This window comes from Candidatus Delongbacteria bacterium, from assembly GCA_020634015.1.
Lineage (GTDB): Bacteria > CAIWAD01 > CAIWAD01 > CAIWAD01 > CAIWAD01 > JACKCN01.
Map to the genome: position 1 here is coordinate 173015 of JACKCN010000002.1, position 230686 is coordinate 403700.

General features: G+C 64.2%; 166 protein-coding genes, 4 tRNA genes and 2 pseudogenes (2 of these 172 cut by a window edge). 124 read left to right on the forward strand and 48 right to left on the reverse strand.

The annotated features are described in order from the left end of the window. The 6 genes from H6678_04900 to H6678_04925 form a co-directional block, all read left to right on the forward strand. Nucleotides 1-188, forward strand: partial view of a hypothetical protein gene (locus tag H6678_04900; protein MCB9473131.1) — the final stretch only. It extends 364 nt beyond the left edge of the window; only the last 188 of its 552 coding nucleotides appear in the window; its start codon lies beyond the left edge, outside the window; the stop codon is at nucleotides 186-188. Between the two features lie 11 nt (nucleotides 189-199). Further along, on the forward strand, nucleotides 200-1825 hold the full coding sequence (locus H6678_04905) for an efflux RND transporter periplasmic adaptor subunit (protein ID MCB9473132.1): 1626 nt from the start codon (nucleotides 200-202) through the stop codon (nucleotides 1823-1825). 82 nt (nucleotides 1826-1907) lie between these two features. Beyond that, nucleotides 1908-5180, forward strand: coding sequence for an efflux RND transporter permease subunit (locus H6678_04910; protein MCB9473133.1), 3273 nt, complete (start codon nucleotides 1908-1910; stop codon nucleotides 5178-5180). Between the two features lie 101 nt (nucleotides 5181-5281). Beyond that, nucleotides 5282-6646 (forward strand): sigma-54-dependent Fis family transcriptional regulator, encoded by a 1365-nt coding sequence (locus H6678_04915; protein MCB9473134.1) that lies wholly within the window; start codon nucleotides 5282-5284, stop codon nucleotides 6644-6646. Continuing rightward, nucleotides 6643-7749: a sensor histidine kinase gene (locus tag H6678_04920; GenBank protein MCB9473135.1), complete on the forward strand. Its 1107-nt coding sequence runs from the start codon at nucleotides 6643-6645 to the stop codon at nucleotides 7747-7749. Before H6678_04915 ends, H6678_04920 begins: the two co-directional genes overlap by 4 nt. A gap of 225 nt (nucleotides 7750-7974) precedes the next feature. After that, complete coding sequence (locus tag H6678_04925; protein MCB9473136.1) at nucleotides 7975-8949, forward strand: hypothetical protein; 975 nt, start codon at nucleotides 7975-7977, stop codon at nucleotides 8947-8949. Nucleotides 8950-9053: 104 nt separating this feature from the next. Here the strand turns inward: H6678_04925 and H6678_04930 are convergent, their stop codons facing one another. The 8 genes from H6678_04930 to H6678_04965 form a co-directional block, all read right to left on the reverse strand. After that, the gene (locus H6678_04930; protein MCB9473137.1) at nucleotides 9054-9578 is read right to left on the reverse strand and encodes a hypothetical protein; all 525 of its coding nucleotides are present in this window, start codon (nucleotides 9576-9578) and stop codon (nucleotides 9054-9056) included. Nucleotides 9579-9728: 150 nt separating this feature from the next. Next, entirely contained in the window at nucleotides 9729-10469 is a 741-nt protein-coding gene (locus H6678_04935; protein MCB9473138.1) for an acyl-CoA desaturase, read from the reverse strand. A 1-nt stretch (nucleotide 10470) separates the two neighbouring features. Next, a complete protein-coding gene (locus H6678_04940) occupies nucleotides 10471-11499 on the reverse strand; it encodes a class I SAM-dependent methyltransferase (protein MCB9473139.1) in 1029 nt (342 codons plus the stop codon). Beyond that, on the reverse strand, nucleotides 11496-12761 hold the full coding sequence (locus H6678_04945; GenBank protein MCB9473140.1) for a class I SAM-dependent methyltransferase: 1266 nt from the start codon (nucleotides 12759-12761) through the stop codon (nucleotides 11496-11498). Before H6678_04945 ends, H6678_04940 begins: the two co-directional genes overlap by 4 nt. Before the next feature lie 5 nt (nucleotides 12762-12766). Next, a complete protein-coding gene (locus tag H6678_04950) occupies nucleotides 12767-13624 on the reverse strand; it encodes a DUF1365 domain-containing protein (protein MCB9473141.1) in 858 nt (285 codons plus the stop codon). Then, the gene (locus H6678_04955) at nucleotides 13546-14796 is read right to left on the reverse strand and encodes an FAD-dependent oxidoreductase (GenBank protein MCB9473142.1); all 1251 of its coding nucleotides are present in this window, start codon (nucleotides 14794-14796) and stop codon (nucleotides 13546-13548) included. The genes H6678_04950 and H6678_04955 overlap by 79 nt, the downstream gene beginning before the upstream one ends. Then, a complete protein-coding gene (locus H6678_04960; protein ID MCB9473143.1) occupies nucleotides 14793-15551 on the reverse strand; it encodes a DUF1295 domain-containing protein in 759 nt (252 codons plus the stop codon). Before H6678_04960 ends, H6678_04955 begins: the two co-directional genes overlap by 4 nt. Next, a complete protein-coding gene (locus H6678_04965) occupies nucleotides 15548-16090 on the reverse strand; it encodes a DUF2878 domain-containing protein (GenBank protein MCB9473144.1) in 543 nt (180 codons plus the stop codon). Before H6678_04965 ends, H6678_04960 begins: the two co-directional genes overlap by 4 nt. A gap of 376 nt (nucleotides 16091-16466) precedes the next feature. Between H6678_04965 and H6678_04970 the strand changes: the two genes are divergently transcribed. The 4 genes from H6678_04970 (at nucleotide 16467) to H6678_04985 (ending at nucleotide 21544) form a co-directional block, all read left to right on the forward strand. Next, on the forward strand, nucleotides 16467-17255 hold the full coding sequence (locus H6678_04970) for a hypothetical protein (GenBank protein MCB9473145.1): 789 nt from the start codon (nucleotides 16467-16469) through the stop codon (nucleotides 17253-17255). Nucleotides 17256-17433: 178 nt separating this feature from the next. Beyond that, entirely contained in the window at nucleotides 17434-19158 is a 1725-nt protein-coding gene (locus H6678_04975; protein MCB9473146.1) for a glutamine--tRNA ligase/YqeY domain fusion protein, read from the forward strand. A gap of 176 nt (nucleotides 19159-19334) precedes the next feature. Continuing rightward, the gene (locus H6678_04980) at nucleotides 19335-21182 is read left to right on the forward strand and encodes a PAS domain-containing methyl-accepting chemotaxis protein (GenBank protein MCB9473147.1); all 1848 of its coding nucleotides are present in this window, start codon (nucleotides 19335-19337) and stop codon (nucleotides 21180-21182) included. A 62-nt stretch (nucleotides 21183-21244) separates the two neighbouring features. Next, nucleotides 21245-21544: an MTH1187 family thiamine-binding protein gene (locus H6678_04985; GenBank protein MCB9473148.1), complete on the forward strand. Its 300-nt coding sequence runs from the start codon at nucleotides 21245-21247 to the stop codon at nucleotides 21542-21544. Nucleotides 21545-21609: 65 nt separating this feature from the next. Here the strand turns inward: H6678_04985 and H6678_04990 are convergent, their stop codons facing one another. Then, nucleotides 21610-23982 (reverse strand): hypothetical protein, encoded by a 2373-nt coding sequence (locus H6678_04990; GenBank protein ID MCB9473149.1) that lies wholly within the window; start codon nucleotides 23980-23982, stop codon nucleotides 21610-21612. Here H6678_04990 and H6678_04995 point away from each other — a divergent pair. Further along, on the forward strand, nucleotides 23981-25453 hold the full coding sequence (locus tag H6678_04995) for a POT family MFS transporter (protein ID MCB9473150.1): 1473 nt from the start codon (nucleotides 23981-23983) through the stop codon (nucleotides 25451-25453). The two genes, H6678_04990 and H6678_04995, sit on opposite strands and share 2 nt — an antisense overlap. A gap of 213 nt (nucleotides 25454-25666) precedes the next feature. Here the strand turns inward: H6678_04995 and H6678_05000 are convergent, their stop codons facing one another. The 11 genes and pseudogenes from H6678_05000 to H6678_05050 all read right to left on the reverse strand — a co-directional run bounded on the left by H6678_05000 (nucleotide 25667) and on the right by H6678_05050 (nucleotide 36471). Further along, nucleotides 25667-26161 carry a GNAT family N-acetyltransferase gene (locus tag H6678_05000; GenBank protein ID MCB9473151.1) on the reverse strand — a complete coding sequence of 165 codons (495 nt, stop codon included), beginning with the start codon at nucleotides 26159-26161 and terminating at the stop codon, nucleotides 25667-25669. A 37-nt stretch (nucleotides 26162-26198) separates the two neighbouring features. After that, nucleotides 26199-27062: a GNAT family N-acetyltransferase gene (locus H6678_05005; protein MCB9473152.1), complete on the reverse strand. Its 864-nt coding sequence runs from the start codon at nucleotides 27060-27062 to the stop codon at nucleotides 26199-26201. Between the two features lie 92 nt (nucleotides 27063-27154). Further along, complete coding sequence (locus tag H6678_05010) at nucleotides 27155-28066, reverse strand: paraslipin (GenBank protein ID MCB9473153.1); 912 nt, start codon at nucleotides 28064-28066, stop codon at nucleotides 27155-27157. Between the two features lie 23 nt (nucleotides 28067-28089). Further along, nucleotides 28090-28518, reverse strand: coding sequence for an NfeD family protein (locus H6678_05015; GenBank protein MCB9473154.1), 429 nt, complete (start codon nucleotides 28516-28518; stop codon nucleotides 28090-28092). 2752 nt (nucleotides 28519-31270) lie between these two features. Further along, on the reverse strand, nucleotides 31271-32125 hold the full coding sequence (locus tag H6678_05020) for a hypothetical protein (GenBank protein MCB9473155.1): 855 nt from the start codon (nucleotides 32123-32125) through the stop codon (nucleotides 31271-31273). Next, nucleotides 32085-32879, reverse strand: coding sequence for a hypothetical protein (locus tag H6678_05025; protein ID MCB9473156.1), 795 nt, complete (start codon nucleotides 32877-32879; stop codon nucleotides 32085-32087). The genes H6678_05020 and H6678_05025 overlap by 41 nt, the downstream gene beginning before the upstream one ends. 359 nt (nucleotides 32880-33238) lie before the next feature. Beyond that, nucleotides 33239-33733, reverse strand: coding sequence for a hypothetical protein (locus H6678_05030; protein MCB9473157.1), 495 nt, complete (start codon nucleotides 33731-33733; stop codon nucleotides 33239-33241). Nucleotides 33734-33900: 167 nt separating this feature from the next. After that, nucleotides 33901-35043: a chromate efflux transporter gene (gene chrA, locus H6678_05035; GenBank protein ID MCB9473158.1), complete on the reverse strand. Its 1143-nt coding sequence runs from the start codon at nucleotides 35041-35043 to the stop codon at nucleotides 33901-33903. Nucleotides 35044-35179: 136 nt separating this feature from the next. Next, nucleotides 35180-35450: pseudogene (locus H6678_05040) on the reverse strand (DUF3147 family protein). After that, a complete protein-coding gene (locus H6678_05045; protein ID MCB9473159.1) occupies nucleotides 35447-35971 on the reverse strand; it encodes a DinB family protein in 525 nt (174 codons plus the stop codon). Before H6678_05045 ends, H6678_05040 begins: the two are co-directional and overlap by 4 nt. Then, nucleotides 35968-36471: a hypothetical protein gene (locus H6678_05050; GenBank protein ID MCB9473160.1), complete on the reverse strand. Its 504-nt coding sequence runs from the start codon at nucleotides 36469-36471 to the stop codon at nucleotides 35968-35970. The genes H6678_05045 and H6678_05050 overlap by 4 nt, the downstream gene beginning before the upstream one ends. Before the next feature lie 317 nt (nucleotides 36472-36788). Between H6678_05050 and H6678_05055 the strand changes: the two genes are divergently transcribed. The 4 genes from H6678_05055 to H6678_05070 all read left to right on the forward strand — a co-directional run bounded on the left by H6678_05055 (nucleotide 36789) and on the right by H6678_05070 (nucleotide 40391). After that, complete coding sequence (locus H6678_05055; GenBank protein MCB9473161.1) at nucleotides 36789-37052, forward strand: glutaredoxin family protein; 264 nt, start codon at nucleotides 36789-36791, stop codon at nucleotides 37050-37052. Beyond that, entirely contained in the window at nucleotides 37052-37663 is a 612-nt protein-coding gene (locus H6678_05060; protein ID MCB9473162.1) for an NUDIX hydrolase, read from the forward strand. Before H6678_05055 ends, H6678_05060 begins: the two co-directional genes overlap by 1 nt. Nucleotides 37664-37750: 87 nt before the next feature. Then, nucleotides 37751-39433 (forward strand): single-stranded-DNA-specific exonuclease RecJ, encoded by a 1683-nt coding sequence (gene recJ / locus H6678_05065; GenBank protein ID MCB9473163.1) that lies wholly within the window; start codon nucleotides 37751-37753, stop codon nucleotides 39431-39433. Nucleotides 39434-39443: 10 nt separating this feature from the next. Next, complete coding sequence (locus tag H6678_05070; protein MCB9473164.1) at nucleotides 39444-40391, forward strand: tyrosine recombinase XerD; 948 nt, start codon at nucleotides 39444-39446, stop codon at nucleotides 40389-40391. A 188-nt stretch (nucleotides 40392-40579) separates the two neighbouring features. On the opposite strand, the gene H6678_05075 is transcribed toward H6678_05070, so the two are convergent. Both H6678_05075 and H6678_05080 read right to left on the reverse strand, forming a co-directional pair. Then, nucleotides 40580-42640: a VWA domain-containing protein gene (locus H6678_05075; GenBank protein ID MCB9473165.1), complete on the reverse strand. Its 2061-nt coding sequence runs from the start codon at nucleotides 42638-42640 to the stop codon at nucleotides 40580-40582. A gap of 359 nt (nucleotides 42641-42999) precedes the next feature. Continuing rightward, complete coding sequence (locus H6678_05080; protein ID MCB9473166.1) at nucleotides 43000-43731, reverse strand: methyltransferase domain-containing protein; 732 nt, start codon at nucleotides 43729-43731, stop codon at nucleotides 43000-43002. A 201-nt stretch (nucleotides 43732-43932) separates the two neighbouring features. Between H6678_05080 and H6678_05085 the strand changes: the two genes are divergently transcribed. The 13 genes from H6678_05085 (at nucleotide 43933) to H6678_05145 (ending at nucleotide 67032) form a co-directional block, all read left to right on the forward strand. Continuing rightward, entirely contained in the window at nucleotides 43933-45096 is a 1164-nt protein-coding gene (locus H6678_05085; protein ID MCB9473167.1) for a hypothetical protein, read from the forward strand. A 181-nt stretch (nucleotides 45097-45277) separates the two neighbouring features. After that, nucleotides 45278-49333, forward strand: coding sequence for a DNA polymerase III subunit alpha (gene dnaE, locus H6678_05090; GenBank protein ID MCB9473168.1), 4056 nt, complete (start codon nucleotides 45278-45280; stop codon nucleotides 49331-49333). Nucleotides 49334-49354: 21 nt separating this feature from the next. After that, nucleotides 49355-49549, forward strand: a complete 195-nt coding sequence (locus H6678_05095; protein MCB9473169.1) for a hypothetical protein — start codon at nucleotides 49355-49357, stop codon at nucleotides 49547-49549. 1085 nt (nucleotides 49550-50634) lie between these two features. Beyond that, the gene (locus H6678_05100) at nucleotides 50635-51732 is read left to right on the forward strand and encodes an efflux RND transporter periplasmic adaptor subunit (protein MCB9473170.1); all 1098 of its coding nucleotides are present in this window, start codon (nucleotides 50635-50637) and stop codon (nucleotides 51730-51732) included. Beyond that, nucleotides 51732-55325, forward strand: a complete 3594-nt coding sequence (locus H6678_05105; GenBank protein ID MCB9473171.1) for an efflux RND transporter permease subunit — start codon at nucleotides 51732-51734, stop codon at nucleotides 55323-55325. Before H6678_05100 ends, H6678_05105 begins: the two co-directional genes overlap by 1 nt. Next, nucleotides 55315-58470, forward strand: coding sequence for an efflux RND transporter permease subunit (locus H6678_05110; protein MCB9473172.1), 3156 nt, complete (start codon nucleotides 55315-55317; stop codon nucleotides 58468-58470). The genes H6678_05105 and H6678_05110 overlap by 11 nt, the downstream gene beginning before the upstream one ends. A gap of 213 nt (nucleotides 58471-58683) precedes the next feature. Next, on the forward strand, nucleotides 58684-59562 hold the full coding sequence (locus H6678_05115; protein MCB9473173.1) for a hypothetical protein: 879 nt from the start codon (nucleotides 58684-58686) through the stop codon (nucleotides 59560-59562). A gap of 22 nt (nucleotides 59563-59584) precedes the next feature. Beyond that, complete coding sequence (locus tag H6678_05120) at nucleotides 59585-60205, forward strand: hypothetical protein (GenBank protein ID MCB9473174.1); 621 nt, start codon at nucleotides 59585-59587, stop codon at nucleotides 60203-60205. Then, nucleotides 60205-61053, forward strand: coding sequence for a hypothetical protein (locus H6678_05125; GenBank protein ID MCB9473175.1), 849 nt, complete (start codon nucleotides 60205-60207; stop codon nucleotides 61051-61053). The genes H6678_05120 and H6678_05125 overlap by 1 nt, the downstream gene beginning before the upstream one ends. Beyond that, nucleotides 61053-63002, forward strand: coding sequence for a hypothetical protein (locus tag H6678_05130; protein ID MCB9473176.1), 1950 nt, complete (start codon nucleotides 61053-61055; stop codon nucleotides 63000-63002). The genes H6678_05125 and H6678_05130 overlap by 1 nt, the downstream gene beginning before the upstream one ends. Further along, nucleotides 62999-63997 (forward strand): dTDP-glucose 4,6-dehydratase, encoded by a 999-nt coding sequence (rfbB, locus tag H6678_05135; GenBank protein ID MCB9473177.1) that lies wholly within the window; start codon nucleotides 62999-63001, stop codon nucleotides 63995-63997. The genes H6678_05130 and rfbB overlap by 4 nt, the downstream gene beginning before the upstream one ends. After that, the gene (locus tag H6678_05140; GenBank protein ID MCB9473178.1) at nucleotides 63955-65574 is read left to right on the forward strand and encodes a hypothetical protein; all 1620 of its coding nucleotides are present in this window, start codon (nucleotides 63955-63957) and stop codon (nucleotides 65572-65574) included. The genes rfbB and H6678_05140 overlap by 43 nt, the downstream gene beginning before the upstream one ends. 66 nt (nucleotides 65575-65640) lie before the next feature. Then, on the forward strand, nucleotides 65641-67032 hold the full coding sequence (locus H6678_05145) for a sugar transferase (protein ID MCB9473179.1): 1392 nt from the start codon (nucleotides 65641-65643) through the stop codon (nucleotides 67030-67032). A gap of 362 nt (nucleotides 67033-67394) precedes the next feature. Here H6678_05145 and H6678_05150 read toward each other — a convergent pair whose 3' ends face one another. Genes H6678_05150 through H6678_05175 form a run of 6 tightly spaced genes read right to left on the reverse strand, consistent with a single transcriptional unit; the run spans nucleotide 67395 to nucleotide 76464 of the window. Continuing rightward, the gene (locus H6678_05150) at nucleotides 67395-68933 is read right to left on the reverse strand and encodes an SAM-dependent DNA methyltransferase (protein ID MCB9473180.1); all 1539 of its coding nucleotides are present in this window, start codon (nucleotides 68931-68933) and stop codon (nucleotides 67395-67397) included. After that, complete coding sequence (locus H6678_05155; GenBank protein MCB9473181.1) at nucleotides 68930-69535, reverse strand: DUF4276 family protein; 606 nt, start codon at nucleotides 69533-69535, stop codon at nucleotides 68930-68932. Before H6678_05155 ends, H6678_05150 begins: the two co-directional genes overlap by 4 nt. Nucleotides 69536-69555: 20 nt before the next feature. After that, nucleotides 69556-70695 carry an AAA family ATPase gene (locus H6678_05160; protein MCB9473182.1) on the reverse strand — a complete coding sequence of 380 codons (1140 nt, stop codon included), beginning with the start codon at nucleotides 70693-70695 and terminating at the stop codon, nucleotides 69556-69558. Next, entirely contained in the window at nucleotides 70692-72233 is a 1542-nt protein-coding gene (locus tag H6678_05165; protein ID MCB9473183.1) for a restriction endonuclease subunit S, read from the reverse strand. Before H6678_05165 ends, H6678_05160 begins: the two co-directional genes overlap by 4 nt. After that, complete coding sequence (locus H6678_05170; GenBank protein MCB9473184.1) at nucleotides 72230-75103, reverse strand: DEAD/DEAH box helicase family protein; 2874 nt, start codon at nucleotides 75101-75103, stop codon at nucleotides 72230-72232. The genes H6678_05165 and H6678_05170 overlap by 4 nt, the downstream gene beginning before the upstream one ends. Then, nucleotides 75100-76464: a putative DNA binding domain-containing protein gene (locus H6678_05175; protein ID MCB9473185.1), complete on the reverse strand. Its 1365-nt coding sequence runs from the start codon at nucleotides 76462-76464 to the stop codon at nucleotides 75100-75102. Before H6678_05175 ends, H6678_05170 begins: the two co-directional genes overlap by 4 nt. Nucleotides 76465-76793: 329 nt before the next feature. Here H6678_05175 and H6678_05180 point away from each other — a divergent pair. The 14 genes and pseudogenes from H6678_05180 to H6678_05245 all read left to right on the forward strand — a co-directional run bounded on the left by H6678_05180 (nucleotide 76794) and on the right by H6678_05245 (nucleotide 90191). Continuing rightward, nucleotides 76794-76867, forward strand: a tRNA-Val gene (locus tag H6678_05180). Between the two features lie 86 nt (nucleotides 76868-76953). Then, nucleotides 76954-78909, forward strand: coding sequence for a threonine--tRNA ligase (thrS, locus tag H6678_05185; protein ID MCB9473186.1), 1956 nt, complete (start codon nucleotides 76954-76956; stop codon nucleotides 78907-78909). Then, complete coding sequence (locus tag H6678_05190) at nucleotides 78896-79477, forward strand: translation initiation factor IF-3 (protein MCB9473187.1); 582 nt, start codon at nucleotides 78896-78898, stop codon at nucleotides 79475-79477. Before thrS ends, H6678_05190 begins: the two co-directional genes overlap by 14 nt. Before the next feature lie 18 nt (nucleotides 79478-79495). Beyond that, on the forward strand, nucleotides 79496-79690 hold the full coding sequence (gene rpmI / locus H6678_05195; protein MCB9473188.1) for a 50S ribosomal protein L35: 195 nt from the start codon (nucleotides 79496-79498) through the stop codon (nucleotides 79688-79690). A gap of 10 nt (nucleotides 79691-79700) precedes the next feature. Further along, nucleotides 79701-80045: a 50S ribosomal protein L20 gene (rplT, locus tag H6678_05200; protein ID MCB9473189.1), complete on the forward strand. Its 345-nt coding sequence runs from the start codon at nucleotides 79701-79703 to the stop codon at nucleotides 80043-80045. Nucleotides 80046-80186: 141 nt separating this feature from the next. Continuing rightward, nucleotides 80187-81191 carry a phenylalanine--tRNA ligase subunit alpha gene (gene pheS / locus H6678_05205; protein MCB9473190.1) on the forward strand — a complete coding sequence of 335 codons (1005 nt, stop codon included), beginning with the start codon at nucleotides 80187-80189 and terminating at the stop codon, nucleotides 81189-81191. A gap of 13 nt (nucleotides 81192-81204) precedes the next feature. Beyond that, on the forward strand, nucleotides 81205-83610 hold the full coding sequence (locus tag H6678_05210; GenBank protein ID MCB9473191.1) for a phenylalanine--tRNA ligase subunit beta: 2406 nt from the start codon (nucleotides 81205-81207) through the stop codon (nucleotides 83608-83610). Continuing rightward, nucleotides 83610-83924 carry a hypothetical protein gene (locus H6678_05215; protein ID MCB9473192.1) on the forward strand — a complete coding sequence of 105 codons (315 nt, stop codon included), beginning with the start codon at nucleotides 83610-83612 and terminating at the stop codon, nucleotides 83922-83924. The genes H6678_05210 and H6678_05215 overlap by 1 nt, the downstream gene beginning before the upstream one ends. A gap of 143 nt (nucleotides 83925-84067) precedes the next feature. Continuing rightward, nucleotides 84068-84367 (forward strand): cell division protein ZapA, encoded by a 300-nt coding sequence (locus H6678_05220; GenBank protein ID MCB9473193.1) that lies wholly within the window; start codon nucleotides 84068-84070, stop codon nucleotides 84365-84367. Nucleotides 84368-84802: 435 nt separating this feature from the next. After that, entirely contained in the window at nucleotides 84803-86365 is a 1563-nt protein-coding gene (gene rny, locus H6678_05225) for a ribonuclease Y (protein MCB9473194.1), read from the forward strand. Between the two features lie 153 nt (nucleotides 86366-86518). Then, nucleotides 86519-87289 carry a YmdB family metallophosphoesterase gene (locus H6678_05230; protein MCB9473195.1) on the forward strand — a complete coding sequence of 257 codons (771 nt, stop codon included), beginning with the start codon at nucleotides 86519-86521 and terminating at the stop codon, nucleotides 87287-87289. A gap of 20 nt (nucleotides 87290-87309) precedes the next feature. Next, nucleotides 87310-88902 (forward strand): amidohydrolase family protein, encoded by a 1593-nt coding sequence (locus H6678_05235; GenBank protein ID MCB9473196.1) that lies wholly within the window; start codon nucleotides 87310-87312, stop codon nucleotides 88900-88902. Between the two features lie 213 nt (nucleotides 88903-89115). Continuing rightward, entirely contained in the window at nucleotides 89116-89622 is a 507-nt protein-coding gene (locus H6678_05240; protein ID MCB9473197.1) for a hypothetical protein, read from the forward strand. A 2-nt stretch (nucleotides 89623-89624) separates the two neighbouring features. Then, nucleotides 89625-90191 (forward strand): annotated as a pseudogene (locus tag H6678_05245) (matrixin family metalloprotease). Nucleotides 90192-92356: 2165 nt separating this feature from the next. On the opposite strand, the gene H6678_05250 reads toward H6678_05245, so the two are convergent. Together H6678_05250 and H6678_05255 are read right to left on the reverse strand one after the other, a co-directional pair. Continuing rightward, nucleotides 92357-96337 carry a tandem-95 repeat protein gene (locus H6678_05250; protein MCB9473198.1) on the reverse strand — a complete coding sequence of 1327 codons (3981 nt, stop codon included), beginning with the start codon at nucleotides 96335-96337 and terminating at the stop codon, nucleotides 92357-92359. A 563-nt stretch (nucleotides 96338-96900) separates the two neighbouring features. After that, on the reverse strand, nucleotides 96901-100791 hold the full coding sequence (locus H6678_05255; protein MCB9473199.1) for a tandem-95 repeat protein: 3891 nt from the start codon (nucleotides 100789-100791) through the stop codon (nucleotides 96901-96903). A 659-nt stretch (nucleotides 100792-101450) separates the two neighbouring features. Here H6678_05255 and ppc point away from each other — a divergent pair. From ppc to H6678_05455, 40 genes are all read left to right on the forward strand, one after another. Beyond that, nucleotides 101451-104189, forward strand: coding sequence for a phosphoenolpyruvate carboxylase (gene ppc / locus H6678_05260; GenBank protein MCB9473200.1), 2739 nt, complete (start codon nucleotides 101451-101453; stop codon nucleotides 104187-104189). 439 nt (nucleotides 104190-104628) lie between these two features. Further along, complete coding sequence (locus H6678_05265; GenBank protein ID MCB9473201.1) at nucleotides 104629-106920, forward strand: TonB-dependent receptor; 2292 nt, start codon at nucleotides 104629-104631, stop codon at nucleotides 106918-106920. A gap of 10 nt (nucleotides 106921-106930) precedes the next feature. After that, nucleotides 106931-107944 (forward strand): hypothetical protein, encoded by a 1014-nt coding sequence (locus H6678_05270; protein MCB9473202.1) that lies wholly within the window; start codon nucleotides 106931-106933, stop codon nucleotides 107942-107944. Nucleotides 107945-108057: 113 nt separating this feature from the next. Further along, complete coding sequence (locus tag H6678_05275) at nucleotides 108058-110991, forward strand: CapA family protein (GenBank protein MCB9473203.1); 2934 nt, start codon at nucleotides 108058-108060, stop codon at nucleotides 110989-110991. Next, the gene (locus H6678_05280) at nucleotides 110985-111665 is read left to right on the forward strand and encodes a DUF4937 domain-containing protein (GenBank protein MCB9473204.1); all 681 of its coding nucleotides are present in this window, start codon (nucleotides 110985-110987) and stop codon (nucleotides 111663-111665) included. Before H6678_05275 ends, H6678_05280 begins: the two co-directional genes overlap by 7 nt. 398 nt (nucleotides 111666-112063) lie before the next feature. Then, nucleotides 112064-112231 carry a helix-turn-helix domain-containing protein gene (locus H6678_05285; protein MCB9473205.1) on the forward strand — a complete coding sequence of 56 codons (168 nt, stop codon included), beginning with the start codon at nucleotides 112064-112066 and terminating at the stop codon, nucleotides 112229-112231. 225 nt (nucleotides 112232-112456) lie between these two features. After that, entirely contained in the window at nucleotides 112457-113281 is an 825-nt protein-coding gene (locus H6678_05290) for a rhomboid family intramembrane serine protease (protein MCB9473206.1), read from the forward strand. 5 nt (nucleotides 113282-113286) lie between these two features. Continuing rightward, nucleotides 113287-113979 (forward strand): RsmE family RNA methyltransferase, encoded by a 693-nt coding sequence (locus H6678_05295; GenBank protein MCB9473207.1) that lies wholly within the window; start codon nucleotides 113287-113289, stop codon nucleotides 113977-113979. Nucleotides 113980-114019: 40 nt separating this feature from the next. Next, nucleotides 114020-115549 (forward strand): insulinase family protein, encoded by a 1530-nt coding sequence (locus H6678_05300; protein ID MCB9473208.1) that lies wholly within the window; start codon nucleotides 114020-114022, stop codon nucleotides 115547-115549. 38 nt (nucleotides 115550-115587) lie between these two features. Beyond that, a complete protein-coding gene (locus H6678_05305) occupies nucleotides 115588-117102 on the forward strand; it encodes an insulinase family protein (protein ID MCB9473209.1) in 1515 nt (504 codons plus the stop codon). A gap of 124 nt (nucleotides 117103-117226) precedes the next feature. Beyond that, on the forward strand, nucleotides 117227-117430 hold the full coding sequence (rpsU, locus tag H6678_05310; protein MCB9473210.1) for a 30S ribosomal protein S21: 204 nt from the start codon (nucleotides 117227-117229) through the stop codon (nucleotides 117428-117430). Between the two features lie 120 nt (nucleotides 117431-117550). Continuing rightward, nucleotides 117551-119320 (forward strand): aspartate--tRNA ligase, encoded by a 1770-nt coding sequence (gene aspS, locus H6678_05315; protein ID MCB9473211.1) that lies wholly within the window; start codon nucleotides 117551-117553, stop codon nucleotides 119318-119320. A gap of 23 nt (nucleotides 119321-119343) precedes the next feature. Then, nucleotides 119344-120306 (forward strand): PhoH family protein, encoded by a 963-nt coding sequence (locus H6678_05320; GenBank protein MCB9473212.1) that lies wholly within the window; start codon nucleotides 119344-119346, stop codon nucleotides 120304-120306. Between the two features lie 166 nt (nucleotides 120307-120472). Then, on the forward strand, nucleotides 120473-120868 hold the full coding sequence (gene ybeY, locus H6678_05325; protein MCB9473213.1) for an rRNA maturation RNase YbeY: 396 nt from the start codon (nucleotides 120473-120475) through the stop codon (nucleotides 120866-120868). Continuing rightward, on the forward strand, nucleotides 120861-122150 hold the full coding sequence (locus tag H6678_05330; GenBank protein ID MCB9473214.1) for an HlyC/CorC family transporter: 1290 nt from the start codon (nucleotides 120861-120863) through the stop codon (nucleotides 122148-122150). Before ybeY ends, H6678_05330 begins: the two co-directional genes overlap by 8 nt. Next, nucleotides 122125-122733 (forward strand): hypothetical protein, encoded by a 609-nt coding sequence (locus H6678_05335; protein ID MCB9473215.1) that lies wholly within the window; start codon nucleotides 122125-122127, stop codon nucleotides 122731-122733. Before H6678_05330 ends, H6678_05335 begins: the two co-directional genes overlap by 26 nt. Nucleotides 122734-122806: 73 nt before the next feature. Continuing rightward, complete coding sequence (locus tag H6678_05340; GenBank protein MCB9473216.1) at nucleotides 122807-124390, forward strand: peptidylprolyl isomerase; 1584 nt, start codon at nucleotides 122807-122809, stop codon at nucleotides 124388-124390. A 115-nt stretch (nucleotides 124391-124505) separates the two neighbouring features. After that, nucleotides 124506-127508, forward strand: a complete 3003-nt coding sequence (locus H6678_05345; GenBank protein MCB9473217.1) for a right-handed parallel beta-helix repeat-containing protein — start codon at nucleotides 124506-124508, stop codon at nucleotides 127506-127508. Nucleotides 127509-127818: 310 nt separating this feature from the next. Next, nucleotides 127819-128733, forward strand: coding sequence for an ornithine carbamoyltransferase (argF, locus tag H6678_05350; GenBank protein ID MCB9473218.1), 915 nt, complete (start codon nucleotides 127819-127821; stop codon nucleotides 128731-128733). A 192-nt stretch (nucleotides 128734-128925) separates the two neighbouring features. Beyond that, complete coding sequence (locus tag H6678_05355) at nucleotides 128926-129912, forward strand: NTP transferase domain-containing protein (protein MCB9473219.1); 987 nt, start codon at nucleotides 128926-128928, stop codon at nucleotides 129910-129912. A 20-nt stretch (nucleotides 129913-129932) separates the two neighbouring features. After that, nucleotides 129933-131093, forward strand: coding sequence for a methionine adenosyltransferase (locus H6678_05360; protein MCB9473220.1), 1161 nt, complete (start codon nucleotides 129933-129935; stop codon nucleotides 131091-131093). A 109-nt stretch (nucleotides 131094-131202) separates the two neighbouring features. Further along, nucleotides 131203-132615 carry an adenosylhomocysteinase gene (locus H6678_05365; GenBank protein MCB9473221.1) on the forward strand — a complete coding sequence of 471 codons (1413 nt, stop codon included), beginning with the start codon at nucleotides 131203-131205 and terminating at the stop codon, nucleotides 132613-132615. 163 nt (nucleotides 132616-132778) lie between these two features. Next, nucleotides 132779-134749, forward strand: a complete 1971-nt coding sequence (locus H6678_05370; protein MCB9473222.1) for a hypothetical protein — start codon at nucleotides 132779-132781, stop codon at nucleotides 134747-134749. A gap of 1155 nt (nucleotides 134750-135904) precedes the next feature. Next, nucleotides 135905-136744 carry an ABC transporter ATP-binding protein gene (locus H6678_05375; GenBank protein MCB9473223.1) on the forward strand — a complete coding sequence of 280 codons (840 nt, stop codon included), beginning with the start codon at nucleotides 135905-135907 and terminating at the stop codon, nucleotides 136742-136744. Nucleotides 136745-136829: 85 nt separating this feature from the next. After that, a complete protein-coding gene (locus H6678_05380; GenBank protein ID MCB9473224.1) occupies nucleotides 136830-137780 on the forward strand; it encodes a carbamate kinase in 951 nt (316 codons plus the stop codon). Nucleotides 137781-137885: 105 nt separating this feature from the next. Then, nucleotides 137886-139064 carry an ADP-forming succinate--CoA ligase subunit beta gene (sucC, locus tag H6678_05385; protein ID MCB9473225.1) on the forward strand — a complete coding sequence of 393 codons (1179 nt, stop codon included), beginning with the start codon at nucleotides 137886-137888 and terminating at the stop codon, nucleotides 139062-139064. A 12-nt stretch (nucleotides 139065-139076) separates the two neighbouring features. Beyond that, on the forward strand, nucleotides 139077-139949 hold the full coding sequence (gene sucD / locus H6678_05390) for a succinate--CoA ligase subunit alpha (protein ID MCB9473226.1): 873 nt from the start codon (nucleotides 139077-139079) through the stop codon (nucleotides 139947-139949). A gap of 70 nt (nucleotides 139950-140019) precedes the next feature. Beyond that, nucleotides 140020-140442 (forward strand): nucleoside-diphosphate kinase, encoded by a 423-nt coding sequence (gene ndk / locus H6678_05395; GenBank protein ID MCB9473227.1) that lies wholly within the window; start codon nucleotides 140020-140022, stop codon nucleotides 140440-140442. A 113-nt stretch (nucleotides 140443-140555) separates the two neighbouring features. Continuing rightward, nucleotides 140556-141884 (forward strand): MFS transporter, encoded by a 1329-nt coding sequence (locus tag H6678_05400; protein ID MCB9473228.1) that lies wholly within the window; start codon nucleotides 140556-140558, stop codon nucleotides 141882-141884. A gap of 71 nt (nucleotides 141885-141955) precedes the next feature. Further along, nucleotides 141956-142504: a hypothetical protein gene (locus H6678_05405; protein ID MCB9473229.1), complete on the forward strand. Its 549-nt coding sequence runs from the start codon at nucleotides 141956-141958 to the stop codon at nucleotides 142502-142504. 87 nt (nucleotides 142505-142591) lie between these two features. Continuing rightward, nucleotides 142592-144391, forward strand: a complete 1800-nt coding sequence (locus tag H6678_05410) for a long-chain fatty acid--CoA ligase (GenBank protein ID MCB9473230.1) — start codon at nucleotides 142592-142594, stop codon at nucleotides 144389-144391. A gap of 28 nt (nucleotides 144392-144419) precedes the next feature. After that, nucleotides 144420-145418: a phosphoribosylformylglycinamidine cyclo-ligase gene (locus tag H6678_05415; GenBank protein MCB9473231.1), complete on the forward strand. Its 999-nt coding sequence runs from the start codon at nucleotides 144420-144422 to the stop codon at nucleotides 145416-145418. Nucleotides 145419-145481: 63 nt separating this feature from the next. Continuing rightward, complete coding sequence (gene alaS / locus H6678_05420; GenBank protein MCB9473232.1) at nucleotides 145482-148109, forward strand: alanine--tRNA ligase; 2628 nt, start codon at nucleotides 145482-145484, stop codon at nucleotides 148107-148109. After that, complete coding sequence (locus H6678_05425) at nucleotides 148106-148864, forward strand: fumarylacetoacetate hydrolase family protein (GenBank protein ID MCB9473233.1); 759 nt, start codon at nucleotides 148106-148108, stop codon at nucleotides 148862-148864. The genes alaS and H6678_05425 overlap by 4 nt, the downstream gene beginning before the upstream one ends. Continuing rightward, nucleotides 148854-149627 (forward strand): geranylgeranylglyceryl/heptaprenylglyceryl phosphate synthase, encoded by a 774-nt coding sequence (locus H6678_05430; protein MCB9473234.1) that lies wholly within the window; start codon nucleotides 148854-148856, stop codon nucleotides 149625-149627. Before H6678_05425 ends, H6678_05430 begins: the two co-directional genes overlap by 11 nt. Beyond that, a complete protein-coding gene (locus H6678_05435) occupies nucleotides 149620-150198 on the forward strand; it encodes an SIS domain-containing protein (protein ID MCB9473235.1) in 579 nt (192 codons plus the stop codon). The genes H6678_05430 and H6678_05435 overlap by 8 nt, the downstream gene beginning before the upstream one ends. Next, nucleotides 150195-152225 (forward strand): BatA domain-containing protein, encoded by a 2031-nt coding sequence (locus H6678_05440; GenBank protein MCB9473236.1) that lies wholly within the window; start codon nucleotides 150195-150197, stop codon nucleotides 152223-152225. The genes H6678_05435 and H6678_05440 overlap by 4 nt, the downstream gene beginning before the upstream one ends. Then, nucleotides 152222-153529, forward strand: a complete 1308-nt coding sequence (gene hflX, locus H6678_05445; GenBank protein MCB9473237.1) for a GTPase HflX — start codon at nucleotides 152222-152224, stop codon at nucleotides 153527-153529. The genes H6678_05440 and hflX (H6678_05445) overlap by 4 nt, the downstream gene beginning before the upstream one ends. Before the next feature lie 1693 nt (nucleotides 153530-155222). Then, complete coding sequence (hflX, locus tag H6678_05450) at nucleotides 155223-156530, forward strand: GTPase HflX (GenBank protein MCB9473238.1); 1308 nt, start codon at nucleotides 155223-155225, stop codon at nucleotides 156528-156530. A gap of 1594 nt (nucleotides 156531-158124) precedes the next feature. After that, nucleotides 158125-158466 (forward strand): hypothetical protein, encoded by a 342-nt coding sequence (locus tag H6678_05455; protein MCB9473239.1) that lies wholly within the window; start codon nucleotides 158125-158127, stop codon nucleotides 158464-158466. Nucleotides 158467-158597: 131 nt separating this feature from the next. Here H6678_05455 and H6678_05460 read toward each other — a convergent pair whose 3' ends face one another. Then, on the reverse strand, nucleotides 158598-158771 hold the full coding sequence (locus H6678_05460; protein MCB9473240.1) for a hypothetical protein: 174 nt from the start codon (nucleotides 158769-158771) through the stop codon (nucleotides 158598-158600). Nucleotides 158772-159002: 231 nt separating this feature from the next. On the opposite strand from H6678_05460, the gene H6678_05465 reads away from it, so the two are divergent. From H6678_05465 to hydE, 14 genes are all read left to right on the forward strand, one after another. Next, nucleotides 159003-159404, forward strand: a complete 402-nt coding sequence (locus H6678_05465; GenBank protein MCB9473241.1) for a RidA family protein — start codon at nucleotides 159003-159005, stop codon at nucleotides 159402-159404. A gap of 32 nt (nucleotides 159405-159436) precedes the next feature. Beyond that, entirely contained in the window at nucleotides 159437-160009 is a 573-nt protein-coding gene (locus H6678_05470) for a hypothetical protein (protein ID MCB9473242.1), read from the forward strand. Beyond that, on the forward strand, nucleotides 160009-161379 hold the full coding sequence (locus H6678_05475) for a sodium-dependent transporter (protein MCB9473243.1): 1371 nt from the start codon (nucleotides 160009-160011) through the stop codon (nucleotides 161377-161379). The genes H6678_05470 and H6678_05475 overlap by 1 nt, the downstream gene beginning before the upstream one ends. Nucleotides 161380-161434: 55 nt before the next feature. Continuing rightward, nucleotides 161435-162883, forward strand: a complete 1449-nt coding sequence (locus tag H6678_05480; protein ID MCB9473244.1) for an amidophosphoribosyltransferase — start codon at nucleotides 161435-161437, stop codon at nucleotides 162881-162883. Beyond that, on the forward strand, nucleotides 162880-163164 hold the full coding sequence (locus tag H6678_05485; protein MCB9473245.1) for a hypothetical protein: 285 nt from the start codon (nucleotides 162880-162882) through the stop codon (nucleotides 163162-163164). Before H6678_05480 ends, H6678_05485 begins: the two co-directional genes overlap by 4 nt. A gap of 8 nt (nucleotides 163165-163172) precedes the next feature. After that, nucleotides 163173-163631 carry a response regulator gene (locus tag H6678_05490; GenBank protein MCB9473246.1) on the forward strand — a complete coding sequence of 153 codons (459 nt, stop codon included), beginning with the start codon at nucleotides 163173-163175 and terminating at the stop codon, nucleotides 163629-163631. Continuing rightward, the gene (locus tag H6678_05495) at nucleotides 163628-164851 is read left to right on the forward strand and encodes an ATP-binding protein (GenBank protein ID MCB9473247.1); all 1224 of its coding nucleotides are present in this window, start codon (nucleotides 163628-163630) and stop codon (nucleotides 164849-164851) included. The genes H6678_05490 and H6678_05495 overlap by 4 nt, the downstream gene beginning before the upstream one ends. Next, nucleotides 164848-166239 (forward strand): sigma-54-dependent Fis family transcriptional regulator, encoded by a 1392-nt coding sequence (locus H6678_05500; protein ID MCB9473248.1) that lies wholly within the window; start codon nucleotides 164848-164850, stop codon nucleotides 166237-166239. Before H6678_05495 ends, H6678_05500 begins: the two co-directional genes overlap by 4 nt. Nucleotides 166240-166258: 19 nt before the next feature. Then, nucleotides 166259-168418 (forward strand): adenylate/guanylate cyclase domain-containing protein, encoded by a 2160-nt coding sequence (locus H6678_05505; protein ID MCB9473249.1) that lies wholly within the window; start codon nucleotides 166259-166261, stop codon nucleotides 168416-168418. Further along, nucleotides 168415-169320, forward strand: coding sequence for a lysophospholipid acyltransferase family protein (locus tag H6678_05510; GenBank protein ID MCB9473250.1), 906 nt, complete (start codon nucleotides 168415-168417; stop codon nucleotides 169318-169320). Before H6678_05505 ends, H6678_05510 begins: the two co-directional genes overlap by 4 nt. Further along, nucleotides 169317-170345 (forward strand): glycosyltransferase family 9 protein, encoded by a 1029-nt coding sequence (locus H6678_05515; GenBank protein ID MCB9473251.1) that lies wholly within the window; start codon nucleotides 169317-169319, stop codon nucleotides 170343-170345. Before H6678_05510 ends, H6678_05515 begins: the two co-directional genes overlap by 4 nt. Nucleotides 170346-170388: 43 nt before the next feature. Further along, nucleotides 170389-171150 (forward strand): SAM-dependent chlorinase/fluorinase, encoded by a 762-nt coding sequence (locus tag H6678_05520; GenBank protein MCB9473252.1) that lies wholly within the window; start codon nucleotides 170389-170391, stop codon nucleotides 171148-171150. 61 nt (nucleotides 171151-171211) lie between these two features. Next, the gene (locus tag H6678_05525) at nucleotides 171212-172474 is read left to right on the forward strand and encodes a cystathionine gamma-synthase family protein (protein MCB9473253.1); all 1263 of its coding nucleotides are present in this window, start codon (nucleotides 171212-171214) and stop codon (nucleotides 172472-172474) included. A gap of 50 nt (nucleotides 172475-172524) precedes the next feature. Then, on the forward strand, nucleotides 172525-173607 hold the full coding sequence (hydE, locus tag H6678_05530; GenBank protein ID MCB9473254.1) for a [FeFe] hydrogenase H-cluster radical SAM maturase HydE: 1083 nt from the start codon (nucleotides 172525-172527) through the stop codon (nucleotides 173605-173607). Nucleotides 173608-174335: 728 nt separating this feature from the next. On the opposite strand, the gene H6678_05535 is transcribed toward hydE, so the two are convergent. From H6678_05535 to H6678_05610, 16 genes are all read right to left on the reverse strand, one after another. Beyond that, complete coding sequence (locus tag H6678_05535; protein MCB9473255.1) at nucleotides 174336-175118, reverse strand: ABC transporter permease subunit; 783 nt, start codon at nucleotides 175116-175118, stop codon at nucleotides 174336-174338. Next, nucleotides 175115-175846, reverse strand: coding sequence for an ABC transporter ATP-binding protein (locus tag H6678_05540; protein MCB9473256.1), 732 nt, complete (start codon nucleotides 175844-175846; stop codon nucleotides 175115-175117). Before H6678_05540 ends, H6678_05535 begins: the two co-directional genes overlap by 4 nt. Then, nucleotides 175843-177096, reverse strand: a complete 1254-nt coding sequence (gene nosD, locus H6678_05545; GenBank protein ID MCB9473257.1) for a nitrous oxide reductase family maturation protein NosD — start codon at nucleotides 177094-177096, stop codon at nucleotides 175843-175845. Before nosD ends, H6678_05540 begins: the two co-directional genes overlap by 4 nt. 2 nt (nucleotides 177097-177098) lie before the next feature. Beyond that, nucleotides 177099-178145, reverse strand: a complete 1047-nt coding sequence (locus H6678_05550; protein MCB9473258.1) for a nitrous oxide reductase accessory protein NosL — start codon at nucleotides 178143-178145, stop codon at nucleotides 177099-177101. Nucleotides 178146-178198: 53 nt separating this feature from the next. After that, nucleotides 178199-180130, reverse strand: a complete 1932-nt coding sequence (gene nosZ / locus H6678_05555) for a Sec-dependent nitrous-oxide reductase (GenBank protein MCB9473259.1) — start codon at nucleotides 180128-180130, stop codon at nucleotides 178199-178201. A gap of 63 nt (nucleotides 180131-180193) precedes the next feature. Further along, nucleotides 180194-180748, reverse strand: a complete 555-nt coding sequence (locus tag H6678_05560) for a cytochrome c (protein MCB9473260.1) — start codon at nucleotides 180746-180748, stop codon at nucleotides 180194-180196. Between the two features lie 94 nt (nucleotides 180749-180842). Continuing rightward, on the reverse strand, nucleotides 180843-181385 hold the full coding sequence (locus tag H6678_05565) for a fasciclin domain-containing protein (protein MCB9473261.1): 543 nt from the start codon (nucleotides 181383-181385) through the stop codon (nucleotides 180843-180845). 579 nt (nucleotides 181386-181964) lie between these two features. Next, nucleotides 181965-183548 (reverse strand): response regulator, encoded by a 1584-nt coding sequence (locus H6678_05570; GenBank protein ID MCB9473262.1) that lies wholly within the window; start codon nucleotides 183546-183548, stop codon nucleotides 181965-181967. 223 nt (nucleotides 183549-183771) lie between these two features. Continuing rightward, on the reverse strand, nucleotides 183772-185472 hold the full coding sequence (locus tag H6678_05575; protein MCB9473263.1) for an aminotransferase class V-fold PLP-dependent enzyme: 1701 nt from the start codon (nucleotides 185470-185472) through the stop codon (nucleotides 183772-183774). Between the two features lie 49 nt (nucleotides 185473-185521). Continuing rightward, on the reverse strand, nucleotides 185522-186856 hold the full coding sequence (locus H6678_05580; GenBank protein ID MCB9473264.1) for an HRDC domain-containing protein: 1335 nt from the start codon (nucleotides 186854-186856) through the stop codon (nucleotides 185522-185524). 36 nt (nucleotides 186857-186892) lie between these two features. Continuing rightward, on the reverse strand, nucleotides 186893-187726 hold the full coding sequence (locus H6678_05585) for a hypothetical protein (GenBank protein MCB9473265.1): 834 nt from the start codon (nucleotides 187724-187726) through the stop codon (nucleotides 186893-186895). Next, nucleotides 187723-188553, reverse strand: a complete 831-nt coding sequence (locus tag H6678_05590) for a glycosyltransferase family 2 protein (protein ID MCB9473266.1) — start codon at nucleotides 188551-188553, stop codon at nucleotides 187723-187725. The genes H6678_05585 and H6678_05590 overlap by 4 nt, the downstream gene beginning before the upstream one ends. Beyond that, nucleotides 188550-189593 carry a glycosyltransferase family 9 protein gene (locus tag H6678_05595; GenBank protein ID MCB9473267.1) on the reverse strand — a complete coding sequence of 348 codons (1044 nt, stop codon included), beginning with the start codon at nucleotides 189591-189593 and terminating at the stop codon, nucleotides 188550-188552. Before H6678_05595 ends, H6678_05590 begins: the two co-directional genes overlap by 4 nt. 6 nt (nucleotides 189594-189599) lie before the next feature. Beyond that, nucleotides 189600-190049 carry a hypothetical protein gene (locus H6678_05600; protein MCB9473268.1) on the reverse strand — a complete coding sequence of 150 codons (450 nt, stop codon included), beginning with the start codon at nucleotides 190047-190049 and terminating at the stop codon, nucleotides 189600-189602. Between the two features lie 19 nt (nucleotides 190050-190068). Then, the gene (locus tag H6678_05605; GenBank protein MCB9473269.1) at nucleotides 190069-190923 is read right to left on the reverse strand and encodes a hypothetical protein; all 855 of its coding nucleotides are present in this window, start codon (nucleotides 190921-190923) and stop codon (nucleotides 190069-190071) included. Nucleotides 190924-190936: 13 nt separating this feature from the next. After that, the gene (locus tag H6678_05610) at nucleotides 190937-192811 is read right to left on the reverse strand and encodes an ABC transporter ATP-binding protein (GenBank protein ID MCB9473270.1); all 1875 of its coding nucleotides are present in this window, start codon (nucleotides 192809-192811) and stop codon (nucleotides 190937-190939) included. 193 nt (nucleotides 192812-193004) lie between these two features. Between H6678_05610 and H6678_05615 the strand changes: the two genes are divergently transcribed. From H6678_05615 to H6678_05750, 28 genes are all read left to right on the forward strand, one after another. Then, nucleotides 193005-193766: a glycosyltransferase family 2 protein gene (locus H6678_05615; GenBank protein MCB9473271.1), complete on the forward strand. Its 762-nt coding sequence runs from the start codon at nucleotides 193005-193007 to the stop codon at nucleotides 193764-193766. Continuing rightward, nucleotides 193763-194824 (forward strand): glycosyltransferase, encoded by a 1062-nt coding sequence (locus H6678_05620; protein MCB9473272.1) that lies wholly within the window; start codon nucleotides 193763-193765, stop codon nucleotides 194822-194824. The genes H6678_05615 and H6678_05620 overlap by 4 nt, the downstream gene beginning before the upstream one ends. 196 nt (nucleotides 194825-195020) lie before the next feature. Further along, nucleotides 195021-195581: a hypothetical protein gene (locus tag H6678_05625; protein ID MCB9473273.1), complete on the forward strand. Its 561-nt coding sequence runs from the start codon at nucleotides 195021-195023 to the stop codon at nucleotides 195579-195581. After that, nucleotides 195578-196099, forward strand: a complete 522-nt coding sequence (gene smpB / locus H6678_05630) for an SsrA-binding protein SmpB (GenBank protein MCB9473274.1) — start codon at nucleotides 195578-195580, stop codon at nucleotides 196097-196099. Before H6678_05625 ends, smpB begins: the two co-directional genes overlap by 4 nt. A 29-nt stretch (nucleotides 196100-196128) precedes the next feature. Then, nucleotides 196129-197313 (forward strand): tyrosine--tRNA ligase, encoded by a 1185-nt coding sequence (locus H6678_05635; GenBank protein ID MCB9473275.1) that lies wholly within the window; start codon nucleotides 196129-196131, stop codon nucleotides 197311-197313. Next, a complete protein-coding gene (locus tag H6678_05640; protein ID MCB9473276.1) occupies nucleotides 197313-198293 on the forward strand; it encodes a polyprenyl synthetase family protein in 981 nt (326 codons plus the stop codon). The genes H6678_05635 and H6678_05640 overlap by 1 nt, the downstream gene beginning before the upstream one ends. An 8-nt stretch (nucleotides 198294-198301) precedes the next feature. Further along, complete coding sequence (locus tag H6678_05645; protein ID MCB9473277.1) at nucleotides 198302-199306, forward strand: FAD:protein FMN transferase; 1005 nt, start codon at nucleotides 198302-198304, stop codon at nucleotides 199304-199306. Further along, nucleotides 199306-200319 carry a glycosyltransferase family 9 protein gene (locus H6678_05650; GenBank protein MCB9473278.1) on the forward strand — a complete coding sequence of 338 codons (1014 nt, stop codon included), beginning with the start codon at nucleotides 199306-199308 and terminating at the stop codon, nucleotides 200317-200319. The genes H6678_05645 and H6678_05650 overlap by 1 nt, the downstream gene beginning before the upstream one ends. 9 nt (nucleotides 200320-200328) lie before the next feature. Further along, entirely contained in the window at nucleotides 200329-201654 is a 1326-nt protein-coding gene (locus H6678_05655) for a hypothetical protein (protein ID MCB9473279.1), read from the forward strand. Then, complete coding sequence (locus tag H6678_05660; GenBank protein ID MCB9473280.1) at nucleotides 201648-202967, forward strand: ATP-binding cassette domain-containing protein; 1320 nt, start codon at nucleotides 201648-201650, stop codon at nucleotides 202965-202967. The genes H6678_05655 and H6678_05660 overlap by 7 nt, the downstream gene beginning before the upstream one ends. Before the next feature lie 223 nt (nucleotides 202968-203190). Beyond that, nucleotides 203191-206142, forward strand: a complete 2952-nt coding sequence (locus tag H6678_05665; protein ID MCB9473281.1) for a PAS domain S-box protein — start codon at nucleotides 203191-203193, stop codon at nucleotides 206140-206142. A 10-nt stretch (nucleotides 206143-206152) separates the two neighbouring features. Continuing rightward, nucleotides 206153-207553: a sigma-54-dependent Fis family transcriptional regulator gene (locus H6678_05670; GenBank protein ID MCB9473282.1), complete on the forward strand. Its 1401-nt coding sequence runs from the start codon at nucleotides 206153-206155 to the stop codon at nucleotides 207551-207553. Between the two features lie 68 nt (nucleotides 207554-207621). Further along, on the forward strand, nucleotides 207622-210345 hold the full coding sequence (locus H6678_05675) for a diguanylate cyclase (protein ID MCB9473283.1): 2724 nt from the start codon (nucleotides 207622-207624) through the stop codon (nucleotides 210343-210345). 110 nt (nucleotides 210346-210455) lie between these two features. After that, nucleotides 210456-210528 (forward strand) — tRNA-Ala (locus H6678_05680). A 173-nt stretch (nucleotides 210529-210701) separates the two neighbouring features. Then, a tRNA-Gly gene (locus H6678_05685) sits at nucleotides 210702-210774 on the forward strand. Nucleotides 210775-210800: 26 nt separating this feature from the next. Next, a tRNA-Cys gene (locus H6678_05690) sits at nucleotides 210801-210871 on the forward strand. A gap of 395 nt (nucleotides 210872-211266) precedes the next feature. Beyond that, nucleotides 211267-211995 carry a hypothetical protein gene (locus tag H6678_05695; protein MCB9473284.1) on the forward strand — a complete coding sequence of 243 codons (729 nt, stop codon included), beginning with the start codon at nucleotides 211267-211269 and terminating at the stop codon, nucleotides 211993-211995. Next, nucleotides 211988-214741 carry a GAF domain-containing protein gene (locus H6678_05700; protein ID MCB9473285.1) on the forward strand — a complete coding sequence of 918 codons (2754 nt, stop codon included), beginning with the start codon at nucleotides 211988-211990 and terminating at the stop codon, nucleotides 214739-214741. Before H6678_05695 ends, H6678_05700 begins: the two co-directional genes overlap by 8 nt. Before the next feature lie 10 nt (nucleotides 214742-214751). Next, nucleotides 214752-215162, forward strand: coding sequence for a response regulator (locus H6678_05705; GenBank protein MCB9473286.1), 411 nt, complete (start codon nucleotides 214752-214754; stop codon nucleotides 215160-215162). After that, nucleotides 215159-215536 carry a response regulator gene (locus H6678_05710; GenBank protein MCB9473287.1) on the forward strand — a complete coding sequence of 126 codons (378 nt, stop codon included), beginning with the start codon at nucleotides 215159-215161 and terminating at the stop codon, nucleotides 215534-215536. The genes H6678_05705 and H6678_05710 overlap by 4 nt, the downstream gene beginning before the upstream one ends. Before the next feature lie 175 nt (nucleotides 215537-215711). Continuing rightward, nucleotides 215712-216335: a TIGR00730 family Rossman fold protein gene (locus tag H6678_05715; GenBank protein ID MCB9473288.1), complete on the forward strand. Its 624-nt coding sequence runs from the start codon at nucleotides 215712-215714 to the stop codon at nucleotides 216333-216335. A 205-nt stretch (nucleotides 216336-216540) separates the two neighbouring features. Further along, nucleotides 216541-216822, forward strand: a complete 282-nt coding sequence (locus tag H6678_05720; GenBank protein MCB9473289.1) for a BMC domain-containing protein — start codon at nucleotides 216541-216543, stop codon at nucleotides 216820-216822. 131 nt (nucleotides 216823-216953) lie between these two features. Continuing rightward, nucleotides 216954-217475, forward strand: coding sequence for a BMC domain-containing protein (locus H6678_05725; GenBank protein ID MCB9473290.1), 522 nt, complete (start codon nucleotides 216954-216956; stop codon nucleotides 217473-217475). A gap of 142 nt (nucleotides 217476-217617) precedes the next feature. Beyond that, nucleotides 217618-220371, forward strand: a complete 2754-nt coding sequence (locus tag H6678_05730; protein MCB9473291.1) for a S8 family serine peptidase — start codon at nucleotides 217618-217620, stop codon at nucleotides 220369-220371. Between the two features lie 49 nt (nucleotides 220372-220420). Further along, nucleotides 220421-225364 (forward strand): right-handed parallel beta-helix repeat-containing protein, encoded by a 4944-nt coding sequence (locus tag H6678_05735; protein ID MCB9473292.1) that lies wholly within the window; start codon nucleotides 220421-220423, stop codon nucleotides 225362-225364. Nucleotides 225365-225639: 275 nt separating this feature from the next. Then, nucleotides 225640-226056 carry a YraN family protein gene (locus H6678_05740; protein MCB9473293.1) on the forward strand — a complete coding sequence of 139 codons (417 nt, stop codon included), beginning with the start codon at nucleotides 225640-225642 and terminating at the stop codon, nucleotides 226054-226056. Between the two features lie 113 nt (nucleotides 226057-226169). Then, entirely contained in the window at nucleotides 226170-228599 is a 2430-nt protein-coding gene (locus H6678_05745; protein MCB9473294.1) for a DNA internalization-related competence protein ComEC/Rec2, read from the forward strand. Beyond that, nucleotides 228596-230575, forward strand: coding sequence for a hypothetical protein (locus H6678_05750; GenBank protein MCB9473295.1), 1980 nt, complete (start codon nucleotides 228596-228598; stop codon nucleotides 230573-230575). The genes H6678_05745 and H6678_05750 overlap by 4 nt, the downstream gene beginning before the upstream one ends. Before the next feature lie 54 nt (nucleotides 230576-230629). Here H6678_05750 and trxA read toward each other — a convergent pair whose 3' ends face one another. After that, nucleotides 230630-230686 carry the 3' portion of a thioredoxin gene (trxA, locus tag H6678_05755; GenBank protein ID MCB9473296.1) on the reverse strand. Its footprint extends 309 nt past the window's final position, so the window shows 57 of its 366 coding nt (coding positions 310-366); its start codon lies beyond the right edge, outside the window; the stop codon is at nucleotides 230630-230632.

The window sequence follows — 230686 nt, forward strand, 5'->3', positions numbered from 1 at the left end:
TGCATTCCGCGACGGCCGGTTCCTGCCCTCATTGCGGCATGGATCTGGAGGAAGTGAAGGCTCCGGCAGCTTCCATGGAGTACAGCTGCCCGATGCACGCCAGCGAACGCGCCATGGGCCCCGCTGACTGCAAGATCTGTGGCATGGCCCTGACCCCTTCGGCCAAGGCGAGCACGACCACCAAGTGAGGGAGACCGGAATGGCTTCCGGAAAGAAATCGCTGGTCTGGATCCTGCTGGCCCTGCTGCTGGCGGGCGGAATCGCAACCGTGCTTGTCACCGTGTTCGGTGGTGAAGGCGGAGCCGATGCCACCCAGTACCACTGCCCCATGCACCCGACCTACATCAGTGATCAGATGGGCGACTGCCCGATCTGCGGGATGAGGCTGGTACCCATCAACTCCGCGTCCCCGGAGCCGGACGAGGCTGACGGTGCGCACGTCGACACGCACATGGAAGGCGCGCATGCCCAAGCAGGCGGCTACACCTGCCCGATGCATCCTGAAGTGCATTCGGACATCGAAGGCCGTTGCCCGGAGTGCCACATGTTTCTGGTGCCGGTGCCCGCCGACAGCACGGCCACGGGCTACACCTGCCCGATGCATCCCGAGGTGCATTCGGACACGGAAGGCCGTTGCCCCGAGTGCGGAATGTTCCTTGTTCCCGAGACCAAGCCGTCGGGCAAGAACGGAGGACAGGGCAGGATTCTGTATTACCGCAATCCGATGAATCCGGAGATCCATTCGCCGGTGCCCACCAAGGACTCAATGGGCATGGACTTCGTGCCCGTGTATGCCACGCAGGGATCCGGGAGCGCAAAGGTGCCCGGGCATGCGGTGGTGCGCACCACGGACGAGGGACGCCGTCAGGCTGGAGTCCAGGTTCAGGCGGTGCGCCGGGGTGAGCTGGGCCGCACGATCCGCACGGTGGGCACGGTAATCGCCGACGAGACGCGCGAACGACGTGTCACGCTGAAAGTGGGCGGCTGGGTCGAAGCGCTGGCGGTCTCGACCAGCGGGCAGTTCGTCACGCAGGGTGACCCGGTGCTGTCGCTCTACTCGCCCGAGCTGCTGACGGCCCAGCAGGAATATCTGCAGGCCCGGGAAGCCGCAAAAGCGTTTGAAGAGAGTTCCGGGGACACGGCCCGCGCCATTGTCGACGCGGCCCGCAGGCGCCTGGAACTGCTGGACTGTCCCGCGTCGGTCATCGAGGCACTGGAACAGGGGGGCGAGGCCCAGCGGGCCGTGATCCTGCGGGCACCCTGGGGAGGATTCGTCAGCCAGTTGATGGTGCGCACGGGTCAGCAGGTCGCTCCCGGGGAACCGCTGTTCACCCTCACCGATCTCTCGAGGGTCTGGGTCGAATCCGCGTTCAGCGAGAGCGAAACTCCTCGCATTCGAATGGGACAGAGTCTGGAGTTCCAGCAGCCGGGCCGCCCCGGAGAAGGCCTTGAAGGCCGCGTGAGCCAGATTCTGCCCTCGCTGGACATGGCCTCCCGCACGCTGACCGTGCGCAGCACGCTGGACAATCCGGGGCTGAAACTGAAACCCGGGATGTTCGTGGACGTGATCGCCACGGTGGACGAGCGCCGTGGACTGCTGATTCCCGACTCCGCGATCCTGGATACGGGGCTGCGCCAACTGGTCTATGTGGAAACCAGTCCCGGGCGATTCGCCCCGCGCGAGATCCAACGCGGGCAGCGTGCGGGTGGCCAGTCGCTCGTGCTCTCGGGCCTGGCGGAAGGCGAGCAGGTGGCCATTGCCGGCAATTTCCTGCTGGATTCCGAATCCCGGATCCGGGGAGTGCTGGAAGCCCACACACCCTGACACACCAGGTTGCGGCACGCTCGGCACCATGGGTGTGGCACACGCTTGACTTCACCACCGATCCAAGCTGGAAGGCGCAGACATGATCCGGCGCATCATCACATTCTCGGCCACCCACCGCATGCTGGTCCTGCTGGTCGTGGCCGCCCTGTGTGCGCTGGCCTGGAACCTGCTGGGACGTATCCGGCTGGATGCACTGCCGGACCTGTCCGACACCCAGGTGATCATCTATTCCAAGTGGGACCGTGCTCCGGACCTGCTCGAGGACCAGGTGACCTACCCGATCATCAGTTCCCTGCTGGGCGCGCCCAGGGTCAAGGCGATCCGCGGGTACTCCGACTTTGGCTTTTCCTATGTCTACGTGATCTTCCAGGACGGCACGGATCTGTACTGGGCCCGTTCCCGCGTGCTGGAGTACCTCTCGAAGATCCAATCCAGCCTGCCTGAAGGAGTGCACACAGAGCTTGGGCCGGATGCCACCGGTGTGGGCTGGGTTTACCAATACGCGCTGGTGGACAGCTCGGGCACTCATTCCCTGGATGAGCTGCGGGCTTTCCAGGACTGGAACCTGCGCTACGCCCTGCAGTCGGTGCCCGGAGTCTCCGAAGTGGCTTCGATCGGCGGATTCGTGCGCCAGGTACAGATCACGGTGGATCCCAACCGCCTGGCCGCTCTCGAGCTGCCGCTGGATGCGGTGGTGCGCGCCATTCGCGATTCCAACTCGGAAGGTGGCGGACGCCTGCTGGAATGGGGCGGGCTGGAGTACATGGTGCGTGTGCGCGGATATGCGCGCAGTCTGGATGATTACCGGGGCATCGTGGTGCAGAGCCATTCGGGCGGCATTCCCGTGCTGCTGCGCGACGTGGCCAGCGTGGAGTACGGGCCGGAACTGCGCCGGGGCATCTCGGACCTGGACGGAGAAGGAGATGCGGTGGGCGGCATCGTGATCATGCGTCACGGTGAAAACGCCCTGAACGTGATCAAGGCCACCAAGGAAAAAATCAAGGGGCTGCAGAGTTCACTGCCCAGCGGGGTTTCGGTGGTCACGACCTATGACCGCTCGGGCCTGATCGAGAACGCGCTGCACACGCTGAAACACGAGCTGTTGCTGGAGATGCTGATCGTCTCGCTGGTGATCCTGATTTTCCTCTGGCACATCCCTTCGGCCATCGTGCCGATTCTCACCATTCCGGTGGCCGTGCTGCTCTCCTTCATTCCGCTCTACTGGATGGGCGTCTCGGTGAACATCATGTCGCTGGCGGGCATCGCGATCTCCATCGGGGTGCTGGTGGACGGGGCGATCGTCGAGGTGGAAAACGCCTACAACCGGATCCACCGCTGGCAGATCTCGGGACGCAAGGAGGACTTCCATGCGGTGCGGCTCGCGGCGCTGGTGGAAGTGGGGCCTTCGGTGTTCTTCTCGCTGCTGGTGATCGCGGTGGCCTTTCTGCCGATCTTCGCGCTGGTGGATCAGGAAGGCCGCCTGTTCAAGCCGCTGGCCTACTCCAAGAACCTGGCGATGGCGATGGCGGCCCTGTTGGCCGTGACACTTGACCCGGCGCTGCGCATGCTCTTCGCCCGTGTGGAACCCTTCCGTTTCCGGCCCGCCTGGCTGGCGCGCGTGTTCAGCACGGTGGCCGTCGGAACATATCACGCCGAGGAGAAGCATCCGATCAGCCGGATGATCTTCAAGGTCTACGAGCCAGCCTGTCGCTGGGTGCTGCGTCATCCCTGGAAGACGATCACGGCCGCGCTGGCGATCGTGGCGCTCAGCCTGCCGGTTTACTTCCGTCTGGGCAGCGAGTTCATGCCGCCGCTCAACGAGGGTACGATTCTCTACATGCCCACCACGCTGCCCGGAATCTCGGTGCGCGAGGCCCAGGACCTGCTGCAGATGCAGGACCAGGTGCTGAAGAGCTTTCCCGAAGTGGAACGGGTCTTCGGCAAGGCAGGCAGGGCCGACACGGCCACCGACCCCGCGCCGCTGTCGATGATGGAAACCACCGTGGTGCTCAAGCCCAAGGACAAGTGGCGCACACGGGAACGCTGGTACTCGGAACGCTTCCCCGACTTCCTGCAGCCGCTGCTCAGGCCGATCTGGCCCGACCGCTTGTCCTGGGACGAACTGATCACGGAGATGGATCAGGCCCTGCGGACTCCCGGTGTGACCAACGCCTGGACCATGCCGATCAAGGCCCGCACCGACATGCTGACCACAGGGGTGCGCACGCCCGTGGGCATCAAGATCATGGGCTCCGACCTGGACGAGATCGAGCGTCTGGGCGGCGAGATCGAGCGTACGATCCAGGCGGTGCCCGGCACGCGCAGCGTCTACGCCGAACGAGTCTCCGGCGGGTATTTCCTGGACATCGATCCTCGGCGCGACCAGCTGGCACGGCACGGCCTCACCGTGGGGGCGCTTCAGCGGGTGATCGCGGTGGCCATCGGCGGCGAAGAGATCACGACCACCGTGGAGGGGCGCGAGCGCTTTCCGGTGAACCTGCGTTACCCGCGCGAGTTGCGCGACGACCCCGACCAGCTGGCCCGCGTGCTGGTGGACACCCCATCAGGGGCGCGGGTGCCGCTGGGAGAGCTGGCCACGATCCAGGTCATCACGGGCCCCGGCATGCTGCGCGACGAGAACGGTTTTCTCACGGGCTATGTCTACGTGGACATCGCCGGGCGTGATGTGGGCAGTTATGTCGAAGACGCCAAGGCCCGGGTGGCCGAGGAGATCCGCCTGCCCGCGGGCACGATCCTGAGCTGGAGCGGGCAGTACGAGAACATGCTGCGCGTGCGCGAGCACCTGCGCCTGATCATTCCGGTGACCATCGGGCTGATCTTCCTGCTGCTGTATCTCAACACGCGCTCGGGTTTCAAGGCCCTGCTGGTGATGCTGGCCGTGCCCTTTTCCGCGGTGGGTGCGATCTGGTTGTTCTGGATCCTGGATTACAACGTCTCGATCGCGGCCTGGGTGGGCATGATCGCGCTGCTCGGTCTGGATGCGGAAACCGGCGTCTTCATGCTGCTCTTCCTCGATCTGTCGGTGGAAGACGCGCGCCAGGAAGGGCGTCTGGGCAGTCTGCCCGAGTTGGATGAAGCGCTTGTGCACGGCGCGGTCAAGCGCGCCCGTCCCAAGATGATGACCGTGGCCGCCGCCTTCATGGGGCTGCTGCCCATCATGTGGTCCACCTCGGCGGGGGCCGATGTGATGAAGCGCATCGCAGCCCCGATGATCGGAGGCCTGTTCACCTCCTTCCTGCTGGAGTTGCTGGTCTATCCCGCCGTCTACAAGCTCTGGCTGCAGCGCCAGGAGGCGAAGCGTCTGGGGCATGCCCTGCCCGCGGAACGCTGATTCTCGTGGAGAATGCCCGTTGACGGTCGCTCCCGTGGAATTTTCGGACATTGCGGGCCGACCGCCAGTTGACTGATCCGGCGACCCGCCGGGGGAGTGCCATGAGCGAACGGATACTATTCGCCGACGACGACGCCAATTTCCTTGAGGTGATGTCTTTCCTGCTCGAGGAGGAGGGCTACCCGGTCCGCAAGGCCGCCAATGGCCTGGAAGCGCTCGAGTGTCTGCAGACGGACCGCTTCCCGCTGATGATCACCGACCTGCGCATGCCCGGCCTGGACGGACAGACCCTGCTTGCCAAGGCCCGCGGGCTGGACCCGGAGCTGCTGGTGATCGTGATCACCGCCTTCGGCGACGTGCCGCACGCCGTGGCCGCGATGAAGGCCGGGGCCTTTGACTTCCTGCCCAAACCCTGTGACCGCGAACAGTTCCGCCTGACCGTCAACCGGGCCATGGAGCACGCACGCCTGCGTCGTCAGGTCAAGGCACTGAGCCAGTCCGGCGGCAGCCATGGCAAGACCCTGATTCATGTGTCCGATGCCATGGCCAACCTGCTGGCCCGAGCGGATCGCATCGCCCACTCCGACGCGATCGTGCTCATCGAGGGCGAAAGCGGCACGGGCAAGGAACTGCTGGCGCGCCGGATCCACGAGGCAAGTCCACGAGCCGGGGGACCCTTCGTGGCCATCAATTGCGGTGCCCTGCCTCACGACCTGCTCGAGTCGGAACTCTTCGGCCATGTCAAGGGCGCCTTCACGGGCGCCGTGCAGAATCGGCTGGGTCAGTTCCGCCAGGCTGAAGCGGGCACGCTGTTCCTCGACGAGATCGCCGAACTGCCCCTGGATCTGCAGGCCACCCTGCTGCGTGTGTTGCAGGAACGCGTGCTGCAACCCGTGGGCGGTGATGCGCCCCTGCCAGTGGATGTGCGCGTGCTGGCGGCCAGCAACCATTCCCTCGAGGAAGAAGTGCGCGAAGGACGCTTTCGCCAGGACCTGTATTACCGGCTGAATGTGGTACCCCTGCGGATTCCGCCCCTGCGCGAGCGCAGCGAGGACATCATCTGCCTGGCCCGCCATTTTCTGGCAGTGCACAGCGGTGGGCGCGAATGGCGCATTCCCAGGGAAGTCGCCAGTCAGTTGCAGGCCCAGCCCTGGCCGGGCAATGTGCGAGAGCTGGAAAATCTTTGCCAGCGCGCAGCCCTGTTGTCCGAAGAACCGGTGCTGAACGAAGAGTTCATCTCACTGCCGGGGCCCCGGGCCGGGGATGCCCGGATCACGGTGGCCGGTGTGGAACTGCCCGCGGATGGCATCTCGCTGTTCGAACTGGAACGCGCGATCCTGCTGAAAGCGCTGGCGATGAACCAGTCGAACCAGAGCGCGACCGCCCGTTTCCTGCGCATTCCGCGTCACATCCTGCTGCACCGGATGGAGAAGTTCGGCATCGGCGGGCGGGATCAGGCGCCATGAGCGGAGCGCGCTCTTCCGGGCCACGGCCCTGGCCCCTTCAGCGCCAGGCGCTGCTCTGGCTCTGGTTGCCCGTGATCTGCATCACGGCGGGCCATTTCCTCACACCGGGCTACGCGCACTGGCTGCACGACATCCTGCGCCGCCTGTATTACGTGCCAATCATTCTGGCCGCTTTTCTCTTCGGCCTGCGCGCGGCGATGACCGTGGCCCTGCTGTCATCCGTGCTCTATCTGCCGCATGCATTTCTGGTCAGTCCTCACGCGGGGCACCTGATTCACCAGGACCCCACGGGCACAGCCAACAAACTGCTGGAAGTGCTGCTCTACAATGTGGTGGGACTGGTCACCGGCAGCCTGGCCGAGCGCGGGCGACGGGCGCGCACCCAGCTGGAACGCCAGATGGTGCGCATGCAGGCTCTCGAACTGCAGCTGGTGCGCGCGGGTCGGCTGCAGGCCCTGGGCCAGCTCACTGCCGGTCTGGCACACGAAATCCGCAATCCACTGGCGACCCTCAAGACCTCGGCGTCCCTGCTGGCCGACGAAATTTCGCCCAGCTCGCCGCGCTTTCGATTCGTGGGCATTCTGCAACAGGAACTGGACCGGCTCGAGAATCTGCTGGAGCGATTTCTCTCCTTCGCACGGCCCACCGTGCTGCAGGTCGTCAGCCTGCCCGTGGATCAACTGGTGGAACGTGCGGTGGCGCTGGCCGAAGCCCAGGCCCGCCTGCACGGAGTGAGCATCCGGACCAGTACCATTTCGGGGCTGGTGGTTTCCTGTGATCCAGAACGGATGACCCAGGTGCTGCTGAACCTGCTGTTGAACGCGGTGCAGTTCAGTCCGCGCGAGGGTGTGATCGACGTACGCACGGATCTCTCCCGGCTCGACTTCGGCCAGTTCGTGGTGATCCGGGTGGCCGACCGGGGCCCCGGAGTGGATCCGGGAGTCCGTGAGACGATCTTCGATCCCTTCTACACGACCCGACCCGAAGGCACCGGGCTGGGGCTTTCCATCGCCAGCCGCCTGATGGACGAGCATGGCGGGTACATCGACGTGGAGAACCGGGACGCCGGTGGTGCCGAATTCCGCCTGTTCCTGCCTGCCTGACAGCCCGGCACCCTCATGGCAATGATTTGATTCTGGTTCGGATTCTCACGAAACGCTAACAGGAATCCGTTTGATTTGGGTTCGGTTCGTGTGAGGGCGCGACCTTCACTTGTTATCCTGTTCCCCGGTCGCATCATCTGCATCCAATTGAAAATGACCTTGTCCGGAGAACATCCTGCGTGAACTCCGGCATCCAGTTCGTCCTGAATCATCAAGGAGACGTCCATGCGCAGCTTTGCCCTGTCCGGAATCCTCTGTGCCGTCCTGGCGGTCGGCCCCGCCTGCCGGGCCTACGATGTCAGCGGCCTGATCTTCTACGAGTACAGCCATGACGCCACCAAGGGCGGCACGGAAGATGGCCGTTTCGAGGTGGGACGGGCCTACCTGACCTTCAGTGAATCTCCCTCGGAAAGCGTGTCGTACAAGCTGCAGCTGGATGTGGGGCGCGCCGGCTCGGATACGGGCGACATGGCCCTGGAAGCGTATCTCAAAGCGGCGAGCGCCAGCTGGAAGACCGACTGGGGCACCTTCATCTTCGGCATGCAGGGCATGAACATGTTCAACGTGCAGGAAGCCACCTTCGGCAATCGCTTTCTCAGCAAGGCGCTGATGGACGAACACAAGTTCTCGAGCAGCGCCGACATGGGTCTGGGATACTCCAACCGCTTCGGTGAGCTGTTCTCGGGCAGCGTGCTGGTGACCAACGGTGAGGGTTACAAGAAGCCGGAAAGCGACAAGTACAAGAAGATTTCCCTGCAGGTGCTCGCCGGCGAGGCCGCCCTGAGCAAGCACCCGGGCTGGAATGCCGGCGTGGTGTACAGCATGGAACCGATCAGCAAGGACGACAGCCGTACCGTGATGGGGCTCTTCGGAGGGTATGCCCTCGAGGAGGGCCGCGTGGGCATTGAGTTCGATACCAAGACCACCACCGGTGTCACGGACATCACCGAGCAGATCATCGGGTTCTACGGCGTCTGGAAGCTGCCCCTCAGCCTGCCGATGGAGCTGCTGGCCCAGCTGGATCTGATGGATCCGGACACCAACACGGACAAAGACGGCGAGACCGGACTGGTGCTGGGGCTGAAACTGAACCCCGCCAAGGGGCTGGTGATCGCGCCCAACATCCGCACCATCAGCTACGAAGCCGATGGAGTCGAGACCGACACCTGGTACCGCGTCAATTTCGAGTTCAAGATCTGAGTGGGCTTCCCGGAACTGAATGGGCCCGGCGCACGGCGTGCGACGGGCCCGATCTCTCTCGGCGGCGACACGGCCAGCGTCCTGCGATAGCCGTTGCCGGGCGTTCAGCGCTTCGGGTTGAGCTTGAACTTGTCGGCGGTGCCAAATTCGCTGATCACATAGAAGGCGATCGGGGGTTCGAAGGCCATCGGCACCGGCACGCTCACCACATTGCTCCAGCCGCCCTTGACCTTGGTCGGGGGCTGATCCTGGCCATCCATGTCCCACACGACACTGTCGTTCGGCAGCACCAGCGAGAAGTTGTAGGTGACCGGGTTGGCGTTGTGCTCCTGGTAGGCGCTGAAATGCACATCAAAGCGTCCGCCCGCGGGTACCGCGGCCAGTTCGGCGGTCCGGGTGGCCGCGTCGGCTCCGCGCTCGTCCAGGCTGCGCGTCAGTTGCTCACGCAGGGTGTCCACGCAATGGTAGTCGATCCAGATCTCGCGCCCCATCACGGCTTTCTCGGAATGGGTGATCAGCAGACCCGAGGACTCGCCATACCCGCGCCGGCGGAACTTGGCGTCGGGGTCCTTGGCGCTGGCGGACGAACCGGCCACCAGCAACAGGGCAAGCAGCAGGGCACGCTTCATGAATTCTCCCGATCGTGAGGCTGTGTGGTGAACTGACCCGCGGAATCTGGCAAAAACCTTCCGGTCCCGTCAATCATGAGTCCGGGACACACGCCAATCGGATTCCCGCCCGGAGAACACGCGCCACCGGCGCGCCCCATCAATTACGGATCAGTTCCCGGAATCCGTGCGCCCACGCAGGCTCAGCACCCCACAGGCGGAGAGGACACGCAACAACCACCAGCCCGGATCCAGCTCGAACCAGCGGTGCGCGAAATTGGCGCGCGTGGGGGACTGATGGTGATTGTTCTGATACAGCTCGCCCATCAGCAGCAGGTCCACGGGCAGGGTATTGCGGGAATTGTCCCCCGTGTCGTGATGATTCACGTAGCCGTACTTGTGTCCGGCCCAGTTGACGATGGCACCGTGCAGCGGCCCCATCAACCAGTGCAGGGGAAGCAGCAGGAACCACCAGGGCGATGGCGCCCAGATCACGTAAACGGCCGTCCAGGCGGCACCGAAGAGGATGCGCGCGGTCCAGGTATCAGCCGCCCGGTCCAGCCAGGGCCACTCGGGCGTGCGGGCGGCCAGGCTTTCCATCTCCGGATCCTGCCGACTCTTGGCCAGGCGATAGCGGCCCAGGGTTTCGTGCATCATCCCCACAACCGTCCGATGGCGCAGAGGACTGTGAGGATCCAGCTCGCGATCGCTGTGGGCGTGATGCAGCCGATGCAGAATCGCATAGGCTCTCGGCTCCAGCCAGGAAGGGCCCTGGGCCAGGAAACTGAGCAGATGGAATACTCGCTCCATGCGTGGCGAGAGCCGGTACATTCCATGGGCCGAGTAGCGGTGGTGATACAGGGTCTGGGCCGCCAACGAAGCGAACCAATGCGCGATGAACACCGTCAGCATCTCACTCCTCCACAGGGCGCAGCAATTGGTGGGACACGAACCACTCCCGTCCCCCATCATGACCGAACAACTCCTCGCAGGCCATCACGAACATCCGCCAGCGCTGCAGGCGCAGGGAGGCACTGGACGGGTCTCCCGCATCGGCCAGGGCCTTCAGGGCCGCCTCGCGGTTGGCATCCAGGCGCTCGAGCCATTGACGACTGGTACGCGCGTAATGTGTGCCACTCACGACCCAGCGATTTTCAACCAACATGTGTTCGCCAAAGCGTTCGTAGAGCGACTCCGCGGGCATCATCCCGCCGCTGAAGAAGTGGCGCGCCATCCAGTCCTGCTGACCGCGGACGGCGAAGGGATAACTGTACTCCCTGTGGCAGAACACGTGCAGGAAGAGTCTGCCGCCGGGTGCCAGCCAGCCGCGCACGCGGCGCAGCAGCAGAGGCAGGTTGTACATGTGTTCGAACATTTCCACGGAGACCACCCGGTCGAAGCGCTGGTCCGTGTCGAAGTTGTTCATGTCCGCCGTGATCACGTCGAGATTGCTCAGCCCAAGGGCCGTCGCCCGTTGCAGAATCTCCCTGCGCTGGGGTGCGCTGTTGGACACCGCCGTGATGCGCGCGGCCGGAAAGCGCTGAGCCATGAACAGGCTCAGTGACCCCCAGCCACAGCCCAGTTCCAGGATGCGCTGACCATCGACCAGTCCGGCGCGCTGGACACACAGCTCGAGCATGAGGGTCTCGGCCTCGGCCAGGCTTTCCGTTCCCTGAGGGTGGATGCACGAGCTGTACTTGAGCCGGGGGCCCAGCATGGCGTGAAAGAACTCGGGCGGCACTTCGTAATGCTGCTCGTTGGCCTTTTCCGGAAGCAGCGCCACCGGTCCATCGCCCAGTTCCGTGATCCAGGCGTCCATGGCTCCCGAGGCGGCCCGGGCGCGTTCTTCGGTCAGGCGTGCGGCCAGCAGGCGGCGAATGCCCGCGCGTACCAGGAAGTCCGGCAACCAGCCCCGTTCCGCCAGCTCGATCGCAATGCTCATGCCCAGGCTCCTCCTGTGTGTCCCGGCCGCGGACGCGCCTCGGGCTTGGCCAGTATCAGTTGCACATCTCCGATGAAATGCTCGCGGAAACCACCTTCACAGTAGGCCAGATAATACTCCCAGAGCCGCAGGAATGACTCACCGTAACCCAGCGCCAGAGCCTGTGTGCGGTTTGCCAGCAGTTTGACGCGCCAGGCTGCCAGAGTGGTGGCGTAGTGCTCGGTGATGTCTTCGAGGAGCACGGGGCGCAGGTCGCTGACCTCGCCCAGTTGCCGGTACAGGTGCGCCAGCGAGACCAGGCAGGAACCGGGAAAGATCCGGCGCTGAATGAAGTCCGCGCGACGTCGGTAGCCCTCGTAATGGCGGTCCGGATAGGTGATGGCCTGCAGCGCCATCAGACCGTCGGGTTTCAGCAGCGCGGAACACGTGGAGATGAAGCCGGCCAGGTACTCGTGGCCCACCGCCTCGATCATTTCCACCGATACCAGCCGGTCGTACTGTCCTTCCAGCTTGCGGTAGTCCAGCTCGATCACCTCGATCCTGTCTTCCAGCCTGGCCTGGCGCACGGCGGCGCGCGCGTGGGCCGCCTGCTCGGTGGAAATGGTGGTGGTTGTCACACGGCAGCCATACTCGCGCGCCGCGTGAAGCGCCAGCGCTCCCCAGCCCGTCCCGATCTCCAGCAGATTGTGCCCGGGCTGCAGGTCCAGATGCCGGCAGAGACGGTCGATCTTTTCCTTCTGGGCCTCTTCCAGACTGTCGGTGGGATGCGCCCAGACCGCGGCCGAGTAGCTCAGGCTGTCGTCCAGAAACAGGCGATAGAAATCGTTCCCCAGATCGTAGTGGGCGGCGATGTTCTCGCGGCTGCCCGCAGGCGTGTTGCGACGCAGACGGTGCGCCAGGCGGCCCAGCCACTGGGCGATGCGGGCAGCGCCACTGTCAAGCCCTTCCAGTGTGGCACGGTTGCGCACCAGCAGGCGCACCAGACCCACCAGATCAGGGCTGTCCCACAGACCCTCGGACCAGGCATCCGCGGCCCCGGTTCCGCCCCCCAGAGCCAACCGGTTCCAGAGCAGTCCGTCGTGCACGCGTACCTGGATCACGGGACCCTGCCGACCGAACTCCTGCAAGGTGCCGTCTTCGACCACGCGCAATCGGCCCTCCTGCAGGCCCTGCAGACGCTTGTGGACCAGCGAGCGCAACCAGGGCGTGAGCCAGCGCCGGTCGCCGATGGGGGCTCCGGCTTTCGGGAGAGCATCCGGCACGGGGCTCAGGGGGTTGCGTCCTTCAGCCGGTGTTTGGGATGCGGGTGAAACGGCACGCCCTTGAGCCACAGTTTCAGCGCCTGCCAGTAGATCGCCAGCAGGATCCTGGCGGGCATCCAGGGATGCGCCAGTTGCGCCCGGACCATTGCCGCCGCCGTCATGGGCGTGCGGGTGAGGTGCAGGCTGGCCTGGAACACGCAGGCCTTCTGCTGGAGGGTGCGCATGCGCACGTTCAACCGTTCCGTGGGGGTCGTGAATCGCCATTGATACTCCTGTTCCATGGGCATGAAGGGAGACACGTGGAAGTCCTTGCTGAAGTGCCAGCCATGAAACCGCCCTTCCGGGACAGCCGTGTCCAGTGGCAGCACATGCGCCCTGCGCTCGTTCCAGGGTGTGTTGGTCACTTCGGCCACGATCGCGGCCAGAGTGTCGCCATCCTTGTGCCAGCAGTAGTAGAAACTGACCGGGTTGAAACACAGGCCCAGTACGCGCGGCTGGGTCAGCAGCAGGATCGGTCCTTCCGGCCATATCCCGCAGGAGTCATGCACGGTCCTGCGCACGGCTTCCGCCAGAGGGCTCTTCGGGTCGCCGTGGTAGTCGCTGCGGCGGAACTCCACCAGAGCGCGGTGCCGTGTGCTCCAGAGCAGCGAGTCCGCGAACAGCGTATCCAGCCGATCCAGATCGAATCCGCACATCACGAGCGAGGTGCGGAATCGGTGGATCCGCGGACTGCGCCGGTCGTGCACCACGGTACCCCGGTAGATTCCGCTGCGGTCCGGGCCGTTCACAGACTCAGCCCGAATCCGGCGCAGACGTCCATCGCACTGCGCAGACCGTCTTCGTGAAAGCCATTGCCGCACCATGCACCACAGTACCAGGTCCGGCGCTGGCCATTCAGCGTGGGCAGCAGGCGTCGCCCGGCAACAGCGGCTGCCGTGTACACCGGATGCTCGTAGTCTATGCGCGCCAGAATGCTCGCCGGATCGATGTCCTGGGTGCTGTTCAGGCTCACCAGCAAGGGTGTGCTCACCGGAAGGCCCTGAAGCTGGTTCATCAGGTAGCTCACCGTGGCCAGCCCGCGCTCCTCCCGGGGAATCCGGCTGTTCCAGGCACCCCAGGCCTTGCGCCGTGACGGCAGGATGCGGGCATCGGTGTGCATCACGGTCTCATTCGCCTGGTATGGAATCGACGAGAGCAGTTCCACTTCCCGGGGTGAGGGATCGTCCAGCAGGCGCAGGGCCTGATCGGAGTGCACGGCCAGGATCACCTGATCGAACAGGCGCGGCGGCTGCTCGGGAAAGCGCAGCTCCACCCCGGTGTCTGTCCGCCGGATTCCGGCCACCGGGCACGAGCTGTGGGCCCTCCCCGTGAACTGCTTGAGCAGGGCGCGCACGTACACGTCGGAGCCGCCCTGCACCGTGCGCCACTCCGGACGCCCCTTGAGGTCCAGCATCCGGTGGTGGTCAAAGAAGCGCACGAAGGTCTGCGCGGGAAACTCCAGCAGCATGCGCGGATCGGCGCTCCAGAGTGCCGAGCCCATCGGCAGCAGGTAGTTCTCGCGGAAGGTCCGCGACCAGCCACCGCGGTCCAGAAACTCGCCCAGGCTGAGATCCTGGTCCTTGTCCCGGGCCAGTTCGCGGGCTTCCCGGTTGAAGCTCACAATGTCCCGCAGCATGTGATGGAAGGCCGGAGAGAACAGGTTGCGCCGCTGGCTGAACAACTGGCCCGGACTGCTGCCGTTGTACTCCAGGCCGCTGCGTTCATTCTTCACCGAAAAGCTCATGGTGCTGGCCCGCGACTCCACGTCCAGCTGTTGCAGCAAGCGCGTGAACAGGGGATAGTTGTGTTCGTTGAACACGATGAATCCCGAGTCCACAGCCAGCTCCCGTCCTTCCTGCCGGATCTGGTGGGTGTGCACGTGCCCACCGAAACGCGGGGCGGCCTCGAACAGTTCCACCTGATGGACACGTCCCAGCACATGGGCGGCACCCAGGCCGGAAATGCCGGATCCGATCACGGCCAGATGCTCTCTCATGGGCGTGGCCTCCACGGAAAGAACGCATTGGTTCGCCTTGCGTACTCGGGCCAGCCTTCTCGCTGGCTCATCGTGCGTTCCAGCAGGGGGACCCCCGAGCCGAAGCGCAGCAGAAGGGTCATGATCACGGGCGAAAAGATGCTGGCACCGGCTCCCGCGGCCAGAGCCAGCAGGTAGATTCCCCACCAGAACACGGCTTCGCCGAAGTAGTTTGGATGACGACTGCAGCGCCAGAGTCCTTCCGTATACAGTCCCCGTCCGCCTTCCCGGCGGAATCTTGCCAGTTGGGCATCACCCACACTTTCCCATGCCAGACCGGCGAGGGCCAGCAGCACACCCGCCCCATCCAGCCAGGGTGTGAGACCAGCGTCGCTCTGGATCACCGCAGGCAATGGCCGGGCCACGACCCAGAGAATGGATGCCTGCAACAGGAAGACGGTGAACAGGCTGCGCCACCACCAGGTGGCACCGGCCTGTTCGCGCCAGCGCCGATAGCGGGCATCTTCGCCCCGGTGGCGCTTGCCGATATGCCAGGCCAGCCGCAGCCCCCAGACCCAGATCAGAACCAGCAGAAGGCTGGAACGCGGTGTGGGGTCCGTCCGCAGAAAGTGCCAGCTGGCCAGCAGCACGAAACCCGGTCCCCAGGCGATGTCCAGAATGCTGGCGTCGCGTCGGCGCAGACTTTCCAGCCAGAGCAGTCCAAAAGCGATTGCCAGAGGCAGGGCATCCGCCGGATTGAGCCAGGGAGGTATCATGCCTTGCCTTCCTTGCTCAACGCCAATCTCAGGGCGGGGCGGTTCTCGCTCAGCACTCGGCCAAGGCTTGACAGAAACAAGGACCAGCACAGGCCGATGACCAGCAGCCCCGGAAGTGCCACCTCAACCGCCTGCATTCTGTGGGCAGCCATATAGGCCAGCGGTGCGCCCGCCAGTCCCAGAAAGGGAGCCGCCCAGGCCCGCCGAAGCAGCGAACGCAATGAATGTCGCACCGTGAGGGCGAAGGACAACCAGAGAGCCCAGATCCAGGCTGGAGCCAACCAATCGAAGGATCGGGACGGCGCATAGTCCACCAGCCCCAGCATGGAGAGGATGCTGTCCAGACAGCCTCCGGCAAGGGTCAGCAACAGCACGAAACCCAGTTCGCGTCCCGGATCCTTGAGCAGCCGCAGTTGCACCAACAGAAACAGCAGTGCCATGGCCACTCCCGGCAGCGAGCTGCCACGAGCGGCACCCAGTACCGCCGCGAACCAGACCAGTTGGTTCGCCAGTGCATTTCCCAGCAGCCATGGAACCACGATATCCACTCCTCAATAAATAGGACGAAATCGGTCCTAAATTAGCTCTCGAAGGGTATCCGGACAAGCTCAAGCGCGCGGATCGCACAGGGCAGTACGATTCTTTCGGGGATTGGATTCCGGTTTGATCCATGCTTTTGGCTTTGGAAACCGGGACTTGCCAAGAATAGCTGAGTTATCATCATACGAGTGTCGAGGACGGCGACCGGAGAGCGTGGGTTAACGATCATCGTCAGAGTTGTCGGGCAAACTCTCGCTCATACTCCCTGAATTTGCCTACCTTGACGGTCCCTTTTCGCGGACAGTCCGAGTCGCAGGCTTTCCGCGAACAGGTCAACGCGAACTCAATCAGTGTTTAATGAAGCGAGGATCCTGCATGAAGACTCCCTGGAAACTGTTTGCCGCCCTGGGCCTGAGCGCTCTGTTGGGATTCGGCTTGATCTCCTGCGAAGACGACAGCAGCGACAGCAACAACACCGGTGCCGATGCCGTGGTTGGCATCTGGCAGCACACCGAGGCCGGTGTCGACGAAGAGACCATCCAGATGACCTCCACGGGAGCGATCACCTGGGTGCTGGCCGATCTGGCCGCCGAGACCTGCATCAGTTTCGAGGGCACCTGGAGTGCCGATGCCGACAGCATCACCACCACCGGCACGGTGGGCACCAGCAGCGTGGCCTACACCGTCAGCGGCAACACCCTGACCATTGTTGACGAAGACGGTGAGGACTTCAGCTACACCCGCATCTCGACCATGATCGACTGCGACCATTACAACTTCGGCAGCACCACGGGCACGATGACCGCCACCATCGACGGCACGGTGTACACCCTCAACTCCTTCACCACGGCCATGCGCGCCGATGGGGCGATGGGCATCGTCGCCGGCGACTTCACCCGCCAGATCCAGTTCAACCTGCTGGGCGACACCGCGGGCACCTACAGCCTGGGCACGGCGGGCAACTCGGCCACCTACATTCCCAACATCGCCACGCCGCTGGACCTGTTCATGGCCACTTTCGGCATGGGCTCGGGCAGCGTGGAGATCACCTCGGTGGCCAACGACACCATCACGGGCACCTTCTCCTTCACGGGCGTGCCCCTGTCGGGAACCGGCAGCCACACCATCACCAATGGCAGCTTCTCGATTCCCATCACCCAGTAGTTTCCACCGGGCCTCCGGGCGGAGGCACGGTGAGTGCGATACAAGCGGTTCCGGTCTGACCGGAACCGCCTTTTTTTGACCCGGGCACACCCGGGCCGAAGAGCGGGAATCCTATCTTCGGCGCTTCGTCGGGGAACAGCCCCGGCGAACTGGAATCATCGCGAGCAAAGGATCATCCATGAGCGACAAGGACACCCGCCCGGAAGGCGGCGAGGCCGAGGCCCCGCGCAAGGGCCTGGATTTCATTCGTGAAATCATTGCCGAAGACCTGAAGAGCGGCAAGCACACGACTGTGCACACGCGCTTTCCTCCCGAGCCCAACGGCCACCTGCACATCGGGCACGCCAAGTCGATCTGCTTGAATTTCAGCGTGGCGGCCGAGAATGGGGGGCTGACCAACCTGCGCTTCGACGACACCAATCCGGAAACCGAAGAGCAGAGCTACGTTGATGCGATCAAGCGGGATGTGCACTGGCTGGGATTCGACTGGGACGAGCGCGAGTATCACGCCTCCGACTATTTCGGGCAGCTTTACATCTGGGCCCAGGACCTGGTCCGCTCCGGCAAGGCCTACGTCTGCAGCCTGAGCGATGCCCAGATCCGCGAGTATCGCGGCACGGTCACCGAACCGGGGCGCAACAGCCCCGATCGCGAACGCCCGGCCGAGGAGAGCCTGCGCCTGCTCGAGGAGATGCGCCAGGGACTGCACCCCGACGGCACCTACACGCTGCGCGCGAAGATCGCCATGGATCATGTGAACATGAAGATGCGCGACCCACTGGTCTACCGCATCCGGCGCGTGGCACACCATCGGGCGGGTGACAGCTGGAACATCTACCCGATGTACGATTTCGCCCATGGGCTCAGCGATTCCATCGAGGGCATCACGCATTCGCTCTGCACTCTGGAGTTCGAGAACAACCGTGAGCTCTATGACTGGTTCCTGGACAACCTGGAGGTGCCCAGTCGCCCGCGCCAGATTGAATTCGCCCGCCTGAACCTGGGCTGGACCGTGATGAGCAAGCGCCGCCTGCTGGAACTGGTGCGCGACGGCCATGTGAAGGGCTGGGATGATCCGCGCCTGCCCACCATCGCGGGCATGCGCCGCCGTGGGTATTCTCCGCGTGCGATCCGCGAGTTCTGCGACCGCGTGGGTGTGGCACGCCGGGAGAGTACGGTGGACATCGCCCTGCTCGAGTCCGTGCTGCGCGAAGACCTGAACTACCACTCTCCGCGTACGATGGCTGTGCTGCGTCCGTTGAAAGTGGTCATCGAGAACTGGCCCGAGGATCGTGAAGACTGGCTGGAAGCACAGATCAACCCCGAGCAGCCGGAGCTGGGCAGTCGCCGTGTGCCTTTCTCGCGGGAACTCTGGATCGAGCGCGAGGACTTCATGGAGAATCCCCCCAAGGACTTCTTCCGTCTGGCTCCGGGCCGCGAGGTGCGCTTGCGCTCGGGCTACTTCATCACCTGCACCTCGGTGATCAAGAACGAACAGGGCGAGATCACCGAACTGCGCTGCAGCCACGATCCGGAAACCCGTGGCGGCAATGCGCCCGACGGGCGCAAGGTGAAGGCCACCCTGCACTGGGTGTCCGCGGCCCACGCGATTCCCGCCGAAGTGCGCCTCTATGACCGGCTGTTCACAGTGGAAAATCCGAACAAGGTGCCCGAAGGCGGCAGTTTCCTTGATTGGCTCAACCCGGCTGCTCTGGAGACCGTGCAGCCTGCCTGGGTGGAAGCGGACCTGGATGGCAAGGAGGCAGGCTGGGCCTGCCAGTTCGAGCGGCTGGGCTATTTCTGCGTGGATCCGGACAGCCGCCCGGGAGCGCTGGTCTTCAATCGCACGGTCACCCTGCGTGACACCTGGGCGCGCATCCAGTCCCGGGGGCCCCGAAGCTGATCATGCTCTGACAGCACTGTGTTAGTCGATTCACAAGTCTTCGGGGGCAATCACATTGCCCCCTTTTCTTTTGCTTTGAAAGCAATTTCGCCGAATCGGCGGGAATGCACTTGTGAAGGAATAAACTCGATTAGTCGTTCTGTCGATACCTGTCTCAGCCAATACAGGAGAGTATCATGAAGCATTTGAGAATGGACGTGTTGCTGGTCTTGGTCCTCGGGGTGTTCGCCCTTGGGGGCTGGCTCAGTGCGGGTGAGGAACATGCCCTGATCGTGGAAATGGCCCTGCCCCTGGGGCTGGTCAGCGTCGTTTTCGTGCTCATCTACAACATGGCCCTCTGGCGCATCCGTCGCCGTGTGGAGGGTCTGGTGGATGCCATCCGCGAAGGGCGGCTGAACGAGCGTCTCGACCCTGCCAGCGTGGCCAGCGATCTGCGTCCGCTGGTGCTGGCACTGCACGACGTGGCCGATTCCTTCACGAGCCTGCTCAACGATCTGCCAATTCCGCTGATCACCATCGATGGGTCCTTCCGATTGCAGTACGCGAACGGCATGGCTCTGGCCGTAGGAAAGGTGAAGGACATGGAGCACGCTCCCGTGCATTGCCATGAGATGTTCCAGGCCGAGCACTGCAACACGGAAAAGTGCGCGCTGGGGCGTTGCATGAAGAGTGGCAAGGGGGAAGCCGGATCGCAGGTGGCTCGGCCCGCGGGGCAGCATTTCGAGATCGACTACCAGGCGGTGCCACTGAAGTCCGCTGATGGCCGTGTACGCGGGGCGGTGGAAATCATCATCGATCGCACGGCGCTCAATCGCCAGCAGGAGCAGATGCGCCAGGTGAGCGCCTACCAGAGCGTGGAAGTCAAGCGGCTCTCGCACTGCCTGGACCAGCTGGCCGCCGGTGACCTGACCACCGCGTATCACACGGCCAAGGGCAACGAGAACACCACCGAGGTTCACGAGCGCTTCACGGGCATCGCCACGGTCTTCAACAGTGCGGTCGGCAGCATCGCCTCGACCATGGGCAAGGTACGCTCCAGCATTCTCGTGCTCTCCAATTCGGCGGAAGAACTGTCGGTGACCGCGCGCGAACTGCTCTCGCGCAGCCACGAGATGAGCACGGGGTCCGACGCCGCGACCCAGACCACCGGAGAAGTCTCGCACCGCATCACCAGCATCGCCAGCGCGGCCGAGGAACTGAGCGTGAACACGCGGACCGTTTCGGGCACGGCTTCCGGCATCTCCAACAACATGAACAGCGTGGCCGCGGCCATTGAAGAGATCTCCAGTTCCATCGGCAGCATCGTGCGTCACGCCGAGGAAGGCTGGCAGGTCAGTCAGCAGGCCAGCGGGCTGGTGGGCGAAGCGACACGCACCATGGAAACCCTGGGTCTCTCGGCCAAGGAGATCGGTCAGGTCACCAAGGTCATCGAGAGCATTGCCGACCAGACCAATCTGCTGGCGCTGAACGCCACCATCGAAGCGGCCCGCGCGGGTGAGGCGGGCAAGGGCTTCTCGGTGGTCGCCGGCGAGATCAAGGAACTGGCGCGCCAGAGCGCCAACGCGGCAAAGGACATCGGCCAGCGGATCAACGGGGTACAGCAGAGCAGCAACAATGCGGTGAGTGCCATTGCCGGCATCGAAGGCATCATCCACACGGTCAGTTCCTCGGTGGAAAGCATCCGCAGCTCGGTGCAGGAACAGAATTCGGCCGTGAACGAAATCAGCAGCCACGTGGCCGACGTGACTCAGGGAGTGGGCCAGATCGCCAACTCGATCAACGAAAGTGCCGAAGGAGCGGTGGCCATCTCGCGTGATGTCAACGAAGCGGCGCGCGGAGCACGGATCACGGCGGAGACCATGGACGGTGTCTCGGGCCGGATCCTCCAGACCACCAGTGGCGCAACCCAGATGGAGAATGCGGCCCAGGAACTGGCGCGTCTCGCCGTCGAACTGGAAGCGATGGCCGTGCAGTTCAAGCTGGATGAGCCCAGCCTGCAGCGCGTTTCGGCTCTGGAGGCCTGAGGCTTGCGCCGGTCTGGCGCGCCCACCGTATCTTCACGCAATCAAAACCGTGGAGGTACGTCATGCATGTGCTGCTGGACCTGAGCGTCGTGCCACTGGGCGTGGGCATTTCCTTGTCGCCTTATGTGGCGGCCTGCGAGAAGATTCTGCGCGCAGCGGGGCTGAATGCCCGCCTGCACGCCTACGGCACCAACATCGAAGGGGAATGGGACGAGGTCTTTGCCGCGGTGAGGGCCTGCCACGAGGAACTGCACCGGATGGGTGCACCCCGTGTCACCACCTCGATCCGGATGGGCACCCGCACCGATCGGGTCCAGGGCCTGGACGACAAGGTGCGCAGCGTGGAAGACAAACTGACCTGAGCAACAGCCCGGATCGCGCCTGCCAGCGTGATCCGGGCCTTTCATTTCCGTTGTGTGTCTGCGCCTCAGCGCACCAGCAGGATCCGCTGCACCTCGCTCTGCCGACCCCCGGGGCCCGGCCCGTCGATGCGCAGCAGATACAGGCCGCTGGCGCTGGTGCCGGCCCGCCACTGCACCCGGTGATCACCACCGGGCAGGGTGTCCTCGACGAGTGTTTCCAGCAACTGACCCGCCAGATTGTATACGGCCAGCCTCACGGGGCCGGTCCGGTCCAGCGAGAAGCGGATGTTGGTGCTTGGATTGAATGGATTGGGCGAGGCCACCAGGCCAAAGTGGCTGGGCCGCTGCACGCCCACTGACCGCACGTCCGTGGTCTGGCAGGGGGCCGCATAGCGTCGGATCCGGAATGCGTCGCCATCCAGCCAGGGCGTGTACACGCTGCCGTCGCCGCCCAGTGCCAGTCCGAAGGGCAGCTCCAGCCCGCTGGGGCAGAAGTCTCCGCGCGCCGAGACCACACCCGCCCCGATGTCCGTGATGCACTCCAGTTCGGCGCCGGGCAGGCCGAAAGCCAGCATCTGGCTGGTTTCCTCGCTGTAATCCAGTCCGCGCACTCCATCGGGACAGGCGATGTTCCACTCGATCCCATTCTGGAACTCACGTTCGGGCGTGTTGCCGCTGATGTCCACGGTCAACATCTGATCCTCTTCGGGCCCATCCATGAGCACCCAGAGGCGCTCGCTGCGGGCATCCACGGTCATCCCGGCGACCCGGGCCCCCGAGGCGGGCATCAGTTCAGGCATCGAGAAGAACTGCGCGTCGTGATCCGGCAAATCCAGCCGGACCAGTTCCATGCCACGGCTGGTCCAGAAATGGCCCCCGCCGCTCGCCTGCCAGGCCAGTCCGCGCCAGTCCCCGGGCGCCAGCGTGATGGGCGGAGCGCTGAGCGTGCCTTCGGTGTCATCGATCAGCAACACGGCGGGCAGCTCCGGGGCCAGCCAGGCCAGGTTGCCGTCGCCCAGCCACTCGCCATCGCCCAGAGTGCTCATGCCCGCCAGTTCCTCGTGTGCCAGAGTCCCGGGCAGATTTCCCTGGTTCCAGCAGGAGCTGATGGTTACCAGCTGCACTTCCTCGGTCTGCTCCGGATCGTCCAGCGAGGCGGCCAGCAGGGAGACCGTGTCACTGAAGATCAGCGGCGATTCGGGCACGTGCACGCGCACTTCCACCAGAAAGGTCTCCAGCAGACCCAGCTCGGGCACCTCGTTCAGAATCTCGCCGCTCGCCGCGTCGTGCAGCGTCACCGGCCAGGTACTGGGGCTCGTCGCCACGCTGTAGTGCCCGGGAAAGTCCCCGCGATTGGCCAGATGCACCGTGAAACTCGCCGTCTCACCGTTCAGGCCCACCCGCTCCGTCTCGTCGGCTTCCAGACTGAAGGCGTGATCGGCTCCCGGATCGCAGTTGGCGCTCATCACTTCCAGGTGGCTCTGGGACGCATTGACCGCACTGGCCAGTACCCAGGCGACCTCGCCGCGGGTCTCGAGCGCCAGTCCGCGCAGGTTGTTGGTGGGCGTCAGGCCCAGCACGTGCGGGTCTTCCGGGCGTGAGACATCGATCGAGAACAGGTAACGCCCGGCGAGCAGCAGGTCGTTGCCCGCGAATGTCATCTGCTTGGTGTAGGAGAAGGCCAGATACTGGTTCAACAGAGTGATCGGCCGGGGATCATTGGGCACGCTGATGTCATAGAGGCGAATCCCGAAACCATACTGCAGGCAGGCCGCCACATCTCCAATGGCCGCCAGGACCCGCAAGCCGGTGCCCGGACTGGCGCTGCCCTGTTCTTCCAGAGGACCGTCCGGAGGAGCCGTGAGAATGCGGAAGGATGTTTCGTCGGCCACCAGCAGCAGTCCGTCGTGGTACAGCAGTGCGCGCGTGTTGCCCGGAGTATCCAGGCGTTCGCCGGCCACGGGCGAATCGGGCGAGGACAGGTCCACGGGCAGGATCCCGCCGGATTCCATTCCGATCCAGGCCCGGTTGCCCTCGACGGCCAGGCAGGAAGCTGTTTCGTCCAGGGGCAGACTGCCGATCACGGAGGGGCCGCCGTCGCTGGCGAAGTCCACACAGATCAGAGTGCCCGCATCCAGCGCGCAGTAGCGTGAGCTGCCGGGCAACTTGCCCAGTGCCAGCACGGGTGCCGCCAGCTCGAGACTGTCCAGCAGAACCGGCACCTCCGGGTTGGCCAGTCCGTAGAGCCGCAGTTTCTGGCCCCCGCAGAGCAGGCTGTCGCCGTCCAGCACCAGATCGGCCGCGGAGCCCAGCAAGGGTTGAGTGCCCAGCAGTTCGGGGCAGGCGGAGGCGCTGCGGGCGATTCCAAGTGCCAGCAGGCCAGCGGCCAGGAGGAAGATCTGTCTGGAGAACCGTACTCTGGGGGCAATTCTTTTCATGACTCGTCCTGATCTGGAAGGCCCGGACCATTCGATCCGGCGCCCCTGTGTCCGTTCGTTGTTGTCGTGGCGGCCCCCCAAGCTCGCACTTCGCGAGCAACCTGTTCGCGCCGTGGAGGAACCCCTGAAGCCGAATACCTACCGCGAGTCCCCGCTGGACAGCAGCGAGCTGCCGCCGGGCATTCCCTACATCGTCAGCAATGAAGCGGCCGAGCGCTTCAGCTTCTACGGGATGAAGGCCATTCTCGTGGTCTTCATGACCACCGCCCTGCTGGACCGCACGGGCGCTCCGGCTCCCATGGAGGAGGGCGAGGCCCGGGCCTGGTACCATGCCTTCAATGCGGCGGTCTACTTCACCCCGCTGGCAGGAGCCCTGCTCGCGGATGTTTTTCTTGGCAAATACCGCACCATTCTTTCCCTGTCGCTGTTCTACTGCCTGGGGCATCTCTGTCTGGCCCTGGACGAGACCCGTCTGGGCCTGCTGCTGGGTCTGAGCCTGATCGCGCTGGGCGCCGGAGGCATCAAACCCTGCGTGTCGGCTCACGTGGGCGATCAGTTCGGCGAGCGCAACCAGCATCGCCTGCCCGGTGTATTCGGGGCCTTCTATTTCGCGATCAATCTGGGCAGCTTCGTGGCCACCCTGTTGATTCCCTGGCTGCTGGCGACCTGGGGCTCGGCGGTGGCTTTCGGTCTGCCCGGTGTGCTGATGGCCCTGGCGACCTTCATCTTCTGGCTGGGTCGTGATCGCTTCGTGCACATTCCCGCGCGCGGCATGGCGGTCTGGCGGGAAATCGTCTCCGCCGAAGGGCGTGATGCGCTGGGGCGCCTGGTGGGGATCTACCTCTTCGTGGCGGTGTTCTGGGCGCTTTACGACCAGACCGGGTCCTCCTGGGTGCTGCAGGGCACACGAATGAATCTGCACGCGCTGGGTGTGAGCTGGCTGCCCTCGCAGGTGCAGGCGCTCAACCCGGTGCTGATCCTGCTGTTGGTGCCGCTGTTCACGGCCGTGCTCTATCCCTGGATCGGCCGCCTGATGCCTTTCGGCGCTCTGCGCCGGATCGGGCTGGGCTTCTGGCTCACGGCCCTGGCCTTCGCCTGGAGCGCCGGACTGGAGACCGTGATCGCCGCCGGTCAGACCCCGAACATCGCCTGGCAGCTGCCGGCCTGGATTCTGATCACGGCAGGGGAGGTGCTGGTGTCGGTGACCTGTCTGGAGTTCAGCTACACCCAGGCGCCGCGCACCCTCAAGTCGCTGGTGATGGCGCTGTTCTTCCTGAGCATCAGTCTGGGCAACCTGCTGGTGGCCGCGATCAACTTCCTGCTGCTGGACGAGCACGGTGCCAGTCGCCTGGCCAATCGCGAGTACTTCTGGTTCTTCGCCCTGCTGATGGCCGCCGCCGCGCTGCTCTTCGTCCCCGTCGCCCGTCGTTTCCAGGGCCGAACGTACCTCCAGACCAGCGAGTCCGCCTGATCGTAGCACAACACTCTTCACCACACGTCGCAGCTTCCAGCCGGGCCAGACAAGCCACCCTCAGGTCTTGTCGCCATTGACGTACTGGCGCAATCCGGGGCGCCATGCAATGGTCGCTCGAAATACGGCATTCGCAGTGGCGCAGCACACTGGAAATGTGTTGTCAGGGGACATTCGAATGGTGAGGGGCGGACTCGCGACACGAGGCGACGATCATGTCGCAGGACGGTCCACTTCGACGAAGCCCAGGGCTTCGTACAGGCGTTCGGCGGGGGTGTTGCCGCGGGTCACGACCAGTTGCAGGCAGGTGTCGTCGGCGGCGCGCAGGGCGTGGATCACGCGCAGCAGGCCGCGCCGGGCCAGGCCGCGGCGACGGAAGTCGGGGTGGGTCAGTGAGAAGGCGATGAATGGAGCATTTCGCCAGCGGGTCACGAGGGTGGCAGCTGCCGGACGGCCATTCAATTCAACGATGCCGGAGAAGCTGGGCAGCCAGTCTCCGTACTCGCTGGCGAACAGTGAGTCCACTTCCCTGAGACTTCCCGCCAGGTCCTCGCCCTCGTCGTCCACGCTGCCCCTATAGGAGTCCAGCATCAACTGCGCGAGGGCCAGGCGATCCTCGGGCAAGGGGCAGCGCACGGAATCCTGATCGCTCTCCACCAACTCGGGCAAGGGTTCCAGTCGCATCAGTCGACGGTGATGTGCGCTCATTGGCGGCCCTTCATGGCGCAGGTGCTGGGTGATTCACTCATGTTCGCGCCGGGATCGGCAGGGTGAAGGGCGTGCCCTCGGGCAGCCAGGGCCCCCGCACCATCAGCCAGGAGGGGCCATCGTGATCCAGCAGGCGCGGCTGGGGCAGCGCCTGCGGCGCCAGCCGGTCGGGTGAGAACTCGAAGATGATTTCGTCCAGCGGGCCCGGCAGGCAGGCCAACAGCTGCGGCCAGGCCGGCAGGCGGGGCGCCACCAGATCCAGCAGGCGCAGGCCCGTGCCCTGCCTTTCGAAGCAGCAGAGCGCATCCAGCGCCTGACTGTACCACAGGTCCTGGCGGCCCATGTTGAAACAGAAGATCGCCTGCTCGCGCACCACGCCAAGCCTGTGCGACAGCGGCTCACGGGTTGACAGCAGGCGGTGCAGCAGGGCCAGGTCCAGCGGCTGGGAAAGCTCCAGCCGGCGCAGCGGCTCCCTCGGGCCGGCGTGGTCCACCGCCAGCCGGAAGGCGGCTTCGGGGCAATGGCGAAAGCCGAAGGGCGTGAAGTACTCGGGGTGCTCGGTCGTGAGTACCAGAGTGCTGAAGCGTGACTCACACCAGGCCAGCAGGCGGGTCATCACGGCACGGTAGAGCCCTCGCCCCCGCTGATCGGCGCGGGTGGCCACCGCGTGCACGCTGCCGACCACCGTCTCCCGTCCCTCCAGCACCAGGGGCAGCTCGATCAGGCCCACATGAGCCAGCGCGGCTCCGGCCTCCTCGAAAACGAAGGGCGTCGAGGCACCCTCCCACGATACCCCCAGCCCGCGGATGCGTTCCGCAGCCTGCGCGATGCCGGGAAAGACCGTGTCCAGCAGCGAGAAGAGAGCCACGGCGCGTTCGGGTTGGGTCCAGAATTCGTGCATGCTGTGCGACACTCCTGCCTTGTCGTGGAACGGCCGGCCGCCCCTGTCAGGATCCGGCCGGCCGTGGTGTTCGTCTGGAAAGAGGGCCGAGCTCAGCCCCGGGTGCCCTTGAACAGGGTCATCGCGGTGCCGATCAGGCCCGAGACCTCGGTCATGTTGCCCGGCACGATCATCGTGTTGTTGGTCCGGGCCAGCTCGCCGTAGGCTTCCACGGCCTTCTCGGCCACCTTGAGCTGCACGGCCTGCTCGCCGCCGGGCTTCTGGATGGCCGCGGCGATCTTGGTGATGGCGTCCGCGGTGGCGTCGGCCACGGCCGTGATCGCGGCCGCCTCGCCCTGGGCCTTGTTGATCTCGGCCTGCTTGGCACCCTCGGAGCGCGCGATGAAGGCCTCGCGTTCACCCGTGGCGATGTTGATCTGTTCCTGGCGCCGTCCCTCGGAGGCCGCGATCAGCGCACGCTTCTCGCGTTCGGCCGTGATCTGGGCCTGCATCGCGCGCAGGATCTCCACCGGCGGGGTCAGGTCCTTGATCTCGTAGCGCAACACCTTCACGCCCCAGTTGAGCGCCGCCTCGTCCAGCGACTGCACCACGCTGGCATTGATCGCGTCACGCTCCTCGAAGGTCTTGTCCAGTTCCATCCGGCCGATCACCGAGCGCAGGGTGGTCTGGGCCAGCTGGGTGATGGCCACCACATAGTTGCTGGCGCCGTAGCTGGCGCGCATCGGGTCGGTCACCTGGAAGTAGAGGATTCCGTCCACGGTCAGCTGGGTGTTGTCCCGCGTGATGCAGATCTGGCTGGGCACGTCCAGCGGAATCTCCTTGAGCGAATGCTTGTAGGCCACCCGGTCGACGAAGGGCAGCAGAAAGCTCAGCCCGGGGCTGAGGGTGATGTGATACTTGCCCAGGCGTTCCACGACCCAGGCGTTCTGCTGGGGCACCACCTTGATGGCGCTCATCACGAAGAAGCCGGCGATGACCAGCAACAACAGGGCGAACTGTTCCATGGGGAACTCCGTGAAAGGGGGGATCAGCGAACCAGCTGGAGGACGCTGCCGTCGATCCGGTGAATGGTATGCATGCCGGGCTCGGGAAGGCCCTCGCCCACCCAGCGGGCGCTCCAGTTGGCACCGCGATACTGGACCCGTGCACTGCCGTCGGCGGCCCACTGGTCCACCTGGACGCGGGAGCCGATGTCCAGCAGCGCGTCGGGATTGCTCTGGACCTCCCTGGGCAGCGGTTGATGGCGGCGCCTGAGATACCAAAGGAAGACCGCGCCTCCGCCCGCGACAGCCGCCACGGTCATCTGGGCGCTGAGGCCCAGGCCCAGGTGGGCGGCAATCGCTCCCGCGGCCGCACCCAGCGCCAGCATCAGCAAGAAGAAGGTGCCGCTCATCAGTTCCGCCAGCACCAGCAAGCCGGCGAGGATCCACCAGAACAAAGGTTGGGAAACGGGCATGAGGCCTCCGGAACGCAATGGCTGAACGGGGCGAGTGGAGTTCCAGGAAGGGGCGGCGGCGTGACTCAATGGGCCGGTTGCTCAGGGCCCCCCGGAATGCCCTCGTGACATGGCGCGAAAGCTACTGCCCGCGCGCTTGCCATCCTAACCGGACCGGCAATTTTCGCAGCGGCGGCTCAGACCGGCCAACGACGATCCAGCACCGTTTCGCCACCGCCCGCGCCGCCCGCGCCGCCCGCGCCGCTCGCGCCGCTCGCCTTCGCCTCACGATGGCGCGTCGAACTTGCTCCGCACCGTTCGCGAGCAGGATGTCTCGAATCCCTGGGTGGCTGTTGCGGGGGGGGGGGGGGGGGGATTTTAATTGGTGGCGTCACAGTTGGAGCTTGTAGACTCGATGGTTCTGGGTTTGCAAGTTTGCCTTGTAGTAGCTCACTGTTGTAAAGTTCACGTACCATTGTCGATATGGCCAAGACGTCCTTGGAGAAGCAGCTCTACCAGTCCTAGGCGTCCAGGTTGTCAATATGAGCTGAATACAAATCTGGAGCGCTTGCCAGCAATGATGGGTAACAACGAGTGAATGTTTCTGGATGGCGTGAGGATGTAACCACGCATTTCAGTCCGGAGGTGTTAAGGTTTAATATCAGTACAAATGTGAACCATTGGCCACGGTTGGTACCTCTTTTCCTGCAAAGCTGCTGTTGATTATCAGTGTTCATTAGGGTCCAATTGGCGTATCACCTTCTCGTAAACGATGGATGTGCTGACTTCAAACTTCAATGTCCATCGATGTTGCAACTCCCGTTAGCCCACATTTCACGAAGCTCTGGTAGGTCGGATGCAAAGGATAATGACTGTATGGCGGGTCCTGCGATCGACGCAATACTCACATTTGATTCTATCCAATGGTAATCCCTGTAATCGATACGTTAGGGCAGATTCTTCACACATGCTCAGAAATCTGTTCATATCCCTGTCAACTCTGACAGCGGAGAAAGCGCGATGCGAACTGTTTTCGCAACTGTTTCCAGATTTTTTGCCAATCTCGATCATTGCTGGTTGAAGTGCATCCTGGTATATGCAGGCACAGACTTAAGAAGCTCTGAAGGCAGCTTCTGCAGTTGATTTTACGTTATCCTGGTCCATTAGAGTCAACTCCAATCCTTTTCTTTATTGGCCCAGGAAGAGCCAATCATTCTCACCACCCCAGTCCCATTGTCCTCCGACATCACCCGGTAGAATCCCTTGGGCTGGTCTGCTTGGTTGCGATGTGTGAATGTTGTGTTGGTTGTGTAACCGATTCGGGTGAAAGATACGCCATCAATGCTGGAAGACCATAGCACTCTATAAGCTGTTGCAGAAGGTACTTGGTCCCAAGAAATGATGTAATCAGTCCCGAATATCTGGATGTCAGATCCTGAGGTGGGGATACAGGGTTACCATTTGTCACCCGTAAATCCGAACGACGGGTTTGATCCCCTCGCTGATCAAAATTGACATCCTCAAGGGAATCCTGATCGTAATCACTTATGATCAGTGACCCCGGCCCAAGTTCCAGGATAGTTTCTTCTGTTTGCACATCTCGAATCACGATCGAGTCGGTGATCCGACTTCGATAAACCCATTCTGCTATGCCTTCCTGCGAAGCATTGTGATGTAGACTGGCGGGTAGTTGTCGTGATCATTTTGTTGTGGATATGTGTATGAGCCAGGAGCATTGTTGTCACTAAAGGGAGTGTACATATGAAATGTTGTAACATCCAAGTAGAAATCTCCAGATACACTTTTCACTGGTGTTTCCTTGATGCCGTCGTCATTTACATCAATGTCGCCGTAAGTACGGATGCTGACTCCGGAAGTAGGTGCATACGGCACGTTCCCCAATGGGAATGAGGCTTTCATTACGATTCCCTGCCCGAAAGCGGTACCGCAACCCATGAATAGAATCAGTCTACATATAGTCATCTTCTTCATCTTTCACCTTTGTAGTTTGGCCAACCATCCTCACCACTCCAGTCCCATTATCTTCCGACATCACCCGGTAGAAGCCCATAGGTTCAGAAGCCCTGCTCCTGTGTGTGAAGGTCGTCCCCGTCGTGTACCCAATGCGTGTGAACGAAATCCCATCGATGCTGGAGGACCATAGGACTCTGTAAGCCGTAGCACTGGGGACGCTGTTCCAGGTAATCACGTAGTCATCCCCGGTTATCTGGATGTTCAAGTCCTGCGGTGGGGAAACTGGATTGCCGTGGCGATTCCGTAGACTTGTAGGTTGGGACCATTTGATACGATTACATCGTCCATGCCGTCTTGATCATAATCAGCTATCACTACCGCCAGTACACGACGGACAAGCTAATAGCTGGACCCCTGTCCAGATATCATAGATAGTAACTCCATCAGTTCTGGATCCCAGTATTGTGACGAAAAGTACTCGACGAACTCTGCGATTCCGTCCGTCGGATCCTTGCTACATACGTTGCGTAGTCACCCTGTGGATAGTCAAAGCTCCATGAATTGTAGCGCAGATTTCGACTCACCTGCATTGTCGTCAGATCTAGATAGAAGCATCCGTTACCACGCACGGGAACTTCCTGAATTCCGTCATCAGTTGTGTCGATGTTAGGGTAAGGGGCCATTCCAAGAGTGAACTCGTAGGGGTAGTTGGCAGGTTTTGGAAACGTGCTCTTAAGAACAATTTCTTGTGACCTGCAAATCGTCGCTAGCAGCAAAGTTGCGGCGCAAACAGGAGCCTTCATTGTCCAACCCTACCGGTTTGCCCAACCATTCTGACTACCCCAGTCCCATTGTCTTCCGACATCACCCGATAGAAGCCCATAGGTTCAGATGCCCTGTTGTGATGTGTGAAGGTCGTTCCCGTCGTGTACCCTATGCGTGTGAAAGACACGCCGTCTATCGACGAAGACCACAAGACGCGGTACGCAGTAGCTGTAGGCAATGAATCCCAGGAAATCATGTAGTCATCTCCGGATACCTGGATGTCTAGGTTCTGGGGAGGGGAGACTGGGTTGCCGTTGGCGATGCCGTAGACTTCAAACTCGCCTGAATCAAGATTCCTGAGAATCAGGTCATCAAGTCCATCGCTATCATAATCGTCAATGTACACCAAATCAGAGTATAGTGACGGCATCAAATATGTGTTCGAAGCAATGTCCTTTACAATGATTGATGTACCATTGACTCTTACCCATTCTGCAAGACCGTTCATCCTCATCATCGTGACATAGAAAGAATTGGTTCCACGCTTTTGTGGATAAATGTCGTACCAGCCTTGGTTGTCTTCGACATTGTACGATTGATGTGTAATGGGGTTTAGAAAGAACAGGCCTGCGCCTGTTGGGCTTCCACTGGCGGAGCCAGACATGAATAGTTCGGCAACTCCATCGCAGTCAACGTCGATATCATCTTGAAGTCTAATCCGGACGCCACTGCTTGCATTTGATGAATAGAATGAAGTTTTAAATACGATGTTCTGCGCTAGACCAACCTGGACAAGTAACCCCAAGACACCTACCACCCCAATGATGTGCTTCACGTTGTACCCCATTTTATCTACTGCCTTCGCCAGCAATCCCACCAGTGTGCCCACCAGCCGTCACCGCAATCACCTTGTAGAAGCCCCTGGGCACATCAGCGAAGCCGACATGGGTGAAAGTACTCTCTTGCGTGTAACCCACCTGGGTGAAGCAAGGGCTTTCCGGGACCGCAGCCCACAGGACGCGGTATCCATCGGCCCCTGAAACCGATTGCCAGGTCAGAAGGGCATTCGCACCGACTGTGGCAATGTCCAGTGTTGCACCAGGGGATTCCAAGCTGGCAGCTCCTGTTCCCAAGACGATGTAGTCGTAGCAGTGAGGCGTTTCACCGGAATCACCTGATCTAGGATAGTAGACGAAATAGTCGTCCAACCCGTCCCCATCAAAGTCGCGAGCGAGGATGCGCTGAATTCCACCGGCTATAGTTGTTTCGTAAAGGACTTCTCCGGTCATGACATCGTAAACGCGAAGACTGCTCTCTTCAACTCCGTAAGAAGTTGCAATATCGGCCTGTGCATGGCTTCTGGATTGGCCAACATCACAACTTGCGTCCTTTGGATTCAAACCACCATGTGGCACTACACCAGTCGAATACATTTCACCAGTGATTGGATTGAAGAAGTTCGCTCCGTTTTCCCATCGATCCATGAAGACTTCCCGTACCCCATCCCCATCGAGATCCTTGTCGATCCAAGTTGTTGCACCGATACGCATGCGCACATCGGCTACTTGCCCAGTATGCTTGACGACGATCTGCTGGGCCGATGCCACCAAGGACATGAGCAGAAGCAAGCAGATGGATATCATGTTTCCCCCGACGTGATTGCTGTCTCATAGAGTGTGGCGGCACGAGGGGCAAGGGTGGAGAATGGTGTTCAGCTTGGCAAGCGGAAATCATGGCTCGGCGAATTGCGGGATGCTTGTGCATTACCCCACTTGGCCTCGATTCAGAACCGTTCCTCGGCACGCTGCAATCCAACCTGTACTTGCGGCCCGACTCGGTCCTTGAGCGTGCCGGGATCTTCAGTCCGGACACGTGCCATCTGGTGCGTTGATTGGTCCCATGACGCGCATGCACGGTTGCCATGCCGATGTCTGACGGGAGATCCGAGCTTCCGGGTTCTGGATGAGTGACACGTAAGGGGCAATGCCCGGGTCGCAGATGATCAGGCCGGCTTGTCGAACCCACCCCAGACATTGGTCGTGCCCAGGTTCTCGACGCCTGCGGACTTGAGATACAGGAAGAGCTGCATCTTGTAGGCGGTGATCCATTTGAGGGGGCCGTCCATGATCGCGGCGGCCAGCGGGAGGGTGCCGCCGCCGGGGACCTTGACCTCCTGGCTCACCATGGCTTCTTCGCCCGCGGCGGCGAAGAAGGCGCGAATGCCATCCAGCTGTTCTTCCATCATGGTGCGCAGCTCAGTGACGGGGCGGGCGTTGGCCCGTTCGCGGCAGGCCGCGAAGCCCTTCCAGTCGCCCGTGGACATGCCGTCGAGGGCCGAGACCACGCAGTAGCTCATGTAGCGCAGCAGTTCCTCAATGCTGCGCTGGCCCGGGGTGGGGCGGTAACTCAGGTGTTCCGGGCGCACCTTGTCGATCAGGTGCAGGCAGATCGTGCACTCGCGCAGCAAGCTGTTCAGCAGATGGTCCTTGGTGATCACGGCGGTGTGCTCCTTGTGTTGAGGGTGGCGGTTCCGGTGTGTGTCGAGCCGCCCAGCTCGGCAGGACGGCCGTGGCTGTGCCAGCGGCGCGCGAACAAGATTCTGGCCGGCACCGCGACGGCAGGCGGTCATCGGGCGGGGAAGGTATCACCCGCGCCTGAAAGTCCTCAGGAAAAGCGCTCGAGCAGCAAGCCGGCCAAGGCTCCTCCGGCGATCAGCCAGGTGGAGTTGACCCGTGCGCGGATCAGCAGCAGCGCCGAGATCAGGGCAATGGCGGCCGTGGCCGGGTCCACGATCGCGCTGCGGCCCAGTTGCAGGCAGACCGCCGCCATCAAGCCCAGGGACGCCACGTTGACGCCATCCAGCAGCAGGGAGAACTGCGGTGATTCGCGCAGACGTGGAATCAGCGGGCCGGAGAGGGCGACGAACAGAAATCCCGGCAGGAAGATGCCCACCGTGGCCAGCAGCGCACCGGGTACTCCACCCAATTGGTAGCCGATCCAGGTCGCCGTGGTGAAGACCGGGCCGGGAGTGAGCTGGCCAATGGTCACCGCGTCCAGCAACTGGGCGTCGCTGAGCCAACCCAGCCGGATCACGAATTCGGCGCGCAGAAAGGCAAGCAGCACATAGCCGCTGCCGTAGAGCACGGCGCCGATCTTGAGGAAGCTCAGGAAGAGCACGGGCAAGCTGAAGAGCTGGATCGCGAACGCTGTTGGGTCGACTCCACTGAAGGATTGCAGCGGTGAGGCCATGGCCAGAGCCTGCAGTCCCGAGCGGCGCGAGTGGCCCGCCCGGATCAGCCAGAGCAGGAGTCCGCCTCCGAAGAGCAGCAGCAGTTCGTTGACTCCCAGCAGGTAGAGGATGATCACTGCCAGAGCCAGCGCCATGGGCAGGGGGCGGCGCAGGGCCTTTGAACCCAGATTCCAGAGGGCCTGGAGGATCACCGCGATCATCACGGGCTTCACTCCGTGCAGCAGCCAGTGTGCCGTGGGCGTGTGTCCATAGCGCATGTGCAGCCAGGCCAGAGCCATCACGATCAGCATGGCCGGCAGGATGAAACACACTCCGCCCACCACCAGCCCGGGCCAGCCCGCGCGCCGGTGTCCCAGGTGGATCGCCAGTTCGGTGGAGTTGGGGCCGGGAATCAGGTTGGTGGCGCCCAGCAGGTCCAGGAATTCCTGCTCGCTCAGCCAGCGCCGGCGCAGCACGGTCTCGTCGTGCAGCATGGCGATGTGCGCCGCCGGCCCGCCGAAGGCCGTGGCGCCCAGCCGCAGGAACAGGCCCGCCACTTCAAGCAGCGGCTGGCTCATGACGGCCCGGGAAGCAAGGAGCCGACAAAGTGAGCGACAGTCGGTTGGAGCATGGCGGATGTGATCGGTACGGGCATCAGGGTTTTTGATCCTGGCTTGAGTTGATATCCGGGCTTGCCGAGCGACGACCGAATGGTCAGGTCAAGGCCCGGGATTGCGCACGTGGCGAGGTCTTCAGCAGATCGATGCCCACCCGCTTCAGCAAAACGGCGAACAGGGCGAAACAGGCCACGGTCAGCAGCACACAGGCGCCAAGACTGAGCCAGAAACCCCAGCGCGGCATCAGAAGGGGAAACACCAGAAACATCGGCAGGGTGGGCAGCACATACCAGAAAGTGTAGCTGGAGTGATTGGCGAGCTTCTCCCATCGCCGAGGTCAGCAGGTACTTGGTCAGGATCCAGCTCATGGCGTGTGCGCTTTCAGGATGGCGTGCAATCGTGAAAGATGATGTTCCATGTGCCCCACGTAATCTTCCATGAAGTACTGCAGCGTGACCGGTTGCTCCGCGGGCAGGGTGCCCCAGGCGATGCGGTCCAGATTGTGGGGCAGGCGGGGCTTCAGGCGGATGTCTTCGGGCGTGTGCGCCATCTGTTCGGCCAAGTGCAGGTTGGCCAGGCGCCACAATTCCACCAACGGCGCCCAGGCATGCTGCTGCCAGCGCTGCGCCGTCACCCAGGCGTCCTGGTCGTATGGCGGGAAGACCAGATCCTCGCGGAAGCGCGCCTCCACGAAACGCCACTGGTTGATGGTCGCCGAATCCACCAGATGCCCGAGGAGTTCACGGGCCGACCAGCCGCCGGACGCGGGACGTGCGACCGTGAGCTCATCCGGAAGAGCCGCCAGTCGGGGAGCCCACGCATGCACCAGCAAGTTCAGGTGGGTTCCGGGGTCTTCGTTCGTGCGGGGGGCGGGGAACCGGTGTGTCATGCCGGGGAGTGTTCCTTGGACTTGTCAACCTGCTGGTCCACGAACTGGCGGATGCGCTCGATCTGGGCCGCGCTGAGGCTCTGCCCGCCCAGGGCCGCCAGATAGAGGGCGGCCAGCAGCGCAAGGCAGACCGGCAGTGCCCAGAGTGCGGTCGGGGGCTGGTCCAGAATCCACTGGGACGACGCGATCAGCAGGGATGCGCCGGCCACCAGGATCAGGCAGGCGAATCCGGCCAGATACATGGTCCAGGTGTTGGGTTGGGGGCCGAAGTACCCGCGCAGGCGACAGCCCAGCGCCGTGGGTTCCAGATCCAGATCCAGCGTGGGTGACCAGAAATGGCGCTCCTCTTCGGGCAGGCTCAGGCAGATGTGGCGACTGCGCATGTACCCGCGCACGGGGCAGTCCGGTTGCAGCAGGGCCTGGTCGATGCGCTCCATGACCTCGGGCACGGAGTCATGGCACTCCAGCACGAAGCGTGGACGCATGGCGGGGGGAAGCATGGATCCTCCGGTTGGATGAGTGGAAGCTGCATGGCAGGCGGCGACGACTGTGCGGCCCGCGGGAAACACCGCGCGCATGCAGCACCCCAGAATAGCCAATTCCGTGAGTTGAGGGAACGGGAAAACGCATCCTGCTGTCAAGCGTTCTGGACGGAGGTGACCGGAAAGCGGGGCTTCCTGAAGCTCGCGGGGGCAAAGCCGGTCCCGCCTCCCTACATTCAGGCGCTTGCCGCGCGCGCGGCCCGTCATTCGTCAGGCGGCGCCAAAGGACAGCAGGCCGGCGTGGGGCCGGCCGATCCAACGAGCTGGGGAGAGCGATGCCCGAACTGAAAGTGTACTCCACCGACTGGTGCGGCGACTGCCGCAACCTCAAGCGGTTCCTGGCGGCCGAGGGTATTTCCTTCACCGAGATCAACATCGAGAACGATGCGGCGGCCGAGCAGGAACTGATCCAGAAGACGGGCAAGCGCGGGATTCCGTACATGACCGTGGGCGAGACCTGGATCAAGGGTTACCCCATGGACGTGGCTGGTTTCCGCAAGACCCTGAGCGACCTGGGCATCACCGGAGCCGGAGCCTGATGGCCGACTCCGTCGCGGGCGATTGGGGCCCCGAAATGGGCAATCCGGCCGAAAGCGACCGCCCCCTGCTGGAGCAGCCTCTCGAGAGCCGTGTGCTGTACAGCGGGCGCATCGTGCACCTGCGTGAGGAGCGCGTCCGCCTGAGTGACGGGAGCGAAGCCCTGCGCGAAGTGGTCCGGCATCCGGGGGCCGTGGTGCTGATTCCCTGGGACAGCCAGCGCGAGCGTCTGATCCTTGTGCGCCAGTACCGGCATCCCGCGGGACGGATCTTCCTTGAGCTGCCCGCGGGCAAGCTCGATCCGGGTGAGACACCGGCAAACTGCGCCGCTCGCGAACTGAGCGAGGAAACGGGCTTCACGGCCGGCCGGCTGGAACACGTGCGATCCGTTTACACCTGCGTGGGCTTCTCCAACGAGGTCCTGCATTTTTTCCTGGCCGAAGACCTGGTGCCGGGCGAGCCATCGCCGGACGAAGGCGAGTGGCTGCAAGTGGTGGACCTGTCGCTTGCGCAGGCCCGCACACTGCTGCGCGAGGGCCGCATCCAGGACGCCAAGACCATGGTGGGCCTCCACTGGTTCCTGGACCGAGTGGATCACGGGACCGCTCCCTGAGGAAGCAGTTGCCCGGGGGCGACACTGCCGGCATTCCGGGCACTTGCCTGCGACACACGATTGACTCTGAAACACGATGGATACTTCATGACCCGCGTCCGCTGGCAGATCGCGTCTTCCCTGACTGAGATTCCCGTACTGGAGCGCCTGCGCGCCCTGCGCGGGCTGGACGGCAGCGCGCCGGAAGAGATCCACGATCCGGGGTTGATGCTGGACATGGACAAGGCTGTCGAGCGCATCACGCGCGCCCTGCGCGACCGCGAGCGCATCGTGGTCTTCGGCGATTATGATGCCGACGGAGTCACCAGCACCGCCCTGCTCTACGCCTGGCTGCGCTCGGTGGGCGCCCGGGTGAGCTACATCCTGCCCCACCGGGTGGAGGACGGATACGGCCTGAAGGCCGCGATGATCGACCGGGTGCTCGAGGCCAAGGCCCAGCTGTTGATCACGGTGGACAACGGCACCTCGGCCAACGAGGCTCTCGAGCGGGCCGCCGCCGAGGGAGTGGACACCATCGTGGTGGATCACCATGCCCAGACCGGCGAGCTGCCTCCCGCAGTGGCGATTCTCAATCCCAACCGGCGCGAGGACCACTACCCTTTCAAGGGGCTGGCGGCCGTGGGCGTGGCCTTCAAGCTGCTGCAGGCGATGAATGCCGAGAACCGGATCTCCTATCTGGATCTGGTGGCGCTGGGAACCGTGGCCGACATGGCGCCGCTGAAGGGCGAGAACCGACTGCTCGTGAGGCGCGGTCTGCGTGTGCTCAACGAAAGCCCGCGTCCCGGGATCCGGGCCCTGATGTCACTGGCCCGGCTGGACGAGCGCGAGATCAGTGGACGCAGCATCAGTTGGCAGTTGGGGCCCCGCATCAACTGCGCCGGCCGGATGGAAAGTGCCGACCTGGCTCTGGAAGTCCTGCTGGCGCCCGAGGAGAGCACGGCGCGCCGTCTGGCCCAACGGCTGGAAAGCGTGAATCAGCTGCGTCAGGAAATCCAGCGCGAGGCGATCGCGGGCACCGAAGCGGCACTGAAGAAGGCGCTGGAGGAGACCGGCCAGCTCGATCGCGCGGTCATCATGGTGGGCGACGACTGGCATCTGGGCGTGATCGGCCTGGTCTCGGGGCGCATCACGTCCGAGTACAATCGCCCCTCGATCGCCTTCACACGCGTGCTCGGCGATGGCGTGGTCAAGGGCAGCGCGCGCAGTGTACCCGGCTTTGACATCACGGCGGCCATTGGCGAGTTCCGTCACCTGCTCGAGGAGTTCGGTGGACACAGGGAAGCGGCCGGGCTGACCCTGCGCGAAGAGAACCTGCAGACCTTCATCAATGGGTTCACGGCGCTGGCCAACCGGGAGATCACGGAAGAACCCGAGCGCGAACTGGCCATCGACTGCGAGCTGCTGGCCGACGAAGTGGACCTGGGCCTGCTGGAGAGCATTGCCGAACTGGCACCCTTCGGCACGGGCAATCCCTTTCCCGTGTTCCTCCTGCGTGATTGCACCGTGACCCGGCGCTTCGTCTTCGGTCAGGGCAAACATCTCAAGCTCTGGGTGGAAGCGCCCCTGCGGGAGGCCGGTGCGGAGAGCGCACGGCGTTTCGAGGTGCTCTGCTGGAGTGGAGGCAAGCGCGAGCAGGACTATCCTTACGGCAAGGCCTTCGACCTGGCCTTCGAGCTGGGCAGCAACCGCTGGAACGGCGAGACGCAGTTGCAGCTCGTGCTCCAGGATGCCCGCCCTGTGGAATTGCGCACCGCGACGTCCATTGGCTGAGTCCGGACCCATGGCCGATACATCACGTACCACACCGCCAGAACCCACCCAAGCCTCCCGTCTGCGCATGGAGGATTTTCTGCTCGCCTGCCGCTTCGAGCGCGGCCTCTCGGACAACAGCCTGGATGCCTACGAACGCGACCTGCGCCGCTTCACGAGCTGGCTGGCTGAGAACGATATGGAACTGGAAAGCGTCACGCGCCGGACACTCAGCGACTATCTGGGTGTCCTGCGTGATCTGGGATTGGCCGCTCGCAGTCTGGCCCGGGCGATCAGCGTGCTGCGCAGTTTCCACGGCTGGCTGGCCGCGGAAGGCAAGTTGCCCCAGGACCCCGCCGAACTGCTCGAGAGCCCGCGCCTGGGCCGTGACCTGCCCGAAGTCTTCGAGGCCCACGAGATCGAGACACTGATCCATGCGGCCATGGCGGGCAAGCCGCCGCTGGCCCTGCGTGACACGGCGCTCTTCGAATGCGCCTACGGAGCCGGCCTGCGTGTGTCCGAACTGGTGGGATTGACTCTGGGGCAGATGCTGCGTGCCGATGAGCTGCTGCGGATCACTGGAAAAGGTGCCAAGGAACGTCTGATTCCGCTGGGCAGGATGGGCTGGAAAGCCCTGGATGACTGGCTTGCGCTGGGACGTCCCGTGCTGCTGGCCCGGGCGGGTCTGGAGCGCAAGGGTAGTGACACCGTGTTCCTCAACGCTCGTGGAGGACCACTGAGCCGGATGGGTTTCTGGAAGATTCTGCGCAAGTACCTGCTGGCTTGCGACTTGCCCAGGGAGTGTCACCCGCACAGTCTGCGCCACAGTTTCGCGACCCACCTGCTGGAAGGGGGGGCCAGCCTGCGCGCCGTGCAGGAAATGCTGGGACACAGCGACATCACCACCACGCGGATCTACACCCACGTGGACCGTGCCTACCTCAAGGAAGAGCACCGCGCCTGTCATCCGCGCGGCTGATCGCCACCCCCCGGGCCACCCCCCTTGCCGTCTCCATCGCCCCCCGCGACGGGTGCTTCCGTGCCACCCACCTCGCCCGCTTCCTCAAATGAGAGTGCCCCGCAGCGCAGGGCACTCGTGACGCACGCGTCACGCCAGGGTCGAAGGCGTTCCACGAATGCCATTCGTGGAACGCCCGGAGGTGGGGGCTACTTGAGCAGGGTCAGCCGGTGCGCCACGATCTGGTCGCCGAAGGATACCATGGCCAGATAGGTGCCACTGGCCAGCTGGCGTCCGGCGTCGTCCAGACCGTTCCAGGTGATGTCGTAGACGCCGGCGCCGGAGACCACGACCGCAAGGGTGCGTACCAGCTGCCCGCGGATGTTGTACAGCCGCACCATCATCGGGCCTTCGGGGAGGCCGGCGGGGACGGTGATGCGCAGGGTCGTCGAGGGATTGAAGGGGTTCGGGAAGTTCTCGACCAGCAGCAGGCTGACCGGCTGCGTCGCGCCCCCGTCATCGGGTACGCTGGTATTGTCGTTGAAGCTCGTGAAGGGCGAGATCACGCTCCAGGTGATGCTGAGCGCGACGATCTCATCGTGCAGGTCCAGAGCTTCCTGGGATTCCGGATCCAGTTGGTAGTACTGGATCATCATGGTCTCGATGGTGCGCTTGGCCCAGACCTTGGGCAGGTAGGCGCGGCTTTCTTCGTATCCGCCGGAAAGATCGGCCATGTAGGTGTACTCAACGGGCTGGCCGAAGGCGGTTCCATGCAGGGTCAGACTCAGCGGAGCAGGGTTCGTGTAACGCGCCGCCACGATCATCTGGCGTCCCACGTACAGATTCGGCAGCGGTTGCGGTGCAAGATCAAGGACCGCCGGAGTGGTCTCGACCCAGGGCTGCATCAGCACGGGATTGCGCACCAGCAGGTAGAACTCGCTGATGCGAGTCTCCAGTTCGTCGTTCTCGAGGAACTCGGCGAAGCCATTGTTGTGCGCCGAGATCTGGCCCAGCAGCGGGTGGTTCACATCCATGCCGATGCCGAAGGAGAACAGGTTCAGAGGCGCATCCAGTGCGTCGAACAGGTTGTCGATGTGATTCGTCAGCGTGGTGGGATCGGTGATGCCCATCGTCGGGACGCCATCGGTCAGGAAGATGATGATGTTGGCCGTGGTGCTGCTGGCGTTGTCGAACTGGGGCACCGCCATGTCGAAGGCGCCCGAGATGTTCGTGCTGCCGCTGGCGTTCTGGGCGGCAATCCAGCTCAGGGCCTGACTTTCCGTCACGGGCGTGTACTCGACATGTTCCGGTTGGAAGGCGGACATGCCCGAGGCGAAGGAAATCAGGTTGAAGCGGTCGCCTTCGTTCAGATGGGTCACGATGAAGGAGGCCGCCGCGCGGGCCTGCACCATCTTGTTGCCTCCCATGCTGCCCGAGCGATCGAGGATCAGGGTGAAGACCTTGTCCATGATCGCCTGCTGGTCATCGGGATCCGGCTCGGCCACGAACATCAGGAAACCGTTGGCGCCGTCCTCGGGCATCAGCGAGTCCGGGATCATGGTGCTGGTGGCGAAGAGTCCCAGTTGGTCCAGGCTGAGCTGGTACTCCACCGTGAAGTCCAGATCCGGGTAGCCCGCCAGATCGTGCCAGTCGATGTGACCGGTGCCTTCCACGAAGCCGATGTCCGCACCGACCTGGCCGCTGGTGAGCGTCAGGGACTGGATGTCGCGGTCCGAGGCCAGATTCAGGCTGTATGACGTGGAAATGATCTGGAACGGCAGGATCGGTGCCAGATTGCCCGGATGCCGCATGCTCACCGTGCCGTTCTCGTAGGGCAGGAATTCCACGTAGTCCAGCTCGACGATCAGGGTGGAGTCGGGCACCAGGTTGTGTTCGAAGTGGAAGACGATCGGCGTGGGCCCCAGGAAAGTCGTCAACGCGGGATTGGGCGTGCCACCGGGCAGGCCGGGATCCTGTGGTCCGATGCCGATGGGCACCTCGGTCCAGCTGCCGTTCAGGCGGTAGCGCAGACGGGTGGCGCTGGCCTCGACCGGCAGCGGGAAAGCCCAGACGGGCTCGAAGGCGTTGTTCAGCGGGTTCACGAACTCGCTGCGCACATGAGTCACGGCCGCCTGATTCTCGACGTATACATCATAGGCCGAGTTGGCCGGTGGAAGGATCTGCAGGTTCCCGGCGTTCAGCACCACCACACCGAATGCGTGGGCAAGGTTGACGAGAGACAGCAGCAGAAGTACACGCAGGGCGTTCATGTGAGACCTCCGGGGGTGAGGCGACCGTGGGGTGATGACAAGCGCAATCGCTCCTGACGAAAGCAAAGCCTGTGCCAGAATTGTGGAATCGCGTCGATCGTGCGTCAAATCGCCCTGTCCATTTCTGTGCGATGTCAAGGAAAGCCAACAGCGGGCACCAATCATGACACTCCGTAAAGAGTTCTGCAGCAAGGATCGCCAATTCGCGTGCAGCGGTCGACAGTTCGTTGGGACAAACTGGCTTCAATGCCCCAGTGGTCAGCTCGGGGCACCCGTTCGATCAAGGTCTTTCGTGGAGAATTCCGACAGGTCTGGCGGTAGTTCGCCGATTCTGGCGCATGTGGCCGGCTGGAGGAGCGTCAGGGCTTGCGCACGATGGCGATCAGGGAAACGCCCCAGGGGAAGTCGTGGCGGGGCAGCCAGTGGCGCTCGCTGCTGAATATGGCGTGCAGCAGGCGGTTGACCGGGGGCGAGGGCAGCTCCATGTCGTTGCCGTGGTCGCCGGTCAGTTTCTTCAGCAGGCGCACGGCCAGCACCAGCGGAAAGAGCAGAAAGTTGTAGTAGCTGAGACGCTCGATGCGGAATCCGGCCTCCAGCAGCAGGGCGCGCAGCTGCGGAGCCCGGTAGCGGCGGAAGTGGCCGTGTTCCTCGTCGTGGCGGCTCCAGAGGAAATGGAAGGCGGGCACGGTCAGCAGCAGACCACCGCCGGGGGCCAGCGCGCGGTGGAGCACCGCCAGGGTGGCGCGATCGTCCTCAATGTGCTCCAGCACGTCGGTGAGCAGCACCCACTGCAGAGAATTCGCCTCAAAGGGAAAGGCCTCGGGCAGGCGACCTTCCCGCAGCTCGGCATCGCGCCCGGCCAGACGTCGCCCGGCGTGTTCCAGCGCGCGCGGGCTGCTGTCCAGGCCCACGGGATGAACCTGCGCAGGCAGGGAGGCCAGCAGCAGACCGGTGCCGCAACCGGCGTCCAGCACCCGGTCGCCCGCCTTCAGCCGCGAGGCCAGCAGACGGGTCAGGATGCCGCTGCGCGCGCGGAACCAGAAGTGCTCCTGCTGTACGTCTTCCATCTGGTCGATCAGGGCGTCGTTCATGGGGTCGGGTCCTTGCCGTGGGTGGTGCCGTGCGGTCTGCGGTGCGCCAAGATAGGGTCCGGCCACCACGGGGTGAAATGTCCCAACCCCGGCTCACCTTTGCGCCCGTTCGCCTCCTCAGCTGCGCTGAAGAGGGGGGCGATTTTGTTCTTGACATCGCAACAGGTGTTCAGTAGAATCTGAACAAAAAGGAGCAAGACCATGAACACTCGACGCTTCCTCCACCTGCGGCTGCCGCATTTCGTCGCCGCGGTCGAAAGCCGGCTCAACCCCCTGCTGCGGGAGCGTGCCTTCGTGGTCTGCCGCGGGGAACATGATCGCAGTCAGCTGCTGGGTGTCTCGCCCATGGCCGCCGCCCTGGGGCTGAAGGCCGGCATGTTGCTGGCCCACGCGCGCCGTCGCCACCCCGAGATCCTGGTGGTCAGCGGCAGCGAAGAGCGCAGTCTTTCCCTGGGCAACCGGGTGCTCGAGCTGCTGCGCGAACTGAGCCCCGACCTGCGCCAGCAGGGGCCGTCGTCCTTTACCATGGATCTGAGTGCCTGTGGCCAGTTGCACCCCGATGCCCGCACGCTGGGACGCAGCATTCTCGAGCGTCTGGCCAGCGGTCTGGGTCTGGAGGGAGCCATCGGCATCGGCGCCAGCCCGCTGGCCGCGGTCTTCATCGCCCGCCGTGCCGCCGCGGGTGAAGTCACCTGTCTGGATGCCCAGGAGGAAGATCGCCTGCTGCGCACCTTCCCGGTGGACTGGCTGCCCGGCGTGGACAGCGCATTTTCCGCCCGCCTGGCCGAGATGGGCATCCGCACCCTGGGCGAGGCCCGTGCGATCACCCCGGCCTTTCTCGAGAGGGTCTTCGGCGAGCGTGGCCGCCTGCTGGTTCGCGAGTTGAACCGGGTACGCACCGATCTGGCCGTGGAAGAACTGGACGACCGTCTGGTGATCCAGCGTCGTCTCCAGCGTGACACAACCAATGAAGTCCTGCTCTGGAGCCAGGTCTTCGAACTGGTGGAAGAAGCTGCGGATCGTCTGGCACGCCAGGAACGCCGCGCTGGTTACCTCTTCCTCGAGCTGGAATGGAGCGACGGGCGGCGCCTGCTGCGCGGCGAGAAGATCCAGCTGCGCTCCGCGCTGCCCACGCTGAGCGAGCTGCGTCGTGTGGCACGCCTGCTGCTGGATCGCTGCCTCGAGGATCGCCGCGCCAGCGTGCGCAGCCTGCAACTGCAGTTCAGCCGCCTCGAGCAGGCTGCCCCGCAGCTGGATGCGTTCCACGCGGCAAAGATGCTGCGCCAGAGCCGCGTCGAGCGCTCCCTTTCTCTGGTCAAGCAGCGCTTCGGCGGAGCCAGCGTGCGTGTTGGCCTGGCGGGCTAGTTCCTCTCGATCACTCCCAAGACGGATCCCTGTGGGTCTGCATGTGTCACCAAAGTGCCCGTTCGCGGGCACTTTGCGTCCCCACCCCTTTCTGCCGGTGCCCGAAAGTCCATGAACGCGCTCGCTCCTTCTGTCATCAGAGTGTCCAATTCCCCTGACGGAAACGCGTGGTTGTCCACGGGTGCTGGCGTCACGCCTGCTGCCACGCCAGCATCCTCCGCTGGCGTCACGCCTGCTGCAAGGCCAGCACCCTCCGCTGGCGTCACGCATGCTGCAAGGCCAGCACCCTCCGCTGGCGTCACGCCTGCTGCAACGCCAGCATCCTCCGCTGGCATCACGCCTGCTGCAAGGCCAGCACCCTCCGCTGGCGTCACGCCTGCTGCAAGGCCCGCACCCTCCGCTGGCGTCATGCCTGCTTCAAAGCCAGCAACTTCCGCTGGCATCACGCCTGCTGCAAGGCCAGCAACTTCCGCTGGCGTCACGCCTGCTGCAAGGCCAGCAACCTCCGCTGGCGTCATGCCTGCTGCAAGGCCAGCAACTTCCGCTGGCGTCACGCCTGCTGCAAGGCCAGCAACCTCCGCTGGCGTCACGCCTGCTGCAAGGCCAGCAACTTCCGCTGGCGTCACGCCTGCTGCAAGGCCAGCACCCTCCGCTGGCGTCACGCCTGCTGCAAGGCCAGCAACTTCCGCTGGCGTCACGCCTGCTGCAAGGCCAGCATCCTCCGCTGGCATCATGCCTGCTGCAAGGCCAGCATCCTCCGCTGGCGTCACGCCTGCTGCAAGGCCAGCATCCTTGCTGGATCACCTGCCGGAGTTGGCGGGGGGGGCGTGGCATGCCGCTTGAATGTCATACGGCCTTCAGTTTCGGCAGCGGTACCCTGGGGCCCGAGGCACTGGTCAAGCGCGCGGCCGAGCTGGGGCATCGTTCGCTGGCCCTGTGCGACAACCGGGGACTCTACGGGATGGTGGCCTTCTACAAGGCCTGCCGCGAACAGGGAGTCCGACCGATCCTGGGCTGCCGCTTTCCCGAAGCGGGCGGTCTGGTGGTGCTGGCACGCGGGGCCCAGGGCTTCGGGGAGCTGTGTCGCCTGGCAACCCTCTCACAACTGGGGCCCGGCCCCTGGCTGGGATCGAGCGGGGCCATGGGGGGGCACTCTCTCACACCGGATACGGACCACGACCCGGCCGCCGGAGAAGCACACCTGCGCTGGAGCGGCGATTCCGCCGAGAAGCTGGGCTACGAGGAACTGCGGAACTTCTATGGCGAGGGTGATCTCTTTCACCCGGAACCGGCGTCAGGACTGGACTACGGCGAGGACCAGGGCGGAGCACAGTCCCCGGTGATCGCGGGCGAGCTGCAGCGCAGGCAGCGCGAAGCCCTGCGCCAGAGCCTGCTGGAATGTGAGGACTGCCAGCTGCTGCTGCCCACGCCCCAGGCGCTGGACTTTCTCTTTCATCCCGAGGGCGAGCGGGTACCCCGTCGGCACGGGCTGCGTTCTCCCGGGGAGCTGGCCGGCAGTTGCGCGGTAGGGCTGGCGCCCACGCTGGACCGCACGCGCGCCAACGTGCTCTACAAGCGGGCGAAGGAACTGGGGCTTCCCTGTGTGCCCCAGTACCCTGTGTACTACGATCGCCCCGAGGACCTGGAGCTTCACCAGTGGCTGCGCGCGATCCACGAGAACCGCCACCTGCATGGGTTGTGCCACAGCGGACGTTTCCGGGCGGGGGCCTGGCTGCGCAGCCCGGGCGAGATACGTCAGGACTTCGCCGGGCTTCCCGAGGCACTGCGCCACGAGCACCGCATCGAGGAAGCCTGCGAGCTGCAACTCGAGCTGGGCGGGCTACGCCTGCCCGCGCCGCGCCTGCCCGAAGGGATCACGGACGCCGGGGACTGGCTGAGGACGCGTTGTCTGGAAGGGCTGCGGCGACTCTACCCCGGGCGTGCCCGGGCCGAGGCCCGCGTGCGACTGACCCGCGAACTGGCCGTGATCGAGGAACTGGGCTTCACGGGCTACTTCCTGGTGGTGGACGAGATCGTGGGCTATGCCCGCACCGAAGGACTGCCGATGATCGGGCGCGGCAGTGCGGCCAACTCCATCGTCTCCTACTGCCTGGGGTTCACCGAGGTGGATCCCGTGCGCCATCGACTGTTCTTCGAGCGCTTCCTCAATCCCTGCCGATCGAGCCCGCCGGACATCGATCTGGACTTCAGCTGGGTCGATCGCGACCGCGTGCTGGCCTTCGTCTACCGTCATTTCGGGCCCGAGCGCGTGGCGATGATCTGCACCATGAATACCTACGCCCTGCGTGGCGCGATCCGCGAGAGCGCACGCATTCTGGGCATCAGTGGCGAGGAGCTGCGTGCCCTGACCCGTCACCTGCCTCACGGCGTGTCTTCCGACTGGGAAACCCAACTGCGCGAGACGCCGGAGAAGTTTGACCTGAGCCCCACGCAGGAGCCACTGAAGAGCGTGCTGCGCATCGCACGGCGCTTGGTGGGACTGCCCCGTCACACGGGAATCCATGCGGGCGGCATCGTGATCAGTCCCGGACCGCTCTGTGACCTGCTCTCACTGGAACGTGCCAGCAAGGGCCTGGTGGTCACGCAGCTGGACATGGGCCCCGTCGAGGAGCTGGGACTGCTGAAGATCGACCTGCTGGCCCAGCGCGGGCTGGGCGTCTACTCCGACCTGCGGCGTCAGCTTGGGCGCGAGGGGCAGCTCGAGAAGATGCCGCACACGGTGGACGGACTGTGTGCCGATCCGCGCGTGCGCGAGATGCTGCGCGAAGGACGCACGATGGGGTGTTTCTACATCGAAAGTCCGGGTATGCAATCCCTGCTGCGCAAGCTGGGATGCGAGAGTTACGAAACGCTGGTAGCCGCCAGCTCGGTGATCCGCCCCGGGGTGGCCGAGTCGGGCATGATGCAGACTTTCATCGAGCGCCACCGCGATCCGTCGAAGGTGGAGTACCTGCACCCGCTGATGGAGGAGATCCTGAGTGACACCTACGGGGTGATGGTCTATCAGGAAGATGTGATCAAGGTGGCGCACGCCATGGCCGGGATGAGCCTGGGCGAGGGGGACCTGCTGCGCCGCGCCATGAGCGGCAAGGGCCGTTCCCACGAGGAGATGCGAGGCATGAAAGACAGCTTCGTGTCGCGCTGTGTGGCGCGAGGCATTGCGCAGGATACGGCCGCCGAGGTCTGGCGCCAGATCGAGAGTTTCGCCGGCTATGCTTTCTGCAAGGCACACAGTGCCAGTTTTGCCGTGCTTTCCTGCCGGGTGGCCTGGCTCAAGGCCTGGCACCCGGCCCGCTTCATGGCCGCCGTGCTCAGCAATGGTGGAGGATTCTACTCGGCGGCTGCCTACGTGCAGGAAGCCCGCCGTCTGGGGCTGCGCCTGCTGGGGCCCTGCGTGAATCACAGTCTGCGCGAGTACCGGGGCCGTGATCAGGAGCTGCGCGTGGGACTGCTGGCCTTGAAGGGACTGAGCGCGAGCACCCTCCACCGGCTGCTGGATGCCCGGCGCGAGGGCGGTCCCTTCCGCAGCTTCCGCGACCTGCGGCGCCGCAGCGGAGCCAGCGCGGACGAGCTGGAAGCGCTCGTGCAGTGCGGTGCCTGTGATGTCTTTGGGGCCACCCGCCCCCAGCTGCTCTGGGGCGTGCGTCTGGCGGAGCACGACACAAACCGGCGGCGCCAGCACAGTCTGTTCGACGAGGTCGAGGAAGTGGCCCCGGCGGGCATCGAGGACTACGGCTGGCTCGAGCGCTGGCTGCACGAGCGGGAGACTCTGGGCTTCGGCCTGCACTTTCACCCATTGGAACTGTATGACTTCGGCAGTCTCCCCGAGCAGTGTGTGCGCGCCGCGGACCTGGCGGCGCGGCTGGTGGACGGGCACGGTGAGCGGATCCGCATGCTGGGCTGGAAGTTCACCGACAAGACCATCCGCACCCGGCGTGACCGGCGTTGGATGAAGTTTCTCTCTCTCGAGGATACCACGGGCACCTGGGAAGCCGTACTCTTCCCCGATGTCTACGACCGCCATGTGCTGCTCAGCCGCGAGCGGGGTCCCTTTCTGCTCGAAGGCACCGTGGAGCGGGAAGCGGAGGTGCCCATGCTGCGCGTGACCCACATGGAACGTGCGGGCCGGCTGGACCCTTTGCGCGCGCGCGAGGTGGCCGCGGGAAGAGCGCTGGAGCGGTTTCAGTTGCCCGCCGGGACCCCGCAGCAGGCATGAGGCCAGCGGAGGACGCTGGCCTTGCAGCACGCGTTGTGCCAGCAGAGGGTGCTGGCCTTGCAGCAGGCGTTGTGCCAGCGGAGGGTGCTGGCCTTGCAGCAGGCGTCGTGCCAGCGGAGGATGCTGGCCTTGCAGCAGGCGTCGTGCCAGCGGAGGGTGCTGGCCTTGCAGCAGGCGTCGTGCCAGCGGAGGATGCTGGCCTTGCAGCAGGCGTGATGCCAGCGGAGGTTGCTGGCATTGCAGCAGGCGTTGTGCCAGCGGAGGATGCTGGCCTGGCAGCAGGCATGATGCCAGCGGAGGTTGCTGGCCTTGCAGCAGGCGTTGTGCCAGCGGAGGTTGCTGGCCTTGCAGCAGGCGCGTGTGCCAGCGGAGGTTGCTGGCCTTGCAGCAGGCGTGATGATGCCAGCGGAGGGTGCTGGCCTTGCAGCAGGCGTCGTGCCAGCGGAGGATGCTGGCCTTGCAGCAGGCGTCGTGCCAGCGGTGGATGCTGGCCTTGCAGCAGGCGTCGTGCCAGCGGAGGATGCTGGCCTTGCAGCAGGCGTCGTGCCAGCGGAGGATGCTGGCCTTGCAGCAGGCGTTGTGCCAGCGGAGGATGCTGGCCTTGCAGCAGGCGATGGTGCCAGCGGAGGTTGCTGGCCTTGCAGCAGGCGTGGCGCCAGCGGAGGTTGCTGGCCTTGCAGCAGGCGTCAAACCAGCATCCAGGGAAAGAAAAAACCCCGGTGCGGGGAAGCATCGGGGCGCGGATGGAAGGTCCATCCAGGGGAGCCAAATGGGATTGGGAAATGGGATCAATGCAAGGTTCAGGAAAGAGGGGGCCCGTCAAGACAACCGCATGGGTTCCGGCATCGGTCGTCCCTGGCCGGGCCCCCGTTCCAGTAACCTGAACTCGGGAAGAAGAATTGCAATGGTCGTGCCAACTCTTCGATCAGTGTCGCAACACAAATGAAATCAAATAGTTGGGAGTGTTTTTGGAGAATGTCGTGGTGAGGTGAGTACGGAACCGTGTAAGAATCGGGATAGAGAAGGTCCGTCGAGCGGGTCGCATGAAGCAAGGGTTAATTTTTTCAGACAGACCGGGGCCGCTGGCGGGCAGGACAATCAATGGCCCGTGGTACATTGGGGCCGACTCATCACTCTCCGGCTTCACACACGTACTCCAGCAGGCAGATCCACATTCGATCCGGGGAGCCATGAAACCCGATGCCCGTTGACCGGTCAATGGGCAGTCGAGTTCGTCCCGATGGCGCGTTCAGCCGCGCCTCATGTACCATCCGTCCTTCCCCAGACCAGGAGTCCATCTGATGTACAAGTCTTCCGTGCGGCGCAGCCTGGCCGCCCTGCTGCTGCCCCTCGTGCTGCTTTCGGCCACCGTGTCCTGCACCGTGGACGCTCATATGGACAAGGGTGGCAAGACTGAATCCGACAGCACGGCCGTCGACAGCACACTGGCCCGCCTCGTTCCCGTGGAAATCTCCATGGTCGACCGTGGCCCCATCAGCGATTACATCCACCTGGATGGTACCGTGACCACCGAAGACATCGTCGAGGTCTATTCGCTGGTCAGCGGCCACGTGGCCCAGTTGCGCGTGGAAGCCGGCGACCGGGTGCGCGCGGGCGACACTCTGATGGTGCTCGAGGATGCGGAAATCCTGCTGGAAGCCCAGCGCGCGGCCAACGACCTGAACAAGGCGGAGCAGGATTTTGCTCGGCTGGAAGACCTCTCGCGCCAGAAACTGGTCAGTTCCCAGGAACTGGACGAGGCGCGCTACCGCCTTGAGAGTGCGCGCCTGGGACGCGACACCGCCGAACTGGCGGTGACACGCACGCGCGTGCAGGCTCCGATCAGCGGCATCGTGGCCGAGCGCCATGTGGGCGTGGGTGCCTGGATCCAGGGGTCGACACCCCTCTTCAAACTGCTGGACGATCGCGAGCTGATTGCCGTGCTCAACCTGCCGGAGAAAGAACTGGACCGCATCGCCGTGCGCCAGGAGGTCCAGGTGATCCTGCAGTCCAGCGACAACGAGGTCAAGGGCTGGATCAAGCGGATCTCCCCGGTGGTCGATCCGGCCAGCGGAACGGTGGAAGTGACGGTGGCCATTCCCGATGCCAATCACCGTTTGCGCAGCGGCATGTTCGCCAGCTTCGCGATCGTCACGGGCACCCGCGAGCAGGCGGTACTGATTCCCAAGCGCTCCATCGTCTACGACCGCAACCGCCTGATCGTGTATGTCATTGAAGAGGGCAAGGCCCGCCGACGTCTTCTGGAGAAGGGATTCGAGGATGAGGACCGCATCGAGGTGCTGGCGGGTGTCAGCGCCGGAGACACCCTTGTGGTGGTGGGCCAGAACAGCCTGAAGGACCGGATGGGCGTGCGCGTGGTGACCGGGGAGGACAACTGATGGCCGCCGCCCGACGCGAGCGCGCCAGTCACCGCGGAGACGGCGGTTTCTTCCGCTTCGTGGTCCAGCGCCCGGTGGCCGTGTCGATGGTCGTGATGGCCGTGCTGGTCTTCGGCCTGATCTCCTTCAACCGCCTGCCGCTGACCCTGATGCCCGACATCTCCTACCCCAGCGTGACCCTGCACAGCGAGTTCGAGGGAGCCGCACCCGAGGAAGTGGAACAGTATGTGACACGCCCTCTCGAGCAGGCGCTCTCCGTGACCGGCAACATGGTCAGCATGAGCAGTCTCAGTCGCGCCGGGCAGAGCCAGCTCAGCATCGAGTTCGCCTGGGACACCAACATGGACCTGGCGATCCAGGAAGTGCGCGAGAAGCTGGACAATGTCTGGTTGCCGGTCGAGGTGGCGCGGCCGCTGATCCTGCGCTACGATCCCTCGCTGGATCCGATGATCCGCATCGGCTTCACCTCGGAACGGATGCCGCTGGACGAATTGCGCCAGCTGGCCGAGGACGTGGTCAAGCGCGAGCTCGAAAAAGTGCGCGGAGTGGCTGCCGTGAAGGTCAAGGGCGGGCTCGAGGAAGAGATCCGCGTGGAACTGGACGAGCAGGCGATCTCGCTGCGCGGACTGAACCTTCAGACCATCAGCCGTCAGCTGGCGTCGGAGAATGTCAATCTGGCCGGAGGCAATCTCAAGGAAGGGCGCACCGAGTACATCGTGCGCGTGCTCAGCGAGTACCAGAGCGTGCAGGAGATCGCCGAGACCCGCATCCAGGCCGGACCGGACACCTGGGTACGCCTGGGCGACATCGGGCGCGTATACCGCGGCAGCCGTGATCCCGACGTGCTCACCCGCGTCGACGGCCTGCCTTCGGTGGAAATCGAGATCCAGAAGGAAGCCGACGCCAACATCGTGCAGGTGGCCAACACGGTGCGCCTGGCACTCTTCGGCCCCACGCGCGAACCGGCGGCTCCCGTGGACAGCCTGGCCGCCCGCCAGGACAGCATGGCGCTGGCCGCCAGCACGGACAAGCCCGCCGCGAAGGGTGGCCCCGGCGGTCGCCGCTTCGGCCCCGGCGGTGGCGGAGGAGATGAGCGTTCCTGGTGGCTGAGCGCCCGGCTGGGCGAGCAAGGCATCCAGACCCACCTGCTGGCCGACCAGAGCCGCTTCATCCAGGGCAGCATCAACGAATTGCGCAGCACGGCCATCATGGGCGGATTGCTGGCGGTGATCGTGCTCTTCATTTTCCTGCGCAGCGCGTACACCACCTTCATCGTGGCGCTCACGATTCCCTTCTCCGTGATCGCCGCCTTCGGGCCGGTGCAACTGGCCGGGCTGTCATTGAACATCATGTCCCTGGGCGGGCTTGCGCTGGGCATCGGCATGCTGGTGGACAACGCCATCGTGGTGCTCGAGTCGATCTTCCGTTGTCGAGAGGAAGGCGACAGCGTGGTCGAAGCGGCCATCCGTGGCACCAGCGAAGTGGGCGGGGCTGTGTTCGCATCCACCCTGACGACCGTGGCTGTGTTCCTGCCGATGGTCTTCGTTCAGGGCATCGCCGGGCAGATCTTCGGCGATCTGGCGCGCGTGGTCGTGTACTCGCTCAGTGCTTCGCTGCTGCTGGCGCTGACCTTCATTCCCATGCTGGCCGCCCTGCAGCCCTCGGCGGACGCCGAATCCGGACGCGGACGCTGGAGCGGCCCCTTCCATCGTGCCTGGTTGCTGACTCCGCTTGCGGGCTGGACTCTGCTGCGCGGATTCTGGAGTACATCAAAGGCCTTCACCCATGGGCGATTCCGCTGGCTGCGGCTGGTGGCATTTCCCGTCGTGCTGCTGCTCCTGCTGGCGCGTGCCGTGGTGCTGTTCCTGGTGGAGCTGGTCCTGCGCCTCGTGGGTGGAGCGCTCTTTCTGGTCTTCTATCTGGCAAGCCTGCTGGGGCGTGGCCTGTTGCGTCTCACCGAATGGCTGGGACGGCGCCTCGAAGGATCCGGCCGCGGCCCCTTCGCACGCCTGGCGGACTTCTATCCACGCGCGCTGGCAGCGGCCCTGCGCCACCGGATCGAACTGATCGGATCGGTGCTGGCTCTGTTCGTGGTCTGCGTGGTCTTCATTCTGCCTCGCGTGGGCACGGAACTGATGCCCACCGTGCATCAGGGCGAATTCCATGTGGACCTGAGCTGGCCGGTGGGCACACCCATCGAACGCAGCGCCGACCTGGCGGGCCGCGTGGAACATTTCCTCCATGGGCAACCCGAGGTGGCCAGTCTGGCCACGGTCACCGGTGGTGACGAGCGCGCTTCCATGGACCGCGAGACCGGGGGACACATCGCGCGCATCACCGTGCGCCTCAATGAATCACGCGATCCTGCCGCCAGCGAGCAGGCCGTGCTGGGCCGACTGCGCCCCTTCCTGGCCACCCAGCCCGAGATGGACAGCCGCATCACCTATCCCGTGCTCTTCAGTTTCAAGACTCCCATCGAGGTGCAGTTGCTGGGCTACGACCTGCACGATCTCAACACGGGCAACCGCATGGTGATGGAAGAACTGGCGCACATGGATGGCCTGGTGGACCTGAACACCAGCCTGCGTCCCGGCAACCCCGAACTGCGCATCACCTACCAGCGCGAGGCGCTCAACCGTCTGGGCCTGAATCTCAAGACCGTGGCCGAACTGGTGCGCGGCAAGATCCTGGGCGATGTGGACACCGAGTTCCGTGATCTGGACCGCCGTGTGGATGTCCGCGTGAAACTGCGCGAGGGCGATCTGGAGGGTGCCGACGCCGTGCGCTCACTGGTGATCAATCCCGGTCAGCCCGTGGCGATCCCGCTCTCGGCGGTGGCCGATGTGGAAATGGCCGAAGGCCCCAGCGAGATCCGCCGCGAAGACCAGGAACGCAGCGCCGTGATCCGGGCCAACCTGCGTGACCGGGACCTGGGCACCACCCTGGTCGAGCTCGAGTCGCGGCTGTCCCGCCTGCCCCTGCCCGATGGCACACGCGTGCAGGTGGTGGGGCAGAGCCAGGAAATGCAGCGCAGCCTGAACAGTCTGTATGGCGCGCTGCTGCTGGCGATCTTCCTGGTCTATGTGGTCATGGCCAGCCAGTTCGAGAGCCTGTTGCATCCGCTGGTGATCCTGTTCTCGGTGCCCTTCGCCTTCATCGGCGTGATCGGCGCCCTCTGGATGATGAACGTGCCCATCTCGGTGGTGGTCTTCCTGGGGGCGATCCTGCTGGTGGGCATCGTGGTCAACAACGCGATCATTCTGGTGGATACCATCAACCTGCTGCGCTCAAGAGGCATGGAGCTGGGCAGCGCCGTGATCCAGGCCGGCTCGCTGCGTTTGCGCCCGATCATGATGACCACGGGCACCACCGTCCTGGGTCTGATCCCCATGGCCCTGGGTGCCGGTGATGCCTCGGAGATGCGCGCGCCGCTGGCGATCACCGTGATCGTGGGACTGACGACCAGCACCCTGCTGACTCTGTTCGTGGTGCCATCGCTCTACAGTCTGCTGGAACACCGCGGTGCCCTGGTGGAAGTCGAGCTGCCCACACGCGCGGACTCCGTGCCCGGGGGAGTACCCCATGAAACTTGATCGCCTGCTGCCCGAACTGTCCCTGCGCCGACCGATCACCGTGCTGATGATCTTCATCGCGATGCTGGTCACGGGCATGGTGGCCCTCCAGCGTGTGCCACTGGAAATGATGCCCAGTGGGTTCAAGTCACCCTGGATGGGCTTCTGGGTGCCCTATCCCAATTCCACGCCCGAGGAGATCGAGGAACTGATCGCACGGCCCTTCGAGGAGCAGTTGCGCACGGTCGCGGGCATCGAGTACCTGGAATCCTACAGCCAGAGCCACGGTGTCTGGTTCTTCATCCAGCTGCGCAACGGAGTGAATACCGATCTGGCCTGGAACCAGTTGCGGGATCGCCTGGACCGGGCCCTGATCGAGGTGGACCTGGACATCGAGAAGGTCCGGCTGCGGCGGATGGGCATGGGGGAGAGCATCTTCTTCATGGGCGTGTCCACCGAAATGGAGCTCAGCGAAGCCCACTGGCTGGCCGATGAGCTGCTTCGCAAACCGCTTGAACAGATCGACGGAGTGGCCAAGGTGGATTTCTGGGGCGGCGACGCCCAGGAACTGCTGATCGACCTGGATTTGGAAAGCCTGGGACGGCATCGCATCGGGGCACGCGAGGTGGTGATGCGTCTCCAGCAGGAGAACTTCGCCCTGGGCAATGGCGAGATCACCGAAGGCAGCCGTCGTCTTACCGTGCGCAGCGACGCGATCTGGCGCACGGTGGAGGAGGTGGCCGACATTCCCCTGCGTCAGGACGGCCTGCGCCTGCGCGATGTGGCCCACGTGCACATCGACGCCCCCGAGAAGACCTGGACCATGCGTGTGGACGGCAACCAGGGCCTGATGCTTTCGGTGGCCAAGGAATCCACGGCCAATACCGAGCACATCTGTCGCGATGTGGACGCGCTGCTGAACAAGGCCATGAAGGACCCGCGCCTTGAAGGGCTCAAGGTCAGCAAGCTCTTCAGCCAGGGCGACTTCATCCGCGAGAGCATTGACAACCTGAAGGAGAGCGCGATCTGGGGCGGCATCTTTTCCACCCTGGTGATCTTCTTCTTCATGCGGCGCTGGCGGATGACCTTTCTGATCACGGCCGCGATTCCCTTCAGCATTTTCGTGACCGTGATGGTGATCTATTTCGCCGGCTGGAGTCTGAACATCATCACCATGATGGGGCTGATGCTCAGTGTGGGCATGGTGGTGGACAACGCGATCGTGGTGATGGAATCCATCCAGAGCCAGCGAGAACATTCCAGTGATCCGGCCACGGCGTCCATCGAGGGGGCCGCCGAGGTCAGCCTGGCGGTCACGGTGGCCACCCTGACCACCGTGGTGGTCTTTCTGCCCCTGATGCTGATCAGCAACAACGCGGGGTTCTCGTTCTACATGACCCGCATCGGCATGCCGGTGGTCAGTTCGCTGCTGGCCTCGCTGCTGGTGGCACTGCTCTTTCTGCCTCAGCTGGTCAGCCGCGCCCGCCTGTTTCACGAAATCAAGGAAAGCCGACTGATCTCGTGGAGCAACCGCAAGGTGGTGGCCCTGCTGGATCGCTGTCTGCGTCACCGCTTCGACACGGGGCTGGTGCTGCTGCTGATCTTCGCGCTCATCGCGATTCCCCAGAAGCTGGTGCCCTCGTCGGGCGAGGGCGACGGCAACGTGAACAATTTCGAACTGAACGTGCAGATGCCCGTGTCCTACAGTTTCGAGGACGCGGATGCCCTCTTCAAGCGCCTGGAAGCGCGATTCGAGGAGCAGCGCGAGCATTACAACATCAAGACCGTGACCGCGCGCCACAGCAATACCTGGGGCAACATCGAGGTCTTCCTGAACAGCGACGTGCAGCGCAGCTGGTACGGACACGCCGCTTACTCGCTGCTGGAAACCGTTGGCCTGTACAAGCGCGGGACGCTCAACCGGGAAGAAGTGATCGAGGACGTGAAGAAGAACCTGCCCACGGTGCCCGGGGTGGAAATGAACATCGGCTGGGGCAACGACGGGCAGGACGAGAATGCGATCACGCTCTCGATCAACGGGCAGGACACCAACATGCTGCGCAGCCTGGCCGAGGAAGCCCGGCGCCGGATGGAGGGACTGCCGCAGATCGTGTCCACCGAGCTGGACGTGGATCAGGGCGACCAGGAACTGCGCCTGGTGACCGACCGTCAGGCCATGGACCGCTCGGGCGTGAGCGCCTCGGCCCTGGCCGGCACCGTACGCTACGCCCTCTCGGGAGCACAATTGCCCGACCTCCGCCAGGGAGGCCGTGAACTGGATGCCGTGGTCCGGCTGGAGGAGGGCGACCGCGACCAGCTGAGCAAGCTCAAGAACCTGACCGTGGGTTCCTTGAACGGGCGCCAGGTACCCATGGGCGAATTGATGGACGTGGAGCACCGCACGGCCATGGGCACCATCCGCCGCAGCCAGGGCAAGAGCTTCATGCGGATCAAGATCGCCACCGATTCCAAGGACAACGATGCGCTCACCCAATCGATCCGCTCGATCATGGAGGGCATGAACTTCCCGCCGGGTTACGACTGGTCCTTCGGGCGCTTTGCCGACCGGCTGCAGGAGCAGCAGAACAGCCAGCAACTGGCGATGATCCTGGCGCTCTGTTTTGTGTTCCTGCTGATGGGGGTGCTCTTCGAGAGCTTCATGCTGCCGCTGACCATTCTGGCATCCATCCCCTTTGCGATCTGGGGAGCGCAATGGGCGCTGCTGATCACGGGGTCCAGCTTTGACCTGATGGCGGGCATCGGCATGGTGATTCTGGTGGGCATCGTGGTCAACAACGCCATCGTGCTGATCGATCGCGTGGTGCGCCTGCGCCATCAGGGCATCGAACGCCACCGGGCACTGCTGATGGCCACCGAGCAACGTTTCCGCCCGGTGATGATGACCGCGGCCACCACGGTCTGCGGCCTGATTCCCATGGCGGTGGGCAATGCGGCACTGATCGGGCTGCCCTATGCCCCCATGGGACGTGCGATGATGGGCGGGCTGCTGGTCTCGACTCTTTCCACCCTGGTCGTGATTCCTCTGGTGTACACCCTGATCGACGACATGGGCCTGTTCTTCAGGCGGCTGTACCTTCAGGTCCGGCTGGGTTCGGCCAAGGTCCCCCGTGAATCCATGGCCGATTCGACGGCTGCCGGTTCCTGACGACATTCCGGCTGTGGACACCCCCGGGGCTGCTGGGAATCTGGCGTTGCCAGTGCCCGGGCCATCCTGCGCGACCCGCGTGGCATCCGGCCCACGGGCCGCGCAGGCTTTGGTTTGACTGGGGCATTGCCTTATTTTGGACCCTTCAGTCAACTGGCCGCACAGAATTCCGTTCTCTTCGCCCGGCCCTATCCAGCGATCGGATATCACACCATGAGCTTGCTGCTGACCTTGCTGCTTCCGGTGGCAGGAGTGTGGGCGGCCCCGACCGATGCGGGGCAAAGCGCATTCAACTTCAGTCCGGGACACGTGACCGTGCTGCTCTTCATTCTGATGATGGCGGCACTGCTGTTCTGGTTCTTCGACCGCATCCGGCGCCATCCCGAGAGCCTCTTCGTACGGCGCATCGCGGGCATCGACGCCATCGAGGAAGCCATCGGCCGCTGCACCGAGATGGGACGCCCACTGTTGTATGTGCCCGGCATCGAGGACATGCAGGACATCCAGACCATCGCCTCGATGCTGATCCTGGGCAAGGTGGCCGAGACCACGGCGCGCTACAAGAGCCAGATCTACGTGCCCTGCCGCGTGCCCTTCGTGATGAGCGTGGCCGAGGAAATGGTGCGCCAGGGCTTTTACAACGCGGGCCTGCCCGAAGATCATCGCCCCGAGAACATCAGCTTCATTTCCGACGAGCAGTTCGCCTTCACCGCCGGAGTCAACGGCATCATGATGCGCGAGCGTCCCGCGGCCAACCTGTTCCTGGGGCGCTTCTTCGCCGAATCGCTGATCCTCTCCGAGACCGGTTTCCAGGCCAAGGCGATCCAGGTGGCCGGCACCGCGGAAGTGACACAGCTGCCCTTCTTCATCGCGGCCTGCGACTACACCCTGATCGGCGAGGAACTCTTCGCGGCCTCGGCCTACCTCAGCCGTGATCCAAAACTGCTGTCCAACCTCAAGGCCACCGACTGGTTCAAGGTGATCTGCATCGTGCTGATGGTGCTGGGGTCCGTGCTGGTCACGATGGACTCCCTCGGCCTGCGCGGAACGGATTTCAGGCCCGCCCACTTCATCGACTGGTTCCAGATCTGATGCCTCACACGGAGTTCTGCGCATGAAAAAGGAAATTCCCCTGCTCATCACCTTCCTGCTGGGAGCGTGGATGATCTTCGAGAACTTCGCCACCATGGACTGGGTGAGGGAGAGCCGTGAGACGCTGAACAACGGCGGCATCATCATCATGTCCTTCACCTACATCCTGGGCCTGTACAGCCTGCTGCACGTCAACATCCACAAGATCCGCCGGGGCGAGGACGTGGTGCACAAGGTGGCCCTGCTCTCCAGCCTGTTCCTGATGGTGTTTCTGGGATTCTGGAAGGGAGTCACCGCGGGCACGCCCTTCGACTGGATGTATCTCAAACTGTACGTGCCCCTGCAGGCCACCATGTTCAGCCTGCTGGCCTTCTACATCGCCAGCGCCGCCTTCCGCGCCTTCCGCGCACGCAGCATGGAAGCGACCCTGCTGCTGGTGTGTGCCGCTTTCGTGATGATGGGGCGCATCCCGATGGGCGAGCGCATCTGGGGGGCTTTCCCGGACATTTCCGACTGGATCATGAACTTTCCCAACCTGGCGGGCAAGCGCGCCATCCTGATCGGCGCAGCCCTGGGAGCCATCTCCACCGGACTGCGGGTGATCCTGGGCCTTGAGCGCAGTTATCTCGGAGGAGACAACTGATGCTGCAGTTGCTGAATCGCTTTCTGGCCATCGATCGCCGCTGGATCTTTCTGCTGATGGGGCTCTGCATCCTGGGCCCGCTGCTGATGCCCATCGGGCTGCCCTTCACCACGGACCAGGCGGTGGTGAACATCTACGACGCCATCGAGCAGCTCAACGAGGGCGACAACGTGATCGTGTCCTGCGATTACGATCCCGGCTCCAAGCCCGAGCTGCAGCCCTTCACCGAAGCCCTGTTCCAGCACCTCTTCCGCAAGAAGCTGAACGTGGTGGTGAGCTGTCTCTGGCCGGCCGCCCCGCCACTGGTGGAGCAGGCCATCCAGAAGGCGCTGGAGCTTCCCGAGATCGCGGCCGACCCGCCCGTGCGTGATCTGAACTACACCAATCTGGGCTACAAGGATGGGCGCCAGCTGGTGATGCTGTCCATGGGCGAGAACATTCACTCGACCTTCCCCAACACCTACGGTGGCACGCCCATTGGCCAGGTTCCGCTGATGCAGCAGCTGCGCCGTCTGGGAGACTTCGACCTCTTCGTCAATGTGTCCGGCGGCAGCCCCGGCACCAAGGAATGGGTCGAGACGGCCCAGGGGCGCTTCGGCCTGAAGATGGTCGCCTCGTGCACGGCCGTGATGGCCCCCGACAACATTCCGTACTACGAGAGCGGGCAGCTGATCGGGCTGGCCGGCGGCATGAAGGGCAGCGCCGACTACGAGACTCTGGTGGGCGTCAAGGGCGGATCCGCCACCCGCGGCATGGACGCGCAGAGCGCGGGCCACCTGCTGATCATTCTGTTCATCATCCTGGGCAACGTGGCCTACTTCGGCACGCGCAAGCGGGGAGGTCGCTGATGTTCACCCTGGACATGCTGGGGGCGCTGCTGGTCTGCGCGTCCACCCTGATGATCTTCAGCTTCCTGTACCAGGACAACCCTTTCTACAAGTTCGGCGAACACGTGTTCGTGGGCATCAGCGCGGGCTACGGGGTGGCACTGGTCTGGTTTCAGGTGCTCAAGCCCAACCTGGTTGACCGGCTCTGGATACCGCTCTCCGTGCTCAAGCAGCGCATGTTCGAAGCGGGCGAGCTGTCGCCCTCCGAGTTCATCGATTATCAGCCGACCTTCGGGGATCAGGTGCATTACGCCCACGGGCTGTATCTGGTCTTCCTGCTGCTGGGCGTGATGATGCTGTTCAAGATCAGCCAGCGCCTCAACTGGGTCAGCCGCTGGCCGCTGGCCTACGTGATCGGGGCCTTCGCAGGCATCCAGGTGATCCAGGCCACCCAGGGCAGCCTGATTCCCCAGTTGCAGGCCACCATGAAGGATTTCAGTGGTCGGCCCGTGGTCGTGGCCATGATCCACGACACTCCGATGCTGCCCGCCGCTGAACTCGACGCCCGTGAGAAAGAACTGCGCCAGTACATGCAAACCTGGTACGGCGAAGAGATCGGCAACGAGTACGCGGCCTGGCTGGTGGAAAGCCTGATGGGAGACATGCGCGACAGCGAGCTCTTCCGCACCCGCCCCCGGGAAGTCTTCCTGCGTTTGCCCCTGAAACTGGACCAGTTGCTCCTGGAAGCCGAAAGCGTGGAAGAGCGTCTCTGCGCGGCCGCCGGCGGTGAATCACCGCGCAGGGCTCTGGCCCGGGCGCGCCTGCTGGCCGAGGGGCGTACCGATGTGAGTGACAGTGCGGTGGCCAGCCTGGCCGCGTCCCCCGACAGCCTGTCCCGCGGCTGGCCTGTGGCCGGACTGGACCATCTGGAACTGCTGCCCTGGCAGGATCGCCGACTTGGCTTGATGTTCCGCATCTCGCAGGAAAACCTGCGTGGCGAAAAGAAGCTGGCCATGCTGTTGAGCGACATGGGGTTGCCCGGGGATGCCGCCGCTCGGGGAGCGGAGGTGCTCAGTCGGCCTTCGGGGCGACCTTCGCTGATCCAGCTGTTCAAGCAGGAAGGCATCGCCGCCGGCACCGTGGTCAACTGGGAGAATTCCCAGACCGTGTCACTTGTCGATTCCCTGCTGGGCGGGGTGAACCCGCGTGCCGACCACTTGAGTGAATGGACCCCTGCACAGATTCGTGATCTGGAAGACCGCCTGTCCGCTGCAGGAGGAATGAAGAGCCTGGTCCAGGAACTGAAACTGCGTCTTGATGCGCTGGACGGACTGCTGCTGGGCGAGTTCCAGCTGCCCCCGGAGCGTCGCGAGGCCGTGCGTGCGGGCGTGTTGTCACACTGGGTGAACACCCTGGTGCTGGAAGCGGACCAGCAGCGCCACACCGAACTGGTCGAAGGCGTGCTGGCCTACTGCAGCGCGGAGTTGCTGACCGATTTCAACGAAGAAGAATTGCAGGCCTTCAGGGCGAACCCGCAGGGCGTGGCACCCATCGTGGCCGGTCTGGACGACGGCAGCGCCACCACCTTCGGACGCCTGAGCCAGAGCGTTGCCGGTCTGCTGGGACAGGACCTGCGTGACCCGGCCGATTCCCTGCGCCTGCGTATTCTGCTGGATATCCTTTCCAACCTGCTGGTGCTGGTGGGGGTGTGCACGGGCGTGTTCTACTTCTTCTTCAGCAAGAAGCAGGAAGGCGGCATGGGCGTGGTTTCGAAGATCGGCATCGCATTTCTGATGATGAGCTTTGGTGCCAGCTTCGGTTACACGGTCATGGGGCGCATCAGTCTGGCCATTGGGCGCATGCAGGACATGCTGCTCTTTCCAAAGGTCGCGGGCATCTGCCTGCTGGTTCTTGTGGTGGCGCTCGTGATCCATGCCCGGCTGAACCCTGAAACCGAGAACCGTCGATGAGAGTGCTGGTCACGGGTGGTGCCGGATTCATCGGGGCCAACTTCATCCTGCGGCAGCTTGAACGGCAGCCCGGGCTCTCCGTGATCAATCTGGACGCGCTGACCTACGCGGGCTGCCGGGAGAGTCTGGCCAGTCTGGAAGGCAATCCGCGCCACGAGTTCGTGCATGGCGACATTCTGGACGAGGCTCTGCTGCGCACGCTGATGCCACGGGTGGATGGCGTGATCAACTTCGCCGCCGAGAGCCACGTGGACCGCAGCCTCAAGGACCCCGAACTGTTCCTGCGCACCAACATTCTGGGCGTGCGTACCCTGCTGGATGCCGTGCGTCACGAGAATGCCCGCCGCGGAGGCTCGCTGCGCTTTCACCAGATCGGGACCGACGAAGTCTACGGCGATCTGGGCGAGAGCGGCGGATTCTTTCGCGAAGACACCCCGCTGGAACCATCCAGCCCCTACAGCGCCTCGAAGACGTCCGCCGATCTGCTGGTGGGAGCCTGGCGCCGCACCTTCGGGCTGGATGCGGTGATCACACGCTGCAGCAACAACTACGGCCCGCTGCAGTTTCCCGAGAAATTGATTCCCCTGATGATCTGGAAGGCCGAACGCGGCGAGAGTCTGCCCGTCTACGGCCAGGGACTGAACGTGCGGGACTGGCTCTACGTGGATGACCACGTGGACGCCATCTGGGAAGTCTTCACCCGCGCGGAGAATGGCTCCGTCTACAACATCGGCGGGGCCAACGAGTGGCGCAACATCGACATCGTGAAGCTGATCCTGCAGGAACTGGGCCGGCCCGAGAGCCTGATCCAGTTCGTGCAGGATCGTCCGGGCCACGACATGCGCTACGCCATTGATGCCGCGAAGATCCGCCGTGAACTGGGCTGGAGCCCGGCGGTGGATTTCGCCAGCGGCCTGAAGAAGACCATCACCTGGTATCGGGAGCACACGGAATGGGCGGATGCCTTGCGACTGCGCGTACACGCGGGACAGTGATCCTGCTGCTGACTCTGCTGGCCGGAATGGCTTGGGCACAATCGAGCCTGAGTCCCGAGCTGGCACGCATGCTGGGCGCGCCCGCGGAGAACAAAGCAGCGCTTCCGGATGGCCTCGCGCTGGAATCTCCCGTGGACCCCGCGACCTACATGCTGGGCCCCGGTGACCGTCTGGGCCTGTTGTTCTACAATTCCGCACGCACCCAGCTGAGCCTCAGCCTGGGCAGCGATGGCTGGCTCACCCTGCCCGGTCTGGGACGCTACGACGCCCGTGGGCGCAGCCTGCAGGGCTTTCTGGAGGAGTACGATACCCGTCTGGCGCGCCTCTACGATGCCGACAGCCTGTCGCTCTGGATCGAAGCCCCACGCCGGATCCGGGTCTTCGTGGGCGGCGCCGTGCTCGCGGGGCGGGAGGTTGACCTGCCCTATCTGTCGCGGGTCAGCACGGTACTGGAAAGCGTGGCGCTGGACATTCCCGAACCCACGACTCCAGTGTATTCCAGCACCGAACCGGAACCGACAGCCAGCCTGCGCAATGTGAGCATCCAGCGTGGCACCCAGAGCCTGCGTGCCGACCTGCAGCGCTTCATGAACAGCGGCTCTCTGGACACCAACCCTCTGCTGGAAGCCGGGGACCGGATCATCTTCGCCTACAAGGGGCCGCTGGTGCATACCGAGGGCCCGTTCCGCCAGGTTCTCGAGGAAGTGGACTTCGTGCCCGGTGACACACCCGAAACCATCGTGCAGGTTCTGGGCGGCCTGCAGCCCGGCAGCGAGGGTGGGCAATTCGAGGTGGTGCGCCAGGACAGTCTGGGCCGCAACCCGCGCAGCTTCGTCTTCGCTTCCGGGGACGCCTTGATGGCCAACCTGGCCCTGCAACCCGGCGACAAGCTGTATTACCGTGCGCTGGACAACCGTGAATTCTATGCGGAAGTGACGATCTCCGGTGAAGTCCTGCTGCCCGGAGGATACTCCATCGACAACGGAGTGACCACGCTGGGCGACATCCTGCGTCTGGCGCGTCCCCATCCCGGACGAGCCGACCTGAACGGCATCCGCATCTACCGCGAACGCGAGCACGACCCGGAACTGGCCTATGTGCGCTCCGCCGAGGCGGCCGCCAGTGGGCTGGACCCCATCGAAGTGAGCTACCTCAAGACGCGCGTCACCGGTTCGGGCGGGCGCATCAGCATCTTCTACGACGAGTCGATCCAGGACATGGACCAGCTGCGCCTGCAGTCCGGCGACAACATTCTGGTGACCCGGCGCAGCGACGATGTGGAACTGGTGGGCGCCCTGTCCAACCAGGGCCGCGTGGTGCAGCGCGATGGCTGGAACGTGTCCGACTACATCTCCTCGGTGGGTGGCCGCATCAAGGGCGCCCAGATGAACCGTCTGCGGGTGCGTTCGCGCGACAGCGACCAGTTCGTGCCCGTGCGCCGCGGCTACCACCCGCTGCCCGGCGACGTGATCTTCGTGCCCTACGAGGAGCCGCTGACCGCCTACGAGGTCTTCCGCGAATCGCTGACCATCGCCACCCAGATCCTGACCGTCGTGCTGGTGGTGCGAGGTTTCTAGTCTGGACACGCCGCGAGCAGCGCACGCGCTCCGGCCGCGCCCGGAGCCATTCTCCGGGAGCCGGGCATGACAAGACGCTGGGACACCGAGAAGTTCTTCCTGCTCAGCGTGGATGCGGTCTCGATCGCCACGGCCACTGCTCTCACCTGGTGGCTGCGCTACCGGTCCGGGCTGTTCTCCGACCCCGAACCCTTCACCCTGCCGCTGACGGCCTATGGCCTGCTGACCCTGTTCTGGATCACGATCTTCGCCCTGCGCGGCCAGTACCGGCGGCTGTACCACTTCAGCCGCTTCCAGAGCCTTCAGCAGGTGGGCGCCAGCGTGCTGGTGGGGCTGATGCTGCTTTTCGTGATCACCCTCGACCCGCGCCAGCCCCTGGGGCCGGGGCGGCTGCTGCTGCTGGGCTACGGGGGAGTGGTCTTTCTGGGGGCCGGGCTGGGGCGCGTGCTCTTCCGCACGGTGCAGAAGCGCCTGCTGGAGCGTGGCGTGGGCCTGCGCCCGACCCTGATCGTGGGCGATGGCGACACGGGACGCGAACTGCACCGCCAGTTCCTGCGGCATCCCGGCATGGGCTACCGGGTCATGGGCAGGCTGAGCGCACCCAGTGACACACGCGCGACCAGCGACGGCCCGGACGCCGCGCGGGGCGCGCTGGCCGAACTGCCGCACCTGCTGGGCGAGCTGGGCATCACCGAGGTGGTGGTCACCTCGCCCGGGCGCGAGGTGCTGTTCCAGGTGATCAGCGACTGCGTCCAGGCGGGAGTGGAAGTCCAGATCGTGCCCGACCTCTACGACCTGGTGCTGGGCAGCCACAAGGCCACGGATCTCTGGGGCCTGCCCATGATCCAGGTCTTCCCGCACCTGATGGCGCCCTGGCAGTTCCTGCTGAAGCGCCTGCTGGATCTGGGCGTGTCCAGCGTGATGCTGCTGCTGGGCCTGCCGCTCTTTCTGATCTGGCCGCTGGTGCTGGCGCGCGTCTCGCCCGGTGGCCCCGTGATCCATCGCCAGCGCCGCACGGGCCGCGGCGATCGCGACTTCACCCTGTACAAGTTCCGCACCATGGTGGACCAGCCCGACAGCGCGGTCGCAGCTCTGACCTCCGAAGACGACCCGCGCGTGCTCGGCCCCGGCCGCTGGCTGCGCCGCCATCGCCTGGACGAGTGGCCCCAGTTCCTGAACATCCTGCTGGGCCAGATGTCGCTGGTGGGCCCCCGCCCCGAACGGCGCGAGTTCGTGGAAGACTACATCCGCCGCTGGCCCCTTTACGCCCGCCGCCACAACGTGCGCCCCGGCCTGACCGGCTGGGCCCAGGTCAAGCAGCACTACGACCAGAGCGTGCGCGCCCTGGACGACAAGCTGCTGCTGGACCTCTTCTACCTGGAAAACATGAGCCTGGCCCTGGACCTGAAGATCCTCCTGTTCACCATCCGCACGGTCCTGCGCGGTTCGGGGCGTTGAGGGGCAACTGCTCCACCATTGGGGTCATTCCCGTGAAAGGGGCGCACAGCATGTGGCGGCCGACATGGCAACCCCGAGTGGTTGCATCGCACACCGCTGCTTCCGTCGCATCCGATAAGCCGTTACGTTTTCCATTGCGGCGGGGCGTTGATTCCGGATCGGGGAACGACCACCCAAAACGTTGCTTTGGGCTATCCATGGGGTGCCCCTCAGGGGCGGATTATGTGGTGTGGACAACAACAAATTGAAGTCGTTGCGAGTTACACGCGCAGTTACCCGCCCCGCGTCATCCGTGTACTATTGAATTGGATTGGAAAGTGCGCCGTACGAAGCTTAGACTTCGACCACTCCCGCGACTATGTTCACTCCTCTGCCTCACGAACATCGCCACTCTGTTCGAGGTCCCCGAGCACATCCTCGATCTGCGCGAGGGCTGACCGCAAGTCGTCTGCGATTTCCTGCGCGAGTAGGTGTGGATCTGGAAGGCTGGCGGAATCTTCCAGGCTCTCGTCGCGGAGCCAGGATAAATCCAGACTGACCTTGTCGCGATTGAGAATCTCGTCGTAGGAAAACGGTCTCCAGCGACCGTCGGGAGTCTGCTCGGACCAGGTTGCCACACGGCGGGTTCGACCCTCGGGGCGGTAACATTCGACGAACTCGTCGAGGTCGGCGCGGGCCAGTCGCCTCGTCTTGAGCGTGAAGTGCTTGTTGGTGCGCAGATCGTACACCCAGACAACCTTCGTCCAAGGCTCCTTCGCGCCGGGCTTTCGGTCGAAGAAGAGCACATTGGCTTTCACACCTTGAGCGTAGAAAATGCCAGTAGGAAGCCGTAGAAGAGTGTGCACTTCACATTCATTCAAGAGGTTTCTGCGCACTGTCTCACCGGCTCCGCCCTCAAAGAGGACATTGTCGGGCAAGACAACGGCGGCGCGGCCATGTATCTTGAGCTGCGACTTCACATGCTGAACGAAGTTGAGTTGCTTGTTCGATGTCGTGGTCCAGAAGTCCGGCCGGTTGTAGATGAGCGTCTGACGGTCAGTATCGCCCTCATCATTCACGATCGTGATCGATGACTTCTTGCCGAAGGGCGGATTGGTGATGACCACATCGGCGTGAAACGAGGGCTCGTCGCGGAGCGCATCGTCGCTCACGATCGGCGGTTCGTGTTCGCCTCCCCTGGAGGAAGCAGTGCCGTCGGGGCCAATACCGTGGAGGTATAGGTTCATCCCGCATAGCCGCGCCACATTGGGAACCAACTCGATGCCGCGCAGAGCCTCGAAGCGCAGGTGGCGCTTCTGGTCACGGTCCAGCTCGGCGTGGCCCTTGATGTATTCGTGCGCTGCAAGCAGGAAACCTCCTGTGCCGCATGCAGGGTCGGCGACGACCTCCCCGGGTTGCGGACGCACGCAGTCCACGATCGCGTCGATGACGGCGCGCGGCGTGAAGTACTGGCCCGCGCCGCCCTTCACGTCCTGGGCATTGCGCTCAAGCAAGCCCTCATAGGCGTCGCCCTTCACATCGGCGGACATCGAAGACCAGTCTTCCTTGCCGATCAGTTCCACCACAAGCTGGCGCAGCTTGGCAGGGTCCTGGATCTTGTTCTGCGCCTTCTCGAAGATCAACCCAAGCATTCCGCCTTGCTGACCCAGCACGCGCAGTGTCTCGCGGTAATGCTGTTCCAGCTCGACACCTTCCATCTGAGGTGCGGCGAGGTTGGCCCAGCGATAGCCTTCGGGGATGGTCTGTTCCTCACTTGTGAGACGCGCACGCTCGTCGGCCATCTTCAGAAAGAGCAGGAAGGTCAGTTGCTCCAGATAGTCCTGATACGAAAGACCGTCGTCGCGCAGGACGTGGCAGTACGACCAGAGCTTCTGGACGATTCGGTTGGCGGCGTCTTTCATGATGGATAGACTCCATTCTGTCCGGTAGACTGGTTGAGGAAACTCAGCGCTCGCTCCAAAGTACCGAAGCATGATAGACCGGATGACCTGAGAGTCGCGAAGTCAAGCATACGAGTCATCGGCAGTTGGTCCAATGTTGGCTTGTAGGTTCGATTCCTGGGGAATTGCTGCGTCAGCCATTCCTTTACGCCACGATGTGCTTCAAAGGAGTCAGCCACCCACTCGGCATCCGCCTGAAGTCCTGGCCGACCATCGAGATGCTTTCCTCGAATCTTGTCTATACAAGGCAGAAAAAGCACCTCGTACTCTGGGTTCAGCAACACAACGGCTGCAGGAAAAGGCAGGTTCAGTTGACGTACCCATTCCGCGGTCCGGGGTCCCAGATCCTTGGGGCATCCATCGTCCTCGTCACGGAGAATCAGCAACAACTCCGCATCCGGCTTCGATCGAATAAAACTCGCGCCTCGCTCGACCGCATCCTTACAATGCAGATTCGGCCATCTGATTGGGGGAGCCCAATGCAGCTGCAACCCAAGATCCGCCGAAAGTCGGGCAATCAGGTTTCCTGCCGCATGGACTTCACCCTCGCCTTCGACGAGCATGTACCCCTTGTGAGTACTCGTCATCGGGGTGTCAACTTGAGCTCTTCCTGCCGTAAACCTTCCGTCATGAGCAGCTCACCAATTTCCAGCAGACCTTCCTGTACAGACAGCATCTGGTCACTCGCCATGGCACGTACGATTGTGCCTTCTTCTGTTTTCTTTACGACTCGGACCTCATGTGGCTCCACATGATTCAGCAGTTCAGGGCTGTGTGTCGTGATCAGAACTTGGCTACGGCGGCTTGCTTGACGAAGATAGTCCATCAGCAGGGGCAATGCCCCAGGATGCACTGTCAACTCGGGCTCTTCGACGCCGATCAATGTCAGAGGTGGCTCCTGCAGCAAGGCAGACAGTATGCCTGCAACTCTGAGAGTGCCGTCGGACTCCTGCGCAGCATCGAACCAGGTGCCCTTTCCGTCTGACAGATGATGGAACTGGGCCACAAGATAGCTTGCCGCTTTCGCCACCTTCACGTTGTCAATATCTCCTGTGAGACGTTTCAATGCCGCCACGATCTCCTGTTTCCAGCTTTCAGGATCCTGATCGCGCAGAATCGATACCCAGTTGTCTCCATGGCGATGCATTGGGCGATCCGGGCTGTACTTCTGAGGACGCCGTAATGTATCGGGGAAGACCGAGTAGATCACAGGATTCGACAGCAGGTCGAACAGTGCCCGAAATCGTTCGTCACCAGCGATCGTAGGAAGTGCAAGCGCTGTATCACTGATTTTAGGCTCCAGTCCTTCCGGCCCTGACCATGTTCCGGATGTCACTGAAAACCCGATGTGCTCAGTACCGTTAAGAAGGCTGACCGATTCTGTCTTGATTCGATACTCTTCCTTGCGGTCCCCTGTGATTTCGAACGAGTATGTTCCCGATCCACCCTCCAGTACAACGTCCAGGGCGATTGAAACATTGTACGGGCGGCCAGAACTCCAGCGTCGTACGGCAGCAATTCCTCCCCGGTCGGTCATCGCGCCCGAGAGACCCATGTGCATCGCGTCTCGTACGAAGCTGATCGTGTCAACCAGATTGCTCTTCCCGGAACCATTCGGCCCCACGAGAACATTGAATGTGTTCAAGCTGAGAGTCTGGTCACGACCCACGCTTCGATAGTTCGACACTCGTACACGTGTAATGCGCGGACAAGTCTTGTTCATGAGCTGCTCGGTTCTTCATGGGTTGCAGTCCTCTCTGAACTGCGACCAGATTTTTTTGCTCGAGGTGTTTTCAGAATGCGTTCGAGGAGTCGAGAGGCCGGCTCGTCGGTTGGGTCCTGGTCCACGAGGCGGCCCTCGAAAGCCCACTTGAGGATGGACTGGCGAAGGCGCGCAGCGCGCGCCGAACTCCGGGAGGTGATCTGTTGGCTTGCGCTAATCGTGGAGAACACAGTCTCTATTGTCTCGACGATCCTCTTTTGCTCCAGCCGTGGGGGGAGAGCAATTGCACGAGGGAAGAGGTCCTTGCCATAGACCGCAGCAACGCTCGTGGTTGCTCGCTTCACTCTGTCGATCTGCCCGCGAAAGAGAGAGGAGCACATCTGATAGGCGACGAACGGGGGGTACGCGCCACTCGCCATTCGTATTCGCAGAATGTTGTTGTTGAAGAGAGTGTTCTGTCCAGGAGATCGCACTTGACCGCACTTACCGACCAGCTCGACGCTATTCCGCGTGTTGAACAAGATGTCACCGTCAAGCAGGGAGAAGCGTTCCACTTCTTCGGCGGACGCATCTACCAGTACAGAGCCCTGGACCCTCACGGTTCCTTCCATGTCGATCTGGTCCATCTTGATGTACGGGAAGCCCACCCCGCTGATTCGCTGCGCAGCGCGATTGCGAACGAGCCCGATCTGTGTGTCAACCGCGAGTTGATCGACGCTCGCCCACGACCACCCCTCCGGCAGCTCAGGGAGGTCAGTGAGAGTGGGGCCGACGGGCTCCGTGTACTTCGCCTTCCACTTGTTGTCCTTCGGAGCTTTGCCCTTGGCCATCATCTTCGCAAGCTCGGCTTCCTCCCAGCGGTGGCGGCGCTCGGCGAGGATGCGTTCCAGGAGGACCGAGGCGGGTTCATATTCGCGGCCCTCGTCGCGTGCCAGCTCGGCCTCGGTTGATACCAGCTGTCCTTCGACGGCGGCCTTGAGCACCGAGGCGCGATAGCGTTTCAGGTTGCGCTGCACGCGCTCCAGCGTCGCCACGGCATTGTCGAGCCGGGTGAAGTAGGACTCGATGGCTTCGACGATACGGCGCTGTTCACGCGCTGGGGGCAAGTCAATTCCGAAGGCACCGATCTGGTCATAATCGACACGGGGGCGGTCTCCCGCGTCGAGGTGCGAGGCAAAAATGACGAAGTCGTAGGCGTTGAGACGGTATTGGAGAAACTTCGAGATGACACCTTCGTGTGTCGTCAAAGGAATGAACTCCGCTGACGCGAGACCTTCGAATTCCGCAGTCAGGACCTTGTTCAGGTATGGACGCAAGCGTCCATAGAGCACATCTCCTGGAAAGAAATGTATCGACGCACTTTTCATCGTAGAAGAAGGCACGGTGCCAAGCAAGCGCATCGTGTGGGCTTCGACGTTATCCATTCCGATGAATTCCAGTTCGGGATGGTCTTGGGGCCTTGCTCGTCCCCGAACTACTTGCGCGATCTCGGACAGTTTCGTGGCAGCCCACAAGCCACCTTTTGTGACTGCACTCATGCCGCGAGTACTCCATTCAGCTCGGCGAGGATCTCGTGGAGCCCGTCACCGAAGACTATCGAAGCCTTGCCGCGCCCGCCCTCTTCCGCGAATGGAGCGTAGTCAAAGTCATCGACCGTCATTTCCACGCTGGTCGCGACATGGTCCCGTATCATCTCCAGCCAACGGAGTTGCTCGGGCAAGAACGCTCTTCCCTGCTGACGCTGCAGCGCGAGCCACAGTTCGAAGCGTTCGCGCACGTGTTCGCCGAACGGGATCAGCTCAGAGTCCTGGTGCGTAGCGAATCGAACGAGAGAGACGATGTCGGTAAGAAGCCGCTTGCCCGACGCTCTCCTCACCTTGTCGTGGCTGAGGGTCTCGTATGCACGCCAAAGCCTTTCGGGCGACCACGACCGTGGCGGAGCCTGGATCGCCTCGGCCAGCTCCTTGATGTTCTGGAATGAAAGTCGCTTGCTGTACGAATGGGCATAGAAGAACTGAAGCGCGTCGATTTCGTCCTTGTGTTTCTCGATGAAGCGTTCGAAGTCGGCGACGAGCGCTTTGGCCTTTTCCTTCGCCTCCGCACTCGCTCCGGCCCCCAGCAGCTCGTCCTGTGAGACTTCATCGATCACTTGTTCAACCTCGCGCTTTAGGTCCTGAAGGAGAGTACGCAGTGCGGGATTGGTGGCGAGTGGCTCAGTCGCTCGTTTGAGCAACGCCTCGGCGGCCTGCTTCACCTGTGTCTCGGTCGGCTCATCGTCGTAGGGAATGTTGAAGCCACGCCGTGCCTCAGCAAGCTGCCGGTCAGGGTCGAGTCCGTCCACGATGGCGCGGCAGATGTCCGATAACTGGGGGCCGCCGGAGGCCTCGACAACACGTGCGTGGTCCTGAGGGCCACACTGCTTCGAGAGGCGCGTGAGGCGGCTTGCGAGGGACGAGAGCAGCTCGGGATTGGTGCCGCCCATCGTCACGTGTTCCAGCAACGCATTGAAACTGATCGAGCGCGTGCGATCAAGCGGCTGTGTGTCCGCGAGCTGGGTCTCGGTCATACCGACGCAATCAACGATCACGAAGTGCGTCTTGGCCTTGGCGTCCGCACCGGAGACCGCACGCAGGGCTTCCGGGTCGATGATGCGCACACCGCGACCTTTCATCTGCTCGAAGAGTACGCGGCTTTTGACCGCACGCATGAACATCACGATCTCAACCGGCTTGATGTCCGTGCCCGTGGCTACCATGTCCACCGTGACGGCGATGCGGGGCTCGTACTGATTGCGGAACGCCTGGATCAGGTCTCGCGGTTTCGCTCCAGTGACCTTATAGGTGATCTTCTGGCAGAAGGCGTTTCCCCGGCCGAATTCGTCGCGGATGACGTTGACTATGTCTTCTGCATGGCTGTCGTCCTTTGCGAAAACCAGCGTCTTCGGGACTTCCTCGCGACCGGGGAAGATGTCCAACGGGAGTCGGTCGCGGAATGTGCGTACGATCGTGCGGATCTGGTCGGGAGCGACCACGCGGCGATCCAGCTCATTCGGGTCGTAGCTGAGGTCTTCATCCGGCGACTCCCAGCGCAACGCGCGGGTCTGCCGGTCACGATAGCCGAGCATTGTGCCGGGCGTTGCCTCGACCGTCGCACCGCTCTCGGTGATTTTCGTACGGATGTTGTAGACCTCGAAGTCCACGTTCACTCCATCCGCGACAGCGCGCTCGTGGTTGTACTCCATGACGAGGTTCTTCTTGAAGAATCCAAGTGTCTGCTTGCTGGGGGTTGCGGTCAGACCGACCAGGAACGCGTCGAAGTATTCGACGACCTGCCGCCAGAGGGTGTAGATCGAGCGATGCACTTCGTCGATCACGACAATGTCGAAGTAGTCCAGTGGGTACGTGGCGTTGTAAACGACGTGGAGCGGCTCCTTGATGCCCAAGCCACGCGACTCGAAATGCGATTCCTCCTCCAGAGCAGGATCGAATTCAGGCTCGCCCTTGAGCATGGAATAGACGCGCTGGATCGTTGAGATCACGACTCGGCTCGAATCCATGATCGTGTTCGTGGTGAGACGCTGGACATTGTACAGCTCGGTGAACTTGCGACCTGTGTCGGGGACACGGTAGCTCTGGAACTCCTTCTCAGCCTGTTCGCCCAGATTGCTGCGGTCCACAAGGAAGAGCACACGACGTGCGCCGCCGTACTTTATGAGCCGGTAAACAGCCGCAATCGCTGCGATGGTCTTGCCGGAGCCGGTGGCCATCTGGACCAGCGCGCGCGGGTAATTGCGCTTGAATGAGTGCTCCAGATTGGTGACAGCCTCGATCTGGTTCGGGTAGAGCAAACCACGTTCGAGAAGCGGCATCGTGGTGATGCGTCCGCGGAAGGAGGACGGTTGCGTATCGTCGGCTGCGGTGAACTGGCCGCTACCCTCGGCGTACAAGCGCTTGACCCAGGCATCCAGGGTCTCAGACTCGATCCACTCGAGGATCGTCTCGGGCCGATGGATGTGCGGCAGGTTTGCGGAAATCGCGCGCGTCTTCGGGTCGGGATCGAGGAGGTTGATGAAGCGTGTTTCAACGCCAGTGGAGAGGTAGAGGAACGGGAGTGGGGCGACCGGCGGATGGAGCACGGGCGGGAGGCCGGTCGCATACTTGTCTGCCTGGACTTCGACGCCCACGAGCGGGAACCCTGCAGGCTTGGCCTCCAGGACACCAACAGCCTTGCCTTGGACGAACAGCAGGTAGTCAGCGAAGCCATGCCCAGGGGCCATTTTGAACTCGCGCACAGCGACGCCGAGACCTGCCGCGAGGTTTGCATCGGCGCGGTTCTGGACGAGCCAACCTGCCTCCGAAAGCGCCGAATCGATTTGCCGACGAGCCTTTTGCTCCGGAGTGAGCGTCATACAATCCCTTTCTCTGCCAGGACGTATCGCCGCTGGGGATCCTGTGGACCAGTACCGATCTCGCGCACAAGTCCTCGTCCGACCATACGGGCCAGACGTGTGCGCGTGGCTCTTGTAGACAGGCCAATGGACATGGCCACTGCACTGGTGGCTTGCCCATTCCCATGGCCAAGGAGCTGGAGAATCGCCTGATCGGTTTCGTCGATTGCCAGGGGGCCGATTCGGGTTGTGTGGATGGTCACCCGGAAGCGCGTGGCAAGTTCTTCGAAGATTGGTGCCGCAAGCCCGGCAGCCTGACATGTGGCCGTCATGCGTTGGATGCCACTGCCCCATTGCTCGACCAGACCCAGAGCATGAAATGTTCGACCGATCACACGATTGCGCAACTTGGAAATGCCGTGCGGAAGATCCTCGATCGTGAGCCCGAAGGGAAGCAGGCCAGGGTTCTCGACCTCAAGACGGTCATCGAAGATTGATAGCCGAATCGGAGCACCGCGTTGTGCATAGTCCGTATGAACGACTGCATTGATCACAGACTCCCGTACTGCTTCGGGTGGCAGGGTCCAGCGGTCCGTGCGTCGAACCGCTCCGATTTCAGCGCCGTGCCAGGCATGTTTCTCCACGAAGTGAATGGCTTCCTCCACTGCCCTCACCGGCATGGAGCGGATCTCGACGCGATCGAGGATGTGTGTCTTGTCTATGCCCGCGAAGCGCCCAGCTTGGATCCAGGCGTCCGGGAAGTGCCGCTCGCGGTCTTTGCCGAACAGGAGCATGCCGCCCACGGTTGGGACCTTGCTGCCTTGGTACTGGGTCACTAGGCGCAAAGTCTCCAGTTCGCGGCGGCCCAGATCGCGGAATGGTGCGAACGACTCAGAAGCCGCTCGGAAGTCGAGCACTTCCGGGTCAAGACCGGGCATCGGCTGTTCGTCGAATCCCTCGCCTCTCGCGAAGCGGCGCATTTCCTCGATCAGTTCGGCGTCAGCACGGCGGTTGGTTGAACCAACCCGGACATATACCCCGCCGACTGGACCCTCCTTGGCGAGATAGTGGGGGCGACTCTGACTCGGATGAACTTGCAATGCCAGAACGTGCGTTCGCCGCCAGGAAATGATCTCGATCTCCGGCACGAGCCGGGGCATGATCCGGTCGCTGATAAGATTCGCGGCACGTTCTTCGAGGTCGAGCGGATCAGATACACCGCGCACGTGCCGCGTTCTGTCTTCAACACCAATGAGAAGCGTGCCACCTGCCGTATTGGCGAAGGCCACGATCGCCTTCATGACCGCATCCGGCGAGGAGAGGTCACGCTTGAACTCGAGCGTTTTGCCCTCGGGGTATTTCAGAATTTCTACCAAGTCCATGATGCTCGGCAATATACTCGGAAGCGGCATCCAGAGTCAAGCTTCCGAGTCTGGCAGCGCGCACTGATTGATAGTTGCTGGATCATGGTTCGTGGGGATAACAAGGGGCAGGGAAATGCACTCGTGCGGTGCAAGCCCTCGGGGTCCCCATGCCGGTCATCCCATTATGCGGTATGGCACGAGAGAGGCGGCGTCAATTGGGGTGGGGCTTGCTTCTTTCGGGGCTTGGTGGTATGCTTGCGGTCTCTTTTCCCGGGAACCGTTCGGTCCTGGCCAAAGCTGGCAGCATGCCGCGAACTGGCCATGGAACGGGTCGATTTCCGCTAGACGGGTGATTAGCTCAGTTGGTTAGAGCGCTTGTATGACACGCAAGAGGTCACTGGTTCGATTCCAGTATCGCCCATCACGAACCGCGCAAGTGGTTTGATTTCATAGGGATGCCCGTTCGAGCGCACGCGCGTTCCCGCACCATCTCGGAGGCGTTGATCCATGATCACGCTACGCTTTCCGGATGGGTCCACCCGCGAAGTTGAGTCGGGGTTGAACCCACTGGAGATCGCCCAGGGATTAAGTCGCTCCCTAGCCAAGGCCGCCCTCGCCGCCAAGGTCAACGGGACCACTGTATCCTTGCTTCAGCCTGTGTCGGAGTCCTGCGACTTCCAGATCCTCACCTGGGACGATCCCGAGGGTCGGGCCGTGTATTGGCACAGCTCCGCCCATGTGATGGCCCAGGCGGTCAAGGAACTCTGGCCGGAGGCCCGTCTTGACGACGGCCCGCCGGAGGAGACCGGTTTCTTCTATGACATCTCCTTCCCGACTCCCCTGAGCGAGTCGGATTTTCCCCGCATCGAGGCCAAGGTCGCCGAGGTGCTCAAGCGCAAGTCGAAGATGGTGCGCCGCGAGCTGACGGCCGCCGAAGCCCGCGAGTTCTTCAAGGACAAAGGCGAGGACTTCAAGCTGGACCTGATCGACGCCATTGAGGCGCGCGGCGAGAACATCACCGTGTACGACCAGGGCGACTGGACCGACCTCTGCCGTGGCCCGCATCTGCCCTCCACGGAGGAGATCCGCAATTTCAAGGTCATGTCCATGGCCGGTGCGTATCTGCGCGGCGATCAGGAGAACGAGCAGCTGACGCGCCTGCGTGCGGTCACCTTTCCCAAGCAGCAGATGCTGACCGATTACCTCTTCATGCTCGAAGAGGCGAAGAAGCGCGACCATCGCAAGCTGGGCAAGGAGCTGGATCTCTACAGCTTCCACGAAGTGGGGCCCGGCTTTCCCTTCTGGCATCCCAACGGCATGGTGGTGTACAATTCGCTGGCCCAGTTCTGGCGCGAGCTGCACACGGCCGACGGCTACTCGGAGATCAAGACCCCGATCATCCTTTCCGAAGAGCTGTGGCACAAGAGCGGACACTGGGCCAACTACCATGACAACATGTACTTCACCGAGATCGACGAGTCGACCTACGCGGTGAAGCCGATGAACTGCCCCGGCTGCTGCATGGTCTACAGCAGCGTGCCCCATTCCTACAAGGAATTGCCGATCCGGATGGGCGAGATGGGCCTGGTGCACCGCCACGAGAAGAGCGGCGCCCTGCAGGGACTGATGCGCGTGCGCCAGTTCACCCAGGACGATGCCCATATTTTCTGCCTGAACGAGCAGATCGAGGACGAGATCCTCAAGGTGATCCGCCTGATTGACAAGATCTACGGCACCTTTGGTTTCGAATACAAGATGGAACTGTCCACGCGGCCCGAAGAGAAGTTCATCGGCAGCCTGGAGATGTGGGACAACGCCGAGAACATGCTCAAGGGCGCCCTGGCCAGCTGGGGCAAACCCTACAAGCTCAACCCGGGTGATGGTGCCTTCTATGGCCCCAAGATCGACTTCCACATCATGGACAGCCTGCGGCGCAGCTGGCAGTGTGCCACGATCCAGCTGGACTTCAGCATGCCCGAGCGCTTCGGTCTGGAGTACGTGGGTGAAGACGGCGAACGCCATCGCCCCGTGATGATTCACCGGGCCATCTTCGGCAGCTTCGAGCGTTTCATCGGGATTCTGGTGGAGCACTTCGCCGGCAACTTCCCGACCTGGCTGGCCCCCGTGCAGGTGGCCGTGCTGCCCCTGACCGACAGCCAGCTCGAGGCGGCCAGCGCTGTCCATCAGGCCCTGCTGCAGGCGGGCATCCGCGCGCATCTCGAGACGCGCAGCGAAAAGATCGGATACAAGATTCGGCTGGCGGAAACCCGCAAGATCCCCTGGATGCTGGTCATCGGGGCCCGCGAAGCCGAAGAGAACAAAGTGGCTGTACGTCGCCACGGACACGGGGATCTGGGGCAGATGAGCACCCCTGATTTCATCGGGCGCATCCGCGAGGAAATCGCGACACGCGCCCTGGATCTGTCTCACCAGCCAGGAGGGTCGGAACATCGCCAAGGCTAGATTCCGTCCGAAGCCTGTTCCTCAGGCACCGAAGAACAACATCAATGACAAGATCCGGGTCCCCGAAGTTCGCCTGATCGATCAGGACGGCGAGCAGCGTGGGGTCGTGGAAACCTCGGTGGCGCTGCAGATGGCCATCGATGCCGGAGCCGATCTGGTGGAAGTGGCACCCAACGCGGAGCCGCCGGTCTGCAAGATCATGGACTACGGCAAGTTCCTGTACCAGGCCTCCAAGAAGGAAAAGGCGGCCAAGGCCAGGCAGCACACGATCACGGTCAAGAGCATTCGCATGACCCCCATGATCAACGCCCACGATCTTGAAACCAAGGTGCAGCACACGCGGGAGTTTCTGGCGGAAGGCAACAAGGTCAAGATCTTCGTGATGTTCCGGGGGCGCATGATCACCCACAAGGACCTGGGTTTTGCCACTCTGGCCAAGGTGATCGAACTGATTGGCGACGCGGCCGTGGTGGAGCAGCAGCCGTTGATGGAGGGACCGCGCAACCTCTCGATCCTGCTGAGCCCCGGCAAGAAGAAAACGACGACGACACACGAAACGGACGAATAGAGGAATGGGAGGTACGCAATGCCCAAGATGAAGAGCAACCGGGGTGCTGCCAAGCGCTTCAAGCTCACCGGGTCGGGCAAGGTCAAGAGGAACCAGGCCTATGCCGGTCACATCCTGACCAAGAAGTCCCCCGATCGCAAGCGCGATCTGCGGCACTCTTGCCTGGTTCACGAAGCGGACGAGCGCCGCGTCAAACGCATGCTAGCGAAGTAGGAGGCGAACGATGCCGAGGGCAACAAACAATCCGGCCTCCAAGCAGCGCCGGAAGCGTGTATTCAAGGCAGCCAAGGGTTTCCGCGGCGGCCGTCGCAATCTTCTGCGCCAGACCCTGGAGGCCGTTGATCGCTCAATGGCCTTTTCCACGGCTCACCGCAAGAAGCGCATCGGGGACTTCCGTCGTCTCTGGATCACGCGCATCAACGCGGCCGTGCGCCAGTACGACCTGAGCTATTCCCGCTTCATCCACCTGCTGGATGCCAAGGGAATCCAGCTGGATCGCCGGCAGTTGGCCGACATGGCCGTGCGCAACCCGGAAGCCTTCGGGGCACTGGTCAAGACCCTGGTGTAGCCGTTTCCCCGGAAGCGTGCCTCAGGGCCTGCGGTGTGATCGACCACCGGGGTCAAGACAGCGAATGAATGTCCCCCCACGTGGGGGACATTTTGTTGATGCATCACGGGGGCAGCGCCCCCGTGCCAGAGGGGAGGCCGAATGGATCAGCAGTTGGCGGAGCTGCGCAGGAGTTTCCAGCAGGCGCTGGCGGCTGCCGGTGACAGCGAGGGGCTGGCGACCGTCCACCGGGATTTCCTGGGGGGCAAGGGAGCGCTCAAGACCCTGTTCAGCCAGATGAAGAGCCTGTCCGCGGAGGAGCGCCCGCTCTTCGGCGCCCGGGTCAACGAGTTGCGTCAGGAACTGGAAGCCGCGTTCCACGAGCGCCAGGATGCCTTCAAGGCCGCCCGGCGTGTCGCACCCGTGGACCTGAGCCTGCCCGGCGAAGCCTTGCTGCCCGGAGGCCTGCATCCACTCTCGCAGGTGATGGACCGCATCATCCAGATTTTCTCGGCCATGGGTTTCGTGGTCAATGATGGCCCCGAAGTCGAGACCGAGTACTACAACTTCGATGCGCTGAACACGCCCTTCTGGCATCCGGCCCGACGCGAGAGCGACTCGCTGTATCTCGAGCAGGGCCACATGCTGCGCACCGAGACCAGCCCCGTGCAGATCCGCGTGATGCAACGGCAGAAGCCCCCGCTGCGGATGATCGCCCCCGGGCGAGTCTACCGCAACGACAAGCCCGACGCGACCCACAGCCCGATGTTCATGCAGGTCGAAGGCCTGTTCGTGGACGAGGGCGTGACCTTTGCCGATCTCAAGGGCACCCTGCTGGAATTCTACCGCCGGATGTTCGGGCGTGAGACAAGCCTGCGCTTCCGTCCCCACTTTTTCCCCTTCACCGAGCCCAGCGCCGAGGTGGACGTGTCCTGCGTGTTCTGCAAGGGATCGGGCTGCCGGGTCTGCAAGCAGTCGGGCTGGCTTGAAATGGGCGGCAGCGGCATGGTGGATCCCAACGTCTTTGACGAAGTGGGCATCGACAGCGAGCGCTACACGGGCTACGCCTTCGGGCTGGGCATCGAGCGCATGGCCATGCTGCTGTACGGCGTGAACGACATCCGACTGTTCTACGAGAACGACCTGCGCTTCCTGCGCCAGTTCTAGGAGATAGATACTGATGAAGATCTCACTCAACTGGCTGAACGAGCTGGTACCGGTATCACAGGATGCGCGCGGCGTGCAGGGGCTGGTGGACGACCTGACCATGCTCGGCTTCGAAGTGGAAAGCGTCACGCCCTTCAGCCGCGACCTGAGCGGCGTGATCTGTGCGCGCATCACCGAGGTCAATCCGCACCCGGATGCCGACAAGCTGCGCCTGGTCACGGTGGACAGGGGCGCCGACGGCCCGCTGACCCTGGTCTGTGGAGCCCCCAATGTGCGGACAGGCATGCGTGTGCCATTGGCCAGGCTGGGCGCGACCTTGCCCGGCATGGACGGCCCGCTGAAGAAGGCGAAGATCCGTGGGGTGGTCAGTGAGGGCATGCTCTGCAGCAATGTGGAACTGGGTCTTTCCGACGACCACAGCGGCCTGCTGGAACTGGATGAGAGCTGGGCTGTGGGCGAGAGTCTGCAGGAGCGTCTGGGCTGCTGTGACACGGTTCTGGATGTGGACATCACCCAGAACCGCGGCGATGCGTTCTCGATCCTGGGACTGGCCCGCGAACTGGCCGCCTGCCGCAAGCTGCCCCTGAGCATTCCGGCGAGCCCGGCACCCGCGCGCTCGCCGCAGACCCTGCCCCTGACGGTCACCATCGAGGAGTGCTGCGCGCGCGAGGCGGCTCCCCGGTACATGGGGCTGCTGCTGGACAATGTGAGCGTGGCCCCCAGCCCGCGCTGGCTTCAGGACCGGCTGGAAGCCGTGGGCCTGCGTGCCATCAACAACGTGGTGGACGTGACCAACTACGTGATGTGGGAACTGGGCCACCCGCTGCATGCCTTCGACCTGCGCCAGGTGCGCGGATCGGCGATCCATGTGCGCTTCGCACAACCCGGCGAGAGTTTCGTGACACTCGATGGTGCCACGCGCGAACTGGACGGCAGTGAGGTCCTGATCTGCGACAGCGAGCGCCCCGTGGCATTGGGCGGCATCATGGGCGGCGAGAACTCGGGAATCGCCGACGACACCACCTCGGTGCTGCTGGAGTGTGCGTGTTTCGATCCGGTCGTGATCCGGATGGGCGCGCGTCGCCTGAACATCGCCAGCGATTCGGCGCGCCGCTTCGAACGCGGGGTGGACATGCAGAATCTGGACGTCGTGATCCAGCGGGCGGCCGGACTGCTGAGCGAACTGGCGGGTGCCCGGATAGCCGGAGACACCGTGGACTGTCATCCCGCGCCGCGCAGCTGGCCCGAAGTGACACTGCGCCCGCAACGGGCCAACTCCCTCCTTGGACTGCAACTGAGCCCCGACACCATGGCCGCCCACCTGCGCAGCCTGGGAATCGAAGTGCACGAGGATGCTGGCCTGCTCAAGTGCACGGCGCCCGGCTGGCGCTTCGACCTGGAACGGGAAGTGGATTTCATTGAAGAAATCGTGCGCCTGGAAGGTTACGACAGCGTGCCCAGCGCCCTGAATGCCCGGGTGCCCCTGGACCAGCCTCAGGATGCGCGACCCGCATTCCAGCGGCGCCTGCGTGACCGTCTGGTGCAGCTGGGATTCCGCCAGATCAGCAGTTATTCGATGATGGATCCGGCCGTGCTCGATGCGGTCTGGCCCGCGCGTAAGTCGTTGATCATCAACAATCCGCTGGCTGCCGAGATGAGTCGGTTGCGCAACTCACTGCTGCCCTCGCTGCTGCAGGCCGCGATCTACAATCTGAATCGCCGCCAGCGAGTGGTGCGTCTGTTCGAACTGGATCGCGAGTTCCATCCCGATGGCCAGAGCGATACGGGCTGCCGCGAACCGCGTCATCTTTGCGCCGTGCTGGCCGGTGATTTCCGCGAGGCCGGTTGGCTGGGGGCTGGCCGTACCGCCACCGTTCATGATCTGCGTGAAGCCCTGCTGGCGCTGCTGGATGAGCTGGGGGCCACGCCCGAATTCCGCCCCTGCGCCGAAGGCCCCTGGTCCGAGAATTCCCGCGAGGTCTTGCTGGAAGGAGTGTCCGTGGGCACCTTTGGCGAAATCCGGCCCCAGGTACTGGAAGCCCTCGGTGGAGCGGAAGCGGTCTTCGCCTTCGACCTGGACCTGGAGGTGCTGCTGGCGCGCCCCACGGGCGAGCGCCAGTTCCGCTCCTTCCCGCGCCAGCCCGCCGTGCACCGGGACCTGAGCGTGTTGCTGGACAAGGCGCGCGAGGCAGCCGAGGTGGAGGAGCTGATCCGCAAGCAGTCGAAAGGCCTGCTGCAGGACTTGCGCCTGTTTGATGTCTATGAGGGACAGGGAGTTCCTGCAGGGAAACACTCGCTCAGCTGGGCACTTCAGTTCAATTCCGAAGAGCGCTCGCTCAGCGATGGGGATGTGGAACCGGTGATGCGGCGCATCATTGCCGCGCTTGAGCGGGATCTTGCGGCAACTCTGAGGACCTGATGGACAACTCTTTGCTGGAAGTCCTGGAAGAGCGAATTGAGACCCTGATCCGCGAGCTGGAAGCGCTGCGGGCACGCGCACGCGCTCAGGCCATCCGCATCGAGGAGCAGACCGGCGATCTGCAGGCAGGACGTCAGCTGATTTCGCGGTTGGAGCTTGAATCGGGCCAGTACCGGGAGCAGCTGAGGCAACTGGAAGCCCAGCTGGCCGCGGCACCCGACCCCAATCTGCTAAGTGCCCTGCGCGGACGAGTGGTGTCGCTGATCGAACGTGTCGAAACCCTTGATTCCGAGGCGGACGACTCGACCTCCTGAGTGCCCCGACGTGAAGCTGGATGAGATGTCGCCGTTGCCGTTGCGACGCGGAATCGGCACATTGGCCTGCCGGTCTCCGGCGCGCTCCGATTTCTGGTTCGTGCCGACTGCCGGCAGAGACTTCAGGGAAGGGAAACGCCACGATGTCGACAGAACGCCTTCAGACGCTCTCGATTTTCGGCAAGGAGTTTCCGATTCGTACCAGCGAAGCCCCCGATCGAGTGGAAGCGGTGGCTGCCCATGTCGATGCCTGCATGAGAGAGGTGGCCGGAACTCTGGCCGTGAAGGATCCGGTGCGGGTGGCCATTCTGGCCTCGCTGAACATCGCCGGGGACATGAGGGCTTCGCGTGAGGCGCACGACGACATTGAGTTCCGACTGCGCCGTTTGGTGAACCGGGTCGACCGGGCACTGAATCCCGAGTCCGGATTGCCGGAGGCGTGACACAGAAACCGGCGGGACCGAGAGTGACACACGTCCCTGCGGATTGACGCTCTATAAAGAACCTAACATTGAATTTCTCGGGAGTTTTGCTCTACAGTGGCGCGGATGGCAGGCCGCAACCGGCAACGGAGACCGCAAGGTCCGGCGGAAGGCAGAAGCGCCCAGGCGACACCCACTGTGCATGATAGGGTTACGGTTCTTCTATCGCCGTTGTTCGCAGGGACGTGTGTCACTCTTGCATCCCGCTTCCGTTTCTCCCCACGCCGCTGATCCCGTCGCACAGGCCCTGACCCGGCATTCCCGCGACTCGCAGGTGATCGATTCGATTCCCGTCCCACGACCGGAAAACGGTCTGGAGTCCCGGCTGGTGCCGTGACCCGTGCAGGACTTCCAGCGGACCGGGTCCGCTTCAATACATATCAGATTCAGGACACCATGACCCCAGTCATCATCATCATCGCCGCCGTTGTGGCCCTGCTGGCGGGCATTGCGCTCGGTTTCCGGCTGGCCATGCGCGGAGCCGATTCCCACTACGCCGAACGGGTGCGCGAAGCCGAGCAGCTGCGTGCCGAGGCGGATCAGGCCAGCGAGACGCTGAAACACGAAGCCCGGCTGGAACTCGAGGAAGAGCGGGCCCGCCAGCAGGAGCAGCTTGAGGAAGAGCGACACCAGGCCGAGAATCGCATCAAGGACCGCGAGAACGACCTGCGCGAACGTGAGCTGACTCTTCAGAAGAAGCTGGATCACACCAAGACCCGCGAGCTGGACCTGAAGCACAAGGAACAGCTGCTCGAGAACAACGAGGCCCAGCTCGAACGCAATCGTCAGAAGGTCGACACGATCATCGACGAGCAGAATGCGAAGCTGGAAACCATTGCCGCAATGACGCGCGACGAAGCTCGCCAGCATCTCTTCGACAATCTGAAGCGCAAGGTGCAGCGCGAGTCGGTCCAGCATTTCAACGAGATCCGCGAGAAGGCACGGCTCTACGCCTTCCAGGAAGCACGTCAGATTCTGCTGAGTGCCATGGAGCGCACCTGCCTGGAGCTGAGCCATCAGGGCACCGTGACCACGGTGAAACTGACTTCCGACGAGATCAAGGGCCGCATCATCGGGCGCGAAGGCCGCAACATCCGCTCCTTCGAGACCGTCACCGGCGTGGAACTGCTGGTGGACGACACTCCCCAGACCGTGATTCTCTCCAGCTTCGATCCCCTGCGCCGCGAGATCGCCCGGATCACGCTGGAGCGCCTGCTCAACGACGGGCGCATCCATCCGGCGCGCATCGAGGAAGTGCACGAGAGCACGGTCGAGGAAATGGACCTGATGCTGCGCGAGATCGGCGAACAGGCCATGCTGGACCTGGGCGTGCACGGTCTGCATCCCGAGCTGGTGCTCAATCTGGGCCGGCTGGGCTTCAAGAATGCCTGGGGCCAGAACGTGTTGGCTCACAGCAAGGAAGTGGCCACCATCGCGGGCATTCTGGCCGCCGAACTGGGCCTCGATCCGCGCCAGGTGCGCCGCGCCGGTCTGCTGCATGACATTGGAATGGCCCTGGACGGCTACTCCGAGAAGAAGTCCACCGAGCTGGGTGGCGACCTGGTCAAGAAACTGGGCGAAAACCCGGTGATCGAGCAGGCCATCCGCAGCATGGGCAACGAGCAGCAGCGCGACAACCTGATCTCGAGTCTGCTCTCGATCGCCAACACCATTTCCAGTTCGCGACCCGGCGTGCGCGACGACGAGATTGGCCATTATGTGCAACGCCTGACCCAGATCGAAGCCATCGCGCACGAGTTCGAAGGAGTCGACAAGGCCTTCGTGCTGCAGGCGGGGCGCGAACTGCGCGTGCTGGTGTCCAACACGGTGCTCGAAGACGACGAGCTGGATGATCTGGCCCAGAATCTGGCCCAGCGCATCCAGCGCGAGGTGCTGTACCCGGGCCAGATCAAGATTTCCGTGCTGCGCGAGTTCCGCAGCGTGGAACTGGCCCATTAGTCACATCCGTGATCCAGCGAACCTGGATCACCCCAAGGCGTTTCTGCTTGTGTCCGATCGGACAATGGCCGTTGCGTTCCGATCGGAAAGGTTCTGTCCGTGGCTCGATACCGAACCCTGCTTTTCGTGGCGGACATCGTGGGCGCTCCCGGCATGGAGGCACTTGAGGCCCATCTGCCGGGTCTGATCCACGAACATTCCGCGGATGCCTGCATCGTCAACGGCGAAAACGCCTGGGAGGGCAAGAGCCTGAACCAGAGCCTGCTTCAGCGCATGCGCAAGGCGGGTGCCCAGGTGATCACGGGCGGCAATCACACCTGGGACCGCTTCCAGATCCACGGTCTGCTCAAGACCGAACAGGCCCTGCTGCGTCCCCTGAACTATCCTCCCGGCTGCAGTGGCACCGGCATCTGCCAGATCCTGATGCCCGGCGGCCAGCCCCTGATCGTGATCAACCTGCAGGGGCGTGTCTACATGCAGAACATCGACTGCCCTTTCCGCGCAGCCGACCGCGAACTCGAGCGCATCGAGCGCGAATTCGAAGGGCGTGATCGCAAGCCGGCGATCTTCATCGACATCCACGCCGAGGCCACCGCCGAAAAGCAGGCTCTGGCCCGATATCTCGATGGACGAGTGACGGCCGTGGTGGGCACTCATACCCACGTGCAGACCGCCGACGAGCGGATCCTGGAGAAGGGCACCGCCTTCCTTACCGACGCGGGCATGACCGGCTGCCACGAGAGCGTGATCGGGATGAAGACCGAGGTCGCGCTCAAGCGCTTTCTGCTGCAGACTCCCCAGAAGTACGAAGAAGCCCTGGGCAAGCCCCGGATCCAGGGAGCCGTGGTGCGCGTGGAAGATGGCCAGACCACCGCACTGTCGATCCGGCGCTTCAGTCAGCCGGACTTTCCCCGGGGCCAATAGTTCCCCATCTGGAGCACGCCGTGAGCCGCACCCTGATCCAGGACGCCCTGTGTTTCAACCCGGCTGACGGCAGCCGCCGTCGTGCGTCGGTGCTGCTGGAAGGCACACGCATCGGCGCCCTGCTGTCTCCTGACTCTCCGGTTCCCGCCAACACCCGCACCCTGAGCGCCCACGGTGCATTCCTGATGCCCGCTTTCCATGACGCCCATACCCATTTCTGGATGGGGGGCGAATTTCTGGATGCTCTGGATGCCGGACCCGTGCGTGATCGCAGCAGCCTGTGTCAGGAACTGCTGCGCCATGCCGCGCGCTGCCGGAGTCAAGGAGATGCCCGCAGCCGCGGTGGCTGGATTCTGGGCTTCGGCCTGCATCAGGACATGTCCCTGCCCAGCCTGGCCGAACTGGATGAGGCCACCGGCGGTGTGCCGCTGTTCCTGGAAACCCACGACCTGCACAGCGTCATGGTCAATTCCACGGTGCTGCAGCTGGCGGGCATCGACGCCCATACGCCCGATCCGCCCGGCGGCAGCATCCAGCATGACCCGCAGGGGAGACCCACCGGATTGTTGCGCGAGAATGCGGTGGATCTGGTGCGTGGGCTGAAACCCGACCCGTCCCAATCGGACATCCGCCGCGCGATCCTGCGGGCCCAGCAGCATGCCTTCAGCCTGGGTATCACGGCGGTGGACGAGAACATCCGCCTGTTTCTGCTGCCGGCCTACAAGGCTCTGGCCACTTCGGGCGAGTTGAAGGTGGCCGTGCACGGCTGGCTGATCGACCGGAACCTGGGAGAGGCGGTCTTCGCCGAGCGGCCCTTCGAACTGGGCCGGCTGAAGGTGGACACGCTCAAACTGTTCTCCGACGGAGCCCTGGGCAGCCGCAGCGCTGCCGTGGAACTGCCCTACCTCGATGGCAGCCGTGGTGACTTCGTGGCCCCACTGGACGAGATCGCCCGCTTCATGGAACGAGGAGCCGCCCAGGGGTGGCGTCTGGCGGTGCACGCCATTGGCGACCGCGCCGTGGACCGCATGCTGGCGATCTACGAGGAGCTGGACCGCAAGGGCTTGCCGGTCCGCGAACGCCGTCATCGCATCGAACATGCGCAGATGATCCGTCCCGGCGACGAAGCCCGTTTCCGTGAGCTGGGAATTCTGCCCAGCCTGCAACCCGTGCACTGCGCCGGCGACCAGGACGGCATGGAAGAGCGTCTGGATGCCCGCGGCATCGCCCGCTGTTTCATCTGGAAGGGGCTGGATCATCCGGGTGCGATCCTGCCATTGGGCAGCGACTGGCCCGTGGAAAGTCTGGACCCGCGGCTGACCCTGTATCACGGTGCCAGCCAGACCAGTTTCCAGGGGAAACGCCTGCTGGACCCGGCCCAGGCCCTGAGCGTCGATCGCCTGCTGCAGGGCCTGACCATCGATGCCGCTCGCGCGGCGTTCTGGGAACAGCACCGTGGTTCGCTTGAGCCCGGCATGGATGCGGATCTGGTGCTGCTTGATCAGGATCCCGCACAACTGCCATTGCCGGATCTGCGCTCGGTGCCCATTCGCTCCACCTGGTGCGCCGGGGAACATGTCCACGGAGTCGACTCACCCGGACACGCCAGCTGATCCAACTTTGGCGACGTTGCTTTTCACTTGCCTTCCACTTGCGGGCACCTTACTCTGCGCCGTGGCCCAACACCCACACCGTTCCGTTTCAACCCAACCTGAATGTCCCGGCGCCGGAGATCTCCATCCGGGCGACGGGTGAGGACCCGGCGGAAGGTGCGGATGCGGCCATTGTCACACAGCTGATCGACACACAATCCAGGAGTACGGCTCATGAAGATGCGAACGGCATTGATTCCGGTACTTGTGCTTTCTCTGGCCGCGGCCTCTCTGGCCATCCAGCGGGAAGTCAGTGACGCGGAAATGGTTGGCCAGTCCAACCAGATCGTCTACGGTCAGGTGGTCAGCCTGACCTATGACTACTCCAACCCCGCCTGGCCCGTGATGACCCAGGTGCAGGTGCAGGTGGAAAATCAGTTCAAGGGACAGCCCGTGGCCCGGACCTGGTTCACCTTCCCCGGCGGAGTGAAGGGCGAAATGACCATGGAGGTCTCCGACACCCCCGAGCTGAAGGTGGGCGACGAAGGCTACTTCTTCCTGTACGACAAGGCGGGTGAGAGCCTTCCCTGGCTCTACGGCTGGGAGTACGGGGCCATCACCATCGAGAACGGCGTGGCCCACAGCCTGAGCTTCGCCACCGAAGGTGCTTCCGGGCATGAACTGCCCGCGTCCACCATCGAAAGCCGGTTGAACACGCTGCTGAACGGGGAGGGCCACTAGTCATGAGCAAGCTCACGATTCTTGTGGCCCTGGGCCTGCTGGCCGGACAGGCGTCGGCCTTTTCCGTGATCGGCAACGACTGGTCCTACCTGGCCGCACCGCGCACGGTGGAGTACACGGTCAACGACGCCAGCGTACCCGGCGCCAACTCGGTGCTGGTCGCCGCCTCCGACACCTGGAGTGCCATCGATTTCAACTGTTTCACCTACAACCTGAACGGAAGCAACACCGACACCGTGCTTGACGACCTGACCGTCGATCCGGCCGATGGCAACGACATCTTCGCGGCGGGCACCGATCCCACGGCCCTGGCGGTGACCCAGTCCTGGCACTATACTGCCACTCCCACCGAGATGATCGAGTGGAACATGCAGATCTTCACCAATTACACATGGCATACCGGTGCCGGTGTGGCGCCCTCGGGGTCCTACGACCTGCAGAGCGTGGTACTGCACGAACTGGGACACGCCCTGGGTCTGGGGCACTCCGGTACCAGCAGCGCGGTGATGTTCGCCACCCTGCCCGACGGAGTGAACAAGCGCGTGCTGCAGCCCGACGATCTGGACGGCTTCGAGTTCATCTACGACTGCGTGCCCAACGGCAACTGCGAGACCATCGCCTATCATACGGCTCAGGGCGGTGCGACCTTCTACGCCACCTTCCCGATCATCGGTGCCAACACCTTCCGCAAGGTGGCCTATTACATCGATCCCCCGGCCGACGGCACGGTGGAGGCCATGCGTCTGCAGTATTACAACGCCAATGTGGCGCCCGTCGACGGCGGGCCGATTCCGCACAATGGCACCTTGCGGATCACGATCCACGCCGACAACGCGGGGGAACCCGGGGCGATGACCTTCGGACCCTTCGACTACAGCACCAATGGGTTCACGGCCGCGTTCAATTCGTGGGACGAGGTGGACCTGAGCTCGCACGGCATCACATTCAGCGCTCTGGTGCCCTACCACGTGGTCTGGGAGTTCATTCCTGCCACCGAAGGCACCGACAAGCTGGCGCCGCTGGGCACCACCTTCGCCGCCGGTGCGTTCGGAAACCAGATGTACAACGAAGTCGCCGAGGCCTGGAACTGGTGGTTCACCGGACGCGGCGACCTGCTGCAGCAGGTGGATGTGTGCTACACCGAGACACCTCCCGGCAACCTGGTGCTGTCCGAGAGCATCGTGGACCTGGGACGCATCGAGATCGGCAGTGAGCTGTCGACCACCGTGGACGTGCAGAATACCGGCTTCCAGGATCTGACCATCAACAGCATCAGCCTGAGCAATGGTGTGCACTTCAGTGCCAGCATGGCCGGTCTGCCCCTGGTGCTGGCGCCCAATGCCACCAGCTCCTTCACCGTGACCTACAATTCGCCCGTCGCCGTGTTCCGTGACACGACCACTGTCAGCGTCAACTGGGGTGCCAACAGCAGCGAGCTGTTCATTCTGGCCGGCAGCAGCGAATGCAACCTGAGCAACGACTGGGTTGGCCAGCCCGATGAGCAGGACTGGTTCGTTTCCCAGGCGGGCGACACCAACATTCTGGGGGGCAGCTGGTTCCTCTTCGGAGATGCCTTCAATCGCCCGGGCAACTTCCTGGGACACCCCTACACCGCTGAGAATGACACCGCCTTCTCCGAACTGTACACCTTCCTGGACAATGCCGAGTTCGACAACATCAGCTGGCGCTTCGCCCAGACCCAGCAGTTCGCCGAGGACACCCAGGACCACGAACTGCTGGTGTATTCGGTCCAGAACGACACACTGAACTTCCTGACCGGTTTCGACATCAGCGATACCCTTTTCTGGCAGAGCAGCCCCACCTGGTCGCACATCACGGCCTCGCTGGACAGTCTGCCCGATTCGCTGGCCTTCAGTTTCCTCTACGCCGGCACCTTCGCCGACAGCTGGTACATCGACGATGTGGAATTCTGCCGCACCAACGGGCCCTGCTATCCCATCAGCATCGACATCGCCAAGCTGGCCGGCAACAATGTTCAGGTTTCCTGGACCCCCTACGCCACCACGGATGATGTGGTGAACATCTGGGAATCCACGAATGCCTATGACTTCACCGGTGCCACCCTGGTGGCCACCGTGCCGATGGCCAACGGACAGATCTCGCTGCCCGCGGCCTCGCCGAAGAAGTTCTATGTGGCCACCGTGGACTGCCACCCGGCCATGGAAGCCTCTTCCAGCAGCCTGCCGCGCATCGAGCGTCACCCGCTGGGCAAGGACAGGATCCCGATGAGTTCCCTGCGCCGCGTGCCCGTGATCGCACCGGAGCAGGCCAGTCGTCAGGGCCTGCTGCCCCAGGTGGTCGAGGCGCGCGAGATGTCTCGCACCCGCTGAGCGTCGCATGAGTTCGTGACAAGGCCCGCCGGAGCGATCCGGCGGGCCTTTTGTCCGTCAGGCCAGCGCCGATTCAATTCTGGATCACGAAATCCCTGGAACCCTGTGTCTCGTCGGGCGACGCCATGATCGCTTCGCACACCCGTGGGGATGGCGCGGCCACAGACCGCGGGGAATGAGGGAACCACCTGCCTTTCCGGGCGTGTACCAGATCAGAATCCGTCGATCGACACGGCGATGGATCTCTCCGCAGTGGATTCCTGTTTCCGCCGTTGAGCACGCAGAGGCTGGAGCTGCAGCAGGGAAGAGGGTCAGCGCCATTCCACAACAAGGCGGCCACTCCCATGGGAGTGGCCGCCTGTGCTCGGTGAAGGACGAGACTCTCAGCGCACCAGTGTCATCTTGCGAACCAGCCGGATGCCGTCGCTTTCCAGCATGGCCAGGTACATGCCCGAGGCGAGGCTGCCCGCCTGCCATTCCAGCTGATGCTGGCCGGCGGCCATCGGGCCTTCATGCAGCACGGCCACACGCTGACCCTGCAGGTTGTAGACGCTCAGCCGCATCCACGCATCACGGGGCAGGCTGAAGGGCAGCATCGTGCTGGGGTTGAAGGGATTGGGCCAATTGGCATCCAGGGCCCAGTCCTGCGGCAGCACCTCGTCGATGGACGTGCTCAGGATTTCCCAGCTGGTGTCCTGGCCGTCCGGATTGAGGGTGATGCTGCCATCGCTCAACTCCAGATGCAGGATGCCCGGTGCCAGCAACTCGGCCAGGCCTTCGGTGGCACCCAAGCATTCGGTCGTGTCGGCCCCGGCCTGCAGCGTGTCTTCCAGAATCAGCTCACCGTCCAGATACCAGCTCAGTGTCAGCAGGTCACCATCCACGTCCGCCAGGCGCAGACCCAGATCGGTCAGGAAGGACTCCGGATCACTCACGGGATCCAGCGGGGAATTGCAGAAGGCCAGGAAGGGGCTGTCGTTGACGGCCAGCACATTCAGGGCGATTTCCACGGTCAGCGGGTGGTCCATGCCGTCGTCCACACTCAGGAAAAGACTGCCGCTTCCATTCCAGTCGCTGCCCGGAACCAGCTCCAGAGAGTCGGTGAACATTGTGATCGCCATGCCCTCGGTCTCAGTCCAGGCGTCCACGATGAACAGGGTATCCGAGTCACCCGTGTGGAAGCGGCTGGCGATGTCGGCAAGCACGATGCTGGTGTCCTCATTCCACACCAGCGGGGCGAAGGGATTCAGCAGGACCAGCTGGTCGTCCACGGGCACCACCTGCACATCGAAACCGGACCCTTCGAGCACCTGACTGCCGTCGCTGACCGAAAACTGCACCTGGATCATACCGTTGAAATCGGCCGCGGGGACCAAAGTCAGGGTGTTGCCATTCTGGCTCAGCTCACCCGCACTGGAGCTTGCGTCCGTGATGAAGAGGCTGTCGCCGTCGGCATCGGCGAATGCGTCAAGCAGCAGATCCATCGTCAGGGACGAATCTTCGAACATGACCAGATTGGGCAGGCCATCGATCTGCTGCGGTGCGTCGGGTACGGGGCTCACGATCAGGCTCAGGGTCCCGCTTGCCGTGCTGGCCTGGCCATCGCCCACCAGAATCTGCAGTCCGGCCGTGCCGTTCCAGTCGGCCGGGGGAAGGAAGCGGGCACTGGTGCCATCCATCAGCAGGCTGCCCGGTGTGACCTCGGCGTTCAGGAGCTGGAGCTCGTCGTTGTCCACATCCTCCCAGGCCAGCAGCAGGTCGCCCAGATCCAGCGTGTCGTCTTCCGCGATCTGCAGCAGGTCGAAGTTGCCCGTGTACACCGGAGCATCGTTGACAGGCAGAATCGTGATCGAGAAGGCACTCACCACGAGGCTGGCATCGCCATCGCTCACGGTCAATTCCACGGTGGTGCTGCCGTTGACGTTCGCCGTGGGGGTGAACGTCAGCTCGCTTCCGTTCCAATCCAGGCTGCCAAGTTCGGTGCTGGTGTCCTCAAGACCGAGAGCGGATCCCTCGGGATCATTGAAGTGACTCAGCAAGCCCGTGATGCTCAGTGCCGTGTCCTCATTGGTCTGCAGGTCGTCAAATGGAATCAGGAGCTGCGGGGCATCGTTGACGGGAGTGACCGTGAGAGTGAACGACGCATCCACCGCGTAATGGAAGTCCGTGAATCCGAGAGTGATCAAGGTATTGCCGGACCAGTTTGCCGGAGGAGTGACCTGCAGCTGCTGGCCACTGAACTGGAATCCGAAACCGGTGGCGGCTGCCTGGGCACTGAAGATCACGATGGAATCGCCATCGGCGTCCGTGAATCCCGAGCCCAGATCTTCCAGCAGCACGGGAGTGTCTTCCTGGGCCATTCTGGCGCCAATGGGTACCTGCAGGACCGGAGGACGATTCTGGGGGATCGTGGCTTCGTAGGGCATGGCGTTGTCGGCGGAGACCACCAGCATCAGGTCCACGGGCGAACCGGTTGCCGGCAGGGGCAGGATCACGCGACCGTCCTGATCGGTGATGCCCGTGGCCGCCAGTTCCCCATTGATGCTGAGCGCGGCCAGGGCTCCCGGTTCGCCGGGGACCAACACCGTGTATGCACCGTGCTGAGGCGTGTAGGTGCTCTCGTGCTCCACGGTCAGGGTACGCGGCTCGGTGGTGCGCACCTTGACGCTTGGATCACCGAAGATCACGAACCGCTGCATTTCGCTGGGACCGGACCAGGCATAGACTTCGGACATCGAAAGCGCACCATTGATGCAGAGTGCACCGAAGGAGCGGGTTGTGCTGTTGCCGATGAGGTGGTTGAACTCGTCCTGCAATTCCATCGGCGGCGACCAGCCCACCAGTTGGGTGGCGGCGTACATCGCGACGGCACCGGTGGGAGTGCCATTGTTGGAGGCGCGCAGCCAGGTCTCGGCGAAGCAGGTGTTCTCCATGAACTTGCCGTTGTCGCAGGCCACGGACACGACCACGGGCCACTGCCGGGTGTTGACGAGTTGGTTCACGCGTGTCACGGTGAAACCGGGTGCAAGGTCGCCTCCGGCAAGCGGGCTTTGCCAGCGAGAGTAGGTGCCATGGCCCGCGTAATTGACGAGGCTTGCTCCCTGATTCAGTTCATCCAGCAGACCTGAGGTCGTTCCGCCTTCAGGGTCATACACCCTCAGAACTTCCTGATGATCACCCGCAAGCAAGGTGCTGCGGATGTTGTCCATGTGTTCCCAGTCATATTCGTCATCGTCGCCCGTGCCTTCGGCCGAGGCCACTCCAATGGCGCGCCGGTACCAACTGGCACCCGCTTCGGGTGCTTCTTCGTACTGGATCGTGCGGCTGACCATTGTCTGCAACTGCTCGCTGGTCTCCGCGGAGAAGCGACCGACGATGGCTTCCGGATAGGTGTCGGTGCCGCTCAGGAAGCCGTAGTTGGCATCGGACGCGCCACCCACCGCGATGATCGAGGGCAACTGGGCCTGATCGCCCACCAGTACCACATAGGCGAAGGGGTCGGTGCCATAGTGATTCATGAGCCAGGCCCGGATCGCCTCGGGAGTGCTGCCCGTCTCGCTCAGTGGTACCACGCTGGTCGGGCGACCGCTGCGCAGTTTCCACTCCACGAAGGGGGCGATGGTCTGAAGCCACTCATCGGGGCAGACCACGATCATGCTGCCGATTGCGGGCAGGTAGTTGTAGCGCAGGTTTCCCGCGTTGGCGAAGCGTCGTTCGTAGATCGCCATGAAGTCCTGGTCGATCGCGCTGCCGGGCATGGGACCGCTGGGAGTGGAGTCCAGTTCCAGCCGGATCCGCAGGTGCGTGACCACTTCCAGACGCTGTGCGGCGGCATCGTAGCGAAAGGGCTGGATGTGAAGAGTCTGCCCCTGGAAATCGCGAAAGGTATAGGGGGAAGACAGAGCCAGCATCTGCTCGGGCCAGCCTGTGCTGCGCTGGTAGCTCTCGCCGAAGGTGTAGGGCACGCTGGACGGATCGATGTTTCTGGTGATGTTGCCCCTGGAAGGAATCACGGGCGTGTTCTCGAGAACCTGACTCTGCTCTTCGAGAATCGTCATCGAAAGGACGCCGGCACCTCCGGCCATGAAGGCAACCGACAGGCTGGGCAGATCCGGCATCCCTGCCTGCAGGGTTTCGGCGCCATCGGTGATACCCGGCTTGTACCAGGTCCGCCCATTGAGGTCCACTTCCGCCAGCTCAAGCGCGGATACATCACATGCCACTTCCAGAACGCTGGAGCTCCGCTGGAGCACCGTGATCCCCGTGATCGAACCGGGGGCCAGGTCAAGGTGACGAGTGGCGGCCATCGCAGGAATTCCCGCGACCAACCAGCCCACTGCCAGTGCAAGCATCATCTTCTTCATGGGTCCGACTCCTTTGTGAGGGGGAACTCGATGGGGACTGGGTCCCGCCAGCCCATCGGACACACCGTCACGGTTGTGCTTGTGGCGGGAATTGCACAATGCATGCCTGATTCTGGACAGTATGGGCAAGTGAAATATTGGCAGGCAGTTGGAGGCGAATGGAGGCGAGAGTCTGTCACCCTATCGTCGGATTTCAGTCACCCAGTTTTGTCTGGATCCACCGAATTGGTTCATATCCGCCGTATGCACAGGAGACCATGTCTCACCACTCACGCCCAAAGGGGTTGGTGATTCTTGCGCGGCACCCGGGTGGCGGAACGGGCGGAGTACATGAGCCTTTGGGCGGGATGAGGATGGCGCGGGATCTTCGATTCAAACCGCTTGAATCGCCGAGCGGAATCGTTGGCGGGTGGCGCGCACGCACGCACGGATGGGGACAGGGCGGAGCGCGAGGAAGCGGTCAAGGAAGAGAGAAAGGACGCGGGCGGGGCCGGTGGCAAGGAAGGGGACGGGGAGCGGAGCGGGTGGCCCCGCGGGTGGGGGGGCGTCGCCGGGGCCGGGGGTCAGCGCAGCAGGGTCATCTTTCGGACCAACCGGACATCGGCACTTTCCAGCACGGCCAGATACACGCCGGAGGCGTGGTTGCTGGCGTTCCAGGTCAATTGGTGTTGCCCTGCGGTCAGTGTGCCGTCATGCAGCAGGGCGACCCGCTGACCCTGAAGATTGTAGACGCTCAGCCGCATCCAGGCCTCGCGCGGCAGGCTGAACGGCAGCACCGTGGCAGGATTGAATGGATTGGGATGGATCGCGTCCAGCGCCCATTCCAGCGGCAGGGCCGCCTCGACCGACGTGCTGAGGATTTCCCAGCTGGACTCCAGTCCGCCTTGATTGAGAGTCACCAGACCATCGCTGACTTCCAGATGGAGGATGCCCGGAGCAAGCAGGTCCTCCAGATCCGGGGACGGCGAGATGCATTCCGTGGTATCCATGCTTGCCTGCAGTTCATCCTCCAGCAGCAGTGTGCCATCCAGGAACCAGCGCAGGCTGAGCAGATCGTTGTCCACATCCGCCAGGCGCAGTCCAAGCTCCGCCAGAAACTGGGCCGGATCACTCACCGGCTCGATCGGTGCATTGCAGAAATCCAGGAATGGAGCATCGTTCTGTGCCACCACATCCAGTTCGATCTCCACGGTCAGTGGGTGATCCAGCCCATCATCGACCGTCATGAAAAGACTGCCCGTGCCGTTCCAGTTGGGCGGTGGAGTCAATTGCAGGGCATCCCCCAGGGGAATGATCACGAATTCAGCCTGCTCGACCCAGGAGTCCACGATGAACAGCGTGTCAGCGTCGCCCGAATAGAAATGGCTGGAAATCTGGTCCAGCAGCATGCTCTCGTCCTCGTTCCAGACCAGCGGATCGAAGGGATTCAACAACACCAGCTGGTCATCCACGGGCACCACCTGCACGGTGAAATTGGCGCCTTCGAGCACAAGGCTTCCGTCACTGACCGAGAAGCTGACCTGGATCGGGCCATTGAAATCCGGCTCGGGGACCAGAATCAGAGTGTCGCCTGCCTGGCTCAAAAGACCCGAGCTTGACGCGCCGTCCATGATGAACAGGCTGTCACCGTCGCCATCGCTGAACCAGTCCAGCAGCGAATCCAGCACCAGACTCGAGTCCTCGAACATCACCCGGTTGGGCAGGGGCGCAATCTGCAAGGGAGCATCGGGAACCGAGAGCACCACCAGAGTCAACACGCCGCTGTCCACACTGAACTCGCCATCTCCAACCTGGAGCTGCAATTCCGCCTGACCGAACCAATTGGCGGGCGGCACGAAGCTGGCTGTGGTTCCATCCATCAGCAGAACGCCCGGTGTGACAGCGGCATCCAGCAGGAGCAGCGCGTCACCGTCGGCATCATCAAACGCCTGCAGCAGGTCGCCCAGTGCCAGGGTATCGTCCTCCAGAACCTGCAGCTGGGACAGGGATCCATTGTAGACGGGAGCATCGTTCAGCGGCAGCACCGTGACCGAGAACGCATCCACACTGAGGCTGGAGTCCCCATCGCTGACCGTCAGCCGCACCATGGTCGTGCCGCTGAAATCGGTGGCTGGCGTGAAGAGCAGATTCGACCCGTTCCAGGCCAGCGTTCCGTTGTTGGAGGTGGCCGACGTGAGACTGAGGAGCGCACCTTCCGGATCGCTGAAGTGCGTCAACGGTGCCGTGATGGTGACTGCCGTGTCTTCCGGGGTTTCAAGTTCCGCGAAAGGCACCAGCAGGCGTGGAGGGTCGTTGACCGGTGTCACCTGCAAAGAGAAACCCGCATCCACCACAAAGTGGAAGTCGGTGAATTCGACGGTGATCTGGGTGCTGCCGAACCAGTTGGCCGGAGGTGTCACGGTCAGTTGCTGTTCACTGAACTGGAATGTGAAGCCGGTGGCCGCTGAATGTGCGCTGAAGATCGCGATGGAATCCCCGTCGGCGTCGCTGAACCCGGCTCCCAGTGCGTCAAGCACCAGGGGCGTGTCTTCCGGGACGGACTGGGCAGCCAGAGGAATCTGCAGGATGGGGGGCTGGTTCTGGGGAATCGTCGCTTCGTAGGGCAGGGCGTTGTCGGCGGAGACCACCAGCAACAGGTCAACGGGTGCACCCGTGGCCGGCAGGGCGAGAACCGCCCGGCCGTCCTGGTCCGTGAGGCCGCTGGCGGCCAGGTCGCCCTCGATCGTGAGCGCCACCTGGGCTCCGGGCTCGCCGGGCACCAGCACGGTGTAGGCGCCCTGCTGGGGAGAATAGGTTGATTCGTGTTCCACCGCCAGTGCACGCGGTTCAGTGGTGCGAACCCGCAGGCTGGGATCGCCGAAGAGCACGAAGCGCTGCATCTGGCCCGACCCCGCGAAGATGTAACTGTCGGACATCGAGAGCGCACCATTGATGCAGAGCGCCCCGAAGGAACGGCTGGTATTGTTGCCCAGCAGGTGATTGAACTCATCCTGCATCTGCATCGGAGGAGACCAGCCAACCAGGGTGGTCGCGGCGTACATCGCCACGCCGCCCGTGGGGGTGCCTTGATCGTTGGCGCGCAACCAGGTCTCGGCAAAACAGGTGTTGTCCATGAATTTTCCGTTGTCACACCCGACGGAGACGACGATCGGCCATCCACTGGTATTCGTCATGGAGTTGACCCGATTGATCGTGAATCCAGGAGGCAGCAAACCACCGGAAACCGGACTCACCCACCTCGAGAACAGGCCATGACCGGCGTAGTTGACGAGGCTTGCACCCTGATTCAACAGGTCCAGCAATATCGAGGTGGTACCGTCTTCGGTGTCATACACACGCAGCACGTCGTCATGGTCGCCCGCCAGCAGAGTGCTGCGGATGTTGTCCATGTGCTCCGCGTCGTACTCGCCCTCGTCCCCGGGCCCCTCCGCGGATGCCACGCCAATCGCCCGGCGATACCAGTCACCGTCCTGCACGGGGGATTCTTCGTAGGTGATGCTGCGGGTGAGCATGATCGAGAGTTGCTCCTCGGTCTCGGCCGAGAAGCGACCCACGATGGCTTCTGGATAGGTGTCCGCGCCGCTCAGAAAGCCATAGTTTCCATCCGCGAGCGCGGGAAGCGTCGGGGCATCGGGGAAGAACGTCACCAGGGAAGGCAGCTGGGCGGCGTCTCCCACCAGAACCACATAGGCGAAGGGGTCGGTGGCATACTGGCTGGACAACCAAGCCTGGATGTCGGTCGCTGTGTCACCCGCTTCGCTCAGGGGAACCACACTGGTGGGGCGTCCGCTGCGCATTTTCCAGCTCACGAAGGGGGCGATGGCCTGCAACCACTCGTCCGGACAGATCACGATCATGCTGCCCACGGCGGGCAGATAGGTGTAGCGCAGCTCGCCCGCATTGATGAAACGCCGCTCGTAGATCGTCATGAAATCCATGTCCAGGGGGCTTCCGGGAGGGGGCCCCGCCGGTGCGGGATCCAGTTCGAGGCGGATGCGCAGATGGGTATACACTTCCAGCTGCTGGCGGGTGGGGTGGTAGCTGAACGGCCGGATGTGCAGGGTCTGCCCCTGGAAATCGCGCAGGATCCAGGGCGTGGACAGTGAGAGGATCTCTTCCGGCCAGCTCCGTTCCTGCTGGTAGGACTCTCCAAACTCGTACGGTGCATCCTCGCGGTTCGTATCTCGAGTGATGTTCCCCCGGGAAGGAACCACCGCCGTGTTCTCGATCGTCAGGCTTTCGCTGGAGACGATGCTGATCGACCTCACGCCGCTGCCACCGACCATCAGGGCCGTGGAAAGTGACGGCAGATCCGGAGTTCCGGCCAGCAGGTTGTCGGCGCCGCCTTCGATCGTGGGTTTCAGCCAGGTCTGCCCATCGATGTCCACATCATGCAGATCGAGGGCGGAGATCGCGCAATCCAGTTCGAGCAGCCCGGCGCTTTGCTGGACCACGGTGATTCCCGTCTCCGAACCCATGAGCAACTGGTGGTGCCGGGAGGCGGCCGCTGCCGGCAGACCCGCGAAGATCCACGCCAGAGCCAGGACAGGCAACCGTCCGGCCACAATCCTGCCCGAGCGCCTTGCGGCATGCCCCGAGCACCGCGGGCTCGGCGCGTGCGGTGAGCTGCCCCCTTCCCATTGGCGACCGAAACTGTGCAACGCCTGTTTTATTCTGGACAAAGCGCTCAAGATCAAAATTTTCAATGCTTTGAGTGTTCAATCATGGTGAGTTTTTGTTTTCAGCTGTCAAGAATTCGGCATCTGGCCCGGCGTGCATTTTCTGGTCGTGAACAAAACATGACCTCTTTCGGGGCATTTTTCGTCCACTCTAAGCTGAACTCAGCGCCATGCGGTGAGTATCGGCTCCATTCGCAGTTCGATTGGCCGATGCAAGCACACGTTCCACGCAACTATCATGACACCAGGAAAAAACTTGGTGTCGACCAACTTGGGCGCTCACACCGGGACGCACCTGTTCACGGCGCAGCCGCAGGCATCGATGTCCCTCAAGTCTCTCACGGGACTGGTTGCCGAACATCTCCCAACCCAGCTGGATTGCCGGTGCACTGGTACCTTGGCCGCCTGCCGGACCCACAACAATGGAGACGTCCATGAGCAAAGCCCCCCAGACCCCCGCCCAGTTGAATTCTGACCGGGCCCTCCGTGCCGATGTCCGATTGCTGGGAGACTTGCTGGGGCAGGTGATTTCGGATCTGGGCGGCCCACCCCTGCTGGCCCGCGTGGAAGGGGCCAGGCAGCTGGCGCGCGACCGGCGTGCGGGAAATGACGAGGCGGGGCAGGAACTGCAGAATCGTCTGGCCGGGCTGAGTCCGGCGGCCGCCCGCGAATTGACCCGTGCCTTTTCAAGCTTCTTCTCGCTGGCCAATCTGGCCGAACAGGTTCACCGGATCCGCCGCCGGCGCGAACAGTCCCTCGAGGGTGTGCCACCGCAGCCCGGCAGCCTGTCCGCCGTGCTGCGCGAACTGGCCGGTCAGGGGCTGGTGCTTTCCCAGATCCGCGAGATCCTTGCTCAACTTGAGGTGATGCCTGTCTTCACGGCCCATCCCACGCGCGCCATGCGGCGTACCCTGCTGGTGAAGAGCCAGCGCATGGCCCGCTCCCTGCAGATCCGGCTGGACCAGCCGGAACCCACGCCACGCGAAGCCGCCCGCATCCAGGCCGAGTTGAGGCGCCAGATCGAGCTGGCCTGGCAGACCGAGGAACAGCCCACGGCCCGCCCGACGGTGGCCGACGAAGTCGAATACGTGCTGTTCCACCTGATCGAGGTGGTCTATGTGATCCTGCCCGGATTCTATGCCTCGCTGTCCCGGGCCCTTGAAGAGGCCTATGGCCCCGGCGCCGGTGCCGATCTGCCCTGCCCCCTGATCCGTTTCGGCACCTGGGTTGGCGGAGACATGGACGGCAATCCCAATGTGGGCGCACACACGGTGCGCGCCACACTCGAACGCCAGCGCCAGCTGATTCTTGGGCGTTACCGGGACGAGCTGGCGGAGCTCGCCGAGGAGTTCAGCCAGAGCGAGCACCGGGTGAGCGTGAGCCGGGCCGTGCACGCGCGAGTGACAGCGTACCGCGAACTGCTGCCCGAGCGGGCCGGCAATCTGCCCAGGCGCAGTGCGGACATGCCGTATCGCCTGCTGCTGACCCTGATGCAGTACCGCATGGAAGCCACCATGGCGGAGACGGCGGGGGCCTACGAGTCCGCCGAGACCCTGCTGGAAGATCTGGCCCTGATCCGTACCAGCCTGCTGGCTCCCGGCGGTGGCCGGGGCGGACTGCAGGTGCTGCTGGCGCTCGAGCAGCGGGTGCGCACCTTCGGATTCCATCTGGCGACTCTCGATCTGCGCCAGGACTCGGAGCTGCATCGGCGCGTGGCAGGCCGATTGCTGGACCGGCCCGGATTCATGGACCTGGATCCGACCCAGCGAGCGGACGAGTTGCGCGCGGCCCTTGAGGCCCCGCTGGATGAAACGGCGACCACCCGCGCCGAGAGCGACGATCCCGAAAGTGTCCGCTGCCTGGATGTGCTGCGCACGATCAAGGACATGCGCACTCGCCACGGCGCTCGGGCCTTCGGTCCTTACATCATATCCATGGCACAGGGAGCCGACGACCTGTTGGCCCTGCTGCTGCTGGCCCGTCACGCGGGGCTCGAGCGGGAGGCGCGGATCGAACTGGATGTGTCGCCCCTGTTCGAGACCGTGGACGACCTGCTGAACGCACGGAGCACCGTCAGCTCGATGTTTGCCGACCCCGTGTATCGCGAGCACCTGCGCGGACGGGGCAACCGTCAGCTGATCATGCTGGGATACAGCGACTCGAGCAAGATCTCGGGCATCGCCGCGTCGCGCTGGGCCCTGTACCAGGTTCAGGAGGAGCTGGGCGAACTGGCCGACGAGGCCGGTGTGGAGCTGAGTTTCTTTCACGGTCGGGGCGGCACGGTGGGCCGGGGTGGCAGCAAGCCCCGCAGCGCGATCCTGGCCGATCCCTGTGGAGCCCTGCGCGGACACCTGCGACTCACGGAACAGGGCGAGATCGTCCATGCCAAGTATGGCCTGCGTGGCCTGGCCGAGCGCACCCTCGAACTGCTCAGCGGAGCCGTGTTGCAGACCACCGCCCTCTGCAGCCCCCGGTCGCGCCCGGAACCCCAGTGGACCGGAATCATGGACCTGGTGGCCAGCGCGGGTCGCGCGGACTATCAGGAACTGGTGCATCACCACCCCCAGTTCCACGACTACTTCCGCGAGGCTACCCCGATCGATGTGATCGAGCGCCTCGAGATCGGATCGCGGCCCCCTTCGCGACGAAGTGGACGCGGAGTGGAAAATCTGCGGGCGATTCCGTGGGGGTTCTCCTGGACCCAGAACCGCCACCTGCTGCCGGGTTGGTATGGAGTCGGGCGTGGTCTGCAGACCGCCGCCGAGCGCTTCGGAGCCGATGAGCTGGCGCGCATGGCCGCACGCTGGCCCTTCTTCGCCAATCTGCTGGCCGACCTGGCCATGGTGCTGGCCAAGGCCGATCTGGAGATCGCCTCACGCTATGCTGAACTGGCGGGCCCGGTCGGGGAATCGGTCTTTCCCGTGATCCGGGAACGCTGGCTGGAGACCCGGGACTGGGTGCTGCGCCTGCGTGGCGAGGATGAGCTGCTGGACCTGGAACCCGCCCTGCAACGCAGCATCCGATTGCGCAACCCTTACGTGGACCCCATGAGCCTGCTCCAGGTGGACCTGCTGTCTCGCTGGCGCGCCAGCGGGCGGGAAGACCGCGAACTGGAAACCGCGCTCTTCGAGACCGTGCGCGGCATTTCTCAGGGCATGCAGAACACGGGTTAGTCTCCCGCGGGAAAAGCCTTCCGCACGCCAATCGCGTTTCCGGTGGCCCACGGGATTCTCACATCCGGATGAAACCTTTTCCGACTGTGTCCCTCGAAGGGGCTCGTCGGTTCGGGCGTGCGTGCCGGAAGCGGACCGGGGAGCAGGGAAACGCGCTCCCCGGAATGCGGGCCCGATCCACGTCCCCGCTACAGGGCCACCATCGCGCTCTTCGACTCTGGCGTGCTGTGACTGTTCATTTTCTGTTGTACAATGGGCGGCACGGCAATCAACAACTCGACCAGCTCCCGGTGCCGAGGGCACTCCCGGACTTTCCTGACAGGGCAAGCCCTGGGGAGTCCTTGCATCGGAAGCACGTCATTTCTGCGGAGGCATGTTCATGTTCAGGCTCGGATCGGCAAGGTGCAGCAGCCCGGGCGGCCGCCTTCCGTGGATGCTGATGGCCCTGCTGTGTGTCAGCGGGATCGCGCAGGCGCGCATCCACGGGTATGTGCGTGATGCGGAAAGCGGGGAGGGCCTGATCGGCGCCAATGTCCAGCTGCTGGGCACCCGCATCGGCGCGGCCACCAACCTCGACGGGTACTTCGTGATTCCCGGCGCCCCCGATGGCCCCAGCAGCCTGCTGGCCAGTTATTCGGGGTACGAGAGCCGCGAAGAGGAGTGTGTGGTACTGCCCGGGCGTGATCTGATGGTCACGCTGACCCTCAAGCCGGTGAGCATCCTGCTCGAGGAGCTGGTGGTGACCGCCGAGCGCAGCGACCAGGAACGCATGCAGCAGGAAGTGAACATCGGCCAGGTGCGCATGGACCAGCAGCGTCTGCGCCTTTCGCCCGTGCTGGTGCAGACCGACGTGATGCGCGCCTTCCAGTCCATGCCCGGCGTGTTGCCCTCCAACGATTTCTCCAGTGAACTGAACATCCGCGGCAGTGGAGCCGACGAAAGCCTGATCGTGCTGGACGGGGTGGAAGTCTACAATCCCAGTCATCTGGGCGGGCTGTTTTCCAGTTTCATTCCCAGCACGGTGAAACACGCCGACCTGGTGCGCAGCTCCTACGCGGCCCAGCAGGGGGGACGCCTGGGCGGCGTGTTGCAGATTTCCACACGCGACGGCAACAACCAGCGCCTCTCGACGGATCTCAGCCTGGGGCTGCTCAGCTCCAGCCTGATGCTCGAAGGTCCGCTCTACCGTACCAAGGAAAGCTCCTGGATGCTGGCGGCCCGCCGTTCCTATCTGGATCTGGCCTCCAGGGTGCTCACCCCCGACAGCCCGGTGCCCTACTGGTTCACGGATTTCCAGGGGCGCGGCAACGTGGCGCTTTCCACCTGGGATCGCCTCTCCCTGACCGGGTACTGGGGCGACGACATCTTCAGCGCCGGCTCGGTGACCTACAAATTCGGCAACCATGCAGGCACGGCCAACTGGCGACACATCTGGAACGCCCGCCTCTACACACGGGCGATCGGCGCCTGGACCCGCTATTACAGCCACCTGAACTTCAACGGCAAGGAAGGCTACCAGGAAGACAACGAGCTCAGTGATGCCTCGGTGCGCCTGCTGCTGGAATACCACAAGAGCGAGGACCTGTATCTGGAGACCGGTGTGGTGCTCAAGAGCATCAATACCACCTACCAGGCCTGGGGCGGAGGAGACCACATCTGGGATGTCTCCCAGACCATGTCCGAGGTGTCGTTGTATCACCAGGGCAGCTGGCATCCCTTCGCGCGCTGGATCTTCGAACCCGGGTTGCGCCTGGCCCTCTATCGCACCGAAGGCCTGCTCGATTCCAACGCCGACACCTATGTCCGCTGGGAACCCCGGATGGGCGTGAAGTACTTCATCACCGAGAAAATCCGCGCCAAACTGGCCTGGGGCCTGTACAACCAGGGGCTGCAGAAGTACAAGCGCGATGGGCAGTTCTTCAGTTCCGTCTACACCGTGCTGGATTCCACGGCTGCGCCGGCACACGCGATCCACTACACGGGCGGGCTGGAATTCGACATCGCGGATGGCACCTGGCTGGAACTGGAAGGCTATTACAAACGCATGCTGGATGTGCGCGAAGGTCGCATCATCGGCAGCCGTCAGGCCGACGACCCCAGCCCCATCGACAGCCTGTTCCATTTCGGTACCGGCGAAGCCTGGGGCGTGGACCTGAACCTTACCCGCACCCGCGGGCTCTGGACGGGTCAGCTGGGCTACAGCCTCAGCTGGAGCTACCGGGATGTGCCCGGTGTCAACGACGACCTGCCCTATTATGCCGCCTTTGACACCCGGCACAATCTGAATCTGTTGGCCAATCGCAACGTCCGCTTTTCGAAAATGCGGGGATTCCCCTTCGATCGCTGGCTGCGTTTCTTCCGCTACAACGCCGGTGCGCTGAATTTTGGATTCCGCTTCGCCAGTGGCCCGCGATACACCAGACCCTATTCGCTGACCTGGCTGGGCGACGAAGGCCTCAACCGGGGCGAGAGCCGTCTGGGCGACTACGGCAGCAAGAACTCCTCGAGCCTGTCTCCGTACACGCGCGTGGATCTGGCCTGGACCTTCATCAAGGAGCGCCCCGGTCGCCACTTCGAATGCAAGCTGGGTGTGCTGAACGTATTCAACAGCCCCAACTACAGTGACATCAGTTTCGACTTCGACCAGGACATCGAAAGCAGCGCGCCCACCGTGACACTCGACGATGGCATCCGCCGCCTGCCCAGCCTGGAACTGAACTGGAAATTCTGAGGAGTCTCCCATGTCTCGCGACACAATGATGATACATGCACGCCGGATCTGTCTGGGCTTGTTCTGCGGGCTGGTGTTGATGGCCTGCCAGGATCTGCCTGAGGACGACCCGGGCGTGTCCGCCCAGGTCACTCTCAGCGCACTGCTTGAGCCCGGTGATACGGGCATCCAGGCGATTCACCTGAGTCACCCTGTGCGCCTGGGCGACCCGGTGGACGGCCCTGCCACCTTCGTGAGCGGAGCCAGCATCCGCCTGACTCGCGGCGATGGCGGCAGTGTGCTGGCCACCGAGGACACGGCCAACTCGCGTTACACCATCGATCGGGCCCAGTTCGAGCTGGTCCCGCTGGACAGCATCACCGTGGAGCTGGAGGGCAGTTGGCAGGGCATGGCCTACTCAGGCACGGTGTCCACCAGGATCGTCGATGACGGCTCATTCGAGATCACCAGCAAGCCCAACGACCACAGTCACGGATTTGACGCCGACACCCTGATGTTCCACAATCTCGATGCCGAGAGCAATTTCACCGATCCAACGGCTTTCCTGCTGAACTGGACCGATCTGGCCGGACCGGTGATCTACGGGTACCAGTTCGAGTACGAGGCGATCAGCCCCGATGGCCTGGGCGGGTTCGTCAAGATGCCCTCCGACCGTCTGCGCTGGCTGCGTGACGACAAGGAGCTGGCCTGGCAGTGGGGCCCCTATCCCGATGTGCGCTCGGTCCCCGGACCCTACGTGCAGCGCCAGCGTGTGTCCTGGGGCGGCTTTGTCTTCGTGGATCAGCAGCTGGAATATCCCGCCGCGGGCAGCGGACGGCACATGGGGTATTACCGCATCACCGTGCGTCGGCTCTCGCCCGAGCTGCTGGATTACTTCTTCAGCACCCACATGTGGATCCGCCAGTTCGATTTCGATCCGGTGTCCTTCAACCTGGTCGGGGACCATTGCCGGGGCATCGTCGGCTCCTGTGTGCAGCGCAGCTTCCGGGTGGCGATCGTGGAGGAAACCGGCCGCAGTCTCTGAGTCCGGAGCCTGGCCTGACAGCTTTGACGAAAGCCCGATTTCCCTTGGCCAAGCCCGGGAAAAGGCGCATTTTGACCCGTCACCCTGTCACCCCCCCAGTTCCGGATCGCACCATGAGACTTCACCCGCTGCTGCTGGCCTTGCTTTGTTTCCAGGCCATGGTCCCGACACTCCGGGCTGAATGTCCGGCCACGTCCTCACTGGATCTGCAGGCCGAACTGTCTCCGGGCAACCAACTGCTGCTGCAGTGGAATGCCGCCTGGCCGCAATCACGGTGGCGCGTGGAACAGAGTGACGATCCACGATTCCTCAACCCCACCATTCTGGGCGAAACCAGCCAGACCCAGTGGCCCATCGCGCTGGCAGGTCCCGGGCTCCAGCTCTTCCGTGTCGTGCCCGTGGACACTCTGGCTGCGGCCGACTCGTTGCTGGTCGAAGATTTCGAAGGCCAGCTGCCCTTCTTCTCCTGGCCGGGCGAAGATCTGGACCCCGCGGGCTGGTCTCTGGATCCCGATGGAGGCAGCGGGTCCACCAGCCTGCACCTCTTCGGCAACACGGTCAAGGGCTTGCCCCTGGCCCGCCCGTTGTTGAGCGAGAACAGCCGCTTCCGCATTCGCGCCTACAGCGGCAGTGTGTCCGACCGGCAGATGGTGGGGTTTGCCGACAGCAGCAATGTGCTCTGGTATGTCCTCTGGGGCACCCGTGGTGGTTATCCCGACAGTCCCGGCCAGAGCGGCCAGACCGAATCCACGGCCTATCAGGGTTTCTTCGAAACGGGAAGCTGGCACACGGTGGTGCTGGAGGCTGGTCGCGATTTCCTGGGCAAGTTCGGCTACCTGCCACGGCTGTGCTCGGTGGTCTTCGCCAACGAAAGCGACGAGGACAGTGGCGAGGTCTGGTTCGACCAGCTCGAGGAGGTCAGTGGGCTGGAAGCCCGACGCCCCTCGGCTCAGGTGCAGTGGATCATGACGGATCAGACGGCGGACAGTACGGAGCTGCTGCTGGTGAATCCGCTGGCCGCCGAGGGACTGCTCCATGTCTGGAACCCGGGCGACGGTCGACGCATCGTGGGCGGCTCAAGCGTGGCACTTTTCGTCTCGCGCCATCGCGATCACCGGATCACGGTGTATGTCGAAGACCCAACCGGGGCTTGGCAGACCGCGTCCGCTCTCGTGCCCGCCGCCGGCACGGCCCAGCCTCGCGGCCTGCGGATGGGCTTCGTGGGCGACATCATGACCGGGCGCGGCTACGAGGCCGAAGACGGCATCATCAACACCCAGGGCGTGGACGCGATCTTCGCCGGAGTGGCACCCTCCTTCCAGGCGATGGACCTGATGATGGGCAATCTGGAATGTTCCTACACCACGGCCGACACCCCGCACCCCACCAAGGGCATCGTCTTCCGTACCCGACCCGAGAACGTGAGCGGCCTGCTGAATGCGGGTCTGGACTATGTGACTCTGGCCAACAATCATACATATGATTATCAGCTGGACGGAATGACCGAGACCATGCAGGTGCTGGACGCGGCCGGTCTGCCTCACAATGGCAGCGGGCTCAACAGCGACCGGGCCCTGAGTCCTGCCCTGCTGTCGGCCGATGGGCTGGCCGTGGGAGTGGTGGCCATGTGCGACCGCACGGGCAACTACAACAATTATCAGCCCTTCCTGGATGCGGGCCCCTCCCGACCGGGCTTCGCCTTGTGGAGCCGGGGCAACATGCAGGCCGCGATCACGGCGCTGCGACCCCAGGTGGACTGGCTGGTGCTGCAGGTGCACTCGGGCAACGAGTACAGCCAGGAACCCAGCCGCAGCGCGGGCCCTGGCCAGGCCTGGCAGGAGGACTTCCCCTGGGATCCCGAGCTGCGGGGGCTGAGCGCGCGCGAACTCAATCCGGACCAGAGCGAACGCAGCCTGCGCCAGGAGGCCATCGAGCTGGGTGCGAACCTTGTGATCACCCACCACCCGCACATTCTCCAGGGTCTGGAAGTGTACCAGGGCGGACTGATCGCCCATTCGCTGGGCAACTTCGTGATGGACCTGAGCTATCTGGAGACCATGACCACCGCCCTGCTGGACGTGCAGGTCGCAGAGGACGAGCTGCAATCGGTGCGCGTGCACCCGGCCTTCATCCAGGACTGGATCCCCGGCTATCTGCGCGGTGGAGCGGCCCGAATGGCGCTGGATCAGCTCAGCTCGCTTTCCCGTGACTTCGACACCTGGCTGATCCGCGAACCGGGCGACAGCACGGCCCGGGTGATTCTGGACACCACCGCCGTGATCCGTTCGGGCGAGCTGCTGCCCCTGGGCCTGCCGCTTGCCGACGTGGATGGCTGGTACGAGAGCGCGCCCTGGTTCCACGAGGGATCACAGTATCTGGGCGCACTGGGGCTGGAAGCGGGCGAACCGGCACTTGAGTATCGGGTGGGCCGCGAACTCTGCTGGTGGGGCAACATGGAGGACGAAGGCATCTCCGTGTGGGACCTGAACAGCGATGGCGAAACCTGGGACAGCAGTCAGGCGCACTCGGGTGAGCGCAGCATCCGATTGGTCCAGGAGGGCAACGGCACCCTGTACACCTATTTCACCACTCGCGGGCCACTGGATCCGCAGAAGGCCTACACCCTGGGTGGCTGGGTCCGCACCCAGAACGCCAGCACGGCCGACCTGCAGATGAGGTATTACGACTCGCGCACGGGCAATCTCACCCAGAGCGAAGTCGTGTACACCACCTCGGGCACCCAGGACTGGAGCTGGGGCTGGCAGGACCTGGCCCCGGACGCGGCCCGGCGCTTCTGGCAGCTGCGCCTGCGGGTCAGCGCCAGCACGGGTACGGCCACAGGCTGGTTCGATGACGTGCATCTTGTCGAATGGAGCGAGTGGCGCAGCCTGGATGCCGGTGACTCGCAGGAACTGCGCTTTCCCGATGATGGCCGCGCGATCCAGGTGCGCCGGTCGAGTCCCGGAAGCGCCACACTGCAATTGCGCGTGGACACGGTGGACCTGCCCGTGGATGCGAGCCTGACACGCGGTGCCCGCACATGGTGATCAAATGGATCCTGTGCCGCGTCCCCGAGGAGAAGCGTGCGGCATTTGACCTGTCCCAGCGCAGTTGGGAGCGGCTTGCCGGTTGTCGGGGATTCCAAGGGCAGGTGGGTGGTTGGGTGGAAGAGCAGCCGACCAGCACCGAATCCGCCCCCGACACGCACGAAGCCGAAGCCTGCATCGTGGCTTTCTGGCGTGACCTGGAGAGCTATCACGCCTTCATGGGGCAGGTCCATGATCAGGTTCTCGAAGCCGCTGGCCAGCGCGCGCTGTATACAAGCACCCACGTGCATCTGCTGCAACCGCGCCTGCCGCTGGAGGGCAGTCACCACGAACTGCACGAGGCCGTGCCGCTGGCCCGCTGGTTGCGCCTGCTCAGCTCGCAATCGGCGGTGGGCGATCTGGACGCACTGCTCGAGCGCCAGCGCCAGATCTGGGCACCCGGATTGCCGGTGCTCCAGGGCCTGCTGGCGGGCTGTTTCGCCACGGGGCTTTCACACGAAAGTGCTCTCGCCGCCACATTCTGGCAGGATCGCCAGAGCGTGGACCTGTATCAGCAGCACATCTATCCTCGGCTCCTGCGCCGTGCGGGGGCACCACCCTTCCCGGGGGAAAGCCGTTTGCGCCTGGTGCGCATCGAGGACGGCTGGCGCGTGCCGTCGATCAGCAACAACTGACCCCACCCCAGTTCACGCATTGATTGTCCGTCCAGTACCGGCAGCGGACTGTCCCACCCCTGTGCCTTCATCCTGATCGTCGCAGCAGGGAGTGCTCGCTCCGGGCCGTCGATGGCTCCAGGAATTGCGGGCATCCTCGATGGCCGCGACCCCGGGAGTTGCCGAAAGTCCTCGTTGTCCGGGTGCGGCAGGCGATTCAGTTTGCCATTCCCGACGATTTTTCGGCTTTGAAAGGGTGGCAGATGCTCCCTCAGGAGCACAATCGCTGCCAAGGGTGTAAAGGTCGTCCCGACAGCGGACGATACCTGCTGCGTCCGCCGGAGGTGGGCTTCAGTCCCGGGGATCCGCTCCCGGAGCTGCGTTGCTTGCACAAGTCAGACAAGGGCACAGGTATCGACATGGACGAAATGCTGACGCTCAAGGAAACCCGGGACATCCTCAAGGTAAGCCGCAACACCATGTACATGTTGGTGCGCGATGGGGTGATTCCGGCGCGCAAGGTCGGTTCCGAGTGGCGCATCATGCGCTCGACTCTCGTGGACTGGATGAAGCAGCGCGAGAACTAGAGGCTTTCCCGCTTCCCTGGCACGGGACGCGGTTTCATGCCTGCCCAATCACTCAGCACCAGTGATTGAAAGGTCCTCCCGGCCACGGCCGGGGGGACTTTCTGCTTTCCGGGCCCGTCGCGCCCCGGTGCGCAGAGCCATCCGCGGCTTTGCTGCCTCAAGCAGATCCGCACGGGATTTTTTGGTAACATCCCGGCCCACCCAATGGCAAGGAAAGACACCGGGATGCGGCTGGATCAGGCGGGACGCGGTTACGTTGAACTGGAACCCTACGGCACCATTCGTCCCATGGTGCGCAATCTGCTCATCTTCACGGTGGGAGCCTTCTTCTTCATTCGCGTGCTGGGCATCGAGGGCTGGCTGGCGCTGAGCGCGCGCGAGGCCTTCTTCGGCGGGCGGATCTGGGAATTGCTGACCTACGGTTTCGTCCACGCCAATTTCCTTCACCTCTTCTTCAACATGTTCGGCCTCTGGATGTTCGGCTCGCAGCTCGAGCGTTTCTGGGGCGGACGCAACCTGCTGGTGTATTACCTCAGCTGCATCGTCGGTGCAGGGCTGGTGCACGTGGCGGTGGGTCTCTTGCGTCACGGAATCGCGCCGCCCGTGGTGGGCGCCAGCGGAGGAGTCTACGGGCTGATCGCGGCCTACGGCATCCTCTTCGCGCGGCAGAAGATCTACCTATTCGCCATCGTGCCCATGCGGGCCTCGACCTTCGCCCTGCTCTTCGGGGCCATCTCGCTGCTCTCGGGCCTGTCCGACAAAACGGACGGCGTGGCCCATTTCGCGCATCTGGGCGGCATGCTCACCGGCATGCTGATGATCTGGTGGAAACCGCTGCTGATGGAACTGCGTGCCCGGCGCCACCGCGAGCGGATGCGCAAGGTGATGCACGTGCACCGCTTCGAAGTGCTGGACGCCGAACGCATCGAAGCCCGCGTGGACCAGTTGCTGGACAAGATCAACCAGCAGGGCATCCAGGTCCTCAGCAACGAGGAGCGGCGCTTCCTGGACGAGGCCTCGGCCTGGTTGCGCAGCCAGCGCAAATCGTGAACCGGGTGCCTTTTGTCCTGCTGGACCACCTGCCGGATCCGGGGCACCGCTTCCAGCCCGACCGGAACCAGCTGCACCACCTGCTGCGTGTGTTGCGCCTGAAGCAAGGGCAGGAGTTGCGCCTCCTGGATGGCCGCGGACACAGTGCACTCGCCAGCCTGCAACTGGCCGGCTCCCACGCCGAATTGCTGGTGGAGAGTGTGGACACTCTGCCCGGACCCTTTCCCGAACTGGAAGCCTGGCTGCCCGTGATTCGCGAGAGCCGCCTCGAGGTCGCGGTGGAGAAGCTGGTGGAACTGGGGGTGAGTCGCCTGCGGCTGTACACGAGTGAGCGCACGGGCGACAAGGGGCGCACGCCCGACATCAGGCGCCTCGAACGCATTCGCCAGGCCGCCATGGAACAGTGCGGGCTGGCCTGGACTCCCCCACTGGACGGGCCCCTTTCCCTGAATGAGCTGTTGGCACACGAGCGGTTGCCGCTGCTGCTGGCTGACCCTGAACCGTTCGGCGACCTGCCTCGACCCACGCACGATGCGCCCGGCCTGGCCCTGCTGGCGGGCCCCGAGGGGGGATTCTCGCCCGGCGAACGGGAAACCCTGCGGGCACGCGCCCAGTGTGCGATCTCCTTCGGCCCGACGATCCTGCGGGCCGAAACCGCGCTGCTGGCCCTGGCGGTCCGCGTGCGGAGCACACCCTGACACACCCAACCCGGCCCTGCCGGATGCAATGGAGGCACGAGTGAAAGCAAGTGGATCGTGGATCGCCCTGCTGCTGGGGCTGCTGGCCATCGGCACGCAGGCGGCCACGCTGCCCGTGCGCGAGCACGTACTGGACAACGGGATGCGCCTGTTGATCATGGAAGACCACACCGCGCCCGTGGTGATGGGCGCCTGGGTGGCCCACGTGGGCTCGGTGAACGAGCGGCCCGGCATCACCGGTCTGACCCACCTGCTGGAACACATGATGTTCAAGGGCACGCGCACCATCGGCACCCGGGACATCGCCACCGATCTGGAGCTGATCGAACGCCAGGAGGCACTGCGTGACAGCATGCGCGCCCTTGACGAGGTCTATCGGGCTCGCGTGAGACGCGGTGAGGCCAGCAGCCTGGCCGAAGCCCGCGAGAACGATCCGCTGCAGGCGGGGCTGGCCCAGCGTTTCGCCGAACTGGTGGCCGAACAGCGGGAAAACATGATCTCCAACGAGTTCGACCAGATCATGAAGAAGAACGGCGAGATCTTCGGCAATGCCTTCACCAGCGAAGACATGACCGCCTATTTCCATGTGCTGCCCAGCAACAAGCTGGAACTGTGGTTCTGGCTCGAGAGCGACCGGCTGGGCAATCCTGTGTTCCGCGAGTTCTATTCTGAGCGCGACGTGGTGCGCGAAGAGCGCCGGTCACGTGTCGAGTCCACGCCCACGGGTGCGCACCAGGAGGCGATCAACGCCCTCTTCTGGCAGGCGCTGCCCTACAAGTGGCCCGTGATCGGTTTCGCCAGCGATGTGGAACAGCTCAGCATGCCCCAGGCCCGCGAGTATTTCGATACCTGGTACGGCCCCGGCAATCTCACGGCCATCATCACGGGAGATGTGGACACCGACGCGGCCATCGCCCTGGCCGACAGGTACTTCGGACGCCTGCGTCCACGCCCGGATCCCCCGATGATGGTGACCACCGAGCCGGTCCAGCTGGGCGAGAAGCGCTACGCCGCCGACGTGGATGGCAACACCACACTGGAAGTCTGGTATCACACGCCTGGGTTCGGTCACGCCGACCAGCCCGTGCTGCGCGTCATCGGCAGCCTGCTTTCGGGCACCACGGGGCGCCTGGAGCGCGAACTGGTCCAGGATACCGGCATTGCCACCCAGGTGAGCGCCTTCGCCGATGCCCAGAAATATGCCGGCGTGTTCTACGCCGAACTGGAGGCTGCCGAGGGGCATGATCTCGATGAGCTTGAGAGCCACCTCTTCGCGGCACTCGACAAGCTGGCTCGCGAGCCGGTGCCCGACCAGGAATTGCAGAAAGTGAAGAACAACTGGCTGGTCAACGACTACCGCCAGCGCCAGGACCCGATCCGCGGGGCCTTTGGTCTGATCCAGAATGACGGGCTGGGCGACTGGCGCCAGTTCTTCGAGTTCGGCGATGCGTTGCAGGCCGTGAGCGCCGCCGACATCCAGCGGGTGGCCGCGGAGATCTTCCGCAAGGAAAACCGGATGGTGGTGCGCTGGAGCCGGCGCGAGTCCACGGTAACGGCGGCCGCCGAATGACACGGTCCACCCCCATCTCCCAGCGAATGGAAGCCCTCATGATCCGCGCGCCACGAACCCTGGCCCTGACGGCCCTCTGGCTGCCTCTGGCCGCCTGTGTCCACAGTAGCGTCCCCGCGGGCGGCACCCTGCCCGATGACGGCATCGTGTCCCATCCCGACCAGTTGACGTTTCCGGTGGTCGATTATCAGCCACCCCGGGCCTCCGAGCACCGGATGGTGCTGGCCAACGGCAGTGTGTGCTACATGGCCGAGCACTCCTTCGTGCCGCTTGTGCGCATCGAAGCCACCATCCGCACCGATCGTGACCGCGAGCCGGAAGGACTGACCGGGCTCAACGGCGCGTTCTTCTCCCAGTTGGCCGAGGGCGGGGGCGGAGGACTGGCGCCCGCTGAATTCGAGGACCGGGTGGCCTTTCTTGGCGCACGATTCTGGAGTCGACCCACGGAGTACGGCGGTGTGGTGGGCATCGAACTGCTGAGCAAGGATCTGAACCAGGGACTGGACCTGTTGTTCGGTCAGCTTGTCTCACCGGGCTTCGATCAGGCTCGGCTGGATCTCTGGCGCGAGCAGACCCTGGCCTCGCTGCGCCAGCGCAACGACGATACACGCCGCCTCGAGCGCCTGGAATGGAACCGCCTGATCTATCCGCCCACGGTGAGCGAAGGCCGCTTCGTCACGCAGGCTGATCTGGATCGGATCACGCGGGACGCGCTGCTCGACTGGCAGCGACGCTGGGTCGCTCCCGCGGGCATCTCATTCGAAGTGTCCGGGGACGTGACACGGAATGCCGTGCTCACCGCACTGGACAGACATTTCGAGACGTGGCAGGCAGCCTGCGAACCCGTTCCGGAGCGCGACGCGGAATACAGTGCCGCGACTCCTGGAGTGTATCTGCTGGACAAGGAAGTCAACCAGACCCGCGTGCGGCTGGCGCTGCCCGGCCTGCACCGTGACGACTCGCGCTGGGTTGCCGGGGAGGTGCTGAATACCATTCTGGGCGGAGGCTTCACCAGCCGCCTGGTCTCGCGCATCCGCAGTGACGAGGGACTGGCCTATTCGGTCTGGTCCAGTCTGGGCGAGGAGAATCACGGAACCGGGCTGTTCCTTGGCGGCATGCAGACCAAGGTGGAGAGCACGCTCTACGCCATGGCGCTCTACAAGGAAGAACTGCAGCGACTGGCAAGTGGCGATCTTGAGAACGACGAGCTGGAACGGGTGCGCCAGGGCATGATCGAGGAGTTCCCCGGCAACTTCAACTCGCCGGCGAACATCGTGGCCCGTCTGCACGATGAAGAGCTGAGCGGCCGCTACGCCAGCGATCCGGCCTGGTTCGCGAGCTATCGCGACCGACTGGCGGCCGTGGATCGGGACGCGGTGATTTCCCTGGCCCGCGAGATGCTGGACACCGACCGGTTGATCTGGCTGCTGATCGGCGACACGAAGGTCATCGAGGCCGGCGACAGCGAGCATGGCCTGAAGCTGGAAGACTTCGGTCCCGTCACGCGCATCCCGCTGCGCGATCCCCTGAGCCAGTTGCCCCTGGAAGGTTGAGCGCACGCCCCTTGCCCGGGGGATATGATTGTGGTATCATTGCCGGCTTCCGGACTGCCCCTTTTGGGGCGGTTCGACGACCGGATCGATCCGGTATCCAGACGGCACGAGAGGAGGTGATTGCATGCCCCATATTCGAGTCCGCGAAGGCGAAGCCTTTGATCGCGCATTCCGCCGGTTCACCAAAGCCTGCGAGAAAGCTGGACTGATGGCGGAAATCCGCCGCAAGCAGCGTTACGAGAAGCCCAGCGAGATCAAGAAGAGAATGGCCAATGCCGCCGCTCGCAAGATCCGCAGCGCCTCCCTGGCCGCAGCCCGCAAGCGCTGAGGCCCAGGGCAGGTCCGGACGGCGCGACGTGCTGCCCGAATTCGATCCTTCACACCCCGTCCACTGAAACGTGCGACGGGGTGTTTTGCAGAAACGAAGTCACAGACAAGTCCGGGGTCGATCATGAAACGAAGCCATACCTGCGGGGAACTGCGCGCCAGCCACGAGGGCCAGTCGGTGGTGCTGGAGGGCTGGGTCCATCGTCTGCGCGACCTGGGCGGTCTGGTCTTTCTGGACCTGCGCGATCGCTACGGCCTGACCCAGGTGGTCTTCGAGCCCGAGCGTGCCGAACTGCAGGCCCAGGCCCACAAGCTGCACGCCGAGTACGTGGTGCGCATCCACGGCACCGTGCGCGCACGCCCCGCCAGCCAGCACAACAAGGCCATGCCCACGGGCGCGGTGGACGTCGAAGCGCTCGAACTGGAGGTGCTGAACGCGGCCGGAGTGCTGCCCTTCCAGCTGGCCGACCCGGATTCCGCCAATGATGACCTGCGTCTCAAGTACCGTTACCTGGACCTGCGCCGGCCCGAGCAGGCACGCTACCTGCTGGTGCGGCACACGATGATGAAATCGATCCGGGCTCACTTCGAGGGGCTGGACTTCATCGAAGTGGAAACCCCGATCCTGATGAAGTCCACGCCCGAGGGCGCGCGCGATTACCTGGTGCCCAGCCGCGTGCATCACGGCAGTTTCTACGCCCTGCCCCAGAGCCCGCAGACCTACAAGCAGTTGCTGATGCTGGCCGGCTTCGACCGCTACTTCCAGATCGTCAAGTGCTTCCGCGACGAGGACCTGCGCAGCGACCGCCAGCCCGAGTTCACTCAGGTGGACATCGAGATGAGCTTCGTGGACGAGGAAGATGTGTTCTCGGTGGGCGAGCGCATGATGGCGCGCCTTTTCCGTGACGTGCTCGGCCAGGAACTCCCGCTGCCCCTGCCGCGCATGAGCTGGCAGGAAGCCATGGATCGTTACGGCAACGACAAGCCCGATCGCCGCTTCGGCATGGAAATCGTGGACCTTGCGGAGCATGCCACGGGCAGCGGTTTCCAGGTCATCGATGGAGCGCTGGCCGCAGGCGGTGTGGTACGCGGCATCGTGCTGCCCGGCAAGGCCGACCTCTTCAGCCGCAAGCGCCAGGACGAGGTGCAGGACTACGTGCGCCACCTGGGCGGCAAGGGCGTGATCGTGGTGCGCCACTCCAGCGAGGGCCTCAGCAGTCCGATGGAGAAGGTCACGGGTCCCGAATTCCTGACCCGCCTGATGAGCGCCGCCGGTGCCGGCCAGGGCGATGTGCTGCTGATTGGCGCGGGCCCCTTCCGCGAGGTCTGCAAGGTGCTGGGAAATCTGCGCCTGCGGCTGGCTCGCGAATACGATCTGGTGGATACCACGCGCCACGAGCTGCTCTGGGTCACCTCCTTCCCGATGTTCGAGATGGACGAGGAGGGCAACCTGGCCGCCGCCCACCATCCCTTCACCCAGCCGGATCCGGCCGGGCTGGCCGCGGGAGTTCCCCTCGAGGAGCTGAAGTCCCGGGCCTACGACATGGTGATGGACGGCAGCGAGCTGGGCAGCGGCAGCATCCGTATCCACAATGAAGAGATGCAGTCGCGCGTGTTCGACCTGCTCAAGATCAGCCGCGAGGAAGCCCAGCTAAAGTTCGGCTTCCTGCTCGAGGCCTTCCGCTACGGGGCCCCCCCGCATGCGGGTTTCGCCTTCGGCTTCGATCGCCTGGTGATGCTCTTCAGCGGCACCGAGAACATTCGCGACGTGATCGCGTTTCCCAAGACCACCAGCGCGTCGTCGCCCATGGATGGCGCACCCAGCCCGGTGGACGAGCGCCAGTTGACGGACCTGGGGCTGAAGCGCATCGAATGGCCCTCCCGCGGCTGAGCGCAAGACCGAAGGAACCCGCGATGCAATGGATCGGTGACAACCTGGCCCTGGGCGATCTGGATGCCGCGGTGCTGCTGGGTCCCAACGACCGCCACTTCAAGAAGCTCGAGGCCGTGTTCTCGGTCCGTCTGGCCCTGCGTGACGGATCGGTGCGCCTGGTGGAGGAGGGCTCCAGACCCGAACTGGTCCGGCGCTGTCTGCTGGAACTGTGTTCGCTGCTGAGACGCCGGGGCACTCTGGGCGACGAAGACATCGAGATGGTGCTGCGCCTGATCGCCGCCGAGGACAATGGGCCACTGGATTTCGAGAGCCACTCGCTGCTGCTGACTTCGCCCACGGGACCGGTGCGCACGCGCACCCCCGGGCAGGAGCGCATGTACCGGGCGGCCAGCCGGCAGCTGATGACGTTCTCGATCGGACCGGCGGGCACGGGCAAGACCTTCGTGGCGGTGGCGATGGCCGTGGCCGCGCTCCAGGAGCGCAAGGTCAACCGCATCGTGCTGACCCGACCGGCCGTGGAGGCGGGCGAGAGTCTGGGTTTTCTGCCCGGGGACATGAAGGACAAGGTGGACCCCTACCTGCGTCCGCTCTACGACAGTCTGTTTGACCTCCTGGACAATGACCGGCTGCAGCGCATGATGGAGCGCCAGATCATCGAGGTGGCCCCGCTGGCCTTCATGCGTGGGCGCACCCTGAACAACGCCTTCATCATTCTGGACGAGGCGCAGAACACCACCGCGGGCCAGATGAAGATGTTTCTGACCCGACTGGGCCAGAACAGCCGGGCGATCATCACGGGTGACGTCACCCAGACCGACCTGAGGGCCGGACAGACCAGCGGGCTGCGGGAGATCCAGCAGATCCTGGATGGCGTTTCGGGCATCGAATTCGTACATATGGACAAGTCGGACGTGGTTCGACACGATCTTGTAAGGGATATCATTCAAGCCTATGAACTCCACGACCGACGAGCCTCCCAGTAGCGGGAGCGAGCCGGCAGAATGCGACTCGGGCCGTCTTGAGCCCGGGGGGGACGGAGAGGAGCCCGGGTTTCAGTGGCCCGGTGATCCAGAATCGGTTTCCCCCCGTTGCGAGATCACCAATCTGCACCCACGGCGCCGGGCCAATCTGGCCATCCTGAGACAATTGGTGCTCAGGGTCCTGCGAGCCGAAGGGCGCACGTACCAGCAGCTCGATCTGGTGCTGCTGGACGAGGGCGCCATGCGCGGCTACAACCGGCAATACCACGCCAGCGATGAATCCACGGATCATCTCGGATTCCAGTATGACGCCCCCGAGGGACAGGTCTCGGGAGACATCTTCGTCTGTCTGGATGATGTGGCCTCCCAGGCACTCGAATACGGGACCAGCTTCCACCATGAACTGGGAAAGGTGGTGGTCCACGGAGTGCTGCATCTCTGTGGCTGGAACGACTCCACGCCAGCCCGGCGCAAGCGCATGCATGCCCGCGAGGAAGAGCTGCTGGCCGCCGTGCCCACGGGCAGCCCACTGGGGCGCTGGCTCGGGGGAGGCGTGAATGTCTGAGCTGCTCTTGATTGTGGTGCTGCTGGGACTGTCGGCGTTCTTCTCCGGATGCGAGACGGCGTACTTCTCGCTGACCCGGCTGCGTCTCAAGGAAATGGGCGAGGACGGCAGTGCCACCGGGGTGCGCGTCACGCACCTGCTCTCGCATCCACAGAAACTGCTGGTGACGATTCTCATCGGCAACACGCTGGTGAACACGGCCCTGGCCTCGATGGCCGCCATCGCGACCCATCGCATGGCCACCGCCATGGAGCTGTCCCACGCGCTCACGCTGCTGATCGATGTGGTGCTGGTGAGCTTCGTGATCCTTGTGGTCAGCGAAGTGACCCCCAAGGTCTTCGCGATCCACAATGCCGAAGCCTGGACACGCCTGGCCAGCCTGCCGTTGAGTCTGCTGCAGGTGATTCTGGCTCCCGTGGTCTGGCCCGCGACACGGCTCACCGAAACGGTGAAACGGCGCCTGCGCGGCGACGAGGCGATTCACCTCAGTGGCGAGGAGCTGCGCACCCTGGTGGAAGTGGGGGGCGAAAGCGGCACCCTCGAAGAAGACGAGAAGCAGCTGATCAGCTCGATCTTCGAATTCGGCGAGACCACCGTGCGTGAGGTGATGGTACCGCGCATCGACATGATCTGTCTGGAAGACACGGCCACTCTCGACGATGCGGTGGCCCTGATCCGCGAAATGGGGCACTCGCGCATCCCCATGTACCACGAGCGCGTGGACAACATCGTGGGCATCATCTATGCCAAGGACCTGATTCCCTACCTGCACAGCACCGAGCGCAGCCAGTCGCTTGATCACCTTGCGCGGCTGCCATACTTTGTGCCCGAAGGCAAGAAAATCGACGAGTTGCTGCGCGAATTCCAGACCGGGCGCATGCATCTGGCGATCGTGGTGGACGAGTACGGTGGCACCGCCGGACTGATTTCGCTGGAAGACATCCTCGAGGAGATCGTCGGCGAGATCCAGGACGAATTCGACAGCGAGCTGCCGCTCTTCCGCAAGTCGGGCGATTCCAGCTGGCTGATGGACTCGCGGATTCCCGTGGAAGATGCCAACAAGGCCCTGGGCGAGGAACTGCTGCCCACGGATGAGGACTACGAGAGCCTGGGTGGATTTGTCTACAAGCTGGCTGGAGAAGTGCCCGGAATCAAGAGCAGTTATGAGCACCTTGACTGGCGTTTCACGGTAATGACGATGAAGCGGCACCGGATCGGTCTGGTGCGCGTCGACCGACTGGAGGATGGCCGTTTTGATGAAGCCCGGGGGGATTCGCTCTAAGCTGGCCAAGCTGTATGCCGGTACCCACCTGAAGTACGCCCGCGAGCTGGAGGAGGTCAACTTCTCCCGCACTCTCTGCGGCAGCGGGCCGATTCTGGTGGTGATGCCGCGTGAGCTGGGCGCCTTCGAGTCCTGCATTCACGTGCTCAAGTACCTGCGCCATTTCGTGCAGGGCGAAGGGGGGCGCGCGGAGCGGGTGATCCATCCCTGTCTCCACGAGATCTACCGCAACTGGATCGATGCCCGCCTGATCAGCGAGGTGGTCAGCTGGTCCGATGACGACCTGAACATGCTGCAGCTGCCCAACAACGCCCTGATCAACCGGATCGCCGCGCTGGGCTGCACCGTGGCCATCGACCTGAATCTGGGAGAAGATCTGGCCGCCTCCTACATCAGTGGCATCACGGGCGCTCCCGTACGCCTGGCCATTGGCGACCGGGCCGACACCCGGTTCTACAATCTGCGCATCGACCTGCCCCCCAGCGGGGACGAACGCCAGCTCTACATGTCCTTCGTGCGCCACCTGCATCGGGCATTCTTCTCCCAGAGCGGGCCCTTCCCGGAAGACCCGGATTCCATCTGACCCAGGATGGCTCGTCCGGGAACCCGGAACGGCCCATCGATGGTTCTGTCCGGATCCAAGAACAGGAGAAAGAGTGCCCCGTCATTTACTGCGCCTGTGCGCCCTGCTGGTTCTGGCCGCGTCCCTGCGGGCCGGTACTTTCTATGTCACCGAAGGACAACTGGACGAATTCCTGCTGCAACAGGGAGCTGATCCTCGCGCTCTCTCGCAGGAGTTGCGCCGCCAGTCGGCGGACAAGCTGCTGGAACATACCGTGCTTGCCCAGGCATGGAACGAGCTGGGCATTCCGCTGACCGACGAACAGCTGGGCGAACTGCGCCGGGCCCACGAGGAAATCGCCGTGCGCCTGGCCCGCGAAGCCTGGACCCCGGATGCCACGGCCAGCGGTGACGAGGTCAATGACTACTTCGAGTTGTCCCGCTACGTCTACCTTGCCGCCCATATTCTTGTGGAGAAGGAATCCCTCTGCCAGGATCTGTACCGGCGGCTGGAACAGGGTGAGGACTTCAACGAGCTGGCCAACACCTACTCCATCGACCCCGGTTCCGCCGAACAGGGGGGGTATCTCGGCCCCGTCCACATGGGAGACACGGTGGCGGAGTTCGAGGACAGTCTGCTCGCGCTCAAGGAGGGGAGCTATTCCCGACCCTTCGAGACGCCGTTCGGTTGGCACATCGTTTACCTGATCGGAACCGAGCCGATCGATGTGCTGCGCAACGACGCCGCGTTGAAACTGGCGCGCGAGCAGCTGGAACGCAAGCGGCGGCGCTATGCCGAAAAGGCCGCCACCGCACGCCTGATGGAGCACCTGCAGGTCCGATTCGACTTCGAGCACGAAGATCCCGGGACCCTGGTAGTGAGCGCGCGCGACACCAGCTTGAGTCGTTCCCGGCTGGACAACCTGGTGGGGCAGGCCTTCGCGGGGTCGTTGAGTGAAGAAATGCTCAACGAAGGACTGCGCCAGGCCTACGCGCGCCACTGGATCGAGCAGATCGGCTGGCTGCAGGTCGCCCGGGAAGAAGGGCTGTGGTTGGGCGAGGAGCTGAAGGACCGCATCGACGTGCACGAGCGCATTCTGAAGAGCGCCCTGTTCGTCGCCCGCGAACTGGTTCCCGGAATCGAAGTCACCCAATCGGACTGTTACAACTATGGGGACAATCACCCGGGCGAATTCCTGGATTTTCGACAGTACACCTTTCGACGGCTGGTATTCGCCGACAGGCAGGCGGCAGCGGACGCCCGGCTGGGCATCGAGAAGCAGCATTTCACCCCGGCGCGCGCGGCGGAAGCCTATGGAAACGAGAAACGCCAGGCCCGCGATCGCGGCGTGCCGTTTGAACTGGGGCCCGACGAACGACGCCGCCTGCCCGAGAGTCAGCGTTCGGGGCTGGCCGACATCAGCGAGGGAACCTGGTCCTCACCGATCCAGCATGGCAATGAGTGGGCCCTCTGGTTGCTCGAAGGGCGCCGGCTGCCGGATCTGGACGAAAGTCCCGCACTGATGGCCGCGGTCAGGGAAAAGGTGCGGCACCTGTTCCTGGATGCGGAAATCGCCCGGGTTGCTGAACGGATGAAGAAGGCCCAGGACTTCGATCGGGTCGAGATCCTGCCCGACGGGGCAAAGCAGGCTGGAGCCGCCAAGGCCGGACGCCGATGAAGGGGGAATCTTCGTCACCTTCACGCCGCTTTTGCTGGGATACGGGGCGGAGATTGCGGACCTTGGGCGCTGGCGTTCCGTTGCCCGATCACACTTTGGAAAGGACAGGGATCCGATGAGAACCTTGAGCCTGTTGTGCCTGCTGCTGGCCTGTGTCGCCATCGGTCGCGCCGATACTGAACTGCCGGACACTCTGCGGACCATGCTGCTGACCGCGGCGGATTCGCCCTACCATGTGCGGGGCATGACCGTGGTGGCGCAGAACGAAGTGGTGGACGTGGAGCCCGGTACGGAGCTGATCTTTCACCCCACGGTCGAGATCAACTCGGGTCTCCGGGTGGTGGGCATCCTGCACGCGGCGGGAACAGAAGAGAATCCGATCATCTTCCGGCCTTCAGACGAAGCGGCCGCGGCCGGATTGCGCTGGAATGGAATCTATGTCCAGGCGGACTACGCCGATTCGGCAATGGCCGACAGCATGGGCGGATTCTTCGATCGCCGTCCCGTTGTCGTGGAATGGGCGCGGATCAGCGATGCCAACATCGGGCTCACCGGCGCCATGTTGGCGGGGGCGGACGATCCGGACCTCGAGTACAATCTGATCTGCGACCACAACCTGTTCACCGGTTGCATCGTCTCGATGTACATGAACTTTCCCAGCCTGGCGAGGATCACGAACAACGTGTCCTACCGGTCCCTTTCCGCGGACCTGATGGCTGTGTATACGCCCGTGGATGCCTGGAACAACCTCTTCATTCCGGTGACCGCGCATCCGACCTCGATCCGGCTTTTCGACAATGGATCCACCAGTCAGGCCAACCTGCGCAACAACTGCTTCGCCCATCCATTCGCGCGCCCGGATTCGCTGCTGTACTTCTTTCCCCCGGATGGTGTCCCGTACTATCTGCCTTTGGATCCCACCAGCTTCCTGGCTGATCCCATGGTGCTGGATACTCTCGATTTCTACCCGGATCCACTCTACAGTCCGCTGATCGACACCGGAAACCCTGACATCACGGATGAGGACGGCAGTGTGTCGGACATCGGTCTGCATCACGTGGCTCCCGACGACGCCGGGGCCATCGTCACCGCACATCCCGAAGAGCTGCGCTGGGTCACGGGCTTCGACTATGATTTTTCGCTCGAGGTCCTTGGTTACCCCTTGCCCACTCTCGAGGTGCTGGACGCGCCGTTGGGCTTCGAGGCGACACTGGAAGCCCGCACCCGACTGCGCATGCGCTGGGACAGGGATTTTCAGTCCGATGGCCAGTTTCCTCTGTCCCTGCGGGTCGTGAATACCGTGGGCGGTGAGCTGCGGGCCGACACCCTGACCACCGTGCTCAACTTCCAGCAGAACAGCGCACCACGGCGTGTCACGTTCTCGCCCTGCCCCACCGGGGACTGCGAAGGCGAGGGGCCCCTGGATCTCCTCTTCACCAACTATTACCCGCTGGATACGCTCAGCATCGAACTGAGTCTGGCGGATTTCGAGGTGGACTCCTTCGGTACCGAGGATCAGCTGTTCGTCACCCTCAGGCGTGATGACACACTGCTCTATTCCCGCACCATCCAGTCACGTCAGGGACTCGTGCTGACCGATCTGCTGGATACGACCAAGGTCGATTACACCCTCAGCTACAGTGATGGCGTGGCCGGGGATTCCGTGAGAATCCGGGTGGAACCCCGGTATCAAGTGCTCAACGGTATCACGGCGGGCGTGATCGATCCGACCGATGGACCGGCCTACATCACCGGAACGGTGCGTGTGCTGGAGCAGAGCAGCCTGAACATTCCCCCGGGTACCCGCCTGATCGTGGGCGAGAGCTGGCCCCGGGAGGAGGTGATCTTCGACGTGGAGGGCGATCTGGAGGTGGCGGGAAGTTCGGCCCTGCCCATCGAATTCTTCTCGCTGGTGCCTTGGTACGGCGCCGACGGACAGATCCAGGATCCTCGCCCCGAGCTGTTCCGTCTGGGTCTGGAGGCGGGATCCAGTTCCTTCAGTTGGGCCCACTTCGATGGCTTTGGCGAGGGCATCCGCATCGAACGGGCTCCCGGTGTGCATCTGATCCGCGATTGTGTGTTCACCGGTTGTCGCCTGGGAGTGGTTGCCATTGGGTCCCGCGTGGACATCCGCAATTGCGAGTTCAGCGAGCCGGCGGATACGGCCCAGCTGGGCAGCTATGGCATCTACATCGCCGACGCCCAGAACGCGCGCATCCGCAACTGCCTGTTCGTGAACCCTTCCACGGCCATCGCCATGGTGGATGCCGACGGTCTTGTTGCCAACAACAGCTTCCACAGCAAGTACACGCTGGTTGGCGCACAGAATTCCAGAGTCTGGCCGGTGAGCCGGCTCATCGGCGGAGCCCGCCTGCTCTGCATCAACTCGAGCGTGGACGTGCGCAACAACCTGTTCCATTTCAAGACGGAGCAGAACGGGGCCGTGATCACCCTGGATCGCCTGCTGACCGTGCGCCAGAAGGGCATCTGGCTCGATCAGGATTCGCAGGTCTCGGCCGAGTACAACTGGTTTGACGTGCCCGATGCCCGCGCCAGCAACGACACCACCATCAGCGGACAACCGGTGTTCTACGACAGTCTGTTCGCTTTCAACAATCGTGGCTGGCTCAGCACCAATCTGGGCAATCGTTACGGCAACAGTTCCTTCGAACAGGAGACCGGATTCCTGCTGACAGCGGACTCACCTCTGATTGACGCGGGGGATCCCGGTTCCAGCTGGATCGACAGCGACGGCTCCCGCAACGACATCGGGTATCAGGGTGGTCCGCTGGGCAACAACCTGGGCGGTGCCCTGGGCGCCGGAGGGAACACACGGGAGCTGGTTGAACTGCCGACACATCTTGAACTGCGCTCGGCCACACCCAATCCCTTCAATCCCAGCACGCGCATCGAACTTGCGGTGGGGCAGGCGGGTCTGGTGGATCTGGCGATCTACGACCTGCGGGGGGCGCGTGTGATCACTCTGGCCAACCAGAGCCTCGAGCCCGGTGTGTACACGTTCCGCTTCGATGGTTCGGGTCTGGCCTCGGGCGCCTATTTCGCCCATGTGCGTGGCCCGGCGGGACGGGACACGATCCGCCTGCTGCTGGTCAAGTAACTCCCGAATCCAACGGACATTCAAATCCTCCGGCCTGGCCGGAGGATTTTTTTTGTGGCCATGGAGGATGCTGGCGTCACACCTGCTGCCTTGCCAGCGGAGGATGCTGGCGTCATGCCCGCACCCTTGCCAGCGGCGGGTGCTGGCGTCATGCCCGCACCCTTGCCAGCGGAGGATGCTGGCGTCATGCCTGCTGCAAGGCCAGCAACCTTGTCTGGGCAGGGCTTTAGTGTTACACTGCGCCGGGCCCGGAACCGGGCAGCACGGGGCCTGAATGGCCCTGTTCACCTCCAGCACAAAGGCAGATTTCATGAAGCGAGATTTTCTGCAGTTGACCGATTTCAGCTCCCAAGAAATCCATGAGACAATGGAGCTGGCCGCAACGATCAAGGCCGAGGTCAAGCGGGGCGAGTTTCGCGACCCGCTGAAGAACAAGGCCTTTGCCCTGATCTTCCACAAACCTTCCTTGCGCACGCGTCTGTCTTTCGAGGTGGGCATCGCCCAGCTTGGGGGCAGCACCAGTTTCATCACCGATGCCGAAATCAGTCTGGGCAAGCGCGAGTCGATCCACGATGTGGCCAAGGTGCTCAGTCGGTATGTCGACGGCATCCTGATCCGCACCTTCTCCCACAAGGACGTGGAAGAGCTGGCCGAGCACGCCACGGTGCCGGTGGTGAACATGCTCACCGACCTGACTCATCCCTGCCAGGTGATCGCCGACATCTTCACCGCCTACGAGCTGCGCGGCACCATCGACAATCTGGTGGTGACCTATCTGGGCGACGGCAACAACATGACCAACTCCTGGCTCAACCTGGCTCGCCGCATTCCCATGGAACTGCGCATCGCCACCAATCCCGACACTCTGCCCGACGCCAGCATCCTGGCGGCTGCCCGCGCCGAAGGTCTGTCGACCGTGACGATCACCGACGATCCCGAGGAAGCCTGCAAAGGCTCCGACCTGCTCTACACCGACGTCTGGGCCTCGATGGGCCAGAAGCACCTGGGCGAGCAGAAGGCCCAGCAGCTGGCGCGTTTCCAGATCAATGGGCACCTGCTGTCGCTGGCCAAACCCGACTGCATGGTCATGCACTGCCTGCCGGCCGAACGGGGCCGCGAAATCACCGACGAGGTGATCGACGGTCCCAACAGCGTGGTGTTCCAGGAAGCGGAAAACCGGATGCACGCCCAGAAGGCCGTACTGGTCAAACTGCTGACGCAGTAGCGCCTGCAGCCAACACGACGATCTCATCCGCCCTGCCCCTGACCGGGCAGGGCGGATCGTTCCGGGAAGACCCCCCGCCCTGTGCGCGGTCAGGCGTCTTTCATCTTTTTGGTTTATTCCGCACCTTGCCGGGCGGTCGCGGTGCCTGAGTCCCGCATCGCGAATTGCCAGCCAGCAGGAGACCCCTCCTTGATGAAAGCCATCATTCCGGTTGCCGGTATGGGTACCCGGTTGCGGCCCCTGACTCTTTCCCAGCCCAAAGTCCTTGTTCCCGTGGCCGGTCGAGCCCTGCTGGACTGGATCCTGGATGAACTGCAGGCCGCCGGTCTGCGCCAGGTCGTCTTCATCACAGGATGGCTGGGTGCCAAGGTCCAGGCGCACGTGGAACGACACTGGCCCGACCTGGACTGCCGCTTCATCGAGCAGACCAGCATGCTCGGGCTGGGCCACGCGGTTCACCTGGGGCTGGAAGATGACGATGAGGATGTGCTGATCGTTCTGGGCGACACCCTGTTCAAGGCGGATATCGCGGCCATGCGTGCGCGCCCCGCGTCGGTACTGGGGGTGCGGCAGGTCGAGGATCCCCGTCGCTTTGGAGTGGCCGAGACCGAAGGCGCACGCATCCTGCGGCTGGTCGAGAAGCCCGAGCATCCGCGCAGCAACCTGGCCCTCGTGGGCCTCTACTGCATCCGGGATGGCGCGGCCCTCAAACATCAGCTAGAAGCCATGATGGCGGCCGGGCGCCGCACCCGGGGCGAGTTCCAGATCACGGACGCCCTGCAGGCCATGATCGATGCGGGCGAACCCTTCGAAGCCCAGGAAATCACCGACTGGTTCGACTGCGGCAACCGGGAGACCCTGCTGGCCACCAACCGGCATTATCTGGAACGAATGTCCCACAGCCATGTTGAATTCCCGGGCAGCGTGCTGCATCCCCCGGTCTGGCTGGGTGAGGGCGTGACACTTGAGAATTGCGTGCTGGGTCCCCATGTCAGCGTGGGGCCCGGCAGTCGACTGAGCCGCTGCGTGATTCGCGATTCCGTGGTGGGCGAAGGTGCCCGCCTTGAGAACGCGGTCCTGGCGGGAAGCATCGTTGGCGAAGAGGCTTCCGTGAAGAGGTCCGAGGAAATCCTGAATCTGTCCGCCCACGCCGAGAGCGTGTCCGGACTGCAGCCCTGAAGGGCGGAAAGGCCACAACCATGAGCTCCTATACGTTCACCAGCGAGAGCGTCTCCGAGGGCCATCCCGACAAGATGTGCGACATGATCAGTGACGCCATCCTGGACGCCTGCCTGACGCTTGATCCCAATGCGCGCGTGGCCTGTGAAACGTTCGTCAAGGGCAACAAGGACGAATGCACCCTGGTCATCGGCGGAGAAATCACCCTGGCCGAAGGCGTGGACGAGCCGGATTACGAAGCCATTGCCCGGGCCACCGCCCGCCGCATCGGCTACACGGACAAGGCCCTGGGCATGGATGCCGACACGGCTCACGTGATCAAGCTGATCTCGCGCCAGAGTGCGGACATCTCCCAGGGTGTGGATGTGAATGCCAATCACGAGCAGGGTGCCGGCGACCAGGGCCTGATGTTCGGCTACGCCAGCGACGAAACCGAATCCCTGATGCCCCTGCCGATCCATCTGGCGCACACCCTCACGCGCGAGCATGCGGCCCTGCGGCGCTCCGGTGCCTTGCCCTGGCTGCGTCCCGATGCCAAGAGCCAGGTCTCGGTTCGCTATGAGAACAATCGGCCAGTGGCCGTGGAGACCGTCGTATTCTCCACCCAGCACGCCGAAAGTGCGGACCTGGAGCGGACCATCATCCCGGCGATCCGCGAGAGCCTGATCAAGGCCTTCATTCCCGCCGAGCTGATGTCCGACAGCACCAGGTTCCACATCAACCCCACCGGCAAGTTCGTGATCGGCGGACCCTGGGGGGATGCGGGACTCACCGGCCGCAAGATCATCGTGGACACCTACGGCGGCATGGGCCGTCACGGCGGTGGAGCCTTCTCGGGCAAGGATTCCTCCAAGGTCGATCGCAGTGCCGCCTATGCGGCGCGCTGGGTCGCCAAGAACATCGTGGCCTCGGGAGCCGCCCAGCGCTGCGAGATCCAGTTGGCCTACGCCATCGGTGTGGCCCAGCCCGTGTCCATTCGCGTGGACACCTTCGGCACGGGCAAGGTTGCCGACGAACTGCTCTGCAAACGTGTCAGCGAAGGCTTTGATCTGCGCCCCGCGGCCATCATCGAAGTCCTGGGCCTGCGCCGGCCGATCTTCGCCGCCACCGCGGCCTACGGTCACTTCGGACGCGAAGGTTTCAGCTGGGAAGAATGCAATCGCACTTCCGTGTTCGCCTGAGCACGCCCGCCCCGCACGGGGCCACGGACATGTACACACAGTCATCACGGAGCCATTTTCGCTCCGTGAGTCAATCAAGGGGAACCCCATGAGCACCAGTACCCAGACCATGGCCAACGATTTCAAGGTGGCCGATATCAGCCTGGCGGACTTCGGCCGCAAGGAAATCGAGATCGCCGAGCACGAGATGCCCGGTTTGATGTCCGTCCGCGAGAAGTACGGCCCCCTGCAGCCGCTGGCCGGCCACCGCGTGATGGGCTCGCTGCACATGACCGTGCAGACCGCCGTCCTCATCGAAACCCTGGCCGCGCTGGGCGCCGACGTGCGCTGGTGCAGCTGCAACATCTTCAGTACCCAGGATCACGCGGCCGCCGCGATCGCAGCCGCCGGGATTCCCGTGTTCGCCTGGAAGGGCGAAAGCCTCGAAGAGTACTGGTGGTGCACCCAGGAAGCGCTGAGCTGGCCCGGAGGCAAGGGCCCCACGCTGATCGTGGACGACGGTGGCGATGCCACCCTGATGGTGCATCTGGGCGCGGCCCTCGAAGAGCGAGCCGCGCGCGAGGGCCGTGTGCCGTCCCTGGGGGGCGACAGCGAGGAAGAGCGCATCCTCAACGCACTGCTGGAAAAGAGCTGCCGTGAGAATCCCGCGAAGTGGGGCCCCATCGCCAAGGACATCCAGGGCGTGAGTGAAGAAACCACCACGGGCGTGCACCGTCTGTATCAGCTCTTCGAGGAAGGGCGTCTGCTCTTCCCGGCTTACAACGTCAACGACAGCGTGACCAAGTCCAAGTTCGACAACCTCTACGGCTGCCGCGAATCCCTGGCCGACGGCATCAAGCGCGCCACCGACGTGATGGTGGCGGGCAAGGTGGTGGTCGTGTGCGGTTACGGCGATGTGGGCAAGGGCTGCGCCCACAGCATGCGCGGACTGGGAGCGCGGGTCATCGTGACCGAGATCGACCCGATCTGCGCCCTGCAGGCCGCCATGGAAGGTTTTGAAGTCAATACCCTCGAAACCTTGATCGGCATCGGCGGCATCTTCGTGACCACCACCGGCAACAAGGACATCATCACCCTGGATCACATGCGCAGCATGAAGGATCAGGCGATCGTCTGCAACATCGGCCACTTCGACAACGAGATCCAGGTGCACCAGCTGCTCAACGCCAGCGATGTGACACGCCAGAACATCAAGCCCCAGGTCGATCGGTTCGAGTTCCCCGACGGACACAGCATCTACCTGCTGGCCGAAGGTCGCCTGGTCAACCTGGGTTGCGCCACCGGCCACAGCAGCTTCGTGATGTCCAACAGCTTCACCAATCAGTGCCTGGCGCAGATCGCACTGGCCGAGAAGGTGCACGAGCTTGGTGTCTACCGTTTGCCCAAGCGCCTTGACGAAGAGGTCGCGCGCCTGCATCTGGCTCACCTTGGTGTGAAGCTGACGGTGCTGCGCGAAGATCAGGCCAAGTACATCGGGGTACCCGTGGAAGGCCCCTACAAGCCCGAGCATTACCGGTACTAGCAGGCAGTCGCGTGCGACGTCCGCAGGTCACGCACCCGGTGGGCGGAAGCTCTGGCTCCGCCCACCGGAGTCTCCAGCGGATGGTCGACCGGCACCAATCAGGCGGACGCCCATGATCCCCCGGACTTTCTTCCCACGTGCTCGGGGGCGCCTGGCAATCACCTTGATCCTGTTTCTGATGGCGTGTTCCATCGAGGATCCTTCGGGGACCTCGTGGGACACGTCGTTCTTTCTCACCAGTGCGCCCGAAACCCTGCGGGTGAGCCAGGCGGGTCGGAACGACTACGTGGACTTCACGGGTGACGACAGCCTGATCATTTTCCGACAGGAACTGGAAGACGTCCGCTTCGGCCTGGGTGATTCACTGTTCTGGTCGGGCACCCGGGGTGTCCGCGACGTCGGGGTGGACACACTGCGGCTGGGAGAGCTGGGCAGCGGTCTGCTGCACGTCTCGCTCGCGCATGCTTTCCCCGACCTGGTGCCCCTGATCGGCAGCACCACCCAGATCAGCCAGCGACTTCCTTTTCTGGTCGAACAGGACTTGCCGCCCTTCCTCGTCTACCAGTGGATCTCCTTTCTCCGTGGACAGGCCACCCTCAGCGCGCATCACGCCTGGCCCTTCACGCTGGAACCGCTTCAGGTCGAGATTCTCAATGCGGATGGCGGCTCGCTGTTCGTGGGAGACCTGCAACACCTCGGGGTGTTCACACCCGACGAGGAGCTGTCCCGCGAGATCGAGCTGGAAGGACTTGCCACCCAGACCTTGCGTGTGCGCATTGGGGGACGCAACCTGCCGATGACCGCGGCGGCGCCCATTCTCGACAACGAGCTTCAGCTGGAACTGGCCCAGCATGGCGGCGCGGCCGACAGCGCCCTGGCGCTGCTTCCGGTTCAGCGCTTCAGCCTGCATGACGAGGTGTTCACCGACAGCACCCTGTTGATCGACGAAGCCATCTGCCAGGATCAGCAGCTGGAACTGTGGGTCCAGAACGGCCTGAGCGTGCCCATGGAGCTGGAACTGAGTTTTCCCGAGATCCAGCAACTGGATCTTCAGGACACCCTGCGTCTGGCCAGCGGACTGCTGGAACCGGGCGAACTGCGCGTGATCCAGCTGAGCGACCAGCCCCTGCGGATCACACCCGATCCGCAGACCGCGCCCTATTCACTTCAGGTCCACGTCGAGGGAGTCACGCAGGAAGCGGGAAACGACTTTCAGCTTCTGCGCAGCCGCGACCGGGCCAGTCTGGACATCCGGCTGTCCCCCGCGCGGCTGGACTACTTCCGCGGCCAGTTCAGCGTGGCCCATCATGTCCCCGTGGAAAACTCGCGGCATCTGGTCGAAGAGTTTCCCAGCGAATTGCATGATCTGGTACTCAGAAATCTGGCCCTGCATCTGCAGATGGCCAATCCCTTGAGGTTGCGTGTCGAGATGGATCTTGACATGGGTGTGATCTCCTCGGCGGGCTATCCTGATTCCACCTTCCACCTTCAAGGTCTGGTGGATGCCAGCCGCGAGCAGGTGATCCTTCCCGGCATGGGATCCTTCGTGGAGCGCATTCCCCACGAACTCGTGTTCAATGGTGGCTTGTTCATTCCCGCGGGGGAATCGGTGGCGCTCAGGCAGGATTCCGAGATCCGGCTGACCCGTCTGGACGTGCCCGGGCGATTGCGCGTGGTGGATGCCAGCTGGCGCAGCGACGCGGAATTCAGTGAAGCCGATCTGGCCAGCGAGGTGGTCCGGGCCGATGTGCTGCTGGCCATCGAGAGCACGGTGCCTCTGGGCGGAAGTCTCAACACCTGGCTGGTCTCGGGTGAAGGTGTGCCCGGTGACACGACCGGCGCGATCCGGGCATTCGAGCCCGTGCGCCTTCAGGGTGCTGGCTGGAGCGGCGACAGCAGCCTGACCACACTCGAGACGATTCAGGTGCGTTTCAGCGAAGAAGCCCTGGATGTGCTGCGCGGCGGACACTGGGAGAATCAGGTGTTCATTCCCGACCCCCGCGCCGCCCAGGGTTGGTGGGGATGGTACGATTTTCACGCCGACAGCGGTCAGGATACCGTGTCCGTGAGACGTGTTCAGGAAATCCGGGTGCAGGCCCGGATCCAGGTCCAGGCCCGGTTGGGCGGCTCATGAACGTGATCCGGAATGGCCGTGCGATCCTGCTGGCCCTGTGCATCATGGGTTGGAAGGGCCTTGTGGCTGCGCCGGCCCTGCTCGACGGTGCCGATCGTGTGCTCCAGGAGGGTGCGGCCGGGCTAGCCTTCTCGCCCGTGCGGGCATTGGGGTCGGGCCAGGACAGCATTCTCACGGCCTGGGTGGGGCTTGGCATACACCTGGGAATCCGCAATGACGACCTGAGCATCGCGCGATACAATCGTTTCGCCGGCAAACGCCTGGACGTGGGCGACCGCCAGCGCCTGCTGGACCTGCTGGGCAATTCCATGGCCCTGCACGGCCGTGCCCGCATGGTCTCACTGGCCCTGCGCTGGCAGCCCGGTGAGGACTGGTGGGCCGTGGGGGGCAGTCACGAGCTGAGTCTGGCGGCACGGGCCGGAGCGGACACGCGCGTGTTGCGCACCCTGTTCTTCGGCAATGATCCCGCGGAAAGCATCGGGATCAGGGACGCAAATGTGCGCGCCTTGCTGCTCAATCGCTGGGCCCTGCATCTGGGCATGCGTGATCCACGAGGCGGACTGCCGGGCTGGACCGCGGGCGCCAGCCTCGGCTTGCAGCAGGGTGCGATGGCTCAAAGCACTCTTTTCCGGGCTGGGTTGGAGCCCCCTGTGGGCCAACTGGCGGGCCATTTCGAGCACCGGATGGAACTTGCCCAACGGGGCCGGGGCTGGTTCCTGGATCTGGCCGCGGGCTGGGATGGCCAGTGGCTCGAGCGTCCGCTGCACATGGACCTTGTGCTGCGCGGGCTGGTCAACCGGATGCGCTGGTCGGGTGTCCACGAGGAAGGGCTGCTGATGCATCTGGACTCGACGCCCATTTCCAGCCAGTTCCAGTTCAAGGATTTTGAGGATGCCCTGATCGACAGCAGCTGGACGCGCCACCGGCCCGGATTCTGGCAGAGCCTTCCCGCGACGCTGGAGTTGGGGCTGGACTGGCAACTGGACACCGACTGGCACCTGGCGACTCTGGGCTCCTTCACGCCCGCTGGAGGACCCGATCCGGGGCACCGGCGACTGTCCGTGCTGGGGCGCTACACGCCACCCCGTTTGCGCGGAGTCAGTACGGGCGTGGAGCTGTCCTCGGGCAGCGGGCGAGGCCCCGGGCTGGGCCTGGATGCCCGCTGGCACAGTACGGCGCTGCCGCGCCTGGGCGGATCACGCGCCGTGTTCGGGCTGGGCATCACGGAGTACGCGGGAGTATTTTCCTTCAGCAGGGGGTTGGCGATTGGCTGGAACGCAGGACTTGAATTCTGAGCTGATCCGGCTCGAGGGGCTGACACGTGTCTACGCCCAGGGAGGACTCTCGGTGACCGCACTGGCCGGGGTGAGCCTGGTGATCCAGCGCGGCGAGTACGTGGCGATCATGGGTCCCAGCGGCAGCGGAAAGTCCACCCTGATGAACCTGATCGGGCTGATGGACCGTCCCAGTGCGGGCAGTTATCGCCTCAACGGCATTGAAGTGGGAGCGCTGGGCAGCGATGAGGAACTGTCGCGCATCCGGGGCCGCGAGATCGGCTTCGTGTTCCAGAACTTCAACCTGCTGGCCCGCCAGACGGCCATCGAGAATGTGGAACTGCCCCTGGTCTATCAGGGCGTGTCCGCCCTCGAGCGCCGCGAACGGGCTCGCCGGGCGCTGGAACGGGTAGGTTTGAGCGACCGGGAAGACCACCGCCCCTCGGAACTTTCCGGTGGCCAGCGTCAGCGTGTGGCCGTCGCCCGCGCTCTGGTCACCGATCCCAGCCTGCTGCTGGCCGATGAACCCACCGGCAACCTGGACAGCCGCACGGGCGAGGACATCCTGGCCCTGTTCCGCGAGCTGCATGCCCAGGGAAATACCCTGATGGTGGTGACCCACGACCCGACCATCGCGTCCCGTGCCCAGCGGGTGATTCACCTGCTGGACGGGCATGTGGAGCGCGATGTTCTCAATCCTGCGACGGTGGACCAGAACTGAGCGCGGCCATCGCGCAGGTGGGAGCTTTTTCCCCTATATTTCCGGCTTTTCAATGCTGGAACGGCATCCACTGCAAGGACCCCGCATGACCCGACCGCCCGCCACCGTGGTGGTTGCCCTGGGAGGCAACGCCATTTCCGCCAGCAGCAAGGCGTCGATCCACGAGGAATTCGCCAACACGCGGGAATCCATCCGCAACCTGCGTCCCCTGCTGGATGCGGGCATCCGCCTGATCATCACCCACGGCAACGGACCCCAGGTGGGCAACCGGCTGTTCGCCACCGAACTGTCCTGGGGCAAGGTCCCCGCGATTCCGTTGGGCGTGCTGGTGGCCGACACCCAGGGCAGCATCGGCTACATGATCGAGCAATGCCTGCGCAACGACCTGATCCGTCGCGGGCATGCCGAGCGCCGGGTGGCCACGGTGGTGACCCAGGTTCTGGTCGATCAGCACGATCCGGCCCTGATCGAACCCACCAAATTCGTGGGTCAGGCCTGGAGCGTGGAGGAGGCGATGGCCCTGCGCGAGGAGCGCGGCTGGGTCCTGCGCGAAGACAAGTCCCGGGGCTGGCGCCGCGTGGTGGGCAGCCCCCAGCCGCTTGAAGTGGTCAACGCCCCCGAGATCCGTACCCTGCTGGACAGCGGCGCGATCGTGATCGCGGGCGGCGGCGGCGGCATTCCTTGCTACCGCGAAACGGATGGTTCGCTGGAAGGCGTGGACGCCGTGATCGACAAGGACCGGCTGAGCGCCCTGCTGGCCAACCAGGTGGGAGCGCCCGAGCTCTACATCCTGACGGGGGTCTCGCGCGTGGCGCTGAATTTCGGCACTCCCGACGTGGAGCTGCTGGACAGCCTGAGCGTCTCACGGGCACGCGAACTGCACGCCGCCGGTCATTTTCCCGCGGGCAGCATGGGGCCCAAGGTGGATGCGGCGATCCAGTTCATCGAAGGCGGCGGCAAGCGCTGCCTGATCACCGACTTCGCCGGGCTGGCCCAGGCCCTCGAGGGCGGAGGCGGCACCTGGATCACGGCCTGATCCCGCACGCCGCACGGAAATGAATCCTCTGGGATTTCAGATACGGAGGCGACGGACACGTCCTCAGGACGCGCCCGGTTCACATCATCAAACGAGGACCGCCCGATGAAGATTCATGAGTACCAGGGCAAGGAGATTCTCAAGCGATACGGGGTACCCGTGCCGCACAGCGTGCCGATCACCGGAACGGACGCACTGGACGCCGCAGTGGGCGCGGCCTGGGACACCCTCGCCGGCCCGGTGGCCGTGGTGAAGGCCCAGATCCACGCCGGAGGACGCGGCAAGGGTGGCGGCGTCAAGCTGGCCCGCTCACGCGAAGAGTGCATCAGCCTGGCCAGGCAGATCATGGGCATGCAGCTCGTGACCCACCAGACCGGGCCCGAGGGCAAGAAGGTGCAGCGTCTGCTGGTCGAGGCCGGTTGCAACATCGTGCACGAGTACTACGTGGGCATGGTGCTGGACCGTCAGACCTCCCGGGTGACCATGATGGCCTCCACCGAGGGCGGCATGGAAATCGAGAAGGTGGCCGAAGCCACTCCCGAGAAAATCTTCAAGGAGAGCATCAACCCGGCCACGGGATTCCAGGCTTTCCAGGCCCGGCGCCTGGCCTTCCGTCTGGGGCTTTCGGGCGATGCGCTCAAGAACGCGGTCAAGCTCTTCATGGCGCTGGCCAGAGCATATGAGGACACGGACGCCAGCCTCTTCGAGATCAACCCCATGGTCACCACGGCCGAAGGGCAGGTGCTGGCGCTGGATGCCAAGGTCAACTTCGACGACAACGCCCTCTTCCGTCACAAACCCTATGCGGAGCTGCGTGACCTGAGCGAAGAGGAGGCCAGCGAGATCGAGGCCAGCGAACACGGCCTGAACTACATCAAGCTCGACGGGACCGTGGGCTGCATGGTCAACGGTGCGGGCCTGGCCATGGGCACCATGGACATCATCAAGTACTGCGGCGGCGAGCCCGCGAACTTCCTGGACGTGGGCGGAGGCGCCAATGCCCAGACCGTGGAGGCGGGGTTCAACATCATCCTCTCCGATCCCAATGTGAAGGCCGTGCTGATCAACATCTTCGGCGGAATCGTGCGCTGCGACCGCGTGGCGGCCGGCGTGATCGAGGCCGTGCGCAAGCTGGGTCTCACCATTCCCGTGATCGTGCGCCTGGCAGGCACCAATCACGAGGAAGCGGCCCAGATGCTGCGTACCAGCGGCATTGCCCTGATCGTCGGTGACAACCTGCGCGACGCGGCCGAAAAGGCCGTGGCCGCCGCCAACGGCCGCTAAGGAGAACACACCATGGCCATTCTGCTGACCAAGAAGAATCGCGTGATCGTGCAGGGCTTCACCGGGGGTGAAGGCACCTTCCACGCGGGACAGATGATCGAATACGGCACCAACATCGTCGGTGGTGTCACACCGGGCAAGGGTGGCACACAGCACCTCGAACGCCCGGTCTTCGACTGCGTGAGTGACGCGGTCCAGGAACTGCAGGCCGACACCAGCATCATCTTCGTGCCGCCACCCTTCGCGGCCGATGCGATCCTGGAAGCCATCGAAGCCGGCATCAAGCTGATCGTGACCATCACCGAGGGCATTCCCACTCGTGACATGGTACCCGTGAAAGCCGCGCTGAACGCCAGTGGCGCCGTGATGATCGGCCCCAACTGCCCGGGTCTGATCACTCCCGGCCAGGCCAAGCTGGGCATCCTGCCCGGTTTCATCCACAGCCCGGGCCCCGTGGGCGTGATCAGCCGCAGCGGCACCCTGACCTACGAAGCCGTGGGCCAGCTGGGTGATGTGGGCATTGGCCAGAGCACGTGCGTGGGCATTGGTGGCGACCCGATCATCGGCAGCAACTTCACCGACATCCTGCGCCATTTCAAGAACGATGCGGACACCAAGGGCATCGTGATGATCGGCGAAATCGGCGGCAGCGCCGAAGAGGAAGCTGCCCAGTACATCGCCGACCAGATCAAGGTGCCCGTGGTGGGCTTCATCGCCGGGCAGACCGCTCCTCCCGGACGCCGCATGGGTCACGCCGGGGCGATCATCGCCGGTGGCAAGGGCACCGCGAAGGAGAAGATGGGCGCGCTCAAGGAAGCCGGTGTGCATGTGGCCGCATCGCCGGCCGACATCGGGCGGATGATGAAAGAGGTCCTGGGGCTCTAGGATCCGCGGACGGACAACACAGCAATCGACACGACCGCTCCGGCGGTCGTGTCCACGACAGGAGATACGCATGGAACGCACGTTGATGATCATCAAGCCGGACGCAGTGAAAGGCCGGCATATCGGACACATCGTCTCCTTCCTCGAGAAGGAGAATTTCAATCTGCTGGGACTGCGCATGGTGCAGCTGAGCACGGCCCAGGCCCAGGACTTCTACGCCGTTCACAAGGAACGCCCGTTCTACAACGATCTGGTGTCCTACATGACTTCCGGCAAGGTCGTCGTGATCGCCCTGGAAGGTGAGAACGCCGTGGCCCGCATGCGTGCCATCATTGGTGCCACCAACCCCAAGGACGCCGCCGAGGGAACCATCCGCAAGCTCTATGCCGAGAGCATCGAGGCCAATGCGGTGCACGGCAGCGACAGCGCCGAAAACGGTCTGGTGGAGACCTCATTCTACTTCGCCACCAGCGAGATGAACGCCCTGCGCTAGTTTCCCGGATCACACGTCGCGTGTGACCTCATCCTGATCGATGCATGTCGCCCCGGGGCCGGACGTCTGACCGGCCCCGGGTCTTTTCCATCATCATCCCCACGGACCCCACGATGAGCGCCGCCACCCGCAGCCCAGCCGAACTGATTCGCCTGACCCTGCGCATCCAGATGATGGCCGCCCTGTTCCAGGGCAGCGTGCTCGCCAGCCAGCAGCTGGTGTCCACCGTGGCCCGCAAGAGTCTGGAAGCCAGCGACTTCCAGGTGATGCTGATCACCATGGTGCTGCCACTGTGCTTCACCTTCTCGATCTGGTGGGGTGGCATGCTGCGCCGTGTGCGCAACTGGCGGATCCTCTTTCCGCTGCTGGGGGTCTTCGGTGCCCTGCCGATGGCCCTGATGAGTCTCTCGACCAGCATCACGGTGCTGCTGTTCCTGCTGACCGTGTTCTTCACGGGCCAGTCACTGTACATCCCCCTGAAGAACCGCATCGTGCAGAGCAACTACCCGCCCGGACGTCGCGGAAGGTTGTTCAGCCTGGTCTCGATGGTCCAGGCCGGTGTCGTGCTCACGGTCAGCTGGGTGCTGGGACACTGGATGGATGCCGGCCCCGACAACTGGCGCTGGCTCTTCGTGGTGATCGCGGTGTCCGGTCTGATCGACCGCTGCCTCAACGGAATGATCCCCATCGGCGGCGAAGCTCGCCTCGAGGCGCAGCGCTGGGGGCGTCCGGACACGGAAGAAACTCCCGCTGCCTTTCGCTTCTCCCTGCTGGGGCCACTGCGTGATGCGGTGACCGAGCTCAAGGGCAACCGCCCCTTCCTGCACTGGGAGCTGCACTTCATGCTCTACGGGCTCAGTTTCTTCATGATCCTGGCCGTGCTGCCCGGTTTTCTGGTGCAGGGCATGGGTCTGAGTTACGCCACCATTGCCGTGGGACAGATTTCGCTGGCCCGTCTGGGCAACATGGTCAGTACCAATCTCTTCGGCCGGCTGCATGACCGCACCAATCCGGCCACCTATTGCGGTGGTGTGTTCCTGCTGCTGGCCGGTTACCCCACGGTGCTGCTGATGTGTTCGCTGCTGCTGGGGACCTCGTCCGCGCTGATCTGGTTGCTCTATCTGGGCTTTCTGATCAATGGTGTGGCCATGAGCGGGGTCAACATGGCCTGGACCATGTCCGCCATGACGTTCGCCCGGGGCAATGACGCGGCCCGCTACCAGAGCATCCATGTGAGTCTCACGGGCATCCGCGGCCTGCTGGGACCACTGCTGGGCTGGGCCACAACCGTGCTCTTCGGCTGGAGCACGGCCTTTTCGCTGGCCATCCTCCTTCTGCTGATCGCGTCCTGGTTGATGTTCCGCCAGGGCCGCGGCCTGCGCGCCAACCCGGGCCTGCTGCAACCCGAACAGACACTCGTGGCGCTCACCCCATCGCCCTGACCCTGTGACTTCCACTCTGCCGCGACCGATCTGCCCATGCACCACATGATCGGCAGGTCGTGGAGTCATGGGTGACGGTTGATGGGACCGTCGAGCTGAGGGTCGACTCGACCGCCGGGTTGAGTGCCGCGCTGTCAGACGAGATGGCGGACGAGGTGGTGGACGAGATGGTGGACGAGATGGTGGACGAGATGGCGGACGAGATGGTGGACGAGATGGTGGACGAGATGGTGGACGAGATGGTGGACGAGATGGTGGACGAGATGGTGGACGAGATGGCGGACGAGATGGTGGACGAGATGGTGGACGAGATGGTGGACGAGATGGTGGACGAGGTGGTGGACGAGATGGTGGACGAGATGGTGGACGAGGTGGTGGACGAGATGGTGGACGAGATGGTGGACGAGATGGTGGACGAGATGGTGGACGCAGTGACGGACATGTTGGCGGTCGAGTCAACGGTCGATTCGACCGTCGGGATGCGGACCCCCGCAGTCATCATCCGGACCGTCACCATGACCGTCCCCCCACCCCTCGAATCGACCGTCCCTCCAACCGCCACCCCTTGCGCGCCGCTTCCTCATGGAATCCGTCAGCAGCTTTCGGGCTTCGGGGACTGAGGATCACTCTCTTTATATTGCGCGCGTTCATCGCGGTCGGAGTTCACCTGGCCGGATCGGATTGCCGCATTCCAACCAGGAGAGCCGATGACAGCCCAGACCCTCCCCGAGTGCTTCCTGCATACCACCAGCACCTTTCCCGACCGTCCGGCCTACGCGACGCAGGTGAAAGGCAGCTACCAGTTCCTCAGCTGGAAGGAAACCCGGGAACGGGTCTTCACCATCGCGGCGGGGTTGCTCGAGCTGGGCCTCAAACCGGGCGACCGGCTGGGAATTCTTGCTCCCAACCGTCTGGAGTGGATGCTGGCCGACATGGGAGCCCTGCTGGTGGGCATCGTGGTGGTGCCCGTCTATCCCAGTCTGCCGGCCGGGCAGGTGGGCGGCATCATGGCCGATTGTCGGGCCAATGCGGTGGTGGTGTCCGACAAGGAACAGCTCGAGAAGATCGCGGCCCTGCGCGGACGACTGGTCGAGCTGCAGCATGTGATCCGCATGCCGGACTGTCCGGAAATGGATGCCGGTCCGGGGCTGAAAGGCTGGGATCTGCTGGTATCTCTGGGGGACCAGCGCCGGGGACGCCTGCCCGAGGAAATCGAGCAACTGGCGCGTGGACATCGGTCGGACGAGGTCTTCACGTTCATCTACACCTCGGGCACCACGGGCGACCAGAAGGGTGTGATGCTGACGCACCGCAACATCCTGCACAACGTGGCCGGTGCCTGCGAGAACTTTCCCGTGTGCGAGACGGACAGTTTCCTGTCCTTCCTGCCGCTGTCACACGTCTTCGAACGCATGGCGGGCTACTACTTTCCCATGTGCGTGGGCGCACTGGTTCTGTATGCGCGCGACATGAGCACCGTGGGCGAGGACCTGACGCGGGCCCGGCCCACCGTGATGATCAGTGTGCCAAGGCTGTTCGAGAAGATCCACGCGCGCATCATGGACAACGTGGACACGGGACCCAAGGTCAAGCAGAAACTCTTCGCCTGGGCCCTGACGGTTGGAGCACGCCTTGCCGACCTGGCACAACAGGGGAAGAAGCCCCGGGGGCTGCTGGCCCTGCAGGTGGCCATCGCCGACCGACTGGTTTTTTCGCGCATCCGCCAGAAGACCGGAGGTCGGCTGCGCTTCATGGTGTCCGGCGGTGCTCCTCTGGCGCGATTCCTCGGGGATTTCTTCCTGGGAGCAGGCATGCGCATCGTCGAAGGATACGGTCTTACCGAGTCCAGCCCGGTGATCACGGCCAACACTCTTGTGTCCTTCCGCTTCGGCACGGTCGGGCATCCCTTCCCGGGCGTGGAGGTCAAGATCGCCCCCGACGGCGAAATCCTGGCGCGCGGACCCAACATCATGGCGGGTTACTACAACAATCCCGATGCGACCCGCGAAGCCATCGTGGACGGCTGGTTGCATACCGGGGACATCGGCCATTTCGATCCGCAGGGATTCCTGCGCATCACGGACCGCAAGAAGAACCTGATCGTCACCTCCGGTGGCAAGAACGTGGCACCGCAGCCCATCGAGAAGCTGCTCTGCCGCAGTCCCCTGATCGAGCAGTGCATGCTCATCGGCGACCGGCGCAATTTCATCAGCGCGCTGATCGTGCCCAATTTCGAGCGCTTGCAGGCGATGATGGGGGGCCCCGCCCGGTCACTGAGCACCGAGGAGATCGCCGAGCATCCCGATGTATACAAACGTATCGAGGACGAGATCCGGAACCTCAGCGGCGAGTTGGCACGCCACGAGCAGGTGCGACGGTTCGTGCTGCTGGGCAACGAGTTCAGCATCGACGCCGGCGAGCTGACCCCCAAGCTGGAGGTCAAACGCCATTTCGTGGTGGGCAAGTATCACGACCTGATCGAACAGATGTACACGGTTGAGGCCTGAAGCGGGCCCCGAGTCAAGGAAGTCGAGCGTGAGCAGTTACAAGGACGCGGGCGTGGACATCGCCGCTGGTGAACGCCTGGTCAAGGGAATCGGCGAGCTGGTGAAGGGCACGGCCACCGCCGGCAGCATCGGCAGCATTGGAGCCTTCGGCGGATTCTTCCGTCCCGACTTCCGTGCCATGAAGGATCCCGTGCTGGTCTCCAGCGTGGATGGCGTGGGCACCAAGCTGATGGTGGCCTTCGCCAGTGGCGTGCATCACACGGTGGGCCAGTGCCTGGTGAACCACTGCGTGAACGACATCCTGGCCTGCGGAGCCCGGCCGCTGTTCTTCCTGGACTACTTCGCCACCGGCAAGCTGGACACCGAGGTGGCCCACGAGGTGATCCGCGGTTTCACCATCGCCTGCAAGGAGAACGGCTGCGCCCTCGTGGGCGGCGAGACCGCCGAGATGCCCGGGATGTACCGCCCCGGTGAGTACGATCTGGCCGGCACCATCGTGGGCATGGTCGAACGGGAGAACATTCTCGATGGCAGCCGGGTGCGCGCCGGCGATGTGCTGCTGGCACTGCCGAGCACGGGCCTGCACACCAACGGCTACAGCCTGGCCCGGCGGTCCCTCTTCGAGCTGGGAAAACTGGGCCTGGAGCACAGGCTGGAAGATGGACGCAGCCTGGGCGAAGCCCTGCTGGCCGTGCACCGCAGTTACCTGCACCCGGTCTCGGCCCTGCTGGACGCACTGCCCGTGCACGCGCTCAGTCACATCACGGGCGGCGGCATTCTGGGCAACACCCGCCGCGTGGTGCCCGACGGTCTGCACATCGAGCTGGAGCAGGGGGCCTGGCAGGTTCCCGAGCTGTTCCGGCTGATCCAGACCTGCGGTTCCGTGAGCGACGACGACATGCTGGAAGCATTCAACCTGGGCATCGGCATGGTCATCCTGCTGGATGAGGCCGACACGCCCGCCGCCGAAGCCCTGCTGCGCGAGCGGGGCGAATCGCCGGTGCGCATCGGGCGCATCCGCGGCTGATATCCTGAGCTGCCCGACAGGGCGACTTGCCAGACACACCGTATCCAGGAGACGACATCCGTCATGATTCCCTCGTCCAGAATTCGCCGGGACTTCCTCGATTTCTTCGCGTCCCAGGGCCACACCGTGGTTCCCAGTTCCTCGATCGTGCCCCACGAGGACCCGACCCTGCTCTTCGCCAACGCGGGCATGAACCAGTTCAAGGATGTGTTCCTGGGTGACGGCACCCGCGACTATGTGCGGGCCGCCAGCACCCAGAAGTGCCTGCGTGTCTCGGGCAAGCACAATGATCTGGAAGTGGTCGGCCGTGATACCTACCACCACACCTTCTTCGAGATGCTGGGCAACTGGTCCTTTGGCGACTACTACAAGAAGGAAGCCATCGTCTGGGCCTGGGAGCTGCTCACCGGGGTCTGGAAGCTGCCGCCCGACAAGCTCTATGTCACGGTCTTCGGTGGCGAAGCGGGCGTGCCCTTCGATGAGGAAGCATACGGGATCTGGAGCCGCGAGACCGACATCCCCAAGGACCACATCCTGCGCTTCGGGGCCAAGGACAATTTCTGGGAGATGGGCGACACGGGGCCCTGCGGACCCTGCACCGAGATCCACATCGACCGTGGCGAGAGCTACGGCAAGCTGGACCCGAAGACCTGTTTCGTGAACACCGACAGCGACCGCTTCATCGAACTCTGGAACCTGGTCTTCATCCAGTACAACCGTGACTCCTCGGGCACCCTCAAGGAACTCCCGTCGCGCCATGTGGACACGGGCGCCGGCTTCGAGCGGCTCTGCGCGGTGCTGCAGCAGAAGTCCAGCAACTACGACACCGATGTGTTCCAACCCCTGATCACGCGCATCGCCCAGCTTTCGGGCGTGGCCTACAGCGAGCGGGAAGGCACGCCCCACCGGGTGATTGCCGATCACATCCGCGCCCTCTCCTGTGCCATCGCCGATGGCGCGCTGCCGTCCAACGAGGGCCGCGGCTATGTGCTGCGCCGCCTGCTGCGCCGCGCCGCGCGCTTCGGCCGTGAACTGGGCTTCCGCGAACCTTTCATGGGCGAACTGGCCCCCGTGCTGGCCGAGACCATGGGCGAGGTCTTCCCCGAGCTGCGCCAGCGTCTGGATCACGTGCGCAACGTGCTCGGTGGCGAGGAGCGCAGTTTCGACCGCACCCTGGACCAGGGCCTGAAGCGCTTCCACGACCTGCGCAAGTCCCTGGCCGGCACGGTGCTGCCCGGGGTGGAGGCCTTCAGGCTGTACGACACCTACGGCTTTCCGCTGGATCTGACCGAGCAGCTGGCCTCGGAGCACGGGCTGAGCGTCGACCGCGAGGCCTACGAGCAGGAAATGTCCGGCCAGCGCAGCAAGAGCCGCGACGCCCGACGCGGAGAGGACGAGGGGCAGAACCGCCCCTGGCACGAGGTCAAGGCCGGCACGTCTTCCTTCGTGGGCTACGACAGCCTGGACAGCGTGACCGATATCCTGCGCTGGCGTCCGGGACTGGAAAGCGACGAGATCGAGCTGGTGCTGGCCCAGAGCCCCTTCTACGCCGAATCGGGCGGGCAGGTGGGCGACCGCGGGGTGATTGCCGGCGAGAGCTGGACCGTGCGCGTGCGTGACACACGCATCCTCGATGGCCAGCGTGTGCAGCTGGGCAAGCTGGATGGTGTGCTGGACCCGGGCGCGATGGTCAGCGCCACCGTGGATGCCGAGGCCCGCCGTGCCACCGAACGCAACCACACGGCCACGCACCTGCTTCAGGCCGCCCTGCGTCAGGTGCTGGGCGACCATGTGCATCAGGAAGGCTCGCTCGTCGAGCCCGAACGCCTGCGCTTCGACTTCAGCCACAGCGGCCCGCTGAGCCCCGAGGAACTGTCGGCTGTCGAAGAAATCGTCTGCGCGCGCGCCATGGACAACATCCGCGTGCACACCTTCCAGAGCAGTTATCAGAAAGCCATCGAGGACGGGGTGACCGCGCTCTTCGGCGAAAAATACGGCGACACGGTGCGCGTGGTGCAGGTGCCCGGCTTCAGTTCCGAACTGTGCGGCGGCACCCACCTGGCCAGCACGGGCCAGCTGGGCAGTTTCCTGATCACCAGCGAGAGCGGAGTGGCGGCCGGTGTGCGCCGCATCGAAGCGGTCACGGGCACGGGCGCCCTGGCCCAGGCAGCCCGTCAGCGTGAGCAGCTCAACGCGGTGGAGGCGCTGCTGGGCAGTGCCGGATCGGACCGGATCGAAAAGTTGCGTCGCACGCTGGAAGACAAGCGCCGGCTCGAGAAGGAGCTGGAACACCTCAAGGCCGAGCTGATGAGTCGCACGGCCAGCGAGGCGCTGGCCGACGCCGAGATCGTGTCCGGAGTGCGGATCCACGTGCAGGAACTGGCCGATGCGGGCATCGACGATCTCAAATCGCTGTGCGACCGGCTGCGCGAGTCCGGTGAAGAGATGGTGGCGCTGGTGGTTTCGTCCCTGGCCGACAAGGTGACCATGGCCACCTTCGTGAGCGATGCGGTGATCAGTCGCCATGCGCTCAAGGCCGGTGAGCTGGTGGCAGCCATCGCCCCGCTGGTGGGCGGCAAGGGCGGTGGGCGACCGCAGCTGGCCACCGCCGGAGGCAAGGACCCCGCAGGTCTGCCCGCGGCCATCGAGAAGTTCCGGCACCTGGTGCGCGAGAAACTGGGTGCCGCATGAAAATCTGCCGTTACACACGCGCCGACGGCAGCCCCGGATTCGGCAGGCTGGAAGGCGACTGGATTCTCGAACTGGACGAAGGTCAGGAAACAGGTGACACACCGGCTCTGGCCGATGTGCGCCTGCTGCCCCCCGTGTCGCGAGGGCGTGTGTTCGGCATTGGCAGGAACTACAGCGAGCACATACGGGAACTGAATCCGGGCTGGAGCCAGGAAAGCCCGCTGGTCTTCATGAAACCCGATACGGCCCTCTGCGGACACGGCCACCCGATTCTCCTGCCCATGGGGGTGGGGCGTGTGGATTATGAAGGCGAGCTGGCGGCCGTGGTGGGTCAGCCCATGCGACGGGTGTCGGCCTCTGAAGCCCTCGACGGACTGCTGGGACTGTGCATCGCCAATGACGTCAGCGCGCGCGAGCTGCAACGCAGCGACGGCCAATGGACGCGCGCCAAGGGCTTTGACACCTTCTGTCCTCTGGGCCCCTGGATCGAAACGGAACTGGATCCGTCCGATCTGGGTATTCGCACCTGGCTCAACGGGCAACTGGTCCAGGAAGGGCGCACCTCCCAGATGATGCGCTCGCTGCCCGATCTGATCGCCTTTCTGTCCAGCTTCTGCCTGCTGCTGCCCGGGGATGTGATCCTCACCGGCACTCCCGCAGGCGTGGGGGCCCTGGCCCCCGGGGACCGGGTCCGCGTGGAAGTTGAGGGCATCGGCAGCCTGGAGAACCCTGTGGAGAGCGAGCATGCAGATTGACCTGGGGCCGGTGGAAAGCCGGCTGCACGAAGCGGCCGCCAAGGGCCGCAAACAATTCATGGTGCTGGTTGATCCCGATCGGCTCGATCCCGCCACCCTGCCCGCCCTGGCCCGCGAAGCGGTCGAGGCGGGCGTCGATGGTTTTCTGGCGGGCACCAGCCTGCTGTTGGGCGAAGGATTCGGCGGAGTCGTTGCCCGGCTGCGCAAGGAGAGTGGGCTCCCGGTGGTGTTGTTCCCGGGGGATACGGGGCAGGTGGTGCCCGAAGCCAGTGCGATCCTCTTTCTCAGCCTGATTTCGGGCCGCAATCCCCAGTTCCTGATCGGGGAGCAGGTCAAGGGCGCTCCCCAGGTGATGCGTGCCGGACTGGAATGCCTGCCCACGGCCTATGTGCTTGTGGAATCCGGACTGGTCACCTCGGCCCAGTTCATGAGCGCCAGCCAGCCCTTGCCGCGGCACAAGCCCGAGATCGCGGTGGCCCACGCCATGGCCGCCCGCTGCCTGGGGCTGCGCCAACTCTATCTGGAAGCCGGCAGCGGAGCTCCCTCCCGGGTGCCCGACGAGATGGTGCGTGCCGTCAAGGACGTCTTTCCCTGGCCCGTGATCGTGGGCGGTGGCTTGCGAGTACCCGAAGACGGGGCCCGGGTGGCCCGTGCGGGCGCCGATGTGGTGGTGGTGGGCACCGCCGTGGAGAACGGCAGCATCCGGGGCGGGCGGCTGAAGGAATTCGTCAGCGCCGTGCACGGGGAGTCACGCCATGCGTGAGCGCATTGCCGCCGAGCTGCTGCTCAGCGCCAGCCTGAAACAGCGATTGGCCGCGGAGCAGAGCGAACTCATCGCGGAAATGGCCCTGGCTCTCACGGCCTGCCTGCGTGAGGGTGGCACCCTGCTGCTGGCCGGCAATGGCGGCAGCGCCGGAGATTGCCAGCATCTGGCCACGGAGTTCGTGGTACGGCTGACCTCGGCGCGCGAACGCCGCGCCCTGCCCGCGCTCGCGCTCACCACCGACAGTTCGCTGCTTACCGCCTGCGCCAATGATTACGGTTTCGAGCAGATCTTCTCCCGTCAGGTGCAGGCGCACGGCAAACCCGGCGACCTGCTCTGGCTCTTCAGCACCAGTGGCAACTCCAGCAACCTGGTGCGGGCCGCCGAGAGCGCACGGGAACGCGGCCTGGGCGTGGTCGGCCTGCTGGGCGGCACGGGCGGAGCGCTGAAGGCCCACTGTGACCTGGCGCTGGTGGTGCCCGAAAGCAACCCGGGGCGGGTCCAGGAGTGTCACATCACCGTGGGGCACATTCTGGTGGCGCGCATTGAAGAGGAACTCTTCGGCCTGTGATATTCCTCAACAGCGTCCTGCTGGGCCTGCTGGCCGCCGCGGGCATTCCCTTGCTGATCCACCTGCTCAATCCGCGCCAGCGCCGCCTGCAGCCGCTGGCGACCCTGCGTTTCCTGCATGCCATCCAGAGCACGCGCCTGCGGCGTCTGAGCGTGAAACGCTGGCTGCTGCTGCTCCTGCGTACCCTGATCGTGATTCTGCTGGTACTGGCCTTCGCCCGTCCGGCACTCAAGCAGGGGCTGATTCCCGGCGCAGCACGCGAGGCCGTGCACGCGGTGCTGCTCTTCGACAACAGCCTGAGCACACGCGGAGGAGACGGGCGCAACACGGCCTTCGAGAATCAGCTGAAGGATCTGGAGGCCTTGCTGGCAGCCGGTTCCGCGGACGACCGCTACTCGCTGCTGCTGCTGGCGGGCCCCGCTCACTGGCTGACACCGCTCCCCGTCGACCGTGATGCACTGCGCTCGCAATTGCGAGGAATCACACCGGCCTTCAGTGGCGACGAGCTGCGGCCCGCGCTGGAACTGGCGGTTGCCCGACTGGCTCAGGGCGGTGCGCTGCGCGAACTGCACCTCTTCAGCGATGGCCGTGTCAAGCTGGCGGGCGACAGCCTGGGCCTGGAGCTGCCCGGTCCCTTGAGCCTCTGGTGGCACCATTCCGCCAGCCCCGAGAGTGACCGACCTCTGCCCCGTACCACACAGGTGAACACGCTGATCCTCAAGGAAGGCGTCCCCGTGGAGCTGGAGTGCGCGCTGATTCTGCCCGCCTCCGATCCGGGAGGCGGAGTGACGCTCAGCATGGGCGACACGCCTGTGGCCTTCAGGGAACGGGAGCCGGGCGAGAATCCAGTCCTGCTGAGATTCAGTGCTCCCGGGCCCGGAGAACACCGGATGAGTCTGCAGGTGGGCGGTCCCGAGCTGGGCGAACTGGGGCTGGCCCGTGCGGTACTTGAGATTCCCAGCCAGATCCGTGTGCTGCTGGTTTCCACACCGGGGCCCACCAGCAATGCCCTGGCGGCCGCCCTGCGACCGGGTGAGGCCTACGGTCGCGCGATCGCCCTGGACCGGGTGGCGCCTTTGTCGCTTGAGTACACGAACCTGGCCGATTGTGATCTGCTGGTCGTGAGCGGTCCCGACAAGCTGACGCCCGCCGGACATCATGCGCTGGAACAGGCCGTGCGGTCGGGCAAGGGGCTGGTGATCCTGCCCGATCCGGGCGAACCGGACCTGCAGGCATTCAGCCGACTGTCCCAGGACCTGGGCCTGCCTGCGGTGGCTGGTGTCAAGGGACCGGGCAACTGGCGCATGGGGAGTCCCGACCTGGCACATCCCCTGTTTCACGGGTTGCTGGAACCGGGGCGCGAGCCGCGCTCCCCATCCTTCCTGCGAGTGCTGCAGCTGGCCGGCCCGGACTCGGCACGCACCGTGATTCCTCTGGCCGATGGCAGTCCCCTGCTGCTGGAACGACGTCTGGGGGAAGGGCGCGTGCTGCTCTTCACCAGTTCCCCCGCTGAAGGCTGGTCCGACCTGGCGCACAGTGGACTCTTCGCGCCCCTGATGAACCGGATCTGCTTCTACCTGACGCGCGAATCGGGAGCCGCTGGCGGAAGTCTGGTCTGCGGCGCGTCGCACGCGCTGGGCAGTCATGCCTGGCCGGCGGGCGAGCTGCGGCTGGACGGTCCCGATGGAACCCGCCTGCTGGAGTCCATGGGGCGGGGCGGGCCACTGTTGCCGCCGCTGGCCGTTCCGGGGTTCTACAGCCTGATCCACGACGGCGATACACTGCGGACCCTGGCTCTGACCCCTGACTTCGGGGATCTGGCTCGCGCAGAACTGGGGGCCGAGGAACTGGACCGCTGGTCGGGCCGGAGCTGGAATCCGGCTCCCACCGATCCTGCCCGCTTCGGAGATGAGCGGCGCGGGCGTGAAATCTGGCGATCCTTGCTGGTCGCCGCTCTGGTTCTGCTGGGGCTTGAAATGTGGTTGGCCCGGGGGCGGGGAGCCGAGGACAAAGGCGAGACACAATGAATCAGAGCTTCGAATCCCTCGGTCGGTCCAGTGAGGTCCGCCGCCAACGCGCCGTGGCCGTGGCCCTGCAGCAGCAGGGTGATGAACGGGAAACCGTCTGCGAGCATCTGGACGAGCTGGTGCAGCTGGCGGACACGGCCGGTGCCGACGTGCTGGATCAGGTCATCCAGAACCGCGCCCGACCCGACACGGCCACCTGGATCGGCAAGGGCAAGGTGGCGCAGCTGCACGCCCTTGTGGACGAACTGACGCTGGATCTGGTGCTGATCGACGACGATCTCTCGCCACGCCAGGCGGCCAATCTCGAACGGGAACTCAAGGTTCCGGTGATCGACCGCAGCGGCCTGATCCTGGACATCTTCGCGGCACGCGCCCGCTCGCGTGAGTCGCGCACTCAGGTGGAACTGGCCCAGCTGAAGTACCTGCTGCCCCGCCTGTCCGGGGCCTGGAGCCATCTTGAGCGCCAGCGTGGCGGCATTGGCATGCGCGGCCCCGGTGAGACCCAGCTCGAGACGGACCGCCGTCTGGTACGCACCCGGATCAAGCAGCTGGAAGAGGAGCTGGACGTGATCCAGCGCCAGCGTGAAACCCGCCGCCAGGGCCGCGACAGCCTGTTCCGTGTCTCGCTCGTGGGCTATACCAACGCGGGCAAATCCACACTGCTGAACCGGCTCACGGGTTCCGAAGTGTTCGTGGAAGACCGGCTCTTCGCCACCCTGGATACCACCGTGCGCCGTCTGGAACTGGCCGATGGCGCGGGCTGTCTGCTCTCGGACACGGTCGGATTCATCCGCAAGCTGCCGCATCACCTGGTGGCCTCTTTCCGGTCCACGCTCGAGGAAGCCGCCGAGGCGGATCTGCTGCTCCACGTGGTGGACCTGTCCCATCCGGCCTGGAACCAGCGCATCACGCGGGTCAAGGAAGTACTGGAAGACCTGGGAGCCGGGGATACCCCCGTGTTGTACCTCTTCAACAAGATCGACCGTGTGCTGGATCCGGGTGAACTGAGCCTTGCGGGACGCCTGCATACGCCCTCCCTGCTGGTGAGTGCCACCCGCGAGATCCGCCTGGATGAACTGGTGGCCGACCTGGGCCTGCGCGAGAACGAGCGCTGGGCCCGCTTCCGCTGCACGGTTCCCTGGACCCATGGCAAGCTGCTGGGCGAGCTGAGGCGTCAGTGTCACCTGCTTGACGAAGGCTCCAGCGAGCACGGTTTCGAGTATCTGCTGCGCGTGGAGCATACCCACCGGGATTCCTTCGTGCGGGAATTCGCCGACCGCGGTTGCATCCTGGTACCTGCCTGAAAGACCCCCGGACACAGGTTTCGAACAGCGCCCGGTGCCCAGCACCGGGCGCTGTATCTCCGGGTCGGATCCGACCGATTCCCGGCCGCCATTCTCACGTCGCGTCGTGGAGCGTTCACACGCACGGACGGTCTCCCTGACTGGGTCCTCATTCGACACGGATCGGGTTCACCGCCCCGGGCGTCAGCCATTCGGGCACAGCTGCCGCACGCGGTGTCCGGCCGTGGCCGGACGGTTCAAGGCAGCCCGGGGTGTCTCTCCTGCTGCAACGTGCCGCACCAGCTTTGACCGGGGGAGACACGTGCATCCGTGGAACGGGCATGGGGGGGCGACCTGCTTGCGGATACGGCCCCGGGTCAGGTGTACGCCCCTGCCGGGGCAGGCTCGAGGAAGGGCGGGAAGCCGTCAACCCGGGGGATTCCGGCTTTGAACACAGAGGCATCCCGGGGACCATCCAGTGGAGCGTGACGTCCGACCATGGCGAGTGGGGTATCACCCCGGCTTCTCGACGCGCGACAGTACGCCAGCATCCGGGTGTGCGCTGCCATCGCGCCTTGATCCGCGCCTCTGGCACGCGCAGCGATTCAGCCCCGATTCAGCTTTGCAATCGGGCCCATACACGGGATTTTCGCCTCTCACGCTCCCGACCGGACCCAGTGTTTGCGGCAGGTGTCACTACGTGACCGACCGCTTCCGGTCACCCGGCCGGGGCAGATCACCGGGCTCACCAGGACGGTTGCGGAAGGCCATACCGTCGCCCCGCGGTCGCGTGGATACCTTCCCCGGGCATGGGCACACATGGCCCCGGACACAATCCCGGGCCTCCGTGGATCGGCCCCCACCGAACGGATTGTGCACGCCGCCGGGAACCGTGTACCCCGGAACCCGTCCGCCTCGAGCTGAGAGCACCGGACGAGGTGATTTTGTCGTTTTCAGCTTTGAATCCGGGCGAAAATGCGGGTTCCCCGCGCGGATCTTCCGGATTTGAGGGGGTGTTCCAGGGCCTTCCCGCGGAGGCTCCGACCCGGATCAACAGGGGGTGACCCTCGATTTCCGGGGCTTGAAAAGGGGAGATTCGTGGTGCTCTCGCCGGGATGCCCCGAAGGTAGACCGGCCCATAGCAGGTTCCATTCGCGGGCTCCCCCATCGCTGAGCCGGTGGACCGTGAGCGTGCATTCGCCCCGGGGAAGGGCGATGTGTCCCTCCTTGCACCCCCCCCCGGTTCCGCGGGGGGGCAGGCGGAAAATCCGGGGGGCGTAGACGCCCCGGATCCACTGTCCGCGCCCCGTATACCCCTTTCCGGCCCTCCGTTTTTTCCTGGAGCACTCGCCCGGAAGCGGTACGGAATGCCGGATCTTGAACAGAATAGCTTTGTGATCGACCGGACCCCCGAGCACTCCGGGGAGCTGGCTCACGAACGGAGCCGGGGAAGGGATAACCGGGTGAGCCGTGCGGATGTGGATTCGGGGGGTGGAGTTAAAGTCGTCGTACGGTGTGACGATAATGAAAATTATCCTTGACAAGCCAGAATTACACTTCTAGCTTTGTCGGGACACACCGATCCTGCCCGCTTCGGAGATGAGCGGCGCGGGCGTGAAATCTGGCGATCCTTGCTGGTCGCCGCTCTGGTTCTGCTGGGGCTTGAAATGTGGTTGGCCCGGGGGCGGGGAGCCGAGGACAAAGGCGAGACACAATGAATCAGAGCTTCGAATCCCTCGGTCGGTCCAGTGAGGTCCGCCGCCAACGCGCCGTGGCCGTGGCCCTGCAGCAGCAGGGTGATGAACGGGAAACCGTCTGCGAGCATCTGGACGAGCTGGTGCAGCTGGCGGACACGGCCGGTGCCGACGTGCTGGATCAGGTCATCCAGAACCGCGCCCGACCCGACACGGCCACCTGGATCGGCAAGGGCAAGGTGGCGCAGCTGCACGCCCTTGTGGACGAACTGACGCTGGATCTGGTGCTGATCGACGACGATCTCTCGCCACGCCAGGCGGCCAATCTCGAACGGGAACTCAAGGTTCCGGTGATCGACCGCAGCGGCCTGATCCTGGACATCTTCGCGGCACGCGCCCGCTCGCGTGAGTCGCGCACTCAGGTGGAACTGGCCCAGCTGAAGTACCTGCTGCCCCGCCTGTCCGGGGCCTGGAGCCATCTTGAGCGCCAGCGTGGCGGCATTGGCATGCGCGGCCCCGGTGAGACCCAGCTCGAGACGGACCGCCGTCTGGTACGCACCCGGATCAAGCAGCTGGAAGAGGAGCTGGACGTGATCCAGCGCCAGCGTGAAACCCGCCGCCAGGGCCGCGACAGCCTGTTCCGTGTCTCGCTCGTGGGCTATACCAACGCGGGCAAATCCACACTGCTGAACCGGCTCACGGGTTCCGAAGTGTTCGTGGAAGACCGGCTCTTCGCCACCCTGGATACCACCGTGCGCCGTCTGGAACTGGCCGATGGCGCGGGCTGTCTGCTCTCGGACACGGTCGGATTCATCCGCAAGCTGCCGCATCACCTGGTGGCCTCTTTCCGGTCCACGCTCGAGGAAGCCGCCGAGGCGGATCTGCTGCTCCACGTGGTGGACCTGTCCCATCCGGCCTGGAACCAGCGCATCACGCGGGTCAAGGAAGTACTGGAAGACCTGGGAGCCGGGGATACCCCCGTGTTGTACCTCTTCAACAAGATCGACCGTGTGCTGGATCCGGGTGAACTGAGCCTTGCGGGACGCCTGCATACGCCCTCCCTGCTGGTGAGTGCCACCCGCGAGATCCGCCTGGATGAACTGGTGGCCGACCTGGGCCTGCGCGAGAACGAGCGCTGGGCCCGCTTCCGCTGCACGGTTCCCTGGACCCATGGCAAGCTGCTGGGCGAGCTGAGGCGTCAGTGTCACCTGCTTGACGAAGGCTCCAGCGAGCACGGTTTCGAGTATCTGCTGCGCGTGGAGCATACCCACCGGGATTCCTTCGTGCGGGAATTCGCCGACCGCGGTTGCATCCTGGTACCTGCCTGAAAGACCCCCGGACACAGGTTTCGAACAGCGCCCGGTGCCCAGCACCGGGCGCTGTATCTCCGGGTCGGATCCGACCGATTCCCGGCCGCCATTCTCACGTCGCGTCGTGGAGCGTTCACACGCACGGACGGTCTCCCTGACTGGGTCCTCATTCGACACGGATCGGGTTCACCGCCCCGGGCGTCAGCCATTCGGGCACAGCTGCCGCACGCGGTGTCCGGCCGTGGCCGGACGGTTCAAGGCAGCCCGGGGTGTCTCTCCTGCTGCAACGTGCCGCACCAGCTTTGACCGGGGGAGACACGTGCATCCGTGGAACGGGCATGGGGGGGCGACCTGCTTGCGGATACGGCCCCGGGTCAGGTGTACGCCCCTGCCGGGGCAGGCTCGAGGAAGGGCGGGAAGCCGTCAACCCGGGGGATTCCGGCTTTGAACACAGAGGCATCCCGGGGACCATCCAGTGGAGCGTGACGTCCGACCATGGCGAGTGGGGTATCACCCCGGCTTCTCGACGCGCGACAGTACGCCAGCATCCGGGTGTGCGCTGCCATCGCGCCTTGATCCGCGCCTCTGGCACGCGCAGCGATTCAGCCCCGATTCAGCTTTGCAATCGGGCCCATACACGGGATTTTCGCCTCTCACGCTCCCGACCGGACCCAGTGTTTGCGGCAGGTGTCACTACGTGACCGACCGCTTCCGGTCACCCGGCCGGGGCAGATCACCGGGCTCACCAGGACGGTTGCGGAAGGCCATACCGTCGCCCCGCGGTCGCGTGGATACCTTCCCCGGGCATGGGCACACATGGCCCCGGACACAATCCCGGGCCTCCGTGGATCGGCCCCCACCGAACGGATTGTGCACGCCGCCGGGAACCGTGTACCCCGGAACCCGTCCGCCTCGAGCTGAGAGCACCGGACGAGGTGATTTTGTCGTTTTCAGCTTTGAATCCGGGCGAAAATGCGGGTTCCCCGCGCGGATCTTCCGGATTTGAGGGGGTGTTCCAGGGCCTTCCCGCGGAGGCTCCGACCCGGATCAACAGGGGGTGACCCTCGATTTCCGGGGCTTGAAAAGGGGAGATTCGTGGTGCTCTCGCCGGGATGCCCCGAAGGTAGACCGGCCCATAGCAGGTTCCATTCGCGGGCTCCCCCATCGCTGAGCCGGTGGACCGTGAGCGTGCATTCGCCCCGGGGAAGGGCGATGTGTCCCTCCTTGCACCCCCCCCCGGTTCCGCGGGGGGGCAGGCGGAAAATCCGGGGGGCGTAGACGCCCCGGATCCACTGTCCGCGCCCCGTATACCCCTTTCCGGCCCTCCGTTTTTTCCTGGAGCACTCGCCCGGAAGCGGTACGGAATGCCGGATCTTGAACAGAATAGCTTTGTGATCGACCGGACCCCCGAGCACTCCGGGGAGCTGGCTCACGAACGGAGCCGGGGAAGGGATAACCGGGTGAGCCGTGCGGATGTGGATTCGGGGGGTGGAGTTAAAGTCGTCGTACGGTGTGACGATAATGAAAATTATCCTTGACAAGCCAGAATTACACTTCTAGCTTTGTCGGGACACATGTAATACCGTGATCCACAAACCAACGGGAGGAACTCATGGCAAAGGCAAAAGCTCCGGCGAAGAAGGCTGCCGCCCCGAAGAAGGCCGCCGCTCCGAAGAAGGCCGCTGCTCCGAAGAAGGCCGCTGCTCCGAAGAAGGCCGCCGCTCCGAAGAAGGCTGCTGCTCCGAAGAAGGCCGCTGCTCCGAAGAAGGCCGCTGCCCCCAAGAAGGTCGCTGCCCCCAAGAAGGCTGCTGCCCCCAAGAAGGCCGGCGAGCTGCTGAACAACGTGATCCACATCCGGATCTCCGACAAGCTGCTCTCCAGCCTGGAGAAGTCGGCCAGCAAGCAGAAGCTGGGCATCAGCGCCTATGTTCGCGAGCTGCTGAACAAGATGTAATCCACCTTCCAGGTGTGATGAAGCCGCACTCCTTCGGGAGTGCGGTCTTTTTTTGCCCGGTCGGCACCCCCGGCAATGAAAAAGGCCAGCTTTTCAAAGCTGGCCTTTGGGAAATCGCGAGAAATCGGGGATCAGTCGATCTTGTGAACGCGCCTGCGATCGATCTTGGTGGTGTTGCAGATCTGCTTGATCAGGTCCAGGTACTTGTCCGGCTCGGGAAACGCGATCAGCTGCATGATTTCCACCAGCTCGTTTTCCCTTGAATTGTTCTTCGGGGTTTCGGCCTTCTTCTTCTCTTCGGACATGGTGGCTCCCTGGGATTGCGGTGCGGGCAGGTCGATGAACGACCCGCCAATATACGCCGGCCACCGCCCTTTGCCAAATCGGCACCCTGCGCGCCTGCACGCACGCGAAAGTCGGAAAATTTTGCCTCCCGGAGGCTGTGCCTTGGGTCCTTTCTTGGTACTTTCAGGCACGTGACCGGATGCCAGCGGGCATCCCCCCATTCCTCCCTTCAATACCAGCGGAGTTCATCCGTGAACAGAATCATTGCCACCGACAAGGCCCCGGCAGCCATCGGCCCCTACAGTCAAGGGACGATCTGCACCCGCAGCGGGCTGCTCTTCACCGCAGGCCAGATTCCATTGGATCCGGCCACGGGTCACCTGGTCGAAGGAGACATCGAGATCCAGACCCGGCGTGTCATGGACAACCTGAAAGCCGTGCTCGAAGCGGGCGGCTCCAGTCTGACGCGCGTTCTGAAGGTCACGATCTTCCTCAAGGACATGAATGACTACCCCGAAGTGAACCGGGTCTACGGCGAGTACTTCCCGGAAAATCCTCCGGCTCGCAGCGCCGTTGAAGTTGCCCGCCTGCCCAAGGATGTGCGGGTGGAGATCGAAGCGGTGGCGACCACGGCCGATCACACAGGGGCGTGATCCTGAAGCGACGTCACTCCGGGATCCGGCTCTTGGCCCGAGGTTGCACGGGCCGTGTGACCGCATGCCTGTTGGGCCTTTGTCTGGCCTTTGGCCCCATTGTGCGGGCGCAGGACACGGAGCGGCCTCTGACCACGGAGGGCGCCGACAGCCTGTCGCTGCTCCAGGCACGCAACGCGATGCTGCGCAGCATGGTCCTTCCCGGCTGGGGCCAGGCCTACAATGATGAATGGGTCAAGGCGGCGGCATTCACACTGGCCGAATTGAGTCTGCTGTATGGCGCACGCGTCCAGCACACCAAATGGCGTGACTGGAAAGCCACCCGCGCCGAGGCCTTCATGGGCGACGATGAAGCCCTCAAGGAGTTCAGCTTGCTGCGCGAGGAATTCTATCTGGACGACCGCAACAAGCTGCTCTGGTGGTGGATGTTCGTCCGCCTCGCGGGGGTCCTGGATGCCTACGTGGGGGGTGCCATGAGCAACTACGACGACGACACCGAATCATCCACGAGCCGGTTGCGCCTGGGCGGCCCCACCGGCCTGCCCGGTGTGACGGTCTGCATTCCCGTCACCTTTCCCGGACACCATGCACCAGGAGGACACTGATGGCTGAACCGGCACAGCGCCCCCAGTGGGGCTCCCGAATCGGATTCATCATGGCTGCCGCAGGCAGTGCGGTAGGGTTGGGCAACATCTGGAAGTTCCCCTACATCACGGGCGAGAACGGGGGCGGAGTCTTTGTCCTGATCTATCTCGTGTGCGTGTTGCTGGTGGCCATGCCGATCATGCTGGCCGAAATGATCCTGGGACACGGCAGCCGCCAGAGTCCGGTGGGTGCCTTCGAGCACTTCCACCGCAAGGGCAGCCTCTGGGGCTGGGTGGGCTGGCTGGGTGTGGCCTCCGGATTCGTGATCCTCAGTTATTACAGCGTGGTGGCCGGCTGGGCGCTCAACTACGTGCTGCTGTCGCTCAAGGGCTTCACCAGCATGGGCCCCGATGCCATCGGCGAGATCTTCGGCGCGGTGTACGCCTCACCCGGTCTGAATCTCTTCTGGCATGCGGTGTTCATGGCACTCACGGTCGGCGTCGTGCTGGGCGGTGTGCAGAAGGGCATCGAAAAGACCTGCAACATTCTGATGCCGCTCCTGCTGGTGCTGTTGGTCTTTCTGGTGATCCGTGGAATCTTCCTGCCCGAACAGGGCTTCCGCAAGGCGCTGACCTTTCTCTTCATGCCCGGCGATGTCCATCTGAACGCCCATATGATTCTGGAAGCGCTGGGGCACTCATTCTTCACCCTCAGTCTGGGCATGGGGGCCATGCTGACCTACGGCAGTTATCTCAAGACCCGCAAGGAACTGCTGGGCAGCGCACTGGCCGTGAGCGGTTTTGACACGCTCATCGCCATGCTGGCCTGCCTGATGCTGTTTCCGATCATCTTCGCCTTCGGTTTCGAGAGCCAGGCGGGGCCGGGTCTGGTCTTCAAGACCGTGCCGATCGTGTTCTCGCAGTTGACCGGTGGCATGTTCCTCGCCCTGGTATTCTTCCTGATGCTGGCCTTCGCGGCCCTCACCAGCGCGATCAGCCTGCTGGAGGTGGTCACGTCCACCTTCATGGACAAGCTGGGCTGGACCCGGCGCAAGGCCACCCTGGTGCCCGCCTCGCTGATCTTTCTGCTGGGCATGCCCTCGGCGGTGGCCGGTTCGGGGCGTGTGCTGCCCGAATGGATGACCTTCTTCGGGCGCAATTTCTTTGACACGATGGATTACCTGGCCAGCAACTGGATGCTGCCGGTGGGCGGGCTGCTGACGGCGCTCTTCGTGGGCTGGGTGATTCCCGATGCCCGCCTGCGCCAGGCATTCGGCGACACCGAACATCCGGCCTGGCTCTACACGGGCTTCGCCCTGCTGATCCGTTTCGTGGCCCCCGTGCTGGTCCTGCTGATCCTGCTGAACAAGGTGGGGCTGATCACGGTCTGAGCGATCACTGACCGCAACTCCGGACCGGCGCTGCCGGCCCCGAACAGGAGTGAGAATGGAAGCTGGTGTCGGCGAATTCTGTGGCATCTTCGCCATCTGGAACGTGGATCACGCCTCCTCGCTGGCCGTGTTGGGGCTGAATGCCCAGCAGCACCGGGGGCAGGAATCCGCGGGCATCGTCAGCCTGCACGAGCGCCGCCTCAACCGGCGCATCGGCATGGGGCTGGTCGGTGACGTGTTCCCCAATCGCCACAGCCTGCGTGACCTGGAAGGACGTGCGGCCATCGGGCATGTGCGCTATTCCACCCACGGCGCCAGCGACTATCACAACGTGCAGCCGATCCAGGTGGTCACCAAGGACGGCGAGCTGGCCATGGCGCACAACGGCAACATCAGCAATGCGGCCAGTCTGCGGCGCGAGCTTGAGGAACAGGGCGCGATCTTCCAGACCAGCACCGACTCCGAGATCGTGCTGCATCGCATGGCCCGCTCGCGGGGCGGCAGTCTGGCCGAACGCATTTCCGAAGGCCTGCAGGGCCTGCAGGGTGCGTTCTCGCTGGTCTTCCTCTGCCCCGAAGGTCTGGCCGTGGCCCGTGATCCACACGGTTTCCGCCCGTTGGCGATGGGCATGCTCGACGATGCGGTGGTCTTCGCCAGCGAGTCCTGCGCCTTCGACATCATCGGCGCGCGTTATCTGCGCGACGTGGAACCGGGCGAACTGGTGGTGCTGGACGACAAGGGCATGAGCAGCCACCGCTACGCACCCAAGGGCCGGCCGGCCCACTGCATCTTCGAACTGGTCTACTTCAGCCGTCCCGACTCGAAGATCTTCGGCGAGAACGTGGACAAGACCCGGCGCAAGCTGGGCAAGGCCCTGGCCTTCGAACACCCCGTTCCGGGCGCCGACATCACCGTGCCCGTGCCCGATTCCTCGAACACCAGCGCGCTGGGCTACAGCCGTCGCAGCGACGTGCGCTTCGAACTGGGCCTGATCCGCAACCACTATGTGGGCCGCACCTTCATCGCCCCGGAGCAGGAAGGCCGCACCGAGAAGGTGCGCCTCAAGTTCAACACGGTGGAAGGCGTGCTGCGCGACCGCAGCGTGGTGCTGGTGGACGACAGCATCGTGCGCGGCACCACCATGCGCAAGCTGGTGGGCATGATCCGGGCCGCCGGTGCCCGCGAGGTGCACGTGCGCATCACCTCGCCCCCGGTGCGCCATCCCTGTTATTTCGGGATGGATTTTCCCGACCCCGAGGAACTGCTGGCCACACGTCACACCACCGAGGACGAGCTCTGCCGCACCCTGGGAGCCGACAGCCTGAAGTATCTGAGCCTGGAAGGCATGCTGCGTGCCACGGAGAAGGATCCATCGCACTTCTGCACCGCATGTTTCTCGGGCAACTACCCTGAAAAAGTCGACGCACCCCGCCTGGGCTGCGGATCACATGCACAGACGGATCCCGGAGCCCAGGCCCCGGATACCGCCGAAAGGAGAGCATGAGCACCACCCCCTTCCGCCTTGCGGACGAGCATCTGGAAGCCGCCAAGACCATCGCCGGATCCAACCGCCGCCGGCGCAGCTGCAAGCTGTGCTACGATCGTGGCTGGGTCGGCATCGGTCAGGACAACACCATCATCCTTTGCCACAAATGCGTGGACCAGGAACAGGCCCTCACCGCCTGGAAAGCCTATGTGGAGCCGATTCCCGAGCTGTGGGAATACTACCGCGAGATGTTCCAGCAGGAAGAAGAGGAAGAGGGCCCGGAGAACGCCCAGACCTGAGGCAAGCCATGAAACTGCTGATTCTTGAAGACGACCCGGGCAGCCAGGACATCCTGCTGGAGAACCTGCAGCTGCGGGGATTCGAGGTGGATGTCTGCGGACGCATGGAAGATGCCTTCCTGCACCTGGCGGCCACGCACTTCGACGCGGTACTGGTGGACATCCGCCTGCCCGGCTGCAACGGCATGGAGCACATCGAGCGCCTCTGCCGCGATCACGCCGACAGTGTGATCGTGGTGATGACGGGCTACCCCTCACTGGAAACCTGCCTGGATGCCCTGCAACTGGGCGCCTACGGCTACCTGGTGAAGCCCTTCAAGGTGGACGAGGTGCAGGAAATGCTGGAACGCGGCCACCGCGAACGTCTGCTGCGCAAGGAAGTCTCGGGCCTGCGCGATCGCATTGCCGATCTGGAGCGCGAGCTGGGACGCCTGAAGGCCGGTGAAGGCGGGAACGGTCCTTCGTGAGCACAGGCACCATGGCACCGCAGGGCGCGGACCCCCGTCAGCTTGCCGAACAGTTGCATCACACCCAGCAACTGCTGCAGCAGCGCCTGGACGACCTGAACCGTGAGCTGGAGCGCAAGAACCAGCTGCTGGCCCGCCACCTGCTCGAGACGGAGCGGGTGGGCAACAAATTGATGCAGATTCTGAACAGCATGTCCAGTGCGGTCCTGATGATCGAACTGGACGGACGGCTGAGCGAGGCCAATCCCCAGGCCCGCGTGCTGCTGGGCCTGCCCGCGGGGCCTGCCCGGGCCACCGATGTGCTGCCGGCCGAACTGGCCCGCGTGGTGGACGACGTGATCCGCGAGGCCCGCGAACTCAGGCTGGACGATTTCCAGTGGGAGCACGACGAGCAGGAACTGCGCCTGCGAGTGCTCTGCCGCCTGGTGCCCGACAGCACGGGCGAGCCCATTGGTGTGCTGCTGATCCTGGACGACCTGACCGGCGTGCGCCAGATGGAAGAGCGCATGGCCCAGGTGCGTACCCTGGCGGCTCTCGGGGAAATGGCGGCCAACGTGGCTCACGAGCTGCGCAACCCGCTGGGCGGCATCGGCGGGTTCGCCGCACTGCTCCAGGAGATGCTGCCGGTGGACAGCCGCGAGCGGCGCTATGTCTCCAAGATCATCGAGGGAGTCGACGGGCTGAACAAGGTGGCCACCAACCTGCTGGCCTACACGCGCAAGGTCGAGCCGGTGTACCACGAGGCCGATCTGCGCACGGTGCTGCTGGAAGTGCTCAGTTTCATCCGCATCGAGCTGGACCAGATGCAGAGCCCCATTCAGCTTCACGAGAATCTGGGCAAGATCCCGGCCCGGCTGCTGATGGATCCCGAACTGATGCGTCAGACCTTCCTCAACCTGTGCAAGAATGCGGTGCAGGCCATGCGCGGCCAGGAACAGGGCGAGGTGCATCTGGAACTGCTGCGCGAACCCGGGCGCCTGGTGGTGGACGTCCGTGACACGGGGCCGGGCATCGCCCCCGAGCAGCGGCGCAAGCTCTTCAATCCCTTCTATACCACCCGGGCCAAGGGCACCGGGCTGGGACTGGCCATCGTGCGCAAGAACGTGGAACTGCACGGCGGCACGGTGGTCGCCCTGGAACACACGGGTGGCGCCGTGTTCCGGGTGGAACTGCCCTTGACCGGCGGCCCGGGTCGCCCAATTCAGGAACTCACGCGATGAAACGCAGCCTGTTGGTGGTGGATGACGAACAGCTCATCTGCGAATTGCTGGAAACCGGTCTGGGCGAGCTGGGCTACATCGTGCACACCTGCCCGGGCGCGGCCCAGGCCCTGCACCTGCTGGACACCACCCCCGTGGATCTGGTGCTGTCCGACATCCGCATGGAGGACATGAACGGCCTGGAATTTCTCGAGAAACTGCGCGAGAAGCACCCGGACCTGCTGGTGATGATGATGACCGCCCACGCCAGTGTGGACAACGCGATCCAGGCCATGAAACTGGGCGCCTTCGACTACATCCAGAAACCCTGCACCGTGCCGGAAGTGGATCACCGTCTGCGCAAGGCCTTCGAGCACAAGCGCCTGCTGGGGGAGACCCGCTTCCTGCGCAACCGGCTTGAGGAGAGCGACAGTTTCGGGGCCATCATCGGGCGCAACGCGCGCATGAAGCAGATCTTCGACATGCTCAAGACCGTGGCCCGCAGCGACTCCAGCATTCTCATCCAGGGCGAGAACGGTACGGGAAAGGAGTTGGTGGCACGCGCCGTGCATCGCTACAGCAACCGTGCCGACAAGCTCTTCCTGGCCAAGAACTGCGCCGCGATTCCCGATCAGCTGCTCGAGAGCGAACTCTTCGGTCATGTGAAGGGTGCCTTCACGGGGGCCACCTCCGAGCGCAAGGGCATTTTCGAGGAGGCCGACGGCGGCACCCTGTTCCTCGACGAGATTTCCGAAATGCCGCTGGGCCTGCAGGCCAAGCTGCTGCGCGTGTTGCAGGAAGGAGAACTGCAGCGCGTGGGCGCCAACGACGTGGTCAAGGTGGACGTGCGCATTCTGTCCAGCACCAACCGTGACCTGCAGAAGGAAGTGGCGCGCGGTGCCTTCCGCAAGGACCTCTACTTCAGGCTGAACGTGATTCCCGTGACCCTGCCTCCCTTGCGCGAGCGCAAGGACGACATTCCCCTGCTGGCCGAGGCCTTTCTCAAGAAGTTCAGCGAGAAGATGGGCGTGAACGTGCTGGGCATCACCGAAGACGGCATGCGCTGGCTGCTCTCGCAGACCTGGGACGGCAACGTGCGCGAACTGGAGAACAGCATCGAGCGTGCCGTGGTGATGGCCAGCCGCAATGTGCTGGACGCCGCCTCCTTCGCGCCCATGGAAACCTTCATGGAACCGGGAGCGGAACCCGAGCTGAGTCTGGGCGAGATCACGATTCACGAAATGGAAAAACGCCTGATCCTGAGCACGCTCAAGCGCTTCGAGAACAACCGCACGCGCAGTGCCGACTCGCTGGGCATTTCCATTCGCACCCTGCGCAACAAGCTCAACGAGTACCGCATCGACAATCCCGAGCTGGCGGGCCAGCTGGAGAAGGGCGAACACGCATGAGCACGGGCGACCCTCACCGGTGATTCCACGCACGCCCGACAATCTTCGGCGACTCTGGTCGCCGGTCTGGGTGGGTTTCGTGGGCATCCTGCTGGCCGGGATCTTCGCGCTGCTTGACAGCAGTGTGTTCGGTCTGGAGCTGCGCACGCTGGACCTGCGCTTCCAGCTGCGCGGGCCGCTCTCGCTGGAGCACAGCCCGGTTGTCATCGTGCAGGTGGACAATCGCACCTACAAGGATCTGGACGCGCGCTGGCCCTTCTCGCGGGCCTGGCATGCCCGCCTGCTGCGCAACCTGCGGGCCGCCGGCGCGCGCACCGTGATCTTTGACATCATGTTCACCGAAAGTGCCTCCGAGGACCCCGAAGGCGACCTGGAGCTGGCGGCCGCCCTGGCCGAAGCCGACGACACGATCCTGAGTGGCGAGATGATCACCGAGAGCGCACGCGGTGGCACACGTTACACGCGCGTGGATCCTCCCCTGCCGATCCTGCTTGCCGGTGGCACCGACTGGGGCCTGGTGGACGACATCAAGGACCGCGACCGGATCAACCGCCGCTACAATCTCTACCAGCCCAAGGACGAGCTGCTGCCGACCATCGGCACGCGCTTGATCATGAAGCTGGAAGGCGTGGATCACCTCTCGGAGCCCGAAGGCAAGGAACTGGTGATCGGCAGTTGCCGGATTCCCCTCTCCCGCGACCTGAAGAACATCATGCGGATCAACTACTACGGTCCCACGGGCAGTTTTCCCACCTATCGCTTCTCCAGCATCCTCGATGACGCCGACTTCGATCTGGCCGACCCGGACATGGACACCGACTACATGGAAATGATGAAGAACCCCGAGCTCTTCGCGGCCTTCTTCGGCGACGACGCGGTGAATCCATTCAAGGACAAGCTGGTGCTGGTGGGCGTGTCCGCCGACGATCTGCACGACAACAAGATGACCCCCTGGTACGGGTATGGCGATTCGGCCCACGAGATGCCCGGGGTGGAAACCCACGCCCACGCCATCCAGACCATGCTCGATCGTTCCTTCATCACGCGCAGCAGCGCGAACCAGGACCGCCTGCTGGTCGCCCTGGCCGGGCTGGCCGGCGGACTGGCCATTCTCTGGCTGGGGCCGCTGCCCTCGCTGCTGGTGCTGCTGGTGCTGGCGGCGGCCTGGGCATTCACCTGTCTCAAGGCCTTCACTGGATTCAACCACTGGTTGCCCCTGCTTGCGCCTCTGGTGGCGCTGGCCGGAGCCTGGACCGCCGGCGTGCTCCAGCAGTTTCTGCGGGCCCGCCGCGAGCGCCAGGAAGTACGGGCGATCTTCTCGCGCTACGTGTCACGCGCGGTGGTCAACGAGGTGCTCAAGGACCCCTCGAAGATCGCCCTGGGCGGTCAGGAGCGCGAGATCACGGCCCTGTTCTCCGACATCGCGGGTTTCACCACCATTTCCGAAAGCCTGACGCCCACCGCGCTGCAGGAGCTGCTGAACGAGTACCTGAGCGAGATGACCGACCGGGTCTTCGAGAATCAGGGCATTCTGGACAAGTACATCGGCGACGCCATCGTGGCCGAGTTCGGTGCGCCGCTGCCCAGCGAGAGTCACGCGCTGCAGGCCGTGTCCACGGCGGTGGCCATGCAGGAGCGGCTCGAGGAGCTGCGGGCCGGCTGGGCCGAGCGCGGCTTCCCGCCCGTGCGGGCCCGCGTGGGCATCAACACGGGCGTGATGGCGGTGGGCAACTTCGGCAGCCGCGAGATCTACGACTACACGGCCATCGGCGACAACATGAACCTGGCGGCGCGCCTCGAAGGGGCCAACAAGTTCTATGGGTCGTGGATCATGACCAGCGAGGCCACCTGGAAACAGCTGGGTGGGGCATTCGTCGGACGCGCCCTGGATGTGATTCGCGTGAAGGGCAAGGAAGAGGGCGTGGCTGTGTACGAGATCATCACGGCGGTGGGCAGCGCCAGAGCCCCCGAGGCCCTCGCCAGGGTGGAGGCCTGGGACCGGGCCCGCGCACTGATGCTGGCCCGGAACTACGCCGCCGCCGAAGCGGCCTTCGCCGCCGTGCTTGAACGCTGGCCCGATGACGCCCCCTCGCGCGTGATGCGCGCCCGCTGCACCGACTGGGTGCTGTCCCCACCGCCGGCCGACTGGGACGGGGTCACCGCCTTCGAGGAAAAATGAGCGAGGCCGCGACCCGATCCCTGCGCGGTCTGCCTGTGCGCCTGCTGTCCCGCCTGATTCTGGCCCTGCCCTGGAGAGCGTTGCCGCCGCTTGCCCGCTGCATCGGCTGGCTCTGGACGTATCTGATTCCCGTGAGACGCTCCCTGATGCGGCGCAATCTGGACCTGGCCTTTCCTGACATGGACGCCGCCTGGCGCCGTTCCGTGATTCGCGAGTGCTGTACCCAGTTCGCGCTTACCGGTCTGGAACTGTTCTGGCTGCCCCGCATGGACCGGGCCTGGGTGGACCGCCATGTGCGCTTTCTGGATCCCGAACTGCCCCGCCGTCTGCTGGAGCAGGGCAAAGGGCTGGTCTGCGTGGGCGGACACTACGGCAACTGGGAAGTGATGGGCGCCGCCACCAGCCTCAGTGGCCTGCCGCTGTCCTACATCGTCAAGCGGGTGGCCGATCCGGAGTTCGACCGGTTGGTCAACGACTCCCGCCGCAGCGCGGGGGTGGAAATCATCTACACGCGCGAAGCCGGCCGTCTGGTGCTCAAGCACTTGCGTCGCAATCGCCTGGTGGCCTTCCTCTCCGACCAGGACGCCCGCAGCCGCGGGATCTTCGTGAACTTCATGGGCCAGCCGGCCTCCACGCCCCAGGGAGCCGCGGTCTATGCCCTGCGCCTGGGCACACCCATGCTCTTCGTCAACGACCGGCGGCTGGCCAATGGGCACCACGAGATCGAATTCAGCCAGATCCCGGTGGACCCGGACTGGACCCTGTGCGACGAGCACGTGCAGGCCCTGACCCAGCGCTTCACCACCCTGCTGGAGGAGCGCGTGCGGGCCCACCCGGCCCAGTGGTTCTGGATGCATCGTCGCTGGAAGACACAACCTGTACCCCCGGAGCACGGACGATGAGAGTGGCGGTGATCCACACGGCCTTCCTGGGCGACGTGATCCTGCTGACGCCCCTGCTGGATGCCCTTCACGAGCGCCTGGGAGCCAGCGACGTGGCCCTGCTGACCACCGCCCTGGCCGCCCCACTCTTCCGTGATGACCCGCGCGTGAGCCTGCTGCTGCCCTACGACAAACGGGGGGCGGACAAGGGTTTGGCCGGGATCTGGCGGCTGGGCATGCGTCTGCGCGATTTCCGCCCCGACCTGCTGATTTCGGCCCACCGCAGCCTGCGCAGTGCGCTGCTGGCCCGTCTGTCCGGGGCGCCCCGGCGCATCGGCTACCGCAGTGCCACCGGCCGCTGGTTGTACACCGAGACCGTGACCGACGACCGCAGCCTCCACGAGTGCCGCCGCATCCTGGCGCTGCTGGGCATGGATCACGACGCGCTGCCCACATTGCACGATGATCGGGCCGAGCGGACCCGAGTCCGCCAGCTGCTCAGGGAGCGGGGGCTGCGCTGGCCGGTGGCGCTGGCGCCCGGCTCGGTCTGGGCCACCAAGCAATGGCCCCCCCATCATTTCCGCAGTCTGGCCCGGTCCCTTGTAGAACGGGGAGTGCCCGTGGTCCTGCTGGGTGGCCCCGGGGAACGCGAGCTTTGCGCGGGCATTGCCGCGGAACTGCCCGACTGCCACTCTCTCGCGGGCGAACTGGGGCTGCGCGAGAGTTTCCAGTTACTCAGGCGTTGTTGCGCGGCGGTGGTGAATGACAGCGCGCCCCTGCACCTGTCGCAGGCCGCTGGCGTGCCCACCTTCGCGCTCTTCGGGTCCACTGTCACCGCATTCGGATTCGGTCCCAGGGGCCCGCGCGACCGGGTGCTGGAACTGCCGCTGGATTGCCGACCCTGCGGGCGCCATGGCCATCGACGCTGCCCGCTGGGCACCCTGGCCTGCCTGGAAACTCTGGCACCACAGCTCGTGCTGGAGGCCCTGGCATCGGAATTGACCCTGCGCAACGCTCGCCTGCTGGATCTGGATCAAGAGGAATGACACCCGGCAGTGCCATCTGTACCTGCTGTGGGGGAGGTCGGGCATGATCGTGACCCTGCTGAGCGATTTCGGACTGGACTCCTCGTATGTGGGGCAGATGAAACTGGCCCTGCTCGAGGGGTGTCCCGGGCTGGAGCTGGTCGAGATCAGCCATCTCTGCCCGCCCCAGGACGTGCGCGCGGCGGCCTTCCTGATCTACAGCGCGATCAAGGACCTGCCGCGCAGACCGCGTCTGCACGTCTGCGTCGTGGATCCGGGAGTGGGCAGTCCACGCGGCGTGCTGGCGCTGAAAGCTCTGGGCCAGTGGTTTCTGGCACCGGACAACGGGTTGCTGTCGTACATCGTCCAGCTCGATCCGGCCTGCGAGGGCTGGCTGCTGCCCGCGGCACCGCCGGGGGCCAGCCGCACCTTCCACGGACGCGATCATTTCGTGCCGTTGGCGCTGCACCTGCTGGCACACGATTCCGTGCCCACCCAGAGCCGGGTCGTGCAGCCAAAGCCCGTGTTCAGCCGGGAACCGGAGCGGACACGCGCAGGCTTCCGGGCACGCTGGTTGTTCACCGACGGGTTCGGCAACCGGATCAGCGCCCTGCGCCGCGAGCACCTTGAGGGCACGGATCCGCGGAGTTGTCGGTTCCAGTGTGGCCAAAGCTCCGTCGGCTGGGTTGACGTGTACAGTCAGGCCGAACCCGGGGGGCTTTGCGTACTGGAAGGCAGCTCGGGTCACATCGAACTGGCCATTCGAGATGGCGCGGCCGCCGCGCGGGTGAGCCCGGACAGCGTCCTGTCCTGCGAGCTGCCCTGAGCGCGGAGGCAGCAGCGCCCATGGACGTGCAACGAAACACATTCAGACACAGGATACAGCCATGAGTGAGCACGATCCCCGCAACCCGTCGCATCCCCGCCCCGAAACGATGATGCTGGGGCACGGCTACGACCCCTTCCTTTCCGAGGGCTCGGTGAAGCCCCCGGTCTTCCTGACCAGCACCTTCGTGTTCCGGCGTGCCGAGGACGGCAAGCGCTTCTTCGAACTGGCCTACGGGCTGAAGGAGAAGGACCCCGGTGAAGTGCCGGGGCTGATCTACAGCCGCATCAACAATCCGGATCTGGAGATTCTCGAGAACCGGCTGGCGGTCTGGGAACGCGCGGAGAAGGCGCTGGTCTTCGCCAGCGGCATGGCGGCCATTTCCTCCACGGTGCTGGCCCATCTGGTACCCGGCGAGCAGGTCATCGCCACCACCCCGGTCTACGGCGGCACCCACTATTTCATGAGCAAGATGCTGCCGCGCTGGGGCATGGGCGTGCACTGGATCCACGCGGGCTCCAATTTCTGCGATGAGCTTGAGGCCAGCCTGGCGGCATCGGAAGGCAAGGCCCGCCTGGTCTATCTTGAGACACCGGCCAACCCGGTGAACCTGATGACGGACCTCAAGCGCTGCGTCGAGATCTGCGCCCGTTACGGCACCCCCGAGCGTCGTGTGCTGCTGGTTGTGGACAATACCTTCCTAGGGCCCGTGTTCCAGCAGCCCCTGCTGATGGGTGTCGACATCTCGCTGTACAGCGCCACCAAGTTCATCGGCGGACACAGCGATGTGGTGGCCGGGGCGGTCCTGGGGCGCGAGGAGCTGGTCAAGCCTGTGGCCGAAATGCGCAACATCCTGGGCAACATGGCCTCGCCCTTCGACTGCTGGCTGCTGATGCGCAGTCTTGAAACCGTGGGCATCCGCATGCGCCAGCAGCAGACCAATGCCCGGGCCGTGGTACGCATGCTCAAGAGCCACGAGGCGGTGCGCGCCGTGTATTACCCGGGTGAACTGGACGAGGAGCAGGACCGCATCTGGCGCGAACAGTGCAGCGGCAGTGGCTCGCTGATCGCCTTCGATGTGGTCGGCGGCGAAGCCGAAGCCTTCCGGGTGCTCAACGCCGTGAAGCATGCCAAGCTGGCCGTGAGCCTGGGCGGTACGGAAAGTCTGATCGAGCATCCGGCCACCATGACCCATTGCGACATGAGCCCCGAGGACATGGACGTGGCGGGCATCACGCCCTCGATGATCCGCCTGAGCGTGGGCATCGAACATGTGGACGATCTGGTCTTTGACCTGAGCCAGGCTCTGGACTCATTGCTCTAGGGACTGGCGAGTGTGTGGCAGCCATTGCCCGCGCTCGAAAGGACACCCGCATGGATCACCTGAACGAGCTGCTGGCCAGCCGGTCACATTCGCGAAGCGACATCGCCTATCTGCTGGGCCTGTCCTGCCCGGACGCCGCCCTCAGTCTGGAAAGCGCGGCGCTGAAGAGCACGTTGGCCCGCATGGGCCCGGGAGTCAGCACACGTGGGCTGATCGAGTTCAGCAACCTCTGCACCTGCAATTGTCTCTACTGCGGCATCCGGCGTGCCAATCAGGGCGTGCAGCGCTACTGGCTGGATGAAGACGAGGTGCTCGAGAACGCCCTCTGGTGCGCCGAGGCGGGCTACGGCTCGGTCGTGCTGCAGGCCGGTGAGCGCCGGGACCCCGCGTTCATAGACTACCTGACACGCTGCGTGACGCGCATCCGCAAGGAAAGCGTGAGCGCCACGCTGCCCCAGGGCCTGGGCATCACGCTCTCGGTGGGCGAACAGAGTCCAGAGACCTACCAGCGCTGGTTCGATGCCGGAGCACACCGCTACCTGCTGCGCATCGAAAGTGCCAACCCGCGCCTCTTTTCCGCGATTCACCCTCCCGAGCAGCAATGGTCCCGGCGTGTGCGCTGTCTTGAAAGCCTGAAGGCCATTGGCTGGCAGCTGGGCACGGGGGTGCTGATCGGACTGCCCGGCCAGACCCTGGACGATCTGGCCGGTGACATCCTCTTCTTTCGCGAGCTGGACTGCGACATGATCGGGATGGGCCCCTGGCTGGCCACGCCCGACACGCCCATGCAAGGTCAGGACCGCCTGAGCCGCGCCGAGCTGCTGCGCCGTGCCCTGAACATGATCGCCGTGACACGCCTGCTGCTGCCCGATGTCAACATCGCCTCCACCACCGCCCTCGAGGCCCTCTCGCCCCGGGGCCGCGAACTGGGCCTGCGCGCCGGGGCCAACGTGATCATGCCCAATGTCACCTCACCACGCGTGCGCGCCCTGTACCAGCTCTACCCCGACAAGCCCGGCCTGAATCAGGACCGCGGCGAGAGCCGCGCCTCGCTGGAAGCCCTGCTGGCCTCCTGCGGCCGCGAGCCCCGCTGGAACCAATGGGGCGACTCCCTGCACGCGCGCCGCCATTGATCCAATGTGTCCTCCGACGCAAGCGGAGCCAAGCCATGTCACTCCAGCGCAGGCGGAGCAAAGACCAGATCATTCCTTCGCAGGCGAAGCAAAGACCAGGTCATTCCCGCGCAAGCGGGAATCCCAATGTGTTGCACCGCACACAATCTTGCTGACGCACCCCTCGCACCCGCCCATGGATTCCCCACAGTCAAGTATGTGTGATGCCCCGTTCGGGTCAGTCGGGGGTGGATGTGATGAGGGATTGAGTCCTCCGGAGTTCGGTGTGCGATGCAGCCCATGGAGCCAACCATGCGGGTTGCCTGCTGCTAATCCCTCTGGAGCCAATGGGCGACTCGCTGCATACCCACGACCATTGATCAAAGGTGACAGTCACGTGCCAGCGGGGATCCATTGCATGGCGCCCCGGTAGCTACAGGGCATACTCTCATCCTCCCGTGTCCCGCGCACCCGCCCGTGGATTCCCCACGGGCTAGTATGTGTGATGCCCCGTTCGGGGCTTGGCTGTGGACAGAGTGTGGTTTTGGGTTGTCGGATGCAGAAGTGAAGTGTTGTTCGATTGTCATCCCGTCTTGACCATCAGCATGTATGATCAAGTATCGGGCAAGCCAGGAAGAATTGATCGCGAATCAATGGAGCCCCGGACGTGTGACCGGGGAAGGCCGATCAAGGAGAAGGAACTTCCGGCAAGGGTGTATGGACCAAGCCCGGAAGTCAGTGGATGACTTTCAGAAATCCCGCTTCTGAAAGGCACGCCCGGCCAGCCACAGCGGAACCAGGACCCAGAGCAGCAGGCTCAGGCTGGCCAGGGCGGTGCCCAGGGGGCCGCTGAAGAACTGCTGGAACACGGCGCCGGTGTAGCCCATCATCGCGCCCAGTTCGAAGTGCAGCAGCACCAGTACACGGGCCAGATCAATGGGGTTCAGCAGGCAGAGTACCAGCACGGGCCCTTCCATGGGCCAGTCGGAGAAGAGGTAGGCCAGCATGAGCACCAGGCCGTCCCAGGCCACGGCCAGCAGCAGCCAGAGCACGATGGCCAGGCCCAGCCCGCGCAGGCGGTTGCCGATGCGCACCGCAATCAGGAAGGCCAGCGCACAGAAGACGACACACAGCCCCACGCCCGCTCCCAGAAACAGCAGCAGCGCCGCGGGACGCACACCGCCGCTCATCAGCAGGGCAGGCAGACAGCCCAGCAGCCAGGCCAGGGCCAGGGGCAGGCTGAGCCCCGTGTACAGGCCCAGGAACAGGGTGTGCCGTTTCACGGGCTGGGCCAGCAGCAGTTCAATGAAGGTGCGGGCCTGGTAGAGGTAACTGGCCCCGAAGACCAGACTCACCAGCGGCACCAGGGCCAGGCTGAGGCTGAGCAGGCTCAGCAGCACCTTGTCGGCGTTGCCCCCCAGCTGGGCCATCATCCAGCCCGCCGCCAGAAAGAACAGCCCGAAGCCGTAGACGATGCGGCTGCGCAGGCCGTCACGCAGGGCCGCGCGCAGCACCAGCCAGCCCGCGCTCATGCCGTCACCGCGCGCATCAGCGAGGCGACCGCGCGCTCCAGCCGGGATTCGCCCGTGCGCTCGAGCAGGTCCTGCAGTGACCCGGTGTAACACACGCGGCCCTCGAGCAGAAAGATGATGTGGTCGGCCAGTTCCTGCAGGTCGGCCAGCACATGGGAACTGATCAGCACAGTACGACCGGCCTGTCGGTCCAGCAGCAGACGGTCCTTGAGCCGGCTGCTGGCCAGCGGATCCAGCCCGGCCGTGGGTTCGTCCAGCACCAGCAACGGAGCCTGCGTGCGCCAGGCCAGTTCGGCCCCCACCCGTTGCAGGGTGCCGCCGGACAGGCCGCGCAACTTGCGTGCGCCCAGGGCATTCAGATCGAACAGCGGTGTGCTGTCGAAGCCACCCATGGAGGACAAGTCCGTGTCACGGGTGGCCGCCGCACGCACTCCCGCGATCAGTTCGAGCACTTCCGCCACACTCAGGTTGTCGGGGTAGCGGGGCAATTGGGGCATGTAGCCGATCCGCAGTCGCTGGGCGGGGGCGCCCGTCAAGGGCTGGCCCTGCAGCAGAATCTGGCCGCTGTCGGGGCGCACCAGCCCCAGCAGGCACTTCATCAGCGTGGTCTTGCCCGAGCCATTGGGACCCACGAGGGCGCTGGTCCGCCCCGCGGGAATGTGTGCCGTCACGCCCTTGAGGGCCTGGATGCGGCCGAAGGACTTGACGATGTTCTCGATCTGGATCACGGCTGCAGCTCCATTCTGGGGCTTTCATCCTGCAGGGTGATGGGGGTCAGCAGGGGAAAGGCGCGTTCGGCTCCGTCCAGCAGGTCCACGAACAGGCTGCGCAGCAGAATCAGCGCGGGGCCCTGGTCCTGGACCACATGCGAGAACACGCTGACCGGGCGGAAACCCACATCTCCAAAGCCGTCGCGATCCAGGTCGTAGCCCCGGTAGCGATCCCAGCGGTTGCCGCGGAAGGTGCTGTAGTTCTGGCGGCCATTGGTGGCCACGTCGAAGGAATTGGCCAGGAACAGGTTGTTCTCGTAGACCCCCTCGGTCGAGTTGGACATCAGGCGCAGGGCCCAGCCGTTGCGTACGAACCGATTGCCGTGGGCCTGCAGCCGGTTGCTGGCTTCCACATGCAACCCGGTGGTATTGGCCTCGAAGAGGTTGTCTTCCAGCCTGCTGTCGGTGATTTCCTTCAGCAGCACGCCACAGGAAGCGGGGCCCCAGTTGGCGCTGAAGGTGTTGCGGCTCATGTCCACGGCGTGGGAGTACATCACGGCCACTCCGGCGCCGTTGGCGCTGAAGGTGTTGTCCAGGTAGCGGCAGGAGTCGCTGAACATGAAGTGCAGGCCGTAGCGCAGGTTGTGCAGGCCTTCGTTGTGCTCGATGGTGGCCTGGCGCACGAACTCCAGGTAAATGCCGTCGCGATGACCGCGGATCGTGTTGCCCGCGATGAAGGGCGCGCGGCAGTGCCAGAGATGGATTCCATTTCCCGACAGGGTCTCGCTGGTGAAGTGGGCCCCGATCCGGTTGCCCGTGAGCCGCGCCCCCGTGCAGCGTGCCAGATAGATGCCGAAGAAGGCCTGTTCCAGCACGCAGTCGTGAATCTGAAGTCCGGTGCAGTTCTCGGCCAGAATCGCCGCGTAGTCCGAGCGGTAACTGGCGGTCGTGTTGCGCAGGGTCAGGCCCACAATCCGCACAGAGTCGGCGTGCACCAGCAGCAGGTGCCCCCCACCGCTGCCGTCGAGCACCGCTCCGCGCTCGGCCAGCAGGCTCAGGCGGCAGGACACACGCACACTGTCTTCGAGGTAGATGCCCGCGGCCACGCGCACCGTATCACCGGGCTGGGCCTGGGCTGTGGTGGTCCCCAGCCCACGCGCGGGGCTGGCCAGCAGAACCCGGGCCCACAGGTTGTGGGGGGCCAGCAAGCAGGCCAGCAGCAGGCAGAGAGGCAGGCAGAGAGGCAGGCAGGAGAGCGGGCGTGTCATGTTCAGGGCAGCTTCCAGCTGGTGCGCACCAGGTCCTGCAGCTGGGGCCAGTCCAGCAGGTCGCCCCCGTATTCCTGCTGCAGGGCGCGGGCTTCGCTGTGATCGGCGCAGCCGCTCAGGCCCAGACCCATCGGGCTGGGCAACCCGGCACTCTTGAGGAAGACCGTGGTTTCGGCGGAAACCAGCTCTTCAGGGCGCCGATAGTGTGTCACCAGCGTCGCGCGCGCCTCCTGTGCGTCCAGCGGGTTCACCACCACCCAGGCAGCCAGGCATTCGGCAGAATCGAAGACCAGTACCTTGCCCCGGCGTGTCACCAGTTCGCTGCCATAGCGGGCGTCCACAACGAACATCCGGCAGCGCGCGCAGGCGTCCTGGCCATAGGCGATGGGCCGTGGTCCGCCGCCACAACCGGGCAGGAGTCCCGAGGCCAGCAGAATTGCCACCGCACTTCCCGCAGCACGTCCGCCTGAGCCGCGTCCGGAACGCGGCCGTGTGCTCCACAGTACTCCTGCCGCCAGCAACACGCTCAGCAGCACGGCCATTCCGCCCACTCCGGGCAGTGAGGTGGTGCGCATGTTCAGCAATTGGCGTGTGCCCAGCAGAGGTGGCTGGTAGCTCATTCCGGGCACCTGAATGGCGGCGTGGGGGTCCAGATTGTGTCCGTAGTCATACTCCCATCTGTAGAAGTCCACCAGCCCGGCCAGACATCCGGCCAGCAGCAGGGCCAACCAGGCTTTCAGCAGCCAGCGGCGGCCCAGAAATGCCACCAGCAGACCCAGGAGCGTGAAGCCCACGATGGCCACGGGCAGGATCTTCAGCTCGGGAATGCTGTCGGGCTCGATGCGCTGCATGCCGATGTAATGGTTCAGCCCGTTGATGTTGTGCAGGTCCTGGGGTTTCTGCCCCGTGATCTGCCAGGCCCAGATCTTCAGGCCGATGCCTTCGGGGTATTGGGGTGCCGCCAGCGAAATGGTCCAGAGGGGAAAGGCCAGAGCCAGCAGCAGCATCAGTGAGGCCAGCAGTTGCAGCAGGCGTGCACGGGAATTCATGACATCTCCAGCAGCAAGGGCGGAGCGGCCCGAGCCGCTCCGCCACCATGGAATCAGTCGCCCAGGCTCCAGGAAAGCTCCGTGGTGGAGCCAACCGGTGAGACGCGCGCATAGCCCTGCATCTCCTGATGCAGTGCCGAACAGAAATCGGTGCAGTAGAAGGGAATCACCCCGGCCTGGGTGGGCTCCCAGCGCAGGGTGCGTGTCTCACCGGGCATGATCAGCAGCTCGGCGTTGCGCGCACCCATCACGGCGAATCCGTGGGGCACGTCCCAGTCCTGCTCGAGGTTGGTCACATGAAACAGCACCGTATCGCCCACGCGAATGCCCTCGATGTTGTCGGGAGCGAAATGCGAGCGCGCCGAGGTCATGTAGACATGCACCTCGTTGCCCTTGCGTTCCACCCGGGCGTCCTTCTCGGAGCGGGTGACGAAGGGGCTGGCGTTGTCCTCGATCTTGAAGAACCGCACCGACCTGGGTGCAAGGATCGAGGCGGGAATCGCCTGCGCGTAGTGCGGCTCGCCGATGGTGGGGAAGTCCAGCAGCAGTTTCATCTTGTCGCCCGTGATGTCAATCAGCTGGGCCGACTGCGAGAGCTCGGGGCCGGTGGGCAGGTAGCGGTCCTTGGTGATCTTGTTCAGGGCCACCACATACTTGCCCCAGGGTTTCATGCTGTCGCCACCCGGCACGCAGAGATGCCCGATTGAATAGTAGGTGGGAATGCGGTCCACCACGGTCTGGGTGCTGACCTTCCACTTGACGATCTCGGAGCTGATGAAGGACGAGGTGTAGGCGAAGCCCTTGTCGTCAAACTCGGTGTGCAGGGGGCCCAGGCCGGGATCCTTGACCTCGCCGGCCAGCACCGCGTCGTAGCGCAGCACGGGGATGCCGTTGACATCGCCATCGAAGGCCCTGTCTTCAATGGCCTTGAGCATCTTGCTGAAGGAGTGCACGGGAATCACGGCGGCCAGCTTGCCGCCCGCGGCGATGTACTCGCCCGTGGGGTCCACATCCACACCGTGGGGCGACTTGGGGGTGGGCAGGTAGTAGATCATCTCGGGGCAGTCCGCGGGGTCCAGCACCTTCACGCTGGTACGCTCTTCGGAGACGCCGGCGCGCGTGTGCTCGTCCATGTGGTTGTCCATGTAGCTCACGGCCATCTCGCGGGCCTTGCCCTGGGCCACATACTGCTCGGCCAGTTTCCAGTTCACGGCCGCGATGTAGTCCTTGTCGTTGCGCGAGGCGTTCACTTCCAGCAGCGAATTGGCCTGTTCACTGTTGTAGCAGGTGAAGAAGGACCAGCCGTGGCTGGGGCCCTTGCCCGAGTGCGACAGGTCGTAGTTCAACCCGGGCACCAGAATCTGGAAGGCGATGTCCATGTCGCCATTCTCCGGATCCACTTTCACATAGGTCAGGGTGCCCTTGAACTTTTCCTTGTAGCTCTTGATCGCCACATCTTCCTGGGGAATGGGCACGCTGAAGCGCGTGGATGCCACCACATACTCCGAGTTCATGGTGGTGAAGGGCGAGCCGTGGTTGCCCGAAGAGTTGGGAATCTCGATGATTTCGTCGGTCTCGAAAGTGGCCAGGTTGATGCGTGCGATGCGCGGTGTGTTGTTGCCATTGATGAACAGCCACTTGCCATCGGGCACACCCGCCGTCTGCGAGAACTCGGGGTGATGGCTGTCATCCCAGGGCACGAATCCGTGGGAGGTGTTGAACATGGGCAGGGTTTCTTCCGCGTAGCCCCAACCCTTCTCCGGGTACTGCGAGAACACGGCGATGTCCTTGAGGTGCCGTCCCGACGGAATGCCGTACACCGTGACATTGCCGCTGAAACCGCCCGAGCAGAAGAGATACATCTCGTCGTGGGTGCCGGGAGCCACATAGACGCGGCTGGCCGCATCGCCGCTGCCCATCATGCCACCATCCGGTTGGGATTGACCGCACGACTGCAGCAGCAGCCCGGCCGCGCCCAGTCCCATCGCCAGCGGCAGAAGCCGGCCGGCCGTGATCAGCTGTTTCATTCGTCCTCCGTGCATTGTGTGTCAGTTCGCCTTGGCCTGGGCCGCTTCATGGGGGGAGCGGATGTATTCCAGCACCGCGCGGGCTTCATCCTGGGTGAGATTCTGCTGGGCCATGGGGGCCAGATACTCGGCCAGCAGTTTTTTCGCTTCCGGATGGCGCTGCACCATCTCGGTCGGGTTGAGAATCATGTTCATCACATACCTCGGTGTGCGCCGGGTCAGGATCTGGTTCAGATCGGGTCCAATGAATCGTTCGCCCATCCGGTGGCACGAGAGACATTTCATGTCAAAGATCTGTTGCCCGCTGGCCGCCAGTTCCGCATTCAGCGGGCCCAGTTCGGGGGCCGTCTTCGCGGGGCCGATGCCGTTTTCCAGCTCGTCGGCGCTCAGTCCGCCCTCCGCGGTGCTGGCCACGGCCCCGCCCGCTGTGCCGTCGGGGGATTTGTCACCGCAGCCCTGGCTGAACAGCAGGGCCGCCAGCAGCGGAATCAACAACAGTCTTGCCGCGGCACCTTGAGTCGACCGGCGCACGGGCGCGCAAGGCTCTCGTCCGTCGCTCTGTGTTTGCTGGATCATCGTGGTCACACCTCACTCCTTCGGTTTGACTTCTGGCACCCGGGGCTGGAGCCACAAGGAGCTTTGAAAAAGGACCTGGAGGGTCCGCTATGATTCAATTGGACGGGGGCAGAATCACCCGGTCCACCACATGCACCATGCCGTTGGCGGCCTTCACCGAACCCAGGATGCGCGCCTTGTCCAGCCAGACCTGGCCCTCCTTCAGGCTCACGGTGGCTCGCGTGCCGTCCACCATGCCCAGCTGCTCGCCATCCTTGAGCATCTCAATGGTGTAGGCCGAGGTGGTGACATGGTGATACAGAATCGTCTTCAGCTGGCCCTGGTTCTCCGGCTTCAGCAGAGTTTCCAGGGTGCCCGCAGGCAAGTCCTGGAAGGCCTGGTTCACCGGTGCGAAAACCGTGAAGGGGCCAGCATTGGACAGGGCGTCCACCAGTTGCGCGGCCTGGACGGCCGCCACCAGAGTCGTGTGATCCGGCGATGCAATGGCGATCTGCACGATGTTGGGGTCAGACAGATCATCCTGCACGCCCGATTGCCCCACCGCCGGGGTCGACGCGGTTCCGGATGGCACATCCGGAGCCTTGCCGCAACCGACCAGCAGAACAACCAGGCAGGCGAGTCCCAGTTTCAGTTTCATTCTCACTCCCGCGTTTGCCTTTTCCCGGCAGGCGGTTCCGTGAAGGAGACACCATCCGGGTATTGATGCGGCGGCCGGCCGACCGGTCGCTCTTGCGCTTCTGAGCCCTGCTGAAATCAACGACCGAAAAGAAACCAGATTGGTCCTGTTTCAACCTTGACATTGAGCAAGTCGGACGATCGGGCACGACAGACTCCTGGGCTGAAGCTGAGATTCGGTGGCGCTGTGAGGATGGAGAGGGACTTACATGCAGCGGTTCGCGTACCCGGCAGCCTTGAGCGGCGCTCCGGGGCGCTTCGCGGTGACATCCGTGGTGCGGCTGCACGCGAAGCAGGTCAGATTGGAGTGGAGGGCGGTTTCGGCGCGGTACGGCACAGCCTCGTATGGTCAGGCAAGGCAAACGTCAGGTCACGCGAGGCCGGGCGGGATCATTCGGGGAGCCAGTTCACCGTAGGCCTGGCTGGCCCTTGCCACCGACAGCAAGTGGCCCGTTGGTCCATTGGCGATGACGCTGCGGGCTTGAGAGCAAGCCGGGGCCCCAGACCATCAAGGACACGCTGCACGCATGGCTCATGTCCGTCAGGAATTCTTCCCGGGCGAATCGTGCTGTGTGCCACTGCCGCCCTCGCGAACTCCCAGCACCTCACGGACCTTGGCACCCAGCTGCTGGCGCGAGAACGGTTTGGGCAGAAACTCGATGCCCGGTTTGAGCACGCCCCGGTGGGCCACCACATTGGCCGTGTAACCGGACATGTACACCAGGCTGATGTCCGGATTGGACTCGAGAATCCGGGAGCCCAGCTCGGGACCGGTCATTCCGGGCATGATCACATCGGTCAGCATCAGATGTATCGGCCCCTGGTAGCGGCCCACCAGCTCCAGCGCTTCCTGGGGGCTGGCGACCGGCAGCACATGATAGCCCAGGGATTCCAGCATGCGGGTCGTGATGGACAGAATGCTTTCCTCGTCTTCGACCAGCAGGATGGTCTCGTAGCCCTGGGTGGGTTCCTTGTGTCCTTCGGCCAGGTTTTCGGGCTGGCTGCCCTGGGCGTCCAGAGTCAGGTAGATCCGGAAACTGCTGCCCTGCCCGGGTTCGCTGTATACATTGATGAAGCCCTGGTTCTGCTTCACGATGCCGTAGACGGTGGCCAGCCCCAGGCCCGTGCCCTGCCCCAGGGCCTTGGTGGAAAAGAAGGGTTCGAAGATCCGGTCCACCACGGTGCGTTCCATGCCCGCCCCGGTGTCGCTCACCGTCAGGCGCACGAACTGCCCCGGCAGGAATCCCATGTTCACCCGGCAGTAGGCTTCATCCAGATGGACGGTGCTCACTTCGATGGTGATGCGCCCCACGCTGGCGATGGCATCCCGCGCGTTGATGCAGAGATTGCTCAGGATCTGTTCGACCTGCACCGGATCCATGCAGACCAGTGCGGGCTCGGCCGCCGGGCACCATTCGAGTTCGATGTCTTCGCCGATCACCCGGCCCAGCAGGGGCAGGAATTCCTGGATCTGCTGGCTCACATCGAAGGTGCGGGGCGCCACGGTCTGCTTGCGCGCGAAACCCAGCAACTGGCGGGTAAGATCGGCCGAGCGCATCGAGGCCTGCTGGATCGCCGTCAGGTCCGCGTGAATCGGATCATCGGGGTGCACCTGTTCCAGTGCAAGTTCCACATGGCCCAGGATCACGCCCAGCATATTGTTGAAGTCGTGTGCCACTCCACCGGCCAGCAGACCGACGGCTTCCAGTTTCTGGGACTGCATCAGCTGGTGTTCCATCGCCAGCAGGGTGTCTTCGGACTGTTTGCGCTCGGAGATGTCCAGGGACATGATGAACACGCCCTCGGGCACCGGCGTCATCCGCAGTTCGAACCAGCCCGTGTTGCCATCGGGGTAGGTGAACAGATTTTCCATCGACGTGGGCACACGCTCTTCGAGAGTTCGGCGGATCAGGGCGAACAGTTCGGTGCTCTCGATGCCCGGCCACATGTCCTGGAAACGCTGGCCCAGCAGCTCGCCGGGCTCACGCCGACTGTGGACCTGCGCGGTGGGATTCAGATAGAGATAGCGCCACTCATGGTCCAGGATCTGACATCCTTCGAGCATGTACTCCAGAATGCCAGGATGGAAACCGTCAGGGCTGTCGGGTCGAGGAGAGGATTTCATGAGCGGCTCCCTGTGCGGAGGCTGGATCGCAGGCGAATCCGCAGGGCACTCCTGCGCGATGTCCCGCGTGCGAGGCTCGCATGTGTCCGGTCACTGCAGCCGGTTTGCTCGTCGTGGGGGATGTCAGGATGCTGTCAAGAGGCTGCGCGAACGGCGAGCAATATGCTCCTGTTGCGGGTATCGGTCAAGCTGGTCCTTCGCTGCGCGAAATTCAGCTGGCAGGTCATTTGCGGAAGAAGATCAGCTCCTGAAGCTCGGGGTCGGTTTCCAGGTTCCGTTCGGGCTCCCCGCGGCTCTCGAGCTCGCGGGCCAGGTTCTCAGCTTCGTGCAGATAGCGAGCGTAGAGGTCGGCGCGCAGGGCCGGGGCCAGTGATTGACAGCGCGCGCCCGTACTGGCAAGCGCCGCGTCCAGGCTGAAGGCATCCAGACACGAAGACTCGCGTTCGTGCGACCAGCAGGCCCTCTTCAGGTCGAAGTGATACACGTGCAGGAAGCGCCAGCCCTCGCGCGCGATGAAGCGCACGGCCTGGATGATGAAGTCCGCTTCCACGTCGTCCATCGCGAAGTGAAAGCCGATGCGGCACCAGCCCGGTTTGACTCCGTAATACCCGGCCTTGACCCAGCGCCGGTAGCGTTGGCTGGTCTCGTCGCTGATGCCCAGCAGATGGTGACCGTAAGGGCCGGCACATGAGCAGCCAGCGCGCGACTGGATGCCGAAGAGATCGTTCAGCAGCACCGTGACCAGCTTGGGGTGCAGGTAGCCGCCCCAGGGGTCGCGCAGATTGAAGGAGACGATCGCCACCCGGCGTGCCGGATCGGGATTGCCCAGGATCTCGATCGCAGGTTCGGCCTGCCAGATGCTGAAGGCCCGGCCGAGCAGTTCCTGTTCACGCGCTTCGATGCTCTCGGTTCCCAGCCGGTCCTTGATCATGAAGGCCAGGGCGGCTTTCAGGGTCTGCAAGACTCCCGGCGTGCCGGCCTTTTCCCGTTCCTCGATGTTGCAGACGAAGTCGTGGGACACCGTGCCCACATAGTCCACCGTGCCACCGCCGGCCACCGTGGGTCCCAGTTCGCTGTCGTACAGGGCTTCATTGAAGACCAGCACGCCGCTGGAGCCGGGGCCGCCGAGGAACTTGTGGGGGGAGATGAACACCGCGTCCAGCGCCGCCTCCGGACGCCCCGCGGGATTCATGTCAATGGACACGTAGGGCGCGCAGGCGGCGTAGTCGAAGCAGGCCAGTGCATCGTGGCGGTGCAACAGCTCGGCCAGCGCGTGCACGGGGCTGAGCATGCCCGTGACGTTCGAGGCGGCGGAGAAGGAACCGATCTTCATGCGACCCTGCCAGCGCGGATCACGGAGCTGGCTCTCGAGCACGGCCAGGTCGATGCCGCCCTCGGCATCCAGCGGGATCGGGACGACCTGGGCCAGATTCTGACGCCAGGTGATCTCGTTGCTGTGATGCTCGTAGGGGCCGATGAACACCACCGGAGCCGTGTCCTGCAGATGGGCTTGAGCCCGCTCGTCCATGCTCCGCAGGACACGGTCGCGGGTGGCCGGCGGCAGGGCCACGCCCAGAATCTGCTGCAGCTTGTCAATGGCCGCCGTGCTGCCCGCGCCGCAGGCGATCAGCTGCCCCCTGGGACCGGCGTTCACCGAGCGCTTGATTTCCTGCTCGGCCCGGTGCAGCAGACGGGTCATGCTGCGCCCGGTCACGTCATCTTCGGTGTGGGTGTTGGCGTAGATCCGCTGCAGCTCCAGCAGATAGCGTTCCACGAAACCCAGGCAGCGCCCGCTGGCCGTGTAGTCGCAGTACACCATCAGTCGGTTGCCGAAGGGCGTCTCGAAGGTGGCGTCGGCACCCACGATCTGGTCGCGCAGGGTGGCGAAGTCCAGGGGGGGCAGTGTGCTCTCGACCGGGTTCATCGGCGTGTCCTTCCTCCGGGCGACTGCATGCACGGACGCCCGCTGATTCTCAGTGTGTTTCAGCCTTGCTGTCCCGGACCGCCAGAACCAGGCCGTGCTTGTTCCAGCTGATCTCGCAGCGTGTGCGGCCTGCCAGGAATTCGCGCAGTGGGTGTCCGATGAACTCGGCGCGCCAGCCCTTGAGCAGGCTCGAGTCGGCACCGTCTTCTCCGGTCTTCCTGGAACCCAGATCGCGACTGTAGGCCAGCATGTCCTGGCGGCTGTAGCACAGCGCGGGCGAGACCTGCTGCCCCAGGCAGAAACACTGGGCCAGCGCCAGCAGGTTGTCCACTTCCTGGCGCTCGCGAGCCTTTTCTTCCAGACGATTGTTCGCGGGCTTGCGGCTGGTGCGGTCGTCGCGCCCGGCCACCAGGGCCTGCACCAGCTGCTCGCCCAGCTCGCGGGCCAGCGAGCGCGGCAGCACCGGGCTCTGCTGGAGTTCGGCCACTGTGTACACGGGGCGGCGGGCCAGATCCAGCAGGGTTTCGTCGCGAATCACCGAACGCGGGGGCAGATTGGCCTCCCGCGCGATGCCTTCGCGCAGCAACGCCAGATGTTTCACGGCAATGTACAGCGAGGGTTTCAGGTTGCCCGCGCCGCGCACCTTGAGGGTGATGTCGTCGTCGGAGGTGCGGTGCAGGTCTTCGCGGCAGAGAGTCTCACACTCGGATTCAAGCCAGGTCGAGCGTCCCAGCGCGTCAAGTTTCGCCTGCATCAAGGCGTGCATCGCGGGCAGAAAACGCACATCATTGGCGGCGTAGAACACCTGCACTTCGTCCAGCGGGCGGCAGCTCCAGTCGGTGAAGGCCGGCCCCTTGGAAATGTCGGCGCCCAGCATTTCGGCCACCAGCTTGTTCAGGGCCAGCGGCCAGGGCAGTCCGATCAGTCCGGCGGCGATCTGGGTGTCAAAGATCCGCGCCGGGCGCTTGCCCAGCAGGCGCATCACGGGTTCCAGATCCTGCTGGCCCGCGTGCACCAGCTTGAGCACACCGGGATCGGCCACCAGTTCCCAGAAGGGGGTCACATCCAGCTCACCCAGCGGATCAATCAGGGCGATGCGTTCCGGCGTGGCCACCTGGATCAGGCAGAGCCGCGGCCAGTAGCTGAGCTCGCTGATGAATTCGGTGTCAAAGGCGAAGACGCCGGTCGCGCGCAGGTGCGCCAGAATCTCCTCGAGGGCTGCCGCGTCCTGGATCCACTCGGGGCGTCCGGAGGGCACCAGCGAGTGGCCGTCCAGATGGCTCACGTTGGGCAGGTTCTCTTCGCTCATCACAGCGTTGTGCTGACGCTGGCGGCGGCGTTCGAGATGCGCCACCAGGCGGGGTTGACGTGCGGGGCGGCTCATGCGGCTCGTGTCCGGTAGCTGTGGGTGCGATGCAACTCAGGTCCTTTCCGGGGTTCTGGCCCCTGGCCGGCGTCGTGGTCGACTCAACCAGCCGCTGCGCGGAATCAGTCGCGCCAGTGTTCGTGTGCGCAGGATGCGCCGACGGGCGGTCTGCCAGTCTTCGCGGCCCTCCACGGGAAACTCCTCGTAGCCCAGGCAGCGATTCGCCTCGCGCAGTTTGTCGGCAAACCCTCCCGGCAGATCCTCGGCGTGGTGCGTGACCATGGGGCCTTCGGGAAAACAGCGGAAGCGGCCTCCCCACTGGTTCCAGAAACGGCGCAACAGGCTGGGGATGTGCACGGGCATCAGTTCGTCAAGCGGCAGCCAGCGCAGTCCCAGATCTTCCAGGGCGTTGGCCACATGGCATTCGGCGTGAGTGCGAAAATCCAGAATCCCGGGGTGGGCGCGCAGCACTTCGCTGCGTACCAGGGCCAGGTCCAGAGCCAGACTCCGCCAGCGGTCCTGCCAGAGGGCCGAAGCCCAGACCGCTTCTTCCGTCCGCAGGCGCTCAATATAGGTTCGCAGCAGGCGATCGGAGAAGAGCCAGGTGTCCGCCTCGATCAGCAGGGTAAAGGGGCAATGGGCGGGAATCCTGGGCAGCGCCGCCTGCAGCAGCTGGGCGTTGCCGCCGATGTGGCCCGCGTTGTGTTCCAGCTCCAGCAGGTCCTCGACCTGTGCCCGCACGGAATCGGGAACCCGGTGTCCGGCGGCGGCGCCATTGCTCACCACCAGCCGATGCACGGGCAGGGTCCAGTGACGCCCGATGATGTTCACCAGGGTCTCCAGATCCTGCATGCGGTCGTGCACCCGAATCACCACACACAGAGTCACGCGCCGCCTCCCAGCCCGCGCATCCAGCGGGACAGTCGGCTGCCCAGGCGACCTTCCTTTTCCGACAGGCGCTGGCACTCCAGCTCATGCAGCCAGTCCAGCAGGACTTCGGGGTGCCGGGCGAACAGACCCGCGTGCCGACAGCGGATCCGGTGATACACCTCGGCTTCCTGCAGGCGCTTTGCTCGCCTGCTCTTCGAGTTTCTGGCCTTCTCGTGCTTGCGGTACTGGAACAGGCACGGGTCCAGTCGCAGCACACGACGCTCCAGCTCGAGCAGGCTCAGCCAGAAATCATAGTCCTCGCGCAGCAGCAGGTCTTCGCAGTATCCGCCCACCCGTTCCCAGTCGGCGCGCCGGTAGACGGCCGAGGCGAAGATCTGGTTGCCGCGCAGCATGCCGGGCAGGCTGAAGTCGGGCAGGTGCCAGGGGCCGGACTTGCGGCCGAAGAACTCGGCATGGCAGTACACGATGCCCAGCTCCGGGTCACGGTCCAGCGCCTGCACGGCCAGTTCGGCGTAGTCCGGGCAGAGCCGGTCGTCGGCGTCCAGGGGCAGAATGTACTGGCCGCGCGCCGCGCGGATGCCCGCGTTGCGTGCCACGGAACAGCCGCGATTGGGCTGGCGCAGCACGGTGGTGCGCTCGCGCTGGAAGCTGTCCAGAATGCGTCGTGTGTCCAGATCGCTGGAGCCGTCGTCCACCACGATCACTTCCAGCTCGGCCAGAGTCTGTGCCAGAGCCGATTCCACGGCTTCGGCCAGAAACGGCCCGTGGTTGAAACACGGCACCACCACACTCAGGCGCGGGACGGGCTGGCCGGAATCGCTCATGCCTTCCTCGCGGGAAAGGGTATGAACCCGTCTCTGGCCAGGGCCTCCACTCGGCTCCAGACCGCGTCCACCTCGATCTCGGCCAGGGTGTCAACCGCTTCGCAGGGGCCCTGTGTGGGCAGTGCGCGCGAGGCGGAGGCCGTTGCCACCCAGCGCTGTCGTGGGTCGTCCGGGCGGGTCCAGGATTCCGGGTGCACATGGCCGTAGACCGTCACGCTGGGTACCCCGGACAGGGCCGCCAGATGTTTGGGCCCCCCGTCGTTGCCCGCGAAGAGCGCGCAGCGTGCCAGGATTTCCTTGAGTGTGCCGAAGTCGGGCATGGGGTAGTCCACCAGGGCCTCGTGTGTCATGCGGGCGGCAATGGCCCGGGCAGCCTCCTGCTCACCGGGACCGTACACCAGAAAGGGCTGGTAGCCCACTTCAGCCAGTCGGTCGCCCAGTACGGCCAGTTTCTCCGGGGGCCACACCTTGTAGGATCGGCGACTGACTCCGAACAGGGCAGCGACCGGGGCATGGAAGCGCTCGCGCGCGAATTGCTCGGCCGCCAGCCGCGATTCTTCCAGCACCGGAAACTCAAGTTGCAGATCCTCAAGATCCACGCGGGAATCCTGGAGCAGCTTCAGTTTGTCCAGCGCGCTGTAGTCCGTGTTGCGACGATCGTATGGCCGGGTATAGAGCAGGTTGCGCAGGACATCCCGGGCGAAACCCAGCCTCACGCGTGCACCACTCAGCCAGGCCAGCAGCGCGGTCGAGGGCAGTCCCTGACAGTCCACCACCAGATCGTAGCGCTGGGCGCGCAGCTCGCGCACCAGATCCAGCCAGCCGGCCAGACCTTCCTTGCGCGGCAGCAGGCGCAGCGCCGAGACCCGGGGATTGTGCCCCAGCACCAGGCTTCCGGATGGCTCGCAGAGCACATCCAGACTGGCCTCCGGATGCAGGGCCTGAAGGGCGCGCAGGGCGGGGGTGATCATCAGCAGGTCGCCCAGCTGGCGCAACTGGATCACCAGAATCCGCTTCACGACCGGTGCGTTGGATCCCATGCGCTCTCAGTCCCCGCCGAGGGTGGACCCACCGGGTTCGGTCGCCCCGGGAGCCCGATAGTCCACGTATTGCTTCTCTTCCACCAAGCTGCTGCCGAAGTGGGTGTTCAAGCGCTGCTTCAACGCGGCACGTTCATCGTTCGTGTAATACACGGCCCGGGCCAGCGCGATGAATTCCATGCCGAAATCCTGACGGGTTTCCAGCACGCGCAGTTCGTCTTCCACCTTCCAGAGCCGGCCATTGACCTGGTCCAGTGCCGTTTCCAGCTCGGGGTGGCGCAGTCCGCGCGTGTCGGCCACCGTCTGCAGGGCGTCGTGCTCGCGCTGCACGTTGTCACGCTTGGGGCCGGGGCTGAAGTTCTTCAGCTTGATCCGCAGGATCGAGAGCTTGTCCAGCAGCTCACCAATGGATACGGGGACTTCGACGATCAAGGTTTTTCCTTTCGAGTACGTCATTTCTACATAATGGCGTGTGTCATTCAGGTGAATTGGAGCCAGTTGGTCGTAGTTTTTCTCGCATTGCGTAGAATTGCTTGCGATGTGCAAAGTAGCGCATTGCCCCGCCCTTGAATCCAATCGTGTATTCCCAATTGTGTTCCCAATCAGGAATGCCGTCAAATGAGCTGTGCAGTGGATCTTCGAAGTCAGCAGGATACTCGGTGAAGTCCATTATGGTCATGATGCTTCTCTGGTCCAGGAGATCCAATACTGGTTGCTTTGGGAGTGAGTTGATATCCGGCGAATATGCACTTCCAATACCGGAAGTCGCCACTGCAAGCTCGTCCAGGCTACAAGGTGTTCTCCAATCCCGGGTCCCATAAAAGAACTGCGGAGGTAGAGGTTCTCTTCTGCCTGTTTCATCATTAAGTATTGTTAAGGCGAGATAAAGCTCATTCCTTGTTCGATGTTCAACTTGCTTGTATGCGGTTCTTAACGAGGCGGTTGTGATATGCTCAGCCAATGTTTGAGCACTTTTGATCGCACGTGCCGCGCGTATCCACAGCACTCTATCATTGTTGCCATCTCTAAGGAGCTCTAGTGCTTCTTGCAAACCGTCTTTAGCCTGTTGAAAATAGAACATTGAGTCACGAAAAATCTTCTCGTGCTTATTGTAATCCAGTCGATCCTGTAGCGTTAGAACTGCAATCAATGCAGTACTCGTGACGACAAAAAGAGTCAAGAACTCGGCAAAACTGACATTAAAGTTGCTGATCACATTTGATAAGTAGGATTCCACCGATGGCAAGAAAGCAGACAGAGTCAACACAGCACTCAGAATCCATAAGAATACGAGTATCCAGTGCAGGATTCTGATGATTCTATTGAGCATCATGTTTCCGGTTTCAAACCTTGAACTGCAGGTCGTAGAGCTTGCGGTACTCGGCGCAGCTCTCGAGAAGCTCGGCGTGGGGGCCGCTGCCCTCGATGCGTCCTTCCTTGAGACACACGATGCGGTCGGCCCGGATGATGGTGGAGAGCCGGTGCGCGATCACCAGCGCGGTGCGTTCGCCCACGCTGCGGTCGAGGGCTTCCTGGACCAGGATTTCACTTTCGGTGTCCAGCGCGCTGGTGGCTTCGTCCAGCAGCAGCACCTCGGGCTGGCGATGGATCGCCCGCGCGATGGCCAGCCGCTGGCGCTGCCCGCCCGAAAGATTGGCACCCGCTTCCTCGATCAGGCTCTCGGGGCCGCCCATCGCCCGCACGAAGTCCCAGGCATTGGCCGTGCGCAGCGCCGCTTCCACGCGGGCCGCGTCGGTGTGTTCTTCGGGGTAGGCCACATTCTCGGCCACCGTGAGACGGAAGAGAAAGGTTTCCTGGCTCACCACCCCGAAATGGCTGCGGTAGCTGCCCAGAGTGAAGCGTCGCACGTCCTGCCCGTCCAGCAGCACGGCACCTTCGTCGGGGTCCTGCAGGCGCAGCAGCAGATTGGCGATGGTGGTCTTGCCACTGCCGGACGCGCCCACCAGGGCCAGAAACTCTCCCCGGTGCAGACTGAGGTCGATGCCGCGCAGGGCTTCCTGCCCTTCGTAGCGCACTCTGACGTTCTCCAGTCTCAGCTTTTCGACCAGCGGAGGCGCGGGGATCGCGTCCGGGGCTTCCCTGACCTGGGGCTCGGCGTGCAGCACTTCCATCAGGCGCTCGCCGGCCCCCGTGCCACGCTGCAGTTCGTTCCAGGCCCGCGCCGCCACCTTCAATGGATACAACAGCGAGAGCAGCGCGGCCAGAAAGGTCAGGAAGGCCGCGGCGGACAGTCCCCCGTCCACGGCCAGCACACGGCGCCCGCCCACCCAGAGCATGCTGACCGCCACCAGGGTCGAGGCCCACTCCCCGAAAGGCGCCGAGAGCGCGGCCACGAATTCCAGCTTGCGCACCCGGCGGAAGTAGCCCAGCGTGGCCCGTTCGAAGCGCTGTGTCTCACGGCCATGGGCGAAGAAGGCCTGCACCACGCGAAAGCCCGAGAGATTCTCCGAGAGGCGGGTGGTCACTTCGGACAGATGCTCCTGGGCGCGTCGGCTGTAGGTGCGCAGTTTCTGGCCCAGCAGGTTGAGCGCGGCCACCGCGGGGGCCAGCACGAAGAGGCTGAGGGCCGTGAGCCGCCAGTCGATCACCAGGGCCAGCCCCAGATAGACCAGGCTCTGCAGCAGGTTCATCAGCAGGTCGCTGACCTTGGTGATGGTGAGCGTGCGCACCACCATCACATCGTTGATCAGGCGGCTGATGATTTCGCCCCTGCGGAAACGCAGGAACACGCCCATGCCCAGGTCCTGGATCTGGCGGAACAGGTGGTTGCGCAGCTCGCGGATCAGCACCTGCTCGACCTGCACGAAGCAGATCCGGTAGCCGTAGGTGATGATCAGCTTCAAGGTCGACAGCGCCAGTGCGGCTCCGCAGAGAAAGACCAGCACCTGCCAGGGACTCTGGCTGCCCAGGAAGCGGTCCAGCGCCAGCCCGGCCCCCTCGCGGATCGTCTCGATGGAGCCCGAGCCCAGAGTGTGGCCCAGGTCGCTCAGCAGGGTCGACAGCGCGCGGGAAATGGCCACGGTCTCGCCCGTCAGGGGGGCCACCGGCCGCAGGAAGACACCCTCGAAGAAGGGATAGATCATGCCGATGTTGACGCCCGCCAGCAGGCTGGCCAGCAGCATCAGCACCAGACCCAGCACGATCCAGAGGCGCACGGGCCCGAGATAGCTCATGAACTGGCGGGTGAGGGCGAACATCGGTCTCCTGGCATGCACGGGGCGTCGATTTCCGGCGGATGGCGCTGTGGGCCGCGGCCGGGAGCGCGCCAATATAGAATTGTGGAAGGCAGCCCGGCGGCTCGGGGACCCGCATCCGCCGGGGACATGGGGAAATGCTTTATTCACGGGCGTTCACGACAGGAAACAGCCAGATCCCGCAGCAGGAAGACCCATGCCTCAGCCGCCCATTTCCGGCGTGATCATCGCGTTCAACGAGCAGGCCCGCATCGTGCGCGCCGTGGAAAGCCTGCGCCCCTGGTGCGCCGAGGTGCTCGTGCTGGACAGCCATTCCAGCGACCGCACGCGTGAGCTGGCCGAATCGGCGGGGGCGCGCGTGCTGTTGCAGGAGTTCCTCGGGCATCAGGCGCAGAAGAACCGGGCCATCGAGCTGGCCCGACACGACTGGATTCTGTCGCTGGACGCCGACGAGGAACTGGTGGGCGACCCGGCGAACCTGCTGGCCGCTCTGGATTTCAACCGGGAAACTCTGGTCTACCGCATTCCGCGGCGCAACTGGTATCTGGGGGGCTGGGTGGACGCCACCGGCTGGAAGCGCGACAGCAGCGTGCGTCTCTTCAATCGCACGAAGGCCCGTTTCGGAGGCAGCACCGTGCACGACCGCGCGGGTGGCGCGGGCTGCGAGGAGCGAGTGCTCCCGGCGCAGATCCTGCACTGGCCCTACCGCGATCTGAGCCACCATCTGCAGAAGATCGATGCCTACACCAGTGCCCTGGCGGCCGAGCTGGATGGGCGCGGCGCGCGCTTTTCCGCCCTCAAGCTGACACTGGATCCACCCTGGAAATTCCTCAAGGAGTACCTGCTGCTGGGCGGCTGGAGACTGGGCTGGCGCGGGCTGGTGCTCTCGGTGATGTCGGCGATCTACGTCTTTCTGAAGTACGCCAAGCTCTGGGAACGCCAGCGGGTCGGCCGATGAAGGTGCTGCATCTGAATCTCCAGATCACCTGGGGCGGTGGCGAGAACCAGAGCCTGCTGCTGATGCGCGCTCTTGCCGGGCACGGAGTCCGCAACCACCTGCTCTGCCGGCCGGGGGGAGTGCTGGAGCGCCGCTTGCGCGAGGCCCTGCCCGATGCGGTGGTGCATCACCTGCCAGCCAGCCTCTGGCTGCTGCTGACCCTGCGCCGTCACACCGCGCGCCTGCAGGCCGAACTGGGTTTTGATGTGATCCATTCCCACACCGGGCGCGAGATGCGCGGGCTGGGAGCCGTGACCGATGCGGTGACCGTGGCCCACCGCCGTGTGCCCGACCCCGTGTCGCGGGCCGCCCTGCGAGGGTACTCGGGCGTGCAGGGGGTCATTGCCGTGTCGGCGGAAATCGCCCGCCGTCTGGCTGGCCAGGGTTTGAAGGGGCCCGAGGTGCGCGTGATCCACAGCGCCGTGGACACGGAGGAGGCCGCTTCCGGGCGCGAAGACTTGCCCGGGCAGCCCGCGTTCCTGTATCTGGGACGCCTGTTGCGCCACAAGGGACTCGATGACTTGTTGCGTGCCCACGCCCAGCTGCTGACCCGGGTGCCCGGCGCCGTGCTGCACCTGGTGGGCGAAGGCCCCGACGAGCAGCGCCTGAAGAGTCTTGCCGGGAAGTTGTTGCCCGCGTCGGCGGTGGTCTTCCACGGCTTTCGCACCAACCCGCGGGACTTCATCGCGGGGGCCCACGCCTTGATTCTGGCCAGCCGCGACGAAGGCCTGGGAACCGTGGTCCTGCAGGCCCAGTTTCAGGCCTGCCCCGCGGTGGTCAGCGATGCGGGAGGCCTGCCCGAGACGATTCGTGATGGCGTCACGGGCTTGCTGGTACCTGCCGGAGACGTGCCCGCGCTGGCTGCGGCTCTCGAGCGACTGGCCCTGGAACCGGGCCTGCGCGAGCAGCTGGCGGCCGCCGGACCCGAGCACATTCGTCAGCATTTCTCGCTGGCTGCTCTGGGCCAGCAGACTCTCGACTTCTACCGGGAACTGCACGCGCGCCTTCCCGGTCGCTGAGCGCCGGTCCGGCGGCTTTGGCCGGTGGACTCATATCATGCAAGCAGGCCCGGCGGAGGCTGCCGTTCAGGCAGGCCCAGCAGGGCCGGTTTTCTATATTCGCCCCGCGCGTCGCGGCATACGCCGTGACGCGCTCACGACTCCGGCACCGGATCATTCTGCAATGCCCCGGCCCGGACCCAACGCAGGACACACGATGACACACCTGAAATTCTGCCTGGGCCTGCTGCTGGCACTGGCCCTCTCCCTGTCCGCGGCCACGTTCGGCGATGGCGTGATCCTGACCAGCGCCGGTCAGAGCAACGACATCCTGATCGCGCGCCAGATCTTCCAGCGCGCCGGTCTTGAAGACCCGCAGAGTGCGCCGCAACTGATGGCCGACTCACTGGGGCATCCCGAGACCCTGGTGATCGTGGTCGGTGGCAGCAGCAAGGGGCTGGGCAGCGCGCGCGACGCGGTGGACAAGGAACTGGCCCGCGTGAATGCCCTGCTGGCCGCGGCCTCCAGCGCCAAGGTGCCGGTGGTCTGCATGCATCTGGGGCGCAAGACGCGCCGCGGTCCGTTGAGCGATTCCTTCATCGAAGCGGTGGCCCGGGCGTCCTCGACGATGCTGGTGGTCAACGGCGGCAACGAGGACCAGCTTTTCAGCACCATCAGCCGCGAGAAGGAGATTCCCCTGCTCGAGGTGGCCGACTATGTGGAAATGGTGGACCAGGTCAACAGGCTCTTCGGGCTGAAGAAACCGGAAAAGAAATGAGCAAGGCCTCCTCGAAGACGGCGGCGCGCGCCGGAGTCAGGACTCCCGGCAAGGCACGGCCCGTCGAGAGGATCATCGTGCAGAACCGCAAGGCCCGCCACGATTACCACATCCTTGATACCTGGGAAGCGGGCATCGCTCTCTGCGGCACCGAGGTCAAGGCCTGCCGCGAGGGCGGCGTGTCGCTCAAGGAGGCCTATGCCCGCGTGATCGACGGCGAGGTCTGGATCCTGGGCATGCGCATCAATCCCTACAGCAACGGGCGCTTCGGGGCCCATGTGGAGCTGCGCCAGCGCAAGCTGCTGCTGCACGCGGCCGAAATCCGCAAGATCAGCCACAAGGTGGAAGCCAAGGGCAACACGCTGGTGCCACTGTCACTCTACTGGAAATCCCACCTGGTGAAGGTGCGCCTGGCACTGGGCACGGGCAAGCACGAGTACGACAAACGCCAGGCGATCACCGATCGGGAAAACGCCCGCTCGCTGAGTCGCGCTCTCAAGGAAAGCAGACAACGGTGAAACAGGTTTTCGCGCCCGTCAAGGCACAGATGGACGAGATCCTCAAGGGAGCGGTGGAACTGCTGCCCCATGAGGACCTGGAGAAGAAGCTCGCACGCAGCCTTGAGACGGGCCAGCCCCTGCGTGTCAAGTTCGGAGCCGATCCCACGGCGCCCGACCTGCACATCGGCCATGCGGTGGTGATCAACAAGCTGCGCACCTTCCAGCAGCTGGGGCACCAGGTGGATTTCGTGATCGGGGACTTCACCGGCATGGTGGGCGACCCCAGTGGCCGCAGCAAGACCCGCAAGGCCATGAGCCGCGAGGATATCCAGCTGAACGCGCAGACCTACAAGGACCAGATCTTCCTGCTGCTGGATCCCGCGCGGACCACGATCCGCTTCAACAGCGAGTGGTTCGGCGGCATGAGCACCTACGATTTTCTGGCGCTCAGTTCGCGCTACACGCTGGCGCGCATGCTGGAACGCGATGATTTCACCAAGCGCTTCAAGGCCGAGACGCCCATTTCCATCATGGAGCTGCTCTATCCACTGATCCAGGGTTACGACAGTGTGGCCCTGCACTCCGACGTGGAGCTGGGCGGCACCGACCAGACCTTCAACCTGCTGATGGGACGCCACCTCCAGGGCCAGTATGGCCAGGAGCCCCAGGTGATTCTGACCATGCCCCTGCTGGAAGGCACCGACGGGGTCGAGAAGATGAGCAAGAGCCTGGGCAACACCATCGGGATCACCGACAGCCCGCGCGAGATCTTCGGCCGCACCCTCAGCATTCCCGACCACATGATCCTGCGCTGGTTCGAACTGGCCACCGATCTGGGAGCCGCCGAGGTGCGCGCGATCGGCGAGCGCCTGCAGGCCGGCGAGAATCCTGTGGGGTTCAAGCGCCAGCTTGGCCGCGAACTGGTGCGCCTGTACCACGACGAGGCGGCCGGACTGGCGGCCGAAGCCGAGTTCGACGAGATCTTTCGCAACAAGGCCCTGCCCGACGTGATGCCCGAAGTGGCCATGTCCGAGGACACGACCCTGCTGGCCCTGCTGGTGGAGAACGGTCTGTGCGCCAGCAACGGCGAAGCACGCAAGCTGGTGCGGCAGGGCGCGGTCAGTTTTGAGGGCGAGAAAGTGGAGGACGAGACCCGCGTCTTCGCCGCCGGAGCCACCGGCGTGCTGAAGGTGGGCAAACGCCGCTTTCTGAAACTGGTGGTATCGCCCTGATGCCCGCATTGTCGCTCAAGGACATCCAGCGGCTGGTGGAACCGGAACTCAAGGCATTCGCCGGGCGCTACGATGACTTCATCCAGACCACCGGCACGCCCATCGTGGACCGGATCATCGTGTTCCTGGGGCCCGGGCGTGGCAAACTGTTGCGTCCCACACTGACCTACCTGAGCGCACGCCTGCTGGGCGAGAGCAACGAGCGCACACATTTCGCCGCGGTCGTGGTGGAACTGCTGCACAACGCCACCCTGATGCACGACGACGTGGTGGACAAGAGCGACCGCCGCCGGGGCCTGCCCAGTCTCAATTCGGTCTTCGGCAACAAGATCAGCGTGCTCTTCGGCGACTGGCTGCTGGCACACAGCCTGCTGGGCATGCTGGAATGCGGGGACACGCGCGTGTTCGCCGTACTGGCCGAGACCGCCCGCCGTCTGGCCAAGGGCGAACTGGACCAGGCCGCGCGCAGCCGCAATCTGGACATGGACGAAGAGACCTACTACCGGATGGTGTCCAACAAGACCGGCGCCCTGCTGGGTGCGGCCTGTCGGCTGGGTGGCCTGTCCAACGGGGCCGACGAAGACCAGCTGGCGGCCCTGCAGACCTTCGGTGAGACCATCGGAATCGCCTTCCAGATCCAGGACGACCTGCTGGATTACACGGGCAGCGAGAGCCTGATCGGCAAGCCCGCGGGCGCCGATCTCAAGGATGGCAAGATCACCCTGCCCCTGCTGTATGCCTTCGATCGCAGCGCGGGCTCGGAAGTACGCCAGATCAAGGCCCTGATCAAGGGACGCAAGCGCGGGGACATTCGCCGCGCGGTGGAGTTCGCCCACGAGAAGGGCGGAGTGGACGCGGCCCACCGTCGGGCCCGGGAACTGGGAGAGCAGGCGCTGGCCTGCCTGGAAATCTTTCCCGACACGGGAATCCGGCAAAGCCTGGTCGATTTCAGCGCCTTCGCCGTCAATCGCACCTACTAGGAGGAATCATGGTCCGCAGCCCAATCCGTTCGGGGTCAATGGTTCTGGTTCTGTGTTCGCTGCTGCTGGCCTGTTCGGGCTCGCGCAAGGCCTCGCTGGATACCACGGTGGCTGGATACGGCCTCACGATCCAGGTGCTGGGTGCCGAGGACAATGCGGCCGCCAACCAGGCGCTGGCCGAACTGGAATCGGTGGCGGCCGAAGGCTTCAAGGGACTGTCCTCCACGGGTGACTCGGATTTTGCCGCGATCAATTCCCTCGCGGGCAGCCGCAGTGGCAGCATGAGCCAGCAGAACTACGATCTGCTGATGCGTTGCTTCGGCTACAAGAAGGACACGGACGAGGCCTTCGATTTCCTGATCGGGCCCCTGCGCCGGGCCTGGGGCCTGGGCGGCACCCCGCGGCAGCCTTCGGAAGCCGAACTGGACAGCGCCCGGACACTGGTGCGCGAAGGCGGCACCTTCGTGGTGGACAAGGGCGTGTTGCTGTCGCGAGCGGGCATGGCCATCGATCTGCACGAGGTGCAGTGTGGCGCCATTGCCGACCGACTGGCCCTGAGCGTGCGTGGCGACGGATACAACGACTTCCTGCTGCAGCTGGGCTCGGTCAGCGTGGCCGGCGCCGAAGGTCCCGATGGCGGGTACTTCAGCGTGCCCTTTGCCAACCCCGAGGATCCGTCGGGGCAGCTGGGCACTTTCCGCCTCCGCAATCTGAGCCTCGCGGTGGCCAGCATCAACGACGAAGCCTTCGAGCTGAATGGCACACGGTTTCACGGACACCTTGATCCGGCCACGGGCAAGCCCGCCTTTGGAGTGCTGGCGGTGGCCGTGGTCTGTCGCCAGGCCGAGCGCGCCGACGCACTGGCCAGCGGCCTGTTCGTGATGGGAGCCGAGGCCGGACTTGAGAAGGCCAGCAGCCTGGATGATGTGGAGGCCGTGTTCGTGGTTGCCGGCGAGGGCAAGCCCGAGCTGCGGCTGACCCCGGGCATGGAGGCCTGGTTCCAGGCTCGTTGATGAACGAGCGGCCGGGCGCGGGAGACGCGGTTCTCCTGGTGCGCTTCTCCTCGATCGGGGACCTGTTGCTCTGCGAACCCGTGCCTCGTCTGCTCAAGGAGCTGGGGGTGGGGCGCGTGCTGTTTCTGACCAAGGAACGCTTCGCCGCGATTCCCCGGGGCTGGCCCGCCGTGGACGAGGTGCTCTGCCTGGGCGAGCCGGGCACGCGCGCGCAGCTGGATCACGTGCGCGCGGAGTTGCGGTCACGCGGCCAGTTGCGGACCCTTGACCTGCACAATACCCTGCGCAGTCGCCTGCTGGCCCCACCGGGCCTGCTGGGCCGTCTGCCCAAGCACCGGCTGCAGAAACTGCTGCTGGTGCACGGCCCCCACAGCCTGTCCCATCGTCTCACGCAGTTGCCACCGGTCTGGCGTCGTTACCAGCAGGTGGCGGGCATTCCGGAGAGCATGCAGTCGCCACCCCGGCTCTGGGCCGAGGGAGTGCAGCTGGGCCCCCGTGTGACACCCGACCCCGGGCCCGAGGCACCCGAGCTGCTGGCACCCGGAGCGGGCAAGGCCACCAAGCGCTGGCCGCTGGAGCATTGGGTCACGTTCACGCGCGCACTGCTTGAACGCAGCGCGCGCCCGCTCGTGGTGCTGGGAGGTGCGGGCGACCGCGAGACCGGCGAGACACTGCGTGCGCTGGCCCCGGGTCGCATCCAGAATCTCTGTGGTCAGGCCGACCTGAGTGACAGCGCGCGGCTGGTGGCCAGCGGGCGGCGCATTCTCTGCGGGGACACCGGCCTGCTTCACATGGCCGCTGCAGCCGGAGTACCCGGGGTGGCGCTCTTTGGTCCCACCACGCGCGAGCTGGGCTTCTTTCCGGCGGGAGACAGCGTGCGCGTGCTGGAACACGAGGGGCTGGACTGTCGTCCCTGCAGCCATACCGGCAGCGACCGCTGCCCGCGCGGGCATTTCCGCTGCATGCGCGAACTGAGTCCCGCTCGAGTGCTGGATCTGTACCTGCAAGGTTGAAGGAACCCCGTGGCAGCGCTGATTTCCCTGTGCTACAACCTGCTGTTGCGCCCCCTGGGGCTGCTGCTGCTCTACGGCCCGGGCCTGCTGGTGGTGCGCATCCGGCGCAACCTGTTCGCGCGCCACGGGGATCTGCGCCGACTGCGCCGCGAACTGGCCAAGAGGCCTCTGCCCGAGTCCAGTGCCGACAGACCGCGGGTCTGGCTGCATTGCGCGAGCATGGGTGAGTACGAAGGCATCCGGCCCCTGGCCAGCGCACTGAAAGCGCGCGGCTGTGTCACGATCCTCAGTTTCTTCTCGATTTCGGGCATGCACAACCTCAAGCCGGACCATGGCTTCGACCAGGTCTGCTTTCTGCCCCTGGACGGTTGGTTCGCCGTGCGCGCGCTGGTGCGCACCCTGCGCCCCGATGTGTTCGTGGTCACCAAGCACGATCTCTGGTGGAACCTGCTGCGACGCCTCTCCCGTGAAGGCTGTGCGCTGCTGTTCATCAATGCCAACTACCACAACCGGGCCCATTTCGACCGCCGGCTGCTGCGGGGGTTCTATCGCAGTCTGCTGGGGCGCTTCGACGGAATCCACCCGGTGAATGCGCTGGCCGAACGCCGCTTCCGCGCGCTGCTGGCCGGTACTCCTGCGGCCGAGCGGGTGAGCGCACTGGGCGAGACACGCTTCGACCGAGTGCTCGAACGGATGCGTGCCGCCAGTGGGGCGGAGATGTTGCCCGCCCAGTTCGCGAGCGGGAGCACGGTCCTGGTGGCGGGCAGCACCTGGCCGCGTGACGAGGCTGTGCTGCTGCCGGCCGTGGCGCGCGCGCGCGAGCAGTACCCGGACCTGCGCCTGCTGCTGGTGCCCCATGAGCCCTCGGTGAGCCACCTGGATCAAAGCACGGCGCTCTGCCAGCGCCTGGGCCTGTCCGTGCTGCGCCTTGCCGAGTTCGAAGCAGGTACCCCGTATACGAATCAGCCCGTCTTCCTGATCGATCGCATCGGCCTGCTGGCTGGGCTTTACCGAGTGGGGCAGCTGGCCTGGGTGGGCGGGGGGTTCACCACGGGCGTGCACAGCGTGATCGAACCGGCGGCCTATGCGATTCCCGTGATCTTCGGCCCGGCCCATCACGTCTCCCAGGAGGCCAGCCGCCTGCTGGCCGCGGGTGGAGCATTCGAGGTGGCCGAGGAATCACGCCTGCGTCAACTGTTTGACCTGATGCTGGGCGAGCCCAGCCGCCGCCTGCATCACGGGCGTGCCGCACTGAAGGTGGTGGAGCAGAGCACGGGTGCCACCACGCGCATTCTCGAACGGATTCTGGCCTGCGGAAAAGCCGGCCCGTGCTGAGCCTGACACGGGTGAGCCTGGCCCGGGGCAAACGCCTGCTGGCCCGGGATCTGGACCTGCAGCTGGACCGACCGGGCCTGAACGTGCTCCACGGTGCCAGCGGCTGTGGCAAGAGCAGTCTGCTGAGGTTGTTGAAGGGGCTGCTGGCACCCGCGGCCGGAGAACGTCATCTGGCCAGCGGCATGCGGGAAGCCGACATCGGCCTGCTGCTGCCCGATCCCCAGAACCAGCTGCTGTCGGACACGGTGCTCGGCGATCTCAGTCTGCCGCTGCGTTACCGGGGTCTGCCTCGCGAACGGATCCTCGAACGTTGCGAGACCCTGGGCCGCGAGCTGGGTCTGCTGAATCACTTCTCGCACCATCCCCGGACACTCTCGGGTGGCATGCAGCAACTGCTCTGTCTGGGAGCGATCCTGATTCAGGAGCCGCGCGTGCTGCTGCTGGACGAGGTGTGCACCTTCCTCGACCGCGAACACCGAGCCAGGCTGGCGGAGATCGTGCGCGCCCGTTCCGCGACCGCCGCCGTGCTTCAGGTCAGTCACCGGGCTGAAGTGGCTCTGGCGGCCGATCGCCTGCTGGAACTGTGCCCCACCGGCCTCAGGGAAAGTGATCGTCCATCCCCGGACAGTCCCGTGATCCAGACCCTGGTCAGCGCCGCAATTCCGCACGAACAACCCTTGCCCGCCGCCAGGGCCGGGGAAGAGGGGCCCTGGTTGGCCCTCGACGGCCTGCAGTTCCAGTGGCCCGATGCCTGCGTCGTGCTCTTCGACCGCATGAGTGCGCGCCTGCCGTTGGGGCAGGGCTGCCTGCTCACCGGAAACCAGGAGGCGGGCAAGAGCACCCTGATCCTGCTGGCGGCGGGCCTGCTGCAACCCACGGCGGGCCGCATCGGTCTGGAGCATGGCCAGGCTCTGCCGCTGTTCCAGTTCAGCGAGAAGCAGTTCACCGGAGACATTCTCGAGCACGAACTGCTGGAGGGGCGACCGGAGGAAACCGACGAGCTGCACTCCCTCTGGGAGCGCGCGGGCCTGAAGGCCGAGCGGCTGCTGGGTCCGGCCCGGCATCTGGCCAGCGGGGAGCGCCGCTTGGCGGCACTGGTTTCCCTGTTGCTGCTGAAACCGGCGGCCCTCCTGCTCGACGAGCCCTTCACCGGGCTGGATGCCTCGGGTGTCCGGCGTCTGCGCTCCCTGCTGGCGGATTGGCGTGACCGGGGCGGGGGGCTGCTGGTGGCCACCCACGATCCGGAACTTGTCGCCGATCTGTGCTCAAGTCACTGGAAAATTGGGGCAGGCGAACTGATTTCGCTTCGCTGAAGGCCGCCAGCACTGGATTTGCTGCAGCCTCGTGCACCGGCTGACAATTTTTGCTCCACTGTTCAAAATCTTGCACTTCTGCCACCCCCGTTCTATGTTTGACGCCTGCACATCCGTGCAGAACGACGGATCCTGAACATTCCCGAGGGGCCGGTTTTCCGGGGGATTGTTCGGTGTATGGGGCCACCCGCCGAAGAGGCGGACCGGGATTGCAGGGGGACAGATGGCGAGGCCGATCCGCAGGATCCTGGTCATCGATGATGACGCGGATGCGCTCCAGATTCTCACCGACTACCTCGAGCTGGAAGGTTACGAGGTGCTGCCCACGGCCGATGGCGCCACGGGCATGCAGCTGCTCGCCTCCCAGCCCGTCGAGCTGGTCATTACCGACCTGAACCTGCCCGGCATCTCGGGCATGGATGTCATCGACATCATCCGCAAGAACTACCCGCGCGTGCAGGTGATCGTGGTCACCGGCTACGGCTCGATGGAGTCCGTGCTGCAGGCCCTGCACAAGGGGGCCATCGACTATCTCACCAAGCCCTTCCTCTTCGAGATTCTCAAGCTCAGCCTGCAGAAGGCCGAGCAGCAGCTGGTGATGAATGCCCAGCTCGAACGCCTGCGCCGCGAAGGGCCGGGGGGCGGGCGCGAGACCCTGCTGGAAGCCCTGCCACTGGCCTGCGCCTTCTGTGATCCCGAAGGACGGCTGGTGCAGGTCAACAGCGCGTTCCTCGATCTCTTCGAACTGGACCAGGCGCCGCTGGGGCCGCTGGCCGATCAGCTGGACACGGAAGCGGCCCAGCAGTTCCAGCGCTTCATCCACGACTTCAAGGACGGCAGTTCGCTGGTCCTGCAGTTGAAACACTGCCCGCGCCCGCGCCTGCTTGAACTGAATCTGCTGGGCAGCGCCGGGGGCGAAAGCAGCCAGCGCCTGCTGGTGGCCGAAACGATCCTCGAGGACGAGAGCCGCGGCGACAACCACGAACTGGAATGTCTGCTGGTGGCGTCCAATCACGGCACCGTGCTCTGGGGCAACGAGGCGTCGGTGGACTTTCTGGGGCTGGACCCCGATTCCCCCGAGGACCTGCATCTCACCGACCTGTTCCCCGGGGAGCCGGGCCGCAGACTTGGTGAAATCTTCGACGGCCTGCCCGCGCTGACCCAATGCCATGTCTGGCGTACACGCATCGCCTCGCTCAACGGCGTCGAGCGGGAAATGCAGGTGCGTGTGACGCCCCTCATCGACGACCATCACCGGCGCAAGGCGATCTGCATCAGCCTCCAGGAAATCCGCCCACTCAGCGGCAGTGGCGAGTATTACCGTCGCCGGGCCGTGGGGCACGCCGTTCCTCTGCTCTACCTCGACAGCGAGCAGCGTGTGGCCGAAATGAGTCCGGCCCTGCAGAAGATCTTCGGCCGGGGCGCATCCGACTGTCCGGGCAAGCCCCTGTCGGAGGTGCTCAAGTTCCGCGACAAGGATGGGGGCCGCCTGCGCGGCAATCTGCTCACGGCCCGTGGCCCCATGCCCATGCTCGCGCGCGGCCTGCGCGAGCGCAACCGACACTTCAGCGTGCTGGAACTGGCGCCCGACACCGACGGAATGCCCCTGGAAGAGAGCATCGAGGAGCAGCGCCAACGCCTGGAGCAGGCCTCGCACCTGCTGATGGAGCTGCGGCGCGGCGAGGGCCATTCCACGGCCGTGGAACAGTCGCTGAACGCACGCATGAGCCGCCTGGTGCAGACCGCGGGAGCCCTTTCCGGAGTCAACACGGCCCTGTTGGCCCTGGGCTCCGCGTCCGGGCAGAGCTGTCACCTGGTCTGGGACCGGCCCGAACCCTGGCAGTCCCGGCCCGAACTGGCGAACGAGAACCGGCAGGGCACACTGGCCTCGCTGCTGGAATTGCTGGGACATGCCGGAGGCACCAGCGCCGCCAATGTGGAGACCAGGCTGGGGCGGGGCAGCGTCCTGGCCGTGCGTGGCACGGGCGATGTGATCCTGGGCGCGCTCTTCCTGGCCCACGACGGCCCCTTGGCCGAACCCGTGACCGAGCTGCTCTGCCAGTCCCTCGAGAGTCTGGGCCTCTATTATGCCGAGCTGGAACTCAACCGCCACGTGCGCCGCACGGAGGAGAAGTTCCGCCAGTTGTACGACAAGGCGCGTTTCGCGGTCTTCGTGATCGATCTGGAAGAGGCCGTGATCCTGGAAGCCAACCAGGCCGCCTGCGAGCTGACGGGCTTTTCGCCCGAGGAGCTGGTGGGTCGGCGCATCTGGGATCTGCGCCCGCCGGACTTTCGCGAAATCGCCCGGCGCAACTGGCTCAGTTCCATCAGCCAGAGTGGCGAGACCCGTTTCGAGGGCGTGCCCCTGCTGCGCAAGGATGGCAAGCTGATCTACGTGGAGTACGACAACCTGCTGACCGAACTCCAGGGCCGGCGCGTGATCCAGAGCTTCTACCGGGACATCACCGAGAAGCAGGCGATGGAGTTCACGCTCAACCAGAGTCAGAAACTGGCCGGGCTGGGCCAGCTCTCGGCGGGCATCGCCCACGAGCTGCGAAATCCGCTGGGCATCATCAACAGTTCGCTGTACTTCATCAACAGCACCCTGCGCGGCGAGCGCCTGGAAGGTAACGCCCAGCTCCAGAAACATCTGGGCATCATCCAGAGCGAGGTCGAACGGGCCCGCCGGATCATCGAGAACCTGCTCTCCTTCTCGCGTGTCTCGAAATACGAGAAAGAGCCCGTGGATCTGGTGGAACTGCTGAACCAGACCCTGGATCTGGTGAAGAAGGAACTGCTGGTGAACAACATCCGGCTCGAGACCGAGCTGGAACCCTTGCCGCACGTGGGCCTGAATCTTGACGAGATGAAACAGGCCCTGCTGAACATCATCATCAATGCGACCCAGGCCATGCCCGACGGAGGCACCCTGATGATTCGCACGCGCAGCGGGAACGGACGCATCCTGCTGCATTTCCGTGACACGGGCGTGGGTATCCGCAAGGAAGACCTGCCCAACGTGCTGAACCCCTTCTTCACCACCAAGGATCCGGGACAGGGTACCGGGCTGGGGCTGTCCCTGACCCATACCATCATCCAGCGAAGTGGTGGCGGACTGAAGATCGAAAGCGAAGTCGGTCGTGGCACCGAGGTGACCATCGAGCTCCCCTGTTGAGAGGACATTCATGACACAGAAGTTGCGCATCCTGCTGGTTGACGACGAAATCAACATGCTGGAATCCCTGGGCGACGTGCTGCGCGCGGAGCGCTATCAGGTGGCCACGGCCAGCTCCGGACCGGAGGCGATCGCGCGCCTCGAGAAGGAACCGTCCTTCGACCTGATGATCACCGACCTGAAGATGCCCCGGATGAACGGTATGGAACTGCTCGAGATCGTCAGCGAACGCTGGCCCTCGCTGAAGACCATCGTGCTCACCGGACACGGCTCCATCGACGGGGCCGTGCGCGCCATGCGCATGGGCGCCTTCGACTACATCCTCAAGCCCTTCCAACCGGATGAAGCGCTGAAGGTGATCCAGCGTCTGGACGAGATGAAGCACAGCATGGTCGATGGCGAGTTCTTCATGAAGGAGCTCTCCAGCCAGTACGGCTTTGACGCGATCATCGGCAACAGCGAACCGATCATCGACATCTTCCGCAAGGTGGCCACGGCCGCCAAGTCCAATGCCAGCATCTTCATCACGGGCGAATCGGGAACGGGCAAGGAACTGCTGGCCCACGTGATCCACTATTTCAGCAACCGGGCCAATCGCCCCTTCATCAAGACCAGTTGCGCCAGCTTCGGCGAAGGCGTGCTCGAAAGCGAGCTCTTCGGCCACGAAAAAGGGGCATTCACACACGCCCAGGCTCAGCGCAAGGGCCGCTTCGAACTGGCCAACACGGGCACTCTGTTCCTGGACGAAGTGGGCGACATTCCCATGCACACCCAGATCAAGCTGGTGCGTGTGCTGCAGACCCGCGAATTCGAGCGCGTGGGCGGTACCGACACGATCAAGGTGGACGTGCGCCTGATCGCGGCCACCCACCAGAACATTCCCAACCTGATCACCGAGCGTCGCTTCCGCGAGGATCTGTATTACCGCCTGAACGTGATTCCGATCCACATCCCGCCCCTGCGCGAGCGCCGGGAAGACATTCCGCTGCTGATCAAGTATTTCCTCGAGCGTTTCAGCGAGGACATGGGCAAGAAGATCGAGGGCATCACCAAGGCCGCGATGAACGACCTGATCAACTACGACTGGCCGGGCAACATCCGCGAGCTGCGCAACATCATCGAGCGGGCCGTGGTGTTCTGCGACGGCCGCCAGATCACGGTGACCGACCTGTCCCACGAGAGCATGCGCGATCTGGGCCAGCAGGATGGACACAACCTCAAGCTGCGCTCGCTCAGCCTGCAGGAAGCGGAATGGGCCCTGATCACCCATTGCCTGAACCTGACCAAGTGGAATCTGTCGCAGACCGCCAAGATGCTGGAAATCAGCCGCGGAACCCTGTACTCCAAGATGGTCAAGCTGGGGCTGCGCGAGTCCTCGGAAGATGGCAAGGGGCTGGACGCCGAAGAATAGACGGGACCGGGAAACGGATACATCGGGTGTGACACGCAACGATTCGGGAGCGCCGCATGGAGCCTGGCATGAGCAAGGATCCCGGGAGACTGGAGCACGGGCCCCCCGCGGGCGCGTCCTTCGACTCTCTGCTGGACCTGCTGCTGGAGACCGCCCTCGACATCGTGGGCGCTCCCCGGGGCTCGATCATGCTCGTGGATCCGGGTGGGCTCAACCTGCAGTTGCGCAGTTCCCGCGGGCTGCCACCCCAGGCGCGTGACGGGGCCGCTCACCCACTGGCGGGCAGTCTGGCCGGCCAGGCGCTCAGCAAGGGCAGCCCCCTGCATCTGGATCACGCCATCAACTCCAGCCGGGGCATTCACGAATCCCTGATCGTGCCGCTCATGCAGGACCGCGCCGCGATCGGCACCCTAAACCTCAGCCGCACCGGAGGCGACGCCTGGAGCGAGCGTCAACGCGACAGCGCGATCCGTTTCGCGCGCGGGGCCGCCTGGATGATAGACGTGATGCGCCGGGGCGGCGACAAGGAACGCCGCCTGAACGAGCTGGATCGCTCGCTGGCCTTCACGCGCATCTTCGCCTCGACGCGTGAACTGAGCAAGATCGTCGAGCTGCTGCTGGGCTGTGCGCGCGAGATCACGGGCGCACCGCGCTCCTTCGTGACGGTCTTTGACCAGACCGGGGCCCAGTATGCCTCCTACGCCGGACACAACATTCCCGCCGACGTCCTGGACCGCCTGATCGGGCGCCTGAGCGAGTCCTTCGGTCATGATTTCTTCGTGAATACCGAACCGATGAGCTGCAGCAGACTGGGCCAGCTGGACCCGGGCCATCCCCTGCGCGTGCTGGATGTCGAGAAACTGGCGACCCACGTAGTGGTGGTGCCGCTGGTCTTCGGTTACCGCATCGTTGGCCGCCTGTACCTGATGGATGTGGACACGGGCATGGCCAGCGAGGAAACCCTGCGCTCGCTGGCGCTGCTCTCCCAGGAAGCGGCCATCGCCATCGACCAGGGCCGCGTGTTCTGGGAACTGAAGGATCTGGCCTTCACCGATCCGCTGACCCGCCTCTGCAACCGCAACTACTGGATGCAGCGCTTCGAGGAGGAGATCATCCGCAGCCGGCGTCAGGAGATGCCGCTCTCGATGGTGATGATCGACATCGATCACTTCAAGGTCTACAACGACACCTACGGCCACCAGGTGGGCGACGAGGTGCTCAAGATGGTGGCCCGCGTGGTCAGCGGCTGCCTGCGCGAGGTGGACGTGGTGGGGCGTTACGGGGGCGAGGAATTCGGCATCCTGCTGCCCGACACGGACGAGAACGGCGCCAATTATGTGGCGGAGCGAATCCGCAGTTCGGTGATGGAACTGGAACTGGGGCAACGGATCCCCCTGCCCGGAGAGGGTACGGCCACTCATCCTCCCGATCGTGGGCTGACCATTTCCCTGGGTTGTTACACAAGTCATGGCAGCCGCCGGGAAAGCGCCGCCGACATCATCCGGGCGGCCGATACGGCACTGCTGTATTCCAAGGCTCGCGGACGCAACCGGGTGAGCGTGTACTCCCCCGAAGGTGTGCGCCCGGGCAGTCCCAGCCCGGCCGAGCCCAAACGTGGCAAGGATGGCAGCGCCCGACTGGCCAGTTCCAGCGAGTTTCTGTTCCGCATGGCCGACTCACTGACCCGGACACGCCTGGACCCGGCGGCCGACAACGCGCGCTTCGGATTCAACATCCTGATCGCGGGTGGACCGGCGGCCGATTCACTGATGCTGGAGCGGCTCTTCACCGAGCTGGGGTACAACACGCTGCTGCGCAACAGTGGTGGAAGAGCCCTGGCCGCGGCCCGGCGCCAGCCGCTGGACCTTGTGATCCTGGACCTGGAACTGAAGGATCTGGACGGCATGGAACTGTTGCACGCACTCAAGGAGCGTGATCCGTATCTGCCCGTGATCGTGCTGAGCGAGCGCGAACACATGCAGAACGCGATCAACGCGGTGCGTGAAGGCGCCGACGACTACATCCTCAAGCCTTTCGGGGTCGAGGAGATCCGCGCCAGCGTGGACACGGCATTTTCCAAGCGCATCCGGATCATGAAGGAGCGCCAGGACGGCAGCCCGCGCGAGAGCACACTGACCCTTGACGTGGAACGGATCAGCGAGCAGGCGCGCCGCGAATTCGCCTCCGGTGCCCGTGACCTGCGTCTGCTGGAGGAATTCAATCGCCGCAGCATCGAGAACCTGATGCACGGCGTGTTGCTGCTGGACTCGGATTTTCACGTGATCCACCTCAACCGTCTCGCGATGGAAATGGCCGGAGTCAGCCGACCCGAGGGCGAACCGGTGCACATCGCCCAGCTGGCCCCCCTGCTGGCGGATTCCCGGCTGATGACCGCCCTCGAGCAGGTCCGGGCCGGACAGGAGACCGTGGTGCTCAACGATTTCTGGTTGCAGGATCCCGGCGGAGGCACACGGGGTCTGCACAAGGTGATCGTGCAGCACACCCCGCTGGTGGACGATGAATTCCTGCTGGTGCAGGTGGAGAACATCCTGGACAGTCGCCTGTTGCGCGAGGAAACCCGCAAGGTGCGCATGCAGGTGGCCCGTCAGATCTATGGTCGGGTGGCCCAGCATCTGCAGGTGATCGCCGGCCGGGGCGAACTGCTGCAACTGCGCGACGAGCATTCCCACGGAAACCTGCAGCAGATTCTGGATGCCAGCCGCGAGATCGGCCGGATCCTGACCGAGCTGGGCACGGACATGCACGAGACGGAGGAGGGGGAAGCGGGCTGATCCCGGCAAAGGGCCACAATTCCCGGAGGTGGCAGCTTGCATCTTCACTCTGGCGGTATCATATTTGGCGCTCTGCAGCGGGGACCTGTTCGCGCGGCAGGCTTGACACCGGGGCATTAGCTCAGCTGGGAGAGCGCTTGACTGGCAGTCAAGAGGTCAGCGGTTCGATCCCGCTATGCTCCACTGACCCGGGAAAGAGGCAGTCATTGACAATTGCTGATTCTTTGGGTAACATTGTTGGCGCTTTTTGTGTACGCCACGCGACGAGTGATTCAAAGTCGCCGTCAAATGGACGATACAACGAGAGCCATTCGGAAGCGGATCCGGCAACGCCGGGACAGCGACCGGGATTCTTTGCGAGAGTAACTCAGTTGGTAGAGTACCACGTTGCCAATGTGGCTGTCGCGGGTTCGAACCCCGTCTCTCGCTTGTCCGCTCCGGCGGACATTTTTTTTGGCGGCGTAGCCAAGTGGTAAGGCAGAGGTCTGCAAAATCTCCATCACCAGTTCGACTCTGGTCGCCGCCTTCCCGCCCTCGTGGCGGGATTTTTCTTTCTGCCTGCTCGATTTCCGCATGCCTTGCTGGTTGTTGACATGACTTGCAGCAGTGACTACAATGAACGGCCCTGCAGCGGGTGGTGTCCTTCCGGTCGACACCGCGGAGATGTCTCCGTTTTCCGGACGATCACCCCTATCCGCTGAGCGCCCAACGGCGACACCCCCCCAAAGCTGGCACGAGATGCTCACGGGCAGTGATTGTCACTCCCTGGCAGTCAATGGTGCGGTTTTCTGCAATTCGACCCGGTTGGGCACTAAAGTTGGGCCTGCAGCCGGCTGATAGTATTGATCAGGTTCGGGGTGGTCCTGATGTCAGGATCCGACGACCTCTTCCCACGATGGCGCAACTGGCAGGCATGGCAGGATGAGTCTGCAATCGGGACTGGAGCTGCAGGAAGGAATTGCCCGCCTGGGAATCACGGCGGAGACTCTTTCCTCCCTCCAGCAGGCGCTGGAAAGTGGTCAGGACGATGCGGTTCTGGCCCGGCGCATCGAAGAATGCCCCGTGATCCATTGTCTGCTGCTGCAGTTGGCATCGGCCAGTTTCTATCGCAGCGCCACTCCCCTGATCAGCCTTCCGATGGCTCTGGGCCTGCTGGGTGAACGGTTCTCGCGCCAGTACCTGCACGGTCTGCTGCACAGTCTGCCGCGCCGTCAGACCCACCTCGGGGAAGCAGAACTGCGAGACGAACTGGCTCAGGCCGAGATCCGCATCCTGCCGGTCTGCGGCCGTGGCAGTCAGCCTCTGCTGCACTGTGTGCTCGTGCTCTGTCGTCTGGTGCCCCTGCTGGCCGGTGGCGACCATCACCCGAACCGTCTGCCCGAATGGCGCAGTTGGGGGCGCCTGTTGCTGGACCGCTGTGGCGCGCGCAACCTGCCTCCCCGGATCAGCGAGATCCTCTCCCGACTGGACAGCAACGCGGTGGAGGAAACCGATCCTGAACTGGCCGTGAATCTGGCCTTGCTGCAACTGGTGCTGGCCGTGAGCGTGGGGCAGGGCACCCGGCAATGCGAGCCGGGCATCTGGCGGCTGCTGGACCTGCCCGTCCAGCTGATGCAATCCCTTGCTGCAGGAGAGTCGAGCCGTGGCTGAACCCCGCGACCTGAGCCAGCAGATCGACGCCTGGTTGAGTGGCCTGGATCTCAGCGAGCCCGGTCAGGCCGAACTTGAGCGTCTGCTGCTGCGTGCCGAGCGTGACATTCGCAACCGCACGCGCCAGCAGCAGGAACTGCAGGGTGCCCTGGGCGAACTGATGGCGGCCTGCCGCCTCAAGATCCGCCAGCTCTCGCTCTGTCGCGACGTGACCGCCTTCCTGGCCAGCAGCCATTCCAGCGACCGCATCTTCAACCGCCTGCCCGTGATCCTGCGCAGCGCCTTTGACGCCGATGCCTGCTCCCTGCTGATGCTGGATCCCGAGCGCGAAGCCCTGGACTTCGTCGGGGCCGACATGGTCGATGGCCGGGTGGATCTGCGCGGCCAGCCGATTCCCCTCGGCGAGGGCATCGCGGGCTGGGTGGCCGTCAATCGCCGCAGCTGGCTGAGCGCGGATGTGACCCAGGACCCGCATTTCAAGACGCTTCCCGCCGCGGGCATCCGCCCGGGCAGCCTGCTCTGTGCTCCGCTGATCCTGGGTGACGCGCTGATCGGGGTGGTCAATCTGTCACACGGGCAGACCAACCACTTCGATGGCGAGGACGAGCGACTGCTGGCGCTGCTGGCCGACCAGGCCGCGGTGGCGATCAGCAACGCCCGCCTGGCCGAGGACTTCCGCCAGCGCATCCAGCGCAAGGCGCACGAGCTGGGCGAACTGCAGAACTTCTTCCAGAGCATCATGAACGCCAGCGATGATCTGATTCTGGTGCTGGATCCCCAGCGCCGGATCGTGCTGGCCTCGCAGGTCTCGCGCTCGCTGCTGGGGCTGGGCTCCGACGAGTTGGTGGGCAAGGGGCTGGAAAGCGTGATGGAGATCTCGGCCATGGCCGAGTCACTGCAGGACAGCCTGGAAGACATGACACCGGCCCGCGATCTGGACGTTCCCCTGAGGCATCGCTCGGGGCGCTCGCTGCATTCTTCGCTGAATGTGACACCGATCATCGCCGAGAACCGCGAGTTTCTGGGCTTCCTGCTGATCTTCCGCAGCATCGAACGGCGGATGAAGCATCACAGCCGGCTGACCGCGATGACCAATCGCCTCCAGGTGCTGTTCGATTCGGCCGTGGAACTTTCAAGCAGTCTGGAAGTGCCCGAAGTGCTGGCCGCCGTGCTGCATCGTGTGGTGGACCTGCTGGAAGGCAGCGAGGCACGCATCACGCTGCTCAGTTCCGACAGCCAGTGGCTGCTGCCCTGGAGTCCGGGTACGGGCGTGAATCCCGACGGGGCCGTGGCGGTGGACGAGAGTGCCGAAGGCATCGTGGTCAAACGCCAGCGTCCGCTGCTGCTGACGGGGCGCAATTCGATCCGTCAGTTCCTGCCCAGTTCGCCCGAGGATCTCAGCAGCCGGATCATGCTGCCCTTGCTGGTCAAGGACCAGGTGCTGGGTGTGCTGACCATCGACAGCCGGCGCGCCGAGCGCCAGTTCGACGAAGAAGACCAGAAACTGGCCACCACCTTCGCCACCCAGGCGGCACTTGCCATCGAGAATTCACGCCTCTACAGTTCCACGCGCGCCGAGACCCGACGTCTCACGGGGCTGCTGGAACTGTCGCGCGGTCTGCTGCCGGTGAAGAGTGCCCAGGAACACTTCGCCGAGCTGCTGCGCCGTGCTCCGGAGCTGAGCGGTGCGCTGGCGGTCAGCGGCTGGCTGCGGGGCCCGGATGGGCGACTGCATCTGATGGATCGCCCCCTGAGCGCACATCCTCTCGACTGTCCGATCGAGGAGCTGGACCCGGAGACCCGCGTGGATTCGATCCTGGAACAGGTGCTGTTCCAGGAGGAAGACGCCCGGATCTCGCTGGACGGTGAGACGGTGCCCGACTGGGTACCCTTGCCTGCGAACCAGGCGGGCATCAGCGTGCTGGCTGTTCCCGTGAGCGATTCGGGACATGTCTACGGCATGGTGCTGTTCTACTGGCGCCACCTGGATCACGGCCAGCCGCAGGACCTGAGCTTCGTGCGCCTGCTGATCCTGCAGACCGCCACCGCGCTCAAGAGCCGTGAGCTGCTGGCGGAGAATCGTGCCAGCCGCCTGTTCCTGCGGGAGGTCATCGGCGCCTCCAGTGATGCCATCGTGGTGGCCGACCGCCGTGGACGGATCACCCTGTTCAGCGAAGGTGCCTGCCGGATCACGGGACTCAGCGAAGAGCTGATGCTGGGCCATTTCGCGATTGAGCTCTATCCCGATGCCGAGCCGATTCTCAAGGCGCTGCGGCGCAGCCTGCGCGACCCCAGCAAGCATGTGCTGATCGAGACCGAACTGCTGGGCCTGAAGGGACGCCGGATTCCCGTGCAGCTCAGCATGGGGTGGATCCGGAGCGAAAAGGGACAGATCACCGGCATGATCGGCGTGGCCAAGGACATCACCGAGCAGCGCAAGCTTGAGCAGGCCCGTCTCGAATCCGATCGCCTCAAGGGCGTCGAGCAGATGGCCGTGACCGTCTCGGACCAGATCAACACCCCGCTGAGTGTTATTCTTGCGCACCTCGACCTGCTGGAAATGCAGCCCGGCAGCGAGAGTGACGCCGCGCTGAAATCCCGCACGGCGATCAGTGAGCAGGTACTGAAGATCAAACAGATTCTCGACCGCCTGAATTCCATGAAGAGAGTCCGGGTCAAGAAATACGGCATTCCCAACGTGCTGATGTATGATCTGGAAGAGAACTCGGGCGAGAAGGGGCAATGAGCGGACAGGCATGAGTACGAATTTCGGTGAGCTGGCGGTATCCGACAGGAAGGTGCTTGTGGTCGAGGACGACGATGACATGCGCGAAGTCCTTGACGCATACATGACGCTCTGTGGGTTCTCCGAGGTTCGGGCGGCCGCCAATGGCCAGGAGGCCTGGGAGATCTTCCGGGAGTTCGGTCCCCATCTGGTGATCACCGACCTGAACATGCCCGTGATGTCGGGATATGAGTTGATCAGTCTGATCCGCGGACAGGATCAGGAGGTCGCGATCATCGTCATCAGCGGATGGATCAAGGAAGACTTTCTGCCGATTCTGGAGCCGTACCGGGTGGAGGCCACCCTCTTCAAACCTTTCAAGATGCAGGTCATGAAAGAGGTGATTGCCCGGTTGTACCCAGCAGGAGATGCAGACGCATGAAGTCAATGCCCCGCATTCTGGTGATCGATGATCTGGAAGGCATCCGTGCCGCCCTCGTTGATTTTCTGGAATCGGAAGGATATGAGTGCCGTGCCGCCGTGGATGGCACCGAGGGCCTGACGCAGGCTCTGGACTGGAAACCCGACCTGGTGTTCCTGGATGTGTTCATGCCCGGAATCAACGGGCTGGAAGTGATCCGTCGCCTGCGTCAGGAAGACAATCGTACACCCGTGATCATCATCACGGCCTACGATCAGGATGAACTGGCGCGCGATCTGCTGGTGGCCGGAGCCACGGATTTCATTCGCAAACCCTGGGATTTCAGCTATCTCAAGCGCATGGTGGAAAGTTGCCTGGCGGTCAGGGAACCCTGAGAGCTTCGCCGTGTTTACCGCATCTTCCAACGGGCGACGGCCGGCTGCCGAGCCCGTTTGTCATTTGAAAGGACCTTCCGTGACCGGCAAGCTCATCCACGACCATACCGAGAAGTTGAACTCCAATCTGTTCCAGGACAATCGCGGCAACGAGACCTGGCGCATCTTCCGCATCATGAGTGAGTTCGTTGACGGCTTCGAAAGCCTCTGGCACATCGACCGCGCGGTCACGGTCTTCGGCAGTGCGCGCATCCACCCCGAGGATCCGCTGTACCGCGACGCCACCGAGATCACGCGCGGCCTGGGCGAACTGGGCTTCAGCATCATCACGGGAGGCGGGCCCGGCATCATGGAAGCCGCCAGCAAGGGCGGGTTCGAAAGTCCGGCCGAGTCCATCGGGGTCAACATCGAACTGCCCCACGAACAGCATTCCAATCCCTACCTGGACACGGTGGTCGATTTCCGCTACTTCTTCGTGCGCAAGGTGATGTTCGTGAAGTTCAGCAGTGGCTTCGTGATGATGCCCGGCGGCTTCGGCACTCTTGACGAGCTGTTCGAAGTGCTGACACTGATCCAGACCCAGAAAATCGAGAAAGTGCCGGTGGCCTTCTACAGCAGCGACTTCTGGGGGCCGCTGATCCAGTGGATGAAGGACCGCATGCTGGCCAATCGCCTGATCAGCCCCGAGGACCTGTCGCTCTTCGAAGTCTTCGACCGCCCCGAAGACGTGGTGAATTTCTTCCGCACACATCAGGCTGCCAAGGAGCCGGTCTCCGACGGGGGTGCGGTCAAGGCCTGAATGGTTCCTGCCCTGGAGCCCCCGGATTTACCCCTTGCCCGCCAGGGCGATTCGATGACTTTTAGCCGCCAATGAGCGACATTTCGCCCTCGCTCCCGGAGCTGTCTCGAGGCAGTGCACATTCCGGGGAGCGGGCTGGCCTCTCGTGGCCACTCAGCCGCCAATTCAGTTTTCGCTGCCTCTGCAGCGTACCCAGGAGGATGACATGAATTCACTCGAAGCCCTCGGCATGGTTGAAACCCGGGGTCTGGTTGGGGCGATCGAGGCAGCGGACGCCATGGTCAAGGCGGCCAAGGTGGAACTGCTGGGCCGTGAGCAGATCGGTGGCGGTTATGTCACCGTGATGGTCCGTGGAGATGTGGGCGCCGTCAAGGCCGCCACCGATGCCGGTGCCACCGCTGCCGAGAAGGTGGGCGAAGTGGTTTCCGTGCATGTCATTCCCCGTCCGCACGCCGAAGTTGAACTGATTCTGCCCAAGAAGGGCTGATCCGGGCCCTTCGGGGCACGGTGGGAGTCCATGTCCGGCACTCCCCTGAGGATCGCGAACCGGAAGACGGCCTGCCGTCTTCCGGTTTCCTGTCACACCGTACGCCCGCCCGAAGGCCAACCAGGAGGCTCGTGGCACACCCGGATCCCCCCCGCTCAGAACAGGCGATCGGCCTGCTGGAGACCCGTGGACTGGTGGCTGCCGTGGTCGCCTGCGATGCCATGCTCAAGACCTCGCAAGTCAGTCTGCTGCAGCAGCAGGTGACCCGACCTGCCCTGGTCACCATCTGCATCATGGGCGAAGTGGCCGCGGTCAACGAAGCTCTGGCCGCCGGAGCCCGTGCCGCCGCCCGCGTGGGCCCCGTGCTCAGTCGCCACCTGATTCCCCGCCCCACCAGCGCGACCCTCGACCTGCTCAGCCATCTGGCGCTGGATGTGCATGCTCTGGCCATCGATGCCCAGCGACCGCTGGCCAGCCTGAGCGTCTCGCGCCTGCGGGCTCTGGCCCGGGAACGGAGCGATTTCCCCCTCAGCGGCCGCGAGATTTCCCTGGCCAATCGCACCACCCTGCTTGCCCTGCTTGAGCCGCCAGAAGCAGCTGGATCCGGGGCGGACACTCCCGGCGAAAATGACCCGACTCCGGGAAGCCGGTGAGGGGCTTCGCACTGCGGCCGACCCGCTCCTTTGCTGGTGATATTGCACGATTTGGCCTACCTTTGGCAGGCGGCTGGCGGACACACCGGAGCCAGCCATATCCCCCGAGATTTCCGTGACCCGAAGGCTGGAAGGAGCAGGCATGTCCCCTCTGAATCAAAGGCTGGGAGCCCTTGCCCTGCTTCTGCTTGTCGGTGGCTCAGTCCAGGCCGGAACTCTGCCGCTCGAGGCACCCGCGGTGCGCGGTGAGCACGAGATCGTCTTCAAGCTCAGCGACGGCGTCATGGCCGCGACCGTGCGCGAATCAGGCCAGTATGTCAGCGCCGATGGCATGACTCTTGACTGCGTGCCAGCCTTGCCGCGCCTGCAGCATGATCCGCAGGGGCTGAACCGGATCCTGCGTCTGCCCTTCGTGTCCGATGAGCACAGGTCAAAGATCCTCGCGGGGCTGCAGCAGGACGCGCACGTCGAATGGGCCGAGATTCCGCCCGTGCGCCAGACCGACGTTGTGCCCAACGACAGCGACTGGGCCGAACTCTGGGCACTGCCCCACGTGGAAGCCCCGGCCGCCTGGGATGTGGCACAGTGCAACGGCGATGTGCTGCTGGCCATCGTGGACACGGGCACCCAGCTGGACCATCCCGACCTGGCCGCCAACATCCATACCAACACCGTTGAACTGAACGGCACCGCCGGGGTCGATGACGACCAGAACGGTTATGTGGACGATGTGCACGGCTACGATGTGCGCGACCACGACGCCGATCCGTCGCCCATGCCGGGTGATTCCTCCCACGGGACCCACACCTCAGGCACGGCCGCCTGCGTCACCAACAACGCCACGGGCGTGGCCTGCATCGCCTGGAATCCCCGCCTGCTGCCCGTGCGTGCCGGACACGCCAGCAGCATCACGGCCGGCATCGAGGGCATCTTCTACGCGTTCTCAAGCAATGCCCGTGTGATCAGCTGCTCCTGGGGGGGCGACAGTTACAGCTACTACGAGCAGAACGTGATCCAGGCCGCCCTGGAGGCGGGAAGTCTGGTGGTGGCGGCGGCGGGCAACAATGGCAACACGCTGCCGCACTATCCGGGCGCCTACGAGGGCGTGCTGAGCGTGGCCAGCGTGAACAGCACCGATGTACTCGCCTCCAGCAGCACACGCGGAGCCTGGGTCGACCTGACGGCCCCCGGAGTGAGCATCTGGTCCACCGTGAACAACAGCACCTACGGCACCAAGAGCGGCACATCCATGGCCACGCCCCAGGTGGCATCACTCTGTGCCCTGCTGTCCAGCACCCAGCCCTTCTACTCGCCGGCCCAGCTGCGCGAGCATGTGATCTTCACCTGTGACGACATTGATGCCCTCAACCCCGCACACAGCGGGGAACTGGGGCGCGGCCGGATCAATGCCCGGCGCGCACTGACCGAATCTCCCGCGACCATTGACCTGCGGGGCATCGTGCTGGACGACGCCAACGGCAACGGCATTCCCGATCTGGGCGAAGTGGTGGGCATCGACGCCAGCCTTGTGGTGGACATCGGGGCCCTGACCGGCATCCAGGCCGTGCTGAGCTGCGCCGACCCCCGGATCACGATCCAGGACGGCAGCAGCGCGTACGGCTCGCTCCAGTGGGGCCAGAGTTCCGCGGGTGATGGCTTTTCGGTGCAGATCGGCAACAGCATCCCCACCGGCACCCGGGTCGAGCTGCTGCTGAACATCACGGCCAACGGCGGGTTCAGCCATCGCGAAAGTTTTCCGCTGGTGGTCGCGCCCATCCACGCCTCCCACGACAACAGCAATCTGAACCTGACCGTCTCGTCACACGGAGCCATCGGCTACTACGATTTCGAGGATGACCAGGCCGTGGGGCAGGGGTTTCGCTGGCCGTCCGGAGGGGCCAACCACCTCTATGTGGGCAGCCTGCTGATCAGTCATCAGCCCAGCGGAATGGTCGCCGATGTGGCCAGCTATCTCAGCGGTCACGCCCCGGATTTCGCCCCGGTGCCCGGCAGTCTGATCACCCTCAGCGAGAACGGTGCCGAGCAGCGCATTTCCGCGTCCTTCAATGACAGTCCCATGGCCAGTCCGATCGGACTGGAAATCGATCTGGTCTCGCGCAGCCTGGACATGGCCGGAGTGGAAAACGGAGTGATCCTGGAGTACCAATTGCGCAATACGGGAGCCCAGACCCTCAGTGGCCTGCGTGCCGGCCTGTGGATGGACTTCGACGTCAATGGCACCTGGGCCAACGATACGGGCGGCTGGGATGCCGCACGGTCGCTGGGTTACATGACCGATGCGGGCAACCAGCATCTGGGTGTGAAACTGTTGTCCGATCCGGCGTCCAGCTACCGACTCTGCCGCTGGAACGACTGGTCCAGCGGTGGCCTGCAGGACGCAGAGATCCTGGCCTACGTGGAAGGTGGATTCGTGCAGACCCAGAGCACGGGCGCCGACGACTGGCAATGCTGCCTGGCCGGCCCCGCCTTCAGCCTGGCCCCCACTTCGGTGCGCACCGTGGTTTTCGCCCTGGTTGCCGGCGAATCATTGCAGGCACTGCAGCAGAATGCCGATGAACTTCAAAGCTGGTGGGAAGCCACGGACGTGGTGGCCCCCGAGCCGGAGCTTCCTCAGGATTTCGGTCTGGTTTCCATCCGGCCCAACCCGTTCAACCCGACTACCCGGATCGATCTGGACCTGAGCCACGGCACTCGGGTGGCGTGGGAAGTCCACGATCTGCAGGGCCGGCTGGTCCATGCTGCCGGTGCGAGTTTCCTGGCCGCGGGCAGCCATTCGCTGCCCGTGGATCTGGCCGGTTCGGCCAGTGGTGTCTACCTGCTGACTCTTCACCTCGACGACGAGTCACGCAATTACCGGATCACGCTGCTGAAATGACCCCGCCCGCGGGAACAGTCCCGCGGCCCAATGTGTGACAGGAACGATCATGCCCGACCGTCCGTTCTCCCGCGTCTCCGTTCTCCCGCGCTTCGTCGCGGGTCTCCTGCTGTGCCTGGGGCTGCCGCTGGGTGCGTCAGCACTGGAACTGTCGGGCACCCTCACGGCCGACCGCCGGGTCGGACCGGCCGATTCTCCGGTGACCGTGAGCAGCGAATTGATCGTGCCCGAAGGCATCACGCTGAGCATTGCGGCGGGAACCCGCTTCGAAATCGCACCCGGTACCAGCATCACGGTGAATGGCACCGTGCTGGCGCGCGGCGAGAAACGCGCGATGATCGAATTCGACTGCGCCACTCCGGGCGAGCTGTGGGGCAACCTGTCGATCCACGGTCAGAAGGATCTGCCCAGTTACGATGCCGACTGGCTGTTCCTCGAGGATTCGGGCAGCCTGCTTGACTGGTGCCGCTTCAGCCATGCGGGTCGGGTGGCCGATGTGGCCTACAACGGAGGCGCGGTCTATCTCAACGGTGCGGCGCCCTGCATCACCAACTGCGTTTTCGAGAACAACGAGTCCGACCGTTGCGGCGGCGTGCTGGCCTACAATTTTTCGCTGCCGCTGATTGCCGACTGCACCTTCGAGAACAACCGTGCCACCGTGGACGATGGTGGCGCGATCTACTGTTTCTTCTACAGTGATGCGGTCGTGCGTCAGAATTTCATCGTCAGCAACCGCGCGGGTCGCCATGGTGGCGGAATCTATGTGTCCAATTCCTCGCCCCTGATCGAAGCCAACGCCCTGATCGACAACGAAAGCGGGATGTACGGCGGGGCGATGTTCCTCTCGGGCAGTGATTCCCGAGTGCTGGAGAACGCGATTTTCGAGAACCGCAGTGCCGAGAAGGCCACCGGCATCGTGTTCCAGGCCGAGTGCAAGCCCGAGGTGCGTGGCAACAGCCTGCTCTCGGGTTCGGTGGAGGTGCTGGGCATGAACCTGGCGCGCGGACTGGATCTCAGCGGCAACTGGTGGGGCACCACCGACGAGATCGTGCTCAGCTCCAAGGTGCGTCAGGACAATGGGCGCGGCCGTGATGTCGAGGTGACGCTGCTGCCCTGCCTGGATCGGCCCACCGAGAACCTGATCACCCAGCCCGTGGAGATCCTGGGTCTGCAGGTGATGGCCTCGAGCGCCTGGAGCGACAGCTTGCGTTTCGACTTGGTGGACGGCGCGACCGTGCGTGTCCAGGTGAACGCCGTCGACCGCAACAAGTACGCGCCCGACCAGACCCCCGTGACCATCTCCGTGGTCGAGCGCCCCCAGCAGACCTTCAAGCTGATCCTTCAGGAAACCGGCAAGAACAGCGGGATCTTCCGTGCCCAGTTCCAGATCAGCGACAGCCTGAGCAACGTGAACAAAGGCCGCCTGAACGTGCATGTGGGCGAGCACGTGGCTTTCGCCAGCACCATGGACGAGACCAGGCGGGCCCTGTATTACGTGGACGAGCCCCGACCCGTGGTGCACGATCTGGCAATCACCAGCGATCCCGATCCGGAGCACATCGTCAGCCAGCGGCTCACGGTGGCCTGGCAGTTTTTCGATCTGCTGGAGCGGCGCCAGCAGGCCTGGGAGATCCAGGTGGCCCAGGACCGCAACTTCAGCGGCCCCCTGCTCTGGGATTCCGGAGCCAACGAGGCTGCGGCCGACCTGCGCAGCACGGCGTACGCGGGCTCGCCTCTGATCGATGGCGAGCGCTACTTCTTCCGGGTGCGCCTGCGGGCGGGCGGCAACTGGTCCGAATGGGAGACCTTCCTGGTGCGCTCCGAAGGTCCGCAGTACAGTTTCCGCCTGAACTCGCTGCCCAGCGTGCCCCTGCCGGTGAGTCCGGAAAACGACAGCATCCTGGCCGTGTTCCGGCCCCAGTTCAAGGTGCCGCCGGCCACCGACCGCGAAGGCGATGCGCTGAGCTGGGAGTTCCAGCTGGCCGAGGACGAAACCTTCGGGCGTATCGTGGCCTCCACGCGTGAAGGCGAACTGGCCTCACCCGAGTGGACCTGCCCCGTCGATCTCAAGGACAATGCGCGCTACTTCTGGCGTGTCCGGATTCACGATGGATTCGAGAGCACCGACTGGTCGCCCGTGCGCAGTTTCTGGCTCAACCCGGTGGAACAGGATCCTGCGCCCTTCGCTCTGCTGGGGCCGGAAGGGGATGTGGCCGATGTGCTGCCCGAATTCCGCTGGCAGTTGTCGACGGACCCCGACCCCAAGGCGAGCATCGCCTACCGTTTCGTGCGGGCCGACAACGCCGCTCTCAGCAGCGCGCGCCGCGATGAGGCTCCCAGCAGCGGAAGTTACCGTGACACGGCGGAACTGCCCAACCGTGCACCGGTCTGGTGGGCCATCGAAGCGGTGGACAACAGCGGGCGGGTCACGCGCAGCCAACAGATCTTCCGCCTTCAGGCGGATACCACCCCCAGTTCACCGGGGCTGCAGTTCCCGCGCGACGAGGAAATCATGGGCAACCAGGCGCTGCGACTGGCAGAGTCGGTGGACCCCTGGCCCCAGGACTTGCTGCTGTACACCGTGGAGATTTCCGGGGACGGCCAGTTCAATCCGCCACTGATCAGACTGGACAAGCGTCCCTTTGCCGAACTGCGTGACACATCCCTGGACGCCTGGCCCGAGAGCGCGAAGCTGCAGGACAACCAGAGCTACCACTGGCGTGCACGGGCCACCGACAATCACGGGGCGCAGTCGGCCTTCAGTGAGACGGCCCTCTTCTGGTTCAACCGGCGCAACGATCCGCCCACGCTGCCCGGCAAGCCCTTCCAGCCCAGTGGGGGAGTGGAACTGGCCGAGCAGCCCGTGCTGAGCTGGGGTGCGTCCACGGACCCGGATCACAGCGACCCGGTCAGCGGCATCACCTATTCGGTGCAGGTCTGCACCGATCCCACCTTCGTGGGCAGTCTGGTCGAGCATTCGGTGGTGGGCGTCAACCGCCTGAGTCTGGCGCCCGGCGAACTGTCTGACAATACACGCTGGTACTGGCGTGTGCGGGCCAGCGACGATCAGCAGGAAAGCGCCGGCTGGAGCGAGGTCCAGAACTTCGTGACCAATGCCCGGCCCGATCCGCCCGCGCCCTTCGCCATCACCAGTCCACGCGCGGGTGAAGCCAGCTGGCGCCTGGATGGCGTGGACCTGGCCTGGTCCGCCAGCAGCGATCCGGATTTCGGCAGCAGCCTGAGCTACCGTTGGGTGCTGGCCAGGGACGAGGGCCTCAAGCAGGTGGTGGCAGAGGGAACGGGAACCGAAACCAGCGTCGCCATCCGCAAGCCCATCGAGAATGGGACACCCTACTGGCTGGGTGTGAGTGCCATTGACAACACGGGCCTGAAGACAGCCGCCGCGCCGGTGGCCTGGTCCTCGGACAGCCGGCCCAGCGCGCCCGTACTGCAGAGCACGGGAGCCGATCTGGAGCTGGTGCCCGGTGACAAGCTGAGCTGGTCGGCCTCGCAGGACCCGGACCCCCAGGATCGGGTGGAGTACCGTGTGACGATCACCGAGGTCGGCGGCAGCCGAGCCCTGGTCAACGCCAGCGGCCTGATGTCGATCAGTCCCCAGCTGGACAGATTGCCCGGCGGGAACACCCTCAAGGATGACACCCAGTACAACTGGACCGTGACCGCCCGTGATTCCCACGGTCTGGAGGCCACCTCGGAAACGGGCAGCTTCTGGATGAATACGGGCAACGACGCCCCCACGGCTCCGACCTTCAGCGGCAGCCCCGTCGAAGGCAGCACCCAGAGCACCACGGCCGTGCAGTTCAGCTGGACGGCCGCCAGCGATCCGGATCACAGCGATCCGCCGGCGACCCTGTCGTACCAGCTGCAGCTCGCCGTGGACAAATCCTTCGCCTCGCCGCGCAATCAGGCGGTTCCCGCCGGCGTGCTGAGCGCGAGCAGCGAATTGTCGGACAACAGCCGCTGGTTCGCGCGTGTGCGCGCCGTCGACCGTGCTGGCAGTTCCTCGCCCTGGAGTGCGGTCATCAGTTTCGTGGTGAACACGCGTGAAGATCCACCCACGGCGCCACGGATCCAGCAACCCGCTCGCAGTGCACGCCTGGTCAAGCTGGACCGTCTCAACGTGGAGTTCGAAGCCTCCACCGATCCGGATCTTGGCAGCAGCGTGAGCTATCGGCTGGAACTGCTCGACCAGGCAGGCAAGGTGCTGACCAGCACTCCCACGACCGCCACCAGCAAGAACTGGCAGACAGCCCTCACCAATCGTGGGGAGTACCAACTGCGAGTGATCGCCGTGGACAACACGGGGCTTGAAACCGCCAGCACCACCCAGGGATTTTCGGTGGATACGACCCCGGGCTCGGTGCAGATTTCCGGGCGCGAAGGCGAGATCCTTGGCCGCGATGGCCGCCTGCTCTGGGCCGAGGCCGTGGATCCCGATCCCGATGATGTGCTGTCATACGAAGTCGAACTGGATCGCAGCCGGGCGTTCGGCACTCCCGTGAAGATCAGCAGCCGCGAGGCCAAGGTCTCGTTGTCCAGTTTCAATGCACAGGCCCTTGCCGAGAATCAGGAACACCTGGTTCGTGTGCGTGCCGTGGACAGCAATGGAATCACGGGTGACTGGAGTCCCGCGTTCTCCTTCATCTACAACGCCCGCAACGAAGCGCCCACGGCCTGTGAATTGCGCAGCCCCGCCGACGGTGTCACCCTGCCCTCCAGCCAGAGCTTCAGCTGGAGCGCCGCCAGCGATCCTGACCCAGAAGATCGTGTCAGCTACCGCCTGGAACTGCGCATGACCGAGGCGATCGGTGACGCTGCTCTGGCCAGCCCGCAGAACTTCAACACCACCGACACCTTCCAGTCGGTCACCCTGGACCAGCAGGGCACCTGGAGCTGGACGGTCGTCAGCATCGACGCCGCCGGTCTCGAGACACGCAGCGCGAGCCGACGTCTGGTGATCTCCACGCCCTGACACTCATCGAACAGCCTTCGTCATCGGCCCCGCACTGCGGGGCCGTTTCTTTTTAGGTGCCGCATCGGATTGCGCGTCGGGTGGCACGACGGGTGGCACGGGGGGTGGCACGGCGGGTGGCGCTCTGCCGGATCTGGATGGGGAACGCAGCCTGATGCACGACCGTCAGGATATTCTGACAGTCGGTTGACAGCAATGCGAAGAATGCGCCGGGTGCCGGATCCTGAGTGTGGCGGGCAGGTTGAATTGTCCTGTCACACAACAGGAGGAACGACGTGGATCGCAAGACGCAACGCACCCAGGATGCCCGGCGCGACGGAGCCCGGGGCGAAGACATCGCCCTGGCCTGGTTCCAGACTCAGGGGTATCTGTTGATCGCCCGCAACCTGCGCCTGCGCTGGGCGGGGGAACTGGATCTGATACTGCACCGGGACAGCACGCTTCACGTTGTCGAAGTGAAGACCGTGGGCCCCTTCAGCCGCAGCCGCGTGCATGACCCTTTGCTGTACTACGGCCTGCCCCAGCTTGCCCGCCTGCGTCGTACTCTTGGCTTGTGGTTGCAGGATTCGCGCAGTCGCAGCATGGCTCCGCACTGGACCGACCTGTCCGTGGACCTGTGCACGGTGGACCAGCGCCAGGCACCACCACTGATCCGCCATGTGCGTTCGATCCTTCCTCCCGAAGACTTCTGAGCGTCGCGGACTTCGGAATTCCGTCGTGAATTCCAGAATCGATCAGCGCGCAGGGCACGCAAGTCCCGTGTTCGCGCCGTCCGCGAGTGGCCCCCTCTTTGCGGATTCCCCGCATGGAACTGACTCACAGGACACGCGGTGTGATGCCGCTGACGGATGCCTTCGCCGTGCGGTTTGCCGTCTGGCTGGGGCTGGCCTGGATTCTTGCCCGAGTGGTCGAGGGCTGGTTGCAGGACTGGACAGGCTGGGCGCTGGTTCTGGGGCCACCGGCCTGTCTGCTCGCCATCGGTTTGGGCGAGCGACCTGGTGCGCGGATTCTGCTGGCTCTGTGTCTGGTCTGTGTCCTGGCTCTGCCGGAATCGCGACTCCGTCTTGCGGGGCATGCTCCCCGCCAGGCGTTGCTGCTTCAGGAGATCGGGCGCGAAAGCGCACCCCGTCAACGCCAGTACCGATATCTGCGACTCTGGCTTGTCGATTCTCTCGGGCATTGTGTGCCATCCGGACGCGTGCTCGAGTCCCATGACATGAGCGAGCCGCGTGCGAGGGAATCCACCCTGCTGCTGCCACCACATGCACCGGGTCAGGCGGCCAGGCTGCTGGCTCGCCCTCCGGTGAATCCGGGTGGATTCGACGAGGTGGGCTGGCTGACCCGGCTCTCCTGTGAGGCGCGCCTGGCTGCGAGTGGGCTGGATCAGGCCCGGGCCATGGCGCCGGACACGGGGCCGCCCATGCTCTGGCAGGACCGGCTCGAGAATCTGCGGCTTGCCGCTCGTCACACGGTGAGCATGCGCATCCGGCGTCAGCTGAGCCCCGAGACGGGCGCGTTCCTCGTGTCCCTGATGCTCGGGGATCGCAGCGGCCTCGATCGCGAGCGCCTGGCGGGATGGCGTGCCAGTGGTCTGGCGCACCTGCTGGCGCTCTCGGGTCTGCATGTGGGCTTGCTGGCCGGACTGCTGCTGCAGACCCTCGGGCTGCTGCGCGTTCCGCGCCTGGGCCGGGAAGGGGCGCTGTTGTGCTTCCTGATCGGATATGTCTGGCTGGTGGGGGCGCCCGCATCCGTGGTGCGAGCTTCCAGCATGGCCATGCTGCTGTTGCTGGCGCGCCGTCTCGAGCGGGGACAGCCCTTGTTGCTGGTACTGCTGCTCTGTGCCGAGGTCCAGTTGCTGCTGCAGCCAGGTCAGTTGCTCCAGGCTGGCTTCCTGCTTTCCTACCTGGCCGTCGCGGCCCTGGCTCTTGGTCTGGGAAATGGTGAATCCACCCGGCACCGCCCGCGGGCCCGTATCCGGCGATTGGGGCGGTCCCTGCTGCTGGCCGCCCGGACCAGTCTCACGGTGACCCTCTTCACCGCAGGCGTGACACTTCATTTCTTCGGTCGCCTGCCTCTGGGGGGCATCGCACTGAATCTGCTGGCGATTCCCGCCTGCGGGGTCGTGCTCTCCACGGGCGTGTTGCACACGGTTGTCGCGCTTCCCGGAAATCCATTGCCGGCCCTGCTTGAGACGGGTGTCTGGTTCCTGGATCGTCTGGCCCTGCTGGGTGCGGATCCACGGTCGCACATCCTCTGGAAGCCCTCAGGTGCCGTCTCGCTCTGGCTCGGTGTGCTGCCCTTCATCGTGCTGCTCATGCGGGGGCGACTCCAGCGCGCGTTGATCGTCTGTGGGATTTCGGGTTGCCTCCTGGCTCTGGGGCTGAAACTTCGGACACTGCACCGCCCCGAGTCTCTGGAGCTGCTGGCGCTTGATGTGGATCAGGGCGACGCGACCCTGCTGCTGGCTCCTGGAGGGGAACGGGTCCTCGTGGACGCTGGTGTGCGCAGCGCGCACCGGGACATGGGTCTGCGCCTGTTGCCCGTGCTGGCCCGGGAGGCCCCGGAGGGTCTGGACTGGCTCGTGCTGACCCACCCGGATGCGGATCACATCGGCGGAGCACTTTCCTTGCTGCGCAACCTGCCCGTCAGGGCCGTGCTTTACAATGGAGAATGGCGCAGGAATGCCCTGTGTGACAGCCTGCGCATGGTCTGCGATTCCCTTGGTCTGTCTCCGCGCCGGGCCCGCCCCGGCATGCAGTTGGCGCGGGACCCGCGCTGGCGCCTGCGCGTGCTGGGTCCACCCGCGGGGACACTCCTGCCCGAAGGCAATGAGCGCAGTGTGGTCCTGCGTGTCGAGCACGGATTACACGCGGCCTTGCTCGCCGGCGATGCGGGTCTGCCGGCCGAGACCTGGTTGCTGGCGTGGGGCCCCCTGCTGGAGAGTCAGGTGCTCAAGCTGGGGCATCACGGTTCGCGCCACAGCAGCTCTCCCGCCTGGCTGGATGCCGTGTCGCCCGAGCTCTGCCTGGTGAGCTGCGGACGCCGCAACCGCTACGGCCACCCCAGCCCCGAGGTACTCCAGCGTTGCCGCGACCGGGGAGCCAGAATCCTGCGCAGCGACCACAGGGCGGCCATCTGGTTGAGATTCGATCGGCAGGGAATCCGTGAACTGAACTGGCCGGGGCGTCCCGCGGGTCCTCTGTTTCACAGTCGTCATCCACAGGAGGAAGAATGAACGCACATGTCGTCCTGACCATGTTGCTGGTCTGGGCCGGAGGACCCGTGCTGCAGGCGGCCACACTTTGCTGGGAACCCTGGCGCGAGATCCAGCAAAGCACTGCCGGCTGGTGTGCGCGGGGAGATACGCACATCGTTGTGGCCCATGGATCACGCGATCTCTGGACTCTGGCTGCCCCCGGCCAGTTGCTGGGCCTGGCCGTGACTCCCGCCGAGCCGGACAGTCCGTGGGGCATCTTCAGGGACGGACGCTGGCGGCAGGCGGTCGCCGGACACTGGCAGGCCAGCTGGCAGGCGGGGGAGTCCTGCACGGGCGTGATCACACGGGCCGATGGCAACGGGCTTCGGGCCTGGGCTATGGTGCCCGGGGGCGTGCAGGAACTGCGCATCGAGCAACGACCGCGACTGCTGGGATTGCTGGAGCTGCCGGGACCCGCGGGAGACGCCCTGCGCACGGATGGGGTGAACCGTATCTGGGTGCGCCGCGGACAGGTCCTGTACACTCCAGAGGGCGGGCGGATGCAAGAAGCCGGAAGGTTGCCCGCCTCGGTCCTGGAGTGGGGTGTCTCCGCCGGGCATGTCTGGATCCTCGAACAGAACGGCCGCCTGCGACCACTTGAGCGCGAGCGTCCCGTGCCCGGTGGCCTGCCGCGCTTCGTCCAAGCATGGCCGACCGAGAATGGCCTGTGGCTGGACACGGGCGATGGGCAACTCTGGGAGTTGGCTGCGGGTCTCATCCGACGACTTCCGGATCTGGTGCGACACGGTGAACGATTGTTGCCCGGAGCCAACGGATTGCTCGTGCTTGAAGAGGAGAGTACGCGCCGCATCGTTGCGGAATCATTGGGGCATTGGCAGCTGCAGCGATCGCTGGATCGCCCGCCGGAGCTGGTGGACCGCTGGCTGCGGGGCCGGCGTGAATGGCGACTCTGCCGCGACGGCAACCTGCTGTTGCTGGATTCCGGCCAGCCAAGACTGCTCGAACGTGATCCTGACCCTCTGGGTCTGGTCTTTGCCGGCGCCGGTCCCATTCGCGTGGGGGCTCACGGCTACAGCGCCTGGAGCTGGCAGGGCGAGCTGCTTGGCCAGGGTGTGCTGCACTCGGCGAGTGCGGCGGTCGGCCTCGAAGACCACGCGCTGGTGATCCACGGCAACTCGCTGCTGGTGCTGGACACCATCGAAGAGGCTCCGGACAGTGTGGCGGGAATTGGCTTGCATGTCTCCGGGGACCTGGCACTGGATTCCCGTTGGGGAGTCGTGCGCCTGGGACAGCGCCTGGAATTGCTTGATCTGGAGATTCCCTGGATGCCGCGCAGCCTGGGGCTGTGGCGTGTGCCAGCCGTTGACGGGGAGATGCTGATCCTCGAAGATCGCCTGCTGATCGCCCATGAAACGGACATCGAGGCCTTCGATCTGGGACCGACGGGAATTCATGCCAGCAGTGATCCATGGGTGCACCAGGGCTGTCTGCATTTCTGCCGACGCGGTCCGGATCGCCTGCTGAGCATTGACTCACGCGGGCGACTTCGGCAGATGCGGCTGGTTGGCAATCTGCCCCATCACATCGAATGGGAAGAGGAGGTGCCCTTGGTGGGCCGCCTGAGCATTCAGCGGGACAGCCTGCGAATTCTCGGCCCGGGTGGTGCACTGGATTGGCCATTGCCGACGCTTTCCACCGCTCCCGATGTGCTGCCGCTTGCCCGCGAACAGCCGCGGCAGATCACGCCGCGTCTGACCCGGCAAGGGACAGGCTGGGTCCTGAATGTCCGGGAGTTCAGTCAGCAAAGTCTGAGTGTCGAGCTGATCGATCTGCGGGGTGCTCGCCACGGCCGCTGGACGCTGTTGCCGCAGCAACGGGAGCTTGAGATCCCGGGCAACGGGCTGGCGCGAGGATTCTATCTGGTGTGGGTCACGGATGGGGCGGGCAGGCGGTGGGCGGGAAAACTTGGAAACATCGGAGCGGCAATGCCCTGAAATGGAACCGGGGGTGGACCAACGCGTGAGTCCACCCCCGATTGCCGAGGTGTGTCAGTTCTTGCTCTGGGCGGCGATCTTCTTGCGGACGTCTTCCATGTCCAGAGCTTC

Excerpts from the sequence above, each read along its gene's own strand:
- H6678_05620 (MCB9473272.1), top strand. The coding sequence starts at position 193,763 with ATGAAGGTGCTGCATCTGAATCTCCAGATCACCTGGGGCGGTGGCGAG.
- H6678_05595 (MCB9473267.1), bottom strand. The coding sequence starts at position 189,593 with ATGGGATCCAACGCACCGGTCGTGAAGCGGATTCTGGTGATCCAGTTG.
- H6678_04970 (MCB9473145.1), top strand. The coding sequence starts at position 16,467 with ATGAAGACTCCCTGGAAACTGTTTGCCGCCCTGGGCCTGAGCGCTCTG.
- H6678_05170 (MCB9473184.1), bottom strand. The coding sequence starts at position 75,103 with ATGACGCTCACTCCGGAGCAAAAGGCTCGTCGGCAAATCGATTCGGCG.
- H6678_04985 (MCB9473148.1), top strand. The coding sequence starts at position 21,245 with ATGCATGTGCTGCTGGACCTGAGCGTCGTGCCACTGGGCGTGGGCATT.
- H6678_05400 (MCB9473228.1), top strand. The coding sequence starts at position 140,556 with ATGAGCGCCGCCACCCGCAGCCCAGCCGAACTGATTCGCCTGACCCTG.
- H6678_05120 (MCB9473174.1), top strand. The coding sequence starts at position 59,585 with ATGAAAAAGGAAATTCCCCTGCTCATCACCTTCCTGCTGGGAGCGTGG.
- H6678_04905 (MCB9473132.1), top strand. The coding sequence starts at position 200 with ATGGCTTCCGGAAAGAAATCGCTGGTCTGGATCCTGCTGGCCCTGCTG.
- H6678_05490 (MCB9473246.1), top strand. The coding sequence starts at position 163,173 with ATGAAACTGCTGATTCTTGAAGACGACCCGGGCAGCCAGGACATCCTG.
- H6678_05085 (MCB9473167.1), top strand. The coding sequence starts at position 43,933 with ATGAACACTCGACGCTTCCTCCACCTGCGGCTGCCGCATTTCGTCGCC.
- H6678_05455 (MCB9473239.1), top strand. The coding sequence starts at position 158,125 with ATGGCAAAGGCAAAAGCTCCGGCGAAGAAGGCTGCCGCCCCGAAGAAG.
- sucD (MCB9473226.1), top strand. The coding sequence starts at position 139,077 with ATGGCCATTCTGCTGACCAAGAAGAATCGCGTGATCGTGCAGGGCTTC.
- hflX (MCB9473237.1), top strand. The coding sequence starts at position 152,222 with ATGAATCAGAGCTTCGAATCCCTCGGTCGGTCCAGTGAGGTCCGCCGC.
- H6678_05045 (MCB9473159.1), bottom strand. The coding sequence starts at position 35,971 with ATGACACACCGGTTCCCCGCCCCCCGCACGAACGAAGACCCCGGAACC.
- H6678_05425 (MCB9473233.1), top strand. The coding sequence starts at position 148,106 with ATGAAAATCTGCCGTTACACACGCGCCGACGGCAGCCCCGGATTCGGC.
- H6678_05155 (MCB9473181.1), bottom strand. The coding sequence starts at position 69,535 with ATGCTCGTCGAAGGCGAGGGTGAAGTCCATGCGGCAGGAAACCTGATT.
- H6678_05215 (MCB9473192.1), top strand. The coding sequence starts at position 83,610 with ATGGACAACTCTTTGCTGGAAGTCCTGGAAGAGCGAATTGAGACCCTG.
- H6678_05475 (MCB9473243.1), top strand. The coding sequence starts at position 160,009 with ATGGCTGAACCGGCACAGCGCCCCCAGTGGGGCTCCCGAATCGGATTC.
- ndk (MCB9473227.1), top strand. The coding sequence starts at position 140,020 with ATGGAACGCACGTTGATGATCATCAAGCCGGACGCAGTGAAAGGCCGG.
- H6678_05290 (MCB9473206.1), top strand. The coding sequence starts at position 112,457 with ATGCGGCTGGATCAGGCGGGACGCGGTTACGTTGAACTGGAACCCTAC.
- rny (MCB9473194.1), top strand. The coding sequence starts at position 84,803 with ATGACCCCAGTCATCATCATCATCGCCGCCGTTGTGGCCCTGCTGGCG.
- H6678_05345 (MCB9473217.1), top strand. The coding sequence starts at position 124,506 with ATGAGAACCTTGAGCCTGTTGTGCCTGCTGCTGGCCTGTGTCGCCATC.
- rpsU (MCB9473210.1), top strand. The coding sequence starts at position 117,227 with ATGCCCCATATTCGAGTCCGCGAAGGCGAAGCCTTTGATCGCGCATTC.
- H6678_05335 (MCB9473215.1), top strand. The coding sequence starts at position 122,125 with ATGAAGCCCGGGGGGATTCGCTCTAAGCTGGCCAAGCTGTATGCCGGT.
- H6678_05330 (MCB9473214.1), top strand. The coding sequence starts at position 120,861 with ATGTCTGAGCTGCTCTTGATTGTGGTGCTGCTGGGACTGTCGGCGTTC.
- H6678_05010 (MCB9473153.1), bottom strand. The coding sequence starts at position 28,066 with ATGGAACAGTTCGCCCTGTTGTTGCTGGTCATCGCCGGCTTCTTCGTG.
- H6678_05380 (MCB9473224.1), top strand. The coding sequence starts at position 136,830 with ATGACCCGACCGCCCGCCACCGTGGTGGTTGCCCTGGGAGGCAACGCC.
- H6678_05550 (MCB9473258.1), bottom strand. The coding sequence starts at position 178,145 with ATGAATTCCCGTGCACGCCTGCTGCAACTGCTGGCCTCACTGATGCTG.
- H6678_05285 (MCB9473205.1), top strand. The coding sequence starts at position 112,064 with ATGGACGAAATGCTGACGCTCAAGGAAACCCGGGACATCCTCAAGGTA.
- H6678_05730 (MCB9473291.1), top strand. The coding sequence starts at position 217,618 with ATGTCCCCTCTGAATCAAAGGCTGGGAGCCCTTGCCCTGCTTCTGCTT.
- H6678_05355 (MCB9473219.1), top strand. The coding sequence starts at position 128,926 with ATGAAAGCCATCATTCCGGTTGCCGGTATGGGTACCCGGTTGCGGCCC.
- H6678_04915 (MCB9473134.1), top strand. The coding sequence starts at position 5,282 with ATGAGCGAACGGATACTATTCGCCGACGACGACGCCAATTTCCTTGAG.
- H6678_05600 (MCB9473268.1), bottom strand. The coding sequence starts at position 190,049 with ATGACGTACTCGAAAGGAAAAACCTTGATCGTCGAAGTCCCCGTATCC.
- H6678_04930 (MCB9473137.1), bottom strand. The coding sequence starts at position 9,578 with ATGAAGCGTGCCCTGCTGCTTGCCCTGTTGCTGGTGGCCGGTTCGTCC.
- thrS (MCB9473186.1), top strand. The coding sequence starts at position 76,954 with ATGATCACGCTACGCTTTCCGGATGGGTCCACCCGCGAAGTTGAGTCG.
- chrA (MCB9473158.1), bottom strand. The coding sequence starts at position 35,043 with ATGAGCCAGCCGCTGCTTGAAGTGGCGGGCCTGTTCCTGCGGCTGGGC.
- H6678_05570 (MCB9473262.1), bottom strand. The coding sequence starts at position 183,548 with ATGAAATCCTCTCCTCGACCCGACAGCCCTGACGGTTTCCATCCTGGC.
- H6678_05515 (MCB9473251.1), top strand. The coding sequence starts at position 169,317 with ATGAGAGTGGCGGTGATCCACACGGCCTTCCTGGGCGACGTGATCCTG.
- H6678_04960 (MCB9473143.1), bottom strand. The coding sequence starts at position 15,551 with ATGATACCTCCCTGGCTCAATCCGGCGGATGCCCTGCCTCTGGCAATC.
- H6678_05060 (MCB9473162.1), top strand. The coding sequence starts at position 37,052 with ATGGCCGACTCCGTCGCGGGCGATTGGGGCCCCGAAATGGGCAATCCG.
- argF (MCB9473218.1), top strand. The coding sequence starts at position 127,819 with ATGAAGCGAGATTTTCTGCAGTTGACCGATTTCAGCTCCCAAGAAATC.
- H6678_05280 (MCB9473204.1), top strand. The coding sequence starts at position 110,985 with ATGGTGATCAAATGGATCCTGTGCCGCGTCCCCGAGGAGAAGCGTGCG.
- H6678_05610 (MCB9473270.1), bottom strand. The coding sequence starts at position 192,811 with ATGTTCGCCCTCACCCGCCAGTTCATGAGCTATCTCGGGCCCGTGCGC.
- smpB (MCB9473274.1), top strand. The coding sequence starts at position 195,578 with ATGAGCAAGGCCTCCTCGAAGACGGCGGCGCGCGCCGGAGTCAGGACT.
- sucC (MCB9473225.1), top strand. The coding sequence starts at position 137,886 with ATGAAGATTCATGAGTACCAGGGCAAGGAGATTCTCAAGCGATACGGG.
- rpmI (MCB9473188.1), top strand. The coding sequence starts at position 79,496 with ATGCCCAAGATGAAGAGCAACCGGGGTGCTGCCAAGCGCTTCAAGCTC.
- H6678_05580 (MCB9473264.1), bottom strand. The coding sequence starts at position 186,856 with ATGAGCCGCCCCGCACGTCAACCCCGCCTGGTGGCGCATCTCGAACGC.
- H6678_05715 (MCB9473288.1), top strand. The coding sequence starts at position 215,712 with ATGAGTGAGTTCGTTGACGGCTTCGAAAGCCTCTGGCACATCGACCGC.
- nosZ (MCB9473259.1), bottom strand. The coding sequence starts at position 180,130 with ATGGGACTGGGCGCGGCCGGGCTGCTGCTGCAGTCGTGCGGTCAATCC.
- H6678_04990 (MCB9473149.1), bottom strand. The coding sequence starts at position 23,982 with ATGAAAAGAATTGCCCCCAGAGTACGGTTCTCCAGACAGATCTTCCTC.
- H6678_05080 (MCB9473166.1), bottom strand. The coding sequence starts at position 43,731 with ATGAACGACGCCCTGATCGACCAGATGGAAGACGTACAGCAGGAGCAC.
- H6678_05375 (MCB9473223.1), top strand. The coding sequence starts at position 135,905 with ATGCCCGCTGGCACAGTACGGCGCTGCCGCGCCTGGGCGGATCACGCG.
- hydE (MCB9473254.1), top strand. The coding sequence starts at position 172,525 with ATGGATCACCTGAACGAGCTGCTGGCCAGCCGGTCACATTCGCGAAGC.
- H6678_05665 (MCB9473281.1), top strand. The coding sequence starts at position 203,191 with ATGGCGAGGCCGATCCGCAGGATCCTGGTCATCGATGATGACGCGGAT.
- H6678_05615 (MCB9473271.1), top strand. The coding sequence starts at position 193,005 with ATGCCTCAGCCGCCCATTTCCGGCGTGATCATCGCGTTCAACGAGCAG.
- alaS (MCB9473232.1), top strand. The coding sequence starts at position 145,482 with ATGATTCCCTCGTCCAGAATTCGCCGGGACTTCCTCGATTTCTTCGCG.
- H6678_05590 (MCB9473266.1), bottom strand. The coding sequence starts at position 188,553 with ATGAGCGATTCCGGCCAGCCCGTCCCGCGCCTGAGTGTGGTGGTGCCG.
- rplT (MCB9473189.1), top strand. The coding sequence starts at position 79,701 with ATGCCGAGGGCAACAAACAATCCGGCCTCCAAGCAGCGCCGGAAGCGT.
- H6678_05070 (MCB9473164.1), top strand. The coding sequence starts at position 39,444 with ATGGCCGATACATCACGTACCACACCGCCAGAACCCACCCAAGCCTCC.
- H6678_05435 (MCB9473235.1), top strand. The coding sequence starts at position 149,620 with ATGCGTGAGCGCATTGCCGCCGAGCTGCTGCTCAGCGCCAGCCTGAAA.
- H6678_04950 (MCB9473141.1), bottom strand. The coding sequence starts at position 13,624 with ATGGTGCGGCAATGGCTTTCACGAAGACGGTCTGCGCAGTGCGATGGA.
- H6678_05480 (MCB9473244.1), top strand. The coding sequence starts at position 161,435 with ATGGAAGCTGGTGTCGGCGAATTCTGTGGCATCTTCGCCATCTGGAAC.
- H6678_05520 (MCB9473252.1), top strand. The coding sequence starts at position 170,389 with ATGATCGTGACCCTGCTGAGCGATTTCGGACTGGACTCCTCGTATGTG.
- H6678_05025 (MCB9473156.1), bottom strand. The coding sequence starts at position 32,879 with ATGATATCCATCTGCTTGCTTCTGCTCATGTCCTTGGTGGCATCGGCC.
- H6678_04925 (MCB9473136.1), top strand. The coding sequence starts at position 7,975 with ATGCGCAGCTTTGCCCTGTCCGGAATCCTCTGTGCCGTCCTGGCGGTC.
- H6678_05360 (MCB9473220.1), top strand. The coding sequence starts at position 129,933 with ATGAGCTCCTATACGTTCACCAGCGAGAGCGTCTCCGAGGGCCATCCC.
- H6678_05535 (MCB9473255.1), bottom strand. The coding sequence starts at position 175,118 with ATGAGCGCGGGCTGGCTGGTGCTGCGCGCGGCCCTGCGTGACGGCCTG.
- H6678_05460 (MCB9473240.1), bottom strand. The coding sequence starts at position 158,771 with ATGTCCGAAGAGAAGAAGAAGGCCGAAACCCCGAAGAACAATTCAAGG.
- H6678_05270 (MCB9473202.1), top strand. The coding sequence starts at position 106,931 with ATGTCTCGCGACACAATGATGATACATGCACGCCGGATCTGTCTGGGC.
- pheS (MCB9473190.1), top strand. The coding sequence starts at position 80,187 with ATGGATCAGCAGTTGGCGGAGCTGCGCAGGAGTTTCCAGCAGGCGCTG.
- H6678_05605 (MCB9473269.1), bottom strand. The coding sequence starts at position 190,923 with ATGCTCAATAGAATCATCAGAATCCTGCACTGGATACTCGTATTCTTA.
- H6678_05210 (MCB9473191.1), top strand. The coding sequence starts at position 81,205 with ATGAAGATCTCACTCAACTGGCTGAACGAGCTGGTACCGGTATCACAG.
- H6678_05175 (MCB9473185.1), bottom strand. The coding sequence starts at position 76,464 with ATGGACTTGGTAGAAATTCTGAAATACCCCGAGGGCAAAACGCTCGAG.
- H6678_05485 (MCB9473245.1), top strand. The coding sequence starts at position 162,880 with ATGAGCACCACCCCCTTCCGCCTTGCGGACGAGCATCTGGAAGCCGCC.
- H6678_05165 (MCB9473183.1), bottom strand. The coding sequence starts at position 72,233 with ATGAGTGCAGTCACAAAAGGTGGCTTGTGGGCTGCCACGAAACTGTCC.
- H6678_05695 (MCB9473284.1), top strand. The coding sequence starts at position 211,267 with ATGAGTCTGCAATCGGGACTGGAGCTGCAGGAAGGAATTGCCCGCCTG.
- H6678_05705 (MCB9473286.1), top strand. The coding sequence starts at position 214,752 with ATGAGTACGAATTTCGGTGAGCTGGCGGTATCCGACAGGAAGGTGCTT.
- H6678_05525 (MCB9473253.1), top strand. The coding sequence starts at position 171,212 with ATGAGTGAGCACGATCCCCGCAACCCGTCGCATCCCCGCCCCGAAACG.
- recJ (MCB9473163.1), top strand. The coding sequence starts at position 37,751 with ATGACCCGCGTCCGCTGGCAGATCGCGTCTTCCCTGACTGAGATTCCC.
- H6678_05055 (MCB9473161.1), top strand. The coding sequence starts at position 36,789 with ATGCCCGAACTGAAAGTGTACTCCACCGACTGGTGCGGCGACTGCCGC.
- H6678_04940 (MCB9473139.1), bottom strand. The coding sequence starts at position 11,499 with ATGAGCATTGCGATCGAGCTGGCGGAACGGGGCTGGTTGCCGGACTTC.
- H6678_05500 (MCB9473248.1), top strand. The coding sequence starts at position 164,848 with ATGAAACGCAGCCTGTTGGTGGTGGATGACGAACAGCTCATCTGCGAA.
- H6678_04935 (MCB9473138.1), bottom strand. The coding sequence starts at position 10,469 with ATGCTGACGGTGTTCATCGCGCATTGGTTCGCTTCGTTGGCGGCCCAG.
- H6678_05015 (MCB9473154.1), bottom strand. The coding sequence starts at position 28,518 with ATGCCCGTTTCCCAACCTTTGTTCTGGTGGATCCTCGCCGGCTTGCTG.
- H6678_05275 (MCB9473203.1), top strand. The coding sequence starts at position 108,058 with ATGAGACTTCACCCGCTGCTGCTGGCCTTGCTTTGTTTCCAGGCCATG.
- H6678_05720 (MCB9473289.1), top strand. The coding sequence starts at position 216,541 with ATGAATTCACTCGAAGCCCTCGGCATGGTTGAAACCCGGGGTCTGGTT.
- H6678_05675 (MCB9473283.1), top strand. The coding sequence starts at position 207,622 with ATGAGCAAGGATCCCGGGAGACTGGAGCACGGGCCCCCCGCGGGCGCG.
- H6678_05635 (MCB9473275.1), top strand. The coding sequence starts at position 196,129 with ATGGACGAGATCCTCAAGGGAGCGGTGGAACTGCTGCCCCATGAGGAC.
- H6678_05565 (MCB9473261.1), bottom strand. The coding sequence starts at position 181,385 with ATGAAACTGAAACTGGGACTCGCCTGCCTGGTTGTTCTGCTGGTCGGT.
- H6678_05750 (MCB9473295.1), top strand. The coding sequence starts at position 228,596 with ATGAACGCACATGTCGTCCTGACCATGTTGCTGGTCTGGGCCGGAGGA.
- H6678_05125 (MCB9473175.1), top strand. The coding sequence starts at position 60,205 with ATGCTGCAGTTGCTGAATCGCTTTCTGGCCATCGATCGCCGCTGGATC.
- H6678_05265 (MCB9473201.1), top strand. The coding sequence starts at position 104,629 with ATGGCCCTGCTGTGTGTCAGCGGGATCGCGCAGGCGCGCATCCACGGG.
- H6678_05230 (MCB9473195.1), top strand. The coding sequence starts at position 86,519 with ATGGAGGCACTTGAGGCCCATCTGCCGGGTCTGATCCACGAACATTCC.
- H6678_05320 (MCB9473212.1), top strand. The coding sequence starts at position 119,344 with ATGCAATGGATCGGTGACAACCTGGCCCTGGGCGATCTGGATGCCGCG.
- H6678_05735 (MCB9473292.1), top strand. The coding sequence starts at position 220,421 with ATGCCCGACCGTCCGTTCTCCCGCGTCTCCGTTCTCCCGCGCTTCGTC.
- H6678_05140 (MCB9473178.1), top strand. The coding sequence starts at position 63,955 with ATGGGCGGATGCCTTGCGACTGCGCGTACACGCGGGACAGTGATCCTG.
- nosD (MCB9473257.1), bottom strand. The coding sequence starts at position 177,096 with ATGACACGCCCGCTCTCCTGCCTGCCTCTCTGCCTGCCTCTCTGCCTG.
- H6678_05110 (MCB9473172.1), top strand. The coding sequence starts at position 55,315 with ATGAAACTTGATCGCCTGCTGCCCGAACTGTCCCTGCGCCGACCGATC.
- H6678_05115 (MCB9473173.1), top strand. The coding sequence starts at position 58,684 with ATGAGCTTGCTGCTGACCTTGCTGCTTCCGGTGGCAGGAGTGTGGGCG.
- H6678_05150 (MCB9473180.1), bottom strand. The coding sequence starts at position 68,933 with ATGAAAGACGCCGCCAACCGAATCGTCCAGAAGCTCTGGTCGTACTGC.
- H6678_05710 (MCB9473287.1), top strand. The coding sequence starts at position 215,159 with ATGAAGTCAATGCCCCGCATTCTGGTGATCGATGATCTGGAAGGCATC.
- hflX (MCB9473238.1), top strand. The coding sequence starts at position 155,223 with ATGAATCAGAGCTTCGAATCCCTCGGTCGGTCCAGTGAGGTCCGCCGC.
- H6678_05100 (MCB9473170.1), top strand. The coding sequence starts at position 50,635 with ATGTACAAGTCTTCCGTGCGGCGCAGCCTGGCCGCCCTGCTGCTGCCC.
- H6678_05365 (MCB9473221.1), top strand. The coding sequence starts at position 131,203 with ATGGCCAACGATTTCAAGGTGGCCGATATCAGCCTGGCGGACTTCGGC.
- H6678_05575 (MCB9473263.1), bottom strand. The coding sequence starts at position 185,472 with ATGAACCCGGTCGAGAGCACACTGCCCCCCCTGGACTTCGCCACCCTG.
- H6678_04980 (MCB9473147.1), top strand. The coding sequence starts at position 19,335 with ATGAAGCATTTGAGAATGGACGTGTTGCTGGTCTTGGTCCTCGGGGTG.
- H6678_05160 (MCB9473182.1), bottom strand. The coding sequence starts at position 70,695 with ATGAACAAGACTTGTCCGCGCATTACACGTGTACGAGTGTCGAACTAT.
- H6678_05430 (MCB9473234.1), top strand. The coding sequence starts at position 148,854 with ATGCAGATTGACCTGGGGCCGGTGGAAAGCCGGCTGCACGAAGCGGCC.
- H6678_04920 (MCB9473135.1), top strand. The coding sequence starts at position 6,643 with ATGAGCGGAGCGCGCTCTTCCGGGCCACGGCCCTGGCCCCTTCAGCGC.
- H6678_04955 (MCB9473142.1), bottom strand. The coding sequence starts at position 14,796 with ATGAGAGAGCATCTGGCCGTGATCGGATCCGGCATTTCCGGCCTGGGT.
- H6678_05130 (MCB9473176.1), top strand. The coding sequence starts at position 61,053 with ATGTTCACCCTGGACATGCTGGGGGCGCTGCTGGTCTGCGCGTCCACC.
- H6678_05250 (MCB9473198.1), bottom strand. The coding sequence starts at position 96,337 with ATGAAGAAGATGATGCTTGCACTGGCAGTGGGCTGGTTGGTCGCGGGA.
- ppc (MCB9473200.1), top strand. The coding sequence starts at position 101,451 with ATGAGCAAAGCCCCCCAGACCCCCGCCCAGTTGAATTCTGACCGGGCC.
- H6678_05670 (MCB9473282.1), top strand. The coding sequence starts at position 206,153 with ATGACACAGAAGTTGCGCATCCTGCTGGTTGACGACGAAATCAACATG.
- H6678_05745 (MCB9473294.1), top strand. The coding sequence starts at position 226,170 with ATGGAACTGACTCACAGGACACGCGGTGTGATGCCGCTGACGGATGCC.
- H6678_05560 (MCB9473260.1), bottom strand. The coding sequence starts at position 180,748 with ATGATCCAGCAAACACAGAGCGACGGACGAGAGCCTTGCGCGCCCGTG.
- H6678_05510 (MCB9473250.1), top strand. The coding sequence starts at position 168,415 with ATGAGCGAGGCCGCGACCCGATCCCTGCGCGGTCTGCCTGTGCGCCTG.
- H6678_05410 (MCB9473230.1), top strand. The coding sequence starts at position 142,592 with ATGACAGCCCAGACCCTCCCCGAGTGCTTCCTGCATACCACCAGCACC.
- H6678_05625 (MCB9473273.1), top strand. The coding sequence starts at position 195,021 with ATGACACACCTGAAATTCTGCCTGGGCCTGCTGCTGGCACTGGCCCTC.
- H6678_05305 (MCB9473209.1), top strand. The coding sequence starts at position 115,588 with ATGATCCGCGCGCCACGAACCCTGGCCCTGACGGCCCTCTGGCTGCCT.
- H6678_05240 (MCB9473197.1), top strand. The coding sequence starts at position 89,116 with ATGAAGATGCGAACGGCATTGATTCCGGTACTTGTGCTTTCTCTGGCC.
- H6678_05075 (MCB9473165.1), bottom strand. The coding sequence starts at position 42,640 with ATGAACGCCCTGCGTGTACTTCTGCTGCTGTCTCTCGTCAACCTTGCC.
- H6678_05000 (MCB9473151.1), bottom strand. The coding sequence starts at position 26,161 with ATGAGCGCACATCACCGTCGACTGATGCGACTGGAACCCTTGCCCGAG.
- H6678_05050 (MCB9473160.1), bottom strand. The coding sequence starts at position 36,471 with ATGCTTCCCCCCGCCATGCGTCCACGCTTCGTGCTGGAGTGCCATGAC.
- H6678_05645 (MCB9473277.1), top strand. The coding sequence starts at position 198,302 with ATGGTCCGCAGCCCAATCCGTTCGGGGTCAATGGTTCTGGTTCTGTGT.
- rfbB (MCB9473177.1), top strand. The coding sequence starts at position 62,999 with ATGAGAGTGCTGGTCACGGGTGGTGCCGGATTCATCGGGGCCAACTTC.
- H6678_04910 (MCB9473133.1), top strand. The coding sequence starts at position 1,908 with ATGATCCGGCGCATCATCACATTCTCGGCCACCCACCGCATGCTGGTC.
- H6678_05005 (MCB9473152.1), bottom strand. The coding sequence starts at position 27,062 with ATGCACGAATTCTGGACCCAACCCGAACGCGCCGTGGCTCTCTTCTCG.
- H6678_04975 (MCB9473146.1), top strand. The coding sequence starts at position 17,434 with ATGAGCGACAAGGACACCCGCCCGGAAGGCGGCGAGGCCGAGGCCCCG.
- H6678_04995 (MCB9473150.1), top strand. The coding sequence starts at position 23,981 with ATGACTCGTCCTGATCTGGAAGGCCCGGACCATTCGATCCGGCGCCCC.
- H6678_05650 (MCB9473278.1), top strand. The coding sequence starts at position 199,306 with ATGAACGAGCGGCCGGGCGCGGGAGACGCGGTTCTCCTGGTGCGCTTC.
- H6678_05220 (MCB9473193.1), top strand. The coding sequence starts at position 84,068 with ATGTCGACAGAACGCCTTCAGACGCTCTCGATTTTCGGCAAGGAGTTT.
- H6678_05105 (MCB9473171.1), top strand. The coding sequence starts at position 51,732 with ATGGCCGCCGCCCGACGCGAGCGCGCCAGTCACCGCGGAGACGGCGGT.
- H6678_05640 (MCB9473276.1), top strand. The coding sequence starts at position 197,313 with ATGCCCGCATTGTCGCTCAAGGACATCCAGCGGCTGGTGGAACCGGAA.
- H6678_05145 (MCB9473179.1), top strand. The coding sequence starts at position 65,641 with ATGACAAGACGCTGGGACACCGAGAAGTTCTTCCTGCTCAGCGTGGAT.